The sequence below is a fragment of the Streptomyces sp. NPDC093252 genome (assembly GCF_040683675.1).
Taxonomy (GTDB): domain Bacteria; phylum Actinomycetota; class Actinomycetes; order Streptomycetales; family Streptomycetaceae; genus Streptomyces.
Window position 1 is genome coordinate 288358 of the sequence record NZ_JBFBEM010000001.1, and the last position, 230686, is coordinate 519043.

The window sequence follows — 230686 nt, forward strand, 5'->3', positions numbered from 1 at the left end:
AACACCCCGCCACTCACACCGCGGATCCAGCCACGTCCAGCACGTCCAGCACGTCCCCCGCATCCAGCACATCCCGTACGTCCAGTAGACAAGGTGCGTCATGGCCTTCGCCGCCTCTCCCTTCCGTCGCCGTAATCTCGCCGTCGCGGGTTCGCTCGCGCTCGCCCTGTTCATGACCGGCTGCGGCGGGTCCGACGACACCGCCGGTGACGAGGGCGGCTCCGGTGACGCCGGTGCCGCCGCGGGCGCCTTCCCGGTCACCATCGACAGCGCCCTCGGCGAGGCCACCATCGAGAGCGCGCCCCAGCGGATCGTCACGCTCGGCCAGGGCTCGGCGGAGACCGCCATCGCCCTGGGCACCGTCCCGGTCGGCGTGGAGGACTACCCGTGGGGCAGCGACGACACCGGCTATCTGCCCTGGGTGCACGCGGCGATCACGGAGCGGGGCGCCGACCTGCCCAAGGAGTTCACGGGCGGCGAGGAACTCGACATCGAGGCCATCACCGAGCTGGAGCCCGACCTGATCCTCGCCCCCTGGTCGGGCGTCACCCAGGACCAGTTCGACATCCTCAAGGACATCGCGCCGACCGTCGCGTACCCGGAGGAGGCGTGGTCCACCAACTGGGACCAGCAGATCGAGATCATCGCCGAGGCGATGGGCCGGCCCGACCAGGCGCAGGTGCTGATCGACGACATCGACGAGCAGCTCGCCGACGCCGCCGCCAGCCGCCCCCAGTACAAGGACGTCACGTTCTCCTACATCTACAACAGCGGCCCCGGCACCCTCGGCATCTTCAAGCCGCAGGAGCAGCGGGTGGCGATGGTCAGCAAGCTGGGACTGAAGGTCGACCCGGTGGTGGACGGCTTCGAGGAGACCCCGGGGACGGACTCGGCGGTCATGGGGCTGGAGAACGCCGACAAGCTGAGCGGCAGTGATGTGCTGTTCACCTTCTACTCGGACGCCAAGACCCGTGAGGAGGTCGAGGCGCAGCCGCTCTACGGGGCGATCCCCGCGGTCCGCAACCAGGCGCTGGTCTTCAGCAACGACCAGCCCTTCGTCACCGCGTCCTCGATCATCAACCCGCTGACCGTGCCGTACACCATCGACCGCTATCTGCCGATGATCGACAAGGCCGTCGCGCGGGTCGAGAAGTAGCCGGCCGCCGCCGTACCGGCCCGACGACACCACCCAGCACCCACCCACCACCCACCACCCACTCACGGGAACCGGCGTTGACGACACTCACCCCCACCCGTCCCGGGAAGGGCCGCCCCGCCGTGCTCCGGCGGGGCGGCCCCGCCCGCTATGCCTCGGCGCTCCTGCTGTGTCTGGTGCTGCTCGTGTGCGCCCTGCTGGCCAGCGTGATGTTCGGCAGCCAGCCCACCTCCCTGCGCGCCGTCCTGGAGGTGGTGACGGGCGACGGCGAGAGCTACACCCGGACGGTCGTGGAGAGCCGCTATCCACGGACGGTTCTGGGGCTGATGGCCGGGCTGTGCCTGGGCGTCGCGGGCACCCTCATGCAGGGCATCACCCGCAATCCGCTGGCCGAGCCCGGACTGCTCGGCATCAACGCGGGCGCGTCCGCCGCGATCGTCGCGGGCACCGCGTACTTCGGGGCGGCCGGGCAGCGGGAGACGATCTGGTGGGCGCTGGCCGGGGCGCTGCTGACCGGGCTGGTGGTCCATGTGATCGGCACGGTCGGCGGGGGCGGCGGGCCGGTCCGGCTGGTGCTGGCGGGCGCGGTGCTGTCGGCGGTGCTGGCGGCGTTCGTGCAGGCGGTGGCGCTGTCCCGGCCTCAGGTCTTCGACACCTACCGGTACTGGGTGGTGGGGTCGCTGGCGGGGCGCGGCTATGACGCGTTCTGGGCGGTGCTGCCGTTCGTGGCGGTCGGGTTCGTGCTGGCGCTGGTGCTGGCGCCGGGGCTGAACGCGATGGCGATGGGCGACGACAAGGCCGCCTCGCTCGGGATCAGTCCGGTGCGGGTCAAGGGCGCCGGGCTGCTCGCGGCGACCCTGCTGAGCGCCGCCGCGACGGCGGCCGTGGGGCCGATCGCCTTTGTCGGGCTGGCGGTTCCGCATGTGGTGCGGGCGCTGGTGGGGGCGGACTTCCGGGCGCAGCTCCTGTTCACCACGCTGGCGGGTCCGGTGCTGCTGCTGTTCTCGGACGTGGTGGGCCGGGTGGTGCTGCGTCCTCAGGAGCTGATGGTGGGGGTGGTCACCGCGTTCGTGGGCGCTCCGGCGCTGCTGTTCGCGGTGCGGCGGATGCGGGGGGCGACATGAGCGACATGGGCAAGATGGGCGGCGTGAAGGATGTGAGCCGGGTGGGTGGGGCGGTCGAGGAGCACGGCCGTCCCGCCCGTGTGCGGAGGGCGCGGCGCGGGGGCGGGGTGCTGCGGGTCGGCCCGTGGGTCGCCCTGCCCGTGCGGTATCCGACGGTGTCGGCGGCGTTCGCGTCCCTGGCGCTGCTGGCCGTGGCGGCGGTGGCGACCCTGTCCCTCGGGCGCCTCGGGATCGCGCTGCCCGAACTGCCGTCGGCGCTGGCGGGCGGCGCGACGGGCAGCGACGCGTTCGTGCTGAACCGGCTGCGCGGGCCGCGCCTGGTGGTGGCCGTCGGCACGGGGGCGGCGTTCGGGCTGTCCGGGGCGCTGTTCCAGTCGGTCACCCGCAATCCGCTGGGCAGCCCCGATGTGATCGGCCTGGGCGCGGGCGCCGGGGCGGGGGCCGCCGCGGCGGCGCTGTTCCTGCCGGGCGTGGTGCCGGTGGCGGTGGGCGCGCTGCTCGGGGCGCTGGTGGCGATGGCGGTGGTGTACCTCAGCACCGGGACCGGGTTCCGCAACCCCGGGCGGCTGGTGGTCGCGGGCATCGGCGTCTCGGCGATGGCCACGGCCCTGACGCAGTACGTGGTGTACGCCGTCGAGCGCGACCGGGCCAGCGCCCTCACCGCCTACATCAACGGCAGTCTGTCGGCGCGTTCCTGGGAGGACGCCCGGACCATCTGGCTGGTGCTGCTGCTCGCCCTGCCGCTGGCGGCGCTGCTGGCCCGTCCGCTGCGGGCCGCGGAGATGGGCGACGATCTGGCGGCGGGCCTGGGCGCGCGTCCGGCCCGGACGGCGACCTCGGCGATCCTGCTGTCCATCGTGCTGTCGGCGGGCGCGGTGAGCGTCGCGGGCCCGATCGCCTTCATCTCCCTCACGGCTCCGCAGATCGCCAAGCGGGTCACCCGCAACGGCGGACCCCACCTGGTCATGTCCACCCTCCTGGGCGGTCTCCTGCTGGTGCTGGCCGATCTGACGGCCCAGCAGCTCCCGCTCTTCGACAATCTGCCGGTGGGGCTGTACACCATGGCGCTGGGGGGTGCGTATCTGGGGTATCTGCTGGTGCGGGAGTGGCGGCGGTCTGGGGGGTAGTGAGGGGCGGGTAGTGGGGGGCGGGTAGCCGGGAGGCGGGTAGTGAGGGGCGGGTAGTGCGGGGGGCGGGTAGCCGCGCGCCCCGACCAGGGGCCCGCGCCAAGGGCCCACACCACGGCACCCCGCCAGGGAACCCCGCCAAGAGCCCACACCACGGCACCCCCTCCAGGCGACCCCGCCAAGAGCCCACGCCACCGCTCCCCTCCAGGGAACCCCGCCAAGAGCCCGCGCCACGGCCCCCCTCCACGGAACCCCCAGGGAACCCCCAAGGCCCCTCCGGGGGACATGGCCCGGCCGCCCCGCTCAGGTTCCGGGGAGGATACGGCGCGTCTCGTAGGTCCACATCGCGATCTCGACCCGGTTGCGGGCGCCGAGTTTGGCCATCAGGCTCGCCAGATGGGTCTTCACCGTGCTGAGGCTGATGTGCAGGGCGTCGGCGATCTCGGTGTTGGTCAGCCCGCGGGCGACGGCGAGGAGCACCTGCTCCTCGCGAGCGGTGACAGGGGAGACCGGCTGGGCGGCGGGCCGGCCTGCGGGCAGGTCCGCGAAGGCCCGGAGCAGACGGACGGTGACGCTGGGGGCGATGAGCGCCTCGCCGTCGGACGCCGACCGTACGGCCTGCGCCAGAAGGTCCGCTCCCGTGTCCTTGAGGAGGAAGCCGCGGGCGCCCGCGCGCAGCGCGCCGTAGACGTACTCGTCGAGGTCGAACGTGGTGATGACGACCACGGCCAGCGGGTCGGCGACACCCGGACCGGCGACCGACCGGGTGGCCTCCAGTCCGTCGATCACGGGCATGCGGATGTCGAACAGGCAGACGTCGGGGCGCAGTTCGCGGGCCAGCCGCACCGCTTCCTGTCCGTCGGCGGCCTCGCCGACCACCTCGATGCCGGGCTGGGCGTTCAGCATAATCCGCAGCCCGGTGCGGATGATGGCCTGGTCGTCAGCGACGAGGACGCGGATGGGCACTGCTCTCGGTCCTTCCTCTCGGCAGTTCGGCTTCGACCTGCCAGCCCCGGTCGGCGCGGGGACCGGCCCGCAGTGTGCCGCCGAGGAGGGCGGCGCGCTCGCGCAGTCCGGCAAGCCCGTACCCGGCAGGACCGTGTCCGGCCAATCCATGTCCGGCAAATCCATGTCCGGCCAGTCCATGTCCGGCACGGCCCCGGCCGGTGCGCCGGCCGTTGTCGCGCACGCTCACCCGTACCGTGTGCCGTTCGGCGGTGACCCGGACGACGACCTCGGTCGCGTCGACCGCGTGGCGCATCGCGTTGGTCACCGACTCCTGGACGATGCGGTAGACGGCGGCGTCCACGGCCGGGGGCAGCGCGTCCAGCGCGCCGTCGAGTCCCAGGTCCACCCTGAGGCGGCCACCCGGGGTCCGCGCCAGGCGCTCCAGATCCGCGACACCGGCAGGCGGCGCCAGTGCGGCGCCGACGCCGCGGTCCCGCAGGGCGGCGACCATGGCCCGCATGTCCTCCAGTGTGCGCGCGCCTTCCTCCTCGACCCCCTCCAGCGCCTCGACGGCGGCGGACGGATCGGTGTCCGCGAGGACCCGGCCCGCCTGGGCGATGATCACCATGGCCGACACATGGTGGGCCACCGTGTCGTGCAGTTCCCGGGCGAGTTGCTCGCGCTCGCGGGAGCGCACCTGGTCCCACTGCCGCTCGCGAGCGGTCACCCAGAGCCGCACCGCGGCCCCGACCACGCCGGGCAGCAGCAGGAAGACGAAGGCCGCGGCCTTCTCGGCGACCGGGGTGTCGTCCGTGACGGTCCCCAGGGTGCAGGCCGCGAGGGTCACCGCGCCGCCGAGCACCATGTCCCGTCCCGATCCCCATCGGGCCAGCGCGTACACCAGCACGACCACGACAGCGCCGGTGGCGAGGCCGACCGGCTCGCGCGGCGCGGCGACGACCGAGACCAGTTGGAGGAGGATCGCCGGGCCGAACGCCAGCGTGACCATCGCCAGTGGGCGGGTCCGGCGCCACAAGGGCAGCACGCACAGCCACACGGCGAACACCACGGCCACCGGCCGCCACACGACGTCCTCGCTCAGGGTGGCCTCCAGCGCCACACCGCCCAGGCCCACGGCGAGCAGCGCCCAGTCCCGCCACACCCGGGCGGGCGCGCCGGGCGGCCGGGGTTCGTTCCACAGGGTTCGCAGATCGTCTCGCAGCACGGTGCTCAGCCTAGGCATCACGCCGTGCCGCGCATCGGCCGAAAGGACGGGGCGTCGCTCCGCCCCGGGGCCGACGGTTCCACGGCCCGCGAGCCGATGCGGCGCAACGCGGTGGCGACGAGTCTCGGCACCGGAGCCGCGCAGTGCGGCCACGACGTGTGGGAGGACCCGATGCTCTCGAAAGCCCTGTTGCGCCTGGGCGCAAGCGCCGCCCGCCATCCGTGGCGGGTGATCGGGGCATGGCTGATCGCCGCCACGCTCGCCGTCCTCGCCGCGCTCGCGTTCGGCGGGCGGACCGCGGACTCGATGACCGCTCCTGGGCTGGACTCCCAGCGGGCCGCCGAACTGATCGAGCGGGCCGGTACCGGCCAGGAGGGGATGACCGCCCAAGTGGTCGTCACCCCCCGCGACGGTGGTGCGACGTTCTTCGACGACGGCAGCGCGCGCACCGCTCTCACGCGGGTGCGGGCCGAGGTGGGGCGGCTGCCGCACGTGCTCGGCACGAGCGACCCGGCCGGGGCACTCGACGCGGGCGGGGACACCGCCGTGCGCGGCGGCCTCATCTCGGCCGACGGGCGGATCGCGGTCGTCCGGGTGCAGTATCCCGACCAGAGCCAACTGTCGGGCGCGGACCTCGACGCCCTCGTCGGTCTCGGCGACCAACTGCGCGCCGAGCTGCCCCTGCGCGTCGAGATGGGCGGGAACCTCTTCTACGCCTTCTCCGAGGCCGACGGCGGCGCGAGCGAGCTGATCGGCCTCCTCGCCGCGGCCACGATCCTGTTCCTGGCGTTCGGTTCGCTGGTCGCCGCCGTGCTGCCGATCGGCATGGCGGTCTTCGGGCTGACCATCGGGGTGGCCACGATGACCGTACTGGCGGGGGTGGTGGACGTCCCGGCCTTCGCGCCGGTCCTGGGCAGCATGGTCGGGCTCGGCGTGGGCATCGACTACGCGCTGTTCGTGCTCGCCAGGCACCGGGAGCATCTGGCGCGCGGGCTCGCTCCCCATGAGGCCGCGGGGCGGGCGGTGGCCACGGCGGGCAGGCCCGTGGTCTTCGCCGGGGGTGTCGTCGTCGTGTCGATCCTCGGCCTCGCGGTCGCGAACGTGCCGTTCATCGCGGTGGGCGGGCTGGCCGTCTCGATCGTCGTACTGATCATGGTGGTCGCGTCGGTGACGCTGCTGCCCGCCTTCCTCGGCGCCGCAGGCCCCCGCCTGGCCCGGACCGACCGGACCGACCGGGTCGGGCGGGCCGAACGGATCGGGCGGATCGGGCGGATCGGCCAGGCCCTGCGGACCGGGATCCCGGGGCGGCTCGCACGGCGGCGGGACACGGTGGCGGGCGCCGCTCCCGCCGTCGGCTGGCGGCGCTGGATCGGGCACGTCGGCCGGCACCCGGTGCTGTACGCGGTCGGCGCGGCGGGGCTGCTGCTGACCGCGGCGCTGCCCGTGCTCGGCCTGCGCGTCGGCCTGCCCGACGACGGCTCGATGCCCCAGAGCCGTACCGAGCGCCGCGCCTACGACCTCGTCGCCGAGGGGTTCGGTCCGGGCACCAACGGTCCCCTCGTCATCGCCGCGGACCCGGCCGGTGATCCGGGAGTGCTGGACCGGCTCGTCGGGGCGGTCGCGGCGGATCCGGGCATCGCCTCCGTCGCGCCGACGCGCATCGACCGGGCCAGCGGCATCGCGACCTTCGTGGTGTTCCCGACCACCAGCCCCCAGGACAAGGCCACGGCCGACACCATCGCCCGGCTGCGCACCGGCGCGCTGCCCACGGCGATCGGGTCCGGCCCGGCGAGCGCCCACGTCGGCGGCGCCACCGCGAGCCTGTCCGACGTGGGCCAACGCACCAGCCAGCGCCTGCCGGTGCTCGTCGCCGTCGTGCTGGCGATGTCGTTCCTGCTGCTGGTGCCGGTCTTCCGCTCGATCCTCGTACCGCTCAAGGCGGTGCTGCTGAACCTGCTGAGCATCGGCGCGGCCTACGGTGTCATGGTCGCCGTCTTCCAGTGGGGCTGGGGAGGCGCACTCATCGGGCTGGAATCGACGGTTCCGATCGTGTCGTTCATCCCGATGTTCCTCTTCGCCATCCTGTTCGGGCTGTCGATGGACTACGAGGTGTTCCTCCTCGCCCGGGTGCGCGAGGAGTATCTGCGCACCGGCGACAACGGCACGGCGATCGTCGAGGGCGTCTCGCGCACCGCCCGGATCATCACCTCGGCCGCCCTCATCATGGTGGCGGTCTTCCTGTCCTTCGCCGTCGCCGAGGACCCCTCCACCAAGATGTTCGGGCTCGGCCTGGCCACCGCGATCTTCATCGACGCCACGGTGGTACGCATGGTGCTGGTACCGGCGACCATGACACTCCTCGGCCGGGCCAACTGGTGGCTGCCGAAGTGGCTGGACCGGATACTCCCCCGCGGCCCGGTCGGCACCAATGACACGGACGACACCAACGATCCCGACGACACGGACGGCACCGACGACGCGGACGATGCTGTCGCGGAATCCACGGGTGAGGCCGCGCGTCCACGACTGGTGGGCGGTTGACTCACCCCCTGCCCCCGCCCTCGGCGCCCGCCCGCGACCGCGTCCGGCGGGTCGGTCGGACGGCCGGTCGGTCGGACGGACGGACGGACGGACGGCGTCCTCGCCGACGCCGGACGCGTCGCCCTCCTCCAGCACGGGATCACGTGCACGCCCGCCCCATCCCACCCCACCGCCCGTGCATGACATCTGTCACCAAGGCAGGTGACAGACCGCCCTGGTGGGGCCCCTCGGCCGCCCGGACACTTCTCGTATGACGACGCATCAGCCGGGCGACGGCCCCTCCATCCGACCATGGACGCGCCGCGCGGTACTGGCCGCCACCGGCACTCTGGCGGCGGCCACCGCACTGAGCGCAGGCCCTGCCACCGCCACCACCACACCCGCCCCTCCCCTGCGCCTGACCCTGCCCGCCCCCACGGGCCGTCACCCCGTCGGCACGCACACTCTGCGGCTGGTGGACCGCTCGCGCCGGGACCCCTGGGTGCCGTCCCGGCCGGTGCGGGAGTTCATGGCGCAGATCTGGTACCCGGCGGCCCGCCCGCCCGGCCGCGCCCGCGCCCCGTGGATGACCCCGGCGGCGGCCCGGCACTTCCAGGCGTCGGGCGTCCTGCCCGCCGGTTATGTGACCCTGCCCGACTCCCATGCCGGAAGGGACCTCCCGGCCCGGACCCTGGGCGGCGCCCGCCCGGTGATCCTCTACTCCCACGGCCACGGCCAGCACCGCACGTCGGGCCTCTCCCTGGTGGAGGACCTGGCCAGTCACGGCTATGTCGTCGTCACGCTCGACCACACCTACGACGCCGGGCAGGTCGAGTTCCCCGGCGGCCGGGTGGAGACGTACGGGATGCCGGAGCTGACGCCCGACCTGCCGCCGGAGGAGGAGCGGCGGATCATCGAGCGGGCGCTGCGGGTACGGGTCGCGGACGTCCGGCACACCCTGACGACGCTCACCCGCGCGGTCCGCGACGGCGCCCCTTCCCTCCCCTCCGGTCTGCGCCGGATCACGGACCTCTCCCGCACCGCGATGTTCGGCCACTCGCTGGGCGGCGCCACCGCGGCGGAGGCGATGTGTCAGGGCCTGCCCGTGCTGGCCGGGGCGAACCTGGACGGCAGCCTCTTCGGCGATGTCCTCACCCGCGGCCTGGACCGCCCCCTCCTGCTCCTCGGCGCCGACGAGCCCGACCCCCCGACCTGGCTGGACACCTGGCCCCATCTGCGCTCCTGGCGCCGCTTCCTGCGCCTCACCGGCTCCGCGCACTTCTCCTTCACCGACTACACCCCGCTGCTCCCCCAGGCCGCCCCCCGTATCGGCGCGCCCCCCGAACTGCTCACCGCCCTCATCGGCACCCTGGACCCACCCCGCTCGCTGGCGGTCCAGCGGGAACTGCTGCTGGCCTTCTTCGACCTGCATCTGCGGGGGCGTGGGGCGCCGGTGCTGGAGGGACCCCGGGGAGACCTGCCGGAGGTCGAGTTCCGGAAGGCGGCGGATTCCTGACGACCGGGCCCCGCCCCGTACGGAGCCACACCGCAGCCCTCCGCCGCCACCGCACCACCGCCACCACCGCCACCGCCCCCCGCCGCCACCACACGATCAGGACACATCGGCGACCCGCTTGAACAGCCGACCGGCGAGATCGACCCCTACGACCACACCATCGGCATCGCGGGAGAAGTAGCCGCGCTGCCCCTGGAGACCGCCCTCGGTGACGAGGTACTCGTCACCGTCACCGGCGCCGTCGCCGCCGAGAAAGCCCATGGTGGCGGCCGGGTAGTCCGGGGGCATGTCCTCGTCCGACGCCTCGCGGAGTTCCGGCTTGATCCCGACCGCGAGGGTGAGGCGGGTGCCGTCGGTGGCGATGTCGAGGTTCATGGCGTCGATCTCGTAGCGGCCGACGACCTCGCGCGCCCGTCCGGCGTCGTACGGGACCGGCTCGACCGGCTTCTCGACGACGCCGAGGTAGTGCTCAAGTGCCCAGCGCACGACGGACTGGTTGAAGGGGTAGCCGTCCGGGCCGACGTTGGCCAGGGAGACCACCGCGAAGTTGCGCTCGGGCACGATGAGGAGTTCGGCGAACTGGCCGTTGCCCGAGCCGCCGTGTCCGATCGCGTGCAGGCCGTCCAGGTGGTGCAGGAACCAGCAGATACCGAACCCGTCACCGAGGGTGCTGGCGCGCAGGGCGACCGTCTGCTCGCGCATGCGGTGCAGTTCGGCGGCGGGGAGCACGCCCTCGCCGTCGCCCAACTGGAACCGCGCCCAGCGCAGCAGATCGCTCACCGAGGAGGAGAGGCCGCCGCCGGGGTTGTCGGCGCGCGCTCCCTCCTTGAAGGCCGCCCAGGGCCGGGCGGGCCGCAGTTCGCCGTCCTCATCGCGGTTGTAACCCACCGCGAACTTCCGGACCATCACCTCGGTGAGGCCGTACACGGTGTCGGACAGGCCGACCGGCTCCAGGACGAGTGAGGCCATGGCCTGCTCGAAGGGCTGCCCCGTGACCTTCTCGATGACCCGCCCGGCCAGGTTGTAACCGGCCTGGCTGTAGGAGGCGCGGGCCCCGGGCGGTGCGATCAGCGGCAGGTTCGGCAGCTTGGTCACGAGCCCGGCGAGGGAGCGGTCGCCCTCGCCGTCGTCGATCAGATTCCAGTCCAGCCCCGCGGTGTGGTTGAGCAGGTTCAGTACGGTGATCTCCGCCGCGGCCCGCTCCTCGGCGAGCTTCAGCTCGGGTATGTAGCGCCGGACCGGCGCGTCCAGGTCGACCTTCCCCTCGGCGACCAGGCGCATCAGCGCGGTCGCCGTGAAGGTCTTGGACACCGACGCGAGCGGGAACAGCGTCTTCTCGTCGACCGGCAGCGGGTTGGCGAGGCTGGTGACACCGTGGGAGGCGTACAGCTCCCGACCGTCCACCAGCACCCCCACGGACACACCCGGAACGCCCAGCTCCGTGGCCTGCGCGGTGACGAAGTCCGACAGCTTGTCCTGCGGCATTGCTCCCCCTTAGGGCACTTGAACTAAGTACGAGACTCACCATAGAGGCCGACTTGAACTATGTGCAAGACCTTCCATGAACTAAGTTCAAGTAGGGTGGCCGCCATGCCCCGACGAGACACCCTGACTGCGGACCGGATCGTCCGCGCGGCCATCGACCTGCTCGACGACGAGGGCCTGGACGGCCTCAACATGCGGAGTCTGGCGAAACGGCTCGACTCGGCCGCCACCGCCGTCTACTGGCACGTCAAGGCGAAGGACGACCTGGTCCGGCTGGCGAGCGAAGCGATCTGGCACGAGGTCGGACTGCCCGACCTCACCACCACCGACTGGCGCACGGCCGCCACCGCCCACGCCACCGGCATGCACGCGATGCTCACCCGGCACCCCTGGCTGGTCCAGGCGTTCGGCAGCCACCTCCTGTACGGGACCGCCCAGGCCCGGTACAACGACCTCAGCCTGGCCATCTACGAAGCCGCGGGATTCACCGCCGACGCCGCGGACCGGGCGGCGGGCGCCGTGTTCACCTTCGTCCTCGGCAGCGCGCTCGGCCCCGCCGCCCAGATCTCCCTGAACCGCCGACTCGCCAAGAACGGCACGGACGCCGAGAAGTCGATGGCCGACGCCGTGGCGCGGGCCACCGAGACCGCCAGGCAGTTCCCGCGCCTGCGCGAGCGCCTCGACACCACGGCCGCCAGGGAGTACGCCGCGGCGCCCGACAGCACGTTTGAGTTCGGGCTGCGGTCGTTGCTGGACGGTTTCGAGCGCCGTCTCGCGGTCGACGGGGGCGGTCCGCAGAACTCGTAGTGCGGCTTTGGGGAAGATCGGCGCGTTCGGGGTGACCGGGGGCTCGGTTGCGGCTCCCGGTGAGACAGCCGCACGGGACAACCGTGCCGGCCCTCGGGGGTCGCTGTGAGTTCTTGGCCGACAGAGCAACTCGGACCGGTACAACACCAATTGAGGCCCGGGCCGAGAAGTGAATGCCCCTCACATCCCCAGGCCGGAATCCCTCGTTGCCGCGATCCGCGATCGAGGTCCGCGATCCGGGGTCCGCGATCGGCGATCCGGTGCCGACGGGCGGCTTCGGTGGAGCCCCGGCGCTCTGCTGTGCGCCGGCCTGCTGGGAGTGGCGGCAACGCTGTCGACGCGTGGCCCCCGGGAGCGGGAGGACGGTCGTCAGCCGCTTTGACGACGGTGCGGACGACGGCGAGTCACGGCACGATCTCGCACTCCGGGCACTCCGGATGTTCACGGCACTCACGACGGACCCCCTCCCCTCCCCCCACCGCCGACAGGGTGAAGGCGCATGGCCGGATCCCACCCCCCGGAGCACAACTGTTCACATCGACCGAATGCCGTCGGTGTGAACCGGGCGGTCGTGGACAGGGCCGCCCGGGGCGGGGGTTCATGGACGTCGGACGGTCCCCGGACTCCCCGTGGGCCGTCCTCGGTTCCCCACAGCCGGACCCGACGCCCGGTCCCCGTGACCGGCCCCCGACGACTTGGAGCCTCTTCCGTGCACCGCAGAATCCTCGCTCCCGGCGCGCTCGCCGCAGCCTCCGTGCTGCTGGCCGTCCCGGCATCGGCCGCCGGCGTGTCCCCCGGAGCCCCCGGCATCGGCGACCCGTACTACCCCGCCTACGGCAACGGCGGCTACGACGTCTCCCACTACGACCTGCGGCTGAAGTACCAGCCGGCCACCGATCTCCTGGAGGGCACCGCGACCCTGCTGGCCCGTACCACCCAGGATCTCAGCCGCTTCAATCTGGACTTCCTCCTCGATGTCTCCGAGGTGCGGGTCAACGGGGCGCGGGCCACGTTCTCGACCTCCGGGGAGCACGAGCTGGTGGTCGTGCCGCGCACCCCGCTCGCCGCGGGCACCGAGGCCACGATCGTGGTGCGGTACGCCGGGGTGCCGTCGTCGAAGGAGGCGTACGGGTTCACCAACTGGCAGCGCACCCCCGACGGCGCCTACGTCGCGTACGAGCCCGAGGCGGCCTGGTGGTGGTTCCCCAGCAACGACCACCCCAAGGACAAGGCCACCTACGACGTCTCGGTCCAGGTGCCGGACGGCACCGAGGCCATCTCCAACGGCACCCTCCAGTGGACGAACTCACGCGCGGGCTGGACCCGTTGGTACTGGCGGTCCAACAAGCCGCAGGCGACCTATCTGGCCACCCTCGCGATCGGCCAGTACGAGATCACCACCGGGACCACCGAGAGCGGGCTGCCCGTCCTCAACGCCTACAGCGAGGACCTGGGCGACTCGGCGGGCGCCGCGCGGGCCAGCGTCGAGCGTACGGGTGAGATCACGGACTGGCTGGCGGAGTACTTCGGCCCGTATCCCTTCAACGCCGTCGGCGGCTATGTGCCGAGCGGGGACGCCTGGTACGCGCTGGAGACGCAGACCCGGCCGTTCTACGGCCCCAACATGTTCCTGGACGGCTCCAACACCTCCGTCGTCGTCCATGAGATGGCCCACCAGTGGTACGGCGACCTGGTCTCGGTGGCTAACTGGAAGGACATCTGGATCAACGAGGGGTTCGCCCGCTACGCCCAGTGGCTGTGGTCCGAGTACCAGAACGAGGGCACGGCCCAGGAACTGGCCGACTGGGTGTACGCCTCGCACCCGGCCGACGACCCGTTCTGGTCCGTACGGGTCGGGGACCCCGGCCCCGAGCACCTCTTCGACCTCGCCGTGTACGACCGGGGCGCCCTCGCCCTGCACGCCCTGCGCACCGAGATCGGCGACACCGACTTCTTCCGCATCCTGAAGGGCTGGCCGCAGCGGTACGCCCACGGCAACGCGTCGGTCGCCGACTTCCGGCACTACGCGGAGGAGGTGACCGGCAGATCGCTCGCCGGGCTCTTCGACACCTGGCTGTACCAGCCGGTGAAGCCGGACGCACCGGCCGCGGACCCGGCGTCCGCCCGCTCCGCGACCACGCCCCCACAGCGGCCGAAGTCGTGGGAGGACATCGCCGCGACCCATCGCGCGCACGACCACTGACGCGGCCTCGGGGCCCGGGTATCGGGTCCTGGGGCGGGGGATGGGGATTGAGTCCGGGCTCCCGGGTCGGGGCTCGGGTCCCGGATCCGGGGTCTCGGGCCCGCGGATCGTGCAGGGTGATTCCACGCCGGACGGGTCCCGCCAGATGGGTCCCGCCGGGCGGGGCGGGGCCCGTCGACGCCCGGCCAGGTCCGTATGACGGGCCCGGCCGGGCGTCGACGGGCCCGTCATACGGTCATCAGCCCCCCTCTCTTCAGCCCACCCGGCAGCGGGCGGCACTTCACCCGGGGCGGCCGGTGGCACCTCACCCGGCAGCGGACGCTGCTTCACCTGCCCGGCGTGACGGCACCCTCCAGAGGCCCCGGCATCGGGTAGGCGCGCTCCGTGGGGAACAGCCGCCGTGCCCTGCTCGCGTCGCCGGTCTGGATCAGTGCCGATGCCTTGCGGACCTGGGGGGTGAGGTCGGTGAGACCCACGATCCAGTCGTCGGTGAAGGTGCGGATCAGTTGGCGGCCGATGCCGACCTGGATGCTGTAGTGGTTCAGTGCCGCTCCGCGCGGCGAGCGCTCCGGGTCCCACTGGACATGGACGGCCGCCTGCGCGACGGCCGCCGGGTCGGCGGTCGTCAGCACGGCCCGGGACAGGGCCTCCTCCCAGCCCTCCCGGGTGATGCGCACCGCGAGAACCCGCTCCTGACCGGGCTTGCGGGCCCAGTTGCTGCGGTGCATGAGCCACATGAACGACGGCTTGATCCAGGTCATGCGGTGGAACGAGAACGGCGTGACGAAGCGGCCCGCCCGCAGTGCCGCGTCGGCGATGGCGGACGAGTACGCCTGGTAGACCACGATCGTGCGGGCGTCGTAGTCGGCACGAATCTGATGCTGGGGCGTCATGCGCCGCACCCTGCCACCTCGTCCGCGGTCCCGGCGAGCCGATTTCGTCCCCGTCGCCTGTCCGACGGTTCCGGTGTCCGTGGCCGGGGTTCCACCGGAGTCGCCGGGCCCGGTCGGGCGCACCGGCGATGAGTACGGGCCGGGGCCGGGCTCGTCCATGGACTCCAGCCGGCCGGCTCCCCCGGACTCCGTGAGCCGCGCACACCCGCACCGGCCACCGCCGAGTCGTGCGCGAGATCCGGGCCCTCGCCTCAAGGGCCCGTTCTCTGGGGGCCGGATTCACCCACCGGTCACCGTCACCGTGTCTCCCGTCCTGACCGCCAGGACCGGGACCCGGGTTTGCGGGCGCCCCTCGATCACTGGCAACCCGGGACCCCTGATCGATCTCGTCGCTGGACGGGGCACACACGAGGGCGTGCCCCGCCGGGGGAGGCGAACGGAGAGGTCCGCTGGGGGATTTATACCTGGGCCCGGCCGCGGCGACGCCGGTCAGGAGTGGGACCGGATCCATCAGTGCCCGTTCGTGCAGTCCTCGTACCGGCCTCTTGAGGGGAACCGGTCCGCTGTTCTTGAGTCGTTTTCTCCGGCTGCGGCGGCAGCGGCGGTGGCCGTCCGCCGGGGTTCGGTGTGTCCTCGGATCACAGGGAGGACCCGTATGGCGAGGTTGGACCCGGACAGATCCCGGTCGGTGACCGCCGAGTTCGAGGCGCTGCGCCGACGCTCCCCCCGACATTCCCCTCCTCACCCATGTCGACGACAGCGGCCGGGACACGACCGTCCTCACCCCCGCCGCGCTGGCCGCCGCAGCCGCCAGCGCGGCCCGGGAACTGTGCGCTCGCGGACTGCGGCCGGGTGACCCGGTGCTGCTGTGCTACCCCCCCCGTCACCGCACTTCGCGGTGGCGCTGCTCGCCTGTCTGCAATCGGGTCTGCTGCCGGTCCCGGTGTATCCCCCGAGTCCCCTGCGCCGGCCGCCGGACACCACCGCGCTGGCGGCCGTGGCACGGGACTGCGGTGCGGTGGCCGTCCTCACGGAGACGGCGTACGACCGGGCGCGGACCGTCGGCCGGGTCGTCGGCGCGGTGTCCGCGCGTCCGGGGTCCTGGACGGGGCTGCCGTGGTACCGCACGGACCGCTGGCGCCCGCTGGACCCCGACGCCGAGGGGACCGTACCGCCACGTCCCGCCGAGCCGGACGCCCCCGCGCTGCTCCAGTACACGTCGGGGTCGACCGGGGATCCCCGGGGCGTGGTGATCACCCACGGAAACCTGTGGGAGGAGATCACCGCGAACGCACACGACCTCGGACTCGGCCTCACGGGTGAAATGGGTGAAATGGGTGAAAATAGCGACGGGGAGGGTGTCCGGGGCGTGTTCTGGCTGCCCCAGTACCACGACTTCGGACTGATCAGCGTGCTGCTCAGCACCCTCGCCGGGAACGCGCGCACCCATCTGCTGTCCCCGCTCGCGTTCCTCCAGGACCCGGCGGTCTGGTTCGACGTCATGGACCGGGTCCGCGCCACGCACACGGCGGCACCCGACTTCGCCTACGACCTCGCGGTCCGGCGGACCACCGAGCGGACGCGCAGCCGTTGGGACCTGTCCTCGCTGCGGGTCGTGATGTCGGCGGCGGAGCCGATCCGCGCCGAGGCCATGGACCGGTTCTTCGACGCGTTCGCCGTCACCGGTCTGCGGCGCGAGGCGTTCTACCCCGCCTACGGTCTGGCGGAGCACACCGTCAGTGTCACCATGGGCGGCCGGGCCCGGCTCCGGCTGGACCGGGCGGCCCTCCGCGACGGCAGGGCCGTCCCACTGGACGGCGACGACGGCACCCCGTCGGCCGTGCACATCGGCTGCGGACGGGTCACCAAGTCCGGGGCGCGGGTGCGCATCGTCGATCCCGCCACCCTGCTGCCGTGCGAGCCGGGAAGGATCGGGGAGATCTGGGTGGACTCCCCCACCAAGGCGCACGGCTACCACGGCCGCCCCCAGGAGACCCGGGCCGTCTTCCGCGCGCGGGTCGCCGACGGGGACCCGGCGGAGTATCTGCGCACCGGGGACCTCGGCTTCCTCCACGACGGCGAACTGTTCGTCACCGGCCGCCACAAGGACCTGATCATCCTCGGCGGGCGCAACCTCTATCCGCAGGACATCGAGGAGAGCGTCCGGCGGAGCCATGAGCTGGTGCGTCCCGGAGGCGTCGCGGCGTTCACCGTCCCCGAGGAGCCGGGCGGGGACTACGCGGAGCGGCTGGTGGTGTTCGTGGAGGTCAGACAGGCGCGGCCGGGTCCCGAGACGCTCGACGCGCTGGCCGCCGCCGTACGGGCCCGGGTCCGCCGGGACCACGGCCACGGCTGCGACCTGGTGATCGGCACGGCCGGTCTGGTCCTGAAGACGACCAGTGGCAAGGTCCGGCGCGGTGCCTGCCGCGCCGCCCACCTCGACCGGGTCGCCGGCGCGGACCCGGGGGACGCGGCCCGGGGCGGGCGCCGGGATCCGGCACGGGCCGCGAAACCGCCCCGGACGGTGCTGCGGACCCTGCTGATGGGTACCGCGTCGGACCCGGCCCCCTCCCAGGGATGAGCGCGATGGCATCCCCGGGCGGGCCCGCGATCTGCCGGGGTCCCGACGACCCCCGTCTGCACGACATCGACGCCACCTTCCGCGCCCTGCTGGACCTGGTCGGCCGCACGGTCACCGGCATGTCCCGCGCGCTGCGCACCCGTGCCTTCCACGGCGAGTCGGTCACCGCCTCGGGCGAGTTGGAGGTGCTGGGCGCGGACGGGGCGTCCTCCGAGCCGCGGGTACCGCACGCCTTCCTGCGGCCCGGACGGCGCTTCGGGGCACTGGCCCGCTACAGCGACGCGGTCCCCGGCGACGACATCGCCCCGGCGGTGCGCGGAGTGACCCTTCGCCTGTTCGACGGCCCCCCGCACCCCTCGGACACCGGCGCCGTCCTGGACCTCACCTTCAACACCGGGGAGTGCTTCCACGCGGCCAGCGCGCACGAGTTCGTCACCCTGAGCCACAGTGGACCGGAGTGCGACGCGCTGCTGTCCCGGCACCCGGACCGGCGCGACCGGCTGTGGAACAACCACCGTCTCGCCCTGCCCTGTCCGGAGTACGACTACTACTCCCAGGTACCGCGCGGCTACCTCGCCCCGGACGGCACGGTGTGGGCGGCACGCTTCCGGCTGGTGGCGCCGGACGGCCCCCGCGACCTCGGCCGCTCCGACCCGGAGGGACGGTGGCTGCCGCCCGCGCCCCCCGGCCGGCTCCCGCGCCCCCCTGGGGACACCCGGCCCCCGGCGTTCTTCCGGGACGCGCTGCGCGCGCAGCTCGCCACCGCACCCGTGACCTCGCTGCTCCAGCTCCAGCTCCATCCCCTGTCCGGCGACCCCGCCGCCGACGCGGCCGTGTTCGACGCGACCCGGAGCTGGCGCCGGGCGCCCTGGCGGAACCTGGCCCGTCTGCGGCTGACCGGGGTCGTGCCCGACGACGCCGTGGAACCGCTGCGCTTCAACCCGGCGCTGGCGCCACCCGACCTCGGTGTCGCCCTGTCCGTCTCCCCGCACCGCACCACCTCCGTGGACCATCTGCGGGTCCTCGTCTACGAGCTGGGGTCGGCGGCACGGCTGGGGATGCGGACGGACGGGCGCCGCGTTGCCCTCCAGGCGGCGGCCCGGCCGTCCCTTCCCGACGATGCCCGCGACGCCTCGCCGGCGCCAGGACCTGCGGGACCGGCGGGGCCCCGTACGGTCTGTGTCGTGGGAGCCGGTCCCGGAGGGCTCGCCGCCGCGCGGCGGCTGGAGCGGCTCGGGCACCGGGTCACCGTCCTGGAGTCGGCGCCCGCCGTCGCCGGCAAGTGCGAGTCCGTGGAGCTGGACGGCGCCGTCCACGACCTCGGCGCGCATCTGTGCACCACGGCGTACACCTCGGTCTCCCGGCTCGCCGACGAACTCGGTGTCGCGACCGTGGACACCACCCCGTACCTGGTCCACGGCGGCGGGCCCGGCGACGGGCCGCCGCACCCGCCGCCGGACGACTTCTTCCGGCCGGATGTGTTCGGGCGCTACCGGCGCCTGCGCGCCGAACGGTTCCCGGCCCTGGCCGGTCCTGGTCTCGCGCACTGCGCGGGCGCGCTCGCGGCCCCCGTCGGGCAGTGGCTGGCCGAGCACCGCCTCACGCCCATGGCCCGCTCGCTCGGCACCGGTTTCACGGCCGCCGGCTACGGCGCCCTGGACGACCCGGACACCCCCGCGCTGCTGTTCGCGAAGTTCGCCGAGATGACGGGTCTGCTGTCCACGACACCGCAGTTGCGCGGCCACACCGGCGGGTTCACCCCGGCGGGCGGGTTCGCCGACCTGTGGCGCCGGGTCGCGGCCGAGCTGCGGGACGTACGGACCGGAGTGCGGATCGAGCGGACGCCCGGCCGGGTGCGGGTGCGGTGCGGGGACGGGACCGTCGTCGACGCGGACGATCTGGTGCTCACCGTCTCCCCGGACCGGGTGCGGGGCTCGCTCGACCTGTCCGGGGAGGAACGGGAACTGGCCGGTCTGGTGCGGTACATGCCCTATCGCACCCTGCTGTGCACGATCACCGGACTCCCCCGGTCCGGCTTCTATCTGCTCGCGGGAAACATCCGGTCGGCGGACCCCGGCCGCTGTGTCTCCTTCCACCACCGCCACCCCGGCACCGACATCTACACCTGCTACGCCTACGAGGGCCCCGGCGGGTCCGGGGCCGAGCGGCGGCTCGCGCGGGACGTGGAGCGGCTCGGCGGACGGCTGGTGGCGGTGCACGAGGAGCGGAGCTGGCCGTTCATGCCGCACTTCGGCAGCGCCGCGACCGCTGCGGGGGCGTATGAGCGGCTGGAGGCGCTGCAAGGTGCCCGGGGGACGTACCACGTCGGCGGACTCCCCGCGTTCGAGCTGGTCGAGTGTGTCGTCGCGCACGCCGAGGAGACGGTGGACCGTCACTTCCCGCCGGCCGGGGCCACGGTCCCGGCGCGGACGGCGGGAGCCGTTCCGGTGCAGCGGCAGGCGCCCGTACCCGTACCCGCGCTGCCGGACCGGACAGCACCCGCTCCCACCCCCGCCGCCGTACGCGACTGGCTCGCCACGCGTCTCGCCGCCGAACTCGGCATCCCCCGCGACGCCCTGGACACCGCGGCCCCCCTGGACGACCACGGCCTGACCTCGCTCACCGCGGCCGTGGTGCAGTCCGAGCTGTCGGAGTGGCTGGGCTACCGCGTACCGCACACCCTGCTGCTGCACTCCCCCACCCTGGACGCGGTGGCCGACCGGCTGGCCTCCCACGGCCGGGACGCGCCCGACGGCGGCGGCCCGGACGCGACGGGCCCGTCCCTCGTCCTGCCGCTCACCCCGGTCCGGCCGCTGTTCCTGCTCGGCGGGATCGTCGGCACACCGCACTACCTGCGCCCGCTGGCCCGGGCGCTCGACCGCACCCACCCCTGCTTCGGCCTGCGGTCGCCCGGACTGGACGGTCTGGAGCCACCGCCGGTCCGGATCGAGGACCTGGCGGACCGGTACGTGGCGGAGCTGAGGAAGGTCCAGCCGCACGGCCCGTACACCCTCGCCGGGCACTCCTTCGGCGGGCTGGTCGCCTATGAGATGGCACTGCAACTGGCCCACGAGGGAGCGGAGATCACCCGGCTGGTGCTGCTGGACACCTATGTGCCGGTACCGGGACAGCGTCCGCCGCCGTCCGACGAGACGGCCGCCGTCCGCGAGCTGTCCCGGATGAACGCGGCCGTCTCCGGCACGCCGGTACCGCGGATCGACACGGGACTGCCTCCCGCCCGGCAACGGGAGCTGCTGGCCATGGCCCTCGGCGCAACGGGCTCACTGCCGCCCGAGGACCATGTCACCCATCTCCTCACGGTCTACCAGGCCAACCTGGAGGCGCTGACGGACTACCGGATCAGCCACACCGAGGTTCCGGTGACACTGATCCGGGCGCGGGGAGGGTTTCCGTCCGTGATGGACCCCGAGCGGGCGATCCGGCATCCCGCCGACCCGTGGAACGGCTGGGGCGCCGCGCGGCTCCCCGGCTTCGAGGTGCTGGAGGCGCCCGGGGACCACTTCACCCTGCTGCACGAGGAGCACCGGCACACCCTCGCCACGCTGCTGACCCGGGCGCTGCGGTCCCGGGACGGCGGCGACGCCGTGCCCACGACGATCCCGGAGCCGCGCCGATGACCACCGCCCCCGCCCCACCCCCCTATGTCTCGGGTGCGCTGCCCGTCCTCGGCCACGCGGCGGAGTTCATGCGCCGGCCGGAAGAACTGCTCGCCCGGGGGCGGGCGGAGCACGGCGATCTCTTCTCCCTCCGGCTCCCCGTGGGGCGCGCGGTGGTGATGGGCGGGTCCGAGCACGCCGGGTTCGTCTTCGGGCGGCCGGAGGAGAGCCTGTCGATCCGGGAGGCGTACCCCTTCTTCCGGCACATGTTCACGGCCGAGGCGTACTTCCTGGCGGAGCACGAGGAGTATCTGCGCCAGCGCGAGATGGTACTGCCGAGGTTCCGGTCGCACCGGATGGCGGATCATCTCGGGGTCATGGAGCACGAGATCGGCGCCTTCGTCGCGGGGCTGCCGGACGAGGGGGAGTTCGACCTGGTGGAGGCCATGGGGCCGCTGGTGCTACGGATCGCGGCCGGCTGTTTCCTCGGCCGTGATGTCCAGGCCGCGATCAGCGGGTTCTTCGCCCTGTTCCGGGACTTCTCCGGCGGGGTGGACCCGCTGCTGCCGGGATGGTTCCCGGCACCCCGTCTGATCCGCAGCCACCGGGCACGCGACCGGCTCCGCGCCGGGGTGGGCCGCCTGCTCGACGAACGGCGGCGCGAGCCGCTGCCGGACCCCGACTTCCTCCAGCAGCTCGCCGAGGCCCGGTACGCCGACGGGAGTCCCGTCCCGGACTCCATCCGGATCAGCCTCGTCCTGATGCTGGTCTGGGTCGGCTACGAGACCACGACCGGCCATCTGTGCTGGGCCCTGATCGACCTGCTCCGGCATCCGGAGGAACGGCGGCTGGTCGAGGCGGAGCGGCGGCGGGTGCTCCCGGACCCGGTGGTCCCCCTGACCCCGGCCCTGCTGCACCGGATGCGGCGCCTGGACGCCGCCGTCCACGAGAGCGAACGTCTGCATCCGATCACCAACGGGGTCGTCCGCACGGCACGCGAGGACCTCGTCCTGGGCGAGGCGCTGATCCCGCGCGGGACGACCGTCGTCCTCCACCCCGGCCTGGTACACAGCGCTCCGGGGACGTTCCCGGACCCCGGGGTGTTCCGGCCCGGCCGCTTCCTCTCCGACCCCGCCGCGGGCCGGGCCCTGATCGGCTTCGGCGGCGGCCTGCACCGCTGCCTGGGTGAGCACTTCGCCTATACGGAGATCAAACTCATCCTGACCCGACTGCTCCACCACCTCGATCTGCGCCTCATCGACGCCGACCCCCGGCCCGTCGCGGGCCAGAAGAACAAGTGGCCTCGGACGCCGTGCCGGGTCGGGTACGTGCGCAGGTGAAGGGCGCGCGTTCCGGTGAACGGAGCACCTCCCTTCGACACCGGCCGGGGGGAGAGGTGAGGGGAGGGGGCCCGCCGGGGGCGCACGGGTCTCCCGTCACCCACCCTGCGTCTCCGCGCCCCCGGAGCCGGAGGCGGGGGCGGGGATCACGCCGCACTCCGCCGCCCACGCGAGCAACGCCGTCTCGGCCGCCTCGCGTGACTGGGGGCCGCCGTCGATGTGCAGTTGCTGAAGGTGGCGGATGGCCGCCCCCACCGTCCGGCCCGGTGGTATGCCGAGCAGGGTGATGACGTCCTTGCCGCTGAGGGGCACCGGGATGCCGGGGAGCCGCTCATGGACGGCTCGTGCGGCGGCGGCGCGCTCCCTGGACTCCCGCTCGGCCGCCTCTCTCGCCTGCCACGCGTCGTAGTCGGCGACATCCCGGGCCGTCAGAGCGGCGGCGTGCCAGTCCCGCTCGTCCCGCCCCTGGCCGAGTCCCACTGCCACGAACAGATCGTTGTGCTCGGGCGCTCCGGGACCCGCCGACACCGCCCCGAGCCGGGCCAGCACGGCGTTGATCGGCCACTCCTCCCTCGGCCCACGGAACTCCGAGTCACCCACCGGCCCCCACTCCAGCACACCGGCCCGCCACAGGGCGGCGGTCTGCTCACCGTCACCGGCCCAGAAGTCCGCTGTCACATGGGCCACCGGTCCGCTCCGCGAGAGGGCGCGCAGCGATCCCGGGAGATCGGCGCGGAGTTCGGCGGTCAGCGGCAGCAGCCCCATCCGCTGCCCGAGCGGGGCGACCACCGCCCCGGCCACTCCCGCGGCCCAGCTCCGCAAGCGGTCGAAGTCACCTATGACGGCATCGAGTCGGTACGACATGCGCGCAGAGTAGCCGCGCCGCCGCGGCGCCGACGACCCGCGAAGGGTGCGTGGGAGGGATTCAGGGCCGATGGACTCGGAGCCCCGGCCCCAGCCGCTGGTGCTGGCAGCCGGGACCACGGGCCGCGGCGAGGACCTGAGCGCGCTCGTCTCCTCGGGCGCCCGTGTACCGCCCGGCAGATCCCGCCCGCACGGCCGGGCACACCGGGCGCCCTCCTGCCCCACTTCTCAGGCGACTTCGTAGGGCGGGGGTTCCATGGCGTTCGCCCAGCCCTGGGTGCCCGCGCGTTCGCGTATGTGGTCGCGGGTGGCTTCGGCGAGGCGCCGGGCGCGCTTGAGGTCGGGGGCGAGGAGGGTGCCGCCGTACTTCATGACGTGGCCGTTGACCAGGACGGTGTCGACCTCGGCGCGGGCGGCCTGGAAGACGATCTGGTGGGCGGGGTTGGTGAGGGGGACCATGGAGGGGGTGTCGGCCCGCAGGAGGACCAGGTCGGCGAGTTTGCCGGGGGTGATGGAGCCCAGCTTCGAGCCGAGGCCGAGTGCGTCGGCGCCGCCCTGGGTGGCGTAGTGGATCATGTCCTCGGTGCGGAGCCTGTTGTTGATGACGGTCCTGCCCTGGGCGTGGGCCCGCTGGTGGTCGAGGCCGCGGTCGGCGTTGAGGACGGTGCGCATGGCGTTGAACATGTCCCCGCTCCACCAGACGCTGGTGTCGGTGGAGAGGGAGAGGGGGATGCCGAGGTCGCGGGCCCTGCCGGAGGGCGGGTAGCCCTGCCCGGCGTTGAGTTCGCTCTCGGCGGCGATGGAGATGTTGCCGCCGCTGTCGGCGATCATGCGGTAGGAGTCGTCTGACAGCGTGCCCGCGTGCACATAGGTGTTGGTGGGGAGCAGGTAGCCGTTGTCGCGGAGGATTCTGATGCCCTCGTCGGAGGAGAGGTTCCAGATCCCGGCGTGCTGGGTGACGGTCAGATCGCGGTCGCGGGCGTACTCCCAGGCGACGCGCTCGGGGAAGGCCGGGTCGTGGGGCGGTTCCCAGGCGAGCTGGAGGGTGACCAGTTGGTCCCTGGAGGAGAAGCGTGAGCGCAGGAGCCGTTCGACGTCCCCGGTGACGGCCCAGTTCTCGGGGCCGGCGGTGCCGTTGCCGTAGGCGAGACGGGCCCGGCCGCCGGAGTCGAACAGGGCGTCGGCGGCGGCCTCGGCGTGGTCGTAGGTGTAGAGGGCGTGCGACCAGTCCAGGGTGGTGGTGACACCGCTGTCGATGGCCTCGACCATGGCGAGATAGTTCCCGGCGTAGATGTCCTCGGGGCGCCAGTTCCGGCCCCAGCCGGCGAAGAGGTGGTCGATGTAGTTGGTGATGGTCCATTCGGCGCCGACCCCGCGCAGCGCGGTCTGCCACAGGTGCCGGTGGGTGTCGATCATGCCGGGCATCAGGATGCGGTCACGGCCCTCGATCACGACGGCGTTCGGGGGTACCGCCAGTTTGGGGGCGACCGCTGTGACGGTGGCTCCGGTGACCAGCACATCGGCCTTGGGGAGGGTGCCGAGGCGGGGGTCGCCGGTGACGACGGTGGCGCCGCGGAAGTGGATCGGGCGGCCGGGTGCGAAGGACGGGACCGGGGAGGGCGCCTCCGGCCGGGCCGTGGCGGTGGCGGCGGTGGTGAGCCCGAGGCCGACCGCGCCGGTCCCCGCCACGAAGGAGCGTCTGCCCAGCCATGACGGTGAGCGGTTCACAGTGAACTCCAGTTCTGTACCGGCTGGTTGGGTCCGGTATCGGAGTGGATGATGACTTCGACAGGGCAGCACATTAACAGCATTTGTTCATCATTCACATATTGAACTTTGGACTAGATGCGAGTGGGTCGTGACCGGCGCCGGGCCGCTGTGTGCGTCGAGGATGGGTGCCCGTCCAGTTGTGGACTGCACCGCAGGCGATCCTCATCCTCGACACCGCCGGACCTCACCACCCGCCTGACAGCGGCCGGTCTCCCGGTGTCCGGACACGAGACGGCGATGTGGGCCGCCCTGGACGCGACACCACTGCGCCCCCTCCTCCCGCCGCCCGTCCCCTGAACGTCCGAAGAGTCACCACACCCGATCAACTCGCCGACTGCGCCACGGTCCTCGCCACGCACCGGGACCCGCCCGCCGACACCGTCCGCCGCTACTTCACCCGGGCCGCCCCGCAGGCCCTGGCCCCCGACTGCCCGGCCCGCTATCTGGCCGACCATCCGGAGAACCGCCCGGTGTGCTCCGCCGAGGTGTTGCACCACGCGGGAGTCGCCGGCATCCACAGCGTCTCCACCCTGACCGCCCACCGCCGCCGGGGCCACGGCGGCGCCACCACGCGCGCGGCGCTCCGCACGGCCCGCGACGGGGACCACCGCGTCGCGGTCCTCCAGGCATCGGCCGACGGCGAGCCCGTCTACCGCCGACTGGGGTTCCGTTCCTGCGGCACCCTGCCCCTGACCCCGGCCTTCAGGGGCGCGCGGAGGGACGCGTTCAAGCCTCCCGCGAGCCGCACCCCCCGTCGAAGCGCGTGCGCACCGTGCCCAGGCCGCTGATCCGCGCGGCGAAGACGTCCCCGGGTTCCGCGCTGACCATGGGTCCCAGTGCCCCGGTGAGGACCACATCCCCGCTGCGCAACGGGTCTCCGGCCCGCGCCATGGCCGAGGCCAGCCAGCGGGCGGCCGTCAGCGGCGAGCCGAGGCAGTCCGAGCCCCGGCCCGTGCTGACGGTCTCGCCATTGCGGGTCATCGTCATCTCGACCGCCGCCGGGTCCAGCGCCGACAGCGGAACGCGGGCGGCGCCGAGCACGAACATCCCGCTGGAGGCGTTGTCCGCGATGGTGTCGAGGATGGAGATGTCCCATCCGGCGATCCTGCTGTCGACGATCTCCAGCGCCGGCAGCGCGTGGTCCACCGCCCGCACCACATCCGCCTCCGTGCAGTCGGGCAGGTCCAGGTCCTCGCGCAGGACCAGGGCCAGCTCCGCCTCGACCTTGGGCTGCAAGAGCCGCGCGGTGGGCAGCACGGCGTCCTCGGGCACCGACATGTCCGCGAAGAGCGCACCGAAGTCGGGCCGGTCGACGCCGAGTTGGCGCTGCACGGCCGGGGAGGTGAGGCCGATCTTGCGGCCGATGAGCCGACGGCCCTCGGCGCGGGCACGGTGCCCATTGATCCTCTGGATCGCGTAGCCCGTTTCGACGGCGGCCCGGACATCGAGGTCGCCGAACCGTCCCCGTACGGGCGCGCAGGGCGTGCCCGTGCGCTGGGCGTCGCGGAGTGCCGCGGCTGCTTCGTGCAGTGCGGCCGGGTCGGTCTGTGCGGGCACGTGCGACGAGGGCACGGACACCTCCCGGTCTGGCGGATGGGGAAGGGTGGCGGCGGGGCGGGCACCCGGGTGCCGGGTACCCGGCCGGGTCACCGGCTCCGCACCGGTTATAGGCAGCGGAGCACCTGTGCGGCAAACTTGGTTCCGTGACACGGAACAGTGCTGATGGCGGGATGCTCGCAAAGGCCGTGGTGATCCTGGGCTGCTTCGCGCCCGAGGGAGGCTCGTTCCGGCTCACGGAACTTGTCGAGCGCAGTGGCCTCACCAAGACGACGGTTCATCGGCTCACCGCGCAGATGGTGGGGCTCGGCCTGCTGGACCGGGAGGGCGACACCTACCACCTGGGTCCCCGCCTCTTCGAGCTGGGCTCGCTGGTGCCGCGCCGGACGGTGCTGCGGGAGGCGGCCGTGCCCTTCCTCGAAGACCTCTACGAGGCGACCCACGAAACCATCCATCTCGGTGTGCGGGACGGGCACGACGTGGTGTATGTCGAGCGGGTCCACGGGCACCGGGCACTCGCCCTGCCGTCACGCATCGGGGGCCGCCTCCCTCTCACCTGCACGGCCGTCGGCAAGGCGCTGCTCGCCTTCTCCGGCGGTGATGTGGCGGACGAGATCCTGGCGGCCCGGCTCCCCCGGCTCACCCCTCATTCGGTCACCGACGCGGCCCGGCTCCGCGCCGATCTGGAACAGGTGCGGTTCAGCGGAGTGGCGTTCGAGGACCAGGAGGCGGCCCTCGGGGTGGGCTGCGTGGCCGCGCCGGTGATCGTCGACGGAACGGCGGTCGCCGCCCTGTCCGTGGCCGTGCCGCGCACTCAGCTTCGCCCGGTCGCCCTCGCCACCGCCGTGCGCACGGCGGCGCTCGGGCTGTCCCGCGCCCTGCGCCAGGCGGGCTGAACGAAGCCGCGGGGCCGTGCACGGTGCGCGTGCGCTATCACCCGGCGAGGACCGTGCGCATGAGGGTGCGCAGCTCGGCCGCCAGGGCCGGGCGCGAGGCGAACTGGTGGGTCAGTGCCAGGTCGTTGACGACGGCGAACGCGGCATGGACGCGGACACGCACCTCCTTCGGGTCCCGGACCGGCGCCGCGGCGCTCGTCACCTCCGCCCAGTACGCGGCGAGGGCGCTCTGGAAGCGGCGCAGTTCCGCGCGGTCGCGGTCGGGGAGGTTGTGGCCCTCGGCGAAGTACGCCGCGACAAGATCCCGGTAGTCCAGCACCGTGTCGACGTAGGAGCCGATCAGGAGGTCCAGGGTGTCGCTCGCGGACACCCCGGCGGTCTGCGCGGCTTCGGAGTTCTGCCGCAGGCGTTCCTGGATCCGGTGGGCGGCGGTCTGCAACAGGTCGACTTTCCCACTGAAGTGGGTGTAGATGCTGGGGCCCGCCATGTCGGCGGCGGCGCCGATGTGCTCCATGGTCACCGCGTGGAAGCCGCGTTCCCGGAAGAGCCGGGCCGACACGGCGAGGAGCTGCTCCCGTCGGGCGTCCAGGGCCGTCCGCCGCGCGCCCGCCACGGCGGGCGGTGCCCCAGGCGCGGGAGGCAGGTCGGTCGCCAGGATGTCCAGGACGATCGCCGTGAGGAGCTTCTCGAAAGCCGTGCGCGCCAGTCGGACGGAGTGGTCGGAGATGCTCCCGAGGACACTGAGCGCCCCCCAGGTGAGCAGCGACGCGTCGGAGGGCTTCAGCTCGGGCCGGTGCTCCTGGAGGGCGCGGATCAGCGGCGCGCCGATCCGTACCGCGCGCGCGGTCACCTCGGTGGCGTCGTCGGGCGCGAGGTGCCGGCGCTCGCGTCTCCAGAGCATGCCGAACTCGGGCCGGGCGACCACCAGCGCGGCCAGCCTGGCGTAGGACTCGGGGAGTTCCGGGCCAGCCCCCGCGTCGGCGCCCGCGTCGGCGTCCCCGTCCAGCACCCGGCCGTCCCCGCCCAGTACTCGGCCGCCCCCGTCGAGTACTCGGCCCGCCTCGTCGAGGCCCGTGAGCAGGAGGTGGGCGAGCACGGCCTGCTTGCCGCGGAAGTGGCGGTACAGCGCCGGGCCGCTGAGCCCGACGGCCGCGGCGATGTCCTGGACGGAGACATTGTGGTAGCCGTCGCGCGCGAAGAGCCCGCCGGCGATGGCCGCGAGCTGGTCGCGTCGCGTGGGTCTTCCGGACCGGGGCGCGGCGCCGGAGGGCGGTGTCACCGATCACCGGCCCAGGGCAGGAAGCCCGGGAGGCCGTCGCCGATCCGGCCGGGGAACTTCGGTGGCCGCCGTTCCAGGAACGAGGTGACACCTTCCGCGGCGTCGGGGCTGAGCGTCAGGAGGCGCACGAGTCGGGTCTCCAGTCGGTGGGCCTGGTCGGGTGAGTCGAGCGACGACAGACGATAGATCATCTGCCGGGTGACCGCCACGGCCACCGGGGCCGTCCGCTCCGCGATCTCGTGCGCGAGGGTGCGGGCCGCGTCCAGGAGCGTCCCGGGCTCGTGCACACTGTGCAGCAGTCCCGAGCGGAGCGCCTCGTCGGCGCCGAAGACCCGCCCGGTGAGCGTCCAGTCCAGGGCGGTGGACAGACCCACCAGACGGGGCAGGAACCAGGTGGATCCGCCCTCGGGGGCGATGCCGCGCCGGGTGAAGGGGAAGCCGAACCGGCTGTCGTGGGCGGCCATGCGGAGGTCGGCGGCCAGGGGCACCGTCGCGCCCGCGCCCACCGCGGCGCCGTTGAGCGCGGCGATGACGGGCTTGTTCATCGCGAACATCCGGGCGGAGACGCTGCCTGCGGGCTCCAGTTCCAGGGGCGGCAGTTCCTCCTCGCCCGTCCCGTCCACGTCGAAGCCGCCGCCGGTGAGATCGGCGCCGACGCAGAAGTCCGGTCCGGAGCCGGTGAGGATCACGACCCGGACCTCGTCGTCGGTGTCGGCGTGCGCGAAAGCGTCCCGCAGTTCCTGCGCCATGCGCAGGGTGTAGCCGTTGCGCGCGGCGGGGCGGTCGAGGGTGATGGTCGCCACCCGGTCGGTCACCTCATAGCGGATCTGCTGGTAGGCGGTCATCCCAAACCCTCTCGCGTTAATGGCCAGTAGGCCCATGTTGGTCGATTTTCACCCTTGACAGCAAGTACTTCGATGGCAAAAGTTAATCGCCATTAGGATCCATCGATCCGTTCGAGGAGGGTGCATGAAAGCGACGGCACACCGTTCCCCGTGGCTGACCGACGAGCTGGACGCCGTACGCGACCTGGCCCGGTCCTTCTTCACCGAGGAGGCGGCACCGCGCGAGGAGGAGTTCGCCCGGCAGGGGTTCCCCGCGCGGGAGCTGTGGCGCCGAGCGGGCGCGCTGGGCCTGCTGTGCGCGTCGGTCCCGGAGGAGTACGGGGGCGGCGGGGGGACGATCGCGCACGAGATCGTGCTGGTCGAGGAGCAGATGACGGCGGGCGCCGGGGCCATGCCCATGGTCGTCCACTCCGGCATCGTGGCCCACTATCTGAACGCCTACGGCACCGAGGAGCAGCGGCGCCGCTGGCTGCCCCGGATGGCGAGCGGCGACCTGCTCGGCGCGGTCGCCATGACCGAGCCGGGTACCGGATCCGACCTCCAGAGCATCCGGACCCGGGCGGTCAGGAGCGGCGACGCGTACCTGGTCAGCGGCGCGAAGACGTTCATCACCAACGGCCGCAACGCCGGTCTCGTGGTCATCGCGGCCAAGACCGACCCGGCCCAGGGCGCCCGCGGTGTCTCCCTGCTGGTCGCCGAGGTGGACGACGACACGCCGGGCTTCACACGCGGCCGGGTCCTGCCGAAGATCGGCCAGCACAGCACCGACACCGTGGAACTGTTCTTCGACGAGCTGCGCGTCCCGGCGGGGAACCTGCTGGGCCCCCGCGAGGGCCTGGGCTTCGCGCAGTTGATGGAGCAACTGCCCCAGGAGCGGCTGCTGATCGCCGCCATCGGACTGGCCTGGCTGGAGTCCGCCGTGCACACCACGGTCGCCCACACCAAGCAGCGGCAGGTCTTCGGGCAGCCGCTGTTCGCGTTGCAGAACACCCGCTTCGAGCTGGCGGACTGCGCCACGACCGCACGGGTGGCCCGGGTCTTCCTCGACGACTGCGTCGAGCGCCATCTGAGGGGGCAACTGGACGCCGCCACCGCCTCGATGGCCAAGTACTGGATCACCGACCGGCAGACCGAGGTGGTGGACCGCTGCCTCCAACTGCACGGCGGTTACGGCTACATGGCCGAGTACCCGATCGCCCGGATCTTCACCGACGGCCGGGTCCAGCGCATCTACGGCGGAGCCAACGAAGTCATGAAGGAACTCGTCGCCCGCTCCCTGTGAGCGGCCCGGGACCGAGAAAGGAATCCGCGGGCATGACCACGGAAGCATATGTGTACGAGGCGATCCGCACCCCGCGCGGGCGCGGCAAGCGCAGCGGCTCCCTGTACGGGACCAAGCCCGTCACCCTGGTGGCCGGTCTGATCGAGGAGATCCGGGCCCGCCATCCGGGACTGGACCCGCGACTGATCGAGGACGTGGTGCTCGGCGTCGTCTCCCCGGTCGGCGACCAGGGCGGTGACATCGCCAAGACGGCGGCGCTGGCCGCCGGGCTGCCCGAGACGACCACCGGGCTCCAGCTCAACCGGTTCTGCGCCTCCGGCCTGGAGGCGGTCAACACCGCCGCGCAGAAGGTCCGTTCGGGCTCCGAGGAGCTGGTGCTCGCGGGGGGTGTGGAATCGATGTCGCGGGTGCCGATGGGCTCGGACGGCGGCGCCTGGGCCGGTGATCCCGCCACCAACCACGCGACCTCCTTCGTCCCGCAGGGCGTCAGCGCCGATCTCATCGCGACGATCGAGGGTCTCTCCCGGCGGGACGTCGACGCGTACGCGGTCCGCTCCCAGGAACGGGCCGCGACGGCACGCGACAAGGGCTGGTTCGACCGTTCCGTCGTGCCGGTCCGGGACCGCAACGGGCTGACCGTGCTGGACCACGACGAGCTGGTCCGGCCCGGGACGACCGCCGAGGGCCTCGCCGCGCTCAGGCCCTCCTTCGCCGACATCGGCGAGCAGGGCGGCTTCGACGCGGTGGCCCTCCAGAAGTACCACTGGGTGGAACGGATCGACCATGTCCACACCCCCGGCAACTCCTCGGGCATCGTCGACGGAGCCGCCCTGGTGCTGGTCGGCAGCGAAGGGGCGGGACGGGCCGCGGGGCTGAGGCCCAGGGCGCGGATCCTGGCCACGGCCCTCTCCGGCGCCGATCCCACGATCATGCTCACCGGCCCCGCTCCGGCCTGCCGCAAGGCCCTGGCCAAGGCCGGGCTGAGCATCGGCGACATCGATCTGGTGGAGATCAACGAGGCGTTCGCCGCCGTCGTGCTCCGCTTCGTCAGGGACATGGGCGTGCCGCTGGAGAAGGTCAACGTCAACGGCGGCGCCATCGCGATGGGGCATCCACTGGGCGCGACCGGGGCGATGCTCGTCGGCACCGTCCTCGATGAACTGGAGCGCCGGGACCAGCGCTATGGCCTGGTCACCCTGTGCGTGGGCGGCGGCATGGGCATCGCCACCGTCATCGAACGCTGCTGAGACCGCGGCGGCACCTGGCACCGAGCAGACAGGAAGAACGGATGAGTCAGCACAGCCACTTTCGCTGGGAGCGGGACGCGCAGGGCGTCGTCGTCCTCACCATGGACGCCCCTGGCAGGTCGGCCAACACCATGGACCGTGCCTTCGTCGAGTCCCTGGCCGGGGTCCTGGACCGGCTGGAGGCCGAGCGGGACGGCATCACCGGCGTCGTGGTCACCTCGGCCAAGAAGACCTTCTTCGCGGGCGGCGACCTCAACGAGCTGATCCGGACCACCCCGCAGGACGCGGCACGGACCATGGACTTCGTGACCCGGATCAAGGCGCTGCTGCGGCGTCTGGAGACCCTGGGCCGCCCGGTCGCCGCCGCGGTCAGCGGCTCCGCGCTCGGCGGCGGCCTGGAGATCGCGCTCGCCTGCCATCACCGGGTCGCGCTCGACGCCCCCGGAAGCGAGATCGGCTTTCCGGAGGTCACCCTCGGGCTGCTGCCCGGCGCCGGGGGCGTCGTCAGGACCGTACGGCTGCTCGGTGTCACCGACGCGCTGCTGAACGCCCTGCTCCAGGGGCAGCGGCACACGCCGCGCCGGGCCCTGGCCCTCGGTCTCCTCCACGAGGTGGCCGACACTCCCGAGAAGGTCCTGGCCCACGCCAGGCAATGGGTGCTCGACCACCCCGACGCGGCCCAGCCCTGGGACGCGCAGGGATACCGGATGCCCGGCGGCACCCCCGCGGACCCGGCGCTCGCCGCCCGGCTGCCCGCGTTCCCGGCCAACCTGCGACGGCAGCTCAAGGGCGCCCACTATCCCGCCCCGGTGGCCATCATGGCGGCTGCGGTGGAGGGCGCGCAGGTGGACCTGGAGACGGCGTTCACGATCGAGAGCCGCTTCTTCGTGGAACTGGTCACCGGCCAGATCGCGAAGAACATGACCAAGGCGTTCTTCTTCGACCTCCAGCACATCAACGGCGGCGGCAGCCGCCCGGCCGGGCACGACACCTGGCGTGCGACGAAGGTCGGTGTGCTCGGCGCGGGCATGATGGGCGCCGCCATCGCCCACGTCTGCGCGCGCGGCGGCATGGATGTCGTACTGAAGGACGTGTCCGTCGAGAACGCCGAGAAGGGCAGGTCCTATTCGGCCGGTCTGTTCGACCGGGCCGTCGCACGCGGCAGGGTGACCCGCGAGCAGGCCGAGGAGACCCTCCACCGGATCACGCCCACCGCCGATCCCCGGGACCTGGCCGGGTGTGACCTCGTCATCGAGGCGGTGTTCGAGAGCCCCGAGGTCAAGCGGCGCGTCTTCCAGGAGATCCAGGACATCGTCGCGCCCGGCGCGCTGCTCGGCTCCAACACGTCGACGCTGCCGATCACCGACCTCGCCCAGGGGGTGTGGGACCAGGAGAACTTCATCGGCCTGCACTTCTTCTCACCCGTCGACAAGATGCCCCTGCTGGAGATCGTCGTCGGCGAGCGGACCTCGGACGCCGCCCTGGCCAGGGCCATCGATGTGGCGCGGCAGATCCGCAAGACGCCGATCGTCGTCAACGACAGCCGCGGCTTCTTCACCAGCCGGGTCATCGGCAAGTTCCTCGACGAGGCGGTGGCCATGGTGGGCGAGGGGATCGACCCGTCCTCGATCGAGCAGGCCGGCAGCCAGGCCGGATATCCGGCGCCGCCCCTCCAGTTGATGGACGAACTGACGCTCACGCTGCCGCGCAGGATCCGCGAGGAGTTCATGGCCGCGGCGTGGGCCGAGGGCCGGACCTGGCTGCCGCACGGTTCCGAAGCGGTGATCGACCGCATGATCGACGACTTCGGCCGCGCGGGCCGGTCGTCCGGCGCGGGCTTCTACGAGTACACCGAGGGCGGGCGGGTCGGTCTGTGGCCGGGTCTTCGGCAGCACTTCGCCCTGCCGGACCGCGAGATCCCGTTCCGGGACATGCAGGAGCGGATGCTCTTCGCCGAGGCCGTGGACACCGTCCGCTGCTTCGACGAGGGTGTCCTGCGCTCCGTGCCGGACGCCAACATCGGCTCGATCCTCGGGATCGGTTTCCCGGCCTGGACCGGTGGCGTCATCCAGTACATCAACGGATATCCGGGGGGCCTGCCCGGGTTCGTGGACCGGGCGGACGAACTGGCCAAGCGGTACGGCGACCGGTTCACCCCACCGCACTCCCTGGTGGCGAAGGCCGAACGGGGTAAGCGCTTCGAGTGACCCGGCGGCGGCATCTCGGCCGGTCACCGCCACCGCGGACCCCGAGCGGGGTTGCGCGGTGGCGGCCTCCATCGGCGCACCGGCGGGGCGAGGCTCCTGCCTGTGGGGCGGCCCGCGGCGGTGGGATGGCGGGTCGGTCGTGGGCGATGCCCGTGCCGGTGAGGGACGGGGTGTCAGCCGTCGGCGATGCCCGTGCCGCTGAGGGCGGGGACGGTGTTCTCCGGGTGGGCCAGTGAGTGGGCGCCGGCGCGGAAGTGGGCGAGTCTGTCGAGGATGGTCCGCCCGACCGGGAGGTGTCCCCAGATGCTGATGCCCTGATGGGTGCTGGGTTCCCAGGTCGCCTCGTCGACGACGATGGGGTTCCAGCCCACCTCCCAGTCGAAGCCGGAGGGCGTGCGGGCGTAGTAGGAGAGTTCGCGGTCGTTGGTGTGCTGGCCCACGGACAGTGAGCCGAAGCCGAGTTCGCGCACGCGCTGGTAGCTGAGGGCGACGTCGTCGAGGGTGTCGGCCTGGATGTTGAGGTGCTGCACGCGGGTGCGGATCGGGTCGATCGGCACCGCGCGGGGGTTGGCCACCGCGATGGAGTGGTGGCGTTCGTTGACCCGCAGGAAGCGGATCTTCACCTTGACGCCGCTCATGGTCTCGTCGATGTAGTCGCTCAGCCGGGCGTCGAAGACGGTGTGGAAGTAGCCGCGGATCAGGGTCGGTCTGGTGGAGCTGAGGGCGATGTGGCCCATGCCGGCGTCGCCGGTGACGAAGCCCGAGGCGAGCATGCGCAGGGGCTCGGCGGACTTCACCGGGGTGGTGTAGATCTCCTGGGTGATGCCCTTGGGTCCGGGGAAGCGCAGGAGGCGTTCGACACCGCGCAGGGCGGCTTCCTCGTCGGTTCCGGCGACGAGGGGTACGCCGTGGGCGCGGATCCGGGCCTCGATCCGCTCGAAGGAGGGGTGGTCGTCGATGTGCCAGCCGGTGGTGACGACATCCTCGGCGGGGCCGCGCCGCAGCAGGAAGCGGCACTCCTGGTCGTCGAGGCGGAAGCGCATCAGGTCGTGGCAGAGCGCGTCGTGGTGCATGCCGATGGCATCGGTGCCGAACCGGCGCCAGTCGGCGAAGCGGTTGGTCTCGATGATGATGTAGCCGAGATGGACGGCTCCGAAGACCGACGGGGCGCAGTGTCCCTCCCGCGCGTGCTCGCGGGCGTTCTCGTGCGGGTTCATCGGCGGCCCGCCAGGAAGTCGGAGCAGACGCGGTTGAACAGGTCGGCCCGCTCGAACTGCACCCAGTGCCCGGTGTTGGCCACCCGGTACAGGTCGCAGTTGGGCATGCGGTCGGCCAGCATGCGGGCACCGGAGGGGCGGTTGACCTTGTCGTCGGCGCCCCACAGCACCAGGGTGGGCACGGTCAGCCGGCTCAGCCGGGGGTCACGGGTGAAGTCCGACCTCCACAGGGTGCGCAGCGCGCTCGGCCCGGAGGGAAGCCTGGTGGGCGGGGAGGCGATGACCTCGGGGTCGATGCTGGCCCGGTAGCGGTCCTCGATGGCGGAGTCCGGGACACTGGCCGCGTTGAAGACGAGGTAGGTGCGGATGAACGTCTCCAGCTTCAGGCGGGACGGTCCGGAGCCGGTGTAGTAGCCGAGCAGGCTCCGCATGCCGCGGGTGGGCGGGGTGCGGGTGGTGCCGATGCCCGCGGGGCCCATCAGCAGCATGCGGTCGACGCGCTGGGGGGTGTCCAGGGCCAGGCGCAGGGCGCAGGCTCCGCCGTAGGAGTTGCCGACCAGGTGGACCTTGTCCAGGCCGAGTTCGTCGAGCAGGCCGCGGATGTGGCGGGAGAGGTAGCCGACGGGGTCGGCGCTGTCGATGCCCTTGCTGCTGCGGCCGTAGCCGGGCATGTCGGGGACGATGACCCGGTAGTTCTCGGCCAGGCGGGCGATGTTGCGGATGTAGTTGGAGACCCCGGAGGCGCCGGGGCCGCCGCCGTGCAGCATCACGACCGGCGGTCCGTCACCACCCGTGTCCGCGACGAAGATCTTCTTTCCGCCGATGTCGTACGTCGTCTCCTGCATCGTCGGCAGGTCGGTGGGAGTGGTCATGTCGTTCCTCGCTTCGCGGAGAGGGGTGGGGCGGCGAAGGGCTGCTGCCGGGACGGGACCCGCAAGCAGCGGTGGAGTCACGCGGGGTGGGCGCGGCGGCACTGGTGCCGGGGCGCTCTCGGTCGACGGAGATCCGGGCGCGCGAGACGACCTCGGCGCCGCGATCGACGGCATCGCAGGTCACGGCCCTGAAGTTACCGTAACGAACGATCCAATTGGAATGAATGTTACGGTAACAGTGGCGCCCGATACAGTCAAGAGCAGGCTTGATCAGGAGGGGAGTGCTGATGACCAGGTCCGAGGAGACCCGCAGGAAGCGCGCGAACGGCATCGAGTCGCGGCAGCGCATCCTCGACGCCGCCGTGGAGATCGCGGGTGAACGCGGGTACGAGGGCACGTCGATCGCGGCCGTCAGAGTCAAGTGCGGGCTGCCCGCCAGCTCGATCTACTGGCACTTCAAGGACAAGGACGACCTGATCGCCGCCGTCATCGAGCGCAGCTTCGACACCTGGCTGACCGCGCTGGAGCTGCCGGGCGAGGAGACCGGCACGGCGTTGGAACGGATCACCCTCATGGCCACGAACCTGGCGAGGTCACTGGTCGACGCCCCCGACTTTCTGCGCCTGGGCCTGATGCTCGCCCTGGAGCGACGGCCGGTCGAGCCCCGGGGCAGGACGGTCTTCCTCCAGGTCCGCGAGACCGCCCGCCACCGGATCTCCGAGGCCGCCCGCACCCTGTTCCCGGAGCTGGACGAGGACGGGGTCCAGACGCTGACCGTCTACGCCCTCGCGGGCGCCGACGGCCTGTTCGTGCAGCACGAGACGGGCGGGGACGCCGTCGATCCGGTGGCGTTGTTCGCCCTGCACGCCCGGATGGTGCACGATGCGGCCCGGGTGCTGGCGGCCGGCGGGGCGCGGTGAGGCGTGCGGCACCGAAGGGCGGCAGGGGCCGGGCGCCCGCCGCCCGTCACTCCCCGCGCTTCTCCGGCGTCTCCGGTCCGAACTCCGTGATGATGAGCAGCAGGGTCCGCTCCAGCAGGGCGAACGTCTGCTCCCGGGTCAGGGTGCCGCGGTGGAGCCACTCGTCGGTGGCGGACCGGGTCATCGCGGCGAAGGCCCGGCACATTCCGCGCAGCGGTTCGTCCGCCTCGGTATCCGGGTCGATGCCCAGCGCGCGCAGGGTCTGGTCGACGGTCACCTCCTCCGCCTCCCGCATGACGGAGTCGATGTCCGGGTCATGGCCGTGCGACAGCGCGTCGACCGTCGCGAGCCACATGCCGCGGTTGCGGTCGACGACGCCGAGGAAGCGGTCGACGACGCCGCTCACCCGCTCCTGGAGCGTGCCCTTGGGCAGCCGCTCCAGCACGGAGTCGGGTACGGCGACCATCTCGCGCAGCACCTCCAGATACAGCTCGCGCTTGCCGCCGAAATAGTGGTTGACCAGCCCTCGCGCGACGCCCGCCTCGCGTGCGATGTCCGCCAGTGACACCGCCCCGTACGGCTTCTCGCCGAAGACGCGGCGGGCGCAGGCGATGATCTGGTCGCGGCGGGCTTCCGGCTCCATCCGGATCCGTGGCCGGCCCTCGGCGGCGGAAGAGGCTGTCACCGCTGCATCTTTGCACGGTCCCCGCCGACCGCACACGGTCCGCCCACCCTGCCGGGTCCGGATGCGTCGCCGTCCTGAGGAGAGGGGCGGGGCGCGGGGCGCCGGGACGGGATCCCGTCGTCCGCGACCCCTTATTGGCGACCCGTCAAGAAAGGGGGGCGAAATCCCCGGCGCCTATTGACGGATCGCCAATAGCGGGGCCACAGTGTTGCCGTGCCCGCCGATGGGCGTGGGTGCCCCGCGTCAGCGGGAGCCGCGGAGGGGCGGCGTGACGCACCCCGACCCCGCTCCGTGAAGAAGTCCGCCGTGTCTCTCACGGCCGCACCCCGCCGTCTCACCTCTCACCCTCGCCCAGTGCCCGCACGAGCAAGACCGTCCTCCCCGCCAGCAAAGGAGCTGCCCGGTGATGCCGACCGCCCCCCGCACGTTCTGTGAGGCGTTCCAGCGGACCGCCGAGCGCCGGGCCGGCCAGGTCGCCCTGCGCACGGTCGGCGGCAGAACGACGCTGCTCTGGTCCGCGTACGCCGAACGGGTGCGGGCACTGGCCGAGGGGCTGACCTCGCTGGGTGTGCGCCACGGCGACACGGTCGCGCTCATGCTGCGCAACCGGCCCGAATTCCATGTCGCCGACACGGCCGTCCTCCATCTCGGCGCGATCCCGTTCTCCGTCTACAACACCTCCTCCCCGCAGCAGGTCGCCCATCTGCTCACGGACTCGGGGGCCCGTCTGGTGATCACGGAGGAGTGCTTCCTGCCCGCGCTCGGCCCTGCCGCCCGCGCGGTGGACGCGACGGTCGTCACCGTCGACGGCGCCTTCCCCGGGACCCTGTCCCTGGACGACGTCTCCGCCCGCGGGGTCGAGGGCTACGACTTCGAGGCGGTCTGGCGCTCGGTGCGTCCGGACGACATCCTCACCCTGATCTACACCTCCGGTACGACCGGGCAGCCCAAGGGCGTCGAGATCACGCACCGGGCCGAACTCGCCCAGTGCCGGGCCGCGAACGAGCGGCTCGGCATCGGCGCGGGCGACCGGATGATCTCCTTCCTGCCCTCCGCCCATATCGCCGACCGCTGGTCCTCGCACTACACGCAGATGACCGCGGGAACCGAGCTGACGACCGTCGACCGGCCCCGTGACATCGCCGCCGCCCTCGCCGATGTCCACCCCCAGATCTTCGGAGCGGTGCCGCAGATCTGGCAGCGCCTCCACGACGGCCTCCGCGCGGCGCTGCGGCAGGCCGCCGACTCCGCACCCGACGAGGTGCGCCGGAAGGCCCTGACGGAGGCACCCGGCCTCGGTCTGCGCTACGCCGAGGCGGTCGAGCAGGGCCGTCTCACCGTCGAACTCGCCGACCGCTGGGCGGCGTTGGACTCCGAGGTGCTGGCACCGCTGCGGGAGCGGTTCGGCCTGGACCGGCTGCGGGTGGCGGCCTCGGGTGCCGCGCCGATCGCACCGAGCCTGCTGCTCGGCCTGCGCGGACTGGGCATCCCGGTGAGCAGCGGTCTCGGCATGTCCGAACTCTCGGGGATGGCGACCTACTCGCCTCCCGGTGAGGCCCCCGTGGCGTCGGTGGGCCACCCCATGGCGGGCGTGGAGTTCTCGATCGCCGCGGACGGCGAGCTGCTGGTCCGCGGTGAGAACGTCATGCGGGGCTATTGGGGCGCCCCCGGGAAGACCGCCGCCGCGTTCACCGCCGAGGGCTGGCTGCGGACCGGCGATGCCGCCACCATCGACCCGACCGGCGCGATCATCCTGGTGGACCGCAAGAAGGACCTGATGATCAGCACGGGCGGCAAGAACCTGTCGCCCGCCGCCATCGAGGGAGCCGTCCTCGCCCACACTCCCCTGCTCGCGCACGCGGTCGTGATCGGTGACGCCCGCCCCTTCGTGACCGCCCTGCTGGTGCCCGATCCCGAGGCGGTCACCGCCTTCGCCGCCCGCCTCGGCCTCGACGGCGGCCCCGCCGAACTGAGCCGGCACGCCGCGGTCCTGGCGGTGATCGAGACGGGGCTGAGCGCGGCCAACTCCGTGCTGTCCAGGCCCGAACGGGTCCGCGCCCACATCGTGCTGACCGACGACTGGCAGCCCGGCGGCGCGTTCGTCACCCCCACCCGCAAGACGCGCCGGGGGCCCGTCCACGACCACTACGCCGCCCTGATCGAGACGATGTACGCCGGGCACGCCACAGCCACCGGCACGGCCTGATCCGCGCCCGATCCACTCAAGGACCCGCCATGCCGCTGCCCCCCGCTCTCTCGCTGCCGCTCACGGTCCCGGTCGTGGGCTCACCCCTGTTCATCGCCTCCGGTCCCGAGCTGGTCACCGCGCAGTGCCGGGCCGGGGTGATCGGCTCGTTCCCGGCCCTCAACGCCCGGCCCGCCTCCCTGCTGTCCGACTGGCTCGACCGCATCACGGAGGAGAACGCGTCCTGTGCCGCCGCGCACCCGGGGGCCGTCGTCGCCCCGTTCGCGGTGAACCAGATCGTGCACCGCTCCAACGACCGCCTGGAGCACGACATGGAGGTGATCGTGAAGCACCGGGTGCCGATCGTCATCACCTCGCTCGGCGCGCGGCCGGAGATCAACGACGCCGTGCACTCCTACGGCGGGATCGTGCTGCACGATGTCATCAGCGACGAGTTCGCGCACAAGGCCGTCGAGAAGGGTGCCGACGGGGTGATCGCGGTGGCCGCCGGTGCGGGCGGCCACGCCGGTACGCAGTCACCGTTCGCCCTGGTGCAGGAGATCCGGGAATGGTTCGACGGGCCGCTGCTGATGGCGGGCGCCATCGCCCACGGCCGCTCCGTCCTGGCCGCGCTCGCCGCGGGCGCGGACCTCGCGTACGTGGGCTCCGCGTTCCTGGCCACCACCGAGGCGAACACCTCGGCCGCGTACAAGGAGATGATCGTCGGCAGCACCGCCAAGGACATCGTCTACAGCGATCTGTTCACCGGCGTCCACGGCAACTATCTGCGCGGCAGCATCCGTGCCGCCGGTCTCGACCCGGACCGCCTCTCCGCCTCGGATCCCACCGCCATGGACTTCGGCACGAGCGACACCGCGCGGCCGAGGGCATGGCGGGACGTCTGGGGCTCGGGCCAGGGCATCGGCGCCGTCAAGCGGAGCACGACCGTCGCGGATTTCGTCGCCACACTCAAGGAGCAGTACGACGAGGCACGGTCCGCCCTGGACACCAAGACCCGCACGTACCGCGCGACCACGCACCGGGTGTGAACGAACCCTCCATCCGTCAGGCGTCCGGCGTTCCGCGCCGCGTACCGGAGGCGACTGCGCTGCGGGTCCGGGCCGGAGTTCCGCAGCGCGGTCGCCTCTCGTGGCGGGTGGGTCGTCAGTCGGCCGCGCGGCGGCGACGGCCGAAGAGCAGGGCGCCCACGGCGAACATCGCGGCGCCTCCCGCCCATGCCAGGGCGCCGGCCGGCGAGGAGCCCGCGGGCTGGGACTCAGCGGAGATCAGCGCGGGCGCCTGCTCGTCCCCGCCGTGGCCCGAGTGGCTGACGGTCGACCGGGACTCGCCCGCCTCGATCTTCGCCTCGGTCGGCGCCTTGGCCGTGGACGAGGACGCCGACGAGGAGGTGGACGCGGCGGCGGTCGTGCCGAAGACGACGTCCGAGCAGCCGTAGAACGCCTCGGGGCTGTCGTGACGCTGCCACACCTTGTAGATGATGTGGCGGCCGGTGAGGGCGGGGAGGGTGCCGGTGAAGCGGTAGTAGCCGTTGTCGCTGGCACGCGGTGTGGAGTAGGTGCCCACGGGGGTGGGGTTCAGGTCGGACCACTTCAGCGGCTTCGTCGGGTCGAAGCCCGCCTTGGTGATGTACATCGTCATGGTGCCCAGGTGGGCGGCGGTGACGCGTACGTTGAAGTTGTAGGAGCCCGCGGCGACCGTCGTGGCGGGCCAGTCGGTGCGGGCCCAGTCCAGGGCGCGGTACTTCTCGCGGTTGGCGGAGCAGAGCTTGCCGTCGGGGATGATCTGCTGGTGTCTCCCGGCGGCGTTGGCGATGTTCACCTCGTTCCAGTCGTACAGGGGCTGGGTCCCCGAGTCGGCGATGAGGTCCTTGCACACCTGGGACTTGGGGGTTTCCGGTCCTTCGGCGAAACAGGCGCTCACCCGGCTGACCGGGCCGAAGACGGAGCCGTGCGCGCTCGCGGGTGAGGGTGTCAGGGAGGCGAAGGTCGCTGCGGACACGACCACGGAGGCGGCGGCGAGGCGGCGTCGGGCGGAAGTCATGGGGGCTCACTTTCGTGCGCGTCGGGACCGTCGGAACCGGCTCCGGGATCTGGCAACACCGATCCGGACATGGGATGTTGGCGATTGGTCTGTACCAGAGGATCTCATTGGTCCATACCAATCGCAAGGGGGTGTGCGCTCCGAGATCCACAAGGGCCCCCTCCACCTCCTCAGCCGCCACCGTCCGGCTGCCCCCGACCCCGAACCCGGTTCGCCATCCCCCGCACACCGCCGCCACGGCCCGCCGCCCACCCGTGCCTCAGCCCACCCGGCCCGGAGAACCCGCCACCGCCCGCCCGTGCCTCAGCCCGCCCGGCCCGGGGAACCCGCCGCCGCCCGCCCGTCCCTCAGCCCGCCCGGCCCGGGGAACCCGTCGTCGCGGACCGGCGCCGCCGCGCCGCGCCCACCGCCAGGTCCACCGCGAGGAACCCGGCGAGGGGGATCCCGAACAGCGGGATCGCCCAGCCCAGCGCGGCGGTCACGACCGCGCCCAGCGCGAGGACGGGCAGGGGCACCCCACGCCAGGCGCCCCGGGCGGGCGGCGCGCCGAGCGGGGTGCGGCGGTCGGCCCGGGTGGGGCGGCGCTGCCACCACATCCGGTAGCCCCAGACGATCAGTGAGATCAGCCCGATGGCCACGATCGCCAGCAGGATCTGGTTGACCGGGCCGAACAGCAGCCCCATGTGGGCGCTGATGCCCCAGGTGCTCAGTCGGGCGAGGAAGGGCCAGTCGGCGAAGTCGACCCGGTCGACGACCGTGCCGGTCGAGGCGTCGACGGCGAGGGTGTCCCGTCCGACCGGCCAGCGGTCGCGGGTCTCCGCCACCGTCCAGGCGGTGGTGGCGTCCGACGGCACGGCGATGGATATCGGCCCGTCGAGACCGGCCTCGCGGGCGGTCCGGAGGACTCCGTCGACCGCGGCCGGGTCGACGCCCTCGCCGGAGTCCCCGGCTCCGTGGGAGCCATGGGAGCCGTGGCCGTCGTCGCCCGCGTCGGCGGGGGCGCCGGGGAGCGCGGTGGAGACACCCGGGGTGCCGGAGCGGAGCGCGTCCAGGGCCTCGCCGAAGTGGGCACCCGCGTAGCGGGACCAGGTGAGCCCGGTGGCGGAGAGCCCCAGCAGCCCGACGGCGAGCCAGACTCCGGTCACCGCGTGCCAGTTCCGGGTGCGCCGGACGCCCTTCGCGGCGCGGTCGGGCAGCAGCAGCCGGCGTGCCGTGCGGTTCCCGTTGCGGCGCCGTACCCACAGGATCAGGCCGCCCAGGACGAGCACCCACAGCCAGCTCGCGGCGACTTCGGAGTAGTGGCGGCCGAGATCACCGAGCTGGAGGTTGCGGTGCAGGTCGTCGAACCAGGTCATCAGGGGGGTGTAGCCGAACCAGGTGGTGAGCTGCCCCGTCACCTCGCCGCTGTACGGGTCGACGTACACGGTGTGCGCCTTCTCGCCCAGCTCGGGGAGGGCGAAGTCGACCTGGGTGGTGCTCTCGCCGCTGCCCGGCCGTACGGCGGTGAGGGTGCCGTCCGGGTGCGCGGCGCGGGCCGCGGCCAGTTGCCCGGACAGCGGCACCACGGCGTCCCCCTCGCGGGAGACGTGCAGTTCCTTGTCGTAGACGAGGGCGTCGAGTTGGGGGGTGAGTGTGTAGAGCAGGCCGGTCACCGCGGCGACCAGGAGGAACGGGGCGATCATGACCCCGGCGTAGAAGTGCAGCCGGGCCAGCAGCGCGCCGAGGCCCGCCGGGCGCCGGGCGGGTGCCGACGGCCCCGGTTGCGCGGCGGTCGCGAGGGCGGTGCCGCCGGTACGGCCGGTGCCGAGCGGATCGGACGGCTCGGACGGGTCGGACGGGTCGGAGGGACTTGGTGGATCTGACGGGTCGGACAGGCCGGGCGGGTCGGTGTTCAGGGGCATGGCGTGCGTTCCAGTTCGTCGGGTGAGCGGGCGGTGCGGGAGGCACCGGAGGGGGAGCAGGTGACCGCGCCGCCGCCGCGGACCCCTGGGGGCCCTCCGGTGCGGCGGCGCCGTCGTCCTTCCTGCCAACAGTCGGTTGCCTGGACCGCTCAGTTCCCGCCAGTTCCGGCCGGTTCCCGTCCGTTCCCGCCTGGTTCCCGCCAGTTGCCGCCGACCCGCGCGGCGTCGGGAACTGCCTCGCGAGGGGGAGCCCCGCGCACGGGACTCCCCCTCCCCCGCTACTCCACGGGCGCCATCGCGGGCCCCGTCGTCCCCAGTTGCTCCGTCGCCAGGACCGGCGGGACCGGCCAGGTGATGCCCGGTGGGGGCCAGGTCTGGCCCGTGCGGGTCAGGAAGTCGGCGGGGGGCTGGTAGAGCGGGGGCTGGGTGTCGTCCGGGATCATCGATGTCCAGGTGACGCCCTCGGTACGGGCCTTGAACTCGTCCGTCATCGCCGCCAGCCGGTCGGGCTGCTCGATGAGATCGATGGCGGCGGCCGACAGATAGCGCGCGGCGGACAGCACGGCCTGGTGGCCGATGGTGGTCCCGGCGGTGGAGGTCACCGCCCAGTTGTGATTGGGCAGACCGGGCGGGTAGGCCGCGGCCAGCAGCACCGCCGTCGGCGCCTGCCAGCTCACATCGGCCGTGTCGGTGGACAGGCCCCCGGTGTAGGTGGCGGCGGGCGGGGCGAGGGGCGTGAGGTCCGTGGGCATGCCGGTCTCCGGGCGGCCCAGGGACTTCTGGACCGCCTTCGCGAGGGTGTGGTCCACCTCGGTGAAGCGCGGGGCGCCGATCTGCCGCATGTTGTCGTTGAGGAGTTCCGCGCCGGACTTGCTGGCGAGCAGATTCCAGGTACCGGAGTGGAACTTGTGGACCAGCCGGGTCTGGCTGGCCTGCGCCGCCGCCCGCGCGCACTCCACGATCTTGTCGTAGAGCACCTTGGCGCGCGCCGGGCTGCCCTCCCGGACGAAGAACCAGATGGAGCACATGTCCGGGGTCACATTGGGGGCGCCGCCGCCGTTGATGACCGCGTAGTGGAAGCGGCCGGAGGGGGCGACGTTCTTCTCCCGCAGGTACTCCGACATCGTCGCCATCAGCAGCGCGCCGTCCAGGCCGCTCTTGTTGCCGAGCGGGGTGCCGCCGTGGCCTGAGGCCCCGAGGAAGGTGAACGTGGCCGATATCAGGGAGCTGGTGGTGTTCCAGAACGGGGCGGTGATGTTGAAGGGGTGCCAGTCCAGGAAGGCGTCCAGTCCGTCGTACACCCCGGCCTTCACCGCGTACGCCTTGCCGACGAGTTGTTCCTCGCCCGCGCTGCCGAAGAGCTTGACCGTGGCCTTGAGGCGGTGCTCGCGGATGGCCCGTGCCACCGCGACGGCCGCGCCCACCCCGCCCGCGCCGAGCGTGTTGTGGGCGTCGCCGTGCCCCGGGCCGTAGGTTGGCCCATAAGCGTCGTAGTTGTATACGAGTGGGTCGTGTGTGACGCCGCCCTTCTTCTGGGACAGGCCGGGCAGGGCGTCGTACTCGGCGTTGAAGCCGATGACCGGGCCGCCGCTGCCGTAGGTGGCGACGAAGGCGGTGGGGAAGCCCGCCGAACCCCACTCGATCGTGAATCCGTTGGCGCGCAGCACGGCCGCGGCCGCGAGGGACGACTTCCACTCGCGCAGCGACAGTTCCGCGTGCCGCCAGATGTCGTCGCTGAGCCCGGTCAGGGCGGCCCGGTTGGTGTCGATCCAGGCGAGCGCGGTCCGTTTGGCGTCCGTGCTGCCGGCCAGGCCGGTCGGCGCGCGGTACTCGGCGGCGTACACGCCGGTCTTCTCGTCGTGGCCGAGGGTCGCGGCGAGCACCGGATCCGCCTGGAGGACGGCGGCCGTCGACGCGGTCGCGCTCACTCCGAACATCTTCAGCAGCCGGCGGCGGCCCAGGGTCGGGTCGGTCATGTGCACTCTCGTTCCTGAGGGTTGAGGCCCACGTGGGGGCCGGAAGCCTCCGGAGGATCGCACAGCGACCTTGCGATTCCAGAGGGATCGGAACCGTCGGATGGCCGGAAAGCGCTGGTGCGGTGAGGCTGTTCGCGTTGCGCGTGCCGAGGGGGGAGGCCCGTCACCGGGGCGGAGTTCGGTGCGGGGCGCACCCAGCGCCGGGCCGGGCTGCGGCAGGCACGCCATCTCTCTCAGTCCGGGCTTTCCCAGCGCTCGGTCCGGGCCTTCCCGAGTCTCAGTGCGGGCCTTCCCGACGCTCGGTCCGGGCCTTCCCGACGACTCATGTGGCTGCTGCGGGGAGTTGTGGCGGAATGCCCGGTCATGGCACCTGTGCGCCCCTTACGCACTCTGCCCGATCCCATCGGTGCGGCGCACCGTCGACGTCGTGGGGATCTACGGAGAGCAGGAGTGTGCGGGGCGCGGTGACGGCAGCGCCTGCCCGTACGGGGCGGTCCTGACCATCGACGCGGGACTGCCGGAGTACCGGTGCGACGACTGCCGCCACTACTGGGAACTGGACGAGACCGAACCCGGCCGCCGGGCGAGCGCCGAGGACGCGCTCACCCAGCCGCTGGGGAATCCCGGCGAGGCGGGCCGGGGGACCGCTGCCTAGCACTCCGTGGCGGGTGCGGGTCGGCCTCCTCCCGAGGCCCGAGTCAGGCACCCGCACATCAGGCTCCGGCGCCCCCTTCGCTCTCCGGGAGCAGTGCGAACCCCGGCTCCACCAGCACCACCACCCCGGTCACCTGCCCGGCCCCGGAACGGCCGACCCACACCGGATGAGTGCCGTCCCCTGACGTCGCGAAGGCGGCCAACCCGCCCCCGGAGGCCGGGTCCTGGACGACGTCATGGAACATGGACCCGCTCATCGCCTCGCGCACCCCGGGATCCGGATCGGTACCTCTGCCCGTACCCGGCCGAGTCAGCTTGCTTCTGTAGGCCGTGATGAGCGGATCCCAGGCCCCCGCATCGGCGAAGCAGCCCGTGGCGCCGTCGGTGTCGAAGCCGGAGATGCCGTTGTCCAGGAGCAGCCGAGGGTCCTCGCCGGGGCGCAGGGCCATCTCCCAGGTCTCGGTGGGGCTGTCGTCGACGAGAACGCGGACGGCCAAGGGGTCCGTCACCGTGACCTGCCTGCCCTCCCACTCGCAGTGGTAGGTGGAGCGGGCGCCCGCCTCGTCGAACTGGTACTCCCCCGGTGGGATCGGGACGGTGATGTGCGGGCCGTCGCGGTGGTCGAGGTCCGGGCCGGAGACGGCCAGCAGCCCGCTGGGCACCGGTAGGACCCCGATTCGGCGCGGCTCCACGATCGTCATCTCGGGCTGGTGGGCCGGTCCAGCCAGCGGTCCTCCTCACCGACCCCGGGCACGGTGATGTGCGCGGCGCGGCGGCTGCCCAGCAGGCGCGCCGGGTCGTCCAGCAGCCGCAGGTCCCATTGCTCGACGCGGCGGCCCCGGGCGTCGTAGACCCACACCCCGACGTAGTGGTCCCGCCAGGAGACGTGCCGGACCTCCAGGGGAGCCGCCCGGCCCGCGGTCCGGTACACCACCACGTACGGAAGTCCCTCGGTGTCGCGCTCGCGGGCCTCCGTCACCGGTATCGGGCGCCAGGGCACGCGGGCCGCCGGATCCCAGCCCTGCGCGTACCCCACCCCGACCACCTCGACCACCATGGCCGCCCACCCACCGCTTCCGCTCGTCCGCATGCTTTGGTGCACTGCACCGCACCGTAGCGGTCGGCGGTGACAACGGCCCGGCGGTGGCGGGAGGGTCCGGCGGGCCGGGGCGGTGTGCGCCGGCCCGCCGCTGCGGCGGCCGGGTCAGAGGCCGTCGGTGAACAGCAGCCGGTTCGGGCTGTTGTCGCTGAGGTTCTGGACGATGTCCTTGGTGGACTCGTCGGTGAGGAAGTCGTGCACCTCGGCCGGTGTGGCGTTGGGGTGCTCGGCCTTGTAGAGGGACGCGACGCCGGTGACGTGCGGGGCGGCCATGGAGGTGCCGTCCAGGGCGACGCTGCCGCCGCCGAGCTTGGCGGAGACGATGGCGCGGCCGGGTGCGTAGAGGTCGAGGCACGTGCCCCAGTTGGAGAAGTCGGTCTCCTCGTCGTAGCGGTTGGTCGCGCCGACCGCCAGTACCCGGGCGGCCGAGGCGGGTGAGACCCGGCAGGCGTCGATGTTCGAGTTGCCCGCCGCGACCACCGGCAGCACACCCCGGTCGGAGACGGCGGTCGCGGCCTCGTTGACCGCCGCGGTCCGGTCGCCGCCGAGGGAGGCGTTGAGGGTGGCGGGCTGGTGGGCGTTGCGGGCCACCCATTCGAAGCCCGCGATGATCCCGGACCAGGAGCCCCTGGAGTCGCAGCCGAGGACGCGGACGCTGACCAGGCTCACCTTGCGCGCCACGCCGAAGGTCGAGCCGCCCACGGTGCCGGCGACATGGGTGCCGTGGCCGTTGCAGTCGGCGCCGTTGCGGCCGTCGCCGATCGCGTCGAAGCCGGGGCGCGCGCGACCGCCGAAGTCGGGGTGGGTGTAGTCGATGCCGGTGTCCATGATGTACGCGGTGACGCCCTGGCCGCTGCCCGCGGTGCTGAAGTTGTCGTCGAGGGGCAGGAAGCGCTGGTCGATGCGGTCCAGGCCCCAGGAGGCGGCGGGGGAACGCTGGGGTCGCGCGGGGGTGGGCGGAGCCGAGACCGTCGCGTCCTGCTCCACGGACCGTACGCCCGGGTTCTTCCGGACGGCCGCGAGCTGGGTATGGGTCAGGGGCGCCGCGAAGCCGTTGAGGACCGTGCTGTAGTGGAAGGTCGGCCGCAGGCCCAGTCTCTTGGCGAGCTGCGCCGGGTTGATCCCCTTGTGCAGGGTGACGATGTACCGGCCGGGGATGGGTCTGGCCGCGTCGTGGAGCGGGGCCGGGGGCGGCTGGTGGGTGTCGGCGGTGGTCGTCGCCGGGGTGTCGGCGGTGGCCGTGCCGACGGCCGTCAGGGGGGTGACGGTGAGGAGGGCGGCGGTGGCCAGGCGGGCGAGCAGACGCATCGAGGGGGCTCCCTGACAGGTGGGGGACATGCCACCTCCATCGGTGCCACCTCGTACGAACTTGAAGCACGTTCGCCCCCACCCGGCCGAATCCTTCGGTACGCCACCTTCCGTAGGGCGCGGAGGCGATTCGGCCGGTGCTGGTCAAGGGTGCGGGGTGTTGGGCGGCCCACCTCAAGATCACCCGTTGGGCCGAGCGCTCCCTCACCGTCGCTCCCGGATGAGGGGGGTGACCGGAGGCCGGATGCCGGATGCCGGATGCCGGTTCAGGGGGGAGGGCGGCCCGGTCCGACACGAGCCGGGCCGTGGCCGCAGGGACGCGTTCCTCCCCGGGCCGTGCGCGGGAGGCGCTCGGTCATGGCCGCGCCAGCAGCGCGCCGACCGCTTCCGTGATGGTCTCGCGGCGCCGGGTGTGGTCGGCGGGGGTGTCGAGGGTGAGGCCGAGGGTGGTGTTGCTGAGGGAGAGGTGGATGACCAGGGCGAGGAGTTCAGCGGCGGGGACGCGGTCGGGGATCTTGCCGTCCCGCTGTGCGGCGGCGATGCGGTCGATAGTGGTACTGGGAGGAGTTCCGCACCGCCAACACCACCGGCCCCACCATCCTCTGGAACACCCTCGTCATGCCTCCCGAGGGCGCCGCCCTGGAGAAGAACCTCTGACCGTCCGACGCGGTACGGGTGCTCCCGGTGCCAGGTCGGACGGCCTGGCACCGGGAGCACCCGTGTGCGGCCGATGCGGTGAGGGCCGGAGCTCCCGTACGGGGCCGCTGTGGCCGACGAGGCCCCGTTGACCGACGGGACGCACACGTGTCAGCGTGCACCCGGCACTTCACGGTACGGAGTCCCGCCGACACGGCGGGCGACAGAAGGAGGACCTCATGAGGGCCCTTACCCGCAGACACGCGCTCGTCTCGTCGGTCGCGCTGGCGGTGTCCTCGGCGTTACTCGCCGTCGGATCCGTCGGAGCCGCCGGCCAGGCACAGGCGGCCCCGTCCGACGCGCCGCGCACGGCCTCCGATGTGACGCTGCTGAGCGAGCCCACCCCGGAGGAGCAGGAGAAGCTCAGGGAGATCGCGGCCTCCATCTGGACCCCGGAACTGGCCGCGGGCTGGAACATGAACGCCGAGGTCGCGGACGTGCTCTCGCAGGCCACGGACCGGATCCTCCAGTGTTCCGCGGCCTACGCCCTGGTGCCCAAGCCCCCGGGCTTCCGCCCCGGACTCGGCTATCTCGTCTCGTATTGGAAGAACATCCGGGACTACTTCCTCGCCCTGAACGGTGACCGCCAGTACAAGCCGTGCGTGGTCTCGACGGCGGCCTACTACCGCTCCATCATCGAGATGGCGTCGCAGGGCATCTGAGCCCGGGGCGTACGGACGGCACCGCGCGCCGTACGCCCGTCCCTCGTCCCCCTCCCGGTTGCCATCGCCGACCCGTCGCCGGGGCGAGGACCGGCGTCCACCCCGGACTCACCGGGGCTCAACTCCGTCGGCCCGAACCCCGAACCCGCTCCCGGCGTTCGCGGATCACCGCGTGATAGTCGTCGAACCAGGGCGTCGCGGCAGCCGCCCGGACCGCCTCGCGGGCCCGCCGGTACCGGCCCCGGTCACGGCGGACCGTCTCCAGCACCGCCCACACCCCCATGACGGGAAGCAGCCAGCGGATCCACGAGACCGGGACAAGGGCGGTCACCACCGCGCCGAGGCCCCCGGCCAGGGCGATGGAGATGCCCACACCCCACATGTGAACGCGGGGTCCCGCCTCCTTCACCGCATCGGAACCGGCGACACCGGTATCGGTGTCGGTATCGGTGTCGGTATCGGTATTTGCATTCGTATGGGCATCCGCATGGGGATCGGGGCTTGCGTTCTCGGGAAGCCTGTACGTCCAGACGATCCGCCCGAGCGGTACAGCCACCACCGCCGCGAACAGCGGCAGATACAGCACCGACGCGAAGGCCACGGCCCGCGCGTCCTGCGCCGGGATCACCCACACCACGACCGCGCAGACGACGGCGATGATCGCGTGCGTCCACGGCTGGATGACCTGCCGTGCCGCGAGGTCGCCCTCGGCCTCGGCGAGTTCCCTGATCTCGGCGGCGTATCTCTCGCGTCGCTTCACTTCTCGTGCCCCCCTGTGCGGCTGCTCGCCGGGCCACGGCGACCGGTGTGCGTGCGCGCCGCCGCAGCGGGGAGCGCGCCCGGTCGCGTAGCTCGTCGTTCCTTGCCGTTCCTGGTCGTCCCGGTCGTCCTGGTCGTTCCTGGTCGTTCCTGGTTTCCGACACCCATGATGATGGGTCGGATTCCGCGGATGCGCCCGGGGTGGCCGGGTGGGTGCCGGAGTGTTCAGCCGCGGGCCGGGCTCTGGCCGAGGCGGGCGATCAAGTGGGCGTCCAGGAAGCCCCGTTCGGTGGCCGGGTCGTGGAGCAGTCGGGCGAAGGGGGTGAATCCGGCGCCGACGAGCAGGTGGGAGAGCTGGTCGGCGGGCCAACTGTAGGCGGTGGCCACCTTGTGGTCGAAGGGGATGGGTTCGGGCCCGTCGGTGCCGAAGAACGAGACCATGAGAAGGCCCCCCGGTGCCAGGACACGTGCCTGCTCGGCCAGCAGCGCGGGCAGTTCCGCCGGCGGGGTGTGGATCATCGAGTAGTGGGCCAGGATCCCGCCGAGCGTGCCCTCCTCGACGGGGAGGGCCTCCATCCGGCCCTCGTCGTACGCCAGCGCCGGATGGGCCCGCCGGGCGTGGGCGACCATGGCCGGGGAGAGGTCTATCCCGAAGGCGTCCAGTCCCAGTTCGTGCAGCATGGCCGTCAGATGTCCGGGGCCGCAGCCGACATCGGCCACCCGCGTGTTCCCCGTCTCCCGGACCAGTTCGGCGAAGGTGGCGATCATGTTCCGCGCGAACGGCTGCGTCTCCAGTCGATTGGCGAACGCCGACGCGTACACCTCGACTATGCCGTCGTAGGCGGTCCTGGTCTTCTCCTGGTGCTCCATCACGGGGAGGAAGCTAACACCTCGCGGTGGCGTCGTCCTGGCGGGCCGGGCCCCGTCGTTGCTACCTCACCGCGCCGGAGCGTGTGACCACCCCGTCGGCCTCCAGACACGCCCGCAGGCTGTCCAGGCCGCGACGGGTGTGGCTCTTGACCGTGCCGAGGGGCCAGCCGGTGAGGGCGGCGATCTGGGTCTGGGTGAGGTCCTCGTAGTAGGCGAGGTGGAGGACCCGGCGCTGAGGGTGGTTCAGGCGTCGCAGGGCGTGGCCCACGACCAGGCGGTCCAGGGCCGCGTCCGGGCCGCTCGCCGTCCGGGGGTCGTGGCGGGCAGCGGCGAGATCGCTCGCGGCTGCGGTGAGGCGGTCCCTCCGGGTGCGGGCGGCCAGCGCGTCGGCGACCTTGCGGCGGGTGATGCCGACGAGCCAGGCCGAGGGGGTTCCCCGGTCCGGGGCATATCCGCGCCGGCCGCGCCAGGCGGCGGTGAACACCTGCTGGGCGACGTCCTCCGCCTCGCCCGGGTCGCCGAGCGCCTGCCGGGCCAGGGCGCGCACCAGGCCCTCCCACTGCCGGTGCATCGCCGTCCAGGCGGCCTCGTCCCCTTGGGGCGAGGGGCCGTTCGCCGTCGGGGGCCCAGGGGGCAGCCCCTGTTCTTCGTCGGTCGCCGTGGCGGGGCCGGGGGCCGCCGGGGCACGATCCATGACCGTGTCTCTCCTCATCTCTCCTCATATGCCGCGTGTGCCGCATCCGTTCTGTGTGTCACGGCGAGCATCCGGCGCGCGTCGGGCGCTCGACAACTCGCATCGATATCGCATCGGATGGGTCCGTAGAGTGGGGGCGTACGTGCTGGGTGTGCGTGCGAACGCATGCGTGCGTGCATGCGTACGGCAGGGAGGCCGAGGCTGACATGAGCGACGAGGGTGTCGAAGGTGTCGAGGGTGACGCGGTCGGTGCCGCCGGGCTCAGTACCGGTGCCGTGGCCCGGCGGCTCGGGGTCTCGCCGACCACCCTGCGTTCCTGGGACCGGCGCTACGGGCTGGGACCGGCCCTGCGTTCCCAGGGGCGGCATCGGCGCTGGGGTCCCCGGGATGTCGCCATGGTCGAGGAGATGTGCCGGCTGGCGGCGGACGGGGTGCCTCCGGCCGAGGCCGCGCGGGTGGCCCGGCTCAAGCGGGGTGAGAGCGGGCCGGTGGTGCCGTCGCCCCGGGAGGCCGCTCGGCGGGGTGGGGCCGGGAGCGGGCTGCCGCTCGGTGATGTGCGCCGCGAGTGCCGGGGGCTGGGGCGGGCCGCGGTGCGGCTGGACTCGGCGGAGTTGGCGGGGCGGCTGCTGGACTCGGTCGCGCGGCACGGGCTGGTGACGGCGTGGGAGGAGGTGATGGTGCCGACGCTGCGAGCGGTCGGCCGCAAGTGGGAGTCGTCGGGCGATCGTTATGTGGAGGTGGAGCATCTGCTGTCGTGGCAGATCTCGACCGCGCTGCGCCGCGCTCCGCTCTCGGCACCGCTCCCGTACGGGTTCCGGGCCGCGGGGGCGCCGCCGGTCCTGCTGGCCTGTGCGCCGGACGAGCAGCACTCACTGGCCCTGGAGGCGCTGGACGCGGCGCTGGAGGAGAGGGGGGTGCCCACCCGCATGCTGGGGGCCGCCGTGCCGGCGGAGGCGTTGCTGGCCTGTGTCCGGCGGACGGGTCCGGCGGCCGTGGTGCTCTGGGCCCAGGCCCGCACCACGGCGTCGCCGTCCCTCGCCCGGCGGGTCGCGGGAGTGGAGTGGGGGCCCTCCGGTGCCCGCGGACGACCCCTGGTGCTGCCCGCCGGGCCCGGCTGGGAGCCGCGCGTCGCGGTCGAGTTCCCGCACTGCGCGAGCCTGGCGTCGGCCGTCCGCTTGCTCGGCGGGCTACCGGGGGCGGAGGGGGCCGTACGGCGTCCCGCGCGACCGGGGTGACGGGGTGACGGGGCGGACGTCGGCGCCCAGAGGTTGAGGGGACTCGGCCGCGAGGGCGACGCCCGGGGTGACAAGAGGGCTGCACCGCGAGGTCGGCGCCCGGGGGGACGCGGGGACCGGCGACTCCGGTTCAGGGCTGTTTCCCGCGTGCCCGGCGGAAGCGGTCCAGGCCGTTGGCGAGGGCGATGACCGGGTCGGGGTAGTCCAGGGCGGCCCGGTCCAGGCCGGGCAGCCGCCATGGCTCGTGCACGCCGGGCGCGTCGACACCGCGCAGTTCGGGCACCCAGCGATGGACGTACACACCCTGCGGGTCGTACTTCTTGGCCTGGGTGACCGGATTGAGGACCCGGTTGGGGCGGGTGTCGGTGCCGGTGCCCGCCATCCACTGCCAGTTGAGCTGGTTGTTGGCCACATCGCCGTCGACCAGCCAGTACAGGAAGTGGGCGGCGCCGATGCGCCAGTCGACGTACAGGGTCTTGGTGAGGAAACTGGCGGTGAGGAGCCGGGCCCGGTTGTGCATCCAGCCCTCCTCGCGCAGTTGGCGCATGGCGGCGTCGATGACGGGGTAGCCGGTGCGGCCCTCACGCCAGGCGTCGATGTCGGGGCGGGCGGACCGCTCGGTGCGCCACTGGTCGTGCTGGGTGCGCAGATCGGCGTGGGCGCTGTGCGGGCGGGCGGCGAGGACCTGGCGGTGGAAGTCGCGCCAGGCGAGCTGCCGGACGAACGACTGCGCCCCGGCGCCGCCGTGCCTGCGGGCCCGCTGCACCAGCTCCACCGGGGACAGGGTCCCGAAGTGGAGGTGGGCGGAGAACCGGGAGGTGGCGTCCGCGCCCATGTCGTCGCGGGTGTCGTCGTAGGCGTCCAGTCCGGTGCGCCAGTACGCGGTCAACTGGGCGCGGGCCGGGCCCTCGCCGCCGGGCGGCAGCGCGGGCGAGACGCCGGTGTCGGTGAGCGGGGGGATCTCCTCGCCGCCCACCTCGTCGGGCACGCGGACCCGGCGCGGCGCGGCGACGGGGGCCCGCAGCGGGGTGCTCTCCCAGTGGCGGTGGTACGGGGTGAAGACGGTGAAGTGGTCGGCGGTGGCAGGGGTGATCGTGCCGGGCGGGACGGCGACGGTGACGGCGTCGTGGACGAACAACCGGCGGCCCGCGCCCTCCAGGGCCGTGCGGAGCCGCTCCTCGCGGTGCGCGGCGAAGGCGCTGTGTCCGGCCGACATGTGCACCTCGCAGGCGTCGGCCTCGGTCACCGCCCGGCACACCTGCGCCACGGTGTCGCCCCGGCGCACCACGAGCCGCCCGCCGCGCTCGCGCAGGGAGGCGTCGAGGTCGGCGAGGCAGTCGTGGAGGAAGGCGCGGCGGTTGGGCGCGGGGAACCCGGTGTCCTCGATGGCGGGGTCGAGGACGAACAGCGGGACGACGGCGTCGGCGGCGTCCAGCGCCGCGCGCAGCGGCGGATGGTCGTGCAGACGCAGATCGGCGGTGAACAGGACGACCGAGACGTGCATGGGCGTCAGCTTCTTCCCAGGAGGCGGCGGAAACGACTGCGGATGCCTGTCCCTTCCGGCGCGGGGGCCTTCGCGGATGCGGACGCGGACGCGGATCCGGATGCGCCCGGCGGGGAGGTGCCCACCTCGGCTCCGCCCGGCCCCGGCCCCGACGCCAGCCCCGACCCCGGCCCCGGCCCCGGCGCCGACCCCGGCCCCGATGCCATCGTCGTCGCCGTCGCCGTACGTTCCGCCGCGCGTTCCGCCGTGCGGACGATGTTGCGGGCCATGCCGCCGAAGACGACCGCGTGGAACGGGGAGACGGCCCACCAGTACAGGTGTCCGAGCAGTCCGCGCGGGTGGAACACGGCGCGCTGCCGGTAGCGGACGGGGCCGTCGCCGTCGACCCGCATCTCCAGCCAGGCCAGTCCCGGCAGCCGCATCTCGGCGCGCAGCCGCAGCAGACGGGGGCGCTGGATCTCCTCGACCCGCCAGAAGTCCAGGCTGTCCCCGGCCCTCAGCCGCCCGGCGTCGCGGCGGCCCCGGCGCAGGCCCACCCCGCCGACCATCCGGTCGAGTCGGCCCCGTAGCGCCCAGGCCAGCGGGAAGGAGTACCAGCCGTTGTCGCCGCCGATGCCCTCGACGACCTTCCACAGTGTCTCCGGGCCGACCTCGGCGGGGCGTTCGCGGACGTCCGTGTAGAGGCTGCCGCCCGCCCAGTCGGGGTCGCCGGGCAGGGGGTCGCTGGGGGCGCCGGGGGCGGCGGCCGACGACCAGCGGGTGGCGACCTCCGCGTCCTTGATCCGCTGGAGCGCGAGGGCCACGGCCCGGTCGAAGCCGAGGGGGTATCCGGCCGGGACGGGCACGTACCGGGTGATGTCGTTCTCCCGGCACACCACCTCGTGGCGCAGGGACTCCGTCAGGGGCCGGGCGATCGAGGCGGGTACCGGCGTGACCAGTCCGACCCAGTGACTGGAGAGCCCCGGGGTGAGGACGGGAACGGGGACGATCAGCCGCCGGGGCAGTCCGGCGACGGCGGCATAGCGGCGCATCATGTCCCGGTAGGTGAGCACGTCCGGGCCGCCGATGTCGAAGGCCCTGCTGACGTCACCGGGCAGCAGGGCGCAGCCGGTGAGCAGGCGCAGCACGTCCCGGACGGCGATCGGCTGGATCCGGGTGCGCACCCAGCGCGGGGTGACCATGGCCGGGAGGCGCTCGGTGAGGTAGCGCAGCATCTCGAAGCTGGCCGAGCCGGAGCCGATGATCACTGCGGCGCGCAGCACGGCTGTCGGCACCCCGGAGGCGAGCAGGATCCGGCCGACCTCGGCGCGCGAGCGCAGATGCGGGGACAGTTCCCGCTCGGGTACGGAGTCGGGGGTGAGGGCGCCGAGGTAGACGAGGCGGCCGACACCGGCCCGGCGGGCGGCGTCGCCGAAGCCCTGGGCCGCCGCGCGGTCGGTCTCCTCGAAGCCGGAGCCGGTGCCGAGGGCGTGTACCAGGTAGTAGGCCACGTCGACGCCGTCCATCACCCGCGTCAGCGAACCGGGGTCGGTCACATCCCCGCGCACGATCTCCACCCGGTCGGCCCAGGGGTGGTCGCGCAGCTTGGCCGGGGTGCGCACCAGGCAGCGCACCCGGTGTCCCGCGTCGAGCAGCTCGGGGACCAGCCGTCCGCCGATATAGCCGCTCGCACCGGTGACCAGACAGGTGAGGGCGGGGGTGGGGGTGGAGGTGGAGGTGGGGGGTCGGTCCGGTGTGCTGTCGTGCTCGCTCGTCATCGCTTCCGCCTGCCTGCCGGGGGGGGTGGCACGCGGAGGCCGCCGCGCCTTTCGGGATGTGTACCGTGCCGCCGCCGATGTCTACCGCTCGGGGTACGCCGTCGGTGCCGGTGAGGAGGCCGCTCCGCTCCGCGGATTCGACGCGCGACGCTCGACGCGCGACGCTCGGCGCTCGGTGTTCGGCGCTCGGTGTTCGGTTCCGCCGGGCGGGAACCGGGGCCCTGCGCGGACTCGTGTTCCGGGACAAGTGAACGCAGACCGGTCGGAGTTCCGGGGGGAGCCGTGCAGATCGTCGAGGTGACCGGGTACGCCGTCCGATCGGCCGTGATCACGATGAGGCGGCCCGGGACGCCACTTGAGTTCGTGATCTTCCCCATGCTGCACGCCGCTTCACCGACGTTCTACTCCCAGGTCCGCCTCCGGCTGACGGACTGCGATCTCATCGTGCTGGAGGGCGTCCGGGGGAAGTCGTTCGGCCTGAGGGCGCTCACCCTCGGCTACCGGTTCGCACCGCGGCGGCGGCGCAACGGGCTCCAGGAGCAGCGCGACGACCTGCTGCTTCCCGAAGGCGTCCCGGTCATCAACCCCGATGTGACGGCGGCGGAGGCGGTCGAGGACCTCAAGAGCGTCTCCCGGTGGACGTATCCGGCGCTCATGGCCGTGGCCCCGGTGCTGGGCCTGGTGATCGCGCTGCGCGGGCCGCGCGCCTTCCTCAACGAGGATCTGGCCGTCGAAGACCTCCCGTCGACCCCGCGCGCGGAGATGCTGGCCGACGATCCCGTCGAGCACGCGCTGACCGACCGGCGCGACCGGCGGCTCCTCGACGCGCTCGGCGAGATCCACGCGGAGCGCGCCGCCGAGCCGATCCGGGTCGCCGTCGTCTACGGGGCCCGCCATGTCCCGGCGGTCGTCTCGGGGCTGTGGGACAGCTACGGGTACCGGCCCCGGGAGGCGGAGTGGCTCACGGTCCTGAGCCCCGCCTGAACCGCCGCCCCCGGACCCGGCTCCCGGGCGCCACCACCCCCTGCCGGGCGCCGGTCGGGCCGCCCCTGCCGCACGTCGGCTTCGGCTTCAGCTTCGGCTTCAGCTTCGGCTTCGGCTTCGGCTTCCGTGGGCCTCAGCCGGTGGGCAGGCCGAAGAGGTCGTACTCGGCCACCGTCTCGAACCCCATGTGCGGGTAGACGAGGGCGCCGAGCGGGGTGGCCTGGAGGGTGCCGACGGTCAGCCCGCGCTCGCGGCCCGCCGTGAGTGCCGCCGTGCTGAGGGCGGTTCCGATGCCCTGGCGACGGTGGTCGGGGTCGGTGCTCACGACGTAGAGGCCCGCGACTCCATGGGCTTCGTAGAGCAGGGAGGTGCCCACGATGCGGCCGTCGCGGCGGCCGGCGAAGCGGGTGATCCGGGGTGCGTCCGGGCGTTCCGCCTCAAGGCGTGCCACGTCGTCGATGATGTCCGGGGTCACGTCGAACGCGGTGAGGAACGCCCGCACCCACTCGTGCAGCGCGTCGGCGTCCTCGACCGTCTCGATCTTCAGGTCCGCCGGTCCCGGGGCGGGGGCGAGGCGGTCGAGGCGGACGGCCATGACCGGTGCGGCGCCGAGCCGGACGGCTCCGTGGTCGCCGAGCCGCCGCGCCGTGTCCGGGGCGCTGTCCGGTCCCACCCACCACATCCAGGGGAGCCCGGCCATCCGGCCGGTGGCGTGGCTGACGGCCTGTTCCATCTGCTCGGTGCCGGTCAGCCGCAGAACGCCGTTGAGCTGGCCGTCGGCGAGTCCGGTGCGGTAGTAGGTGAGTTCGCCGTGGGTGCTCTCGGAGGTTCCCCAGCCGAGCCAGTAGGCCCGGCAGTTGGCGAGCAGCGGTTCGAGGGCTGACTGCTCGGTCTCGTTGCTGTTCACACGTTCACCTGTCCGTTTCCGCTGTCGCGTCCTGTAGGGGGTACGGGCAGGACGGTGGTGGCGGCGGGAAGTTCGCTTCAGATCATGTGAGAGGCGTCACATCCGGAGCCGGGGGGACGATGCCGGCGGAGGCACGGGAGCACGGGGTGCAGGGCGGCCCAGCGCGATACGTTGGCTACGACACGTCGGGTACGACTGTCACCGACTCCTTGAGGGATCCGTGATGTGGGGAGAGGCCGAAGCCGTCGTCGGGGCCGTCGCCGAGGCCGAGCGGCTGGAGGACGCGGCGCTGACCCGTGCCGCGCAGGCCGGTGAAGTCGCCGCGCTGGGGCTGCTGCTGGAGCGGCACCGGGCGGGGATGCGGGCGGTGGCGCTGAGCATCCTGGGGCCGGGCGCGGACGCCGACGACGTGATGCAGGACGCGGCACTGACCGCGCTGCGGCGGATCGACGGGGTACGGGAACCGGGATCCGTCGGGGCGTGGCTGCGCATGATCGTGCGCAACGCCTCCCGGAACGTGCTCCGCAGATCCGCGGTCCTGGACCCGCTGGACGACATCCGCCTGCCGCCGGACGAGGAGGCGGATCCGGCCCGCTGGCTGGAGCGCAACGCCCTGCGGGACTGGATGTGGGAGGCGCTGGAGGAACTGTCCCCGGCCCTGCGGATGCCTTTGGTGCTGCGCCACTTCACCGAGCAGGTCACCTCCTACGAGCAGATCGCGAAGGTGTGCGGAGTGCCGGTCGGTACGGTACGCAGCCGGCTGAGCCTGGGGCGGGTCAAGCTCGCCGCCGCCCTGGCCGCCAACGCCGAGACCGGGCACTCCGACACCGCGCGGCGGGTCCGCGCCAGCCGCTTCGAGGCCCGTGAGACGCTCGACGCCGCCGAGCGGGGGCGTTTCGGCACCCTGGTCACCGAGCGCTGGTCACCCGAAGTCGCCCTGCTCCGGGGGAAGGACCGGATCGGCGACCGGGACATCCTGGTCCGCGCCATGGACGGCGACATCGCGGACGGTGTGCGCCAGCGCCTGGTCAACGCCGTCGCGGGGCGGTCGCTGACCATCTGGGAGATGGACATCCTCAACCCGGCCGCCCACCCCGAGCACTGTCCGCCCTCCGTGGCCTGGCTCATGTCCCTCGACGCCGGGGGGCGGGTGCGGGGACTGCGGCTGTTCCATCCCCGGCCGGTGCAGGCCATCGAGATGCTGCCCGCCCTGTGACGCACCGCCGCCGGGGAGCGACCATGACGTACTGGGCGCTCCCCGGCGATCGGGGCTCAAGGATTCATGAGTTCACGGGTTCAAGGGTTCACAGGTTCACGGGTCCAAGGGCCCCGGGTTTCAGGGACGGTTGTCCTTCCCGTCCAGCCACAAGGTGTCCGACTCGTCGCTGTGCGAACCGCCGGTCCCCACATGCTTCGCGTCGATCTTCGGGCCCTTCTTGATCACATGGACCAGGGCCATCCCGTGACCCCGGCCCAGCCCGTACTCCTCCTTGAGCCAGGCCAGGACGGTGCCCGCCTTGACGGCCGGGTCGTCGTAACCGCGTTCGTGGGCCAGCGCGATGAACTCGCGCGGGGTCAGGCCGGTCTTGTCCTCAATGGTGTCCAGATACGCCTGGAACGACATGATGTCTCTCCGCTCTCTTCTGCTCTCTTCAGGTCTCTTCAGGTCTCTTCAGGGTGTGCGGGTAGGTGTGGGTGCGGGGGTCGGGGCCGGTACCTGGTCGCCGTCCGCTGCTGTCACCTCCTCCGCCGCTTCCTTCTCCGCCGCGCTGATCGGCGGTACATGGCGGAGCAGCCACCCGGCCAGCACCGCCGTCGCGACCGCCAGGACGGCGCTGGCCGCCGCCGCGGTCTGGAGGCCCGAGGTGAAGGCGGCGCGGGCCGTGTCCGCGAGGGCCGCCGCCCGGTCGGGGTCGGTGAGCCGCCGGGCCGCGGCGAGCGCGGCGCCCACCGTGTCCCGCGCCCCGGCGGGGGCGTCGTCCGGCATACGGTCGCGGTACACCGCCGCCGCCAGACTGCCGGTGACCGCGATCCCGAGGGCCAGTCCGAGGTCGTACGCCGTCTGGCCGGTCGCGGCGGCGGCGCCCGCCTTGGGGGCCGGGGCCGCGCCCACCGCGAGGGTCGTACCGAGGACGCTGATCGGGGCGACGCCGAACATCACCACCGTGAGCGCCAGCGAGGTCGCCACCACCCCCGTCGCCACCATGAGCACGGCGTAGCCGGCCAGCGAGACCGCCAGCCCCGCCACCAGCACCCACGCCGGGCGGGTCCTGCGGGCCAGCGGCGGAGTCAGTTGGGAACCCGCCACCAGCCCCGCCGCGCCCGGCACCAGCCACAGCCCGGCCTCCAGCGGTGACAACCCGCCCACCGCCTGGAGGTACTGCGGCACCAGATACTCGACGCCGTTCAGCGCGGTCATGCCCAGCAGCAGGACGAGCAGGGCCCCGGTGAACTCCCGGCGACGGAACAGCGCCAGGTCCAGCAGGGGTTGGGCGAGCCGGTTCTGGCGGCGGACGAAGGCCGTGACCGCCGCCGCGCCCACCGCCGCGGACAGCGCCGCCGGACCGTTCGGACCGTGCTCGGCGATCTTCTTGACCGCGTACACCAGCGGCAGCACCGCCGTCAGGAACAGTGCCACGCTCGGCAGATCGAGCCGGCCCGGCCTCGGGTCCCGGTACTCGGGCAGCAGGACCGGCGCGGCCAGCAGGACCGGCAGCATCACCGGCACACCGATCAGGAAGACCGAGCCCCACCACCACCGCTCCAGCAGGACACCGCCCACGATGGGCCCGGCTGCCAGACCCGTCGACAGCGCGGTGACCCACATCGCGATGGCCGTCGCCCGCTGCCGGGGGTCGGTGAACATATGGCTGATCAGGGAGAGCGTCGAGGGCAGTACGGCCGCCCCCGCCACCCCGAGCACGGCCCGCGCGGCGATGAGCGTGCCCGGGTCCTGGGCGTACGCCGCGACCACGGAGGCGACCACGAACCCGGCCGAGCCGATCAGCAGCAGTCTGCGCCGCCCGACCCGGTCGCCGAGGGTGCCCATGATGACCAGCGTCCCGGCGGTGAGCAGACCGTAGATGTCGGTGATCCACAGCACCTCGGTGCCACTGGGCAGGAGGTCGGCGGTGAGGTAGGGGGTGGCGAGCCAGAGCACGCCGAGGTCGGCGGTCATGAGGGTGACGGGCAGGAGGAGGAGCGCGAGGCCGAGCCATTGGCGGGCTCCGGCGCGGGAGGTCGTGGCCGTGGGCAGGTCGTCGTTCATCGGGACGTCGTTCATGACGTCACCTCCAGCAGGGGTGCGGTGGGGGCGGGCGCGGGGCGGGCGCCGAGGGTCTCCCGGCGGGCCGCGTCGGCGTCGGCGAGGGTGGCGCGGACCCTGGTGGGCCGCAGATGAGCGGGGACACCGGTCATCTCGGTGCCGTGCAGCAGCCGTACCGCCGACGCGGTGATGCCGCTGAACTCCGAGATGCCGACGCGCAGTTGGATGTCCATGGCCCGGTCCAGGCCGGTGTGCGCGTACTGTTCGGCGGTGCCGCCCGCCAGGCCCAGCCACAGCATCCGCTTCCCGGCCAGCTTGGGGGCGCTGCGGCCGTAGGCGAAGCCGTAGTTCCAGACGCGGTCCACCCAGCCCTTGAGCACGGCGGGCAGCGAGTACCACCACACCGGGAAGACGACCAGGAGGTCGTCGGCGGCCAGGATCCGGTCCATATGGGCGTGCACCTCGTCCGAGTAGCGCTTGTCGCGGCGGGTCCAGTCGGGTTCGTCGGCGGGGTAGGTGCGCGGGTCGAATCCATCGGCGTAGAGGTCGAGGACGTCGACCGTGCCGCCCCCGTCCCGGATCCGGGCCTCCAGATGGGCCGCCACCTGCGCGGTCAGGGAGTCGGGCCGGGGATGGGCCACGACCATCAGCGTGCGGGACATGACAGCACCTCCAGAGGGCTGGGGCTGAGCGGGAGGAAGGGGAAGGGGAAGGGCAAGGGGGCGCGCGGGTCAGATGCCGAGGCCGGAGCCGCCGCTGGCGTCGATGTTCTGTCCGGTCACCCAGCGGGCGTCGGGGGAGGCGAGGAAGGCCACCACGTCGGCCACGTCGTCAGGTCGGCCCACCCGGTCGAAGACGGAGTACGCCGCGGCGTGGGCACGGGCCGCCGGGTCGGCCAGCCATGGGTGGATGTCGGTCTCGATGGTGCCCGGGGAGACCGCGTTGACCGTGATGCCGCGCGAGCCCAGGGTCTGCGCGAGCGTCAGGGTCAGCACCTCTATCGCGCCCTTGGCGGCGGCGTACGGTGTCATGCTCGGGAAGGCGGTCTTGGTGACGCCCGAGGAGATGTTGACGATGCGTCCGCCGTCGCGCAGCCGGGTCAGTCCCTTCTGGATGATGAAGAACGGGGCCTTGGCGTTGACCGCGAACACCCGGTCGTACTCGGCCTCGGCGACCTCGTGGATCTGTCCGGCGCCGACCACGCCGGCGTTGTTGACCAGGATGTCCAGGCCGTCGGCGTGGGCGTCGAACCCGGCCCACAGCGCGTCCGCGTCGCCGGGTGCGCCCAGTTCGGCGGCGAAGGCGAAGGCGGTGCCGCCCGCGGCCTCGATGACGGCCACGGTCTCCTTGGCGGCGCGTTCGTTGGTGGCGTAGTGCACCCCGACCCGGGCGCCCTCGGCGGCCAGCCGCTCGGCGATGGCCCGTCCGATGCCACGGCTGGCGCCGGTGACGAGAGCGGTCCTTCCGGTCAGACGCCGGGGGACGGAGGTGAGGGTGGGGGTGGAGGCGGAGGCGGGGGTAGGAGTCGTGGCGGTGGTGGTGGCGGTGGTGGTCATCGGGGTCTCCTCGCTGGGATGTGCCGTCGGGTGGTGCGGTGCGGAGGGCGTTTCCGTCCGCTGACCCACACCTTGCGGGCCGTCGCTTCGGGTTCGGCTCGGATGGTGTTCGGGTGAGGTCCGGGGGATGTTCGGGGCAGGGTTCGGGGGGTGCATGGGGCGGGGTTCGGAGGGTGTTCGGGGCAGGTCGGGGGCGGAAAAGGGGGCAACCGCGGCACCGCCCCGGGTTACGGTGATCGCCATGCGATTCGGGGTGCTGGGCGAGACAGCCGTGTGGGACGGCGCCGGGGTGCCCGTGCGGGTGCCCGAGCTGAAGGTGCGGGCCCTGCTCGCCTCGCTGCTCGCGCACGCGGGGCGCCCGGTGGCGACCGCCCGGCTGATCGACGACCTGTGGGGCGACGAACCCCCCGGCAACCCGGCCCGCGCCCTCCAGGCCAAGGTCTCCCAGTTGCGCGCCGCCCTCGACTCGGCGGAACCCGGCGCCCGCGAACTGGTCGTCACCCGCGCCCCCGGCTACGCGCTCACCCTCACCCCCGGCTCCCTGGACGCCCACCGCTTCACCGGCCTCGTCGCCCGCGCCCGCACCGAACCCGGCACCGTCCGCGCCGGGACCCTGACCGAGGCCCTGGCGCTGTGGCGCGGGCCCGCCCTCGCTGACTTCGCCGACGAGCCCTTCGCCCGCGCGGCCGTGACCCGGCTCGACGAGGAACGCCTCGCCGCCGAGGAACTGCTCGCCGAGACCCGGCTGGAACTCGGCGACGACACCGCCCTCCTCGCCGACCTCGGCGAACTGATCGCCCGGCATCCCCTGCGGGAGCGGTTGCGGGCGGTGCAGTTCCGGGCCCTGTACCGGGTGGGCCGCCAGGGCGAGGCCCTCGCCGGGTACGAGGAGCTGCGCCACCGTCTCTCCGGCGAACTGGGCCTCGACCCCAGCCCGGCCCTGGCCGCCCTGCACACCGCGATGCTCCGCCAGGACCCGGCGCTGGACGCCCCTGCCCGGCCCGGCACGCCACCCCAGGGGGAGCCCCTCCCACCGGCGAAGGCACCCGCCCAGTCCCCCACCCCACCCCGCACCAACCTCCCCGCTCCCCCGCTCACCCCCCTCGTCGGGCGCGAGGAGGCGGTCGCCGACCTGACCCGGCTCCTCGCCGAGCGGCGCCTGGTCACGCTCACCGGCCCCGGCGGTGTCGGCAAGACCCGGCTCGCGCTGGCCGTGGTGGCGGCGCTGGGCGGGACATACCCGGACGGCGAGTGGCTGGTGGAGCTGGCCGGGACCGACCGAGGGCCCGCCGGGGCCGCCACCCTGCCCGAGACCACCACCGCCACCGCCGCCCTGGCCGAGACCACCGCCCTCGCGCTCGGGCTGCGCGACGACGGGACCTGGGGGCAGCGCCCGCCGGGTGAGCCCGACCCCGGGGCCGCCGGACGGCTGGCGACGGCGCTCGCCGACCGCCGTCTGCTGCTGGTGCTCGACAACTGCGAGCACGTCGTGGACGAGGCCGCCGCCCTGGTCGAACGGCTGCTGCGCGCGGTGCCGGGTCTGACCGTGCTGACGACCAGCCAGGAACCCCTGGCACTGGCCGGGGAGACCCTGTGGTCGGTGCCGCCGCTCGCGCCCGCCGGGGCGCTGGAACTCTTCGCGGCGCGGGCCGCCGCCGCGGCACCCGGCTTCGTGCTCGACGACTCCAACCGGGCCGCCGCCGAGGCCGTCTGCCGCCGCCTGGACGGCATCCCGCTCGCCCTGGAACTGGCCGCGACCCGCGTGCGCGCCCTCGGGGTGCACCGGCTGCTGGAGCGCCTGGACGACCGCTTCCGGCTGCTCACCGCCGGGTCGCGCGGCGCCCCCGCCCGGCAGCAGACGCTCCGCGCGATGATCGACTGGAGCTGGGAGCTGCTGACCGATCCGGAGCGGGCGGTACTGCGGCGGCTGGCCGCGCACGCCGAGGGCTGCACCCTGGAGGCCGCCGAAGCGGTGTGCGCGGGCGGTGAGGTGGCCGCCGAGGACGTCCTCGGGATCCTCGCCCGCCTCATCGACCGCTCCCTGGTGACGGCCGCGCCCGACGGCTCCCGCTACCGGCTGCTGGAATCCGTCGCCGCGTACTGCCTCCAGCGCCTGGACGAAGCCGGAGAGCGTACGTCCGTCCAGGACCGGCATCTCGCCCACTACCGCGAACTGGCCGTCGCCGCCGAACCCCGGCTGCGCGGCCCCGGCCAGTTGCCCGCGCTGCACCGGCTCGACGCCGACGGCGCCAATCTCCGTACGGCCCTCGACACCGCCGTGCACCGGGGTTCGCCGGACGCGCTGCTGCTGGTCGACGCGCTCGCCTGGTACTGGATCCTGCGCGGCCGGCTCGGCGAGGGCCTGCGGTCCGCGACCGCCGCGCTCGCCGGGCCCGGCGGGGACCCGGTGCTGCGCGCCCGCGTCGGCGTCTGGCGCACCGGCCTCACCGTCCTCACAGGCGACGGAACCGACCGGGCGGCCCGCATCGAGGCAGCGGTGACGACCTACCAAGCGACCTACCAAACGGCCTACCAAACGGCCTACGAAGCTGCCCACGAAACGGCGTACGGAGCTGCCGACGGCCTGGCGTGCGAGGGAGCGGCGGTGCCGGGCGGCGGCGTGCCGGACGGCGGGAGTCCGGACCGGGCCCGCTGGTTCCTCGGTCACGCGCTGGCCGGGACCGGGAACATCGCCGAGGGCGAGGCGCTGACCGGCCGGGCCCTGGCCGGGTTCCGGCGGCGCGGCGACCTCTGGGGCGAGGCCGCCGCCCTCGCCGACCGTGCGACACAGCGGCTGCTCCAGGGCGCACTCACGGACGCCGGGCGGGACGCGGACCGGGCGGCCGAGCTGTTCGACCGGCTCGGTGACGCCTGCGCCGGGCTGTGGACGGTGTATCCGAGGGCGTCGCTCGCGGAGATCCACGGCGACTACGTCGGCGCGGCGGGGCTGTGGCGGGCCGGGCTGGAGGTGGCCCGGCGGTTCGGGACCTCACCGCAGGCGGTCGATCTGCTCGCCGGGCTGGGCCGGGCGGCGCTGCTCACCGGTGACCTGGACGCCTCGCGCACCCACCATGAACAGGCCCGGCGCGCGGCCGTCGAGATCGGCTTCCGGGCGGGCGAGATCAACGCCCGCCTCGGCCTGGCGCTCACCGCCCGCCGCGCGGGCCGCCTGGACGAGGCCGAGACCCATCTGCACGCCGTCCTCCAGTGGCACCGGGACGTGGGACTCGACGGCTCGAACGCCCTGATCCACGCGGAACTGGGCTTCGTCGCCGAACTGCGCGGGGACGCGGCCGGAGCACTCGACCGGCAGCGGCAGGGCTACACGACCGCCCTGACCACCGGCGACCCGCGCGCCCTCGCGCTCGCCCTGGAGGGCATGGCCGCCGCGCACACCCTCACCGCCGCACCGGACGCCCTGCGCACCGCCGCACTGCTGCTCGGCGCCGCCGACGCGGCCCGCCGCTCCACCGGGGCCCCGCTGCCGCCCGCCGAGAGCGGCGATGCCGACCGGGCGACGGCCCGGATCCGGGCGGGGCTCGACACCGCGGCGTGGGAGCGGGCCTTCGGCCGGGGCGGGGACCTGACGCCGCAGCAGGCGGTCGCCGAGGCGGCCGACGCCGGACGGTGAGCGGCACCGGATGGTGAGCGGTACCGGTCTTGGTGGCTACGGCTTCCCGATGAGACCCTCGATGCCGTCCAGCAGGCGCTGCAACCCGAAGTCGAACTGCCCCCGCGCGTAGGGCACCGCGCCCGCCGCGAGGGCCCGGCCGAGCGCCGGGAAGCGGCTGAAGTCGACCAGTCGGCCGAGTTCCTGGTCCCGCTCGCGCGACGCGTCGAGCCCCTCGCCGCCCCCGTCCCCCTCGCCACCCTCGCTCTCGCCCTCGCCCTCGGTGGCCCCGGCCGCCGTTGCGGCGGAGTCCCGCTGGAGCCGGGCCGCGCCGCGCACATACGCGTCGACGGACTCGATCGCGGCCAGTTTCCGCGGTTCGCCGAGGGCGACACCGTCGAAGATCCGCAGGGCGGAGTCCAGCCAGCGCATCATGTTCGGCCCCGGGACCTGCTCGGCGCCGCTCAGTTCGAGGACCCAGGGGTCGTCGCGCAGATCCCGCCACTCGGCCCGTGCCGTGGCCTCCAGTTTCGCCCGCCAGTCGCCGGGCCACTCGTGCGGCAGCGGTCCGGTGACGGCGACGGCGTCGATCATCAGGGCCTCCAGCTCGGCCCGGCCGGGGACGTAGGTGTAGAGGGAGGCGGCGGCGACTCCGAGGTGGCCCGCCACCCGGCGCAGGGACAGCGCGGCCGTACCGTCCCGCCGCGCCAGCTCGATCGCCGCGCCCACGATCTGATCCAACGTCAGCCCCCGTGCGGGCCCCCTGGCGCCGCGCCGGTCCTGATCCCACAGCAGCGCCAGCGCCCGCGCCCGCGCGTCCCCGGCAGCGCCCCGCTCCACCACCATGCCCGGACCTCTCCCTCACTTCACCCGGTGAAGCGCGCACCTTCCCGATACCGCGCCACACCCGGTTGTGCGCACACCCTAACTCCGACTACCGTTCGGACTTATCTTGAACACTGTTCGGAGTTTTAAGTGTCGCATCTGGACCGGAACTGGAGGAGTCCCATCGACACCACCCCCGCCGCCCCTGGCGCCACCACCCCCCACGCGCGCCGACGCCGCGCCGAACGCGCCCTGCGCGCCGCCACACTCACCAACGGCCCCAACGAACTCCTGGACTTCCTCCTCCCCCTCTGGGCCGGGGCCGCCCTGGGGCTGAGCCCCACCGAGACCGGCGTCCTGCTCGCCGTGGAGATGGCCGTCTCGGTCGTCGCCCGCCCCCTCGCGGGCGTACTGGCCGACACCCGCGAACGCCGCTCCGTCGCCGCGGTGGGCGCCCTGCTGTACGGGGTGTCCGCGGCGGGGTACGCGGTGACCCCGGGTGCGGCGGGCGCCTATGCCGCCGCGGTGGTCGGCGGGGCCGGGGGCGCGCTGCTCTGGGTCGCGCTCCGCGCCATCGTCGGCGAGGGCCTGAGCGACGACTCCGCGGCCTTCGCGAAACTGTTCTCCGCGCAGGAAACAGGCACCTGGGTCGCCTTCTTCGCCGGGCTGACCCTGCTGGGAAGGATCGACTACGACGGCGTCTTCTGGGCCTGCGCCGCGGCCTGCGCGCTGGCGGCCGGGGTACTGGCGTCGGCGCCGCGCCGGGAGCGGGCAGGCGGGGCGCGGGGGCGCGAGGGGCAGGGGCGCGAGGGGCAGGGCGGCTCAGGGCTCGGTGCCGTGGGGCGCCGTCTGCGGCCCGTGCTCGTCGCCGCCGTGTTCACCATGACGGCGGAGGCCGCCCTCTCCCTCCTCCTGCTCCTCCACCTCCAGCGCACCTTCGGACTCGACGCCCTGGGTGTGGCCTATGTCTTCCTGCCCGGCGCCATCGCGATGAGCGTCGCCGCCGAGCGGCTGCACACCTGGGTCGTACGGTTCGGCCGGAGACGGATCCTGACCGTCGCCCCGCTCGCCGGCGCCGCCTTCGCCGCCAACCTCGCCTGGGCGCCGAACCCCTATGTGATCGCCGTGCTGTGGATCCTCAGCGGACTCGCCTGGGCGGCGGTCGTCCCCGTCCAGCAGGCGGTGATCACGGAGGCGTCCGGCGAGCGGGGCGGGCGCGGGATGGGCGTCTACGAATCGGCGGGCCTGCTGGGCGCGCTGATCGGCGCCCTGCTGGGCGGCACGCTCTACGACACGGCCGACTGGACCGTCTCCTGCCTCGGTATCGCCGCCCTGCTGCTGGCCGGAGCCGGGGTCGCGCCCCGCGCGGTGGGGAAGGTGGGCGTGGCCGACGTACCCCCACCGGCCTCCGCGCCGACGCCGAAGCCCGAGCCATGACCCCGGAACCCCGGCACGGCGGCCCCTTCCGCGACCCGCCGCGGGGCAGGCCGTACGACGGTCCCGGTCGCACCGATGCCCCTGACACATCTGGCACCAATCAGGTACCATCCCCGCCATGCCATCACTGAACGTGTCCTTCTCCGACGAAGAGATGGAGGGCGTCCGCGCCTCCGCCGCGGCGGAGGGCAAGAGCCTCAAGCAGTATCTGCACGACCTCGGCGTACGGGAGAGCCACCGCAAGCAGTTCGTCGCCGGGGCCGCCGCCTGGGCCGACCGGCTGCGCGGCGAGTTCGACGAGGCGTTCCCCGAGGAGATCCCCCCGTCAGGGCGCGGCAGCGCCGCGGCGGCCTGATGGTGCTCCACATCGATGTCTCCTGGCTGCTGGATGTCCAGGAGGCCGCCCTCGGGCCGGACGATGTGACGGTCTCCGACTACTCGGCGCTGGTGGCCGCCGTCGCCCGGCACAAGACGCGGATGCCGACCCTGCACGCCTCCGATCCGGACACCGCCTGGCGCGCGGCGGCGCTGCTGCACAGCATCGTGCGCCTCGAACCCCTCCCCCACCGCAACGGCCTCTTCGCCGCGTTCGTGGCCGCCCAGTACATGGACCAGTCGGGGGAAGGCATCGATCCGCCCTACGGTGCCCTGTCCGACCTGGTGCGGAAGGTGCGGGACACCCGACTGACCGTCTACACGGTCGCCGAGGCGCTGCGGGCCTGGAGAGTCTGACCTCGCCGGCGGCTCCGCATCGGACCGGGCCGTTCGGGGGAAATCCGTCGCGGGCCGCGCCGGGGCCCTGCTGGCCTCCCGGGGGCCGTGCGAGAGAGCGAGGAGGTGGTACCCGTGGACACAGTATCGACATGGGTGCTCCCCTCCGGGGTCACGGTCGGGCGATAGGTCGTCCGGGAGCGCCGTTCCAGCGCGCTCCCGAAAGGCACGACGATGCGCTTCACTTCACGGCAGCACCTCGACTCCGGTGTCCTCGAACGCGAATTCACCCTCGGTGAGACCCCCGGCACCCTGTGGACCCCCGGCTCCACCGCCCCCGTCCCGCTGATCCTCATGGCCCACAACAACGGCCTGCCCAAGGCCCAGCCCCGGCTGGTGGCACGGGCCCGGCACTGCGCGGCGTACGGCTTCGCGGTGGCTTCCATCGACGCCGCCGGGTGCGGCGACCGGCCGCTTTCCGCCGCCGACGAACAGGCCCGCGCCGATCTGGGCCGGGCGATGCGGGCGGGTGAACCGGTCGACGAACTCTTCGAGTCCCTCGTCGGCCCGCTGGTCGAGGGGGCGGCACCGGAGTGGCGGGCCACCCTGGACGCCCTCCTCGCACAGCCCGGGATCGGCGGCCCGGTCGGATACTCGGGGTGGGCCGCCCTCGGGATCCGTCTCGCGGTGACCGAGCCGCGCATCGCCGCCGCCGGGTTCTTCGCCGGGGGGTATGTGCCCCGCGTCCAGCGCGCGGAGGCCCGGCGGGTCGGCGTCCCGCTGCTGTTCCTGCTCCAGTGGGACGACGAGGGCAACCCCCGCCGGCGGGCACTGGATCTGTTCGACGCCTTCGGCAGCCGGGAGAAGACCCTGCACGCCAATCCGGGCGGGCACACGGGCACCCCGTGGTTCGAGGTGGACGACGCGAACCGCTTCTTCGCCCGGCACCTGACGTAGGCGCCTGCCGGGGCGGTGCGCGGGCGGCGGCCGGGCGATGGCTGGGCAGTGGCCGGGCAGTGGCCGGGCGGTCGCCGCCCGCGCGGGGCGCGGCGGTCAGCGGGCCGGTCCGGGCTGTGATCGGGCGGCGGTCAGCGGGCCGGTCCGGCCCGTCTGCGGGCGACGGTCGGCAGGCCGGTCCGGCCCCTCGGGGGGGCTGCGGCCAGCAGGTCGGTCCAGCCCGTCGCGGGGCGACGGTCAGCAGGGTCCGTCCGGCCCCTCGGCCGGCGGTGGCTGTCGTGCCTGGTCCTGCGGCCCCCCGTGTTGCTAGCGTCGAGCGCATGATCGTATGGCTCAACGGCACGCACGGTGCGGGCAAGACGACCACGAGTGCGCTGGTGCGGCAACTGATCCCGGATTCACGGGTGTTCGACGCCGAGAAGGTCGGCGAGACGCTCATGGACATCACGCCGGGGCTGCCCGGGACGGGCAACTTCCAGGACTGGCCGCCGTGGCGGCCCCTCGTGGTCGAGACGGCCCGGCATGTCCTCGACTACACGGGCGGCACCCTGGTGATGCCGATGACCGTCCTGGTCGAGGAGTACTGGCGTGAGATCGGCTCGGGCCTCGCCCGGTACGGCATCCCGGTCCGGCATTTCGTTCTCCACGCCGATCAGGACACCCTCCGTGCCCGGATCGCGGGTGACACGGTGCTCGGCCCCGACTCCCCCTTCCGGCTCCAGTACCTCGAGCCCTACGCCGAGGCGGCCCGCACCTGGCTGCACGCCGAGGCCGAGGTCGTCGACACCACGCATCTCACCCCGGCGCAGGCCGCGCGGCGGATCGCGGAGGCCGTGGCGGGGTGAGCGGTGTCCGGGACGGGGCCGCCGCCCGTCCGGGACAGGTCCACCGCCCTCGCCGATCTGTCACCGTTCGTCGCGGAGTTGGAGAAGGTACGCGGCGGTCAGCGCAACGGCAGGGTCGTCGTCGTGGGTCAGGTCCGTGAGGGCCCGGGCCGCCGTCGTGCCGGGGATGCCCGCGAGTGCCTGGGTCAGCCGTCCGCGGGCGGGAGCCCGGGTGGTGGGGTGGGTGAGGCGGTCGGCCATCGCGGTCACGATCCGGTCGGCCGTCGCGGTGTCGCCCACCAGCCCGCTCAGGGCGTCGGCGGCGTCGGTGTCGTTCGTGCCCGCCACGATCATGTCGATGAGGACCGGGACCGCTTCGGCCGCTCCCCGGGTCCCGAGGGCCAGGGCCGCGTGCCCGCGCACCGCGGCGTCGGGGTGGGCGAGGGCGTCTTGCAGACGCGCGGTCGCCTCGTCGCCGGAGAGTTCGGCGAGGGACCGCACGGCCCGCTCGCGCACCGCCGCCACGGGTGCGTCCAGCCCCTCCGCGAGCAGGGCCGGGGCGTCCTCGCCCGCGCGCGCCAGCGCCCAGCGCAGGGCTCCGGCGACATGCGGGTCCGTCTCCCCGAGGGCCGCCTCGACCAGGGCCTCCACCGGTACCGGCAGCCCGTCGCCCGAGGCGAGGGCCGCGCGCTGCCGGGCGTCGGCGTCCGGTGAGCCCAGTGCCTGGAGGAGCGCGACGACCTGGAGGACGTCCGGCCAGTCGGCGGGGTCCGCGGCGTCGATCCGGCGCAGCCGGGTGAGCAGTTCGGTCTCGGCGGCGATGCGGTCGCGGGTCTGGCGGATGAGGTCGTCCACGAGTGCCGAGGGGGTGAATCCGGGGTCGTCGAGCGCCCGTCCGATCTCCCGCAGCGACAGGCCCAGCGACCGCAGGCTCTCGATGTGGAAGATCCGCCGGATGTCCCGCGCGGAGTACTCGCGGTAGCCGGAGCCCGTGCGGCCCGAGGGCCGTACCAGGCCGAGCGACTCGTAGTGCCGGAGCATGCGGGCGCTCACCCCGGACCGTCTCTCCACCTCACCGATCAGCACGGGACTCATCATCGTCCGCCCCGGGGGCCCCGGCGAGCGCCACGATCCGCTTGGCCTCCTCGATCGCCGCTTCGAACCCGGCGTCCGGGTCGCGCAGCAGCCGCCGGGTGGCGAGGGCGTGGGCGCGGACGCCCGGGTCGGGGGATGCCGTCGCCGCCTCCAGGGCGGGGACGATCCGCTCGCCCAGCGCGGTCAGCGCCTGGCTGAGGCTCAGCCGCGTCTCGCGGCCACCGCGTCCGAGCTGGGTGGCCAGCGCGGCGGCCAGGGCGCCCTCCTCGCCCTCCGGCACGAGCACGACCGCCGCCCGCCAGGCGCTCCGCGCCACCTCGTCGTCGGGGTCGGTCAGCAGGGCCCGGGTGATCGCCGGCCACGCCCGCCGGTCCCCGAGCTTGGACAGGGTGTGCAGCGCCTGGCTGCGGGCCCGGGTGTGCTCCGAGCGGACCGCGCGGAGCACCTCGGGGAGCGTCAGGGTCACCGGGTGGCGGGTGAGGGCCCAGGTGAGCATGTCGCGGACGAAGAACTCGGGCTCGATCGCGCACCGCTCGACGAGTGCGGCGACGAAGCGGGGGTCGGGTGCGGTGCCGACCGCCAGTGCGGCCCGCAGCCGCACCGACGCACGGTCGTCGCTCAGCGCCTTGAGCGCTCTCGCCACCTCTGCCGGTCCGGTCGTGGTCAGGGTCATCGGGACCACCTCCTGGGCAGCAGTGAAGACCTTGTCACGGTGTCAAGGTCAAGTGGCGCCGAGGGCACCGGAGGTCGTCAGCGGCGGGTCGGGAGCGGTGCCCGGCCCGCCATCAGCCGGTCGACCAGGGCGAGCAGCAGATCCCGGCCGGCCCGTCGGTCCCGCAGGTCGCCCATGACGACGGGGACGTGCGGGTCGAGGTCGAGTGCCTCCCGCACCTCGGGCACGGTGCGGTCCTGGAGTCCGTGGAAGCAGTTGACGCCGACCACGAACGGGACGCGGCGGCTCTCGAAGAAGTCGATCGACGCGAAGCTGCTCGCCAGCCGCCGGGTGTCGGCGAGGACGATCGCGCCGAGGGCGCCCTGCACCAGGTCGTTCCACATGAACCAGAAGCGTTCCTGGCCGGGGGTGCCGAAGAGGTACAGCACGAGATCGGAGGTGACGGTGATCCGGCCGAAGTCCAGTGCCACGGTCGTGGTGGTCTTGTCCTCCACCCCGTCGAGGTCGTCCACGCCGAGTCCGGCGACGGTGAGTTGCTCCTCCGTGTGCAGGGGCGGGATCTCGCTGACGGCGCCGACCATGGTGGTCTTGCCGACGCCGAAACCGCCCGCGACGAGGATCTTCACGGCGGCGGGTGCCGCGATCGTGCCGGTGTCCGCGGCGGGACCCCCGGGCCGCGGGTCGTCAGAGTCTGAGTAGGGCATCCTTCACCGCCTGAAGAAGAATCATGTCGGGTTCCTCGCCCCTCACGACCGTGAGCGGCGGCCGGACCACCACCCGTCCGAGGCCGAGCAGATCGGCGACGAGGATCTTGGTGACCGCGATGGGCTGTCTCAGGAGGGCGGAGACCTCGGCGAGTGCGACGGGGGTGCGGCACTGTCTGAGGATCAGCCGGTGCTCGGGTTGCAGACCGCGGTCGGTCTGCGGGTCGCCGGGCCCGGCGACGGTGGCGATCACGGTGATGAGAGTGAGGTCGTCCCGTACCGAGGCCGTCCGGCCCTGGGTGATCGTGTAGGGCCTGACCAGGCTCTCCTCCGCGTCATCGGCATCCGCCGCCGCGTCGGCCCAGTGTCTCACTCACGCCTCCCCCGGCTCCCGCGCATACCCCTGGGCGATCCGCACCTCGGTCCCCAGATGCTGGCCCACCTGCTGGACGAGGGTGTCCATCGCCACCGCCATCACCTCGGCGTCCACCTCCTGGTCCGCGACGACCGCGAGATGGGTGCCGCGGCCGGCGGAGCTGATGAACAGCCACAGCGCGTCCAGTTCGACGATGACCTGGTGGACGGCGCCACCGCCGAACACCTCGCCGATGCCGCGCGCCAGGCTCTGCTGACCGGTGGCGATGGCGGCCAGGCGTTCGGCGTCGACCCGGGCGATGGTGCTGGACTGGCTGACGACCAGTCCGTCGTCGGACAGCACCACGGCGTTCCGGGTGCCCGGAACCTGGTCGACCAGACGGTCGAGCAGCCAGTCGAGGTCGGAGTTGGTGGCGGTGGTTCGCAGAGTCATCGTTCGTCTTCCTTCCGGGTCCCCTCGGGGCCCGGTGCCGGGTGGTTGGGTCGGGAATCGGGGGCGGGCCTGAGCCGGGCCGTCCGGGACTGGCGCTGGAAGGCCCCGAGGGTGGCACCGGAACGGGCGCCGGTACGGCGGGGCAGCGGCGGAACCGTGCCCGGGTCCGTGCGCTGTGCCTCGGGGCGCTGTGCCTCGGGGTACGGCGGTGGGGGCCGGCGGAGTTCGGTGGCGAGGCTGGCCTGCCGGACCCGCCGGGGCAGCGGCTGGGGCTCCTGCCCGGTGGGCGGGGGCGGGGGCTGGGGTGTCGGCGGGGGCGGGGTGGGGCGGGCCGGTGGATCGGCCCAGGCACCGACGAGGGGGCGGGTGGGCGGTTCCCGGTCGCCGGGCCGCTGCCACCGGGGGTCGCCGGGGTCGGCGGCCCGGCCTGCTGTGCCGTGCAGGGGGTCGCCGGGGTCGGCCGCCCGGCTGGCTGTGCCGTGCAGCGCGAGCTGGTCGGGGAAGGCTTCGGCGGCGCCGGGCGGGATCTCCTCGGACGGCGGTCCACCGTCGGTGATCAGTTCCCCGGGCACCAGGACGACGACCCGGGTACCGCCGAAGGACGAGCGGCGCAGCTCCACCTTGAGGCCCAGGTTGGCGGAGAGCCGGGCCACGACGTACAGGCCCAGCCGGGCGTCGTCGGCGCGGGACATCACATCCATCCGGGGCGGGTCGGCCATCAGGGCGTTGGCCTCGGCGTACTGCTCGGGGTCCATGCCCATGCCGCGGTCCTCGATCTCGATCGCGACGCCGTGCCCCACCTGGGACGCCCGTACCTCGACCGGGGTCGGCGGCCTGGAGAAGGAGACCGCGTTCTCCATCAGCTCCGCGAGGACGTGCGCCAGCGGGCCGACGGCACGTTCGGACAGCCATGCCTCACCGTCGGTGTCGATCCGGATGCGGCGGTAGTCCTGCACTTCGCCCTGCGCCGAGCGCAGGATGTCGAGCAGGAGCACGGGCCTGCGCCAGCGGCGCTGCGGCGTTCCGTTGCCGAGGATGACGAGGTTCTCCTCGTAGCGGCGCAGCCGGGCCGCCAGGTGGTCGAGGTCGAAGAGCCCTTCGAGGACCGCGGGGTCCTCGTGCTGCCGCTGCATCTCACCGAGGCGCTTGAGCTGCATACCGATGAGGAGTTGGGTGCGCCGGGCGATGCGTTGCAGCAGCCGCTCGAAGCCGCGGTACAGCTCGACCTCGCGTACGGCGGTCTCCAGGGAGGTGGCGCGGGCCTGGTTGAGGGCCTGGCCGAGCTGGCCGAGTTCGTCGTCGCCGTGGCGGACCTCGGGGAGTTCGGTGTCGGGGTCGGCCTTCTCGCCCCGGCGCAGTCGCTCCGCGAGGCCGGGCAGTCTGGTCTGGAGTTCCAGGGCCTCGGTGCGGAGCGCGAAGATCCGGCGGCGCAGGATGCCGGTGAGGCGCAGCGTGAAGAGAAGCATCAGCAGGACGGCGGCGACACTCACGGCGACATTGACGGTCACCTTCGTCATCAGGCTGTCGAGCTGGGCGTCGGTGCTGGCCTCGATGTCCGCGGCGTGGGCGTAGCCGGCCTGCTCCAGCTCGGGCCCGATCTCGCCGAGGACCTGCTGCCACTCCTCGCCGACCGGGGCGGGCACGGGGGTGCGGCCGGTCCGGTCCGCGTCCTCGGTGCTGAGGAGTGCGGTCTCGATGTCGACCTTCCGCTCCCAGTCGGCACCGCCCCGCACGTCGTCATACGCCTCGGCGCGCGGGGCGGGCAGTTGCGGCACGACCTTGTCGTCGTAGATGTGTTTCTGGGCGCCGATGGCGCTGGCGAGCTGGAAGCGCTGGCCGCCGGTGAGCCCGCCGCTCGCGGCGCCCGCGGCGATGATCGCGTCCTCCCGGGCGATCATCTCCAGTCCCCACTGGGCGTCGAAGGCCGGCCGGGAGAGGATGGCCTGTTCGCCGATGCCGACGTTGCTGAAGCCTTCCAGCAGCTCCAGTTCCGAGGTGATGATGGTGGTGTAGTCGTTGAACGTCTGCTCCGGGTCGGCGGACCCGTCGTCCAGGGCGGCACGGTAGGCGGGTAGCTCCCGGTACCCCGCTTCGAGCTGCCGGAACAACGCGTCGAGTTCCGTCGGCACGGAGCCGGACAGGGCGTCGATGGCGTCCACGGCGGCGTCGGTCCGCTCGCGCTGACGGGTCATCCCGGACGGGTCGGCCTGGGGTTCCGCCAGCTCGATCGAGGTCAGGCGGCGTTCCGCCTGGACGGCGGAGAAGAGGGTGAACAGGGGCCGGTTGAAGAGCAGCGCGGCCTCGTGCCGCTCCTTGACCCGGCGCCAGTCCTCGTAGTGCTGGGCCGAGTTGGTGGCACCGAGGGCGACCAGGGCGAGGCAGGGCACGAGAGCCAGCGCGAAGAGGATCGTCCGCAGTGACAACCGGCGCTCGGGGGCCGCCTCTTGTGCCGTCCGGCGGTTCTCGGCGCGTGTGGTTCGTCGTGCGTGGAGTGGCACAGTGGTCCCCGGCGGATGAGTGATGACGGAGCCATGCCCGGCAGCGGTGTCCGAGTCATGACAGGGGGGAGCCTATCGACTGGGTGGGCGATCTCCGCACCACCTGAGTCGATCGCTTCCTGTGAATCCGGCTGGGACGCACCGTACTTGGCATGACTCGGGTGATTGTGGACCTACCGAGCGCCGACCGAGGGGTTCGTCGAGCGCCGGTCACGGCGTCGGTCGTGCGTCGAGCAAGGGGCCTGTCGAGCACCGACTCACGTGGCCCTTCGCGCGCCGGTCACGGGGCCGGGCGGGCGCGCCGCTTCCGGGGCGGTGCGCACAGTTCGGTCGACGCGGCGCCGGGGGTGTCCGGGCCGGGGGAGGTGTCCTCGGCCAGGCCGACATCGGCGCCGACATCGCCGTCCGCCGCCGCCTTCAGTACGGCGGTCAGCAGGCCGGGGAAGCGCGCGTCGAGGTCGTCGCGGCGCAGCTCCACGTAGCAGCGGGTGCCTTCCTGGCGGGTGCGGGTGACACCGGCGTCGCGCAGTGCGCTCAGGTGGTGACTGAGGGTGGATTTGGCGACCGGTGCCCGCAGCTCGCCCCAGCCGCGTTCACGGCCGTCGGCCAGGACGCGCACCAGACCTATCCGGACCGGGTCGGCGAGCGCGTTCATCACCGCCAGGACCTCGATCTCGTTCCGCTCGGGGTGCCACGCGTTCCTCATGGGGCAATGCTACCGTGACGTTCGACGTTCCACGAACATCGAACATTGCGGCAACGGAACGTCGGGCATCAAGCACCGCACATCAAGCACCACAACACCCAGCACCACAACACCCAGCACCGCACCACCAAGCATCGCACCACCAAGCATCGAGCATCGGGCACCATCCCGAGCACTCTCTCTGAGCACTAGGAGCTGTTTCATGGCTGTCTCGCCACCCGCCGATCTCACCGGGCAGGTCGTCATCGTCACCGGAGCCGGTTCCGGGATCGGCCGGGCCACCGCGCATGCCTTCGCCGACGCCGGGGCACAGGTGCTGGGCGTCGGGCGCCGCAAGGACGCCCTGGAGGAAACCGCCGCCGACCGCCCCCGTATCGCCGCCCACCCGGCCGACCTGAGTGACCCGGACACACCCCAGGGTGTGATCGATGCCGCGATCGAGCGGTGGGGGCACCTCGACACCCTGGTCAACAACGCCGGCGCCACCCGGATGATGCCCCTGGACCGGACGACCGCCGAGGGCATCGCCGCCCTGTTCGACCTCAATGTCACCGCGCCCAGCCTGCTGGCCGCCGCCGCGCTCCCCCATCTGCGCAAGCGCCGGGGCACCATCGTGAACGTCTCCAGCACCTACGGACACCGCCCGCTGGCCGGCGCCGCGCACTACGGGGCGTCCAAGGCGGCCCTGGAGCAGCTCACCCGCGCCTGGGCCCTGGAACTGGCCCCCGACGGCATCCGGGTCAACGCCGTCGCCCCCGGCCCGACCGAGAGTGAGGCGCTGGCCGCGGCCGGACTGCCCGAAGGCGTCGTGGACCGGATCAAGCGCGACGAGGCCGACCGCGTCCCCCTCGGGCGCCGCGGCGAGCCGCACGAGATCGCCGACTGGATCCTCCGTCTGGCCGACCCCGCCACCACCTGGCTCACCGGTCAGATCCTCACGATCGACGGCGGTCTGGAACTGACCTAGCCACACCCCACCCGGGCCGGTCCCCCGCCCTTCCCCGACCCACCCGCCCGGAGCGAACCCTTCGACCGGCGGGGGCCGGTCATGGGGCTGATCGGTTGACGGGTCGGGGGCGGAATCCCCCGGGGGGACGGGGGCGGGTCAGCAGGGCTCGCCCCCATCCCCGTCCCGGAGGGCAGCGCCTCAGTCCGTCTCCGGATGCATGGTGAAGTCATACGCCTCGGGAATCCCGCCCGGACCGGCGCCGCACCCCTCCGATTCCCCCTCCCCCTCCGATTCCCCCTCCGCCCGCCGCTGCTGGTACTCCCGCCACAGGTCGCCCAGCGAGGTCTCCCCCTCTCGGAGGGTGGGTACCTCGATGCCCTCTTCGAGGAGGAGGCCGCAGCGGTCGAGGCGGCCGGCCGCGAGGGCGGCGCGTGCTTCCAGGAGCCGCGTGCGGCCGTCGGCTCGCTGCTCGGGGCCGAGGGTGTCCACGAGCGACAGGGCCCGGGACGGCTGATCGGCACGGAGCAGCAGGTCCAGCACCTCATGGAGGAGCGGGAGGAGTCCGGGGGTCAGTTCGTGGGCCCGCAGGTAGGAGCGGACGGCGCTCTCGGTGTCGCCCCGGCGGTCGGCGAGTACGGCCAGGTTGCGGTGGGCCCAGGCGTTGGGTTCGGCGGCGACCGACCTGGACCAGGCGTGCTCGGCGGCGGCGAGGTCGCCCCGGGCGGTGTGCAGGACGCCTTGGTGGAGGAGCTCGAGCCAGTCGTCCCCGGCGCTCTCCAGCAACGGGGCCCAGGCGGGGTCGACCTCGTAGGACGCCGGGGCGGTCGTGGGTGACGCGGTGGGCAGGGTGCCGGTGGTGAGCAGGGTGAGCCAGGGTTGCTGTTCGGGGCCGAGGGTGCGGTCGGCGAAGGGGGTGGCGGGGAGGCTGAGGGAGTGGTCGCCCCCGGCGGCTCTGCGGCGCCGCTCCAGCGCCCCCCAGCCCGACCCGTGGGACAGCACGTCGAGGGGCGGACTGTCGATCCAGGCGGCGGCTGCCTTCAGGTCCGCCTCCAGGGCGTCCCGGGTGATCAGGGAGTCCAGGCCCGCCTCGGCCGCCGCCCGCGCCCGGGGCCAGTCCCCGTGCACTGCCTCGGCGTCCGCGCTGAGCAGCCCGTATGCCTCGGCCCAGGTCCACTCCCCGCCGGGCGGGAGGGGTTCGTGTTCCAGTTGGGTACGGGCCAGACCGGCCTGGATCTCCAGGTAGGGGGTGTCCGGGCCGGAGAGCCACTCCTGCCAGCGGCGGCCCCCGGAATGTCTCCCCCACAGGAACAGTTTCCGGCCCCGCAGGCGGTCGGTGGAGGTCTGTGCCAGGCCCTGGCCCTGTCCGTCCAGTGCCGTGATCCAGCGTCGCTGGTCCGGGGCGAGGTCGAAGAAGTAGTCGGCCGCCGCCCCTGCCCGGGTGGTCCGGGTGAGGTCCAGCCCCTCGTGCTCCGGAACGGGAACGTGCCGCAGCACCCGGTCGTACGCGAAGTGCCAGGCGCTGTCGGCCGGGGCGAGGACACGGACGTCGGGCGCCTCGGGTACGGCGATGTTCGACCACCAGTAGACCGGCACCGTATGGCTGTTGGGGTTGGTGATCCGGATGTGGACGAGGAGGACGGGGGAGCCGTCGGGGAGGGAGGCGTCGATCTGGAAGACGGTCCGCCGCAGGCGCTCGAATTCGTACATCCGCAGGACGGGTGTGCCGTCGGGGCGTTCGGCGCGGACGGTGTGCAACGGGGCGCAGGTGGTGGGGGAATGGCCGATGGTGCCGGTGTTCCACTCCACGCCACCGGCGACCCAGGCGTTGCGCAGGGCGAGGTTGGCGGGCTGGAAGACGGGGTTGCGGAAGCAGAGTTCGCGGTGGCTCGGCTTGTGGAACAGCGACCAGAGCCGGCCGCCGGTGTCGGGGAGGAAGGTGGCGCGGAGGATGTCGTTCTCCAGGACGGCGGTCCGGTGTTCTCGTGGTTCCCGGGTGCGCCGGTAGCCGTCCTGGAGGGTGTGGGGCAGCACGGAGGGGAGCCTGCCGTAGGCGATGTTGTGCCGCATCTCCTCGTCGGCGGTGGAGAGGTCGGCGAGGGTGTGGGTGTCGCGGCCGGTGAAGAGCGGCGGGAGGGGGTTGGTCGGTCCGGTCTCGGCGGTGGGCATCACCAGGGTGGAGAGGCGCAGTTCACTCATGTCGTCGTCTCGCTCGGGGATGGTGGGCGGCTCGGGGGGTGCTGGGGATGTGCGTGCGGTCAGTCAGTCGATCAGCCGGTGAGCCGGTCACCCGGTCGGCTCGTCGCCCCGTGAGTCCGTCAGCGCGGCAGCGCGTCGGTCGTCCGTTGCGGGCTGTGCGCGGCAGCGCCGACCAGGGTCGGGTCCTCGTAGACGGTGTCCAGGACGGACCGGGCCGCTCCGAGGGCGGCGGCGGAGAAGCCCGTCCCGGAGCGGACGACCTCGGTCCTCGGGAAGGCGGGCAGCATGGCGCGTTCGTCCAGTCGCCGCCGCACGGCGGGCTCGAAGTAGTCCCCGAAGAAGGCGAAGTAGCCGCCCAGCACGATGACTTCGGGGTTGAGGACATCGGCGAGGATGCCCACTCCGTGCGCCACGCTCCCGGCGGTCTCGTGCAGCGCGCCCAGGGTGCGGGCGTCCCCGGACCGGGCCCGCCGCAGGATGTCGGACATCCGCTCCTCCAGGTCCCGGGAGGGATCCCGTACGGGGTCGTCGGCGTCGGCGGCGCGCCGCAGGAGGGCGTCCAGGCCGACGGCGGTCTCCCAGCAGCCGGTCCGGCCGCAGCGGCAGCGCCGGCCGGGGACGCCCAGGGCGGCGTGCCCGATCTCGCCCGCGAGACCGGCGTGCCCGCGCAGCAGCCGCCCTCCGGTGATGACCCCGGCCGCGACGCCCGCCTCGCCGGTGAGCAGCAGGAGTTCGGTGACGCCGCGCGCGGCGAAGCGGGCGTGTTCCGCCACGGAGGCGAGCCGGGCGTCGTTGTCGACGCGCACCTCGGGCAGGGCGGGGCCGAGGCGCTCGCCCAGGTACCGGGTGACCTGGACGTCCCGCCAGCCGAGGTTGGGGGCGAAGACCACGGTGCCGGACCGGGCGTCGACCACCCCGGGGGCGGCCAGGCACACGCCGATCACCTCGACGCCCCGCGCGGCCACGACCGTCACCGTCCGCCGGATCACCTCCGCGACGACATCCAGACCGGCGTCGGCGGTCAGCTCCCGTACGTCCACGGCCACGCGGGCGGCGTGCACCTCGGTGCCCCGGAGGTCGAGGGCCGCGACGCTGATGTAGTCGGCGTTGATCTCCAGTCCCAGGGCGCAGAGGGAGAGGCCGTCCACGGCCAGGGACTGCCCGGGGCGTCCCACGCCCTTGCTGCGGTCGGCCGCGCCCTCGCGGACGAGCCCGCGCTCGACCAGCTCGGCGACGAGGCTCGACACGGTCGCCTTCGGCAGATCGGTCTGCGTGGTGATCTCGCTGCGCGAACGGGCGCCGTGATCGCGCAGCAGCCGGAGCAGCAGGCCGAGGTTGTGCCGCCGGACGGTGGCGACCCTGCTCGCGTCGACCGTCACCGGGCCGGGGGTGCCGGGGTCCCTGTCGACGTTCATGTCCCTCCCCTCCACCCGAGTTGGCTCGGATTAGTTCGGACATTGTTCGAACTAACTTCGCGGGGAGCCTAGTCGAACAAGAGCCGACGGGACAGGGGTGGCGGCCGGGAAGAGCCCTCCGGGCCCGGGCTGCTGGAGATCGAGGGCGACCTGCGTTTCAGGCCGGACGCCACCGTCGCCTTCCTGGTCGTCCGAGGCTCCGCGCGGGCCGCGCGTGGGCGCCAGGAGCCGAGGTTCCCCCGAACGAAAACGGCGGACACCTCAGCGCCCCGCGCCGCTGCCTCCTCCCCCGAGCGAGGCAGAGGGTCGGGCGCTGGGGTGTCCGCCGTCCGCCCGGCGGGTCGGTCGGTCCTCGGCGCCCAGGGCGCCGCCCGCGCGGCGGGTGCGGAGAGGGTCGCCGTGGCCGCGACGGGCGCGGCGGCACGATCCTCCTCTGCCCATGTCTCCTCCGGGAGCCGCCGGGTTGTCGTGCCGTGCGCCCACTGTGACCCGCGGCGGCCTGCGCGGTCCTCGGCAACGAGCGCACACTTCCTAGGCATCCGGCGCCGGCGCCGACGCGCGGGCCCTCGCCCGTAGCTCGCTCGGCGGGAATCCGTACGCCTTGCGGAAGGTGCGGCCGAAGTCGGCGGGGTGGCGGAAGCCCCAGTGGGCGGCCGTCGCGGCGATGGTGGTGTGACGCAGCGCCGGATCGGCGAGGTCCGTGAAGCAGCGCTCCAGGCGCAGGCGCCGGATCAGGGCGGCCACGGTCTCCGGTTCGTCCCGGAAGAGGAGGTGGAGGCCGCGCAGGGAGATGTGGTGGTGGGCGGCGATGGCCGCGGGGAGGAGTTCCGGATCGCCGAGATGGTGGGCGATGAAGCTCCTGATCCGGGCCCGCAGCGCGGCCTTGCGCATCTCGGCGGGCAGGGTGTCCTGGATCTGGAGGCGTCCCGCCAGGGCGGTCGCGGCCAGATCGACCCCGATCTCGCCGAGCCGCGACAGTTCCGCAGGGGCGCAGGCGCGGGCGGCCGTCGGCAGCCCCGCCAGGTACGAGCCGAGCAGTGCCGCCGACCCCGATCCGGCCCGGGTGGACAGCGGTTCGGCCAGCAGCCGGTCCCCCCGGCCGCCGGCCAGCGGGAGCGCGGTGCGCGGGAGCCGCAGCAGTGTCAGCCGGGTCTGCCGGCCGCGGTCGAGGAAGTCGCAGTTCAGGGGGGCCGAGGTGGAGAAGAGAGTCATGTCCCCGGCGCCCAGGCAGGCGACGGCGCGGGCCTGCTCCAGGCGGATGGGGCTCCCATGGACGAGGACCAGGTAGTACTCCTCCGGATCGTGGCGGCGGATGTCCGGGGCCGAACGGCGGGCCGTCATCGGGGAGAAGCTGAAGGCGGCCACCTGGCTGTGCGGCATCCCCACCGCCTCCACGCTGCCCCGGAAGCGGGCGGCGTGGGGGCTGCGGATCGTCACGGGCATGACCTCGTCGCCGACCATCTCGGCCCACCAGGCGAACCGGTCCGCCGCCGGGACCGCGTCGGTGCTCGCGGACACCACCGGCCCGCCCCGGCGATCGGCTCCCCGCGCCGCCTCATCGTTCATGGACATCCCACGATGCTCACGGCCGGACACCCGCCCCGGAAAGCCGCCGACCGGCCAGATGGCGACGGTTTCGGACCTTTCACCAGGGCCGTGGCCCTTCAACAGAGCCATGGCTTTTCAGCAGGGCCATGGCCTTTTCAGCAGGGCCGTGACGGTCACCAGGGCCGTGGCCCGCCCCCGGAGCGAGGGCGCGGGCGGTTACGGCGTCGTCCGTGGTGGGCGGGCGTCGTACGGGTTCAGGGACATCGCCTCGCGCGGCACCCCGGTGGGCGGTGCGGGAGGCGGTGACGTGGGTGGTGCCGTCGGCGGTGCCGTGGTGCGGGGGTCGGTGGTGCGGGGGACGTAGACCGGGCCGTCGTCGCGGTAGAAGAGGTCGATGTCGGCTTCCTCGCCGCCGACGATCAGGGTGTCCCAGGCGCCGCTCTCGCGCAGGGTGCGCAGGGTGGCGGGGGCGACGGTCACGAGGCGGGCGCGGAGTTCGGCGTCGGAGGGCATGCCGGGGAGGCGCGGGGCGAGGCGTTCGCGGATGCCCGTCATGCGGTCGAGGAGGGCGTCGAGGGGGTCGTCGGGGCCGGGGGGCGGGGCCGGTGCGCCGCCGCCGAAGGGGGTCGCCCCGGAAGGCTTGGCGCCGGCAGGTTCCGTGCTGCGGGCGATGATGTCCTTGATGGCGCGGGTGACACCGTGTTCGTCGGTGGTGACCATGGCGTTCCAGGCACGGCTCTTGTGCCGGTACTGGAGCATGGACATGGCCGCCTCGTGGCGGATGAAGTCGGCGTCGCGCAGGGGCCTGCCGCGCCAGGCGCGGCTGAGCGAGCGGGCCAGCGAGGTCGCGGACGCCAGACCGCTGTTGAGGCCGCGGCCGGGCCAGAAGTGGATGGCGTTGGCGGCGTCGCCGAGGAGGAAGCCGTAGGTGCCCGGCGCGGTGGCGGTGGGGCGGGTGAGCTGGGCGGTGAAGCGCGGGCGCTGGACCATGTCCAGGCGGAACGAGGTGATCGCGGTGAGGTCGTCCTCGGGGACGTCGAAGAGGTTCAGTCCCTGGAGGATCTCCTTCCAGAGCGGGGAGCCGCGCAGCAGGGCGGGCAGGAACAGGGTGCCGTGGGTGGGGCAGCGGAACTCGTTGCCCTCCTCCCGGGTCATCAGGCAGGGCCGGGCGGCGACGCACTCCTCGAAGACATGGCGGACCGGGTCGATCCCGATGACGCTCTTGGCCTCCTCCCGGGTCAGCCGCATGTTCAGGAAGCCCTCGCCGCGCAGCGAGTTGAGCAGGAACCGGTTCTGGGAGACGGTCAGCAGCACGCTCATCGGATCGGGCAGCCGCGACTTCACCCGCAGACCGAGCACGAAGTCCTGGAGATGTTCGCCGTCGAGGGAGTAGATCGAGGCGTCGGCGGTGCCGAACCGGTCGGCGAAGTGCTCCCGGGTGCGGGAGCGTCCGCCTTCGCAGATCACCAGGATGTGCTGCTGGGTGAGGCGCCCCGGCTCCTCCGGGTCGAAGCGCCTGGGCACCAGCCGGATGGCCGGGCGCTGCCCGGCGAGCGCGAGCAGCCGGTCCTCGATGTAGGCGATCCGGATGTTGCGGGGCGGCCTGCCGTCGACCGAGTCGGGTCCGACGGGCCACATCTCGGAGAAGGCCGCGCCGTCCGCGAACAGCGTGCCCCGCACCTCCTCCGGCAGGGCCAGATACTGCCGGGACTGCACGGTCACGACCTGCTGACGGCGTACGTTGCCGTCGGCCTCGCCCTTCCACACGACCGTGCCGCCCTCGCGGGTCCAGCGCCCGTCATGGACGGTGATCGCGACCCGGCCGCGCAGCATCTCCTCCAGCGACAGCGCGAACGCCAGCCCCACCGGTCCCCCGCCGCTGACGGTGACCCGCAGCACCCCGGGGTCCGCCACGTCCACCCTCGGGACGTCCAGCAGGGAGAGGTCCATGACCGTCTCCAGGGCGTCCTGGGCCTCGTAGAGGAAGGTCTCCTCGCCGATGCGGATGCAGTCGTTGGGGCGCAGGACGTGCCGGGTGATCCGTTCGTCGTTGACGAAGGTGCCGTTCCTGCTGTCGCGGTCGTAGAGGACGTGGCGGCCGTCCTCGGTGACGATCTCGGCGTGCAGCCGCGACGCGCGCTGGCTCACGATCACCACGCCGTTGTCGCTCTTGCGCCCGAAGGTGAGGGGAGCGCCGCCCAGTACCACGCTCTGTCCGGAGAAGGGACCCGTGCGCCCCACGATGACGGATGGCACTCCACACGCCTTTCGGCCGATATCTGCTGCCCGGTGTCCTGCTCGCGCAGGGGACCGGCCCATCGTCGTGGCCGGTCGCGGCCACGTCCAGTCCCGTACACGGAGAACACGTACGCCGGGCCCTTTCGGTTTCGACCGCCTTGTGCCGGTGGGGAGTTCGGGACGGATTCGTTGCCCGATCGCGTAGTTACGGAACTGGCACAGAGTGGAACGAACCGTGGGTGCCCGCGCGACGTACTTGTTCGGACGGAGGGCGTCGCCCGCCCCGCCGGAGCAGGCCACGACATGAGGAGACCCGTCCCGATGCACGACCAGGACGAGCAGAGCACACCGGGAGCGCGGGGGCCGGGAGCCCCGGGGGCGCGGGGGCCGGGGGCCCCGGAGGCGCGGGGGCCGCGGGAGGGCGGGCTGGTCGCCGGGCGGTACCGGCTGCTGTCCCGGCTCGGCGAGGGCGGCATGGGCACGGTGTGGCGGGCCCGCGACGAGAAGCTGCTCCGCGAGATCGCGGTCAAGGAGGTCCGGCCGCCCGCCGGTCTGACCGGGCCGAACCTCGACCGGATGTACCGGCGGCTGGAGCGGGAGGCGTGGGCGGCGGCGCGGATCAGCGACCCGACCGTGGTGACCGTCCATGATGTGGCGGTGGACGACGGGCGTCCCTGGATCGTCATGGAGCTGGTCCGGGGCCGCTCCCTCGGTGAACTCCTGCGATCTCAGGGGCCGATCACCCCGTCGCGCGCGGCGCACATCGGCGCCGAGGTGCTCGGCGCGCTGCGTGCGGCGCACGCGGTCGGTGTCGAGCACCGGGATGTGAAACCGGCCAATGTGCTGCTCGCGGACGACGGCCGGGTGGTGCTCAGCGACTTCGGTATCGCGACGGTCGAGGGCAGCACACAGCTCACGCTCACCGGTGAACTCGTCGGCTCCCCCGAGTATCTGCCGCCCGAGCGGGCGCTCGGCCGGGCGTCCGGCCCCGAGTCCGATCTGTGGTCGCTGGGCGTTCTCCTCTACACCGCGGTCGAGGGCACCTCCCCGTTCCGCCGCGCGACACCGCTGGACACCCTGCGCGCCGTCGTCGACTCGGACCTTCCCGCGCCCCGTCGGGCGGGACCCCTCGCCCCGGTCATCGAGGGCCTCCTGCACAAGGACCCGGCGCGACGGCTCCCCGCCGACCAACTGGCGCGCGCCCTGCGCGAGCTGGCGGGCGACGGGACGACGCTGGGCACGCCCCTGCTGACGGACGCACCGACCCTGGACGACCTGCCGACGGGCCCGGGCGGCGACGACGAGGCGACGGTGACGGAGACGGAGACGGAGAGCGTCTTGGCACCCCCGGTGGGGGCAACGTCCTCAGGGGCGCAGGGAAGCACGCGGGACGCGACCACGACCCGCACCCCTCCCACCCCACCGGCACCCGCACCCGCACCCGCACCCACTCCCGCCGCCACCCTCACCTCCCCACCACCACCCCGGCCACCCCGCTCCCCCCGCCCGCGCATCCTCGCCCTCATCACCACCGTCGCCCTCCTCCTGGCCGCCGCCGCGGCCTACGCCCTCCTCGAACTCACCGAGAACGACGACGAACCCGAGGCCACGCCCGAGACCGGCATCACCGCGACCGTCACCGGCACCCGCACCACCTACACCGGCGCCTGCGCACCCCCCGCCGACCTCGCCCCCACCTTCACCGTCACCTTCACGGCACCCGAACCGGCCCAGGTCTCCTACCGCTGGCTCTCCGAGGACGGCTCGGTCGTCGACCCTGGCTGGCGCGTCCTGACCCTCGACGCGGGCGCGGACGGCACCGGCACGGGGCAGAACACCGTCCGTCTGACGGCGTACTCCGGCGCCGGGACCCTGGAGAGCCGGATCGGCGTGGAGGTCCGGCAGCCGGACGCCACGACCTCCAACGCCGTGCCGTTCTCGGTGACCTGCACGAACTGACGATCCGGCGAGGACCGGCCCGAGGCGACGGGGGCCGAGCCGCACCCGCTCCGCCCCGGCACCCGGCACCCGGCACCCGGCACCCGGCACCCGGCACCCCGACTACCCGCGGCGACGGCACTCACCCACGCCCACGCCCTCACCCACGCCCCCGCCCCCCGCCCCGCCACGCGCGTTCGCGCAGCAGCCGCAGGCCGTTGAGGCCGACGATGACCGTGGAGCCCTCGTGGCCGGCGACCCCCAGCGGCAGCGGCAGGGTGCCGATGAGGTCCCAGGCCACCAGCGCGGTGATGAAGATCCCGGCGATGACCAGGTTCTGCACGACCAGGCGATGGGCCCGGCGGGACAGCGCCACGACCGCGGGGACGGCGGCGAGTTCGTCCCGGACGACGACGGCGTCGGCGCTCTCCAGCGCGAGGTCGGATCCGGCCCGCCCCATGGCGATTCCGGCGTACGCGGCGGCGAGGGCCGGGGCGTCGTTGACGCCGTCGCCGACGACCAGTACCCGGCGTCCCCCGGCCGTCCAGTCCCGGACGGCGTCGACCTTGTCCTGCGGGAGGAGCCCGGCGCGGACGTCGGTGATGCCGACCTCGGCGGCGAGGTGGCGGGCGGCGCGTTCGTTGTCGCCGGTCAGGAGCACGGGTGGGCGGCCGGTGAGGGCGGTGAGGGCGGCCACCGTGGCGTGCGCGTCGGGGCGGAGCCGGTCGGAGACGCCGAGCACGCCGACCGGTTCGCCGTCGCGCAGGACGAGTACGGCGGTACGGCCCTGTTCCTCCAGTTCGCGCACGGTGTCACCGACGGTGGCGGAGGCGGAGGTGGTGGCGGAGGCGGAGGTGGGGGCGAGGCGGGCCGGGGAGCCGACGCGGACGGTGTGGCCGCCGACGGTGGCGGTGACTCCGGCGCCGGGTTCGGAGGTGAAGCCGGTCGCCCCGGCGAGCGCCGGGGTGAGTCCGCGGTCGCGGGCGGCCTGGACGACGGCGCGGGCGAGGGGGTGTTCGCTGGGGTGCTCGGCCGCCGCCGCCAGCGCCAGCAGCGCGTCCTCGTCCAGGCCGGAACCGGGGGCGGGGCGGATGGCGGTGAGGCGCGGGGTGCCCTCGGTGAGGGTGCCGGTCTTGTCCAGGGCGACGGTGTCGATCCGGCCCAGCCGCTCCATGACGACGGCGGACTTCGCGAGGACTCCGTGGCGGCCCGCGTTGGCGATGGCGGAGAGCAGGGGCGGCATGGTGGAGAGCACCACCGCGCAGGGCGAGGCGACGATCATGAACGTCATGGCCCGGAGCAGGGCGGACCGCAGGTCGTCACCGAGGGCGAGCGGGACGGCGAAGACGGCCAGGGTGGCGACGACCATGCCGATCGAGTAGCGCTGCTCGACCTTCTCGATGAACAACTGGGTCGGGGCCTTGGTCCGCGAGGCTTCCTCGACCATCTGCACGATCCGGGCGATCACGGTTTCCGACGGATCCCGTCCGACGCGCACCCGCAGGGCGCCCGTGCCGTTGACGGTACCGGCGAACACCTCGTCCCCCGCCAGCCGGGCCACCGGCAGGGGCTCGCCGGTGATGGTGGCCTGGTCGACGTCGGACGCCCCGTCGAGGACCTCTCCGTCGGCGGGGATCCGCTCACCGGGCCGGACCAGGACGGTGTCGCCGACGGCGAGGGCGGCGGCGGGCACGGTCTCCTCCCCGCCGCCGGACAGCAGCCGGGTCGCGGTGGCCGGGGCGAGGTCGAGCAGTCCGCGCACCGAGTCGGCGGTCCGCGCGGTCGCGACGGCCTCCAGCGCGCCGGAGGTGGCGAAGATGACGATCAGCAGGGCGCCGTCGAGGACCTGCCCGATGGCGGCGGCGCCGAGCGCGGCGACGACCATCAGCAGATCCACGTCCAGCGTCCTGTTCCTGAGTGCCTTCAGGCCCTCCCAGCCCGGTTCCCAGCCGCCGGTGACATAGGTCGCGGCGAACAGCGGGCCCCAGAGCCACCCCGGGCCGTACAGCAGATGGACGGGCACGGCCAGAAGGAACAGGGCGAGCGACGCGAGCGCCCACCGGGCCTCGGGCAGGGCCAGGACGCGGGTGCGGCGCCGGGGCGGCAGCGCCGGACGGGCACCGGGGGCGGTGGGCGCGGACTGCCGCTCCACAACAGAGGACATGACGAAGAACCCTTCATGGGCGGCGGCGGGCCGTACCGGTCGGCAACACCGCACACCATACATGCATACCTGAACAGGTATTCATGCATCATCGCTATCATACGGCCATGGGCCACGGACGCGTCACCACCACCAGCAGCAGCGCCACCACCCGTGAGCGTCTCGACGCGGTGGGCGCCGCCGATGTCGCCGCCACCCTCCAGGCCCTCGCCACCCCCTCCCGCCTGCACATCCTCGCCCGGCTCCAGGAGGGCCCCTGCCCCGTCGGCGACCTCGCCGAAGCCGTCGGCATGGAGCCCTCCGCCTGCTCCCACCAACTCCGCCTGCTGCGCAACCTGGGCCTGGTCACCGGGGAACGCCAGGGCCGCTCCATCGTCTACTCGCTCTACGACAACCACGTCGCCGAACTCCTCGACCAGGCGCTCTACCACGTGGAGCACCTCCGCCTCGGCATCCCCGACACCCCTGCCGCACAGCAGTCGGCGCCCCCCGCCACCCGCTGAACGAGCCGCGGGCAGGACCGGCAGAGGCCCACGAGAGCCGGGCGGGCGGCAGCCTCTCACCGGTCAGCGCACTCTCACCGCCCCGACAGGGCCGCGCGGACCGGCGACCCGTGGCCCATGTCGCCTTGCCGTACGCCCTCGTGCTGGTCAACCAGCCAGTCCGCGCCCTCCTGGACCAGGCGCAGCGCGACGCGCTGCGGGAGGGCGGCTTCGCCGGGCCGCTCAAGGGTGAAGGTGACCAGGACGCCGTATCCGGCCGGGTGGGTGCCGAGCGCGGGCACCTCGACGACGTCCGAGGCGGCTACGGGTCCGGTGTCGGCGCGCCCGGGGCCGGCGGATGTGCGGAGCGCGACCGGTTCGGGGCTCGGTCCGTCGGCGTAGGTGAGCGGTTCGGACGACGGCGCGGCGCTCGGCTCCTCGGTGGGGTCATCGAGGGTGTACCGGTCGGCGCATTGCCGGATCGTGCCGTCACGGGCCCCGGTGGAGCTGAGGACGCAGGCCGTGGGCCAGTCGGCGGCGTTCGCGGCCTCCTGGTAGCGGGTGGCGGCCGTGAGCAGTGCGTCGGCCTCGGGTGCCTGCCCGCTGCCGGTGGCCCGGCTGCCGCCGGCCTCCACGTAGGGCGGGTAGCACCCGGAGAGAGCGAGGATGCCTGCGGCCACGAGAACGGCCGCGGTGGTCTTCCGCGTCATGCGTTCACCTTTTCCCTTGTCACCTTTTCCCTCATTGGGTGGTCATTGCCGCCGGCGGCTTGTGGTCGGTACTGCCGCCGTTGGCCGCCGGACGGATGCGCTACACGGCTCCCCCCCTCCGTCCAGGACGGTGAAACGCTAGCCAACCGGTCAGCCCTGTACGCCGAAAACAAGACCGCAGCCCGTGATGCCGCCGGGGACGAGCACCCGGACACCTGGCCCGGACGCACGAAGACCCTGTACCGGGGCCACTCCTGGCCCCCGGTACAGGGTCTTCGGTCGCCTCAGCCGCCGGTGTCAGCGGGCGGCGGTGCCGTCTGCGGCCTCGGCGCGCAGGGCCTGCGCCACGCGCTCCTCGACGGCGCGGGCGACGGCCCAGCAGGCGGCGGCGTCGAGCCGTTTGTATCGGGCCGCCGGACGGGCCTCCACGACGACGGCCGTCTCCTTCGGCCCGGTCGTGACGCGGACCTGTACGGACACCGTCGTGTCCGACGGGCCGCGCAGGGTCAGCTCCAGGGTGCCGTGCCCGAACGCGGTGATCTCGTCCAGCCGCAGGACGGGGTCCCTCTCGACCGCGTACCGCACGCTGTCCGTCAACTGGAAGGCGGTCCTGCCCGCGATGGCGGGTACCCGCACCGCACGGACGGAGGGCAGCGCCACGGCTTCGGGGCCGAGCGTGAACCCGTACCGGCGGGCCGTGCGGGCCGCGCTCACCACGGTGGAGGCGGACAGCACGGCAGCGAAGGCGAGGGCGACCACCGCGCCTGCGGCCAGAGCCTGGGGGACGGCCCCGCTCCAGGGTGTGCCGTCGCCCAGGACCAGAGCCGCGGTCGCGACCGCCGCGCACACCGCGCCGGTCGCCAGCGCGGGCGGGGCCAGACGGCGGACGACCGCCAGCCAGTAGCCGAGCATTGCATCGTTCCTCTCGCATGTGGGGAAATCGCACCATACGCCGAAAATGCCGAGGTGGACACAAGCGGACGCCGGTCAGGCCGCACCCGGTCGACGAAGCGGCCTTCAGCCACGCGCCCGGTCGTCGGCGTCCAGGACCCGGCGCAGCAGTTCCGTGAGCGTCTCGCGCTCGGCCCGGGTGAAGCCCCGCAGGAACGACTCCTGGGACCGCTCGGCCACCCGCCACAACCGGCGCTGGAGTGCCTCGCCCTCGTCGGTGAGTTCGACGAGTTGCCGCCGCCGGTCGGCACGGTCCCGTGTCCGCCGGACCAGTCCCCGTTCCTCGATCGCGTCCAGGTAGCTCCCGAGATGGCTGCGCTGGAAGCCGAGCCGGTCGGCCAGTACGTGCCGAGCCACGGACCGCGGCGGCGCCCGTTCCCGAAGGACCGCTCCATGACGGAGACATCCATGACGGAGGCATCCATGAACCGAGCCGGGGCACCCGCCAGCCGGTCGTCAGGCACCGCCGCCCCGTTCGCCGCCCTGCTGGTCGCCGTTCTGTCGTTCTCGCTGATGCAGACGATGGTGGTGCCCGCGCTGCCCGACCTCCAGCGTGAGTTCGACGCCTCCCCCACCGCCGTCTCCTGGGTGCTCAGCTCCTTTCTGCTGACCGCCTCGGTGGCCACCGCGCTGCTCGGGCGGGTCGGCGACCTGTTCGGCAAGCGCCGGGTGCTGATCGCCAGCCTCGGTGTGTTCGCCGTCGGCACCCTGCTGGCCGCGCTGTCCGGGTCGCTGGCCCTGCTGATCGCGGCCCGCGCGGTGCAGGGGGTCGGGTCGGCCGCGTTCCCGCTCGCGTTCGGCATCGTGCGCGACGCGTTCCCGCGCGAGCGGGTGCCCGTGGCGATCGGGCTGATCTCCGCCACGTTCGGCATCGGCTTCGGCGTCGGGCTGGTCGTTCCGGGGCCGATCGTCGCCGCGCTGGACTGGCGGTGGATCTTCTGGTCCGGCCTCGTCGTGATCCTGCTGGGCATCGCCGCCGTCACCGCCTTCGTCCGGGAGTCCGCGGTCACCTCCCCCGGCCGGATCGACTGGACCGGTGCGGCGCTGCTCGGCGCGGGTGTGGTGACGCTGCTGCTGGCGATCGGTCAGGGCACGCCGTGGGGCTGGACATCGGGCCCGGTCGTCGGCCTGTTCGTCGCGGCGGCCGTGCTGCTGATGGTCTTCGTGTACGCCGGGAAGAGGACCGACGATCCGCTCATCGACCTCGGCCTGCTGCTCCGGCCCGCCGTGCTGACCAGTCATGTCACCGCGTTCATTATCGGTTTCGGCATGTACGGCGCCTTCACCCTGGTCCCGCTGCTCGCCCGGACCCCGCCGGCCGCCGGATACGGCTTCGGTGCCTCCGTCACCGGGGCCGGGCTGTTCCTGCTGCCGATGGCGGTCACCATGCTGATCGCCGGTCCGCTCGCCGGGCGGATCGGCGCCGCCGTCGGATGGAAGCCACCGCTGGTCCTGGCCTGCCTGATCGGCGTCGCGGGCTTCGCCGTCTACGCCGGGGCGCACGACAGCGAGGGCGCGGTGTACGCCGGTTCGGCGGTGCTGGGCATCGGCGTCGGGTTCGCCTTCGCCGCCCTCGCCAACCTCGTCGTCGGCGCCGTCGACCCCGGCCGGACCGGTGAGGCGACCGGCGTCAACACCGTCATGCGCACCATCGGCGGCTCCCTCGGCGCGCAGATCGCCGCCTCCCTGGTGGCGTCCCGGACGGTCCCCGGGACGCGGTTCCCCGCCGAGTCCGGCTACACCGCCGCGTTCGTCATGTCGGCCGTCGCGCTCGGGGTCGCCGCCCTCGCCGCGCTCGCCGGGCCCGTCGGTCTCCGGAACCGCCCCCCGGCCCCCGAGCCCGCGCCCGGCCGGTCCGCCGCCCAGGAGTGCACCGAACGTGCCTGACTACGGACACGACCACCTCTTCGGTGCCGTCCTGGTGCCGGGCACTGGACCCGGGGACGGGACGACCCGGTGCCCGGCCCGCGTCGCGGACCGGGCCGGGCCGGGCCGGGCACCGGCGGATCGACGAGGCGGCCCTCGCGGCCGGGCGCCTTCCGTCGGCGGTACGGCGGCTCTACAACCTCTCTCCGGGCCCGGACGGTTTCCCGCGCGGCCCCCTGGACACCCGGCCCGAGCAACTGGCCGCGCTCGCGCCGGAGCACGGGACGAGCGCGTTCCTGCTGCCCCCGGGTCGACCGGGCCTGCTGGAGGGGTTCGCGGCCGAAGTGGCCCCCGCCACCCGTGAACTGCTCGCGGCCGAGCGGATCCGGGGGCGGCCCCGTCGGCCACGATCCGATCTCGGTGCCCCCGTTTTCCGTCCCGCCCGTTGACACGCCCTCCGGGCCGTCCCTATCTTCACCATCACCCTGCCGGATCGTTCCGGCAGACAGAACCGGCCGAGCGGGAATGCACGGCAGCACCATCATCCGCCCTACCACCCGCCCACCCACCGGGCCACCCCGCACCCCACCGATCGGAGCCCCATGCCCACCCCGTCCGCAGACTGGCCGATACCCAGGATGGCCGCCGTCGGCGAGGAGTCCCTCACCGCCCTGCTCAAGGAGCGGTTCGGGGTCGTCGGCACCCTGCACAACCTGGGCAGTCAGCAGGATCTCAACCACCGGGTGCGGACCGGCAACGGCGGCGACCATGTGCTGAAGATCGCCAACCCGGTGACCCGGCCCGCCGACCTGGACCGTCAGGTGCGGGCGGTCGAGGCGCTGTCCGCCGCCGCGCCGGACCTGCGGCTGCCCCGCGCCCACCGGGGCGCCGACGGGGAGTTCGTGCAGCGGGTCACCGTCGACGGAGTCGAACTGCACGCCCGGCTGCTCGACCATGTGCCGGGTGAGCCGATCATGGACAGCCGCTATCTCGCACCGGAGGTCGTCGCCGCGCTGGGCACGCTGTCCGGGCGGGTGGCCGCCGGACTCGCCGGGCTCACCACCGTGGAGGGGGAGGGTTTCCGGCAGTGGGACCTGCGCAACGGGCTCGCGGTGGTGGAGACCCTCGCCCCATATCTGGCCGACCGCGCGGCGGCCGACCGGGTGCGGGCCGCCGCGCGCGCCGCCGACGACCTGCTGGAGGCGTGTGCCGCACGGCTGCCCGTCCAGACGATCCACGGCGATGTCACCGACAACAACGTCGTCTGTGAAGCGGGGCCCGACGGCCGCCCCCGGCCGGTCGGCGTGATCGACTTCGGTGATCTCGGAGCCGGCTGGGCCGTCGCCGAACTCGCCGTGACCTGCACCTCGGTGCTGCACCATCACGGCAGCGGACCCGCCTCCGTCCTGCCCGCCGTCCGCGCCTTCCACGCCGTCCGGCCGCTGAGCACCGACGAGGCGGACGCGCTGTGGCCGCTGATCGTGCTGCGCTGCGCGGTGCTGGTGGTGAGCGGCCGGTTCGACGTCCTCCAGGACCCCGGCAACGGCTATGCCGCCGCCGCGCTCGACCGCGAGTGGGCCATGCTGGAGTCGGCCCTGTCCGTCCCCGCCGAGGTGATGACCGCGACCGTGCGCGCGGCGACCGGGCATCCGGCGCCGCCCGGCCCGCCCGCCGCCCGGCATCCGCTGCTGCCCGCGCCGGACGGCCGGGTGGACCTCCTGGACCTGTCCGTTCTCTCCGACGCCCTGCACGACGGGGCCTGGCTCGACCCGGACGCCGAGGAGATCTCGGCCGCGCGGGCGCTGGAGTCGGGGGCGGCGGCCGTCCTCACCCGGCACGGCGAGCACCGGCTCACCCGGTCCCGTACCGACGAGCCCTCGGCGGCCACGGCGGCGCTCGGGGTGGAGGTGTGGACGGCCCGGCGGGTGACGGTGACCGCGCCCTGGGACGGCGAACTCACCCGGCACGGGCGGGGCGGGATGACACTCGCGGCGGACGGCTGGGCTCTGGTGATCGAGGGTGTCGACGGTCCCGGAGGGGACGAGGAGGGCGCCGGGTCCGTCCGGGCCGGTGAGCCGATCGGAGTCCTCGCGCCCCGGACGGCGGCCCATGTCCTGCTCACCCGCCTCGACGGCCCCGCCGCCGTGCCCCGGTTCGCCGGGGCGGCGCTCGCCGCCGGGTGGCTGGCCTGCTGTCCCGACCCCACCGGCCTCCTCCTCCCGGCCGGAGCCGAGAAGCCCGCCCCCGACGACGGCACCCACTCCCCCGCCCGCCTCCTCGCCCGCCGCGACCGCTCCTTCGCCGCCGTCCAGGAGCACTACTACGACGACCCGCCCCGCATCGAACGCGGCTGGCGCCAGCACCTCGTGGACACCGAGGGCCGCTGCTACCTGGACATGCTCAACAATGTGACGATCCTCGGCCACGGTCACCCCCGGCTGAGCGGCGCCGTGCACCGGCAGTGGCAGCGGCTCAACACCAACTCCCGGTTCCACTACGCCTCGGTGGTCGAGCTGTCGGAGCGGCTCGCGGAGCTGCTGCCGGCCGGGCTCGACCAGGTGTTCCTGGTCAACAGCGGCTCCGAGGCGGTGGACCTGGCCCTGCGGCTGGCCTGGGCGGCGACCGGACGGCAGGACACCCTCGCCATCGGCGAGGCGTACCACGGCTGGACCTACGCCAGTGACGCCGTGTCCACCTCGATCGCGGACAACCCCGGCGCCCTCACCTCGCGCCCGGACTGGGTGCACGCCCTGCCCGCGCCCAACGCCTACCGGGGCACCCACCGGGGCGCCGAGGCGGGCCGGTACGGCACCGAGGCGGTCGCCGCGATCGGGGAACTGGCCGCGTCGGGGCGCCCGCCGGGGGCGTTCATCTGCGAGCCGTACTACGGGAACGCGGGCGGTATGGCGTTGCCGGACGGCTATCTGGAGCAGGTGTACGCGGCGGTACGGGCGGCGGGCGGGCTGTGCGTCGCCGACGAGGTGCAGGTCGGCTACGGCAGACTCGGCGACCACTTCTGGGGCTTCGAGCAGCAGGGTGTCGTCCCGGACATCGTCACCGTCGCCAAGGCGATGGGCAACGGGCATCCGCTGGGCGCGGTCATCACCACCGCGGAGATCGCCGCGGCCTACCGGACGCAGGGGTACTTCTTCTCCTCGGCGGGCGGCAGCCCGGTCAGTTCGGTGGTCGGACTGACCGTCCTGGACGTGCTCCGGGACGAGCGCCTCCAGGAGAACGCCCGCACGGTCGGCGGCCGGCTCCGGGCCGGGCTGCTGGCGCTGGCGGAACGCCATCCGCTGATCGGCGCCGTGCACGGCAGCGGGCTCTACCTCGGGGTGGAGCTGGTGCGCGACCGCGCGACCCGGGAACCGGCGGCCGAGGAGACCGCCGCGATCTGCGAACGGCTGCGGGAGCTGGGTGTGATCGTCCAGCCGACCTCGGACCGGCAGTGCGTGCTGAAGATCAAGCCCCCGCTGTGCCTGACCCCCGACAGCGCGGACCGGTTCGTGGCCGCGCTGGACGACGCCCTGACCCACGGATGGTGACGATGAGCGACGGCCAGCGGCCGGTACCGGGCCCCGGACTCTCCACGCCCGGTACCCCCGACACCCGCGAACCCCGTGCCGCCCCGCCCGCCGCGCCGACCATCGCCGACGTGGCCCGCCTGGCGCGGGTCTCGCGGACCACCGCCTCGGACGCGCTGCGCGGCCACGGCCGGGTGTCCGACGCGACCCGGGAGGCGGTGGCGGCGGCGGCCCGGCAGCTCGGCTACTCTCCCAACCGCAGCGCCCGCTCGCTGCGCACCTCGGTGACGGAGACGATCGGGCTGCACATACCGGAGTTCCTGACCAGCGCCGAGTACTACATGTCGTTCGTGTTCGGGGTGATCGAGGAGGCGACCAGGGCGAGTCTCAATGTCACGCTGATGTCGGCGGGGCATCTGGGCGACCGGCCCGGCGCCCCGCAGGTCGACGGTCTGGTGCTGTGCGACCCGATGGCCGGTGATCCGGTGGTCGACCGGTTGATGAGCTGCGGTCTGCCGGTGGTGACGGCCGAGCGGTACGTCGGGGCGAAGGAGTCCACCGGCGTCGTCGTCTCCGACCACCGCGGCCATCTCGAACAGCTCCTGGACCATCTCGCCGACCGGGGCGCCCGCCGGGTGGCCTTCCTGGCCTCGGACACCACCGGCGAATGGGCCACCACCCTGTGCGCCACCTACAGCGGCTGGTGTGCCCGGCGGGGGGCGCCGGACCTCACCCACCGGGCGCCGTTCGGCTCCCCGCCCGAGGTGCTCCAGGCGGAGGTGCGGCGGATGCTGGCGCTGAACCCCGGTGTCGACGCGATCGTGTGCGCCGCCGACGGGGCGGCGGCGGCGATCCTGCCCGAACTGCGGGCCGCCGGGCGGACGGTGGGCGAGGATCTGCTGCTGGCGTCCTGTGTGGACAGTTCGGCGATGCGTCTGGCGCATCCGCCGATCACCTCGATCCAGCTCCACCCCCGCGCGGTGGGCGCGGAATGCGCCCGGCTGCTGTGCGAGATCCTCGCCCGGCAGACCCCGGAGGGCACCATTCGCTCGGTCCCGATAGAGCTGAACATCCGGGATTCCAGCCGCCCCACATCCTTGAGATAAACAGCCGACAACCCCTCGACAGGTAATTCCCGCCGCCGCCTCACGGGAAATTCCCGCCCGATCCCCGGGCAGTCCCTGAGCAGTTCCCGGGCATCCCCGGGGCGGCCCCGGAACATCGCCGGGACGGGCCCCGATACCGCTCCGGCACAACCCCCCATGGGTCTTTCGCGGACAGCCGCCACGGTTGCCCGCGAAAGACCCATGCCGCTTTTCAGGTTACTTCTGTGAGTCTTTCCAGTTATCACAGAATTTCGCGCGAAGTGCATTGACATCGGCTTGTGACGGCACATAGCTTTCCGGCACGCCGGAACGATCCGGCCATGTTTGGCAAGGAGTTGAACCGTGCGTAGATCCTCCTCCGTCATAGCCTGTTCCACCGTCCTCGCGACGGCCCTCACCGCCTCCTGCACCGCCGCCGCCGGCCCCGACGGCACGGCTGGCGCCGAGGTCCCCGCCGGTTATCTGGCCGTCGCCGACAAGACCCTGAAGGGCCGGGGCCCGCTCACCGTCCAGGTCGACTACGACTCGGCGGAGGCGGGCGGCCTCGATCCGCAGCTCGCCGGGAGCGCCCGTTCCTGGTCGCTGGGTTCCCTGGTCTACGAGCCGCTGGTCACCGTCGGCACCGGGTTCGAGATCGAGCCGCTGCTCGCCGAGTCCTGGACGCAGCCCGCCCCGACGACCTATGTGTTCGCCCTGCGCGACGGCGCCGCCTTCTCCAACGGGCGCGCGGTCACCCCCGACGACGTGGTGGGCAGCCTGGAGCGCCTCGCCGACTCCGACGCCCCCTACGGCGCCCAGCTCGGCCCGCTGAAGTCGGTCCGGGCCACCGGCCCCGCCGAGGTCACCGTCGAGCTGGAGAAGCCCTACGGGGCGTTTCTCTCCGCGCTGTCGAACACTCCGGCCGCCGTGCTGCCGATGAAGGAGATCGAGGACGGCTCGCTGGACATCGAGAAGGAGATGCTCGGCACCGGTCCCTTCGTGGTCGGCGAACACAAGCAGGACCGCTACTGGACGTTCACCCCGAATCCGGAGTACCGGTTCGCCGACCAGGTCGGCATCTCCGAACTGCGGGTCGAGATCGTCCCCCAGGAATCCACCCGGCTCGCCGCGGTCCGCAGCGGAAACGCGGGGCTCGCCTTCTTCAACAACGTCGATTCCATGGACCAGTTGGCGGGAACGGCGAACGCGAGGGTCGTCAATCAGCAGTACAGCGACTTCTACTATCTGATCCAGAACTCGCAGAACCCGGATTCGCCGCTCGCCGACCAGAAGGTGCGGTTCGCGCTGAACAGCGCCCTGGACCGGCAGCAGATCGCCGACAACGCCCTGGGCGGCCAGTCCCGGCCGACCGGCGTCGCCCCCTCCGTCCTGCCCGGCGGCTGCGACCCCGCCGCGCTGCCCGGCGCCCAGGCCGGACCGGAGGGCGCCGGGGCGGCGATCGAGGCGGCCGGCGCCGAGGGCACCACCCTGCGCCTCGCCGTCTACACCTCGGAGCCCGCGCTCGCCCAGATCGCCCAGGTCGTCCAGCAGCAGTACGCCGCCGCCGGAATCGAGGTGAAGATCGAGAAGTTCGACGACGCGACCTATCTCGACCGGGTCTTCGGCGAGAACCCCGACTTCGACATGGCCATCGGCTGGTTCGCCGGGTACGCCGACGCGTCGATGGTGTCGCGGTGGTGGAACCCGTCCGTCGCCGGTTTCTCCAGCGCCTTCCTCACCAATGACACCCAGTTGAACGAACTCATCGACACCGCGACCGCGCAGGCCCCCGGCGACGGCCGGGACGCGGCGCTGCGGGAGGTGTGCGAGCGGGTGGACAGCAACGCGGAGATGCTGCCGCTGGTGACCCGCCCCGGTGTCGTCGGCTACCGCACCGACAAGGTCAGCCCCACCCTCCACGCCCGCGAGGGATACGGCAATCTGCTGCGGAACATCACCGCGTACAAGATCCCCGGCGCCGAGTAGCCCGCCATGACCTACTTCCGCTGGGCCCTGGGGCGCCTCGGTGTCGCGGCCCTCACCCTCTTCGGGGTCTCCCTGCTGATCTTCGCCGCGGTCCGCGCGATGCCCGGCAGCTACTCCGACCTGGTCCTCGGCCCGCTCGCCACCGACGCCGACAAGGCCGCCGCCGCCACACGCTACGGCCTCGACGGCTCCCTTCCCGAGCAGTACGCGCACTGGCTGCTGAACGCGGCCCGCGGCGACTTCGGGATCTCCATGGCCAGCCAGACCCCGGTGGCGACCGAGTTCGCCGACCGGCTGCCGGCCACCGTCACCCTCACCGTGCTCGCCCTCGCCGTGACCGTCCTCATCGGTGTCCCGCTGGGCGTGCTGACCGGGATCCGGGGCGCGGGCGGCGGCCGGACCGGCCGTGTCCTGGGCAGCCTGGGGCTGAGCCTGCCCGAGTTCGTCGTCGGCTCCCTCGTGGTCTTCGTCTTCACCCGGTACGGGCTCGGCCTGACCGTCGGCGGCTATGTCCCCTGGGACCAGGGCCCGCTGCGGTCGGTGCTGTCACTGGCCCTGCCCGCCGCCGTACTCGCCGTGTTCTGCACGGCGGCCGTCGCCCGCACCACCCGGGACGCGGTCCTCGGCGTCCTCGTCGAACCGCATGTCGGCGCCGCCCTCGCCCGGGGCGAGTCCGCCGCCCACATCGTCCGCCACCATGTGCTGCGCAACGCCGCCATCCCCGTCCTCACCCTGCTGGCCACACTCAGCGCCTATCTGCTGGGCGGGGCGGTGATCGTGGAGCGGCTCTTCAACACCCCGGGTCTCGGCTCGTTCCTGGTGGACGGCCTGGACCGGCGGGACTACGCGATCGTGCAGGCCGGGGTGCTGCTCGCGGCGACCGTGTTCATCGCCGTCAACGTCCTCGTCGACATCGTCTGCGGGGTCATCGACCCGAGGATCAGCACCCGGGCCGGGAGGTCCACGACATGAGCGCCCTCACCTCACCGGACCCCGGGCCGTCCATGCCCCGCCGCGTCCTGTCCCGGCTGCGGTCGCTGCTCGCGCCGCGCTCCTTCGACGGGCTGTTCCGGGTGGCGCTGTGGGTGCTGCTCGTGCTGGTGGCCGCGACCCTGCTGAGCCATCTGACCGGCCTGGGCGGCGACCCCGGGGCCACCGTCGGCGAACGCCTCACCCCGCCCGGCGCCGACGCCGTCCTCGGCACCGACAACCTCGGCCGCTCCCTGCTCCCCAGACTCCTCCAGGGCATCGGCACCACCCTGCTGCTGTCCTCCCTCGCGGTGCTCACCGCCGCCGCCATCAGCACCGCGCTCGGCATCCTCGCCGGGTACCGGGGCGGCCGTACCGCCGAGGCCGTCGCCCGGGTCTCGGACGTCCTGTACGCCTTCCCGTCCATCGTGCTCGCCGTGCTGGTGTCGGCGGTGCTCGGCCCCGGCCGGTCCGCCGCGCTCGCCAGTACCGTCCTGGTCACCGTCCCGCTGATGACCCGTATGGTCGCGACCGCCGCGCGGTCGGTGGCCCGCCGGGACTTCGTGGTGGCGGCCCGGATCAGCGGGGTCCCGGCGCTCACCGTCATGCGGCGGCACATCCTCACCAATGTCTCCGGCACGATCACCGTGCAGGGCACCTACGCCCTGTCCGTCGGCATCCTCGTCGAGGGCGGCCTCGGCTTCCTCGGCTACGGCGTCCAACTCCCCGACGCCTCCCTCGGGCTGCTCATCCAGGAGGGCAGCCTCTACCTGGTCAACGCGCCCTGGCTGATCATCGCGCCCGGCACGGTCCTGGTCGCCGCGATCGTGGCCATCAACCTCATCGGGGACAGCCTGCGCGACCACTTCGAACCCCGCGAAACGAGGGCGCTGCTATGACCGCCGCCGCGACGGCCCCCGCCGAGAAGAGCCCCCTCGTCCTGATCGACGACGTCACCGCCGAGTACCGCACCGGGCAGCGCACGGTCCGCGCCCTGGACGGGGTCCGGCTCGCCGTCGAGGCGGGCGGGCACGTCGGGATCGTCGGGGAGTCCGGGTCCGGGAAGTCCACCCTGGGGCTGCTGGTCGGCCGGCTGCTGCCCGACACCACCCGCTTCCCCTCGGGCCGGGTCCTGGTGGCCGGCGAGTCCGTCCTCGACCTGCCCCGCGGCCAACTGGCCCGGTTGCGCCGCGAACGCCTCGGCTTCATCCCCCAGGACCCGGTCGGCGCCCTGGACCCGACCCTGCGCGTCGGCCGCCAGCTCGCCCTCACCCTGCGCGCCGGGGGCACCCGCCGCCCGGACCGCGCCGACCTCGTACGGCAACTGGAGCAGGTCCGCATCAAGGACCCCGAACGGGTGCTGGGCCTGTACCCGCACGAGATCTCCGGCGGGATGGCGCAGCGGGTCGTCATCGCCATGGCGATGGCCCGCCGGCCCGCCGTGCTGATCGCCGACGAGCCCACCGCCGCGCTCGACGCCCAGGTCCGCCAGGACGTGCTGCGGCTGCTGTTCACCCTCGCCGACGAGCACGGCACCACCCTGGTCTGGCTCAGTCACGACCTCGGCGGTGTCGCCCGGTGGTGCGGCCGGATCGCGGTGATGTACGGCGGCCGGATCGTGGAGGACGGGCCCACCGCCGACGTCCTCGGCGCTCCCCGGCACCCCTACACCGCCGCGCTCGCCGCCGCCGACCCGGCGCGGGCCGTCGCCGGTGACCGGCTGCGGGCCATCGCGGGCACCCCGCCCGTGCTCTCCGGCGCGGCGGCCGGGTGCGCCTTCGCGCCCCGCTGCCCCGCCGCCACCGACCGGTGCGCCACGGTACGGCCGGAGCCGGACTCCCTCCGGGAGCGGACGGTGCTGTGCCATCACCCCCTCGACGGCGGGAGCGCGCCGACGCCCCGCCCGACCACCCCCGTGGAGGCGGCCCCGTGAACCCCATCGACCGCATCCCGCCAGACCCCGCCGTGACGGACACCGGCCCCTCTCCCGACCGCGCCCGCACTCCCACCGACCTCACCGTGAAGGACACCGGACCGGTGAAAGGCACCGGCGGCACCGGTGATTCCGGCCCGCTCCTCGAACTCGACGCCGTCAGTGTCGTCTTCCCCGGGCGGCGCGGCAGGGGCGGCCCGGTCACCGCCGTCGACCGCGTCAGCCTCTCCATCGCGCCGGGCGAGACGCTCGGGCTGGTCGGCGAGTCCGGGTCGGGCAAGTCGACCACCGGCTCGCTGGCGCTGGGGCTGCTGCGCCCGGCCTCCGGCACCGTCCGCTTCCTGGGGGAGCCGCACCGGGGCCGCAGCCGCGCCGGAGCCCTCCAGGCCGTCCTCCAGCACCCGCACTGGTCCCTCAACCCCCGCCTCACCATCCGTGACAGCGTCGCCGAACCCCTCGCCGCCGCCACCCGCACCCGGCTCCGCGCCCACCACGGCGCGGTCGCCGGGCTCCTCGACCGGGTCGGTCTGCCGGAACGGTTCGCCGACCGGCTGCCGCACGAGCTGTCCGGCGGCCAGCGCCAGCGCGTCGCCATCGCCCGCTCCCTGATCACCCGGCCCCGCTTCATCGTCTTCGACGAGGCCGTCAGCGCCCTGGACGTGTCCGTCCAGGCCCAGACCCTCAACCTGATCCGCGATCTCCAGCAGGAGCACGGATTCGGCGCCCTGTTCATCTCCCACGACCTCGCGGCCGTCCGCTACGCCGCCCACCGCATCGCCGTGATGCGGGGCGGCCGGATCGTCGAACTCGCGGACACCGCCCGCTTCTGGCACACCCCCGAGCACCCGTACTCCCGCACCCTTCTGGAGAACCTGTGAGCCGCACGCCCGACACCCCCGCCGCCGCCCCGGAGCACTTCCTGACCGGCGCCCCCGTCTTCGGCCCCTGCCGGGGCAACGAGGACGTCCGCCCCGAGCCCCGCCCCAGCACCGGCGACCGCACGGTCCGCTATGACTTCCCCGGTGTCGAGGTCGGCACCGCCGAGTACTCCGAGGGCCCGACCGGCGTCACCGTCGTCCATGTCCCGGCCGGTGCCCGGATGTCCATCGACGCCCGAGGCGGCGCCATCGGCCTCACCTACGGCGCCGACAGCTTCGCCCACGCCGTCTGCCTGGCGGGCGGCTCCCTGTACGGGCTCGGCGCGGCGCCCGGCGTCGCGAACGAACTCCTCACCCGGGTCGGCAACGACGTCAACTGGGACCAGCTCAAGTGCGTGGCGGGGGCGATCATCTACGACTTCAGCGCCCGGGACAACGCGGTCACCCCGGACGCCGCCCTGGGCCGGGCCGCGATGCGCGCCGCCCGGCACGGCGAGTTCCCGGTCGGCCGCTGCGGGGCGGGGGCGTCCGCCTCGGTCGGCAAGGTGGAGTACGCGCGCACCGAATTCGCCGGGCAGGGCGCCGCGTTCCGGCAGATCGGCGACATCAGGATCCTCGCCGCGACCGTGATCAACGCGGTGGGGGTGATCGTGGACCGGGACGGCACCGTGCTGCGCGGCAACTACGACGCCGCGACCGGCACCCGCACCCTGCCGCAACTGGATTATGCGGAGGCGTTCGAGAAGAACCCGGGCGCGGTGCCCGCGACCGCGCCGGGCAACACCACCATCTCGGTCGTCGTCACCAACGTCCGCCTGGACGACCGGGAGCTGGCCTACTTCGGCCGTCAGGTGCACGGTTCCATGCACCGCGGCATCCAGCCCTTCCACACCAATCTGGACGGCGACACCCTGTTCACGCTCACCACGGACGAGGTCGACCTGCCGCGCAACCCGATGCGCACCGGGCAGGACACCATGACCTCCGTCGCGCTCGGCGCGGTCGCCTCCGAGGTGATGTGGGACGCGATCCTGAGCAGCGTCCGGTGACCCACGCCGAACTCACCCCCGCGGGCGGCCCCCCGCCGCCCGCCCCGGCCCCCGTCCTGCCCGTCTTCCACTGCGACGACCCCGACCCCACCCGCCGGGGCCATGCCTTCGGCCGCGCCCACGGCCACCGGATCCGTGCCACGGTCACCGCCTACCGGGAGCTGTTCGACGCGGTCGGTGTCGCGCCGCAGGATCTGCGCCCGCACGGTGAGCAGGCCGTCGACGAGATCGCCCGCTGGGCCCCCGACCTGTACGCGGAACTCGCCGCGTCGGCGTCGGGGGCCGGGCTCCCGGTGTGGGAACTGGCCCTGGTCAACGCCCGGACGGAGGTCCTCGCGACGGTCGGGGCGACCGCCGAGGGCGAGTGCTCCACCGCCGTCCATGTCGGGGGTCCGGGCGCCCCGCACACCATCCAGACCTGGGACTGGCATGAGGAGATGGCGTTCGCCCGCACCCTCACCGGGCACCGGGCGGGCGCGTCGGGCCCCGGGGTGCGGATCTTCACGGAGGCCGGCGCGCTGGCGAAGATCGGGGTCAGCGAGGCGGGCCTCGGCGTCCACTTCAACATCCTCAGCCACCGCGAGGACGGCGACGGCATCGGCGTACCGGTGCATGTCGTCGCCCGGCGGATCCTGGATCTGGCGGGCACGGTCGCCGAGGCCGTCGACATCGCCCGCTCGGCCCGGGTGACCGCGTCGACCGTGCTCACCGTCGTCACCTACGACGGGCGGCACGCGGACGCGGCGAGCATCGAGATCTCCCCGGCGGGTGTCGCCGTGGTCCGTCCGGACGCGGACGGTTTCCTGCTGCACACCAATCACTTCCTCGATCCGGTCCTGGCCCTCGGGGAGATCGCGGCGCCCAGCGGCAGCACCTACGCCCGCCACGCCCATCTGCACACCCACCGTGCCCTGCTGGCCGACCCGGACCCCGGCCGCTGGACGGAGCTGCTGCGGGCGCACGACAGCGACGGGGCGCCGGTGTGCTGCCATCCCCAGGAGGGGCTGCCGTTCCATCTCCAGTGGCGGACCCTGCTCACCGTGAGCCTGGACCTCGCCGCCGCCCGGCTCCGGCTCCACCCGGGCGGCCCCTGCACGGCGGCGGCCCCGGACACCTGGATCCACCTATGACCGGGCACCCCGCCCCCTACCGGGGCCTGACCGCCCGGGTGGCGGGGATCGTCCGCTACCCCGTGAAGGCGATGGCGGGCCGGCCCCTGCCCCGGGTGTTCCTCACCCCGGGGCGGGGGCTCCCCCTGGACCGGGTGATCGGGCTGCGCAACGGCACCCTCATGGTGCGCCGCCACACCCACTGGACCGACAGCACCGCGTTCCTGCGCCTGCTGAAGAACGCCTCCCTGGCCCGCCACACCGTCACCCTGACCGAGGAGGGCGAGGGCAGCGCCGTCCTGCGGATCACCGCGCCCTCCGGGGAGGGCATCACCCTGCGGCTGCGCGACGGTCTGCCGCTGCCCGGCGACATCGACCGGGCGGACGAGGTCCTGCGCACCTGGTTCCCGGACGGCCCCCTCGGCCCCGTCACCGCCGACGCCCCCGGTGTCTCCCTGTGGGACTGGCCGACGGCCCCGGTCTCCCTCATCAACCTGGACACCGTCCGGGCGCTCACCGACGCGGCCGGGGTCCCGGTCGACCACCGCAGGTTCCGGGCCAATCTGTATGTCGAAGGGCTCGGCCCCTGGCGGGAGTTCGCCCTGGTGGGCCGCCGGGTGGCGCTGGGCGGGGCGGAACTGGACATCGTCCAGGCCACGGACCGCTGCCGCGCCACCACCGTCAACCCCGACACCGGCCGGCGCGACCTCAACGTCCCGGTCCTGCTCGCCTCCCGCTTCGGGCACCTGTACTGCGGGGTGTACGCCCGGGTCGTACGCCCCGGACCGGTCGCCGAGGGCGACCGGCTCACCGTCCTGGACACCCCCGCCGACCCCGCCGCCCTCCCCGCCCCCGAACCCGACTGGCCCCGCTACGCGACCGTGACCGCCCTGCGCGAGGAGAGCCCGACGGTCACCACCGTCCGTCTGGCCGACCCCGCCGCTCTGGCCGCCGCGCCCGGCCAGCATCTGCGCGTCCACCTCGCCGACGGCGACGGCCCGACCTGGCGCAGCTACACCCTCACCGGCACGGCCCCGGGCGCCCTCGCCATCAGCGTCAAACGGGTGCCGGACGGCCGGGTCTCCCCCCTCCTGCACGCCCTGCGCCCGGGCGCCCACCTGCGCGTCTCCGGCCCCTACGGCTCCCCCCTGGTGTCCCCCGGACCGTCCCGCCCGCTGCTGCTGGCGGTGGCCGGGGTGGGGGTGACCCCGGTCCTGCCGATCCTGCGCGGCCTGGCCGACAGCGCGCCCGAGCGCCCGGTGACGGTCCTGAACGTCGTCCGCACGCCCGGGGACGCCCCTCTGTGGCCGGCGATCACCGCGCTCCTGGCCCGCCTCCCCCACGCCACCGGCCGCCTGTACGTCACCGGGGGCGACGGCCCGCTGCCGCCGGACGCCCGCCCCGGCCGCCCCACCGAGGCCGACTACGCCGACCTGGCGCCGGACCCGGGCGGGGAGGCGTATCTGTGCGGCCCCGCCGAGTTCGTGAAGGCGGCCCGTGCCGCGCTGCTGGCGGCGGGACTGGCCCCCGGCGCCATCGCCGACGAGCACTTCTTCTCCCCCGTGGAGGTCCCCCTCACCGACCGGCCGCCCCCGGCGCCGGGCCCCTTCCCGGTCCGTTTCGCGGCGAGCGGCACGGAGGCGACCTGGACGGCGGACGACGGCACCCTGCTGGACCTGGGCGAGTCGGCCGGGGTGCGGCTCCCGTCCGCGTGCCGCGCGGGCGCGTGCGGCACCTGTCTGCAACGGGTGGACGGCGCGACGGCCCATCTGATCACCCCGGGCGTGCCGGTCCCGTCGGGGCATGCCCTGCTGTGCTGCGCGGTTCCGGTGGGGCCGGTGACGGTGACGAGCGCCTGAGCGGCGGGAGCGTCCCGGTCACCAGGACTCCTGGGCGTCGACGACGTCCGGGTGGGGTGGCAGCGCGCCGGGGCGGTCCACGCCGTAGGCGGGGTTGAGTCCCAGGGCGACCCGGGTGCCGTCCCCTTCCAGCAGGACGCGCGAGGGCCCGCCTATGTGCTCGTTCTCCACGTAGTAGCGGGTCCGGGTATGGACGGCCTCTATGGCGTGCCGGAGGGTGGCCAGGTCCAGTGCCTCGGGGCCGTCCTGGACGCCCTCGACGAGCCCGTCTATCAGGGTCTCGGTGAAGGGGTCCGACAGGGGCCAGAAACTCGATGTCCCGGCGGCCATGACTGAGGCGGTGGGCGCGGCGGCGGCGAACGCGGCCAGGGCGGTGCCCACCTGGCCGCAGTCCAGCAGGACCACGGGACGGGCCGCCCGGCTCGCCCCGACGATCCCGGCCACGGCGTCGAGGCCGATCCCGCTGTCCGGGCCGCCCGCGAACCAGACCAGCAGCACGTCCGACGCCGCGTCGGCGGACTCCCGGAGCGCGTCGAGCACCTCGTCTGGTCGCTCCACGCCGGGGAACGCGCGGGTGCTGCCCCGGTGGAAGGCGCCGCCGGGTCCGGGAGCGGTGAGCACCCGTGCCAGCCGCCCCGCCAGCGCCTCCGGTTCCCCGAGCGAGGGTGCGTGGCGCAGTCCCGCGCTGGACCCGACGAGCACCGCGCGGGACCGCTCCCGCTCGGGCAGGAGGGGGTGGCGCGGTGGCAGCACCGGAGGCATGATCATCTGGTTCCCCTTGCACGGTGGTGGGGCGCGGGACGGATCCGTTCGCATCGGCGCGAGCGCCTTCCAGGATCGCGCACGGCACGGGATCACGCAGGGAAATCCGCGGGCTCCCGGGCCGGGCCGGACCCGTCGGCGGCCCGCACGCCGGGCGCACCGAGGGCGGGCGCTGCGGCGATGAGGCGTGCGGGGCGGGGCCCTCGGGCCGGGGTACGTACCGTGACCTGTGAGAATGGCGGCGAGGGCAGGGCCGTCACGGGACGGGTCGGCGCGGTACGGCGCGAGAGAGCGGTTTCGGGTGTCGCAGCGGGGACGGGGACCGCAGGGCCTGGTCGAGCGGATGGAGCACCATCAGGTCCCGGTCTATCTGGCGGCGATGGCGGCCGGTGGGCTGCTCGGCTGGACGGCACCGGGGCTCGGGCCGGGGCTGGAGCACACGATCAACCCGGTGCTCGGGGCGCTGCTGTTCGTCACCTTCCTCCAGGTCCCGGCCGCCGAGCTGGTGCGCTCGCTGCGCGACGGGCGGTTCCTGTCGGCGGCGCTGGCGGTCAACTTCGTGGTGGTGCCGCTGGTGGTGGCCGCGATGTTCGCGTTCCTGCCGGACGACCGGGCGGTGCGGCTCGGGGTGCTGCTGGTGCTGCTGTGCCCGTGCGTGGACTATGTGATCGTCTTCTCCGGTCTGGCGGGTGGTTCCAGCCGCCGGCTGCTGGCGGCGACGCCGGTCCTGCTGGTGGCGCAGATGCTGCTGCTGCCGGGGTTCCTGTATCTCTTCATGGGCCCGGACCTCGCCGACACCGTCGAGGCGGGTCCGTTCGTCGAGGCGTTCGTCGTCCTCATCGTCGTCCCGCTCGCCCTGGCCTGGGCGCTCCAGGCGTGGGCGGCACGCGCTCCGGGCGGGCGCCGGGTCTCGGACGCGGCGACCACCACGATGGTCCCGCTCATGGCGGCCACGCTGCTCGTCGTGGTGGCCTCGCAGGTCCCCAAGCTCGGCGACCGGCTGTCCGACGTGGCCGCCGTCGTCCCGTTCTTCGCGCTGTTCCTGGTGGTGATGGCGTTCGCGGGGAAGGGCGTGGCGCGGCTGCTGCGCCTGGACGCGTCCGCGGGGCGGGCGATCGTCTTCACCGGGGCGACCCGCAACTCCCTGGTCGTCCTGCCCCTCGCCCTCGCCCTGCCCGGGGACATGGCCGTCGCGGCGGTGGTCGTGGTGACGCAGACGCTGGTGGAGGTCGTCGGCATGGTGGCGTATGTCCGTCTGGTGCCCCGGCTGGTGCCGGAGGGGGACGCGCAGGCCGGGGGCTGACCCCACCCGCACCCGGGCGGATCCGGGCGGCCCCGGGCGGCCCGCGCTCCCAGGACAAGATGCGAATCGTACGAGATCTCCGGGGTCCGGGAGCCGCCGTCGGAGCCGTGTTCTCCGGGGCCCGGCCGCCGTCCGTGCCGAGATGTCCGGGTGCGGCGGTCATCGGTGCCGAGACCTCGGGGGTCCGGCCGCCGTCGGGGCCGTGCTCTGCGGGAGGACTCGGCCGCCATCGGGGCCGTGCTCTGCGGGACTCGGCCGCCGTCGGGGGCGAGATCTTCGGGGCCCGGCCGCCGTCTGTGCTGAAATCTCAGGGCCCGACCGCCGTCATTGCGCAGATCTTTCCCCTACTCGGGCGGTTTGCTCACCCTATACACGCTCGCAATGAATTGTCCCAATTGGCCGGGGTAGCAAAGACATCGGGATCGAGAGACCTGGTGGTCGCGGAGCTGCACATGTCCTTCGTCCCGTGATTCAGATCGAGCCCCTGAGTCGTGTCCGCGCACAGTCGCCGGTCCGCTCTCCGCACAGCGGAATCCGGCGCGGGGCTGTTCCCGTCACCCCGGCAGGAAGCACTTCCTGCCCCATCTCATGGACGCGCCTTCCGGCCTGACGGCCCGACCGCCGCCGGTCGGCGCGCGCACACCGCTGCCACCCGCCGTGCCTTCCCCTGCGAGGAGTCTGTGATGCCACGATCCGAGCCGCCGCTCCCACCCACCCGGGTGGCCGGCACCCCGGCCACCCGCCACGGGACCGTGCGGCGGCCCGCCGCCCCGCTCCGGGCCGCCGCATGAGCGAGCGCGCGGCGACCGCGTCGGCGCACACCTCCCTGGCGGTGTCCCTGGAGACCTCCCGTCGGCTGCTGACGGCGTTCTTCGCCGGTCTCGGCGCCGCGATGGCGGTCTGGGGCGCCCGTCTCCCGTCCGTCCAGGACGCCGCGCAGATCGGCGCCGGACGCCTCTCCCTGGTCCTGCTCGCGGCGGCCCTCGGCATGGTCGCCGGACTGCAACTCGGCTGCCATCTGGCCCACCGCCACGGCCCCTCGCGGCTGCTGGCGGGTCCCGGCGCGGTCTTCGGCCTGGCCCTGGTGCTGCTGGCCCAGTGCCGCTCCCTGTCCACGCTCATCGCGGCGGCCACCCTCTTCGGGCTCGCGCACGGCGTCCTGGACGTCGGCGTCAACTCGGCCGCCGTCAACTGCCAGACCGCCTACGGCCGCCCCATCATGGCGTCGCTGCACGCCGCGTGCTCGGTCGGCGGGGTGGGGGGCGCCGCCCTCGCCGCGGGCGCCGCCCGGATCTCCCACACCCTCCTCTTCACCGTCGTCGGCGCACTGGTCGCCCTGGCCGCCGCCGTAGCGGCCCCCGCCCTGCGCCTGGCACCCCAACTGGACGCGGACCCCGCCGGGGCGGGCGCCCACCGCGACCCGGGGTCCTCGTCACGCCGCACGGTGTGGCTGCTGGCCGCGCTCGCGGCGGCCTGTCTGCTCAGCGAGGGCGCGGCGCTGGACTGGTCGGCGGTGCATCTGAGCGGACTGGGCGCCACTGAGGCGGTCGCCGCCGCGGCCTACGCCCTCTACTCGGCCGCGATGGCCGTGGGACGCCTCCTCGGCGACCGGCTCACCGAGCGGTACGGGGCCGCGACCGTGGTGCGGGCGGGGGCGGTGGTGGCGGCGGTCGGGCTGGGCGGCTCGCTGCTGGTCGGCAATGTCGCCGGGGCGCTGGCCGGCTGGGCGGCGCTGGGCCTGGGGCTGTCCATCACGGTGCCGTCCCTGATCACGGCGGCGGGCCGGGGCGGGCCCCGTACCGTCGGCGCCGTCACCGCGGTCGGCTACATCGGCCTCGTCGCGGGACCGGCGGCGATCGGGGCCCTGGCCACCCTCACCTCCCTCCCCCTGGCCCTCGCCCTCCCCGCCGTCCTGGCGGCGGTGGTCGCGCTCACCTCGCGCCGCGCGCTGGAGCCGCGTTGACAACCGGGACGATCCCGGCGGGTTGACTCCCCGACGAGAAAACCCACGTCCCACCCACCCCTCGACCACGAGGCCGATCACCCGATGATGAACTCACGAAACCCCGCATGCGAAGGAAGGCCGGATCCATGCATGGCGACGGGGCCTCAGCCCTTCTGCAACTCACTGACGTGCGCGTCGACGGATTCGGCGAGTCCGCGCAGGTCGTAGCCGCCTTCGAGGACGGTGACCAGCCGTCCGTCGCAGTTCCGCTCCGCGGCGTCCATCAGCATGCGGGTCGCCCAGCCGAAGTCGTCCGCCGTCATCTCCAGCGATGCGAGGGGGTCGCGTTCGTGGGCGTCGAAGCCCGCGGAGACGAGGATCAGTTCGGGGCGGAACGCGTCGAGGGTGGGGAGGATGCGGGCCTCGAACGCCTCGCGCAGTGCGGTGCCGCCGTCGCCCGGGGACAGGGGCGAGTTGACGATGTTGCCGACGCCGGTCTCACTGACCGCGCCCGTGCCGGGGAACAGCGGCATCTGGTGGGTGGAGGCGTAGAGCACGCTGGGGTCGGAGTAGAAGATCTCCTGTGTGCCGTTTCCGTGGTGCACGTCGAAGTCGACGATCGCCACCCGGCCCAGGCCGTGGTTGCGCTGTGCGTGGCGGGCGCCGATGCCGATGTTGTTGAAGAGGCAGAAGCCCATGGCGCGTTCGGTCTCCGCGTGATGGCCGGGCGGGCGGCTGGCGACGAACGCGTTCTGCACGTCACCGGCGAGTACGGCGTCGACCGCCTGGAGGGTGCCGCCGACGCCGCGCAGCACGACCTCCCAGGTGGACGGCTCCATCATCGTGTCGCCGCCGTCGAGGAGTACGTAGCCCTCGGCGGGGCGTGCCGCTTCCAGCGTGTCGACGTAGCGGTTGGAGTGGACATAGCGGGTCACGTCCGGGTCGGCGATGTTCGCTTCGACGCGGACGAGCCGGTCGAACCGCTCCTGCCGGAGCGTGGCCTCGACGACGCGGTACCGGTCCGGTCGTTCCGGGTGACCCGGCGTGGTCCGGTGGTCGGCGAAGGCGGGGTGATGTGTCAGCAGCGTGGCCACGGCGGTTTCTGCTCCTCTGGGGGTTCGATGGGGTGGGCGCGCACGCGCCGCTACCGGAGTGGGCGGGCCGTGGCGGCGGAAGGGGAGCGGGGCGTCGGTCGCGCCGGAGTCCGCAGTCGTGCGCGGCCCGTTCCTGCGGGGTGAGGGATGTCCCGGACGCCTGCGTCTCCCATCCTTGCCGACTCGCGGCCCGGTGTGCAGTCGGGAGGGGTCAGCGGGTGGCGTGGTCGGCGGCCTCGATGACGTCGGTAACGGTGCCGGAGTGGCTGATCACCACCGCGTGGGAGGCGCCCTTGACCTCGACGGTGTCGGCGGCGGCCCGGTCGTACATGAAGCGCTGGAGCGCCGGGGGGATGGCCTTGTCGGCGCCCGCGACGACGGCCCAGGACGGGGTGTCACGCCAGGCGGCGGCGAGGGTGGGGTCGGTGAGGAAGGAGGCGCTCATGGGGCGCTGGGTCGCGTGCATCAGGTGGGTGACCGAGCGGGGCAGGTCCGCGGCGAAGGCGGAACGGAACTTGTCGGGCTTCAGGTACAGGTCGGTGCCGGTGGTGCCGTCGGGGTTCGGGAAGGGCACCTCTTCGACGGCTTGCGGGAGTTCGCTCTGCGGGTACCGGCCGAACAGTTCGCTGAGCCGCTCGCCCCGGTCGGGCACCGAGGCGGCGACGTAGACCAGCGCCTTGACGTTCGGGTTGCCCGCCGCCGCGTTGGTGATGACGGCACCGCCGTAGGAGTGGCCGGCCAGGACGACCGGGCCCTCGACTGCGGCGAGGACGCTTCTGATGTAGGGGGCGTCGGTGGTCAGCCCGCGCAGCGGGTTGGCGGGTGCGATCACCCGGTAGCCGCCGTCCTGGAGGCGCTCGACGACGCCCTCCCAGCTCGTGGAGGCGTCGGCGAAACCGCCGTGCACCAGCACCACGGTCGGCCTGGTCCCGGCACCCGTGCCGGTGCCGGTGGCCGGGGTGGCGGAGGCCGTGGTGGCCAGTACGGTGGCCACGACGGTGCCGGTGGCCGCCGCGGCGGTCAGGCCGCGGTGCACGACCGTTCTGCGCATATCGCTGTCCTCTTCCTCTTGTGCGGTGGTGACCCGCGTGGATGGGCTGGGCTGTGGTCCGCTGTCCCGGTGCGGGACCTTGCCCGGGGTGCTTTTCTTCCACCGTTCCGGGTTCCGCACTGCCCGGCCGGTATCTGTCCCGGGGTGTGTCCTTCGGGGGATGCCGGGCCGTTTCCCTGCCGGTACGTGTGCTGCGGTGCCGGCTGGACGGAGCTGCTGTCCGGGTCCGCCGTCTCTTCGCCGGGAGTGCCGGGCGGGATGGGAGGCCGGTCGGGCGGTCGTTCCGGGGTGCGGGGGGATCCTGTGGTGCGGGGCTGGTTTCAGTCGGTGCCGGGGCGGGCTGGGCTGTTTCTGCCGGTCACGCTCCTGGGCCGGCGTCTTGGGCTGTGCCGGAGGGGGCTGTGCACACAGCCCCCTCCTGTGTACTGCCGGGTACGGCGATCAGGCTCAGGCGGTCGGGATGATTCCGAGCTGCTGGAGGGCCTTCACGCCGTCGTCGAGCCCGAGTTCCTCGACGATGAGACCGTTCTGGATCCTGAAGACGGTCGTGCCGGAGAAGTAGATCTTCTTGCCGGACACGGCCGGTACGGAGCCGATGGGCAGGTCGTCGAAGACCGGCCCGGTATGCGTGCCGCCGCCCGCCCACTGCCCGACGACGTAGTCGCCCTCGGCGATGAGGTCCGCGGTGCCCGAGAAGCCAAGGTCGGGGAACGAGGCGCGGAAGTTGGTGATGTAGGCACGGATCTCGTCCCGGCCGCGCATGGGCTTGTGCATCGAGTACTCGAACCGGACGTCCGGAGCGGCGAGTTCGTCGATGACATCGGGGTTGAAGGAGCTGCCCCAGAAGCCGGTGAACCAGCGGCCGACGATGTCCTTGTTCTGTTCGAGCGACATGGTCTCTCTTCCTTTCTCCAGGTGCCACCGGTGCGTCAGAGGCGCTGGTGACACTCTGGAGACGCGGCCGGACCCGGAACATGAGACTGGAAGTGATAATCGGTGGATCGGTCTGGATGACGTGCCTGACGGGTGGGGCTGTTGAGGGGGTTTCGGAGCGTGCCGGGCCTGCCCGGCGGGCGGTGCCGGGGGGAGGCGTGGTGGCGGCTGCCCGGCGGCTGCGGTGCCCGGGAGGTCGGTCCCCGGGCATGGCCGGGGTGGCGGCCGGTGAGGGGGAGGGGGCGTGACGCCGGGGAGCGGCTGTGGGTTCCGTTCAGGCCGCTGTCTCGGTGGAGTCCAGGCCGAGGGCCTCGTAGATGGCCTCGGTGGGTGTGCCGCCCTGGACGGTCACTCGGTCGATGCCGGCCGCGCGGGCATTGCGCAGGAGTACGATCTTGAGTGCGTGTGCCACCCATGGTTCCTGGGTGGGTTCCGTCCAGGTCACGGCGTCGCGTGCGGTGTCGCCGGTCGGGTCGATGATGGAAATGCCGACGGTCTCGTTGCCCCGGCACGCCACAACGGCGAGGGTCCTGTCGCGGATGGTGAAGGGCATCACGTCGATTCCGCCGAACATCATGGCGGACTGGAGCAGTTCTCCCGTCCCCTTGCCGGGGCGGGCCGGCCGGGTCTGCTTCTCCCCGAGGTGCGGGAAGGAGTAGGCGGCTGCGGTCGCGAGCCGGGTCGTCGGCCGGTAGTTCTCGGCGGTGAAGCCGGTCAGGTCGTATGTCCTGCTGTGCCGGTCGGCCACGGGGTTCTCCTCCTGTGCGCCTCTTGCGGTGGCCCGTGCGGCTGCCGGGCGTGCGGCGGGCACGGGCACACCGTGCCGGCCGGGCCGGCGGGTGCCGGGCGGTCACCGGCCGTCTCCCGGCACCGGGGAGGAGCCTGTCCGTCCGGGGGCCGGATCCGGCTGTGCTGAGGGGCGGGCGGCCCGGGCGCCGGCCGCCCGCCCCGGTCCTGTCCTACTTCGCGAACTTGGCGTTGAGGGCGAAGTAGTCGATGGAGGCGGCCATGGCGGTGTCGGCTCCCGCGAGGAAGGCGCGGGCGGCGTCGGCGGCGGCGGTGTAGGCGACCTGGGCGATGGCGGTGCCGGCGGAGTACCGGGAGACCCCGGCCTCGCGGAGCTGCTGGGGGGCGGGGGCGCCGGGCAGCCACAGGGCGTTGATCTTGAGGCCGGTGTCGCGGGCGACCGCGGCCAGGGCGTCGAGGTCGAGGAGGCCGGGGACGAACAGGCCGCAGGCGCCGGCTTCCCGGTAGGCGTTGCCCCGGGCGATGACGTCGGCGAGGCGGCCGTCCTCGTCGCCGACGCCGAGCAGGAAGACGTCGGTGCGGGCGTTGATGTACAGGTCGACACCGGCGTCGTCGGCCGCGGCGCGGGCGGCTGCGATGCGTCCGGCGGCGGTCTCGGTGCCGTAGAGCGGGCCGTTGTCGGTGGCGCCGGAGTCCTCCAGGTTGATGCCGACGATGCCGGTGGCGAGGAACTGTGTGATCGTCGCGCGCAGGCCGTCGGTGTCGTCGACGTAGGCGTTCTCGATGTCGGCGCTGACGGGGAGGTCCGTGGCGGCGACGATGCGCTCCAGGTTGGCCAGCACGTCCGCCCTGGCCAGCGAGCGCCCGTCGGCGACGCCCTGCGACCAGGACTGCGCGCCGGAGGAGGTCGCGATGGCGGTGGCGCCCGCCTCGGCGGCCAGCCGGGCGCTGCCGGCGTCCCAGGCGTTGGGCAGGACGAGGAAGTCCTCGTGCAGGCCGCGGAAGAGTTCGGCGCGCTGGTGCTGGAGGGTGGTGGACATGGGTGGTGGTGCTCCTTCCGGACCGGGTCTCGGTCTTGTGGTGGGTAGACGCACCGGCGGCGGGAAACGTGAGACGCCCCGGGAGGGATGTTTTCCGAGAGGTCTTCCGGGAGAGTGGTTCAGTCCTGGATCCACAGCCGGGAGGCGGCGTAGCTGCGCCAGGGCCGCCAGGCTTCGGCCGCGGCGGCGGGGTCGTCGGCGCCGCGGGCGGCCAGTGCCCGGCGCAGGACGGCGTCGCCGGCCGGGAAGGCGTCGGGGTCGGTGCCGGCGCGGACGGCCAGGTAGTCCAGGGTCCACGGCCCGACCCCGTAGGCCGCGCCCAGGGTGGCGCGGTCCGGGAGGTTCCGGGTGTCGCCGAGGTCGGCGAACAGCGCGGCGACGGCCAGCACGGTGCGGGCGCGGGCGCGGGTCAGGCCGATGCGCTCACGCAGCTCGTCGGCCGGCTGGCCGGCGACGACGCGCGGGGGTGGGAGCAGGCGCAGGCCGCCGGCGAACGCCGGATCCGGCGGGTCGGCGCCGTAGGCGGCGATCAGCCGGGAACCGAACAGGCGAGCCGCCGACAGCGACACCTGCTGGCCGATCACGGTGAACAGCGCGGCCTCGTAGGCGCTGTGGAACCGGGTGATCCGCACCCCGGGCCGGGCCGCGACCAGCGGCCCGATGACCGGGTCGGCGGCCAGGGCGGTGTCGACGGCGGCGATGTCGGCGTCCAGGTCGAACCAGCCGCGCACCCGCTGCCGGATCCGGGCCTCCAGGCCCCTGGTGCCGTCGGCGGGGGTGCGGATCGTCACCCCGTCGGCGTGGACGCGCAGGGCCAGGGCCACCGGGCGGTCGTCGACGTCGATCCAGCGGCGCAGGACCCCCCGGTCGCCGTCGACGGCGTGCAGGCCGTCGATGCGGTGGGCGGTCAGGACCGCCAGGGCGCCGCGATGGTCGAACGGGCCCGTCGGGGCGGTGCGCCGGGCGGCCGGTGCCATGGTGTGCCTCTCGCTGTTTCCCACACCGCGCACTCCGGTGCCGGGGTGTGCGGTGTGCAGGAACGGGGGCCGGAGCGGCGTGAACGGGTCAGAACAGATGTCCGGGTCCGGCGGGCTCCGGGGCCGAGGCCGCGACCGACGCCTCGGCCGGGGCTTCCAGGTCCAGCAGGGCCTGTTTGCGGGGCAGTCCGCCGCCGAAGCCGGTGAGCTTGCCGCCGGCACCGACCACCCGGTGGCAGGGGATGGCGATGCTGACCGGGTTGCGGCCCACGGCCTGTCCGACGGCCTGGGCCAGACCCTTGTCGCCCAGCCCCGCGGCCCGGGCCTGGGCCAGGCCCTCCTCGCCGAGTTCGGCGGCGATGTCGCCGTAGGTGATCCGCGCCCCGAACGGGATCTGCCGCAGCCGCGCCCACACCCGCTCCTGGAACGGGTCTCCGTGCGTGACCGCCGGGACGTCGAAGACCTGCCGGTTCCCGGCGAAGTACTCCCCGAGCTCGCGCCGGGCCTGCCCCAGTACCGGGTCGGTGCCGGCGTCCACGGCCCGGCCCCAAGCCGATTCCGGGGGCGTGTACCGGTAGCCGGGGAAGTACAGCCCCGCCAGCGCCCCGTCGTGGGCGATGAGCAGGAGATCCCCCACCGGGCTGGCCACGTGGCTGTGCCGGACGTCCATATCGATCACCCTTCCGTGCGTCGTCTGCCTCACATCGTGCAGACGTCCCGGCGGCCCGGAATGTGAGATGCGTGTCGGCGGCCGGCCGTGGCGCGGCACGGCAGGGCAGTTGAGGGGACGGTTCATCCGCAGGCCGGGCCTGGGTGGGCGGCGGCACCGAAGCCCTGTCGGCGATCCGGTACCGCCTCGGCACGCCCCGGACCGGGTTCCACCGGACCGGGGCGTGCCGATGAGACCGGGGGTGCGGCCGGTGGCAGTGCGGCCGGTGCCCGGCGGCCGACGGTCGGCGTCAGTCGGTCAGGCCGGTCAGGCCGGTCAGGCCGGTCATGCGCAGTGTGATGCTCAGCCGGCCGGCGTCCAGGCCGCAGCCGGCCGGCGTCCAGGCCGCAGCCGGCCGGGGCGGTGCCGGGGTGGATCCGCGGGACGCCGTGGAATGCCAGCCGGGACGGTCCGCCGAACACGAACAGGTCGCCGGAGGCCAGTGGCAGGTCGGTGTAGGGCTTGGTGCGGGTCCGGGTGTTGCCGAACCGGAAGGTGCAGGTGTCGCCGATCGACAGTGAGATCACCGGTGCCGGGCTGGGCTCGTTGTGGTCCTGGTGCATGCCCAGGTGGGCTCCGGGGTCGTAGAAGTTCACCAGCGCCGCATCGGGGGTGTAGCCGGCGACCAGGTCGTCGGGATGGCCGGTGTCGGTCAGGGCGCGGCGGCCCAGGGTCACCAGCCAGTCCGGCAGCGGCAGCACCGCCGCGCCGTTGACGTCGTCGGCGGTGCGGCTGTACCGGTAGGGCTGCCAGTGCCAGCCCAGGCACAGGCTCCGCACGCTCATCCTGTGCCCGCGGATGCTGGGGGCGCGGGCCGGGACGGGGCCGGCGGCCCAGGTGCGGTACTGGTGGACGAGCCAGGTCTGCTGGTCCGCGGTGAGCCAGCCGGGCCGCAGATGCGCCCCGGGTGCGGGGCTGACCGGTTCGCGTGGGGTCTGCGGCAGGTCGAACAGTGCTGCCGTCGTCGCTGTCATGGTCGTGTCCAGGGGGTCGTGCGAGCTGCGGGGTCGGTGATCGTCCCGGCGGCGGCCGGTGCGGCCGGGGTGCGGCCGGAGCCCGCAGTGGTGCTCCGGGACCCGCGGGTCGCGGCGGGTGGTGGGGCGCCGCGCGTCCTCGCGGCCTTCCACGCCTGGTACTGCTGTGGGCAGCAGATCGCGCAGGGACGGTAGCCGGCCGCGATCGCGGTGGCCTCGTCGGCAAAGAACACCCGGTGCCGGACGTAGTGGCCCTTGGCGATCCAGCGCAGCGCCGAGGGGCAGTCCAGCCGCCCGTAGCCTTTGATCCTGCGGTGCCCGCCCAGGGTTCCCTTCACCGCGGATTCGTACGGCCGGCCGTCGGCACCGATGAGGGTGTACGTCTTCGGGGTGTTCATGCGGCGTCGTGGAAGACCAGGGCCAGGGTGTGCCTGGTTCCGGAGCGGATCGCGGAGACGCCGTGCCGGACCGGGGCGGCCGACCACCCGCGCGCGGATTTCACCGGCCGGTCGCGGGTGGTGAACACGAACCCGTGGCCCTGCGGCAGCAGCGTCGACGTGCCGCGGGACTGCGCGCGGGGCCGCTGCTCGACCAGCAGGAACTCCCCTCCGGTGTGGTCGGTGCCGGGCCGGTCCAGGTTGATCACCACCTGGAGCGGGAACACCAGGTCCCCGTACAGGTCGCGGTGCAGGGCATTCCAGTCACCGGCGCCGTAACGCAGCAGGATCGCCGTCGACTTGGCCTGTCCGGCGGCGTGGCACATGTCCAGCCACTCGTCCAGGGTGTCCGGCCACGGCGCCGGCCGGCCCAACCGGTCCCACCAGGTACGGGCAATCGGCAGCAGCCGCGGATACAGCGCCTGTTTGAGCTGCTCGACCGGCTCGGGATAGGGGGCGTGGAAGTACTTGTACTGCCCGGACCCGAACCGGTGGCGGGCCATGTCGACGGTGGACCGGAACACCTCCGGCCGCTCGTACAGGTCCCGGACCCCCTCGGCCTCGCCGGGCGTGAGGAGCTGCGGCAGCAGCGCGCCGCCGAACTCGTCGAGTTCGCCGGCCACCGCGTCCCAGTCCGCGCCCGCCACCCGGGCCGCCCATGGGCAGGTATCCTCCGCGATCGTCAGCGTGCTCATGCCGCCGCCTCCAGTTCCAGCAGGGTCGTCTTGGCCCCGGCGCCGCCGATGTAGCCGCCCAGCGTGCCGTCGGTGCGCAGCACCCGATGGCACGACACCATCACCGGCAGCGGGTTGGGCGCGCACACCGTCCCTCTTTCACTTCGAAGACGGCGCCGGCCCCGCGAACGTGAGATCCGAATCCGGACCGGGCCCGGCGGACGGATGCCAGACCGGTGCGTACCCGGCGGCGATCACCCCCACCGTCACCGCCGGTGTCAACACCTCCACCACCCGCCCGGCAGCGACCTCCTGCGCAGCGCCGTACCCCGCCATCGACCACGGCCGCCACACCCCTCGCGCCCACAGCCCGTCCCTGCCGTCCAGCCGGAAGAACACCCCGCCGGGCAGATCGCCGGCCGCCGCCTGAAACGTCCGCTGCGACCAGTCCGCCGTCCGCCGGTCGGCCGCCAGCCTCAGATCCATCTCCGGCGCACCCACGACCTCCCCGGCAACGGCGGCCCACGCCTGCTTGAACCGCCGGTAGTCCGGCACCCGGCACAGCCCGCACGGACGATGCCCCGCCGCCAGTGCCGTGGCCTCGTCCAGGAAGAACAGCTCCGTCAGCTTCCCCCGCTGCCACTGCTCCCGCCACCAGCCCTTGAACTCCAGCACACAGCACACCCACGCCCGCGTCCCCTGCCGCCGCGTCGGCAACCCGCCCGCACCCAGCAGCGAACCCCGGTTCCCCCAGAACAACCCCCGCCCCGGATCAGCCACCAACCGCCCATCCGGCCGCACCCGATTCGCCCGGCCCGTACGAACAGCACCCTCAACCGCAGCCACGACCCACTCCTCACCTCATCACCGAACCCGCCGGCAGAACCCGCCGCGGGCTCAGTGGAGACGCCGACAGCCACCGAAACGTGAGACTGAGCCCGCCACAACGGCACGGCATCCCACTACCGGCGGGGTTCATCACCACGCGCTGGTCGATCAACCCCGCAATGCCCGCCTGTGTCCAGATCAGCCGAGCGGCCCCGTTCGGCGCGGGCCCGGCGCAGCGCGGCGGCCCCGGCCGCCGCGGCCCGGCGACGCCGCTGAGGGCGAACCTGCCCGATCGGGGCTGGCGCCCCATCAGTGATAGCGCCGGGCTCGGGGAACGCGCGGCGCGACAGCCACGGCGGCGGGCGGCAGCACCCGCCGCGGTCACCGGCCCCGTATGCGATCTCACGTTCCACGCGCCGTGTCCGTCTACCGGCCGGAAGAAGGGAGACGCGGATGAACACCCGGCACGTCGTGATCGAGACCCCTCCGGGCCCGGTCACGATCGTCGCGAAGGACGAGACGATCACCGGCCTCTACTTCGGGCACCCTGCCCGCCGGCCTCCCGAGGACACGTTCGGACCCCAGGCCGACGAATCGACGGACCCCCTGCTCAACGAAGCGGTCCGCCAGCTCCGCGACTACCTGGCAGGACGGCGCAGACAGTTCGACCTTCCGCTCCGGGCCGAGGGCGACTCGTTCCAGCACGCCGTCCGGGACATCGTCAAACACACCCAGTGCGCGGACACAGCCACCCACGGCCGTACCGCCGGACAGGCCGGCGACCACACACCGGCACGGAAGGCCGGCCGGGCCGCGGCCACCAACCCGCCGCCCGCCCCCGCCCCGCACCACCACGCCGCCGGCTCCACCGGGGCCCTGCCCGGACACGCCGGCGGCCCTACACCCGAACAGCCGCTGCCGGCACCCCAGGAGCCGCCCACAGACAGCAAAGGAAGGTCGTTCTGACCCGGAATCTCACATCTGCCACCGCACATACGTCGTCAATGGGATGGACATGAAACAGCCGTTCGAGAGTCTGGTCGAGCAGCACGGGGCGACCGTGCTGGGGGTCTGCCGGGTCGTCCTCGGCCCGCACGACGCGGACGACGCGTGGTCGGAGACGTTCCTGTCCGCCCTGCGCGCCTACCCCGACCTGCCGGAGACCGCGAACGCGCAGGCGTGGCTGGTGACGATCGCGCAGCGCGAGGTGATCGACGTGCTGCGCACCAAGAAGCGCAGTCCCCCGCCGGTCGACGAGGCACCGGACGCAGCGGCGGGACCCCGTGTCCTGGATGCCGGGGCCGCCGGACTGTGGGCCACGATGCGGGAACTGCCCGACCAGCAGCGCCGGGCCGTCGCCTACCGCTATGTGGCGGGACTGGCGTACACGGAGATCGCGGAGATCCTCGGCGGCACCCCCGAGGCGGCCCGGAGAGCCGCCGCGGACGGACTGAAACACCTCAGGAAGCACCATCCGGGCGCGCTCACGAAAGGAGCAATGCCGTGACCGACGACATGCACACCGATGACGGCCCGGCCGTCCCGCTGCCGGCGCCCGTGGACGCCGGCACCCTCCGCCGGCTCCACCACCGGCTGGAACAGGCCGCCGAACAGGCCGACCTGATCGACATCGCCTACACGACCGTCGACTCGCCCGTCGGCCGACTCCTGCTCGCCGCCACCCCCAAGGGGCTGGTCCGGGTGGCCTACGCCGGCGAGAACCACGACCGGGTGCTGGAGGACCTCGCCCGCGAACTCAGCCCGCGCATCCTGCACGCCCCCGAACGACTGGAGGAAGCGGTCCGCGAGATCGACGAGTACTTCGCCGGGCACCGCCAGGTCTTCGACCTGACACTGGACCTGTCCCTGTCGCACGGGTTCCGGCGCCTGGTGCAGGCCCACCTGCCCGAGATCGGATACGGCCAGACCCGCAGCTACCGCGACCTGGCCGAACTCGTCGGAAACCCCAGGGCCGTCCGGGCCGTGGGCACCGCCTGCGCCACCAACCCCATGCCCATCGTCGTCCCCTGCCACCGCGTCCTGCGCACCGACGGCACCCTCGGCGGCTACATCGGCGGATCCGACGCCAAGACCACGCTGCTGCACCTGGAGGCCGCGGCATAGGCACCACCCCGGCCCGGACCATGCGCCGGACGGCGAGTTCATGGCCGGCCGGGGTCGGGATCACCCGAGAAGGCGTTCCCGGTGGGCGGCGAGGATGTCCGCCACGGGGGCGGTGCGCGGATCCGCGCCGAGCCGTTCCGGGAACCGCCGGGCGGAGCGCCGGGCGGGCCGGGCACCGCCGAGCCCGAGCCGGAGCGCGCCCCGTGGCGACCGCGCCTCGGCCCGCCCCGGAACAGCCCCTCGGCGGCGGGCATCCCCGACAGACACTCCACGGCACGACCGCCCGTCGCCTCCTGTCCGGCGACGGTCACCGGGCCGGAGCCGCCGTCGAACGCGGCTGTGTTCTCCCCCACCCGGCACAGCACGGCAAGATGGCCGCCCTCCGACGACACGGCAGCGGGGGCCTCCGGCCGCGGCGGCCCGGCCCTCCCCCGCGGAGCCCCGGCTACCGCCCCGGCCGTACCCCCCACCCCCGCTACGGCAGCCGCCGTACGCCCCAGTGACGGCCCCCGGGGGATGTGTGGGAGCAGCGCGGACGACACCTTTGGCAGGTCGAACCCGACGTCATGTCATGACCCTTCGTCTTTCTCCCACCCCATCCCATTGTGCGCGGACCGGCCGGAACGGACCGGACACGGCCCGCGGGAGGACAGAACATGCAACGCCTATTCGCCGGCATCGCCGCCGTCGCCCTTCTGCTCGGCGCCACCGCCTGTGGTGCGTCCGCCGACTCGGACAGCTCCGCCTCCGAGAGCGGCGGCGTCACCCGTGTCAACGTCGGAGTCATTCCGATCGTCGATGTGGCCGCCCTCTATCTCGGCAAGGAGCAGGGGATCTATGAGAAACACGGTCTCGATCTCTCGATGACCACGGCGCAGGGCGGCTCGGCCATCGTGCCGGGCGTGGTCAGTGGGCAGTTCCAGTTCGGCTTCAGCAACACGACGTCGCTGATGGTCGCCCAGAGCAATGGCGTCCAGGTGAAGGCCGTGTCCAACGGTGTGGCCACCACGGGCGTGAACGGCGAGGACTACGGCGGGCTGGTCGTCCAGGAGGGCAGCCCGATCAAGTCCGCGAAGGACCTGGAGGGCAGGACCGTCGCGGTCAACACCCTCAAGAACATCCTCGACACCTCGGTCCGCGAGTCGGTGCGCAAGGACGGCGGGGACCCGTCGAAGGTGAAGTTCGTGGAGTTGGCCTTCGACCAGATGCCGGCCGCCCTGGACAAGGGCCAGATCGACGCCGCCATGGCGGTCGAGCCCGCGCTGACCACGATCCTGGAGCAGGGCGGCGTGCAGATCGCGTCCCCGTACGCGGACGTGGCCGAGGACCTCACCGTCGCCATGTACTTCACCTCGCAGGAGTACGCGCAGCAGAACCCCGAGGTGGTGGAGAAGTTCCAGCAGGCCACGGCGGAGGCGCTGGCCTACGCCAACAGCCACCCGGACGAGGTCCGTGACATCGTCGCCACGTACACGGAGATCCCGGCCTCGGTGCTGTCGAAGGTGACCCTGCCGAAGTGGCCCGAGGACATCAGCCGTTCCTCGGTGGAGCGGCTGGAGCAACTCGGCCAGCAGGACGGCCTGTTCAAGACCGCCCCGGACCTGGACGAGCTGCTGCCGTGAACGCTCCGAACATCGCCCTCGGCGCGGCGGGCCTCGCGGCCTTCCTCGCCGTCGGCGAGGCCCTGCCCCGGCTCGGCCTCGTCAGCACCGACTACTTCCCGCCGCCGAGCGACATCGCCGGCGCCCTGGGCGAGGAGTTCGGCGACCCGGCGTTCTGGTCGGCGCTCGGGGACACCCTGACGGGCTGGGTCCTCGGCCTCGCCCTCGCCTCGGGCGCCGGCATCCTCGTCGGCCTGCTCCTCACCCTCGTCCCGTTCTTGCGGCGGGCCACCGCCTCCACGATCGAGTTCCTGCGCCCCATCCCGTCCGTGGCGCTGATCCCCCTGGCCGTCCTGCTGTACGGCTCCGAACTCCGCTCGGTCCTGCTGCTGGTGGTCTACGCGTCGTTCTGGCAGATCCTCCTCCAGGTGCTGTACGGCGTGCAGGACGTCGACCCGGTCGCCGACGAGACGGCCCGGTCGTACGGGCTGGGCACCTGGGCCCGCGTCCGGCATGTGACCTGGCCGACCGCCCTGCCCTATGTCATGACCGGGATCCGGCTCGCCGCGGCGGTCGCCCTGGTGCTCGCCATCACCGCGGAACTGGTCATCGGCGCACCGGGGCTGGGCTCCCTCATCGCGGTCGCCCAGGCGTCCCAGGCCGTGCCGGACATGTACGCGCTGATCACGGTGACCGGCGTCCTCGGACTGCTGATCAACGTCGGTGCGCGGGCCGTGGAACGGCGGGCGCTGGCCTGGCACCAGTCCGTGCGCGGGGAGGTGGTGTCATGAGGGCGCTGACCCGGCAGGTGCTGTTCGCGATCGGGCTGCCCGCGCTGCTGTTCGGGGTGTGGTGGGTCGCGTCGGACGGGAGCACCGATCCGTTCTGGCCGCCCCTGCGGACGATCCTGGAGACCTTCCCCTCGGTGTGGACCGGCGAGCGGCTGCGCGCGGATCTGCTGCCCAGTGTGCTGCGGCTGACCGGGGGTTATCTCCTCGCGGCCGTGGTGGGCATCGCTCTGGGCACCCTCATCGGCTCGTACCGGGGGGTGCGGGCGTTCTGCGAGCCCGTGCTGGAGTTTCTGCGGGCCGTGCCGCCGCCGGTGCTGGTGCCGGTGATCATGCTGTTCGCGGGCATCGGCGACACCATGAAGATCGTGGTGATCGCGAGCGGCTGTGTCTGGCCGATCCTGCTCAACACGGTGGAGGGCGTGCGCGCGGTCGACTCGGTGATGCTGGAGACGGCCCGCTCCTACCATCTGCGCGGGGTCGGGCGGCTGCGGCATCTGGTGCTGCGTTCGGCGAGCCCGCAGATCGTCGCCGGTCTGCGGCAGGCCCTGTCGGTCGGCATCATCCTCATGGTCATCAGCGAGATGTTCGCGGCCAACAACGGGATCGGCTTCACGGTGGTGCAGTTCCAGCGCAGTTTCGCCATCCCCGACATGTGGACCGGGATCCTCATCCTCGGCCTGCTCGGCTTCCTGCTGTCCCTTGCCTTCCAGTTCGCCGAGCGCCGGGTGCTCGGCTGGTACCACGGCCTGCGCGCGTCCACCCGGCGGTCGTGAGTGAACATTGTGAAAGGGCGAAACCATGCTCGACGTACGGGGCCTGCGGAAGGTCTACCAGGGGTCCGGCCGGCAGGTGGAGGCGGTCCGGGACCTCACCTTCACGGTGCGGGCCGGTGAACTGGTCTGTCTGGTGGGGCCGTCGGGCTGCGGCAAGACGACCCTGCTGAAGTGCATGGGGGGACTGCTCGAACCCTCCGGCGGACAGGTGCTGCTCGGCGGCGAGGCGGTCACCGGTCCGCCGCCGGGCATGGCGATCGTCTTCCAGGAGTACGGGCGCAGTCTCTTCCCGTGGATGAGGGTCGGGGAGAACGTCGAACTGCCCCTGAAGCAGAAGGGAACCCCGAAGGCGAGGCGCCGGGAGCTGGTCGCCGACGCGCTGCGGTCGGTCGGACTCCCGGACGCGGCCGACGCCTACCCGTGGCAGTTGTCCGGGGGCATGCAGCAGCGGGTGGCCATCGCCCGCGCGCTGGCCTACGAGCCCCAGGTCCTCCTCATGGACGAGCCGTTCGCGGCGGTCGACGCGCAGACCCGCGCGGATCTGGAGGACCTGGTGCGGACGCTGTGGCGGGAGCGCGGGATCACCGTCCTGTTCGTCACCCATGACATCGACGAGGCGGTCTACCTCGGTCAGCGGGTGATCGTCCTCTCCGCCTCACCGACCGTCGTGCAGGACGAACTCGTCGTCGACCTGCCCGACGAACGCGACCAGTTGCACACCCGCGTCGCGCCGCGCTTCACCGAACTGCGGACGCATGTCTATGAGCAGATCCAGGCGGCGAAGCGGGCGGTGGGGCGGGAAGCGGTGGGGAAGGAGGCGGACGGGTCGGCCGCGGCTGCCGCCGCCGACGGGCACCGGTCCGGCTGAGGCCGGCCGCCGGCCCCCTCGTCGGACTTCCGGCTTCGGGAGGGGCGAGGGGGTGGCGGCGCCGGTCGATTTCGTGCGGGGTGCCGTCGGCCGGGGCTCCGAAAGCCTTCGGCCCTCGGGTCTCCGAACGCTTTCGGCCCTCGGTTCCGGGGGCGCCCCGTCGGCCGGCCCGGGAGTGTCCCTCCGGCGTACCCGGCGGACGTCCTCTCGGCGGGCCCGGTAACGTCCACCCCCTTACCCGGAGACTAAGTCTCCGCTTTGCCGTATGGTGACGGCATGAACGATGCCTCGATCCGGGTGGCCATCGCCGACGATCAAGCACTGCTGCGGGGCGGCTTCCGCGTGCTGATCGACTCGACCGACGATCTGACGGTGGTGGGCGAGGCCGAGACCGGCCGCGAGGCCATCGAGGTCGTCCGCCGCACCACACCGGACGTCGTCCTCATGGACATCCGCATGCCCGACCTGGACGGTCTCGCCGCCACGCGCGAGATCGCCTCGGACCCGGCGCTGGACGGCGTCCGCATCGTCATCCTCACCACCTACGAGGTGGACGAGTACATCCTGACCGCCCTGCGGGCCGGGGCGTGCGGCTTCCTGGGGAAGGGGATGCGCCCGGCGGAACTGCCGGAGGCCATCCGGATCGCGGCGCGCGGCGAGGCCCTGCTGTCGCCCAAGGCCACCCGGACCCTGATCGCACGCTATCTGGCGCTGCCCGACGGGCCGCCGTCCACCGTGTCCGGGGTACTGGCCGACCTCACCGACCGGGAGCGGGAGATCGTGGCGCTGGTGGCCGAGGGGCTGTCCAACGAGGTCATCGCCGACTACCTGATCATCTCCCGCCAGACCGTCCGCACCCATGTGCACCGTGCCATGGCCAAGCTCGGCGCCCGCAACCGGGCGCAGCTCGTGGTGTTCGCCTATCAGACGGGGCTGGTCCGCCCGTCGGCGGCGGATCTCTAGGGGCTCCAGGACCTGGATCCGGTGGCGCCGGACCGCTCCCCGGGTGCCGGGCGGTCGCGGCACGGCTGGTCCGGCTGGGCGGTGGGGAGCAGCGCCTCCACGCGGAACCGGTCGGCGCCCCGCTCGACGTCGAGGTGGCCGCCGACCGAGGCCGCCCGCTCGTGCAGACCGAGCAGACCGCGCCCGGTGCCCCAGTGTTCCCGGCGGGGCGGCGCCGACCCGCCCGCCGCACCGCCGTCGACGGGGTTGACGACTGTGATCCGGAGCCGGTGCGCCGCGCCGGACAGGCGTACCGTCGCCGTCCGGGGGGTGGCGTAGCGGAGGGCGTTGGTCAGGGACTCCTGGATGATGCGGTAACCGGCGAGGCTCACGGCCGGGCTCAGGGCGGGCGGGTGTGCGCGGTCGCGGTGCAGGTCGATCGCCAGACCGGCGGCCCGGAACCCGGCGAGCAGGTCGTCGAGGCGGTCGAGGCCGGGCAGGGGTTCGGTCGGGGGCGGCGCCTGGGCGTCGCCGTCGGGCTGGCGCAGCACGGTCAGGATGGTGCCGAGTTCGGTGAGCGTGGCGCCGCTCGCCGTGATGACGTGCTCGATCGCCGTCTCGGCGGCGTCCGGCTCCCGGCGCAGCAGTTCGGCGGCCACCCCCGCCTGGAAGTTGATCACGGTGATGCTGTGGGCGACGATGTCGTGCAGTTCGCGGGCGAGCCGCAGGCGTTCCTCGGCCACCCGCCGGGACGCCTCCGCCTCCCGGGTCCGTTCGGCGCGCTCGGCGCGGTCCTCGATGGCCCGGATGTAGGCGCGGCGGCTCCTGGCCGCGGCGGCGATGGCGGTGGCCGCGGCCAGCCAGGCGATCAGTACGAAGTTGCCGGCGTCGAAGAAGTGACGGCCCGTCACCAGCAGTGCGGGGAGGGCGATCACGGCGGCGGTGACCGTGCCGACGATCAGCGCGCGGGTGCGCGGAGCCGCCACGGCGGCCGAGTACAGCGCCACCAGGCAGCACACGATGCCCGGCCCGGGCTCCCCCCGCCACAGCAGCACGCCCAGGAAGACGGCGGTCGTCAGGGCGAGGGCGGGCACCGGCATGCTCCGCCGCACCGTCAGCGGCGCCGCCGAGAGGAACGTGACCAGGACAGCGGACCGGGCGGGGACACCGTCGCCGAGGAAACCCGGCAGCACGATGGCCGCGCAGACCGCCGCCAGCGCCCCGTCGACGAGGAACGGATGTCCCGGCACCCGGCCCCGGATCGCGCCCGGCGCCCTCGCCCCCACCACCGCATCCCGGGCGGCGGTGTCGCGCGGCCCGGGCACTCCGACACAGTTCACGCCGCTCACCGTACGCGCCGCGGGCGGTGCGGACACCCCGCCCGGCACAGGGAAACCGGCGCCGTCCGTCCGCGTCCGCCGTACCGCGCCCATGGGTGGAGCTGCGCCTTTACGGCAGGCAGGGGGTCCGGCGGGCCGCCGGGCGTACGCCGCCCCGCGTAGGGCGCGCGGCAGGATACGGCGGACGCCGTAGGCGCGAGTGACGGTGTCCAGGGGACGCGCCGACCGAAGAGCAGCGGGCAGTTTGAGCGCATCGCACCCCCCACGCGACGAGGCCACCGCATCGGTTCCGGTACCGGTCGGCCACGGATCAGGAGCCGCGACCGCACCGCCCGACATCCCCCGACCCGACTCCCCCGCACGGCCCGGACCGGGCGTCATCCGCCCGCACCGGCGCCAGGGGTGTCATCCGTCGGCATGTGACCCCACGAGCCCCACCACCAGCCCTACCAGCCTTGTCAGCACCACTAGACCCACTAGCCCCACCAGCCCCACCAGCTCGACCAGCTCGACCAGCTCGACCAGCCCCACTCACCCGCACCCACCCGCACTCCGCGAAGGACGATGATGTGAAGCGCCGAATTTTCCTTTCCGGTACGGCAGCCACCGCCGCGGTAGCGGCCACCGCCTGGTACAACGGCGGCACACGGGACGCCGCGGCGTCCACCGGTGACCCGCTCGCCTTCCCCCGGACCGCGTACACCACGGCGACGCGGACCGTCACGACGGCCGACGGCAGTCAGAAGCGGGTCGCCTACCGGCTCTGGCAGAACGTCGTCTATGTGTCCCGGCCCGTGGACGCGACCTATCAGAGCCTCAAGGTCGAGGAGCCGTTCGAGATCGACGGCAAGCCGGTCGACGCCTCCCGCGCCCCGATCTTCTTCCACATCCCGATCGGGGGTTTCATGGCGGGCACCGCTTCCGGCACCACCGGCGGCGGAGGCGGCACCCCCACCCCGGGGCCCACGAACGGCCCGCTGCCCCCCGGGGCGGGCGACCGGGGCCGCAACGCCGAGCTGGCCCTCGCCGCCGGTTACGTCGTGGTCACCTCCGGCGCCCGGGGCCGGAACAACATCAAGGACGGCACGTACTACGGCAAGGCGCCCGCCGGCATCGTCGACCTCAAGGCGGCGCTGCGCTACATCCACCGGAACAGGGGCGCGCTGCCCGGCAACCCGAGCCGGATCATCACCAACGGCGGCAGCGCCGGCGGCGCCTTCTCCGCGGTGCTGGGCGCCTCGGCGGGCAGCCCGCTGTTCGAGCCCTACCTCCGGGAGATCGGCGCGGCGAAGGCGAGCGACGCGGTGTTCGCGTCCGCCTGCTTCTGTCCGATCATCGACCTGGGCAACGCCGACAAGGCGTACGAGTGGATGTTCGGCTCGGCCGAGCTGTCCGGCGCGCTGGTCGACCAGGCCGCCTCCAGGGAGCTGACCGCGCAGTTCGCGACGTACCAGGCGTCGCTCGGCGTCCGCGGCATCAACCGTTTCGGCCGGGTGACCGCCGCGAACTACGACAGATACCTGCTGGAGAACTACCTCCGGCCGGCCGCGACCACCCATCTGCGGGCCCTGTCCGCCACCGACCGGACGGCGTATCTCACCGCCAACCCCTTCATCACCTGGTCGGGCGGCAAGGCGTCCTTCACCTGGGACGGGTTCATCGACCATGTGGGCCGCTCCCGCCCCCTCCCGGCGTTCGACGACAAGAACATGGCCCAGCCCGAGCCGGGCTACTTCGGCGACGCCACCCGCAACGCCCGCCACTTCACCGACTTCGGCCTGCGGTACGCGACCGGCGACCAGACCGCCACCGTCGACCGCGACATCCCCCACAAGGTCAGACTGGTCGACCCGATGCACTACCTGGGCCAGGGCAACCCTCGGCGGGCGCGGCGCTGGTGGCTGCGGATCGGGACCAGTGACACCACCCACTCCCTGACCGCCATCACCAACCTCGCCCTCAAGACCCACAACCTGGGCGACGAGGTGAACCTCAAGATGTTCTGGGACGGCGGCCACGGCGCCAACGACGACCCCGGCGACATGATCACCTGGATGGGCCGTATCACCGGGTACGCCGTCCGCTAGCCGCACGGCGGAGCCCTCCAGCCGTTCGGGCCCGCCGTCGCCCGCGTGGGGGTGGCCCCCGGCCACCCCCACCATTTCCCCTCCCATCTGCCTCTTCCCACCTCCCGCTTCCCCCCTCCAGGCGCCTGGTCACCCTAAACCGGAGATACTATCTCCGGTTCATGTAGAGTGGGGAACGGAAACGGAGATCCGATCTCCGAATACCGCACCGTTCCGCGACACCCCACGGGAGAATCCGTGCTGCACCAACACTCCAGCCCCACCGACCCCGCCGCGATCGGCCGCCGGCGCCCGGCGCGACGCCGGGCGAGGGGCACCGCCCTGCTGGCCGTCACCCTGGTGACCGCGCTCGCGCTGACCGCGTGCTCCTCCGACGACTCCTCGGACGAGGCCGCCGCCGCCCCCTCCTCGGCGTCCCCGTCGGCGTGCCCGACCGCGGAGATGAGCGCTCCCGGCGGCGGCGAGATGCCGGAGGGCATGCCCACCGACATGCCGTCCGACATGCCCTCCGGCATGCCCGCGGGCGGAGCCATGGACCTCGGCGAGGCCACCAGCATCAAGGAGATCGACGACAGCACCAGCACCGTCATCGACCCCCAGGGCCCCTCGATCACCTGCGACACCTCGGCCGTCACCACCACCAACGACATCACCTACGCCACCCCCACCACCGACGGCACCAGCACCGAACTGAAGCTGGACATCCAGGTGCCCAAGGACTCGTCCGAGGCCAAGCCCCTGGTCGTCTACATCACCGGCGGCGGCTGGCAGCGCGCCGAGCGCACCGGCAACCTCGACCAGCGCACCTATGTGGCCAACCAGGGATACGTCGTCGCCAGCGTCCAGTACCGCACCACCGCCGACGGCGGCACCTACGAGGACGCCCTGACGGACGTGAAGTCGGCGATCCGCTATCTGCGCGCCAACGCCGACACCTACACCATCGACACCGGGAACGTCTTCGTCTGGGGCCAGTCGGCCGGGGGCTACCTCGCCGCCATGACCGGCGCCACCAACGGTGACGACACCTACGACGCCGGGGACAACCTCGACCAGAGCAGCGATGTCCAGGGCGTCGTCGACGAGTTCGGCCCCGCCAACCTCTCGCGCATCGCGGACGACTACGACCAGGCCGCCAAGGACAGCAACTACGAGGCGGGCAACCCGGCCGCCCAGTGGGTCTACGGCGCCGGCACCACCGAGTCGACCGAGGAGTACACCAGCGAGGTGGCCGCCGCCGACCCCGCCACCCACATCACCTCCGACACCGCGCCGTTCCTCCTGCTGCACGGCAGCGCCGACCCGCTCGTCTCCCCCAGCCAGACGCTGAACCTCTTCAACTCCCTGACCGAGGAGGGCGTCGAAGCCGAGCGGGTCGTGCTCACCGGCGCGGGCCACGGCGACATGGCCTTCGGTCCCGCCGCGACGGCCACCGAGGGCAGCGAGAGCGCCCTGCCCTGGTCCACCGAGGAGACCATGAGCCACATCACGGACTTCCTCGCCGCCAACACCGGCTGACCACCGCGGTACCGGAGCAGGACAGCACGTGAGCATCAGAGAGGACCGGCTTCACATGGGTTACATCCGCGGGTTCGTCCCCTGGATCGCGTCGGGCGTCGTCTCGGCGGTCGCCGACTGGCGCTGGGGCGCGGTGGCGGGCTTCGTCACCGGGGTGCTCCTGCTCGTCCAGGACCGGCGCCGGGGAGTGGCTCTGGACGCCCTGGTCCTGGAGGCCAGCAGCATCGTCTACTTCGCCGTCATCGGGACCTACGCCTTCCTCTCCCCCGACTCGGCGGTCGCGGAGTACAACGGCACGCTGTCCTTCGTCTGGCTGGCCGGGACCGCCTGGCTCGGCCTGGCCGTGCAGCGCCCGTTCACCCTGGGGATCGCCCGCAGGCAGGCGCCGGAGGAGTACTGGAGCCACCCCGGCTTCATCGCCGTCAACAAGGTCATCACGGCGGTGTGGGCGGGCGGGTTCACCTTCATCTTCGTCGCCCTGACCGTGTGCGAGCTGACGGACGCCTCGGGCTGGCTCCAGGGCCTCGCCCATGCGGTGGGCCTGGTCGTCCCGGCCGTCGTCACCAAGGTGTACCCGGCCCGGATCCAGGCCCGGGTGGCGGCACTCGGGGCCCAGGCGGGGTGAGAAGCGCGACACCTCCTCGACCACTGAGCCACTGAGCCACTGAGCCACTGAGTGACCGTGTCACCGGCCGCCGGGAGGCGGACAGCCGCTGACACGGCACGGACCACGGGTAGCCCGATCACATCGATCGGGCTACCCGTCCTGGCGTTCCAGGACCGCCACCCTCACATGACTATACATTCGTTCAGTCATCCGATGGTCACTCGGTGACGAGCCACACCACCTCGTCGACGAAGTCGAGGAGGGCCTCGGCGGTCACCGGATCCCCGGACGCGTGCCAGAGCGCGACCCGGCCATGGGCGGCCGTGAAGACCAGCACCGCGGCCCGCCGCGCCGGCAGCCGCAGCCGGACACCGGCCCGCTGGCAGCGCTCGAAGGCCGTGGCCACCCTGGTGACGAGGTCGATCATCGGCCCGCTCCGGGGGGCCGTCAGGGGCTGATGGTTGATCAGCAGACGGTAGTGACCCGGGTTGTCCACCACGAACTGGCAGTAGGTGCGCACCTGGGCCCGCACCCGCTCCAGCACGGCGTCCGGCGGGCAGTCCCCGTCGGCCGTGTCCATGGCCTGCGAGATCTGCTCGTAGTCGTATCCGATCAGCCCCGTGACCAGCGCCGACTTATCGGCGAAGTGCTGATAGATGGCGCCCGGGGAGATGCCCGCGGCGCGGGCGACGCCACGGATCGTCAGCCCTTCCTCGCCGCCCAGTTCCGACAGCAGACGTGCGGCTGCCTCCAGGATCTCCAGCCGGAGCCGGTCGCCCTGCCCTCGTGGATTGCGTGCTCGCTGCGATGTCTCGGCCACGAGGCACTGTAACCGCCGGCGCCGGGTTCGGCACCCGCCCCCATGACCTCGCTCACATCCCACCCGGCCGCGGGCCGCGCGCACCCGGACCCGGCGCTACGCTATCCTCCATGAATGAACGAGTGTTCAGTTACTGACAGTCGCGACTCGCTACACCCCCTTCACACCCCCGCGCCCCCCACCGCGTCCCCGACCCGCCCACGCACGCCACTGGAGCACCTCATGAGCATCAGCAGGGACATACCGTGACCATCGACAAGGACACACCCCGTGGCGTGCGCGCCCCCGGGTGGATTCCGGTTCTGCTCGGAGTCATCTACGGACTCGCCACCACCGGGACGTCCGCCCTCGCGGTGAGCCTGCCCCAGGTCTCCGGCGAGTTCGACGTCAGCGCGAGCGGCGCCGCCTGGGCGATCAGTGTGTACACGGTGATGCTGGCCGTGGCGACCCCGCTGCACGGACGGCTGGCCGACTCGTACGGTCTGCGGGTGCCGCTGATCGTCGGGATGGTGACGATGTCGATCGGCGCGGTCGCCGCCGCGCTGGCCCCGTCGTTCCCGCTGCTGCTCGTCGCCCGGATCGTGCAGGGCTTCGGCGGGGCGAGCATCGCGGTGCTGACCACCGCGCTCCTCTCGGCGCTCTGGGAGGGTCCGCAGCGCGGTGCGGCACTGGGCCGGGTGACCGGGGTGGGCGCCACGTTCAGCGCGCTGGGCCCGCTCATCGGCGGTGCGCTGGAGAATCTCGGCGGGTGGCGGCTGGCGGTGACGATGCCCGCGGTCGGCCTGCTCGCCCTGCCCTACCTGGCCCGGCTGGCGCCGTCCGGCGGCTCCGGCAACCGCATCGACCGCACCGGCGCCCTGCTGGTCGCGACGGCCGCGTCGGGCCTCGTCCTGGTGTTGCAGTCGCCGTCGGCGGGTGTGGTCACGGGGATCGTCGGCGCGGTGCTGCTCGTCTCGGGCGTTCCGGCCGTCGTCGCCTGGGTGCGGGCCCGGCCGCAGGGGTTCCTGCCGCGCTCGGTCGTCAGCAACCCGGTGGTGCTGCGGAGCGCGTTCGCGGCCTCCGCGGTCCCGGCGAGCTGGTTCGCGATGCTCGTCGGCGTGCCCAGCGTGACCGCGAGCTGGGGCTGGACGCCGTTGCAGACCGGTCTGCTGATGCTGCCCGCGGCGGTCGTCGGACTGGTGGCGCCCACGTTCTGCCGGAAGGTGCTCGCCAAGCTCGGCGCCCGGCTGGCCATCAGTGTCTCCTGCTCCCTGGCGATGCTGGCGCTGCTGGTCGCCGCCGCCGGGGCCGCCATGGACTCGGCTCCGGTGCTCGCGCTGGGCGTGGCCCTCACCACCGGGTCGTTCGCCCTGGGCCAGCCCTCCATGATGTCGGCCGTCAGCGAGGCGGTGGACCTCACCGATCGCGGTGTCGCCATCGGGATCGCGACGCTGGTGTCCTTCACCGGTGCCAGCATCGGCGCCTCCCTGGTGGGCGGCCTCGGCGGCGTGGCGAGCCTGTCGACGGTGTTCCTGGCCATGACGGCGCTGCCGGTGCTGGGGCTGGCCGTCCTGCTGCTGACCGGCAGGCGGCGTGCCGCACTCGCGTGACCGTACCCCTACCGCCACAGTCCACCCTGCCGGGCCGGGACGGCATGTCCCGGCCCGGCCCAATCCCCCACACCCGACAAGGAGTCACCCGCACCATGACCACTGACACCCGTAGCCGATCCGTCCTCGCCCACCCGGAGTCCGGACCCGTGACGGGCCTGCGCGGCCGGGACCGGCTGCTGCGGTTCCCCGGGATCCGCTACGGCACGGCCGAGCGGTTCGCGCGACCGGTCAGCGCCGCCCGGCACACCGAACCCGTCGACGCGACCCGGCCCGGCCCGGTCTGCCCGCAACTGCCGTCCCGTCTGGAGCCGGTCTACGGCCCGCACATCGACGAGCCGCCGCAGTCCGAGGACTGCCTGTACCTGGCGCTCACCACACCGGGCCTCACCGGGCGGCGGCCGGTGATGGTGTGGGTGCACGGCGGCGGGTACCTGACCGGCGGCGGCACGCTCCCCCAGCACGACGGCGGACGGCTCGCCGCCGACGGCGATGTCGTCGTCGTGTCGGTCAACTACCGGCTGGGCGCGCTGGGTTTCCTGGCCCATGAGGGGATCAGCGAGGGCAACCTCGGCCTGTACGACCAGATCCTCGCCCTGGAGTGGGTGCGCGACAACATCGCCGCGTTCGGCGGTGACCCGGCGAACGTCACCCTGTTCGGCCAGTCCGCCGGGGCCACCTCGGCGCTCGCGCTGCTGTCGATCCCCCGTGCCCGGCGGCTGGTCCGCCGGGTGATCGCGCAGAGCGCGCCCGCGCTGTCCCGGCTCCCCACCCGTGACGAGGCGTTCGCGGCCGGGCCCTACTTCGCCGAGGCGGCCGGGGGTGACCTGCTGACCCTCCCGGTCCAGGGGATCCTGGACGCCCAGGCCCTGACCGAGCAGTGGAACACCGCGTCGCCGTCGCGGCCGGGGACGGTGTCGTTCCGGCCGGCGCTGATGGATCCGTTCCCGGACGCCGAGACCCGTGAGCGGACCTTCCGGTCGGCGCCCGTGCCGGATCTCGTCATCGGCTACACCTCCCGGGAGGGGGGCGCGTTCGTCGTCGGAGCGCCCACCCCGGTGCCGGAGGAGACGGTCACGGCGATGTCCCGCACGACGTTCGTCGAGCCCGCGCACGAGATCGCCCGCCAGGTCCTGGACGCGGGGGGAGCGGCCTTCGTGTACGAGTTCGGCTGGGCGCCCGCGGAAGGGGGGTTCGGCGCGGTGCACGGCATCGAGGTGCCGTTCCTGCTGGGGACGCGGGAGTCATGGGCCGGGAGTCCGGTCCTGGGCACCACCGACTGGGCCACCGTCGAGGCCCACGGCCGGACCCTCCGGCAGAGCTGGGCGCACTTCGCGTGGCACGGATCGCCGGGCACCCCGGAGCTCGGGTGGGCGCGGTGGGACGGCGAGGAGGGGTCCGTGCGGCGGATCGGTGAGTGACGCACCCGACCGGCCCGTGAGGCACTCGGCCGGTAGGTGATGCGTTCCATCGGCCGGTGGTGCATCGCACCGGGTCCGTGATGCACTCCCTCGGCCGGTAACGCATTGCACCGGTCCGTGATTCAAGGGTCAAGGCAGGTCTGCCCATCGTCCGGTCCCGGGCGGTGGGCGGCCCGCCTCCCTCTGACGGCCCGCCTCCCTTTCACGGCCTGCCTCCCTGACGGCCGGTCTCCCCGGGTTCCCAGGCCGCCGGTTCAGACCGCGGCCGTCTCCCGGGACGATTCCGTTCCGCGTTCCGTCTCGCGTTCCGCCGCGCGGGTCAGGCGGTCGGCGCGCCGGGCGAGGGGGAAGTAGAGCAGGAACGAGCCGCCGACCACGACCAGGCAGTACGTCACGGCCTGTCGGCCCTCCGAGACATACTGCTGCCAGGTGGCCCAGACGCTGATGCCCAGGAGGGACACCGTCACCAGGCCGACCGAGAACCAGCCGCCGGGGATGCGGAAGGGGCGCCGCAGGTGCGGCTCGCGGACGCGCAGCGCGATGAGGGCCGCGACCTCCAGCAGGATCCCCAGGTTGGTGAGGAAGACATTGAAGACGATCAGGTCGGCGAAGCTGCTCATGCAGAACATCGCGTAGACCACCGAGGAGCCGATGACGGCGACGACCGGGACCTTCCGGCGGGGGCTCTCGCGGGCGAACACCGCGGGCAGATAGCGGTCCCGGGCGAGCGCGTAGGGCAGTCGGCTGTACGAGGCGAGCAGGGCGGAGAACAGGGCCACGGCGGCGACCATCCCGCCGATGGTCACCGTCCATTGCAGCCAGGGCCCGGCGAGGTGGAGGGCGACGTCGGAGAAGGAGCCCTCCGCCCAGTTCGCCCAGCCCTCGGGTCCGTCCCTGCCGACACCGAGCGCGGCCAGCGCGGGCAGCACATAGCTGAGCATGATGAGGGCCACCGAGAGGGCGAGGGCGCGGGGCAGGTGTTTCCGGGGATTCTCCATTTCACCGGCCACGGTACTGACCGCGTCCCAGCCGCAATAGGCCCACATGACCACGAAGAGTCCGTCGCCGAACGCGTCCCATGCGGATTGGCCGGGGCTGCTGGTCAGTTCGCCGACCGGATTCACGCCGTTCCGGATCAGATGGGCAAAGCCGATGACGGTGAGGATGAGCATCGGGGTGAGGCAGAGGATTCCGAAGAGCACGGAGGATTCACCGACCCGGCCGGCGCCGAGGAGATTCAGTCCGGTGAAGGCGACGATGACCGCGAGGCAGATGAACCAGTTGAGGTCGAATTCGAGCGGACCGGCCGTGAGGAGCACATGCCTGCCCGGTGCCACATCGGCGACGAGACTCTGGAGGTAGCTGGTGAACAGCACCGGATAGATCGCCATGTCGACAAAGCTGCATATCCATTGCAGCAGGCCCTGCTGAAATCCCCAGAATCGGCCCAGCCCGCGTTTTACCCAGTGATAGTAACCGCCCTCTTCCGGGATCGCCGTGCCGAGTTCGGCGACGACCAGTGCATGCGGGATCGCATAGATGAGTGGGGCGATCAGAAGCAGGGCTATTCCCATTCCGGGGCCGGAGGCCGAGAACAGTTCCTCGATTCCGTAGGCGCCACCGGACACGCAGAAGAAGATGAATGCGACCAGCGGCAGCAGCCGCATTTTTCTGGCCTCGGGAAGGGGCGCGCAAGGGTTTTTGGGCAGAGCTGTGGCCATGGGGAACGCTCCGGGTTCGCAATGACATGCGTCGTGAGGGCAGTCATTGTGTGAGCGGAGATCGATGGCGTCAACGTCCGAAATGCCGGTATCCCCGGGGCGCCTGGGTCCCCGCGAGGTGGCGCGCCCCGGGTGGTGACACGCCGTCACAAGCGCCCTCACCTGCGTCGCGCGGTCCCGTCCGGGCGGCGCGTCACCCGGCGCCGGAACCCGCCGGGAACGGCACGAAAGTCAGGCGGACGAAACCGGCAGCGCCCGGTCGAGATAGGCCGCGACGAGACCGTGCGCCACCGCCGGGTCCACCACCGGGTCACCCAGTGCGACCTGCACGGACAGGCCGTCCACCAGGGCGGCGTAGGTGGTCGCGATCCGCCGGGCCCGGTCGGGCTCCAGCGGGAGTTCGGTGACGAGCCGCAGGACCAGGGCCCGCCAGCGCTCGTCCTGGGCCGCCCGCATGGCCGCGATCTCCGGGTGGCGTACGGCGTGCGCCCAGGAATCCAGCCACACGGCCCGCAGGGTCGGATTGCCCCCGTCCGCCGAGAAGACCCGCCCGGCGAGTGCCAGCAGCCGGCCGCGGACCTCGCCCTCGCCGTCGAGGATCTCGTCGGCCGCCGCGTAGAACCGGTCCTCGACGTCCCGCAGGGCCTGGACCAGCAGTCGGTCCAGGGTCTCGAAGTGGTAGACGACCGTGCCGCCGCTGACCTCGGCCCGCTCGGCGATCTGCGCCACCCGGGTCCGTGCGAAACCCTGCTCGCGGATGACCTCGGCCGCGGCCCGCAGGATCCGGTCCCGGCTCCCGTCGGACGCCGTGCCGGGCGTCGGGGCGGACCGCCCGGCCCGAGCGGCGGCCCCGTCCACGCGCTTCGCGAATCGACCCCGTGGCACTGCCGTCCTCCCGCGCCGCTCTTGACGCCACAGCTTAGCCCACTGCTATTGTTGACTGAATATTCATTCAAATTTGATGAAGGTCGGTTCCTCATGCCAAGCGGACACCTGGACACCGTGGTGATCGGCGCCGGGATCGCCGGACTGACGGCGGCACGGCTGCTGACCGCGGCCGGTCTGCGGGTGACGGTGCTGGAGGCACGGGACCGGACCGGTGGCCGCACCTGGACCGAGACCGGCCCCGGCGGCCGGACCCTGGACCTGGGCGCGTCCTGGATCCACGGCGTCGACGGCAACCCGCTGACCGTTCTCGCCTCCCGACTCGGCCTGGAGACAAGGGAGTTCAGCGTCGGCAGCTCCCAGCCGGACGGCCACCCGGCCGTCTGCTACGACGCCACCGGCACCCGGCTCACCCCGCAGGAGGCGGCGTCCTGGGCGGCCGACGTGCGTACCGCCGACCGCGCGCTGCGCCGGGCCATCGCCACCGCGGGCCCCGGCACCTCCTACGCCACCGTGCTCGACCGGGCCCTGACCGCCCTGGACTGGGACGCCGAACGCCTGGACCGGGTACGGGGCCACCTGCGGCACCGGGCCGAGGAGGAGTGCGGGGCCGCCGTCGACCACCTGGACCGGCGGTTCCTGGGCGACGCGCCCGTCCCCGGCGCCGAGGTCGTCTTCCCCGGCGGGTACGACGCCTTCGCCAGGGCCTTCGCGGACGGTGTCGACGTACGGCTCGGGCACCGGGCCCGCACCCTGGCCTGGGGAGCGGACGGGGTGCGGGTGGAGGCACGGACGCACCCGCGTCGTCCCGGCGACGGATCCGGCGCGGACCGGGGCGGCGCGGGCGTTGGACGGGCACTGCCCCGGACGGAGGCCGCCCGCTTCACCGCGGACCACGCCGTGGTCACCGTCCCGCTCGGTGTGCTCAAGGCGGGTGAGCCGATCTTCTCGCCGCCCCTCCCGCCCACGGTGTCCGACGCCATCGGCGCCCTCGGCATGGGCGCCTTCGACAAGGTGTTCCTCCACTTCCCCCACCGGTTCTGGGACGAAGGGGTGTACGTGGTCCGGCAGTTGGGGCGGAGCGACGGGTGGCACACCTGGTACGACGTCTCCGCGACCGCCGGTGCCCCCACCCTGCTGGCCTTCGCCGGGGGCCCGGCGGCCCGCGAACTGGAGGCGGCGGACGACACCGCCATCACCGCCTCGGGACTGCGGGCGCTGCGGGAACTGTACGGGGACCGGGTACCGGAGCCGCTCGGCGTCCGCGTCACCCGCTGGTGCCAGGACCCCTTCGCGCGCGGCTCCTACTCCTATGTCGCGGTGGGTGGCTCGGCCGAGGACCACGACCGGGTCGCCGCACCGGTCGGCGGCGTCCTCCACCTGGCGGGTGAGGCGACCTGGCCGGACGACCCCGCCACGGTGCAGGGGGCACTGCTGTCCGGGCACCGGGCCGCCGAACGGATCCTGGGACGGCCCATCGACCTGACCGACCTCACCCGGCCACTGCCGTAGCCGTAGCCGTAGCCGTAGCCGCTGCCGTGGCCGCAGCCGCAGCCGCAGCCCGGACGCCGCAGGCGCGGGTGCGGAGGCGAAGGAGAGCCCCGGTCAGCCGTGGAGGCTGCGGAGGATCCGCGCGGCGGCTCGTTCGCCGCTGCGGATCGCGCCCTCCATCAGACCGGTGAACTCCGGTTCCGTGTACTCCCCCGCCCAGTGGACGCTGCCGATGGGCTCCTCCAGCGCCCGTGCCGACGGGCCGCCGGAGGTGGGGGCGTGGGCCGAGTAGGCGCCCCGGGCGTACGGGTCCCGCGACCAGACGGTGGTGAGGACATCGGCGTCGGCGGCGATGTCCAGGTCCGGCCGCAGCCGCCGTACGTCGGCGGCCCAGGCGCCGGGGTCGTGGTGCAGGCCCGCGTCCTCGATCGCCCGGCGCGACCCCATGAACCCGTTGAGGACGGGGGGAGCCGAGCCGGTCGTGTCCCGTGCCGTCCAGGTCCAGTACCGGCCGCGCACCGACATCACCGCGCTGGTGGACGGCCGCTCGCGCAGCGGGACGTGCAGTTTCGCCGCGTGTCCCTGGACGGTCCCGGCGAGCGCCGCGTCGCGTCGCGCGTCGCCGGGGAGCGTGATCGCGTGCTCGCCGTGGACCAGCGCCAGGGGCAGTGCGACCAGCACCGCGTCGAACTCCTGGCCGCCGTCGGCGGTCGCGACCACCGCTCCGCCGCCGTCGAGGTCGCTCACCCGCACGACGGGGGTGTTGTAGTGGACCGCGTTCCCGAGGTCGGCGGCGAGCGCGTCGGGCAGCCGCTGGTTGCCGCCCGCCACCCGCCAGCTCGGCCCGGGGACGAACGACGCGACCTGCTCCAGCGCGCGGGCGGTCACCTCGTCCGCGCCGACCGCCGTGGAGATCTCGACACGGGCCCGCACGGCCTCCACCAGGCGCGGGTCGAGTGCGAGACGGGTGAGGACGTCCCCGGCGGAGGGGGCGCCGGGGTGCCCTCCCGCCAGGCGCACGGCCTCCCGGCCGGCCGCCACGACATCACCCGTGCCGAAGGCCGGCAGATCACCGAGTTCGCGGACGTAGTAGCTCATGCCGGTGTCGACCAGTTCCAGCCCGGTCTCGGCGAGCAGCCGGCGCAGGGCGGTGTAGCCGTCGAGGACGAACTCCGCGCCCCGCTCGACGACATGGTCATGGCCCTCGGCGCGGACCGTGCCGGACCACACACGCCCGCCCGCGCGCTCACGTGCCTCCAGCACGGTGGTGTCGATTCCGTTGCGGACGAGTTCCCTGGCCGCGGCGAGCCCGGCGAGCCCGGCCCCGACGACTGCGATGCGCTGCACTGGGTGACCTCTTCTCCTCTGTCACTGGATATGAACGGCCGCCGGTGCCGTACCGGCGTGGCGGCCGTCCCTGTGTGATGCGCGCCCACCGTAGGAGCGGCAACCCGGCCCCCACCATCGGACTCTGTTACAGAAATGGCTCTGAATCTGTACGCGGGTATGATCCGGCGGCATGACTCCGCGTCCGCTCACCGTCGCCGAACTCGTCGCCGCCCCCGGCCTGGGCACCACGGTGCTCGCGGGCCGGGACGGCCTGGCCCGTGAGGTGCTGTGGGCGCACAGTTGCGAGATGGCGGACCCGGCAGCCTGGCTCGGACCGCACGAACTGCTGATGACGGTCGGCCTGTGCGTGCCCGCCGACGCCGAGGGGCAGGTGGCGCTGGTGGCCCGGCTGGACGACGCCGGGCTGGCCGGACTGATGATCGGCGACCACCCGCCCGCCCCGCCGCTGTCCGGGGCGCTGCTCGCCGAGGCCGACCGGCGCGGCTTCCCCGTCCTGCTGGCGGCGGCGCGCACCCCGTACGCCGCCGTCGCCCGGCATGTCGCCGCGGCCAACTCCTTCGGCCAACTGCACCAGGTGCTGCGGCTCAGCAAGCTGTACCACCTGGCCGCCCGTGCCGGTGACGACGACTCGGCGCTGACCGACTCCCTGGCCACCCTGCTCGATGTCGGTATCACCGTGGCCGACACCGCCACCGGCACCACCCTGCTGGCGTCCGACCCGCCGCCCGGCGCGGCGGAGACGGCCCGCGGCTATCCCCTGCGCGGGCATCACGACGCGGAACTGCGGCTCCGGGAGCTGCCCGGCGCGGAACTGGACAGCTTTCTGCTGGTCCATCTCATGAAGGTGATGGAGGTGGCGGTCGACCGGGTCCTCAACGCCGCCGACCGCTGGGCCGAGCTGTCGGCGGCGGCCCTGGCGGCACTGCTGGGCGGCACCGTCCCGGCCGGGCTCGCCGAGGTGCTGCGACCGCACCGGCCGTCCGAGGGGTTCCGGCTGGTCGCCGTCGGGGACGCGGACGGGGCGGCGGTCGCCCGGCTGGCCGCCGTGCACCGGCTGCCGGTGGCGGTCGGCCCCGGCAGGTCCGGCCTGCTCGCACTCGTCCCCGCCGCCGCCCTCCCGGAGTTCCGCTCCCTGACGCGCCCGGTGGCCGGACGCGCGGGGGTGTCCTCCCCCTACTCCCATCCCGCCGACGTCCCGCACGCCGCGGCGGAGGCGGAGCGGGCCCTCGCCGAGAACGGGCGTACGGGCTCCGGGTGGGCGGAGTTCGAGGGCACGACGGTCTCGGTGCTGGCCCGCTCACGCCGGGAGGCCGAGCAGATCACGGCGTCGGTGCTGGGCGGGCTGTGCGAGGAGGGCCCGCGTGCGGCCCGGCTGCGGGAGACCCTCTTCGCCTATCTGCGCAACGACCGCGCCTGGGCCGGGACCGCGGCCGAGCTGGGCATCCACCGCCAGACACTGTCGTACCGGCTGGGCCGGATCGCGGAGGAGACCGGGCTCGACCTGGCCGCCACGGGGGATCTGTCGTCGGCGTGGATCGCCTATCAGGCGTGGGAGTCCCTCCGGAGGGAGGGGGATGGGGCCGGGGAGGGGGACTGACGGGGACGGCGGGGCGCGGGGGTCCGGCACACCCGGGGGCTCAACCCCCGCCCCCGCCCCGCCCCCGCACACCGGGTCGCCTCCCCCGCCTGCTCAGTTCCCCACCCCCGGGCGTTCGATGAGTACCGGGAGGGGCGTCATGGGGTCGGGGCCGTCGATCTCGCGGGCCAGGCGGTGGGCGTCGAAGATCGCCTCCGAGGGCATCCTCGGGGCGAGGACGTCCCCGGCTGCGTAGACGGCGCGCACCCCGTTCTGCTCCCACTCGTCCTCGCGCCGCAGCAGTTCCCGATAGAGGGCGTCGTCGCTGCGCTGGACGGTGGCGAGCACCAGGCCGTCGGTGGGGAGGGTCCAGGGGTCGCCGTACCCGGTCCGTCCGGTGACGGCGATGCCGTCGAAGGCGTGCAGCTCCACCCCGGTGTGGAACACGACCCCCTTGTCGTGCAGATGCTGACGGAGCATCGGCCCCTCCAGCGCGAGGTCGGAGACGGGGGACACCTGCTCCAACGGGGTCACCAGGTGCACCTCGTAGCCCTCGTCACACAGGAGTTCGGCCAGGCCGGGGGCGGTGTGGTACCCCTCGCAGTCGTAGACCACCGCGCGGCCGGGCGCGGGGCGGTCGCCGGACATGACCCGCTCGGGGGTGAGCGCGAGCGCGGCGCCCCCGAAGGGCCTGCCGGTGCCGGGCTGGAAGCCGTCCGCGGCCCAGACCGAGCCCGTGGTGACGACGACCAGTTCCGCGCCGTAGTCGAGCACGTCCCCGGCGTCGAGGGTCCGGTTGAGGACGGTGGTCACGGCGGGCAGTCCGGCGAGCTGGACGAGACGGTGGTCGACGATCCTGCCCCAGTCCCCCAGCGTGGGCAGCCTTCTGGTCCAGCGCAGCTTGCCGCCCAGTCCGTCGCCCGCCTCGACCAGATGCACGGCCTCGAAGCCGCGTCGGCCGAGGACGACGGCGCACTCCATTCCGGCGGGCCCGCCCCCGACGATCAGCACCGGGCGTTCCGGCTGGGTGGTGCGGGTGAACAGCTCGGGGTGCCAGCCGCGGCGGTACTCCTCGCCCGCGGTCGGGTTCTGCACACAGCCGACGTGGTGGAAGGTCTCCTCGCGCAGGACGCAGACATTGCTGCCGGTGCATTCGCGGATGTCGGCGGCGCGGCCCTCGCGGATCTTCGCCGGGAGGAAGGGGTCGGCGATGGCGGGCCGGGCCGCGCCGATCAGATCGAGGTCGCCGGATCCGACCAGGTCGGCCATCAGGTCCGGGTTGCTGAAGCGGCCGACGCCGACGACCGGCTTGGCCGTGGCCTCACGGACGCGCCGGGTCCATGGCAGTTGGCTGCCCTCGCCGTAGTAGCGCGAGGTCCCGGAGTCCTCGGGCCAGCTTCCGACATTGACGTCGAAGAGATCCACGTACGGGTCGGCGAGCCGGACGAACTCCAGGAGTTCCTCCTCGTCCAGGCCCGGCAGTTCCCGGCCGGGGCCGACCGGGGTGCGGACGGCCACGGCGCAGTCGTCCCCGATCGCGGTGCGGACCCGCTCCAGGGTCTCCAACTGGAATCGCGCCCGGTCGCGCAGGCTGCTGCCGCCGTAGCCGTCGGTACGCCGGTTGAGGGTGCGGGACAGCATCTGGGTCATCAGGTAGTCGTGGGCCCCGTACACATAGACGATGTCGAAGCCGACGTCCCGGGCGCGGCGCGCCGCGCGCTCGAAGTCGCCCTGGATGCGCTGGATGTCGGCGCGTGTCATGGCCTTGGGGCGGCTCGCGTGGACGGTGGGTGTGTGGTCCTGGGTGGGGGCCACCCGGGGCAGCCGGGACGAGCCGTTCACCGACGAGGCCCCTCCGTGGAAGAGTTCTATGCCGGCCAGGGCGCCGTGCGCGTGGATCGCCTCGGCGACGGAGCCGAGCAGGCGCATGTCCTCGGGGTGCCAGCACTCCGCGCCGACGACCGGGGTCTCGTCGGCGTCCGGGGACACCGGGGAGTACTCGGTGCACACCCCGCCCCAGCCGCCCTCCGCCTTGACCGCCCGGAACGCCGCGTGGGTGCGCGGCTTGACGGTGGCGAAGCCGGAGGCGTGGGGCACCTGGTAGAAGCGGTTGGGGAGGGTCTTCGGCCCTATCCGCACCGGCTCGAAGAGAATCGCGTGTCTCGGGTCCACTACCGCCACCTCATTGCTTTCGCCCGACTCTTTGGCCGACTCTTCTGGTCGACTCTCTTGGCCGACTCTCTGGCCGACTATTTTTGACTGACTATTCGGGCAGTATGGCAGCGTCGGACGGCGGAGGGAATGCCCTGGGCGCGGTGGCCGGACGGCGGTGGAGAGGGGGTCAGTTTCCCAGGTCGGCGACGGCGTAGGCGAGGGCCAGTTCCCGGGCGGTCTCCGGGGTGACGGCGCTGTCGTCCAGGGCGACCTGCACGGCGAGCCCGTCCACCAGCGCGGCGAAGCCCGCGGTGAACGCGGTCGCCCGCTCCTCGCTCAGTCCCAGGTCGGCGACGATGTCCGCGAGGATGCCGCGCCAGCGCGCGTCCTGGGTCTGCCGGGCGGTGGCGATGAGCGGGTTCCAGCGGGCGACGCTCCAGGTCTCCAGCCACAGCCGCCACAGCCGACGGGTCTCCGGGTCGGTGGCGAAGAGCCACTCCACCAGGCGTTCGAGCCGTCGCCGCGGGTCCTCCCCCGTCGCGGCCCCGGCCGCCGCCACGGCCCGGTCGCAGAACCGCTGCTCGGCGCGGGCCAGCGCCTCGGCCAGCAGGGCGTCCAGCGTGCCGAACTGGTACAGCAGGGTGCCGTTGCTGACTCCGGCGGCCTGCGCGACATCCGCGGTACGGGTCTGCGCGAGGCCCTGCTCGACGATGACCTCCTCGGCCGCGTCCAGCATCATCGCCCGGCGTTCCGCGCGATTGCGGGCACGGCCCCGGCCGCGCGGAGCGCCGTGCGAGGCCCTCTGCGGGGCGGCGGGCAGATCACCGGACACGGGTGCTCCTTCGGGACGCCGGGGGGTGTGGGTTCCTGGGTTGGTGGGTGCGGGGGTTCATGGGTTGGCGGGTGCGGGGGTTGGTGGGTGCGGGGGTTGGCGGGTGCGGGGGTTGGTGGGTGCGGGGGTTGGTGGGTGCGGGGGTTGGTGGGTGCGGGGTGTGGGGCCGTGAGTCGGACGAGGTCAGGGGGTTGCTCGGGCGGCCAGCCTAGCCCGCCCCTGCGCGGCGCTCACGCCTGCCGCCCCCGTCCACCGCGGGGCCTTCGGCCGACGTACGGCCCGGTCCGGCCCGGCCCGAGCGGGGCTCGGGCACTCCGCCCCGATTGCCCCCTGCCCCGCCGGGACTCCGGTACCCCGCCCGATTCCCCCTCCCCCGCCGGGACTCCGGTACCCCGACCCGGCTCCCCCCTCCCGCCGGGACTCAAGCGCCCCCGGCGCCCGAAGGGACCGGGTCCGCGAAGTAGTGCCCCTCACCCAGATCCGCGAGCAGCCCCGGCCGCTCCGGGTGCCAGTCCAGCAGGGCGCGGGTGCGGGCGCTCGACGCGGGGGCGTCCATTCCGGCCAGGACGCCCAGCCAGCCGAAGTGGTCATGGGCCGCCGCGTGGGCGACGGAGGCCGTCGGCAGACCCAGTCCCCCGCCGAGGGCCTGCGCCAGCACCCGGAACGGCACCCCCTCTTCGGCCACCCCGTGCAGCCGCGCCCCCGCGGGGGCCTTCTCCAGGGCGAGCCGGAACAGCCGTGCCGCGTCGAGCCGGTGCACGGCGGGCCAGCGGTTGGCGCCGTCGTCGAGATACGCGGCGACACCCTTCCTGACGGCCAGGTCGATCAGCACCGGGACGAGGCCGTGGTCACCCCGGCCGTGCACGGCGGGCGGCAGCCGGACGACACTGGCGCGCACCCCGCGTTCGGCGAGCGCCAGCGCGCTCTGCTCGGAGGGGGCCCGGAGCGCGCCCGGGGTGGTCGGGACGGCGATGTCGTCCTCCGTGACGACCCGGCCCAGCGCGGGACCGGCCGTGCCGGAGGCGGCCACCAGGGGGCGGCCCGAACCCGCGAGGGCGTCACCCATCGCCTCGATGGCCCGTCGATCGATCTGGACGGACGTCGTATAGGTGGCGAAGTCGTGGATGAACGCGGTGTGGACGACCCCGTCCACCGCGTCCGCCGCGCGCCGCAGCCCGTCCAGGTCCTCCAGGTGACCGGCGTACGGTTCGGCCCCGGCGGCGGTGACCGTCTCGGCGGCCCGCTCGGAGCGGGCGAGCCCGACGACCGTGTGTCCGGCGGCCAGCAGTTCGGGGACGACTGCGCTGCCGATGAATCCGGTGGCGCCGGTGACGAGGACACGCACGGGTGGGCTCCCTTGGGCCGGGGGACTGGGCACGTGAGACCTGCGGGCTCGGGACGCAGTACTCGGGGCTGGGACGCGGGACGTGGGGCTTGTGCGGGTGGGGGCTGGTGGCCGTCGGGTGGGGGGGGTCCCCTGGGTCCGACGGCCGCAGCCTGTTCCGCATTAGGTCAGACGGGCAGGGGCGGCATCGTCTTCTCGCCGGTTACTCCACCCGAACGGGTACGGCCTGCGACCGGCTTCGCTGCGCAGCCCACTCCTCGACCTCGGTGACCCGTCCGGCGCGGCGGCGGTGGCGCCACTGCCGCACCGGGATCCGACTCGACGCCGATGGAGGTGCTCGCGGGCGGCGGTGCGCCGTTGGCCCGCAGGGTGGGGACGACGGCGGCGGACAGCTCCGGGGTGTGCCCCACGACGAAGACCGTCTCGCTGACGATGGCCTCGGCGCCGACACCGAGTTCATCGAGGATGTGCTGGAGGTTCGGCTGATCCGCTCGGTCTGTTCCCTGGGGTGCGAGGCGGGGGCCGCTACGAGGGGACCGACGGCCCCTACTTGGCTCCCGGCCTCAACGCGGCCACCGCGTGCAGGAGTTCACCCTGGGCGCGGGACGTACCCGTTCCGCTCGCCGCCCAGGCGACGTATCCGTCGGGGCGGATCAGTGCCGCGGTCACATCGGCCCAGGCGGCGCGCTCCTGGTGGGCGAGGGTGTGGGCCGCGATGTCGTGGCCACCCAGCTTCCCGGTGAGGGGCTCGTCGAGAACGCCGGGGACCGCGAGGGCCACCGGCCGCGCCTCGTGGAGTGCGTCGAAGAGTCCCGTGGTGGCCCCGGCCAGGGGCAGGTCCGGGGCGCGGGTACCGGCGAGCGGGTGCCCCGGGGTGTCGTAGGCGACGGCGAGGCCGGAGAGGCGCTCGGCGAGGGCGAGGGAGAACTCGGGGACGGTGGCGATGAGTTCGGCCAGCAGCTCACGCAGGGCGAGTCCGTCGGTGGAGTACGAGCGCAGGGCGGACTGGGCGCGGGTGGCGAGGAGCAGGTCGAGGCCGACCGGCCGGCGCTCGGCGTCGTACTGGTCGAGGGACGCCTCGGGGGCGTGGCCCTGGAGGACGTCGGCGAGTCGCCAGCCGAGGTTGGCGGCGTCTTGGATGCCGACGTTCATGCCGACGCCGCCGGCCGGGAGGTGGATGTGGGCGGCGTCGCCCGCGAGGAGGATCCGGCCCGCCCGGTAGGAGGCCGCGATCTTCGCCGCGTCGCCGTAGCGGGACAGCCAGACCGGGTCACGCATCCCGAAGTCCCTACCGGTGGCATCCCGGACGGCGGCCCTGAACTGGTCGAAGGTCAGTTCGTTGGTCTCGGGCAGCAGGGGGGAGCTGCCGACGATGCGGTGGAGTCCGCCCTTGGGGAGCGGGACCATCATGATGCTGCCGCGTTCGTCGGAGTGGCTGAGGACGGGGACGCCGGGCGGGTCGTCGAGGATCACGTCGCCGAGGAAGCCCCAGTGGGTGGAGCTGGTGCCCTCGAAGGCGATTCCGGCGGCGGCCCGGACGAGGCTGCGGGCTCCGTCGGCGCCGATCGCGTAGGCCGATTCGATGATCCGGGTCGAGCCGTCGCCGTCCACCTGGGTGGTGACGTGGTCGCCCTTGTCCTCGACCGCGCGGACCTCGTGCCCGCGCCGGATGTCGGCACCGGCGGCGCGTGCCGTGCGTTCGAGCAGGATCTCGGTGTCCTCCTGGGGGTGGAGCAGGGTGAACGGGTAGGGGGTGTCGAGCGGGCGGAAGTCCATGCGCTCGTCCAGGTTGGCGAAGTGGCCGCTGGGCAGCCGGATACCGGAGTCGAGGGCGTCGCCGACGATGCCGCGCTGGCCGAACACCTCCAGGGTGCGGGGATGGACGGTGAGCGCCTTGGAGTGCGGCGAAGGGCGCGCGAGCTTTTCGAGCACTACGACGTCGATGCCGCGTCGGGCGAGTTCCCCGGCGGCCCAGAGACCGACCGGGCCCGCTCCGACAATCGTGACGTCAGCCATGCGATGACCACCTCTCGTGTCGTGCACGTGATCAGAGAATCGACAGGATTTGGTCAGTGAACAATTTTTCTCGGTAGTATCAGCACGCCCCCAGTCACCCGTCAAGAGACCGGGCGAGGGGCTGTGAGGGGGGGTCTTTCGGGCCGCGTCCGGCGGTGAATCCGCCGTGTGCGTAGGCGACTTCGGGAGATGACAGGGGGACAGGGGCCGTGCAGAGCCACTGACCTGCGGGGTACCGCGCCGCACGGCGTCACCGTCGGCGGGCCACTCCTCCGGAGTCACCCCGGGGACCGTCCGGAGGCTCGCCCGGAGTCACCCCGGCGGGGCTACCGCGTCGGGCCTACCGCGTCGGTGGCGGGGTGTCGGCGCCCAGGAGGCGGCCGACGCCGTACTCGAAGCGCGCGTCGAAGGAGCCGGAGACGACCAGGTGGGCGCCGACACGCGCGGTGGCGGGGTAGCGGCCGGAGGTTATGGCCATGGGGACGGCCCCGCCGGGTATGGCGGGTCGACTCTCTGCTCCTCCTGGGTCGGCCCGAGGGTGAACCAGACCAGCGCCCAGCAACCACGGGCCGTCTCCTCAGCGCTGCGGCCGTCCGTGAGGAGCCCGCCGAGGAGCGCCTCGTTCTCCGCGTTCGGCTACTCCGCCCGGCTGGCCGTGACCCATCGCGAGGGGCGGATCCCGCCCGCGGGTGACGCCGCGCACATCCACCGCTTCGACCGGGACGGGCAGGCGCTCCGCACGTGCCTTGACGGACTGATCGGCACCGTCCCGGCGTTCTCCCTGGCGCCGGCCGAGCGGATCGCCGGTTCGTCATCCGCTCCCCCGGCCGGGGGAGCCACCCCCTGTGCGGAACCGGGCGGCGGATGTGCCGCTCCAGGGCACCACCCTGTTCCCGGCGCTGACCGGCGCGGCCCCGCTGCCGCTCCTGCGCGCGGGCGCCGAGGCGCCGGACGCCCCGCGCGAGGCCACAGCCGGGCGCGCGATCGGGGTATGGGCGCCGGTCGCCGACCCGTTCCGGCCGCAGTGGAGCGAGGTGACCGGGGCATTCGGCCGCCCCGAGGGGTTCGTGTCGGGGAGTGCACGTTCGGTCGCCAACCCGATCCCGCCGCAGTGGAACGAAGAGACCGCGACAGCACTCGGACGCCCCGACGGACTCGTCCACTGGTCGAGCGCCGAACCCGCCCCCGGCGCACGCGCCGCCGAGACCCTCACCGCCCTGTCCTCACTCCGCGCCCTCCCGAGAGCCCGCACATGACCGTCGTCCACCTCAACCCACCCTCCCTCTACGCCGCCCCCCAGCGCATCAGCCGACTCCTCCGGGTTGAGCCCGCCGGAGCGGCGTTCCTGGCCGAACAGGTCGACCGCGACCACACGGGCACGCGCCCCCGTCCGCGACTTGCGTCGGCGTCCGGAGCCTGTACCGTCCCGAGGCCCTGGTGGAGGTGACCCTGACGATCGCCACCGGGCAAGCCGACACCCCTTAGCCCACCACCCCACCCCCCGGCAAGCCAAAACTCCCCTTAACCCCCTTTTACCGCCATACGGGTGAACCTGGCGCATTCAGCAATCTTTGGAAGCATACGATCCGCTGCTGTGATGGAGAGTCAGAGGGCGGGCGCCGTGCTGGGCACGGCAGATGTGGTCATCCTGGGGGCGGGCCCGGCGGGGCTGGTGCTCGGCAACATCCTCCGGACGGCCGGAATCGACTGCGTGATCCTGGAGCGGGCCGCACGCGCGGAGCTGCACACCCGGGCACGGGCCGGCTTCCTCGCCGCGAACACCGTGCGCATCCTGGACCGCCACGGCCTCGCCGACGGGCTGCGGCGTCACGGCCAGCAGCACGGCACCTGCGAATTCCGCACCGACAGCGGCCGGTTCCGGCTCGACTACGGCAGCCTCGGCCGCCGCGAGCGGCACACCGTCTATCCGCAGCAGGATCTGGTGGCCGATCTACTGGCCCGCTACGAGGGCGCGGGCGGCCGGATCCTCTTCGCCTCGGAGGCCCTCGCCGTGACCGACGCCGACACGGACCGGACCCGGCCCTCCGTGTCGGTCCGGGCCGAGGACGGCCGCCCCGGCCGCTGGCAGGGCCGGTATGTCGCCGGGTGCGACGGCCGTCATGGCGCGGCCCGCCGCTCCCTCCCGCCGGGCGCGGTCCGGCGCCACCATCTCGACCTCGGCGTCTCCTGGCTCGGACTGCTCGCCGAGGCGCCCCCGAGCCTCGACGCCATCGGGTACGCGGTGCACGCGAGGGGATTCGCCGGGCACATGGCGCGCACCGCCGAGGTCACCCGCTACTACCTCCAGTGCGCCCGGGGCACGGCCGCCGGGGACCGGTCCGACGAATGGATCTGGGACGAGCTGGAACTGCGGATGCGCGCCGCCGAGCACGGCCCGCTGCACCGGGGCCGCTTCCTCCAGCGCATGGTGATCGACCTAGAGTCCGATGTCCTGGAACCCCTGCGCCACGGCTCCCTCCTCCTCGCGGGCGACGCCGCCAGTCTGCTCAGCCCCTCCGCCGCCAAGGGCGCCAATCTCGCGGTACTGGAGGCGGAGTTGCTCGCCGACGCCCTGATCGCGGCGCTGCGGCACGGCTCCACCGGGGGACTGGACGGCTACTCGGCGCGCTGTCTGGCCCATGTGCGTCAGGCGCAACGATTCTCCCAGTGGATGACCCGCCTGCTGCACGGCCTTCCCCACGCGCCAGGCCGGGGCGAGCCGCTCTCGCCGTACCACGAGCCGCTCCAGAAACGTCCCTGCTTGGACACCCTGCGCACCTCGCCCGCCGAACAGGACTGGTTCGCCGAACAGTACGTCGGCATCTGAGACCCACCCCCGCCCCCGTCCCTGCCCCTGCCCCTGCCCCTGCCCCTGCCCCTGCCCCTACCTTCCGCACGCCCTCCCATGAACTCCCATGAACTCCCTTCAACGGCCTCGTCCGGCCTTCACCCCCCTTGCCATCCCGAGAAACCCGAGGACCCCACTGCGATGACGCCGACCACGACGCCGTCGATCCCCACCCCCACCCCAACCCCCACCCCCAGCGACCCGGCCCGCCTGCGCGCGGCGGCCGACTTCGTCAGGGCGCAGGACACCGCCACCCTGCTCCCCCTGCTCCTGCCCGGCCTCGACGCGGTGGAGACGAGGGCGCTGGTCGAGCACTGCCGGTTCTCGCACGCCGCGCTGCTGGTCTTCCCGCCCGATCTGCCCGCGCTCCACGCCCAACTGGCCGCCTGCGGACTGACCGTGGACCCGGCGACGCCCCCGACGCCCAGCGTCGTCGTCCGCGACCGGCTCGCCGCGCGTCACCGGCTCGACGCCGCCGGACTGGACGTCCGGATCCTGCGCCCGCCGGTCCACGGACCGCACGGCGGGGACCGTACCGTCGAGGTGTTCCTGCTGGCGAGGGACGCCGAGGGCACGCCGGGCGGCGTCGCGGCCCTCGCCGAAGAGGAGCGGGCCGAGGAGCACGAGGCGCATGTGGCGTTCGCGGTGGCGCGGCCGGACCCGCTGGTGCTGCGCGGGATCTGCGCGATCCTCGCCCGCCGCGGCGCCCGCCCGGACGGGGGCGGCTACAACCCGCACGAGGACGGCACGGTCTTCTACTTCACGGCCCCCGAGGACGCGAAGAGCGGGTACCGGCGAGTGGAGCTGTACGTGCCCGGCGATCACCGGGAGGTGCTCACCGGCCACCTCACCCCGCCGGAAGAGGCGGCCCCGGCACCGACCCCGGCCCCGCAGCCCCCAGCGGAAACGCTCCTGCGCCTGCTGACCGGGGCCTGGACGACCCAGGCCCTGGCCACCTTCGCGCAGCTCGGCATCCCCGACGCGATGAGCACGCGGACCGCCGTCGCCGCGGGGCCGCTCGCGCGGCGGACCGGCACCGATCCGGGCAGCCTCGCCCGGCTGCTGCGCTACCTCACCATGCTCGGTGTCGTCACCGGCACCCCCGACGGCCACCGCCTCACCCCCTCGGGCGCCCTGCTGCGCACCGACACCCCGGGCTCCCTGCGCCCCCTGGCCCTGCTCTACGGCGGTCCCTTCTACGAGTCGTTCGCCGCCCTCGGGCACACGGTCCGCACCGGCCGGACCGCGTTCGACCACCACTTCGGCGCACATCACTTCGACCATTTCGCCCGCCGCCCCGAACTCGCCGATCTCTTCGACCGGTCGATGGCCGCGAGCACCCGGATGTTCGCCCCGCTGGCGGCCCATCCGGTCGTCACCGCGGCGGCCGGGTCGCCGACTCCGGCGACGGTGGTCGACATCGCGGGCGGCAACGGCGCACTCCTCGCCCACCTCCTGCCGGCCCACCCGCGCCTGCACGGGGTCCTGCTCGAACGCCCTCATGTCATCGAGGGGGCCCGCCGCACCCTGGCCGCCGCGCGCTGCGCCGACCGGTGCGTCTTTCTGGCCGGTGATTTCGGGGACGTTCCGCCGGGCGGCGATGTCTATGTGCTGTCCCGGATCCTGCACGACTGGGACGACGACCGGTGCCGGGAGATCCTCCGGCAGTGTGCCCGCGCGATGCCGGCCGGAGCGGATCTGCTCATCGTCGAACGTCTGCTGCCCGCCGACGGCGGCCCGTCCCTCGCCGTCTCCTGGGACCTCCACATGATGTGCAACGTCGGCGGCCGGGAGCGGACCGCCGCCCACTACGCCGAGTTGCTGTCCGGCGCGGGGCTCGACCTGCTCTCCCACAGCCCCCTCCCGCTGGACGCCCATGTGCTGCATGTGCGCAAGGCGGGACGGACGGGGGCGGGGACGGATGTGGGCACGGATGCGGGTGCGGGCGCGGGGCGGGCGGCGGGTGACAGCGCCCTGGTGGTCTGACCGGGGGGGCGATCCCCTGCCCGACGTCCGGCACTTGGGGCGCTCTTTGCTTACCGGAGGATCCTCCGGTAACGTCGCCGACAGGTGGAGAGGGTTCCGGCTCCCAGCGGAATGAATTTTGGTCGTTGACCAAACATAAGCCGACGCCACCTCACCTCGGACACCACCCCCGGCGACCGACAGGGAAGGCGACTCGCCATGAACCACCTCGAACCCGGCCCCGAACCCGAATCCGAACCCGAGCCCGAGCAGGCGGGTTTCCGGCGGCGCGGCTTTCTGGCCACCACGGCGGGAGCCGCCGGGGCGATGGCCGTCACGGCCGGGGCGGCGACACCGCGGGACGCGCCGGCGGCCCCCGGGCCCCCCGAGGAGGACGGGCCCGGCGGGGACGGCGACGGAGTCGCGTTCACCGTCAACGGCCGGGCCGTCGCACTCGCCGTGGACGCACGGGTGACCCTGCTCGACGCGCTGCGCGAGCGGCTGAACCTGACCGGCACCAAGAAGGGCTGCGACCGGGGGCAGTGCGGGGCGTGCACCGTGCACATCGAGGGGCGGCGGGTCCTGGCCTGCCTCACCCTGGTCGGCTCGGTGCGCGACCGGGAGGTCACCACCATCGAAGGGCTCGCCGACGGGGAGCGGCTGCACCCGATGCAGCAGGCGTTCATCGACTGCGACGGCCTCCAGTGCGGGTTCTGCACCCCGGGTCAGGTCATGTCGGCGGTGGGACTGGTCCGGGAGGGCCGGGCGCGCTCCGACGACGAGATCCGCGAGCACATGTCCGGCAACATCTGCCGGTGCAGCGCCTACCCCCACATCGTCGACGCGGTACGGAAGGGGGCGCGCTGATGCGGCCCATCGAGTTCACGGTCCCGGCGAGTGTGCCGGACGCCCTGCGCCGGTTCGACTCCGGCACGGTCTATCTGGCCGGGGGCACCACCCTGGTCGATCTGATGAAGCTCGACGTCATGACCCCGCGCCGGGTGCTGGACATCGATCGGCTGCCGCTGCGCGGCATCACCCGCCGCCGCGACGGGCTGCACATCGCCGCCCTGGAGCGGATGAGCGACGTGGCCGTCCACCGCACGGTCGTCCAGGACTACCCGGTGCTCTCCCAGGCCCTGCTGCTCAGCGCCTCCCCCCAGTTGCGGAACATGGCCAGCATCGGCGGCAATCTGCTCCAGCGCACCCGCTGCTCCTACTTCCGGGACATCACCGTCGCCTGCAACAAGCGGGAGCCGGGCAGCGGTTGCCCGGCGCGCGAGGGTGTCAACCGCTCGCACGCCGTGCTGGGCACCAGTGACTCCTGTGTCGCCACCCACGCCAGCGATCTCGCGGTGGCCCTGGTCGCGCTGGAGGCCAGGGTGACACTCACCGGCCCCGACGGCACGCGCGCCCTGCCCCTGGAGGACTTCTACCGGCTGCCCGGCGACACCCCCGAGGTGGAGAACGAACTGCGCCCCGGCGAGATCATCACCGAGGTCGTCGTACCCCCCTTGCACTGGGCGCGCCGGTCGGTCTACCTGAAGGTCCGCGACCGCCAGTCCTACGAGTTCGCCCTCACCTCCGCCGCCGTCGCCGCCGAACTGCGCGGCCGGACGGTCCGTGACGTGCGGATCGCGGTGGGCGGGGTGGCCACCCGGCCGTGGCGGCTGCGCCGGGTCGAGGAGGCGCTCATCGGGCAGCCCCTGCGGGAGTCGACCGTGGTCACGGCGGTGGAACGGGCCGCCGACGGGGCCCGGCCCCTCACCCACAACGCGTTCAAACCGGCTCTGCTGCGCAGCACGATCGCACGGGCCCTGATGGACCTCGTGAACTGAAGGATCCGGTGAACTGACATGGCACAGAACCTGATCGGCACCCCCGTCGACCGCGTCGACGGCCGCGCCAAGGTGACCGGCACCGCCCGCTACGCCGCCGATCACATCCTGCCCCGGATGGTCTACGGCCATCTCGTCCTCAGCACCGTCAGCCGGGGGACCGTCCGCGCGATGGACGTCCGGGCCGCGCGCTCCGCACCCGGTGTGGTGGCCGTCTACAGCCCCTTCGACCCGCTGGCCCTCGGACCGCTGCCCGGGGGCGGTGCCGCCGAGGCGTTCGGCGAGCTGGACCCGCCGCTCCGGGACAACGGCGTGCGCCACCGGGGCCAGATCATCGGCCTGGTGGTCGCCGGGACCGTCGAGCAGGCCCGGGACGCCGCCGCCCTGGTCGAGGTGGAGTACGCCGCCGAACCCGCCGACCTGACCTTCGAGGAGCGGCTCGACCAGGCCCAGGAACTCGGCTACCCCCCGTCGGTCACGCTGCCCTCCGCCGAGGCGGTCGCGCGGGCGTGGGCGGACAGCCCGGTCACCCTGGAGCGGACGTACCGTCAGCCCGCCGAGCATCACAACGCGATGGAGCCGCACGCGGCCGTCGCCCACTGGGAGGGTGACACCCTCACCCTGTACACCGGCACCCAGGGGCCCCGGCTGCACGCCATCGAGGTGGCCGCCGCGCTGGGGGTGGAGGTGGACCGGGTCCATGTGGTGAGCCCCCATGTGGGGGGCGGGTTCGGCGGCAAGGCCACCACCTGGTCACCCACTCTGCTGGCCGCCGCCGCGGCCCGCGCGCTGCGCCGCCCGGTCAAACTCGTCGTCACCCGGGAGCAGCTCTACACCGTGACCGGGCACCGGGCCGCCGCGGTGCAGACCGTGGGGCTGGGCTGTGACCGCGAGGGACGGCTCTCGGTGATCCGGCACGACGGATGGTGCCGCGGCTCGGTCACCGGCAACGGCTTCGAGGCGCCCGCCCTGGCCGCCCTGCGCTCTTACAAGGTGGCGAACGTCCGGGCCCGCAACTTCGGGCTGAAGCTGAACATCCCGCCCGTCACCATCATGCGGGCGCCCGCCGAACAGCCCGGCTCGTTCGGGCTGGAGTGCGCGCTCGACGAACTCGCGGAGGAACTCGGCATCGACCCGCTGGAGATCCGCCGCCGCAACTTCGCCGATGTCCATCCCGCCGAGGGCCTGCCCTGGTCCAGCAACCATCTGGAGGAGTGCTACCGGATCGGCGCCGAGCGCATCGGCTGGCACCGGCGGGCCGCCGCGCCCGGCACCACCGAGGACGGCGACTGGCTGGTGGGCCTCGGGATGGCCACCTCCGGCCTGGGCTCCGCGCCCGCATTCAGTGTGAGTGTGCGGGTGGCGTTCCGCCGGGACGGAACGGCGAGCGTGGCCAGTTCCACGGCGGACATCGGCACCGGGATGCGGACGGTCCTCGCGGTGATGGCGGCGGACGCGCTCGGGCTGCCGCTGGCCCGGATCCGGACCGAGGTGGGCGATTCGACGCTGCCCAGTACCGATGCCTCGGCCGCCGGGGCGATCGGCTCCGAGGGGACGGCGAGTGTGGCCCCGGCCGTCGCGCCCGCCGCGCGGGCCGCTGTCGCCGCGCTCGTCGACCACGCGGCGACCCATCCGCGCTCCCCGTTCCGGGGCACGGCCGCCGGGGACCTGGCCTACCGGGCGGGGGTGCTGTCGGGCGGCGGGCGGTCGATGCGGTTCACCGAACTGCTGGCCCGGACCGGGGCGCCGGCGGTGGAGGCGGTGGCGACCACGCCGGAGGCGCCGGCCGAGAGCGAGGTCTCCTTCCAGTCGTTCTCCGCGCACTTCTGCGAGGTCCGGGTCAACCGCTGGACGCGCGAGCCCCGGCTGTCGCGGTTCGTGAGCGTGGTCGACGCCGGGCGGATCATCAGCCACAAGACCGCCCGCAGCCAGATCGTCGGCGGGGTCATCTGGGGCCTCGGCCAGGCGTTCCTGGAGGACGCCCATCTGGAGCCCGGCACCGGGCGGATCTTCAACGCCAACCTCGCCGACTACATGGTCCCGGTGAACGCGGACGCCCCGCCCATCGACGTCCACCTCCTCGACCACCCGGACACCGAGGTCAGTCCCGTCGGCGCGCGGGGGCTGGGCGAACTCGGCAACATCGGCGCCGCGGCGGCCATCGCCAACGCGGTGCACCACGCGACCGGGATCCGCGTCCGGGATCTGCCGATCACCATCGAGAAGCTGCTCTGAGGGGGCCCGCTCCGGGACCGGCCGGACGATTGACGCGATAACACCGTTAACACTAGCTTGGGGCGGCCCGCCACCGCCGACAACACCGTTACCGGCGGGCGAGGATCCAGCGGGAGAGAGACTCCCGGGAATCGAGACCCCTCATGCCCCTCAAGGTCCTGGTGTCCGGAGCGAGTGTCGCGGGGCCCGCGCTCGCCCTGTGGCTCGCCCGCTACGGCGCGGAGGTCACCGTCGTGGAGCGCGCCCCCGCCCTGCGCCGGGGCGGGCAACTGGTCGACCTGCGCGGGGTGTCCCGGGAGTCGATCCGCCGCCTCGGCGTCGACGCCGAGGTGCGCGCCGCCCGCGAGGCCAGCCTCGGGATGTCCTTCGTGGACCACCGCAACCGGCGCCGGGGCGAGCTGCGCGCCGAGCACTTCGGCGGCGACGGCCCGGTCGCGGAGATCGAGATCCTGCGCGGAAAGCTCTCCGAGGTCCTCCACCGGCGCTGCCTCGCCCACGGGGTGACCCACCGCTTCGGCGACAGCCTCCGCGCCGTGCGCGACACCGGGACACGGGTCGAGGCCGACTTCCGCTCCGGCCACCGGGAGCGCTACGACGTGGTGGTCGGCGCGGACGGCCTGCACTCCGAACTGCGCCGGATGCTCTTCGGCCCCGATCAGGGCGTCCTCCACCACCTCGGGACGTATGTGTCCTTCTGGACGGCCGACAACCATCTCGGCCTCAAGGACTGGACCCTCGTCCACAGCGAGCCCGGCCGCACCATCGGTATGCGCTCGATCCTCGACAACACCAAGGTGATGGCCTTCTTCGGATTCCGCGCGGCGCTGCCGTCCCACGACCACCGCGACCCGGAGGCACAGCGGCGCATCGTCCGGGCGCACGCCGCGGGCATGGGCTGGGAGGCGCCGACGCTGCTGACCCAGATGGAGACCGCCGACGACTTCTTCTTCGACACCTGTAGCCAGGTGCGGCTGCCGTCCTGGTCCACGGGGCGGGTCGGACTCGTCGGCGACGCCGCGTACTGCACCTCCCCGCTCTCCGGGCACGGCGCGACCGTCGCCGTCGTCGGCGCCCATGTCCTCGCCGGCGAGCTGGCCCGGACCCCCGACGACCCGGCGGGCGCCTTCGCCCGGTACGAGGGCAAGCTGCGCCCCTGGCTCGACCGGATCCAGCGGTCGGCGCCCGGCCAGGGGCGGCTGATGACCCCCGAGACACCGCTCGGGATCCAGTTCCGCGATCAACTGGTCCGGCTGCTCACCCTCGTCCCCGCGAAGGACCGGCTGCTCGCCGGACCCGACAGGACATCCAACGCCTTCGAGCTGGACGACTACTCCGACCTGCTGGTGGCCGGCTGAACCGACCGGATCCCCCCGCTCCCCCACCACCCCCGCCTTGCATGGCGGAGGACCCTCCGGTAACGTCGTTAACAACCGGAGGGTCCTCCGCTTTTGCACGGGACGCCGTCCGTCACGGCCCGGGACCCTAACGCATCGTGATCGACGCGTCGTGATCGACGCACTTTGATCGGAGACAGTCCATGAGCAGCGCTTCCACGAACAGGGCTTCCCTCAGCAGGGTTTCCTTCGGTGGCCTCACCACCTCGGCCCAGGGCCTCGGCTGCATGGGCATGAGCGAGGGCTACCCGCCCTACGGCCCCGGGAGCTGGGACGAGGCGGTCACGACCGTCCATCGCGCCCTCGACCTCGGCATCACCATGATCGACACCGCCGACGCCTACGGCCTCGGCCACAACGAGGTGCTCGTCGGACGGGCCATCGCCGGGCGCCGGGACGAGGTCCAGCTCGCCACCAAGGCCGGCATCGAGCGCATGAGCGGCGACACCTGGACCCTGCGCGGCAACGCCACCTACCTCAAGCGCGCCTGCGACGCCTCCCTGCTGCGCCTGGGTGTCGACCACATCGACCTCTACTACTTGCACCGGGTCGCCCCGGACGCCGAGATCGAGGAGTCGGTCGGGGCGCTGGCCGATCTGGTCAAGGAGGGCAAGATCGGCCACATCGGCCTGTCCGAGGTGGACGGCACCCTGCTGCGGCGCGCGCACGCGGTGCACCCGATCACGGCGGTGCAGAGCGAGTACTCGATCTGGTCCCGCGACCTGGAGCAGTCCGTCGCGGACGCGCTGCGCGACCTGGGGGTGGGGCTGGTCGCCTACTCCCCGCTCGGGCGCGGCTTCCTCACCGGCGCCGTGGATGTCACCGCGCTGCCGGCCGGTGACGCCCGCAGGCGGCTGCCGCGCTTCCAGACCACGGACAACCAGAGCATCGCCGACGGGGTGCGCGCCCTGGCCGAGGCCCGGGGTGTCACCCCGGCGCAGATCGCGCTGGCCTGGGTGCATGCCCGGGGTGAGCGGCTCGGCGTGCCGGTGGTGCCGATCCCGGGCACCAGGCGGGTGAAGTGGCTGGAGCAGAACGCCGCCGCAGCGGCCGTCGCCCTCACACCGGAGGACGTCACCATCCTGGACGCCCTGGCGGACCAGGTGGTGGGCGGCCGGTACTGAACGGTCGGATACCGGGCAGCCGGTTGCCGGACGGCCGGTACCGAGCGGTCAGCCCCGGCCGTCGCCCCCGGGACCGGCGCCCTCACCTGCGGCCCGTTCGCGCAGCCCCGCCACGAACAGACCGAGGCCGAACTCGAAGCGGCCGTCGAAGTCGGCGATCTCCTCGACGGGCGTGGCGAACAGATGGGGGTAGGCCGCACCACTGACGGCGGCGTCCGGCCTGCCGATCTCGCCCTCGCCGTGGCCCTGCTGCTCCAGGGCCTCACCGAGGACATAGCTGAAGAGCGAGGAGGTCGCCCACAGCGCCGAGACGCCCTGGAGACCGGCCCGCTGCATGGCCGCGATCAGCCGGTCCGCGAAGGCCAGGCTGTAGTGCTGGGCGGCGTAACTGCCCCCGACGATCCGGGCGCCGTCGCGCTGGGCCAGCAGGGCGCGCCGCAACTGCCGGGCGAGCAGGGCGACATCCGCCTCCCAGGGCTCGTCCCGGCGTTCGGCGAGGGCCCCGGAGAGGATCTTCTCCGCCATCTGGTCCAGCAGGGCGCCCTTGTTGCCGAAGACCCGGTAGATGGCGGGGAGCTGGAGGTTGCAGGTGTCCGCCAGGCGCCGCATGGTGAGCCCCTCCAGACCGCCTTCGTCCACGAGGCGCAGGGCGGCGACCACCAGGGCCTGGGCCCGGGTCGCGGGAGGCGGTGCGCCGGTTCGTCGGGTGGGGGTGGCTTCTCGCTCGGTCGGCATGTTAACGATGTTAATACGCCGACGCGGCCGGACCCGAAGACAACCTCCCCTCCCCGCCCCTCAGAGCGTGGCCACCACCTCGATCTCCACCAGGAACTCGGCCCGGAACAGACCGGCCACCCCCACCCCCGTGCTCGCCGGCGGCGCGGGGTGCCCCTTGCGGGCCGCCACCAGGAGTCCGGCGAGCAGGTCCGCCTGATCGGGTGTGTAACCCGCGAGATAGACCGTCTCCTTGATGATCTTCTCGCGGGAGGACCCGGCCGCGCGGAGCGCCAGCTCGACATTGTCGTACGCCTTCTCGAACTGGGTGGCGAGATCGTCGCCCACCACCTCGCCCTTCGCGTCCCAGGCGACCTGTCCGGAGGTGTAGACGAGCCCGGCCGAGTGCAGCACGACGGCGTGCGAGAGGACCCCCGGCAGCGGCGGGAGCTCGGGGGCGTTGATGTAACTGACCGACATTTCTGGTCCCTTCGGCGGCCGACAAGCCTGGTAACGGCGTTACCATGCCTGGCGAAGGTAGTGACAACACCGTTAACACGTCAAGGACCCGGCGGAACCCGCGCGCATCGGCCCCTTCGCCCGCCCTGCCGCGCACCGCCCCTCCTCGACGACCTGATCCGACCCCACCCCCAATCGTCCCGATGACCCAGGGAGCAGCAGCGATGCAGTACGTGAAACTCGGTTCGACCGGCCTGGACGTGTCCCGGATCTGCCTGGGCGGCATGAGCTACGGGGAACCCTTCCGGGGCACCCATGAGTGGACCCTCGGTGAGGACGCCGCCCGCCCGCTGATCGAGCAGGCGCTGGACTCCGGGATCAATTTCTTCGACACCGCGAACATCTACTCCGACGGCAGCGGCGAGGAGATCGTCGGCCGGGCGCTGCGGGACTTCGCCGACCGGGACGAGATCGTGCTCGCCACCAAGGTGCACGGACGGATGCGTCCCGGTCCGAACGGCGGCGGGCTCTCCCGCAAGGCGATCATGACGGAGATCGACCGCAGTCTGACCCGCCTCGGCACCGACTACGTCGACCTGTACTACGTGCACCGCTGGGACCCGCACACCCCCATCGAGGAGACGATGGAGGCGCTGCACGATCTGGTGCGGGCGGGCAAGGTGCGCTATCTCGGGGCGAGTTCGATGTACGCGTGGCAGTTCTCGAAGGCGCAGTACACCGCCGCGGCCCACGGCTGGACCCGGTTCGTGGTCATGCAGAACCACTACAACCTCATCTACCGCGAGGAGGAGCGCGAGATGCTGCCGCTCTGCGCGGACCAGGGGGTGGGGGTCCTGCCCTGGAGCCCGCTCGCCCGGGGACGCCTCACCCGCGACTGGGGCACGGTCACCGAACGCAGCACCGGGGACGTGTACGGCAGCACCCTGTACCAGGAGGGTTACCGCGGGGTCGTGGAGGCGGTCGCCCGGATCGCCGCCGAGCGGGGTGTCCGGCGCGCCCAGGTCGCACTGGCCTGGCTGCTCCACCAGGACACGGTGACCGCACCCGTCATCGGCGCGTCGAAGCCCGGCCATCTGGAGGACGCGGTCGCCGCCGTCGAACTCACCCTCTCCGACAAGGAGTTGGCGGAGCTGGAGCGGCCGTACATCCCGCACCCGGTGTCCGGCCACTGATCCCGGGCCACCTCCGGACCCCGCTCCCGCGGCCCCCTCCGACACCCGCCCGTCCATCGCACGACCTCCACACGACCTCCGTACGACCTCTTGACGACAGTTCCCGCGTCCCTTGTACTGAGGAAAATTTTTGGTCCCTGACCAAGAATCTGTCGGGCGGCGTACAGGGCCCCGGCATCGTCCCGGCTGCCCTGTTCCCCGCCTCGAACCGCCGGAGGAATCACCGTGCAGAAGCTCTCAGGCTCCGGAAAAACCCTCACCCGGGGCGCTGTCGGCGTACCGGGAATGCTGTTCATGGTCCTGGCCGCGACGGCGCCCCTCACCGCGCTGTCCGCCAACTTCACCCTCACCTTCGCGCTGGGCGCGGGCGTCGGCACGGTCGGGGTGATCATCGTCGTCGCGGCGCTGCTCGCGCTCTACACCGTCGGCTATCTGGCGATGGCCCGCACGATCGTCAACAGCGGCGCCTACTACGCCTACATCGAGTACGGCCTCGGCAAGGTGGCCGGGGCGGCCTCGGCCATGGTGGCGACGGTCCAGTACAACGCGGGCGCGGTCGGTATGGCGGTGCTCTCGGGGTACTTCACCGACGGATTCATGGTGACGACCTTCGGGGTGGATCTGCCGTGGTGGCTCTACGCGGCCGTCGCCGTCGCCGCCACCGCGGTGCTGGGTCATCTCGGGGTCTCGATCGCCTCGAAGGTCACCGCGGTGGTCTGTCTGCTCCAGTTCGCCATCGTGCTCGCGCTGATGGTGGCCGTCCTGCTCGACTCCCGTGCCTCCTACAGCACGGCCGTGTTCTCCCCGGACCATGTCTTCGGGAGTCATATCGGGCTGTCGATCCTGTTCATCCTGCTGGCCTTCGCCGGATACGAGGCGAGCGCCTGCTACTCCGAGGAGGCGGACAACGCCCCCCGGCAGGTGGCCTGGGCGACCTATCTGGCGCTGGGCGGGCTCACCGTGCTGTTCGTCGCCGCCGCGTGGACCGTCGTCGCCTCCGTCGGCGATGTCGCCACCGCCGCCCGGACCGATCCGGCCGGGCTGATCGCGGGTGTGGCCACCACCCACCTCGGCGACTGGGTGGGTCCGGTGCTCACCGGCAGCATCGCGGTCAGCTTCTTCGGCGCCACGGTCTCCGTCCACACCGTCGCCTCCCGCTATCTCTTCTCCCTCGGCCGCGCCGGACTGCTGCCGCGCGGCCTCGCGGCCGTCCATCCGCGCCGGGGCACCCCGCACCACGCCCACACCACCCAGGTGGCCGTGGTGGTCGCCTTCCTCGTGCCGTTCGCCGCGGGGGGCCTCGACCCGCTGCTCAGCCTGCTCCCGGCGCTCGGCGGCGTCACCGCGCTCGGCCTGCTCACCCTGATGATCCTGTGCAGCGCGAGTGTCGTGGTCTCGGCGACGCGGGGCACCCTGTCCGGCTCGCTCTGGGCCACCCGGATCGCCCCGGGCCTCTCCTTCCTCGCCCTCGGCGCCTGCACGGTGGTGATCGTCGCCAACTACCCGACCGTCACCGGCAGCGACTCGGCCCTCATCAACTCCATGCCGGTCGTCCTGGTCCTCGGCGCGGCGATCGGCGCCATCGTGGCCTGGCGCCGACAGCACCCGGCACGCCTTGTCGCCCTCCCGGCGGCGGACCGCCCGGAAGCGGTGGCCGGCCCCTGACGACACCGCCCGCCCGCCGTCCCGGAAACAGGGCGGCGGCGCGCGCGGTGCCGCTCACGCCCCCGCGAAGTACCTGGGCCCGGCGGGCGTCCCGAGCTGGGAGCGGGCCGCGAGGTCCAGGCCCGCCTCGGCGAGGGTGAGGAGTTCGACCAGGCGGTTCTCCTCCCAGTGGGCGAGGCGCTCGGCGGGCAGCGGCCGGTCCGCGGTCCAGTCCCGCAGCGCCGCCGCGAGGCCCGCCGCGTCACCGAACGCCTTGGAGGTGCCGGACGCGGTGTGCGGCCGTACCGTTCCCGCCGCGTCGCCGATGAGCGCCGCGTGGTCGGCGACCATCCGGAACGGCGGGAGGTCGTACACCGGTTGCAGGAAGACCTCCGACGCCTCGATGAGCCGGGTGAGCGGTGCGGGCAGGGTCACTTCCGCCGTGCCCAGCAGCTCCTTCTCGGTCTCCGGCAGGATCTCGCCGGGCGGGAGGAACGCCGTGTGCGTGCGGCCCGAGCGGCCGGTCAGGAGCCGGGGCAGATCCCGCTCGGAGACGTTCGTGTACCAGACCCAGTTGATCCGCCGCTCCCCCTCACCCAGTTCCCCCTCGGCGCCGGGCACCGGATGGCACAGCACCTGCTGGCCCTCCGCGCTGAACACCGTGAACCGGCCCGACAGCAGGTCCCGCAGATCGTCCGGCAGCGCCGACTCCGGCTCCAGTCCGCGCCAGGCCACATAGCCGGAGTACGCGGGCCGCGTCGCCGGGTCGAGCAGCCGGCGCGTCGCCGAGCCGATACCGTCCGCGCCGACCAGGAAGTTGCCCTGTGCGGTGTGCCCGTCGCCGAACTCCGCGGTGACCTCCGCGCCCTCCACCGTGACCCGTCGCAGGGCGCTGTCCCGGCGGTGGCAGACCCCCTCCAGGGGGGCGCGCAGGGTCCGGTGGAGGGTGTCCCAGGAGGTCATCGACTGGGGCATCGCGTAGCGGTCCGGCTCACCGTGCAGATGCAGTTGCTGACGCTCCCACAGTTCCACGGACACCTGCCGTGCCGTGACCCCCAGCCGTCCCAGCAGGTCCTCGACCTCCGGCTGCATCACGATCCCCGCGCCCCGCGCCCGTGTGTTCCCCGCCGACCGCTCGTACACGGCGACCTCGGCACCCACCGCCGCCAGTTCATGCGCCGCCGCGAGCCCGCCCAGGGACCCTCCGACGATCACGGCCCTGGCTGTCCTGCTCGGCTCCATCGCACGCCTTCCCGAACCCGTTCCGCCCGCACCCGCCACCCGGCGGCGCGGTCCACCCCCATCCTGCCCGGTCGCACCGGTCCCGTCGCGGAGGCGGCCGGGGTGGCCCCCCGCGCGGACCGGAACCCCGATATCAGTCACCACCCCTTTCCTTCACCAGGAGTTCACCTACAATGACCACGACCGGGTCGCTCCCTTCATCTCACCGAGCGATGGGCATGGGCGTTGTCCCACTTCAGGGCGTCGGACGAGGGTCCGTTGACTGGTTGTCAGCGCCGCAATGTACGTCATATGACGGATGCCGGGGCACATGTGGGCTTCATAAGGTCCGTGGCATGCCACACCGCGTGAAATCAACCCTGCGCGGCTGAGTCCGTCGGCCGAACCCCACTCCTGAGGGCAGGTCCTTTCAGCCGGCGCCCGCCGCCCCCGGCCGCACCGGGGACGACAGCCGCCGAGCCTCCCCAGGTCCTCCGGCTGGCGCCGACGGACCGGACCATCCGTCGGCCGCCGTCTCCGCACACCTCACATCTGACACCTCACTCCGCGGCGCGGGGGCTCACCGGCGAGCCTTCCGCCGGGTCCCTTCCCCATGCCCTCTCCACACCATCCGTACGACCCACACCCTCCGTACGACCCACACCTCTGCACGCCTCACCACACCTCTACGAGGAGTCCCATGAGTACTGAGATGTCGCGCCGCAATGTCCTGGCCGCGGGAGCCGCGCTGGCCGGATCGGCGGCCCTGATCACCGGCGCGTCGGGAACGGCCGGTGCCGCGCCGGCCGCGGCCCCGGCGGAGGAGGCGAAGTCGACGGCCAGGCCCACCGTCGTCCTGGTGCACGGCGGTTACGCCGACTCCTCGTGCTGGAACGCCACCATCGAGAAGTTGCAGCACAAGGGCTACACCACGGTCTGTGCGGCGAACCCGCTGCGGGGTATTCCGACCGACGCCCCGTATGTCGCGAGCCTGCTGGACTCCATCAGCGGACCGGTCGTCCTGGTCGCCCACTCCATGGGTGGCACGGTCATCACCAACGCCGCCGCCGGGAAGAGCAATGTCAAGGCGCTGGTCTACATCGCGGCGTTCGCGCCCGAGGTGGGCGAGACCCAGGGCGAACTCATCACCAAGTTCCCGGGCAGCGAGGTCGGGCCGGTGAGCGTGCCGGTCCCGTACACGAAGGCGGACGGCACGACGGGCATCGATCTGTATCTGAGCAAGGACGGCCAGGCGGCCTTCGCCGCCGACATCTCCGCCTCCGCCTTCCGGGTCCTCCAGGCCACCCAGCGGCCCTTCGACGCGGACTCCTTCATCTACCCGACCACGGCCGCCGCCTGGAAGACGATTCCGTCGTGGGGGCTGGTCGCCGGGCGCGACAAGGCGATCCCGGCGGAGTGCGCGCGCTGGATGTACAGCCGGGCGAACGCCCGGAAGGTGGTCGAGGTGCCGCAGTCGTCGCATGTCGTGATGCTCAGCCACCCGCGGGTGGTCGCGGACCTCATCCACGACGCCGCCAAGGCCGTCGGCTGACCCGGCCGGTGAACGCCCCCGAGCCGGATTCCGGCGGTCGCTGAGGCTCGGCGACCGGCACGGGTGACAGCCTGGGCCGGTCGCCTCGCCGGGCATGCGGGGGTCGCGGTGGCGGTGGCGGTGGCCGGCGTCCGCGCACGGTGCCGGGCGAAGACCACGAGGCGCAGCACCGCGAACCGCGCGACCCCGGCGAGGGCGGACGCGGTCAGGTAGACGGCCTGCTCCTGCATCGCGCTGGGTGCCGCCGTCAGTTGATGCAGCGCCAGCATCGCCACGCTGGTCAGGGCGTACGCCGCCGCGGCGGACCCGGCCGACTGGGCGTGCTGGCGCCGGGTGGCGCGTCCGCCCGCGCCGAAGGTGAAGCGGGCGTGCAGTTCGGTGGCCAGCAGCGTGGAGACCACGGTGATCAGCGCGTTGGCCAGCACCCAGGGGACCAGGGAGGCGAGGGCGGCCACGGCGAGACTGGACACGATCCCCAGTCCTCCGCCGCAGAGCACGAAACGGACGAAGGCGGTGAGGACGCCGGGTGCCGATCCCTGACGGCTCCCCGCCGTCGTCTCGGCTGCCTGCACGTCCGCCTTCATGCCCGCCCCCGTCCCTATCTCTGCCTCTGTCTCTGCGCCGGTCTTCGTCTCTGTCCTCATGATCCGCCCCCTTGTTGACCGGCTCACCGGCCGACCGCTTCGCCCGCCGATGGGCCGCATCGCAATGACGCCATCATGGCACATCGATGGCGCCATTGCGAACCAATAGCGAGATTATGGCGCCATCGACGGCGTCACGATGGGGTCGAGGGCGGCACATCAGCAGGTCAGCGGCTCAGCCGCTCGGTATGGCGGCTGGGACAGCGGGCGGGGGCGGCGTACGCCGACCCGGTGCGGTCGGTCAGGACGGGTTCAGTTTGATGGCGAAGGTGTTGAAGATGGACCACACGTCGACCCAGCCGAGTCCGGTCGTGCACCCGGCGGAGCCGCAGCCCCAGCCGACGCTGACGATGCCGTTCAGCTCCCGGCTGTTGGGGTCGTTGAGGTAGATCACCGGACCGCCGCTGTCGCCGCCCCGGCCGACGACTCCGCCGTAGTGGGGGACGCCGTAGCTGCCCCACACGGTGGTGCCGTTGACGGTCCAGCCGGCGTTGCCCGCGTACACGGTCCGGATGTTGCAGACGACCTTGGAGTTGTAGCCGAGCTGGCAGGTGAAGTCGCCGACGGCGACATTGCGGACGCCGTTGAGGTAGCGGGTGTAGCCCCCGGCGTCGGTGCCGTCCCAGGTGTTGCGGTAGGTGGGCGTCTCGATGAAGAGCGCGTCGATCGCGGGCAGGTCGTACTTGACCTGGCCGATGTAGTTGCCGCCGGCGGCGTAGACATGGTCGTTGACGTTGTAGCAGTGGCCGGCGGTGACGAGCCACTGGCGGCCGTCCCAGGTGCTGACGGCGGGAATGCCGCTGGTGCAGTTGGACTGGGTGCCGTACGCCGGTCCGAGGGCCGCCCCCGCATAGAACGGCGAGGTGTCGTTCCAGCGGCTCAAGGGACGTGCCGGCGCGGACTTGGTGACCCGCACCGGGGTGCCGCCGGCGGCGGAGCGTGCGGCGGCGACGGCGGGCGCGGCCAGATACGCTCTGGCCGCCGCCGGGTCGTCCACGGCCAGTTCGATCGAGCCGCCGTCGATCGACGTACCCGCCAGCCCCACGTCGAAGGGCAGCGCGGGGTCGGCGACGATCGCGCCGATCTCCTTCCTGAGCTGCTGACGGGACTTCTTGCCCTCAAGGACAGTGACGAGCCCGGTGTCGGCCCTGGGGTTGGCGCGGCGGACCGCGGCCAGGAAGCGGTCGGCGCGGTCCACATCGGTGAGGTAGACATTGACCGAGCGGTAGTCGGAGGCCATCTCGACCTGGGTGTAGATGTCGGCGTGGTCCCCCTGTCCGACCTGGGCGACGGCGTCGGCCACCACCCGCAGCGGCCGGAGGACCTCGCCCTGCTTCTCCGGTGACATCGCGGCGACCTCCGCGACGGACAGCGGCCTCGGCGCGTTCGGAGCGGCGGACGCCGCTGTCAGTGTCAGCGGCAGCAGGGAAAGGGCCGCCGCGACGGCGAGGGTGCAGCGGATCATGTTCTTCATGAGCCCCCCAATCGGCACCGCCTGTGCGGAGCCTGTATCGGCACAGGGGAAGTTATTCAGGGACATGTCAATCCACTAGCCCTGTTTACGGACATCGTGGGTATCGGGACGGCGGGGGCGGTGTTGCCCGGGACCGGGGCGGCCCGCGTGGCCCGGGACGGCGGTGGCGTTGTCCCGGAGGGAACGCGGTGGTGCTCGGCAGCGCACGGAAATCGGCGTCCCCCGAAGGGCCCGGCCCCTCCGCCCGCCCGCAGCACCGCCGGTCAGGAGCCCCTCCCGCGCCCCGCTCCCCCGCAGGTCCCGTCGGAAACGGCCCTCTCACCAGCGATATCCATCCCGTACAGTTCGCGGGGTGAACACCCCCGGCAGCAGAACGAGGCGCGGCTCCCCCTCCGTCGGGGAGCTGGTGGGCCGCCGGACGGAGATCGCCGAGGTCCTGGACGTCGTCGCCGAGGGGCCCGGCGGGCCGCGGCTGCTGCTTCTGGTCGGGGAGGCGGGCACGGGCAAGTCCGGGCTGCTGGCGGTCGCCGTCGACCGGGCCCGGGACACGGCGATGCTGGTGCTGACGTCGCAGGGCAGCGAGGCCGAGTCGCGGCAGTCGTTCGCGTCCCTGCACCAACTGCTGTTCCCGCTGCTGCCGGACCTCGCCGGGCTGCCGGATCATCTGCGCGGCGCGCTGGAGACCGCGTTCGGGCTGGCGCCCGCCGAGGGGCCGCACGACCCGCTGCGGCTGTGTGTCGCGGTCCAGACGCTGCTCGCCCGGGTCGCCCGGCGCCAGCGCGTCCTGCTGGCCATCGACGACCTCCAGCACTTCGACCGGGACTCCCTGGATGTGCTGGGCTTCGTGCTGCGCCGGCTCACGACGGACACCGTGCCGACGCTGGTGACGGCCCGGGGACAGCACGCCCCGCACGGCTTCCCGGCGAATCTGCCCACGCTGCTGCTGGGGCCGCTGGCCGACGACGCGGCGGCCGAGCTGGTGGACGCCCAGCCGTATGTGCCCACCGGCCGGACCCGGCTGGAACTGCTGCGGCAGGCCCGCGGGAATCCGCTGGCCATCATCGAGCTGTGCCGCGCGGCCGGGAACGGCGGCTCGGTGGCGCTGCCCGGCGGACTGCTGCTGCACTCGGCCCGGATCGAGGAGCTGTACGCGGCCCGGCTGCGCGAACTGCCGCCGACGACCCAGTTGCTGGTGCTGCACGCGGCGGCCTCGGAGCGCGACGACCTCACCATGATCATGGCCGCCGCGGGCACCGGGCCGGACCTGGAAGCGTGGGCCCCGGCGGAGCGGGCGGGCCTGGTGACCATCGTGGAGGGGCGGGTGGTCTTCCGGCATCCGCTGGCCCGCGCCGGTTCCTACCACGGTGCCCCGGCCCATCTCCGGTACCGCGCGCACCAGCAGTTGGCGGCGGCCTTCACCGCGGATCCGGCGCGCCGCGCCTGGCATCTGGCCGCCGCCTGTCTCGACCGGGACGAGTCGGTGGCGGCGGCCCTGGAGGAGACCGCCGGGCTCGCCGAGCGGCGCGGTGGGTTCTTCGCCGCCGCACGGGCCCTGGAGCGGTCGGCGGAGTGCACCCCCGACGTCACGGACCGGGCCCGCCGGTACGCCGGGGCCCTGCACGCCGCCGCCAACGCCGGCGACCCCACCTGGGTGCAGGAGCTGTACGAGAAGGTCGTCGCCCTCCCCCAGGACCGGCACGCGCTGGGTTCGGCGGCCTGCGGCGCGGGGCTGGCCCTGTCGTTGCTGGGCCGCCAGCGGCAGGCGGCGCAGGTGCTGCTGAGCGCGCTGGAACCGGAACCGCCCGAGGACGGGAAACTCACGGTCGCCCTGACCTCGGTGCTCCAGGGGGTCGCCTTCCAGTCGGGCCTGCCGGAGGTTCGTCATGCGATCGCGGGCCCGGTCGCCCACCTCGCGAACCTGCCGCAGACCCAACACCCCGACACAGCCGCGAGCGAACACCCCTCACGACTCCCCGGCACCCAACACCCCCACACGGCCCCGAGCGAGCACCTCTCGGCACTCCCCGGGACCCAGCACCCCGCCGCGCCCCCGAGCGAACACCCCTCGCGACTCCCCGGGACCCAGCACCCGGCCGAGCACGTCCCAGCGCCGCCGCAGCCCCACCCGCCGCTCGCGACCCCGGACACACCCCCGGGCGCACCCCCCACCCCCGACGAGCGGGCCACCCACTACGCCGAGTTGGCGACAGCCGAAGCCCTCGCCGCCGTGCGGGCCGTCGCGCTGGCCGGAAGCGACCCGGCCGCCGCCCCCGATCTGCTGCCCCCTCTGCGCCGGGGCCCGCGCGGTCCCCGGCCGGCGGCCGACGTCGCGGAGATGACCCGGGTCCACGCGCTCGGCGGTGTCGCCTGGTTCGCCGACGAGTCCGACCTGAGCGTGGAGTCCTTCCGCCAGGCGTACGCGCTGCTCAAGTCCTACGGGTACATCGGCGCCGCCGCCACCACGTTCGCCGTGCTGGGCTCGGCGCTGATCGACACCGGACGCTGGGCGGAGGCCGACGAACACCTCCGGGAGACCGCCACCCTGGCCGCCGTCCACAAGCTCAAGCACCTCCAGATCGATGTCGAGGCGCTGCGGGCCACCCTGGGCGCGCTGCGCGGGAACCCCGTCGAGCTGCCCTCCGACCCCGCCTGGACGGCCGTCGGCCTGGACGAGAACCGGGCCACCCACGCCCGTCTGCTGCACGCCGCCGGGACCGTCGCCTCGGCGGCCGGGGACTTCGACAGCGCCTTCCGGCACTTCCGGCAGTTGTTCGACGCGGACGGCGGCCCCCTGCACTACTTCCTGTCGCCCCGCTCGATCACCGACCTCGCCGCCGCCGCGCAACGCACGGACCGCCGGGAGGAGGGGGCCCGCGTCCTCGCCTCGGTGCGCGCCGCGGCGGGGCCGCGCCCGACGACCCGGATGACACTGCTGCTGCACCATGCCGCCGCGCTGACCGGCGACCCCAAGGACACCGAGCACCACTTCCGGCTCGCCACGGTCAACCCCGCCGGGGATCAGTGGCCGCTGGTCCGGGCGCAGGCGCGGCTGCGCTACGCGCAGTGGCTGCGGCGTCGGCGGCGCCCGCTGGACGCGCGTCCCCTGCTGGCGGCGGCCGAGGAGGCGTTCACCCGGCTCGGCGCGTCCGGGCCGGCCGGGGAGGCGCTCGCCGAGCTGCGGGCCAGCGGCGTGGGCACCGTGCCGGCCGGCGCCGACGCGCTCGCGGAACTGACCGCCCAGCAGCGTCAGATCGTCCGGCTGGCGGCGCAGGGGCTGCGCAACCGGGAGATCGCCGAGCAACTGCTGCTGTCCCCCCGCACGGTGAGTTCCCATCTCTACCAGGTGTATCCGAAGCTGGGGGTCAGCAGCCGCACCCAGTTGCGCGCGCTCCTCGACGACCTGTGACCCCGGCAATCACTTCGATCATTTCGGTCACTTAGATCACTTCGATCACTTCGATCGCTTCGACCAGAAGGAACGTGAGCAGCGTGAGTTTCGAGGCCAGCAGGCGACCGGGCGGGCCGGACCGTACCGCCGTCGTCCTCGATCCCCTCGTGCAGCGGCTCGTCGACGCCTCCGCGGCACCGCCGTATCTGCACCAGTTGGGTCCGGTCGACGCACGGCAGGCGCTGCTGGAGATCCAGGGCCGCGCACGCGGCGACCTCGGGGTGGAGTCGGTGTTCAGGGTGGCCCCGGTCGGCCCCTCCGGGCTCGTCGGCTTCTGGGTGTTCCGGCCCGCGCGAACGCCCGGCCCGCTGCCCATGGTCGTGTATCTGCACGGCGGGCGGTGGATGCTGGGCGACGCCTGTACCCACGCGGGCCTCATCGGCGAGCTGGCGGCCCGGAGCGGCGCGGCCCTGGTGGTGCCCGAGTACACCCGCACCCCGGAGGCCCGCTATCCGGTCGCGCTGGAGGAGTCGTACGCGGTGCTGACCTGGCTCGCCGAGGAGGCCGCGGGGCTGGGGCTGGACGGCGGGCGGATCGCGGTGGCCGGGGACTGCGCCGGGGCGACCATGGCCACCGCGCTGACGATGATGGCGAAGCAGCGGGGCGGCCCGCGCCTGCGGGCGCAGTTGCTCTACACCCCGATGACCGACCCGTACGGCGACACGCCCTCGCGGGAGCAGTTCGCGTCGGGCTATCTCCTCACCCGCGCGGCTCTGGACTGGTACTGGCGCCAGTACGCCGACGACGAGCACGAGCTGGCGGAGCCCACGGCCTCGCCGCTGCGGGCGTGCCGGGAGGACCTGGCGGGGCTGCCTCCGGCGCTGGTCGTGACGGCGGAGGCGGACGTCGTACGGGACGAGGGGGAGCTGTACGCGCGTCTGCTGCGGGAGGCGGGTGTGCCGGTGACCGCCGTGCGCTACCTCGGGACGGTGCACGACTTCGCCTCGCTGTGCGCCCTGCGGGACAGCCCGCCCACCGAGGCCGCCCTCCGGCAGGGCGGGCGCTTCCTCCGGGAGGCCCTGGCCGCCACCCGGCACTGACGGGCCGCCGCGACCGGGCGGAAGACCTGGCGGAAGGGCCGCGACCGGGCGGCAAGGGCCGCGACCCGGCGGCAGGGACGGCTCGGCTCGCCCCGCTCCGGGAAAGGGACCGTCAACATACTGATGCCTGTGCGGCGGGCCGCCTTGCAGGGTGGGTACGAGGCCGCCGACGGCGGCGCATCCGGCCCACGGAAGAGACATCATGGCCCCCGTCCCGCCCGTCCCGCCCTTCCTCGAAGCAGCCGCGCAGGCATTCGTCACCGCGACATCCACCCCTTCCTCCCGCCCGGAGCACGGCCCGGCCGGGATGCGCGAGGCCCTGGCCGGACTCCGGCCGCCCGAAGTCCCGGTGTCCGGCGCCGAGGTGACGGACCTGGTCGTGGCCGGGGGCCCGTCGAGCCGGGTGCCCGTCCGGATCGTCCGCCCGGCCGGTGCCCGGGGGCCGCTGCCCGTGGTGCTGTATCTGCCCGGCCTCGGCCTGGTGTTCGACGGTCCCGCCCCGCACGGCCGCCTCGCCGGTGAGCTGGCCGTCCGCGTCCGGGCCGCGACGGTCCTGGTCGACCACCACGGCCCCACTCCCCCGGCGCGCTACCCCGCGGCCGTCGAGGAGGTCTACGCCGTGCTGCTCTGGATCGCGCGGGAGGGCTCCGCGCACGGGCTCGACCCGGACCGGGTCGCGGTGGCCGGGGACTCGGCGGGCGGCAACCTGGCCGCCGCCGTGACACTGCTGGCCAAGTGGCGCAAGGGCCCGGACCTCGCGGCGCAACTGCTGCTGTCCCCGGTGACCGACGCGAACTTCGACACCTGTTCCTATGAGCGGTTCGCCCATGGCTACTTCCTCACCCGGGACGCGATGCGGTGGTTCTGGGACCGGTACACAGCCGATCCGGCCGACCGCGCGCAGCTCACCGCCTCGCCACTGCGGGCGGCTCCGGACGATCTGACCGGGCTGCCGCAGGCGCTGGTGGTCGTCGCCGAGGCCGAGGTCCTGCGCGACGAGGGCGAGGCGTACGCCGCGAAGCTGCGCGCCGCCGGTGTGCCGACCACGGCCGTGCGCTACCAGGGCGTCATCCATGGCTTCGCGGTGCTCGATCCGATGCGGGAGACCGTCGCGGCGGGGGCCGCGATCGGGCAGGGCTGCGAGTTCCTCAGCGAGGCCCTGCACGGCTGACCGGCCCGGGACCGCCTCCGGCCCCCGACCGGCTCGGCCCGCTCCTTTCTCCCGCCCCCGGATCACCCGGACCACCGGACCCCGGGACCGCCGGTCCCCTCGGTCCCCGGACCACCGCGATCCCCGCAACCCCCGTAATCCGCGACGAGGCTGCCCCAGCGCGCCCCGCGCGACGACGAACCAGGCAACACGGAGTATCCATGACCAAGCCGGTGATGTGTCACGCCCCGAAGAACGGCGTCGAGCGGGTACTGACCCTCTCTCCGCTCGGCGATCCCGTGGACCGGGACCCGGAGTTCCTGCATCTGGGCAGGCAGATGGACGGTTCCTCGGCGATCTCCCCCCGGGGCACACAGGTCGTCCTCCAGCCGGGCGACCTCGTCCTCTGCGACCCGGACCAGCCGCACTTCCTGCCCCTCGGGGGCGACTGCCGGGTGACGGTGTTCCGTATGTCCCTGCGCCATCTCGCGATCCCCGAGCCGGAACTCCGGGGTGTCCTCGGGGTGCGGGTGCCGGGCGGCGAGGGCATGGGCGCCCTGGTGTCGGTGTTCCTGTCCGCGCTCGCCGCCGGAACGGACGCCCTGGGGACGCGGGTCGGCGACCAGCTCGTCCGGGGTGTCCTCGACCTCGTGCCCACCCTGGTCGAGGAGCTGCACGTGCAGGAGGGCGGACGGCCGGCGGACGCCGCGTCGCCCGTCCGGGACGAGATGCTGGCGCGCATCAAGGAGTACATCGACGACCACCTCGCGGACCGCGACCTGTCGCCCACGGCCATCGCCCAGGCGCACCACATCTCCGTCCGGTATCTGCACAAGCTCTTCCAGAGCACCGGTGTGACGGTGAATCAGTGGGTGCGGCAGCGCAGGCTCCACCTCAGCAGGCGGGAACTGGGGCGGATGTCGAACCGCCGGCTGACCGTCGCCGCCGTCGCCCGCAGGTCGGGTTTCATCAGTCACGCGCACTTCAGCCGGGTGTTCCGCAACGCCTACGGCATGTCCCCCAGCGAATGGCAGACCCGCAGATGGTCGGCGCAGCACTCGCCGGTCGCGGAGGCGGGGTCCGAGGGCCGTCGCGGAGGTGTTCCGGCGGCCGGGGCGGCCGAACCCGGCGGGCCGGGGGGCGCCTCGCCCGATCCGGCCGTCACTCGCTTCCGGCCATGAGTTCGGCGACCACGCGGTCGAGGTCGAGGTGCCGGCTCTCCGTGCCCGACGGCACGAGCGTCTCCGTCTCCGCCAGGAACGCGACGACCGCGGCGGCGGCGATGTCCAGTTGGGCCGTGCCCCGGCGGGACCTGACGACGATCCGCACGGCGTTCCGGTGGCAACTGTGCCGCGGGATCACCAGGACATCCCCGGCACCCGCCGGGCGGCACATCCCCTCCGCCAGCAGGTCGCGGGCGAAGACCCAGTCCACCGGGTCGCCCGACGGCCCGCCGACCGAGACGCACACGGCGTAGGGGTCGGCCCCGCGGTACCTCAGTTCGGCGGGCAGCGGCACCGGTGGATCCGCTCTGACCACGACACGTGCCACCACCTCATGGGTGACCGAGGCGCCGGATGCGGCACCGGAGAACGGCTGAGTCATGTCTAACCCCGATCGGCGTCCTTATGGGGGGAGCAGGTACACGAACGACCCTAGGGTCAGCGGGAATCACCGCTTGCCGACGTGCGTACCGGGTGTTGTCCGCAAGGGTCCGCCGCGACGGGGTCCCGTGCTGCCGCGCGGGACCGCGGGCGAAGGCGCCCGCCGCACCTCCCCTCGACGGCCGGGCCGTTGATCGGTGTGTGCGCTGACGGAACGGTCGCGATGCGGGCACCGGCAAGAGCGGCCCGCCGATCCCCTGAAGGATGCGGTGCGGAACTCCCGATCGCGACGGAGGAAGGAATGCCGGCGCTCCCCCGGCGGCGGTCCGCCGCCCGGAGTCGGCGCCGCTCCCCGGCCGTGGTACGTCCGGCCGGTCACCCGAGACCTCTCACCCGACGACACCGCACAGACAGGGAACACATATGCCAGTCATCTCCCCGCCCCGACGCACCGGACTGCTCGCCACCGCCGTCGCGGTGGCCCTGGTCACCACGCTCGCGGGTCCGGCGACCGCCGCCGAGGCGCCGATATCGCACGTCCGGGTCGTGGCGGAGCTGAGCGCGGCGGACGGGCAGCGCCCCGAGAACATCACCCTGGAACCCGACGGCAGCGCCGTCGTCACCTTCGCCTTCAGCCGCCAGGTCGCCCGGATCGACCGCGCCGGACAGGTCGACGTCCTGGCCACCCTGCCCGCCCCGCCGGCCGGTGCGAGCACCCCCGTGCTGGCCTCGCCCTTCCTCGGCGGCATCGTCCGCACCCACGACGGGACCCTGTACTTCCTGTACGCCACCGGCACCGCCGACCTGACCGGGCTGTGGCGGCTGCGGCCGGGCGGGGCCCCGGAGCGGATCGCCGCGCTGCCCGCCGACAGCCTGCCCAACGGCCTGGCCCTGGACCGGCACGGGCGCCTGCTGTACGCCACCGACTCGGTGCTCGGCACCGTCTGGCGGATCCCCGTGGGCGGTGGCACCCCCGTCCGCTGGGCCACGGGCCCCGCACTGGAGGCGAGAGGCTTCCTGGGGGCCAACGGGGTCAAGGTGCACAACGGGGCGGTCTGGGTGTCCAACCTCGACCAGGGCACCGTGCTGCGCCTCCCGGTCACCCACCGGGGCACCGCCGGTCCCGTCGAGGTCCGGGCCACCGGTCTGGTGAACATCGACGACATCGCCTTCACCGGTTCCGGGAACACCCTGCTGGCCGCGATCAACGCGGACAACGAGGTCGCCCTGGTCCGCTCCGACGGCAGCCACCGGGTGGTGCTGAGCGGTGCCGACGGGCTCCGGAACCCGACCTCGCTCGCCGTCCGCGGCAGCAGGGTCCTCGTCGCCGGCGCCGCCTACTTCATCACCGACGACCCCAACCTGCTGACCGCGCGGATCGGTCACCGTCCATAGCAACGCCGCCGCGCAGGTCAGGAGGAAACCTGACCTGCGCGGCGGTCTGCGCGCACCGGGCCGCCCGCTCAGAACAGCCCGTTGGAGTGCGGCAGCTCCTCCGGGACGGGGACGATGATGTCCCAGTGCTCGACGATCCTGCCGTCGGCGACCCGGAACAGGTCCCAGTACGCGACCGCGACCCCGAACTCGCCCTCGGACTGCACCAGAACGAGGTCACCCTCGGCGACCACCCGGTGAATGGTCTTGTAGACGAGGCTCTTGCCCTGCTCGGCCCACTTCGCGGCGGCGGCCCCGAAGCCGTCCAGACCGTCGGCGGCCTCCGGGTTGTGCTGGTGGTAGGTCTCGGTGGAGATGTAGTCGGTCAGCACCGAGTAGTCGGCGCCCTTGAGGACCTTCTCCGCGAACTCCGTCACCAGCGCCCGGTTGGCCTCGGTCCGGTCCAGGTCGCCGGGCGCGGCCGGGCCGTCGGTCTGGGAGCGGCCGGAGGCCGTGTAGGTCACGACCGGGGTCAGCGCGTCCCAGTGCTCCGCCAGCCTGCCGTCCGCGTCGACCCGGAACAGATCGAAGGCCACCAGGGGCTGCGGCCCGAAGCCGTGGTACGTCCCGTGCAGCGCCACCAGATCACCATCGGCGATCACCCGGGCACCCTCGTAGCGGAATCCCTCCGGCAGACCCGCCACCAGTCCCCGCAGTGCCTCCGGACCGTCCGCCGCCAGGCTGCTGTGCTGACGGTAGTCAGCGGCCACCCAGCGGTCCACCGCACCCGGGTCCTTGTCCCCGAAGAGCTCCCCGGCCGCCTTGACGACAATTTCCCTGCTGCCCATCGCACTGCTCCTGTCTGCGCATATCCCGGTGACACCGTGCTCACCGGCCGCGGTCCACTCTTGTCGCGCGGGCCTTCGGGCGCACGGTAGAGTCAGGCATGCCTATGGTCGAAATGGGACATCCTCCGTCGCCGCCGCTGATCAAACGGGGCTATCGCAATCCGACCCGGCCGGGTCTGGGGCTGGAGGTGCTCACCTTCGCCGATCTCCGGCGGCGGCTGTCGGGCGGGGAGTTCCGGCGGGGACACCGGCTGGACTTCCACCACCTCACGCTGGTTCACGCGGGCGAGGGCGTCGGCACCGTCGACTTCGTCGACCGTCCCTGCCGACCGGGCACACTGCTGCACATCCGCCCCGGCCAGGTGCAGCGCCTGCCCATGACGCCGGACGGCGAACCCGCCGACCTCGATGCCACGATCGTCCTGTTCACCCCGGACTTCCCACCCCGGCTCCAGGCGACCGCCCAGGTCACCGACGACCCCTTCGGCCCGGCCTCCTGGCAGCTCGGGCCGGACGACCGCCGCCGCTTCGGCCACGCCCTGGCCGACCTGGCCGCCGAGTACGCCGACTACACCGGGCCCACCGGCCCACCCCCGTTCCCGGAGCCGGATCCGGACCTCACCAAGGAACTCCTGCGCCAGCTCCTCGCCGGGATCCTGCTGCGCATCGCGCGGCTCCCGGGCCCCGGCGACAGCGCCCCGCCCCAGTCCGCGGCGGAGCCGTACCGCCTCTTCCAGCACGAACTGGAGCGCTCCTTCGGCACACTGCGCCAGGCCCACGATCACGCCGCCCGCCTGGGGTACTCCCTCAAGACCCTCAACCGCGCCTGCCGCCGGGCCACCGGCCACACCGCCAAGCAGCTCATCGACGCCCGGGTCACCCTGGAGGCCAAGCGCCTCCTGGCCCACACCGACCTCCCCGTCGCCGCCGTCAGCCACCGCCTGGGCTTCAGCGAACCCACCAACTTCAGCAAGTTCTTCACCCGCGCGACCGGCCGCACCCCGGGTGCCTTCCGCACCGCGCAACGATGACCGTCCCGCACCGGCCGGGCCGGGGTGCGCAGCGGTCGTGGCGTGGGCGTACGGCCTGTGCGGTGTGCTCAGCAGTCGTAGCGGTGGGCGTACGGTCTGTCCGGGCAGTGGAGGCAGACGAAGAGGTACACCCCTCCCAGGTCACCCATGTCCATGCCGTGACCGATCCCGTCGGCGGACGGCCGATCGGGGGCGGCCCGGCGGTCCCTCCCCGGTGCCCCGGGGGTTCCGGGCGGTTGCCCGTCCGACGGGAACCACGGCCCGTCGACCGGCTCCGTCGCGGTGACGCTGAGCAGGTGCTCCATGCGCCGCCCGCACCCGCAGCGCGGCCACCGGGGTTCCTGGACCCAGCCCGGGTATCCGCCGGCCTTGCTCTGCACCGTCGTGGCCAGCTCGTGGTACGACAAGCCGGTCTCCGCCTCGATCTCCTCGAACCGCCCGCCGAGCCGCTGCCCGAGGTCCGGCGGCAGATCCGCGTTCGGATACTCCACGACCCGCGTCGGTGAGACCGTGCAGGGCCGGGGCAGGAACTCCTCGTCCGCCTCGCGGGGTTCCGGCGGGCGCGGCAGCACCGCGCCCCGCGCCACCGTCTCCTCGTGCCGCCAGTACACCTTCGGCAGCACGGTGGCGCCATGGCCGTCGTGGACCAGGGTGCACCACACGATCTGGAGCACGTCCGTGCCCGCCGGGAACGGCAGCTCGGGGACGTCCCGCGCGTAGAGCTGGACGACCGGCACCATCGCCACCGGTTCGGGGCCGACCGCCTCGGTGGGGGTGCGCAGCGGTTTCCAGTGCCCCGACTCGGCGCACATCGGCCAGGGCTCCCCGGCCGGCCAGAGCAACGGGCCGCCGAGGGAGCTGTCGCGCACCCCGGGTGCGCCGGCACGCGGGTACAGCAGGACCGACTCCCGGGCCAGCGGGGCCAGTTCCGGTATCCGCGACGCCATGTCGAAGGGGGGTGACGAGGGGGTGCCGGGCATGGTGGTCGCCTTCCTGGGCGGGGAGGACCGCGGTCCGGCGACGGGCGGCGAACCCGTCGGCGAACCGCCCCGATCACAGCACGGGGCTCCGCCGCACCGGTACGGGCTCCGCCCCCGGACAGGTAAGGACTCCGCCCCGGACCCGTGGAGCCGCCCCCGGCCCGGCGGGGGCGCGAGGCGGTCACGAGGCCCGCAGGCACCCCCCCGTACCGGCCCACTTGCCGCACCAGGTATCTTGCATCGCATGGAACCAGGTGATTCGACCAAGCAGGCTCGGGCGGCGGCCCAGTTGCGCAAGGGTGTCCTGGAGTACTGCGTCCTCGCCCTGATGCGGGACCGCCCTCGCTACGGTGTGGAGCTGCTGCACGCCCTGGAGGACTCCGGCGCCCTGGCCACCAGCCAGGGCACGGTCTACCCGCTGCTGTCCCGGCTCCGCCGCGACGACCTCGTCACCACCACCTGGCAGGAGTCCGCCTCCGGACCGCCCCGCCGCTACTACGCGCTCACCGACAGCGGCCGGACCGCGCTCGACGACTTCACCCGCGTCTGGCCCGGCTTCCGCGACACCGTCGACGCCTTTCTGACCGACCCGCACACCTCCACCGGAGACCTCGCATGAAGACCTCTGCCGATCCCGTCCGCGACTACCTCACCGCCGTCGAGCGGGAGGCCACCGCCCTCCCCGCCGACCGCCGTCAGGAGCTGCTCGCCGACCTCGCCGAGCACATCGAGGTGACCCGCGCCGAACGCCCCTCCGCCGCCGTCGGCGAGATACTCGCGGAGCTGGGCGACCCCCGGACGATCGCGGCGACGGCGCTGGCCGAGGCCGGGAGCGGGACCGCGGTCGCGCCGGGGAGCGCGCGCGTCCGGCGCGGCAAGGTGCACCCCCTGGTCCCGCTGCTGATGCTGGCCCTCTCCATGCCCTTCACGATGCTCTTCTCCCTCGGCCCGGACGCGGCGTTCAACCCCGGCCCGGTGTTCGGGGTGCTGTTCCGTCTCACCGGTGTGGTGCTGCTCTGCACCTCGGTGCACTGGACGGCCGTCCAGAAGACCACGGGCGTCCTGCTCACCTTCGTCGTGCCGACCACCTTCTTCATCACCTGGAACCTGATCTCGGGCCATGCCGTCCCGGAGATCCCGGCCCTGCTGGGCAATCTGGGCAGCCTCGCCCTGATCGTCGGCACGACGGTCTGGCTGTGGCGGACCCGCCGCGCCTGAGGCGGCGAGGGCGATGGGCGACACCTCATCGCGCAACGGCGACCGCCGACCCCTCGCCGCCCCCCCCTCGTCCCGCAAGGGCGACCGCCCGCCCTCAGCGCGCGGCGGCGCGCGGCAGGACCCGTAGCGCTACCAGGCCCAGGGCGAGATGCAGCAGCCCGGCGACCGCCGCGGCCACGCGCATCCCGGTGACGAACGCCGACCTGGCGTCGTCGGCCGCCCGCTCCGTCAGGCCGGGGAGGCCGAGGGTCTCGTCCAGGGTGGGGGCGAGGTCGGGGCCCGAGAGCCGGAACACCAGCGCGGCGAGCGAGCCGAGCAGGGCGATGCCGAGCGCGTTGCCGATCTCGTTGCTGGTCTCGGCGAGGGCGCCCGCCGAACCCGCCCGCTCCGGCGGGACCGCGCCCACCGCGGTGTCGGCGACGACGGCGAACGAGATGCCGTACCCGAGTCCCGCGACGACCGTGGAGGCGATGTACCAGCCGATCCCGCCCGCGACGGCGGCGGGCAGGAGCAGGAGCATCCCGGCGGCGATGGTGAAGTGGGAGGCGAGCAGCGCGGTCCGCTTGCCGACGCGTTCGACCAGGGCCGGGGTCACGATGCAGGTCACGGTGAGGACGACGGCGCCGGGCAGGGCCAGCGCGGCGGCCCGGAGCACGGGGATGTCATGGACGGACTGGAGGTAGACACCGGCCAGATAGGCGGTGGCCGACCAGGCGGCCAGCGGCAGCAGCCCGGTGATCACGGCGACGCTGAAGACCCGGTCACGGAAGAGGGAGAAGTCGATCAGCGGCTGCTCCAGCCGCCGCTGCCGGGCGCCGAACCAGCCCAGTACGGCCACTCCCGCGAGCCCGGTGACGACCGCCGGCACCGTCACGCCCTCGGTCGCCGTGTGCTTGAGTCCGTAGATGGTGAGCAGCAGGCCGAGCGCCGAGGTGAGCACGCTGGGGAGGTCGACGCGTCCGGCGCGGTCGGTGGCCCGCACCTCGCGCAGCAGCAGGGGCGCGCCGCACAGGAACAGGGCGATGACGGGGAGGTTGACCAGGAACACCGATCCCCACCAGAAGCGCTCCAGCAGGACCCCGCCGATGACCGGCCCGATCGCGAACCCGGCGGCGAAGGCGGCGGCGAAGATCCCGATGGCCCGGGCCCGCTGCCGGGCGTCGGTGAACAGTTCGCTGAGCACGGCGAGGGCGGACGGCAGCAGGGTGGCGCCCGCGATGCCCATCACGGCGCGGGCCGCGATGAGGAGTTCCGGCGTCGGGGCGAACGCGGCGCCCGCCGAGGCGAGCCCGAAGAAGACGGCGCCGGTCATGAGGAGCCGGAGACGGCCGTAGCGGTCGCCGAGGTTGCCGAACGCGATGAGCAGGGAGCCGACGGCGAAGCCGTAGATGTCCAGTATCCAGAGTGCCTGGTCGGCGCTGGGGGCGAGGGCCTGGCTGACCCGGGGCATGGCGAGGAACAGGATCGAGCCGTCCATCGCGACCAGCAGCACGGGCCCGAGGACCACCAGCAGCCCGAGCCAGGCCCGGACATCGGTGGTGCGTGAGGTGGTGGTGGGGTGTGTCATGCCGTTCACCCTCGGGGGCGCGCCGCCCGCCAGCCAGCCATCCGCCGTGGGTACACCTCACAGGTACACCCGGCGCGGGCCGGTGGTTGTCTAGGCTCGTCCCCATGGAGAACCTCGGAGCGTTCCTGAAGAGCCGCCGTGACCGGATCACCCCCGACCAGATCGGGTTCCGCACCTATGGCACGGTCCGCCGCGTTCCGGGGCTGCGCCGTGAGGAGCTGGCGCATCTGGCGGGAGTCAGCGCCGGCTACTACACCCGGCTCGAACAGGGCATCGCCGAGAGCGCGTCCGACCAGGTCCTCGGCGCGCTGGCGCGCGTCCTGGAACTGGACGACGTGGAGACCGCCCACCTGCGCAATCTGGCCCGCCAGCCGACCCGCCCCGGTCTGGCCGAACCGCCCCCCGAGGAACCCCATCCCCGGGTCCTCGCCCTGCTCGCGTCACTCGCCGAGACGACCCCGGCGATCCTGCTGGGGCGGCGCGGAGACGTCCTCGCCTGGAACCGCACCGGTCACACCCTGCTCGCCGAGCACCTCGACTTCACGGCACCCCACGACCCGGACACCCGCCCCTCGATCCCGAGGATGTTCTTCCTCGACCCCCTCACCGAGCATCTGCACAGCAATTGGGAGGAGCTGGCCCGGATCCATGTCGCCTATCTCCGCCTCACCGCCGGGCGTTTCCCGACGGATGCCCGGCTGGCGAACCTGATCGGTGAACTCACCATGGGCAGTGACCGGTTCGCCGCGATGTGGGCGAGCGGTGACGTCGCCGACTGCACCACCGGCGACATGCGGCTGCGCCATCCCACCATCGGAGCGCTGGACATCGCCTATCAGGTCTGGCTCCAGCCGGACAGCCCCGATCACCGCCTGGAGATCTACACCCCCAACGACCCTTCGTCGGCCGACGCGCTGAGGATCCTGGCGCAGCGGGCGGCGGATGCGGCCCCGGGCGTCCACGGGTCGTCCGCGCGTGCGCACCGGGCCGGAGGCGGAGGCGCTGGCGCTGGCGGGGAGCGTTGAGAACGGGCGCGGAGCCGAACGGCTTCCGGGTGCCGCACATGAACCGTCGGCGGTGCGCCGCGCGGCCCCGTCGCCAGCACACCGGAACGGTGCCCGCCCGGCCGGTCTGCGACGCGGCCCAGGACAGCAGCCCGTCCGCAGTGAACTCGTCGGCAGTCGCCGGGCCCGGCCCGATCGCCTCCCGCTCCGGCGTCGGAGCGGGAGGCGGGTCCGGGCGGCTCAGCCCGTGAACGCCTCGATCAGGGTCCAGATCGCGAGACCGGCCATGCACAGCGCGCCGATCCGCTGCACCGTGCGCAGCGGGACCCGCTTGGCGATGAAGCGGCCCGCGAGCAGTGCCAGGGCGGAGACGGACATCAGGGCGGCGGCGGAGCCGATGGCCGTGGGCAGCCAGCCGTTGGTCGCGGCCAGGTTCGCGGTGGTGATCTGGGTCAGGTCGCCCCACTCGCTGATGAAGACGGCCATGAACGCGGTCGTGTAGACGGGCCAGAATCCGGTGATCGTCTTCGCCCCGGCCTCGTCATCGTCGTCGTCGCCCGCGCCCCGCAGCAGGACGAACGCGCCGAACGCGAACAGGGCGGCCGAGACCAGTTTCACCGCCATGTTCGGCAGCATGCTGAGGAGGCTTCCGGCGCCCACGGCGATGGCGACATGCACGATGAAGGCCGTGGACGTCCCGAACCACACATAGAGCGGGCGCATGCGCGTGCCCATGGCCAGGGACGCGAACATCGTCTTGTCGGGGAGTTCGGCGAGGAAGATCAGCCCGAAGGCGGTGAGGATCGCCACTGGGTCGAGAGTCATCCCGGTGCTTTCTGCTGGGGCCGGGCCGAAGGGCTCGTACGACACCCGGGCGGGCGACGGGAAACCGATTCGGCCCGGCACGACGGATCGGTCCCCACCGGTGTGAGGACACGGGTCATGCAAGGCCGAAGGTCTCGTCCGCCGCAGCGCTGCGCGCCGGGCCCGATGGCCGGGAAAACGCCCTGGTGGGACGCCGTCCAGTATGTCGACCAGCGGTATTGCGGGACTACTCCCCTTCGCTGCCTCCAGTGTAGACACCCTGTTCGGAGGTGGTAAGGCGGGGGGTGGGTGGGGGATGTCACTCGGGGGTGTTTTTGCGCCGGGGGGTGGTCGGTCCGGGGGTGGGTGGATGGGGGGTGGGTGGGGCCGGGAGCGGGTGGGGCCGGGTCCGGGTGGGGCCGGGAGCGGGTGGGGCCGGGAGCGGGAACGGCTGCGGGGAGACGGCCGCTGCGGTCGTCTCCCCGCTGGGGACGCGGTCCCCACACACGCTGTCGGCATCAACCGTCAGCGCCGGTTCTCAGCAGTGGGCCGGGTGCAGCCGGGGGGCCGGATGCGGGTGGCTGTGCCGCGGGCTCTCCGCCGTGGCCCCGGGGGCGGTGGGGCGGGGGCCGCCGATGCCCGGGGCGGCCTCGCTGCGTGCCCTGTCTTCGGCGCCGCGCGGGCCGTGCGAGCCGTGCGGGGCCTGCGGGGCCTGCGTGCCCTGCGCACCCCGCACGCTCCGGGTACTCCGCGTGCTCCGCGCCGATGTGGTCCGGGTCGTAGCCGTCCGGGTCGAGGTCCTCCGGGTCGTGGCGGCCCGGGTGGAGGCCCTCCCGGTCGCGGTGGCCGGAGCGGCGGCCCTCCCGGTCGTGGCGGCCGGGGCCGAAGCCCTGCCGGTCGTGGTGGTCCGGGTCGACGAGCCCGTCCGCCTCGCACCGGCACGCCCCGCAGTCGCCCGCGCCACCGTGGCCCGCACCGACCCCACCGACCCCACCGACCCCACCTGCCCGACCTGCCCGACCTGCCCGACCGGGGCAGCCTGCCCCACCGGCGCGACCTCCCCGACCTGCTCGACCGGCGTCCCCGGCGTCCCCGATGTCCCCGGCGCCGACTCGGCCCGTTCCGTCGTCTCCCCCGTCCGCCACAGCCGCACCGCCCCCAGCGAGGCCCCGAGGGCGATGGCGCCCAGGGTGATCGCGGCCGTCCGGAGCCCGGCTCCCGCGCCCAGCCAGCCGGCCAGCGGGTACGTCACCAGCCAGGCGACGTGGGAGAGGGAGAACTGGGCGGCGAAGACCGACGCGCGCTGGTCGGCCGGTGCCGAGCGGCGGATCAGGCGCCCGGACGGGGTCAGGACCATCGAGTTCGCGGCGCCGAACGCGGCCCAGACCGCCAGCAGGGCGGGCCAGCGCCAGCCGCCGCCGGTCGCGGAGGTGACGACGGTCAGTGCGGCGAAGACCAGGCCGAGGAGCAGCGCCCCGCGCAGCATCACCGTACGGTCCGGCATCCGGTCCAGGACGCGGGGGAGGATGAGGGCCACGATCATGGAGCCCGCCCCGTACGCGCCGAGCGCGAGCGGTACCGCTCCGGCCGACAGGCCCAGGAACTCCCGTACGTAGATGACCGTGTTGACGACGACCATCGCGCTCGCGGCGGCGACGGCCAGGTTGAGGGCGAGCAGGGCCCGCAGTCGCGGGACGGTGAAGAAGAGACGGGCGCCGGCCGTCGCCTTGGCGTAGGCGCTGCCCCGGCCGGAGGCGGACCGCTCGGCGGGTGCCGGGAGGCGCTTCGGGAGGGCCACCGAGAGGACGAGCACTCCGGAGGCGACGAAGCCGACCATCGTGCCGGTGAAGAGCCAGTTGTAGGTGATGACCGAGAGCAGGGCCGCCGCGAGCGCCGGGGAGAACAGGCTCTCCAGGTCGTAGGCGAGCCGGGACATGGAGAGCGCCTGGGTGTACTCGCGCTCCTCGGGCAGGACGTCGGGGATGACCGCCTGGAAGGTCGGGGTGAAGGCGGCGGACGCGGACTGGAGCAGGAAGACCAGTACATAGACCTGCCAGACCTGGTCCACGAAGGGAAGGAAGAGCGCGACCCCGGCCCGGGTGAGGTCGGCGGTGACCATCAGGGTCCGGCGCGGCAGCTTGTCGGCGAGGGCGCCGATCACGGGGGCGATGGTCACATAGGCCACCATCTTGATCGCGAGGGCGGTGCCGAGAACCGAGCCCGCGTCGGCGCCGGCGAGGTCGTAGGCCAGCAGCCCGAGGGCGACGGTGGCCAGGCCGGTGCCGATGAGGGCGATGACCTGGGCGGCGAAGAGGTTGCGGTAGATGCGGTTGCGGAGGATGGCGAACATACGGGCGGCTCCGGGGGTGTCGTTCCGGCTGCTGAGGCGAGTATAACCTTCATGTGCGCAGATGCGCACATGAAGGTGAATGTGATCCACAGCACACTCATGGCCCGCAGCGGGCCGCCCCCGGGGCACCCGGGGCTCTACCCTTGCCGTATGTCCGAGAGCCAGTCCCTCCCCGCTGTGATCCATGAGCATGTGCTGACGCCCGACAGCGCCCGACTCGCGGAGGCGACCGGTGTGTTCGCGATGCTCGCCGACCCGACCCGGCTGCATCTGATCTGGCTGCTCGCCCAGGGCGAGGCGGACGTCGGCACCCTCACCGAGCGCACCGACGCCTCCCGTACGGCCGTCAGCCAGCACCTCGGCAAGCTCCGCCTCGCCGGACTGGTCGACACCCGCCGCGAGGGCCGGCACATCTACTACCGCCTCCGGGACGGGCATCTGCGGCGCCTGGTCGTGGAGGCGCTCAGCCACGCCGACCACCGCGTCAGCGGCGAGGCCGTGCACGACTGACACCCGCCCCGCCCCGACCCCGCCGGTCGTCTCCTCCGCCGCCGGGCCCGCATAGGCTGCACCGAGGACGGACGGGCCGACGGGCCCGCCGCCGCACGGAACGACGGCCGGAGAAAGAGCGGTGCCCACCATGACCGACGAGCGGCACCCCCTCACCGGGGCGCCGGACCGGATGCCGCCCGGCCAGCGCCATGTCCACGGCTGGCCCGTCTCGCACTACGGCCCGGTCCCCCGCTTCCGCCCCGAGCGCTGGAACCTCCGGGTCTTCGGCGCCACCGCCTCCGGCGAGGTGCGGGAGTGGACCTTCGACGAACTGTCCGGCCTCCCCCGCACCACCGTCGTCGCCGACCACCACTGCGCGAGCGGACCCACCTCCAGCGGGCACGAGTGGTACGGCATCCCCGCCGCCACCGTCCTGGACCTGGTCCCGCCCGCGCCCGGGGTCACCCATGTGATGGCCTGGGCCGAGTACGGCTACTCCGCCAATCTGCGGCTGCGCGACTTCACCGACCCGCACACCCTGATGGCCACCCACCACAACGGCGAGCCCCTCACCGCCGAGCACGGCTTCCCGCTGCGGCTGGTGGTGCCCCATCTGTTCGGCTACAAGGGCCCCAAGTGGCTGCGCGGCATCGAGTACATGACCGCCGACCGGCGCGGCTTCTGGGAGGAGCGCGGTTACCACAACCTCGCCGATCCCTGGAAGCAGCAGCGCCACTCCTATCAGGAGGACCAGGAGGATCAGCAGGACCAGGAAGAGGGCGGGGCGCCGGTCTCCCCCTGATCCGGGGTCACGGCCACAGCCGGTGCCGCTCCCAAGGACCTCGCGGATCGGGGCGCTCGTAGCGCAGCCGCTCGTGGAGGCGGTCCTTGTCCGCCTGCCAGAACTCGATCGCGGTCGGTGCGAGGGTGTAGAGGGTCCAGTCGGGACTGACCAGGCCGGGGTCCGACGCGATCCGGGCGAGGGCCTCGCGCAGGGCGGACGCGCGTTCCTCGGGGCCGGTCAGATGGCGGCTCTGGCGGCCGATCAGCGCCTCGGCGCGGGCCGTCGTGGCACGGGCGAGCAGATCGGCGGCGCTCTGTTCGGCGGGCGCGGGCCCGACCGGGCCGCGCAGCCGGACCTGGCGGCCCAGCGGGGGCCAGTAGAAGGTGAGGGCCGCGCCGGGCCGCCGGGCGAGCTGGCGCCCCTTGGGGCTGCTGCCGTGCACGGCGAACTGCCAGCCGTCGTCGTCCACGTTCTTGAGGATCAGCACCCGGGCGTCCGGGAGGCCGTCCTCGCCCACCGTCGACAGTGTCATGGCGTGCGGGTCGGGCACCCCGGCCGCGACCGCCGCGCGCAGCCAGTCGAGGAACAGGGCGACCGGGTCTGCGGGCGCCGAGGCGGGGTCGAACCCGGCGAGGGGACCGGCGAAGACCTCCAGGCCCCGCAGCCACTGCCGTATGTCCTCCTCGGTGTCGGCCGGCCGGCGCGCGCCGGGGGCCGGTCGCGGGCGCTCCAGGTAGACCCAGGCGCGCAGGCCCGATTCCAGGGTGACCTGGGTGCGGACGTAGTCGTCGACCTCGTAGGAGTCGGCCAGGGCGAGGTCGGCCTCGCCGACCGGGAAGACCTGGCCCTCGACCGCGTCCGCCGGATCGGCCGAGGGCACGACGAGGGGATGCCGGTCGGTGCCGCTGGCCTCGATCACGGCCGGGTCGGTGATCAGGACGCTGGTCGTGCGGTGGCCGGGCAGCCGGTCCGGGCGCCCCTCCAGCAGCCGCCCGAACTGGGAGAGCTGCACCTGCGGCAGTTGCAGCGTGCCGTAGGAGAAGAGGTGCTGGGGGCTCTCCCCGGGCTCGGGCCGTCCGTCGGACGACGGCGTCTGGCTCACGGTGTCTCCTTCGCTCGCGGTGTGTCCTTCGCTGACGCGTCGCGCGGGCGTACGGTCCGGTCCCGCCCCCGGCGTCGCGTCGATTCTCCCCGACGGGAGCCCGGCGGGGCCGGGACCCCGGGCCGGGGGGATCGAGGAGGACGGGGAGCCGGGTCACGCCGCCGATGAGGGAGCAGCCGTTGGGGGACGGGAGGTTCTCGGGGCGGCGGGGGCGGGTGAGGTCGACGGGGGCGCCGGGACGGGGACGGACGTTCTCATGGGGTGACGATCGGGAAGTCCGGGTCCGGGGTGTCGAGGTGGCCGAGCAGCTCGGTGAGCCGGGTGGGGTCCCCGGTCACCCGGACGCCCTCGTGGGACGGCAGGTCGGCGGGCGGGAGGGTGCCGAGGAGGACGGCGCGCAGGGTGGCCTCGGTGAGGGTGAACTCGGCGTCGGGGTCGCCCGCGGCGGCGGGTCCGGTGCCGGTGACATGGGTGAGGACGCCGTTGCGCAGCCGCAGGGTGAGGGGGTCGCCGTCGGCGTCGCCGTCGGTGAGCTTCCAGCGGATGGTGATGTCGGCGTCCCAACTGCGGGGGCCGTCGACCCGGATGGCGAGGGAGTCGAGGAGCTGGCCGAGGGTGAGGGCGGCGAGGAGGTCGGGCGAGACGGTGGAGGTGGGGGTGGCGACGGGGCCGTGCCGGAGTTCGTAGGCGCCCATGAGGTAGAAGTTGCGCCAGGTGCCGTTCTCGCTGCCGTAGCCGAGCTGTTCGAGGGCGTCGGCCTGGAGGGTGCGGGCCTCGGCGTTGTCCGGGTCGGCGAAGACGGCGTGGTGGACGACCTGGGCGACCCAGCGGTAGTCGCCGTCGGCGTAGGACTGGCGGGCGCGGCGCAGGAGTTCGTCGGTGCCGCCCATGAACTCGACGTAGCGGCGGGCGGCCTCCACGGGCGGGTGCTCCCACAGATGGGCGGGGTTGCCGTCGAACCAGCCCAGGTACCGCTGGTAGACCGCCTTGGTGTTGTGGCTGACCGAGCCGTAGTAGCCATGGGTGTGCCAGGCCCGTTCCAGGGCCGGGGGCAGGGTGACGCGTTCGGCGATCTCGGGGCCGGTGAGGCCCTGGTTGAGCAGGCGCAGGGTCTGGTCGTGGAGGTAGGCGTACAGGTCCCGCTGCCCGGTGAGGAAGGCGATCACGCGCTCGCGGCCCCAGGTGGGCCAGTGGTGGGAGGCGAAGGCGACATCGGTGCGGTCGGTGAAGAGGTCGACGGCCTCGGTGAGGTAGGCGGCCCAGACACGCGGGTCGCGGACCTCGGCGCCGCGCAGGGTCAGCAGGTTGTGCAGATTGTGGGTGGCGTTCTCGGCCATGCACAGGGCGGAGTGGTCGGGGAAGTGGAGGTTCAGCTCGGCGGGTGCCTCGGTGCCGGGGGTGAGCTGGAAGACCATCCGGATGCCGTCGACGGTCTCCGTCTGTCCGGTGCGGGTGATGTGGACGGTGGGCGGGATCAGTCCGGCGGTGCCGGTCGAGGTGGTCTGTCCGAGCCCGGCGCCGATCTGTCCGCGCGGGCCCTTGGGGAGGGCGGCGCCGTACATGTAGGCGGCGCGGCGGTTCATCGCCGTACCGGCGTAGACGTTCTCGCTGACCGCGTGCTCCAGGAAGCCGTGCGGGGCGAGGACGGGGACGCCGGCGGCGACCTCCTCGTCGGAGACGACGCCGTGGACGCCGCCGAAGTGGTCGGCGTGGCTGTGGGTGTAGAGGACGCCGGTCACCGGCCGGGCCCCGCGGTGCGCGCGGTACAGGGCGAGGGCCGCGGCGGCGGTCTCGGCGCAGATCAGGGGGTCGATGACGAGGATGCCGCGCTCGCCCTCGACGATCGTCATGTTGGAGAGGTCGAAGCCGCGGACCTGGTAGATGCCCTCGGTGACCTCGAAGAGGCCGTGGTCGGAGCAGAGGCGGCTCTGCCGCCACAGGCTGGGGTTGGCGGTCGCCGGGCAGTCCTGGGCGAGGAAGCCGTAGGCGCCGAGGTCCCAGACGGTGTGCCCGGCGGCGTCCTGGACGACGCTCTCCCGGGCCGTCCCCATGAAGCCGCGCCGGGCGTCCTCCAGGTCCTGGGTGTCGTCGAAGGGGAAGCGCCGCAGCACCTCCTCGTTGGCCCGTGCGACGGACGGCTCGGCGGGCCGGGGTTCGGCGTTCTGCGGCATTCCGGTCTCCCTCGCTCACTGCTCGCTCACTGCTCGCTCGGTGCTCGCTCGCTGGTGCGCGCTCTCCTCGGCCTGCGGCACGCGCGCTCTCCTCGGCCGACGGTCCGGCACGGACGGACGGGCGGCCACTGCCACCTGCCACTGCCACCCTGGCCCGCGCCGGGTGCGTCGGCGAACGGGTGAGGGCCGGGTGGGTGAGCGGGGGGGGATGGGGCGGGGGCGGATCGGAGGGGGCGGGGCCTGGATCGGAGGGGGCCGGTGGCGGTTCTGCGGGGCCGGTGGCGGTCACGGTCTCGTGGCGGCGTCGGTGGCGTCCGCGGCCTCGGCGTTCAGGGTGATGTGGGGGGACAGTGCGCGCAGGAAGTCGGGCGCGTCGAAGATCTCGCCCGCGGAGGCGACGCCGGTCGTCCTGGTCCGGCCGGTGAGGATGCGCTCGACGGCTTCCACGGCGAGGGGCGCGGTGACGGCGTAGATGTCCTGCCCGGCGGCGGTGGCCCGGCGTTCGGCGCCGCCGCGGCGGACGACGACATCGACGAGGAAGGTCTGCGCGGACCGTCCCTGGGGGTCGGCGGGTGTCGGGGCCGGGGTGTCGGGGGACGCCAGGTCACCGGCGGCCTCGACCGTCATGTAGGTGCGGACCTCGGGGATGGCCAGATGGCTGGGGACGGTGACGACATCGGCCATGGTGAACTCCCCGATGACGGCCCGGGTCCCCATCGTGCCGGGGAAGTGCCATGCGAGGGTCGGCGGGGTGTCGTGGCGGTGGGCCAGTCGGCCGCCGGTGTAGACGACCCGGGCGCCGCCGCGCCGCTCGCGGGAGACCGCCCCGGCGGCACGGGTCCCCGCGGTGGGGTGCCAACTGTTCAGCCCGTACGCGATGTGCGCCTCGTCCGCCGCCGTCCAGTCGCCCATCGCGGAGGTGGCCAGCAGGTCGCCGAGTCCGCCGTAGAAGGCCATCGCGGGGACGACCGCCACGCGCGCGGCGCGGGCGCGGTCGGCGAAGTGGGTGAAGGTGTCGGCGTTGGCCTCGATCTCGGCCGCGACATCCACGTACGGGATCCCGGCGCGCAGGGCCGCCTCGATGAGGGGGGCGGCGGTGGTGGCGAAGGGTCCGGCGCAGTTGATGACGGCGGACGCGCCGGACAGTGCGCGGTCGAGCGCGGCCGGGTCGTCGACCGACGCGGGCCGGACATCGAGTCCCGTCCCGGCCCCGGACTCCGCCAGTTTTCGGGCGTCGCGGCCGGAGAGGACCGGGACGAACCCGCGCTCCCGCAGCCGCGCCACCACGAAGCGCCCGGTGTGCCCGTACGCGCCGAACACCGTCACCGTCTGTCCCGAACCCATGGCCGTTCTCCTTCAGTCAGTTGCGTCGATCCACCGCGACCGGCCGACCGGCCAACCGGCCGCGATGCGCCGCGGTCCGCCGTTCTTCCGTCATGAACATCCTGTCGAGTGCGCCATCCCGCCACGAGTGTCCGGAACGACGGGCCCCGTACAATTACGGACATGGACTCCGTGGCCCTGGCCGTCACCGACGGGATGCTGCACTTCGAACTGGCCCTGGCGTGCGAGGTGTTCGGTTCGCCGCCGTCGAGCGTGACCGGTCAGTGGTACGACTTCAGCGTCTGCGGGCCGGGCCCGGTGCGGGTCGGCCCGTTCCGGCTGGAGCCCGACCACGGGCTGGACCGGCTGCCGTACGCGGACACCGTGATCGTGCCGGGCTGGACCGACATCGACCGGGAGCCGCCCGGCGAGCTGGTCGACGCGGTGCGCGCGGCCCATGAGGCGGGGGCGCGGGTGGCCTCCCTGTGCACGGGTGCCTTCGTGCTGGCCGCGGCCGGTCTGCTGGACGGCAGACGGGCGACCACGCACTGGGCGCACGCCCGCGACCTGGCCGACCGTCATCCCCGGGTGACGGTCGACCCGGACGTCCTCTATGTGGACAGCGGCAGCGTGCTCACCTCGGCGGGGAAGGCCGCCGCCATGGACCTGTGCCTGCACCTCGTCCGCCTGGACCACGGCTCGGCGATGGCCAACACCCTCGCCCGCCGTCTGGTCGTGCCACCGCACCGGGACGGCGGGCAGGCCCAGTACGTCACCACGCCCGTCCCCGCGCCGGCCAACCACCCGCTGGCCGAGTTGTTCCCCTGGGTCATGGCCCGCCTGGACCAGCCGCTGACCGTGGAGGACCTGGCGCGCCGGGCGCGCATGAGTTCACGGCACCTGGGCCGCCACTTCAGGTCCGTGACCGGCACCACCCCTCTGCAATGGCTCCTCATCCAGCGCATCCGCCACGCCCAGGCACTGCTGGAGACCACGGACGACGGCATCGACAGCATCGCCGCGGCCACGGGCATGGGGACGGCAACGACGCTGCGCCGGAACTTCAACCGCACGGTGGGCGTCCCGCCGGACACCTATCGGCGGACGTTCCGCGCGCGGGCGGGGGTCTCGTCGATGCCCGCGGACGCATGACGGACGCGGCCCCCCGGCCGGGAACCCCCGCGCCGTCGCTCAGCGGCCCCGCCTGAAGCGCGGAGCGAGGCGGCCGAGGCGCCTGCGGGGGCGCGCTCGTCGCCCCCGCCCGCCAGACCCCGGCGGCGGATGCGCGATGCCGGCCAGGTGAAGAAGCCGAGGACGATCAGCAACGGGAGGCACGCGCCTATGGGGCGGGCGTGTAGCCGGGCCGTTTCCGGCGCTCTCCGACGACGGAGAGGGCCGGGCCTCGGGCCATACCGGCCTCACCTCATGGATCGGGGCGGCCCTCCCCGCCCGCCACGTCCCCACCAGGCGGACCCTCCCCGTCCCCCCTCCCCCGTCGCCCTCTCGGCCCTCCCCCACCCCTCCGCAATCGGACATTTCGGATACCGTGCTTGTGATCACGCTCGCTCACCCGCGCGGAGGTGCCCCCCGTTGACATCCCACCGCCGCCGCCCATGACCATGCCCCCGCCCCCCGAGGGAGCCGTGCGTACCCGCTATCCGCGCCGCGGCCGGGGCAGTCAGCGGCGGCGCCGGATGCGCAGTCTGGGGCTGGCGCTGTTCCTGGTGGTCGCGGGGGCGCTGCTCGGCTGGGCGCTGCCCCGGTGGGAGGAGCATCTGCCGAACGCCGAGCTGGATTTCGACGCGTCCACCGCGCAGGCGACCCTCGCCGCCATCGCGGGCGGCATGATCACCCTGGCCGGGTTCATCATCACGGCCATCACGCTCGTCATCCAGACCGTGCAGTCCATGTCCCCCCGGCTGGTCTCGGCGCTCGGTCACTTCAGCCGGTATCTGGTGCTCTTCGGGCTGCTGATCGGCACCGCCCTGTACGCGCTGGTCGCGCTCAGCGATGTGCGCGGCGACAACGTGCCCCGCACCAGTGTGACCCTCGCCGTCTGCCTGGTGCTGATCGACGCGGTGACCGTGCTCCTGCTGATCGGTGCGCTGCGGCACGCGGTGACCGGCGGGGGCCTGGCCCGCTCGGTCGGCGACCGGCTGCGCGTCGTCATCGAGGAGACCAGTCCGACGACCCCGCCGGTCACCGCCGTACCCGGCCTCGCGCCGCCCGACGGGGACCGCACCGTGCCCGTCCCGTACGGGGGCGGACCGGCCGTCCTCCAGGCCGTGAAGGAGCCCCGGCTGGCCCGGCTCGCCGCCCGGCACGACATCCGGGTCCGGCTGTCCCAGGGGGTCGGTGACTTCGTCGGGACGGGCACGGTCGTGGCCCGCGTCGAAGGGGTCGGCGGGCGGCCCGTGAGCGGGCGGCTGGCCCGCCGGGTCGCCGCCTGTCTGCGTCACGGGCCCGGCCGGACCGTCGAGCAGGATCCCGGGTACGGGCTGCGGCTGCTCGCCGACATCGCCGTACGGGCCCTGTCCCCGGCCGTCAACGACCCCACGACCGCCGTCCAGGCCCTGGACCAGATCGAGGACGGGCTGCTCCGGCTCGCCGGGCGGCCCCTCGGTCCCGCCTGGCTGCTGGACCGCGCCGGGCGGCCCCGGGTGCTGTGCCCGGCCTCCGACTGGCCCGGCCTGGTCTCCCTCGCCCTGGACGAGACCCTTCTCTACGGTGCGGGCAACCCCCAGGTCGCCCGGCGGCTGCACGCCCTGCTCGACCGGGTGCTGGCCGCCGCCCCGGCCGAACGCCGTGCCCCGCTCCTCGAACGCCGCGAGGCCCTGCGCCGGCTGACCGCCGCCGGGCTCCCCGATCCCCTCCTCAACGAGGTGGCCGGCCGGTCCGACCATCAAGGGCTGGGCGGGCGCCGGGGTTAGCGTCGGCCGAGAGCGGTGAGTTCCGCCTCGATGGCGCCCAGCAGGAGCGTCCGGGCCCGGTCGGCGGCGAGGCCGCCGCTGAGCCAGCGCATGCTGAGGCCCTCCAGCAGGGCCGTGAGCCGCTCGGCGGTTGCGGTCAGGTCCGTGGCCGGGGCCGTCGGCCTCACCCGGCCCAGCAGGGCGGCCACTTCCCGCACCCACACCAGCGTCGCCCCGGCGAGGTCCTCCCGCAGGGCGGGCTCGAAGACGGCGCTCGACCGCAGCTCGCCCCAGGCGGCGCTGTTCTCCCGCACCTCCTCGGTGTCCTGCAACTCCAGGAGGAGGGTCCGTTCCAGCTCCTCGCGCGGGCTCGGCGGCGGGGCGTCCGGGTCGCGGGCCGTGGTGTAGCGCTCGGCCCGGTCGTTGATGAACTCCAGCGTGTGGCGCAGGATCCCGGTGCGGTCCTTGAAGTGGTAGTAGATCAGCCCCGTGGAGACACCCGCCTCCGCCGCGAGTTCCTCCACCCGCAGGCCGCGGACGCCGCGCCGGGCGATCAGCCGGGCTGCCGCTTCGAGAATCTGAGTACTGCGGGACGCCATGACCCGTAACCCTACCGGGGCCGATCACGGCCACCGCCCCTCTTGATCACGGCCATCATCCACCTTGACTGAATTTTCAGTCAGTGTCAGAGTGCGGGTACAGACAGAGGCAGGACAGAAACGTTCGGAGTGCATCGTGTCCCACCGTCCCCCCACCCGCCGCACCACCCTGCGGACCCTCGCCGGGTTCGGCGCGCTCGCCCTCGGGGCGGTGGGCTGCGGGCCGGGCGGTGGCGCCGGAGCGCAGCCCACCGCCTCCCGGACCGGCTCCCGTACCACCGCCCGGACCGCCCCCGCGGGGCGCCGCTTCGGCGCCGAGTGGGACAGCCACGCCCGGACGTTCATGTCGTGGCCCGCCCTGGAGTCGGTGTGGGGCGCGGACCTGCCGTACGTCCGCGAGGACATCGCCCGGATCGCCCGCGCGGTGGCGGACTACGAGTACGTCGTCATGATGGCCCGGCCCGAGCAGCGCAGGGCCGCTCAGCGGGCGTGCGGCGGTCAGGTCGAGGTCGTGCCGATCGCGGTCGACGATCTGTGGGCCCGTGACACCGTGCCGGTGTTCGTGGAGGAGGACGGCGAGGTCCTCGGGGTCGACTTCCACTTCAACGGGTGGGGCCGCAAGCAGGAGCACACCCATGACGCCCGGGTCGCCGGGACCGTGCTGTCCGAGTACGGGCTGCCCGCGGTGTCGGCGCCCCTGGTCTCGGAGGGCGGCTCCTTCGAGACCGACGGTGAGGGCACCCTGCTGATCACCGAGAGTTCGATCGTCAACGAGAACCGCAACCCCGGTCTGAGCAGGGACGCCATCGAGGCGGACCTGATGGCCACCCTGGGTGTCGAGAAGGTGGTGTGGCTGAAGGGGGTGCGCGGTGAGGACATCACGGACGCCCATGTCGACAGTCTCGTGCGGTTCACCGCGCCGGGGGTGGTCCTGCTGGACCAGGTGTTCCCCGGGACGCCGCCGGACTCCTGGTCGCGGGCGGCCGATCAGGCGCGGTCGGTGCTGACGGAGGCGACCGACGCGCGGGGGCGCCGGTTCGAGGTGATCGATCTGCCGCAGCCCGACCTGGACCGGATCACGGGTGAGGGCGACGACTTCGTCTCGACGTACGCCAACTTCTATGTCGCCAACGACTCGGTGTTCCTGCCCCGGTTCGGTGACCGGAGGGCCGACGACCGGGCGCGGGGCATCCTCCAGGAGCACTTCCCGGACCGTGACATCGTGCCGGTCGTGATCGACACGGTCGCCGCCGGGGGCGGCGGCATCCACTGCGCCACGCACGACCAGCCGGGGCGGCCCGTCGACTGATCCCCACCGACCCCGGCCGACACCCTCGCAGCGCGCCACGGTCGGGCGGTGCGCGGTGAGATGTGGACGCCCCCGTGGCTCAGCGGTCGGGCGGGATCTCCAGCGCGGTCCGGCACCGGTCGAAGAACTCGGCTCCGGCGTCCTTCATCTCCTGCCGGGGAGCGGCCAGTTCCCCCCACCCCGGGAAGGCGCCGCCGCCGTCGACGCGCCGGGCGAAGGCGCGGTGCGCGGCGAGTCCGGCGTGGGCCGCCTCGCGGAGCCGGACGGCGGCAGTCCAGACCGGGTCCGGCCCGAAGAGGCGGGTGCGGCTGCACGCCAGTGAGAGCGACGCCCACGCGGCGTTCAGTTCCTCGTCGACGGTCCCGCGCGGCTCCTGGTGCTCCAGCGCCGTGCGGAACGCGGCCAGGTGCCGGGCCAGTACGCCCTGGGCGCGGATGACCTCGTCGTAGGCCGTACGGCGCTCCTGGCGGATCCAGTGCTGGAGTTCGTTGGCGCGCTGCTGGTCGACCTGGCGGGTGATGGCGTCGGCGGCGGTCCGGGCGCCCGTGACGGCACCGGAGCGGGCGAAGTACCCGCCGAGTGCCGCGCCGACGAGCCCGGCGAGTCCCGCGACGACCGCCGGCCAGAGCTGATCCATGTCTCCCCTGCCTCCCCTGCCTCCCCCGGTGGGCCCCGCCCCGCCGACCGTCGGCATCGTACGGCCCCCCGGGGGAGTTCAGGCGGCGCGGTGCCGGGGGGCGTCGTCGGGCGGGAGCAGTACCGGGGTACCACGCGCGGGGCGGAGTGCGGTCTCCCGGTACCACCGGGGTGGGGTGGTCCGGCGCCTAGCGTCACAGGTGTGGCGCCGAAAGCGGGCGCCCGGGGCCGACAGGGAGGGCGCGCGTGATCGAGGCACGGCAGTTGACCAAGAGGTACGGCGAGAAGACGGCCGTGGACGGGCTGGACTTCGTGGTGCGGCCGGGCTCGGTGACCGGGTTCCTGGGGCCCAACGGTGCCGGGAAGTCCACGACCATGCGGATGGTCGTCGGCCTGGACGCCCCGACCAGTGGTTCCGTCACCGTGAACGGCCGCCCGTACGCCCGCCACCGGGCGCCGCTCCAGGAGGTCGGCGCGCTGCTGGAGGCGAAGTCGATCCATCCGGGCCGCTCGGCGTATCAGCACCTCAGGGCGCTCGCGCTGACCCATGGCATTCCCCGCCGCCGGATCGACGAGGTCATCGAACTGGCCGGGCTCGGCAGTGTGGCGCGCAAGCGGGCGGGCGCGTTCTCCCTGGGGATGGGGCAGCGGCTGGGCATCGCGGCGGCGCTGCTGGGCGACCCGCAGACGGTCATGCTGGACGAGCCGGTCAACGGGCTGGATCCGGAGGGAGTGCTCTGGATCCGCAATCTGCTGAAGACCCTGGCCGCCGAGGGGCGAACGGTGCTGGTGTCGTCGCATCTGATGAGCGAGATGGCACTGGTCGCGGACCATCTGATCGTCGTGGGGCGGGGCCGGTTGCTCGCCGACACCACGGTGACGGATCTGATCCGCGACGCGGGCGGGAACACGGTGACCGTGGCCACGCAGGATCCGGGGCGGCTGCGGGACGTCCTGGCGGGGCCGGGTGTCTCCGTCACCGGCCGGATCGGCTCCGAGGAGTTGCAGGTGGCCGGGTTGACCGCGCGTGAGATCGGGCTGCGGGCCGCCGAGCACGGGATCGCGCTGTTCGAACTGACCGCGCGGACGGTGTCGCTGGAGTCGGCGTTCATGGAGCTGACGCGGGACGCGGTGGAGTACCACGGTGCGACGACGACGGCCGGGGCGGCCGGGGCGGGGAGGCCGGCGTGAGCGCGGTGCCAGGAGCCCGGTGCGCGCGTCGGCGCACCCACCCGCAGGGGATCACCGCGCCGGGCGGGAAGGCCCGCGTCAGTACCGCGACCACCACCACAGCCACCACAGCCACGGCAGCCACCGCGGCCACCGCCACCTCCGGCGCCATCACCGCACCCACGCCCGACCGCCCCGACACCCCCGCGAGGCCCCTATGAGTACCGTCACCGAAACGACCGGGGACGACCTCCGTACCGCCCCCGTCCGCCCCCGCTACCGGGTGACCGGGCGGCGGGTGCTGGCGTCCGAGTGGGCCAAGCTCTGGTCCCTGCGGTCGACCTGGATCACCCTGGGTCTCGGACTGCTGTTCCTGGTGGCCTTCGGTGTGATCTCCGCCAGCCGGTACACCTCGGGGTCCGACTCCGGCGGGCCGGGCGGCGACTTCGCCGACGCGACGGCGGTCAGCCTGTCCCTCTTCGGCACCGGCTTCGCCCAGCTCGCCCTGGGCGTCCTCGGTGTGCTGGTCACGGCCGGGGAGTACTCGACCGGCATGATCCGCTCGACGCTGGCCGCGGTGCCGCGCAGGCTGCCCGTGCTGTGGTCGAAGGCGGCGGTGTACGGGCTGGTGTCGCTGGCCGTGGGAACGGTGGGCGGGTTCGTCGCGTTTCTGATCGGCAACGCGATCCTGTCCGGCACTCCGGCGGCCATGAGCCTGTCGGACGCGGGGGTGACCCGGAGCCTGCTGGGCGCGGGGCTCTATCTGGGTCTGGTCGGTGTGATCGGTACGGCGCTGGGCGCGCTGCTGCGGTCCGTGGCGGGCGGCATCTCGGTGCTCGTCGCCACGTTCATGCTGGTCCCTGGGCTGATCTCGCTGCTGCCCAGCTCCTGGCAGGACAACATCAGCCCCTACCTGCCCTCCCACGCCGGGGAGGCGATGTTCGCCCTCACCCATGACGCGGCCACGCTGTCGCCGTCGGCCGGGCTGCTGGTCTTCCTCGGCTGGACCGGGCTGGCGCTGGCGGGTGCCGCGTACCGGCTGGTCCGCGGCGACGCCTGACCGGGCGCACCATGGCAGGGTGACCTCAGTGACCGCCGACGACCTCACCGCGATGGGACCGCTGGTCGCCCGTCTGTCCCGGGGCGGGCGGCGGCTGCGGCGGGCGGACCGGGCGCGTCCGTGGGTGCTGGACTCCGCGGTCGTGGCCCTGGTCTTCCTCGCCTTCTGTCTGCCCGATCTGCTGCACGGCCCGGTGGGCAACGGCGACGGGCCGCGCCGGTTGCGGCCGGTCTACACGCCACTCCCGGTCGCGGCGACGCTGGCGTTGCAGGCCGGACTCGTGCTGCCGCTGCTGTGGCGGCGGCGCAGACCGCTGTACGCGTTCGCGGCGATCACCGCGGTGTTCGTCCTCCAGTGGTCGCTGGGGGCCGTGCTGCGCGCGGATGTCGCCCTCTTCGTCGCCCTGTACAGCCTGGCGCTGCACGGGCCGCTGCGGCAGTTGCCGTGGGCGTGCGCGGCGACGGCGGGGGCGATGGTGCTGGCCGCGGTGCGGATCTCGGCGGCGGTGTCGGTCTGGGACTCGCTGTTCTTCCTGCTGAGCACGGCGACGGCGGCCCTGGCGCTCGGCCTGATGATCCGTACCCGGCGGGCCCAGCTCGCCGGGCTGCGGGAACGCGCCGCCCAGTTGGAGATCGAACGCGATCAGCGCAGCAGGCTGGCCACCGCGACCGAGCGGACCCGGGTGGCCCGCGAGATGCACGATGTCGTCGGCCACAACCTGGCCGTCATCATCACCCTCGCGGACGCCGGGGCCTACGCCGCGGACATCGACCCCGCGCGGGGCAAGGAGACGCTGCGGCTCATCGGTGACACCGGCCGTCAGGCCCTGGGCGAGCTGCGGCGGGTGCTCGGCGTGCTGCGCGAGCCGACGGCGGGCGGTGCGCCGGGCGCGGCCCCGCTCAGCCCGCAGCCCGGCATCACCGACATCGGCGCGCTGTGCGCGACGGTGCGGGCGGCCGGGCTGGAGGTGGTCTACCGGACGTCCGGCGAGATGGACGCCCTCGACGGGGGTGTGCAGCTCACCGTCTACCGTCTCGTTCAGGAAGCTCTCACCAATGTGCTGAAGCATGCGGACAGCGGTACCCGGGTACGGCTGGCGGTCCATGCCGAGGACGGGCGGCGGCTGACCGTACGGGTCGAGGACACCGGCCCGGCCGCCCGGCCCGGACCGCCCGACGAGGAGGGACACGGTCTGGTGGGCATGCGCGAACGAGCGGCACTGTACGGCGGAACCGTCACCGCGGGGCCGACGGACCGGGGAGGGTGGCGGGTGGACGCCGTCCTCGACCTCACCCCCGCGGACGGTGACGGATGACGACGACCGTACTGATCGTGGACGACCAGCCGCTCCAGCGGTACGGCTTCCATCTGCTGCTGGACTCCGTCCCCGAGACGGAGGTCGTCGGCGAGGCCGCGCACGGCACCGAGGCCGTGCGCAAGGCGGCGGAGCTGCGGCCGGACGTGGTGCTGATGGATGTGCGGATGCCGGGGATGGACGGGATCGAGGCCACCCGCCGGATCGTCGCCTCGGGGGGCCGCTCCCGGGTGCTGGTCCTCACCACCTTCGACCTGGACGAGTACGTCCACTCCGCGCTGCGGGCCGGTGCCAGTGGCTTTCTGCTGAAGGACGCGCGCCCCGATGAACTCCTCGCCGCGATCCGTGCCGTGGCCTCCGGTGACGCGGTGATCGCGCCCGCCCTGACCCGGCGGCTGCTGGACGAGTTCACCCGCTATGTGCCGACGCGTCGCGCGGATCCGGCCGGGGACCGGGTCCTGGGTTCGCTCACCGAGCGCGAGCGGGAGATCCTCGTGGCCATCGGCAAGGGCTGGACCAATGGGGAGATCGCGGCCCGGTTCGTGCTGTCCGAGTCGACGGTGAAGACCCATGTCGGCCGCGTCCTGGCCAAGATAGGCGCCCGCGACCGGATCCAGGCCGTGATCTTCGCCTACGATCACGGCTTGGCCCGGCCCAACGCCCGCTGATCCCCGCCGGGGTGGCCCGCCTGCGGGGGCGGCAGCGTCAGAGCCGGCTGTGTTCCGGGCCGAGGCCGGGGAACTCGGGATCGCGTGCCGCGCCCGTCCGGCGGCTGTGCAGCAGGGACACGACGGGGTCGTCGTCGAGGCGGCCCGGGCCGAGGGCGGTGTCGATGACCGCGATGCGGCCGTCCCGGTCGTAGCGCGGCCAGTGGGCGCGGTCCTCCGGGGCGCCGTCACGGGCGAAGGCGATCCACTGGCGCTGGATCCAGGTGGCGATCCGCCGGTCCTCGTCGTCGTACCCGTCGGGGGTGAGGGTGCCGAAGAGGTAGCGGAGTTCGGCGGTGTGCTGGGCGCGGAAGCCGGAGGTCGCGGCGCCGGGCGAGACCCGGTCGAAGCGGTAGCAGTGGACATCGTGGCCGGTCGTCAGGAGCCGCTCCGCCGTGGCCAGGAGGGGTTCGGCGAAGACGGCGGCCGTGTAGACACGGTCGAAGCGGTCGTACACGGGCCCGCCCCGCGCCGTCAGTTCGGCGCGCACCGCCCTGGCCCGGGGACCGGCCAGGGCACGGGTGAGGATCCACAGGAGCAGCCTGTTGTACGGGAGCATGCCCGGCTTGATGAAGTACCGCGACTCGTTGCGGGTGTGGCCGAGCAGCAGCGGTACCGGGGCCAGGGGGCGGGAGTCGGCGTCGGTGGGCAGGATCCCGCCGTCGGTGACGGGCATCCAGGTCAGCTTGGCGGGGGTGTGCACCCGGCCCTTCTTCGGGATGACCCCGCTGAGCTGGTGGGAGAGTTCCTTGACGGTCCGGGTGGGGACCTGGCGCAGCGCGTCCGCTCCCCCGCCGCCGAGGCGTTCGACGAGGGTCCGGCTGGCCTCGTGGGTGTTCTCGTTGGGCCGCTTGGGGTCGAAGGTGAAGCGTTCGCTCCCGCCGCTCTGGAGGATCGCGCGCTGGAACAGGCCCGCCGCCGAGGGCGCGCCGAGCAGGGTGCGCACGGAGTGGCCGCCCGCCGACTGGCCGAAGACGGTCACCCGGTCGGGGTCGCCGCCGAACCCCTCGATGTTCTCCCGCACCCACCGCAGGGCGGCGATCTGGTCCTGGACCCCGAAGTTGCTGCCGAGGCCGGGGTGCGCGAGATAGCCGAAGGCGCCCAGGCGGTAGTTGACGCTGACGAGGGTGACGCCCAGGGAGGCGAGATGGGTGCCGTCCGTGCCGTCCTCGCAGCCTCCGCCGCCGAGGTAGCCGCCGCCGTGGATCCACACCATCACCGGCCGGCGCGCCCCGGTGTCGACCGTGCCGGTCCAGACATTGAGGTACAGGCAGTCCTCGCTCTCGCGCGCGGCCCGCGTCCGGAACACCGCGCCGGCCGTCTGCGGGCAGATCGGCCCGAACTCGGTCGCCTGCCGGACGTCCGTCCACCCGGCGGGCGGGACGGGCGGGCGCCAGCGCAGGTCGCCGACGGGCGGTGCGGCGTAGGGCAGGCCGAGGAACTTGTGGACGCCCTCCTCGGTGAAGCCTTGGACGGGGCCCTGCTGGGTCTGGACGATGGGCTGCACGGTGGTGCCTCCGGTGAGAGGGGTGGGTCCGCCTGCTCCGGCGGGGCGTGGGGGCTCGCCGCCGCCCAGGGGCCGCCGGGGGCGGTGAAGGGGGGAATCGGTGGGAGCGCGGGTGGCTGTGCGCGCGGCCCGGCGGGATCGACGGCTCGGGCGGGGTTGGGGCGGGGCTCGGCGCCGGACCTAGGAGTCGCCGGTCCGCCCGCTCCCGCCTCCGGTGCCTGCCGCCCTCGCCAGTCTAGGGCCGCGCCCCCCATAAACGCAAACGAACGTTTCCGTTTATGCTGGTGTCATGCCCCGCCTCACCGAACAGACCCGGGCCAAGCGCCGCGATCACGTCCTGACCAGCGCACTGACGTGCTTCGCCGAGAAGGGATTCCACGCCACGTCCATGGACGATGTGATCGCCGCGACGGGCTGGTCCTCCAGCGCCGTCTACCGCCACTTCCGCAGCAAGGAGGAGCTGATACAGGCCGCGGCGGAACGCGGGCTCGGCCTCGTGCACGACACCTTCGCCCGGCTCCTCGACCTCCGGCCCACCCCCACCCCCGCCCGGACCCTGGCGATCCTGGTGGGCGAACTGGAGACCCGGACCGCCCAGCCCGGCCTCGACATGACCAAACTCGCCGTCCAGGCCTGGGCCGAGGTCCTCGGCAACCCCGGACTGAAGACCCTCGCCCGGGACCACTACACGGCCGCCCGCGCCCGGCTGGCCGAACTCGCCGCACGCTGGCGGGCCGACGGCCATCTGCGCCCCGGCGCCGACCCGGAGGCGACCGCCGCCGTCCTCTTCGCGCTCATGCCGGGGCTGATCATCAGTCACCATCTGGTCGCCGATGTGACCCTGCGGGAGCTGACCGACGGTCTCGCCGCCCTCGGCACGGCGCTCACCGACCCGGACTGAGCCGAGTGCCGCACCCTTCGGCCCGCCCTTGAGCACCGCGCTCACCCGGTGTGCGTCACAGCGATCACAGCGATCAAGCGGCCCCAGTCGTCATGGCCGTCACAGCAGTCATAGCCGTCACAGCAGTCACGCAGGAGGAGGATCAGCGGCATGGGAACAGTGGACCGTACCGGAGCGCGCGTGCTGCTCGCGCTCGACCAGGAGCCGCTGGCGACGACCGTCGCGCTCGCCGACCGGCTCCGGCTCGCCCGGAACACCGTGCAGAGCCGCCAGCGCCGGATGGAGTCGGACGGCACGCTCGCGCCGCCGAGTGTGCGGGTCCGCCCGGAGCGGCTCGGGCGGCCGGTACTGGCCTTCATCACCCTGGAGATCGGCCAGGTGGAGGGCGAGCGGACACTCGACGAGATCGCCGCCGTGCCCGAGGTCTGCGAGGTGCACGCCGTCACCGGCACCGCCGATCTGCTGCTGCGGGTGGTGGCCCGCGACAGCGAGGACCTGTACCGGGTGACCCGGACCCTGCTGTCGTGCAGCGGCGTCATCCGGTCGAACACCATGCTGTCGCTGGTGGAGGTCGTACCGCTGCGGATGGCGCCGCTGCTGCGGGAGACGGCGGAGAACGGCGAACGGCCGGGGCACCCGGGAGATCAGGGACCCAGCACGACCGTCGTCGACTCGGTGTAGAACTCCCGGGCGGCCAGGCCCTGTTCGCGGGGGCCGAAGCCGGACTCCTTGGTGCCGCCGAACGGTGCCCAGTGGTCGAGCCCGGTGGTCGGTGCGTTGACCCGGATCATCCCGGCCTCCAGCTCCCGGGTGTGGGTGAGCGCCGCGGCCAGGTCCCGGGTGTAGAGCGAGGCCGACAGCCCGTAGGGGGTGTCGTTGGCCCGCTCGATCGCGTGCGCGGCGGACCGGGCCCGCAGCAGCGCGGCGACCGGCGCGAATCCGGTGGTGGCGAGGGGATGGCCGCCGGGCGCGCCGGAGAACGCCGCTGAGCCCGGTCCGGGCAAGGGGAACCGGAAGAGTGACCTACTCGGTCGCCAGACCTTGCCCGCAGTCTCTAGGTGACCTAGTGTTGAAGTTAATAGGAGATAACTCTTCGCGAGACCTTTCGGAAGATCCTCCGCAAGACGCCTTCCGCAAAAACCATCGCAAGCCCCCTCCCCCCAGATCCCCCGCGAGACCCACCGCGCGAGCCGGCCACCCCCCGCAGGGCCGAGCCGTCCGCGCGAGCCGCGTACCCGCACGTTTCACTGATCAGTGGAGGTCATCGTGCAGATCGTGCACTACGACGACGACAACTGGTTCAAGGACCACCCCAGCGGTGTGCTGCACTTCCAGCACCTGCTCCGGGGCGAGCCAGGATCACCGAACAACTACATGTACGTCCTGGCCCGGCAGGTCGGTGAGTGGTCCATGCCGCGCCACCGGCACAACTTCGAGCAGATCCGCATCCCGCTGGTCGGCTCCAACACCACCTACGGCCCCAAGGTCGAGCTGAAGGAGGGCCAGATCGGCTACTTCCCGGAGGGCCTGTCGTACGGTCCCCAGGAGTCGCCGCTGACCGATCTCAAGCCCGGTGAGCCGCTCGCGCTGGCCCTCCAGTTCGGTGGCTCGTCGGGGTACGGCTTCATGAGCATCGAGCAGCGCCGGCAGGCGATGAAGGAGCTGATCCAGGCCGGCGGCACATTCGAGGGCCCGCTGTACGTGAGTCCCGAGGGCAAGCGCCAGTGGGGTCTGAACACCGTCTGGGAGCATGTCTTCGGCGAGCGTCTGAAGTACCCGCGTCCCCGCTACAACCACCCGGTCATCGCCGACCCCAGGCGCTTCAACTGGCTGCCGGTGGACGGGGCCAAGGGGGTGGAGCACAAGTACATGGGCTCCTTCTCCGAGCGGGGCGTCTGGATCGAGATGGTCAAGCTGGGCCCCGGCGCCGCGTGGACGTCGGCCGACTCCGGCGCGGAGCGCATCCTGACCGTGCTGTCCGGCGAGGGCGCCGCCCACGGCGAGGACCTCCGGTACATGACCACCCTGCGGGCCGACCCGGGCGACGAACTGACCCTGTCGGCCACCGACACCTCCGAGCTGGAGCTGATCCTGATCGGGCTGCCGCCCGTCGTGGTCCCCCAGGAGGCGTCCGAGGAGTACGAGGTCGACCCCGACCCGTCCCCCGGCCAGCCCATCCATGTCGACTCCGGCTTCTGAGGAACGATCACCATGCTGCAACTCGACATCGCCTCCACGATCGCCGACCTGGTCCTGGCGGAGGGGCGGTCCCTCGGCTTCAGGCCGCTGACGGTGGCGGTGCTGGACGCCAACGGGCAGGTCCAGGTTCTCAAGCGGGACGACGGCAGCAATGGGATGCTGCGTCCCGAGATCGCCCAGGCCAAGGCCTGGGGGGCCGTGGCCCTCGGCCATGGCGGGCGGCTCCTGGCCAAGCGCGCGGAGATGGCCCCGGCCTTCTTCTCGGCGCTCGACACCCTCTCCCACGGGCGGGTGGTGCCGGTTCCCGGCGGGGTGCTGATCCGTGATGCCGACGGCCGGGTCATCGGTGGCGTGGGTGTCAGCGGCGACCTTCCCGACAACGACGAGAAGTGCGCGGTGGCCGCCATCAGCGCGGCCGGGTTCACTCCCGACGCGGGCTGAGGGTCACGTCCCTTCGGCCCCTTGTGCGGCCAGCGGGGTGGTGCACCGGGCCCCGGCGACCCCGGCGATCGGCATCGGCGAGGTCGGACCGGTCCGCACCTCCCCGCATCGACGTGCCCGCGGCGGCCCTGCTCTCCGGACGCATGGGAGGGGTCGGACATCCGGGTACGGCAGTGGGGCGGGCAGCGACCGACGCTGCCCGCCCCACTGGTGCCGGAGACCCACTCGTGCCGGAGACTCACCTCTCCCGGAGACTCACTTCTCCCAGGGACTCAGAGGAAGTTGTTGGGCCAGATCATCGTGCGCCACATATGGGCCGTCGGTGATCCGTCGAACCCCAGTCCCTCGCGGGGCTGGCGGAAGTGACGGCCCACGATGTCCTCGAACTCCTCGAACTCGACCTTGACCTCACGGTCGAAGGAGTAGATGTCATTGACCGTCACCAGCCGCGCGGTCATGTACCAGCGGTGCTTGCGCGCCTCCTCGGCGTCCCGGCGGGTGTGCTCGGGCGGCCGGTAGTCGGCGCCGAAGTAGGTGGCATACGCGTCCGGGTACCTGTACCCGACCGACTCGTCCGCGAAGTAGCGCAGCGCCTCGTGCTTCTGGATGGCCCAGGCCACCTCCTCGTCGACATAGGGCGCGACCAACTGGGCACCCCAGTAACCGTGGTTGGCGGAGAGCAGCCCGGGGACAGCGATGTCGTGGAGGAGGCAGGCCAGGACCACCTTGTCGTCCAGGCCGTTCTCCCGGGCCACCCGGGCGCTCTGGAGCAGGTGCAGCGAACCCATGTCGCTGAGGGCGACGCGGTACCGGAAGAAGTCGGCGAGGGTGGGGCGGTCGGGCATCCTGGGCAGGGCCGGGTTGTCGCCCATCATGAACACCGTGTCGGGGTGGCGCACCTCGGCGAAGAGGGTCTCGCGGTGCGGGTGGGCGGGGGTGCCCAGGGTGGCCGCGGCCGGGGGGACGATGAGGCGGCGGCGCCGGTCCACGGCGTCGTCCAGGGGCTCGCGCACCCAGTTGGTGAGACCGGCCTCGCGCAGGGAGGCCGGCAGTTCATGGGGCTGGACCTGAGTGGTCGGCGGTGGTGTCGCGGTCATGGGTGACTCCTTTCGTGCAGGGCGCGCCCCGGGGGTCAGTGGGCGGAGGAAGGGGCGGGGGCGGGGGCGCGCAGGGTGTGGATCAGTCCGGTGACCGGGGCGATCTCCAGCGGGCGGGCGCGGGTCTGCGCGTCGATGACGGTGAGCAGCGGTTCGGCCGCGTCGGCGGCGGGCCAGGGGGTGCCGTCCGGGCTGCTCGGAACACCGGTGCGGGCGAACTCCGTCCAGGCGTGCAGCATCGTCTCCGACACGCGCACGTCCTGCTCGTCGTAGCCGTTCCCGGGCCGGATGTGCCCGAAGACATAGGGGATGTCGGCGCAGTGGAAGGCCAGCATCCCCGACTCCCGGTGACCCGGCGCGACCCGGTCGAAGCGGTAGGCGTACGCGGTGCGGCCCAGCGCCGTGAAGCGGCGGTACGAGGCCAGGGCCGGCTCGGTCCACACGGCGTCCGTGAAGAGCCGGGCCAGTGCCTCGTAGGGGGTGCCGGTGAGCTGGGCGAGGAGGGCGTCGGCCTGGTCCCCGCCGAGGACCGCGGCCATGTTCTCCAGCGTTTCCCGGGTGTAGATCCGGGCGGGGTCGACGCCGCCGGGCGGGCCGCCGTGGGGCCCGGTCGGACGGACGAAGAAGCGTCCCTCGTCGGCGGTGTGGCCGAACAGCACCGGAACGGCCGGGTCCCAGCAGGAGAAGTCCTCCCCCACCACCCGGCCGTCCTCGGTCGGGGCCCAGACGAGGTTGGCCGGGGTGTGCACCTGACCGGGCGGCGGCATGACGCTCGCGGCCGTCAGCGACGCCCTGCACACCTCGTGCACCGGCATCGCGCGCAGCCGCCCCAGATCATCGCTGCCCAGTTGCTCGCAGAACCGGGCGCTCGCGGCGAGCAGCCGCTCCCTGCGGCCCGGTGCCCGGCGGGCGGCGATGTCCTCGACGCCGGCGCTCTGGAGGACGGCCCGGTGGAACAGCCCCCGCGCGCCCGGCGTGGCCAGCAGCGTTCGGACCGCGTCCGCGCCGGCGGACTGGCCGAAGACGGTGACGTTGTCCGGGTCGCCGCCGAACCGGGCGATGTTGCGGGACACCCACTCCAGGGCGGCGACCCAGTCCTGGACGGCGGCGTTGCCGTCCGCGTCCGGGTGCTGGAGGAAGCCGAAGGCGCCGAGCCGGTAGTTGAACGACACATAGGTCACCCCGCGCTGTGCGAGGGAGGAGCCGTGGTAGTCCGTCATCGAGCCGGACCAGTTGAGGAAGCCGCCGCCGTGGATCCACACCATCACCGGGCGGCGGGCGTCCGGATCCGTGCTGGTGGTCCAGATGTTCAGATGGAGGCAGTCCTCACTGGGCTCGGCGCCGAGATCGAGCCCCAGGTCCACGGTCTGGACGGCGACGGGGCCGAACTCGGTCGCGTCCCGCACCCCCGCCCAGGGCACGGGCGGCCGGGGTGACGCCCACCGCAGGTCGCCGACCGGCGGGGCGGCGTACGGCACGCCTCGGTAGCGGAGCACTCCGCGCCTCTCATTGCCTTCGAGGATGCCCTGCTCCACACGGACTCGGCTCATGATGACTCTCCGGAAGCTCGTATCCCACTGAGGCCGCGCGATCTCGTGCGGCCTCAGTCATGAGGCGCCCCGCACCCCGGTCACCGCGGTACCGGACCGGAACCAGGAACAAGACCAGGACCAGGACTGCTGGATCCGGACCGGGTCCAGACTTTAGAAGACTAGGTCACCTAGACCAAGATTGCCAATAGGTCACTCACCTACTAGGTGACTTATCGGCTGGCCACCTGTGCCGTTGAGCCCTTGCACAGGGACTCCACCATCGAGGTGAGGGTGCCGGTGACGAAGGTGGTGGTGATGCCCGCCCGGGACAGCCTGCGCGCCACGGCCGTCCGGATCCCCATGTCCACCGCCGACAACCCGGCCAGCAGCAACTCGATCAGCCTCCCGGGTCGTGCCGCGCAGACCGCCCGGACCACTGGCAGGGCGAGCCGCGCGACAAGGCTCAAGGCGAGCGCCGCGCTCACCCGCCGCGGCCACGGCCAGGCCCCGGGGACGGGATCGGGCGTCATGCGGTAGGTCACGACGAGACCCAGCACCTACCCGACGACGGCGACCGCTGCACGGGCGAGACGCAGATCGGCGCGTCGTATGCGCCACCGATGCCGAGCAGCACCGGGTTGCCGGTCATGTCGGCCGTGAACACCCCGCCCAGTCCCGGATGGGCCACGGCCACCCGTCCGTGGCACCAGCCGCTCCGGACAGCAGCGCGAGCTGGGGACTCACCCGGCGGTCGAGCCGCACGGCACCGGCCGGTGTGGTGGGCTCGGTACCGGCGGTGTCCAGGGCGGTGGAAGTCCTGGGTGGTCCTCGGGAGATGAGCGGGGGCGCGGCGGGGTTCCCGGGGGCTCGCGCTCCGTGAGGAAGCCGTCCAGCCGGGCCGACGCGACCAGCCTGCCCAGGCCGCCCGGTCCGGGGGAGCCGACCGGTCCGCTGAGCGATCCGGGCGAACGCCATCACCTGCTCCCCTCACCGCTGTACCTGTGGTTACAGCTCACAGGTACACGGACTGGATGGTCTGATACGAGCCGAGCGCCTCGGGGCCGAGTTCCCGGCTCGTCCCGCTGGCCTTGACTCCGCCGAACGGCGAGGCGATGTCAGGAAGATAGCCGTTGATGCCGATCGTGCCGGTCTCGACGCGCCTGGTCATGGCGAGACCGCGCTCGGCGTCGTCGGTCCAGACCGAGCCGTCCAGCCCTCAGACCGAGCCGTCGGCGATCCGCATCGCGTCGTCGACGTCGGTGTACGGGATGACCCTGAGGACGTCGCAGGTGCCCCCGTCCAGGGTGAACTGGCCGGAGGTGACGAGATGGTCCACGCGGGCGGCCATCACAGCACCACCACCAAGCGCAGCACATCGCCCTGGTGCATCCGCGCGAACGCCTGCTCCACCTGGTCCAGCGCGATGGTCTCGGTGACGAACGCGTCGAGGTCGAGCCGTCCCTGGAGGTGGAGGTCGATCAGCATCGGGAAGTCGCGGGACGGCAGACAGTCGCCGTACCAGGACGACTTCAGCGCCCCGCCCCGCCCGAAGACATCCAGCAGCGGCAGCTCCAGCTTCATCTCCGGCGTCGGGACACCGACCAGGACGACCGTCCCCGCCAGATCCCGGGCGTAGAACGCCTGCCGGTACGTCTCCGGACGCCCCACCGCCTCGATCACCACATCCGCACCGAAACCCCCGGTCAGCTCACGGATCGCCTCCACCGGGTCGCTGTCCGCGGAGTTGACGGTGTGCGTGGCACCCAGGGAGCGGGCCTTCTCCAGCTTGCGGCCGTCGATGTCCACGGCGATGATCCGGGCCGCACCGGCCAGCCGGGACCCGGCCACGGCCGCATCCCCGACCCCACCGCACCCGATCACGGCCACGGTGTCGCCGCGACCCACACTGCCGGTGTTGATCGCGGCACCGATGCCCGCCATCACCCCGCACCCCAGCAGCCCCGCCACCGCCGGGGACACCGCCGGATCCACCTTCGTGCACTGCCCCGCCGCGACCAGCGTCTTCTCCGCGAACGCCCCGATCCCCAGCGCCGGGGACAGCTCGGTACCGTCCGTCAGGGTCATCCGCTGCCGCGCGTTGTGGGTGTCGAAGCAGTACCAGGGACGCCCCCGCAGACAGGCCCGGCAGTGCCCGCACACCGCCCGCCAGTTCAGCACCACGAAATCACCCGGCACCACATCGCTCACCCCCTCACCGACCGACTCCACCACCCCGGCCGCCTCATGACCCAGCAGGAACGGGAACTCGTCGCTGATACCCCCCTGCTTGTAGTGCAGATCGGTGTGACAGACCCCGCACGCCTGGACCCGCACGACGGCCTCACCCGGGCCCGGGTCCGGCACCACGATCGTCTCGATGCCGACCTTCTCGCCCTTGGCGCGGGCCACGACACCTCGTACCTGCTGAGGCATGGGACAACACCTTCCGTTGACTGATGTGTTCACTGATGTCTGATGGCTGATGTGTGTTGACTGATGTGCGTTGACCGATGGGTGTTGACTGTTTCGTCGGCTGGTCTTCTCGGGAGGAACGGGCTCAGGTCGCCGGGTCCGGGTGGACCCGGACCGGGAGGGCGCCCCAGCCGCGCAGGGTGTTGTTGAGGTGGCGCTCGGGCGGGCCCGCCGGCTCGATGTGCTCCACCCGGCGGGCCAGGGCCGTCAGCAGGGCCTCGGCCTCCAGCCGGGCCACATGCTGGCCCACGCACTGGTGGATGCCCATGCCGAAGCCGACATGGCCCGAGGGGTCCCGGCCGAGGTCGAAGCGGTCCGGGTCCTGCCAGCGGGCCGGATCACGGTTGGCCGACCCGAGGAGCAGCAGAACCTTGGTGCCCTCCTCGATCACGGTCCCCGCGACGGTGACATCGGTGGTGGCCGTGCGGAAGAAGGTCTGTACCGGCGACTGCCAGCGGACCGCCTCGTCGAAGGCGACCCGGGCCAGTTCCGGGCGCTCGCGCAGCCGCTGCCACTGCTCGGGGTGGGTGGCGAACGCGAACAGCGCGGCGGACAGGCCGTGCACGGTCGTGTCGACCCCGGCGGTGAGCAGGGAGCGGACGACCAGCGGGGACTGTGCCGGGGTGAGGTCCCCGCGGTCGGCGGCCTCCCAGATGCGGGCGCCGAAGCCGTCGTCGCCGAGGGCCTCGCGGGCGCACTGGGCGTTCACCCACGCGGAGAGTTCGGCGACGCGGTGGGCGTCGGCCGCCACGAGTGCGTTGCGGGGGCCGAAGGCGTTGAAGGCCATGTTGCCGTAGGGCAGCAGGTTGTCGCGGTTGCCGGGCGGCAGGCCGACCGCGTCGGGGAAGACCCGCAGCGGGAACGCCTCGGCCAGTTCCGCACAGGCGTCGAAGCGGGTGCCCCGCGACAGGACGGCGTCCACCAGGTCCTCGGCGGCGGCGCGCCAGAGGGTGCTCAGCCGGCGCAGGGCGGGCGGGGCGAGGATCTCGCGCAGAACGCGGCGCGGGGCGTCGTGTGCGGGCGGGTCGGCCTCCAGGAGGAGGCTGGGCGGGCGCCAGGGCTCCTCGTGGCGGAAGTTGGCCAGTCCGGCTCCGGCGCCGGATTCGAAGGACTGCCAGTCCAGCAGTGCCGCGTGCACCTCCTGGTAGCGGGCCAGGGCGTGGATGTCGTAGCGCGTGAGACGCACCACCGGTCCCGCCTCGCGCAGGGCGCGGTGCAGTGGCTCGGGGTCGCGCAGGTGCCGCGCGGCGAACGGGTCCGCGTCGCTCGTGGGCGGCGCCGCGGACGGGGTGAGGGTGTCGGTCATGACGGCTCCAGCGGTCGGGGGTCAGCGCGGTCCGGCGCTGAGGAGGAGACGAAGGGGGGTGGGTGGGGCGGGTGCGGCTCACAGGTCCAGGACGAGGCGGTCGCCGCGGGAGCGGGACACGCAGGGGAGCATGCAGTCGTTGGCGGCGCGCTGGTGGTCGGCGAGCACGGAGTCGCGGTGGTCGGGGATGCCGTCGAGGACGGTGGTGAGGCAGGTGCCGCAGGTGCCCTGCTCGCAGGAGGACAGCAGATCGACGCCCGCGCCGCGCAGGGCCTGGAGGACGGAGGCGCCGGGGGTGACGGTCACCGTCCGGCCGGTGCGGCGCAGTTCGACCTCGAAGGGCGCGAGATGCGCGGGCGCGGCGAGGGCGGTGGCAGTGGCGGTGGCGGTGAACCGCTCGGTGCGCAGGCTGTGCGGCGGCCAGTGGGCGCAGGCCCGTGCCACGGCGGTGAGCAGGGGCGCCGGGCCGCAGCAGTACACCTTGTGGTCCGGCAGCGGGCGGCTCAGCCAGGAGTCGAGGTCGAGCAGCCCGTACTCGTCCTCGGGGGCGAGGTGGACGCGGTCGCCGTGGGCCTCGGCGAGGTCGGCGGCGAACGCCATGGAGGCGCGGGTGCGTCCCCCGTAGAGCAAGGTCCATTCGGTGCCGAGGAGTTCGGCCTGCCGGATCATCGGGAGGAGGGGGGTGATGCCGATGCCGCCCGCGATGAAGAGGAAGCCGGGTGCGGGGGCCTGCGGGAAGTTGTTGCGCGGGCCGCCCACGCCGACCGGGTCGCCGACCGCGAGCCGGTCGTGGACCTCGGCCGATCCGCCCCGCCCGTGCGGCTCGCGCAGGACGGCGATCCGGTAGGTGTACGGGTCCCAGCGGTCGCCGCAGAGCGAGTACTGCCGGGTCGAGCCGCCCGGCAGGACGAGGTCGATGTGGGAGCCCGGCGTCCAGTCCGGCAGGCGCCCGCCGTCCGGCCGGGCGAGGGTCAGGGACACCACTCCCTCGGCGACGGGCTCCTTCGCCCGGACCACCAGTGCCGCCGTGTCCGGTGCGGGGGCGCGCTCCGGGGGTGCGGTCGTCGAAGGGTTCGTCAAGGGGCCTGCCGAAGGGGCCGTCCCGGTGTCCTGCCCACCGGTCTGCCCACCGGCCTGTCCGACGATCCGCCCCCCGCTGTGCCCACCGGCCTGCCGGTTGTCTGCGACCACGATGTCGCCTCCCGTCCGATCCCGCCCGATCCCGTCCGAAGGAATGCAGGAAGGATGCGTGGGGGCGGGGGTGGGGTGCGAGGCGCTTCTCACTCAGCGAGAGGGATTTCCCGCCGGTTCGCGGGCGAGGTCAGCCGCCCAGGGCGCGGGACAGGCCGCGGGCCGCGGTCCGTACGACGGGGACGACCGCGCGTCCGGCCTCGTCATTGGGGACGATCACGGACAGCGCGGCCACGACATCGCCCTTGGCCGCGCGCACGGGTGCCGCGATGCCGAGGGCCTCCTCGTGGACGTAGCCGGGGCAGTACGCGTACCCCCTGAGGCGTATGTCGGCGAGCAGGGATCTCAGGCGGGCGGGGGTGGCCGGGGTGGCGGGGGTGTACAGGGTGAGCGGGCGGGCGAGGACGTGTTCCTTGAGGGCGGGGGCGCCGTGCGCGAGGAGGACCAGTCCGCTGGAGGAGGCGTGCAGGGGGAGCCGTCCGGCGATGCGGGTGTAGTTGACGACGGCGCCGGGGGCGGTGAGGCGCTCCAGGAACAGCACCTCCTCGCCGTCCAGCACGCCGAGCTGGACATGGTGGCCGACCACGTCGTGGACGCCCTCCATGAAGGGGAGGGCGGTGTTGCGCAGCGAGAGGGTGGGGGACGCGCGGGTGACCAGTTCCCACAGCCGCACACCGAGGCGTACCTTGCGGTCGGTGTCGCGGCTCAGCAGTCCGTGCGCCACCAGTTCGCCCACGAGCCGGGACGCCGTCGCCACATGCAGGTCCGCGCGCCGGGCGATCTCGGAGACGGTGAGGGCCGGTTCGTCGGGGCCGAACGCCTCGATGATGCGGACGGTCCGGGAGAGCACCGATTCGCTGTGGGGTGTCCGCACGGGCCACTCCCCTCGGGTGCGTGCGGGCCGGACCGCCCGGAGACGTGCAAAGACATGCGGTCGTGGCCGTGGCTCAGTCGAGCAGCTTCTTCCGGTCGGCGGACAGTTGGGAGACGAGTTGGGCGAAGTCGGTGTCGGTGAGGCGGAACCGCTTCGACTGGGAGGCCGCGTCGATCAGTTCACGCATCCGGTCGGAGTACTTCTCCAGGCAGGTGACCGCGCCTTCCGTGTCCCGCGCCTCCAGGGCGGCGACGAGGGCCATCCGGTCGTCCTGGAGCGGACCGGCCGCCTTCTTCCACTCGGCGGGCCGCTTGGTGCCCAGCTCCAGCGCGAGACGCACCTGTACATCGATCAGGAACCCGCAGAGCAGGGCCAGCAGCGGGTTGTGCCCGGCGGCGGCCAGGTGGCGCAGGAAGACACTCAGGTTCTCGGCGGACTTCTCCGGGCTGGGGACGAGCATGTTCTCCGCGCTCTCCCGGAGCTGGGCGAGATCCTCGTCCGAGGCGCGGGTGACGGCGAGGGCCGTCGCATGGGTCAGCAGAGCGCCGAGGACCCCGAGGACATCGCCCACGCCCATCTTGTCGAGCTGGATCACGGAGGCCAGGGAGAGGGCGGTCAGACTGTCGCTGCGGGCCGTCACAAAGGCGCCCCGGCCCTGTTTCGAGGCGACCAGGCCCATGGCGGTGAGCGCCCGGATCGATTCGCGTACGGTCTGTCCGCTCACGCCGTACTCGACGGCGAGATCCCGCTCGGCGGGGAGTCTGCTGCCGTGGGGGAGAGCGCCGCTCAGAATGCGGCCCCGCAGGTCTTCATAGATCAGGTCCGAGACCCGTTCACGGGCGAACTTCCGCGCCCCGGCATCCACACTCATGGCGTCAACCTAAACCCCTAGAGACCTAGTGTCAAGGTATATGACCGACGGTCGACCCGCCGACCAGCGCGACGGCCAACGCAACGGTTGACCCGACGGCTGACCCGGCGATCGACCCGGCGGTTGACGGCTGACTGACTGACTGACGGTTGACCCTCACTCTATAGGTGACCTAGTGTCCAAGTCATTAATGTGCACTGCACCGGGCCTCCGGTGGGAGACGAGGAACCATGGCGACGGTCGGCGAGGCGTTCTGCGAAGTCCTGCTCGGTCAGCGGGTGGGCGCGGTCTTCGGCAACCCGGGCTCCAACGAACTGCCCTTTCTGCGCCACCTCCCCGACGGGCTGCCCTACTACCTGGCGCTCCAGGAGGGCGCGGCCATCGCCATGGCCGACGGCTACGCCCAGGGCTCCGGCACCGTCGGTTTCGTCAATCTCCACGCCGCCTCGGGCACGGGCAACGCCATGGGCTGTCTCACCAACACCGCGAGCGGTCACACCCCGTTGCTGATCACCGCCGGCCAGCAGTCCCGCCGCTACCATCCGGTGAACGCGCTGCTGACCAACGTCGACGCCACCAAGCTGTGCGACCCGCTGGTGAAATGGTCCGGGGAGCCGCTGCGCCCCGAGGACGCCCCGCTGCTGGCGTCCAAGGCGCTCCTGCTCGCCCGGAGCGCGCCGGCCGGCCCGGTGTATCTGTCCGTGCCGCTGGACGACTGGGACCACCCGGCGGACGCCGCCGTCCAGCGGCAGCTCCTGGCCCGGTCGGTGCACGGGCACCCCGTCGCCTCCGACGCCGCACTGCAACCGCTGGTCAGGGCGCTCGCCGAGGCGTCCAGCCCCGTCCTCGTGCTGGGTCCCGGCGTCGACACACCCCTCGGTTACCCCGCCGCCGTCGCCTTCGCGCAGCGCTCGCGGCTCCCGGTGTGGAACGCCCCCAGCGCGCCCCGGGCGCCCTTCCCGACCACGCACCCCTACTACCGGGGCCAACTCCCCTCCGGCGCGGGCGATCTGGCCGCTGCCCTGGACGGCCATGACCTGATCCTCGTCTTCGGCGCGCCCCTCTTCCGCTATCACGCGCCCAGCACGGACGACTTCCTGCCCGCCGGGGTGGTGGTCCACGGGGTGACCGACGATCCCGACGAGGCGGCCCGCGCCCCCTTCGGGCAGGTGGTGATCGGCGATCCGGCCGCCGCTCTGGAGCACCTCGTCGCGACCGTCCCGGTCAGCACCCGGCCGCGTCCCGAGGCGCGTCCGCTGCCCGTCGCCGACACCTCCGGTCCCGCGTTCACCGCCGAGGCGATCACCGACGCCGTCGACCGGGGCAAGACCCACGACGCCGTGATCAGCTTCGAGTGGACCTCCGGGGCGGGCTGCGTCGACCGGCTGAGCACGAACCGGCCCCAGTCCCGGTTCTTCCCCGCGGCCGGGGCCCTGGGCTGGGGGATGCCCGCCGCGATCGGCCTCCGGCTGGCCCGGCCCGACCGGCCGGTGCTCGCCCTGATCGGCGACGGCGCCCTGCACTACACCACCTCGGCGCTGTGGACCGCGGCCCGCTACCGGGTACCGGTGACCTTCGTCATCGCCAACAACCGGCGCTACGGCGCGCTGGGCGGGTTCTCCCGCCTCCTCGGCATCCCGGAGGCCCCCTGTCTCGACGTCCCCGATGTGGACATCGTCAAAATTGCCGAGGGGTACGGTGTGGCGGCCCAGCGGGTGGAATCGCTCGACGAGCTGACCCAGCAGGTCAAGGTGGGTATGCGGGCCACGGGGCCCCGGCTGATCGAAGTCCCGCAGCGGGAGGGGTGAGTTGCGGCGGCGGGCGGAACTCACAGGTCCACGACCACCTCGCCGCCCTCGCCGCCCCCGGCGCGCGACACGCACAGCAGCATCACATCGCCCCGGGCCCGCTCCTGCGGGGTCAGCAGACTGTCCCGGTGGTCGACGGCCCCGGACACCACCCGGACCTCGCAGGAGCCGCACGTCCCCTCCCGGCAGGTCGAGGGCACGAGGATCCCGGCCCGCTCCAGCGCGTCCAGCGCCGACACCCCCTCCGGCACCCGCACCACCTCTCCCCCGCGCGCCAGCCGCAGATCGAAGGGGAACCGGGGTCCCGTGACGGCCTGCGGCCGGGGCCGGAACCGTTCCACCGACAGCGCGCAGCCGCGCCAGCCCTCCGGCCCCTGGGCCACGAGCCGTTCGGCGGCGGCCATCAGCCCCTCCGGACCGCAGCACACCACCGCCTCCTCCCCCGTGAGCGCCAGGTCCCCCAGCTCGGGCCGCCCCCGCTCCGCCGTCTCCCACCACTCCACCCGGCTCCCGTAGCGGGCGAGTTCGGCCCGGAAGGGCGCCCCGGCGGCCGTGCGCACCACATGGAGCAGCCGCCAGGGCCGCCCGGCCCGCTCCACCTCCTCGACCATGGGCAGCAGCGGTGTGATCCCGATGCCTCCGGCGACGAACACATAACGCGGCCGGTCCGGCAGGGAGAAGTGGTGGCAGGGACGGCTCACCCTCAGCACATCCCCGGCGCTCAGCCCGTGCGCCCGGCGCGAACCGCCCCGACCCCCGGCGTCCAGTTTGACGCCGATCCGCCACTCCCCCCGATCCTGCGGGGACCCGCACAGTGAGTACGACCGCGCCTGCGGGCCCCCGTCCCCCGGCAGGTGGACGTCGACATGGGCGCCCGGACTCCAGTCGGGCAGATCGCCCCCGTCGAGCCGCTGGAACCGCAGCGAGCGCACACCCGGCGCCTCCTCCCGCACCTCGCTCACCCGCACGTCCAGCAGCGCGGCCGACGCCGACCGCACCGGGGCGGGGTCCCGCGCCGGGCGCCCGGCGCCGGACCAGTCGACGGTGAGGCTGGTGGGTCCGCGGAACTCCCAGCCGTGGAAGGGGGGCGGGGCGGTGAGGCGGAGCGCCGGGAACGCGTCCAGTACCGCGGTGACGGCCGTCGTGACGACGGTCCGGGCGAGCGGTGCCCCCACGCAGGCGTGCACACCGCCGCCGAAGGCGAGATGGTGACTCTGCCGCCGGTGCGGGTCGAAGACATCGGGGGCGTCCCAGTGCCGTTCGTCGCGATTGGCGGACGCGAGGACCGCCGCGACGACGGTGCCCTCGGGCAGCCGCGTGCCCGCCACCTCGACGGGCCGGACGACCCGCCGGGTCAGGGTGCCCACCGGTGAGCCCCAGCGCAGGGCCTCCTCCACGATGCGCGGGACGGCGCCGCCACCGGCACGGGCCTCCGCCTCCAGCGCGGGGTCGGCCAGAATCGCCCCCAGGGCGATGCCGAACAGGTCGCGGGGTTCCTGCATGCCCCCGATGACCAGCAGTTGCACGGTGGAGACGATCTCGGCCAGCGTCATCGGACCGGATTCCGTCTGCGCCGCCGCGAGTCCCTCCAGCAGCGATCCCGGAGGGGGTCCCGCCGTCAGCACCTCGCGCACCACGGCGGTGATCTCCGCGCCCGCGGCCAGCGCGGCGGCCTTCTTCGCCGGGTCGCGTTCGTAGTTGGCGGCCCCGGTGGTGATGGCGCCGATCCACCCCCACACCCGCTCCTGCGGCAGCTCCGCCGGGAGCCCGGTGACGGCGCACAAGGTCCGGACGCACAGGGGCACGGCGAAGTCGGCGATCAGGTCGGCCCGGGTGCGGCGGCCGGGGTCGGAACGCAGCCCGTCGACGAGTCCGGCGACCAGCGCCCGCACGGTGGGCCCGGCGTTCAGCGGCAGCGCCGAGGGCCGCAGGGCCGCGGTGAGCGGGGCCCTGCGGTGGGCGTGATAGGGGCCGTCGCTGTGCAGCAGGTTGGGGCCGATGGCCTCGGTGAGCGGCGAGTCGTGCACGGCGGCGCTGAAGGTGTCCGTGTCCCGCGCCACCCGGACGACGTCGTCCCATCGGGTGATGAAGTGCGCGTGCGCGACGGGAACCCAGGCCACGGGCTGCTCGGCGCGCAGGCGCGCGTACAGCGGGAACGGGTCCCTCTCCAGTTCGGCGAGGGTGATGCTCTCACCCGGTGTGCTGCCCATCCTCGTTACCTCCCGGGGCCGATGGTCCGTGGCCCGATGACAGCCCGGTAGGACGATCTGCGCAATATGCGGCGGGCGGCTTGAGCATCCTGCTCAAGGTCGGCGCGGGGAGGTGGGCGAGGTGACGCATCCTGCTGCCTGCGTCTCTTGGGCACTCGCGGGCTCTTGGGCACTTGGGGGCTCTTGGGCACTTGCGGGCGGCCGGAGGGGGTACCGGATTTCACTTCCGCAACTCGGTTGCGGAAGTGAAATCCGGTACCCCCGGCACGGCACGCCGGTCGGGTGGCGCCGTCAGGGGGTGTCCGGTGTGGAACCCAGGGGCGGATAGGTCTCGTTGTCGAGTCCCGGTACGACGAAGTCGCCGTCGGGGCGGGTCGCGAGCTGCTCGGCGACATAGTCGGAGACACCGCTGGCGAGCAGTTGGCGCGGATCCTCCAGGGACAGCCGCAGCCGCGCGTACATGGCGTCCCAGGCGTCGGGGGCGGGGATGCGCGGCAGGTCGGAGAGGGTGCGGGTGCCCGGCTCCAGGTCGGGGCCGAACATGGGCGCCTCCTCGTAGGACGGCCAGCCCTCGTACATCAGGGGGGCCAGTTCGATCCCGGCGACGACCCGCGCCAGCATCCAGCGCAGCGGGTCCTCCAGACGGATCACCTCGTCCAGGTCGTCGGAGGTGCGCGGGGTGAGGAAGGTCGGGGCGTGCGGGGCGATCAGCAGATGCGCGGAGGGGAGCGCGCCCCGGGCGGCGAAGTGGATGATCCGGGCCATCGAGTTGGTGCCCTTGGTGATGCCGCTGGTCGGACGTCCCTGGCGGCCCGCGATCATCACATAGGTGCGGCTCCAGTCCAGGTCGAACGAGGTGACCCAGCGGATGATGGTGCTGACCGAATCCAGGCCGACGAGGCTGAAGGTGGCGATGACGACCTTGGTGAACGGGACCGGCAGCTCGGGCTGCCCGACGCCGATCAGATAGTCGTCGCGCAGGGTGCGGGCGGAGAGATAGCCGGGTTCGTCCAGGGCGCGGCGCAGATAGCGGATGGAGACGGCGAGGCCGTAGTCCATCATGGCGGCGATCTCCTCCTCGCGGCCCGCGAACGACTCGGCCTTCAGTTCGTCGCGCCAGAACTCCAGTGAGTGGGAGTCCCGGGCGGCCACGCACCGCGCCAGGAGCCGTTCGGCGTCGGCGCGCCACTCGCGCTCCAGGCCCAGTTCGCCCAGGCGCACCACGCTCGCGAGGGCGGGCGCGAGATGGGAGACCCCGGCGAGTTCCTTGAAGCCGGGGACGTTCAGCCGGAAGTGCTGGGTGCTGGGGCGTCGGCCGCTGCCCGGGTAGAGGGCGAGGTCGGAGGCGGTCGCGACGATCAGGGGTGAGTCGAGGATGCGGTCGTAGGCGGCCTGGGTGAGATGGTCGCCGGTCGAGTCGCGGCCGGGCACCCTCGGGTTGGTGTAGGCGCGGAACAGCTCGACCAGTTCGGCGTTCTCGGGAAAGGCGCCCGGGAACTCGCGGATGTCGGTGCGGAGCAGCTCGTTTCGTTCCATCGTCGAAGCCTTTTCATCCATGGATCGCGGAGGTCCCGCCGCCCGGCCCCGGCCAGTGCCGCCACAGTGCGAAGCGGCGTCCGGCCGGGTCGGCGGGGGGTTCCCGGAGGAGCCGGACGAGGGTCAGCGGCTCGGCGTCCGCGCCGGTGGGAGCGTAACGCGTGGTCGAGACCCAGCCCGGCAGGGCGCGCAGCCGGTCCGGCGCCGCGCCGGGGGCGACGCTCATCAGGTACGGCGTGGCGGCCGGGGCCGCGCCCTGGTGCCGCTCGACGGTCAGGACCCGTCGCCGGAGCACGGCCAGCCGCCGCATCACGACGCGCTCGGCCTCCGAGCGGTGGGAGCGCAGCCGCCGGTAGGCCGCGCTGTCGAGGGTGCGCGGGTCGACGTCGTAGAGCGCCAGCCAGCCCGGGTGGGCGCCGTCGGTGGCGCGGTAGCGCGTGCCGGACCGGAATCCGGGCAGCGCCATCCGCGCGGGCACATGCTCCCCGTCGTACCAGCGGTGGAAGGCGTCGGTGTCGACGGCGCCCGGGTCGCTCTCGACGAGGAGCAGGACGGACGGCGGTGGTGGCGGCGGGCTAGGAGAACGCACCGCTGTCCAGCCAGACGGCCTCGGCGAGCGGCGGCGACTCGGGGATGTAGCCGTACTCGGTGTAGAAGTCGATGAAGTCCTGCACCACGGAGCCCGGCATCGGCTCGACCGGGTAGAGGGGCAGGTTCTCGGGGGCGACGGGGTTGTCGGTGAGTCCGGTCTCGACCGTGTAGGCGGAGATCTCGTCCCGGTTCTCGTCGGCGTAGCGGAACGCCTCCATGGTGCCCTCGACGAAGCTCCGCGCGACCTCGGGGCGGTCCTCCAGGGCGTCCGCGTTGGCGATGAGGATCGCGCCGGGGGCGCCGGGCCGGGTCATCTCGTCGGTGATGTAGCTGAGCACCTCCACATCGCCGGAGTCCAGGGCCTGGCCGAGGAACGGCTCGAAGAGGTGTCCGGCGTCCGCCGCCCCGCTGGCGACGGCCTCGGCGAGCGAGCCGAGCGGCACCTGGAGCATCTCCATCTCGTCGTAGTCGCCGTTCAGAGCGGTCACCTCCAGTTCCATCTGCGGGCCGCGCGCGGCGTCCTGGACGGCGAAGACATCGGTGTCGCTGAGGTCGGTGGCGTTGCTGCCGGCGTCCACGATGACCGCCGCGAAGCGGCTGTCGCCGCCGCGCAGGATGTTGGCGGGGGCGATCATCTGGATGGGCAGTCCCTCGGCGGCCGCGTTGATGAACGATTCGAAGCTGGCCATCGCGAAGTCCAGTTGGCCGTTCATGAGCTGCGGGACGACCACGTTGGTCTCGGTGGCGGTGTCGAGCTGTACGTCGAGGCCCAGGTCGCTGTAGGTGCCGGACTCCACCGCGTGGAAGAGCGGTGCGGAGGTGCCGGCGGCCGGGCTGACCGCGACCCGGACCGTGGTGGTGCCGGACGAGGATTCGGATTCCGTCCCGCCGCCGCCCGAACAGGACACGAGCGCGGAGAGAACGAGGAGAACGGCGAGCGACGTCTTTGTGCGCATGGGTTCCACCTCCAAGAGATCGAGTGGGGTGAGGATAGGAAGCCCCGCCGGGCCGCTCCAGCTCTGAAATATCCGAGCCGCCCTCGGTACATGGGGCCGTACCGCTGCTATAGGGGGTCACTGCCATATGGCTCCCGATACAGGGGGCCGCTGATGCCTGGGACCGCTGATGCCCGGGACCGCTGATATATGTGACCTCGCCGCCCCGCCCGCCCCGCGCCTAGCGTGACGGGATGACTGCCACCCCTCCCGGCCAGCCGGTCCCCCTTGTCGCACAACTGCGCGCCGGGGAACCCACCTTCCTCATGGGCCTGCGCAGCGCGCGGACCGGGGACGCGGTGCGGATCGCGGCCAGCACCGGGCATCACGGTGTGCTCGTCGATCTGGAGCACGCGCCGATGCCGCTGGACGCCGCCACCGCCATGTGCCGCGAGGCGACCGCTCTCGGGCTGGCCGCACTCGTCCGGGTCCCGGAACGCGAGTACGGCATGATCGGGCCCCTCCTCGACGGCGGCGCCACCGGTATCGTCGCGCCCCGGGTCGAGTCGGCCGGGGCCGCCGCGGACATCGCGGGCGCGTGCCGGTTCCCGCCCGAGGGGCACCGGTCGCAGACCGCGCAACTGCTCCAGTACGGCCTGACCCCGATGCCGGCCCGCGCGACGAACGGGCCGGTCAACGCGGAGACCGTGGTCAAGGTGCTGATCGAGAGCCCACTCGGGGTGGAACGGTGCGACGAGATCGCCGCCGTCCCGGGGGTGGACATCGTCGCCGTCGGGGCGAACGACCTCTCCGCGGAGCTGGGCAGCCCCGGTGACTACACGACCCCGGAGATGGAACGGGCCCTGGCCGCCGTCGCGGACGCCTGCCGGCGGCACGGCAAGCTCTTCATGCTGGGCGGGGTCGGCGACCGGGAGATCCTCGCCCGGCATCTGCGGCGGGGCGCCTGCCCGCTGATCCTCACCGGCATGGACACCGAGCTGCTCTACGCGAGCGCGCGCGGCCGGGCCGACGGATACCGGCGGTGGTACGAGGAGACCCTTGCCGGGCCGCCCGCCGGGTCGCCCGCGGGGCCACACTCCTGGCCGCGCTCCGGGATCCCAGCAGATGCCTCGGCCGCGCCCTCTACCGGGACCTCAGCAGATACCTCGGCCGAGACCTCCGCCGGGATCTCAGCCGATACCGCCGCCGAGACCTTCTCCGACACGACAGGACAAGGAAGCCGACCGTGACAACCCAGCCCCTCCAGACCCTGCCGATGCGCGCCGCCACCACCAACACCCCGCCCGCCTTCACCATGCCGCCGGGCGCCTGCGACACCCACTTCCATGTCTTCGAGGACGGGTTCCCGCACGTCGACGCCCCGCTCTATACCTTCCCCGACGGCCGGGTCGAACAGTACGCGGAGCTGGCCGCGCATCTCGGCTTCCACCGGATGGTCCTCGTCCAGCCCACCTTCTACGGCGACGACAACACCCTGCTCCTCGACGCCCTGGACCGCCTCGGCCCCCGCGCGCGGGGCGTCGTCCGGGTCGGCGAGGGCGTCACCGACCGGCACCTCGACGACTGGCACGAGCGCGGTGTCCGGGCGATCCGGCTGGACCTGTTCGCCCGCGCCG

Annotated in this window: 196 protein-coding genes and 2 pseudogenes (1 of these 198 cut by a window edge); 97 read left to right on the top strand and 101 right to left on the bottom strand. The window is 73.3% G+C overall.

The window, feature by feature from the left end; genetic code table 11:
* The first annotated feature begins 100 nt into the window (after positions 1 to 100).
* From AB0O01_RS01075 to AB0O01_RS01085, 3 genes are all read left to right on the top strand, one after another.
* On the top strand, positions 101 to 1156 hold the full coding sequence (locus tag AB0O01_RS01075) for an iron-siderophore ABC transporter substrate-binding protein (protein WP_365309620.1): 1056 nt from the start codon (positions 101 to 103) through the stop codon (positions 1154 to 1156).
* A gap of 77 nt (positions 1157 to 1233) precedes the next feature.
* On the top strand, positions 1234 to 2280 hold the full coding sequence (locus AB0O01_RS01080; protein WP_365309622.1) for an iron ABC transporter permease: 1047 nt from the start codon (positions 1234 to 1236) through the stop codon (positions 2278 to 2280).
* Positions 2277 to 3407: an iron chelate uptake ABC transporter family permease subunit gene (locus tag AB0O01_RS01085; RefSeq protein WP_365309624.1), complete on the top strand. Its 1131-nt coding sequence runs from the start codon at positions 2277 to 2279 to the stop codon at positions 3405 to 3407. The genes AB0O01_RS01080 and AB0O01_RS01085 overlap by 4 nt, the downstream gene beginning before the upstream one ends.
* A gap of 303 nt (positions 3408 to 3710) precedes the next feature.
* Here AB0O01_RS01085 and AB0O01_RS01090 read toward each other — a convergent pair whose 3' ends face one another.
* Complete coding sequence (locus tag AB0O01_RS01090) at positions 3711 to 4373, bottom strand: response regulator transcription factor (RefSeq protein WP_365309626.1); 663 nt, start codon at positions 4371 to 4373, stop codon at positions 3711 to 3713.
* On the bottom strand, positions 4348 to 5580 hold the full coding sequence (locus AB0O01_RS01095; RefSeq protein ID WP_365309628.1) for a histidine kinase: 1233 nt from the start codon (positions 5578 to 5580) through the stop codon (positions 4348 to 4350). Before AB0O01_RS01095 ends, AB0O01_RS01090 begins: the two co-directional genes overlap by 26 nt.
* Positions 5581 to 5604: 24 nt before the next feature.
* Between AB0O01_RS01095 and AB0O01_RS01100 the strand changes: the two genes are divergently transcribed.
* Together AB0O01_RS01100 and AB0O01_RS01105 are read left to right on the top strand one after the other, a co-directional pair.
* Positions 5605 to 8121: an MMPL family transporter gene (locus AB0O01_RS01100; protein ID WP_365309630.1), complete on the top strand. Its 2517-nt coding sequence runs from the start codon at positions 5605 to 5607 to the stop codon at positions 8119 to 8121.
* Positions 8122 to 8371: 250 nt separating this feature from the next.
* The gene (locus tag AB0O01_RS01105; protein WP_365309632.1) at positions 8372 to 9616 is read left to right on the top strand and encodes a lipase; all 1245 of its coding nucleotides are present in this window, start codon (positions 8372 to 8374) and stop codon (positions 9614 to 9616) included.
* Between the two features lie 96 nt (positions 9617 to 9712).
* On the opposite strand, the gene AB0O01_RS01110 is transcribed toward AB0O01_RS01105, so the two are convergent.
* Complete coding sequence (locus tag AB0O01_RS01110) at positions 9713 to 11101, bottom strand: serine hydrolase domain-containing protein (RefSeq protein WP_365309634.1); 1389 nt, start codon at positions 11099 to 11101, stop codon at positions 9713 to 9715.
* Between the two features lie 105 nt (positions 11102 to 11206).
* Here AB0O01_RS01110 and AB0O01_RS01115 point away from each other — a divergent pair, with 105 nt between their 5' ends.
* Together AB0O01_RS01115 and AB0O01_RS01120 are read left to right on the top strand one after the other, a co-directional pair.
* Entirely contained in the window at positions 11207 to 11908 is a 702-nt protein-coding gene (locus AB0O01_RS01115; RefSeq protein WP_365309637.1) for a TetR/AcrR family transcriptional regulator, read from the top strand.
* Between the two features lie 709 nt (positions 11909 to 12617).
* Positions 12618 to 14111, top strand: a complete 1494-nt coding sequence (locus AB0O01_RS01120) for a M1 family metallopeptidase (RefSeq protein ID WP_365309639.1) — start codon at positions 12618 to 12620, stop codon at positions 14109 to 14111.
* Positions 14112 to 14437: 326 nt separating this feature from the next.
* Here AB0O01_RS01120 and AB0O01_RS01125 read toward each other — a convergent pair whose 3' ends face one another.
* Positions 14438 to 15004, bottom strand: a complete 567-nt coding sequence (locus AB0O01_RS01125) for a DUF4291 domain-containing protein (protein WP_365309641.1) — start codon at positions 15002 to 15004, stop codon at positions 14438 to 14440.
* An 868-nt stretch (positions 15005 to 15872) separates the two neighbouring features.
* Between AB0O01_RS01125 and AB0O01_RS01130 the strand changes: the two genes are divergently transcribed.
* The 3 genes from AB0O01_RS01130 to AB0O01_RS01140 are packed head-to-tail and all read left to right on the top strand — an operon-like array spanning position 15873 to position 22542.
* Positions 15873 to 17585, top strand: coding sequence for an AMP-binding protein (locus AB0O01_RS01130; RefSeq protein ID WP_365309642.1), 1713 nt, complete (start codon positions 15873 to 15875; stop codon positions 17583 to 17585).
* Between the two features lie 5 nt (positions 17586 to 17590).
* A complete protein-coding gene (locus tag AB0O01_RS01135; RefSeq protein ID WP_365309644.1) occupies positions 17591 to 21223 on the top strand; it encodes an alpha/beta fold hydrolase in 3633 nt (1210 codons plus the stop codon).
* Positions 21220 to 22542 (top strand): cytochrome P450, encoded by a 1323-nt coding sequence (locus AB0O01_RS01140; RefSeq protein WP_365309646.1) that lies wholly within the window; start codon positions 21220 to 21222, stop codon positions 22540 to 22542. Before AB0O01_RS01135 ends, AB0O01_RS01140 begins: the two co-directional genes overlap by 4 nt.
* A gap of 96 nt (positions 22543 to 22638) precedes the next feature.
* On the opposite strand, the gene AB0O01_RS01145 is transcribed toward AB0O01_RS01140, so the two are convergent.
* Both AB0O01_RS01145 and AB0O01_RS01150 read right to left on the bottom strand, forming a co-directional pair.
* Positions 22639 to 23406, bottom strand: a complete 768-nt coding sequence (locus AB0O01_RS01145) for a hypothetical protein (protein WP_365309648.1) — start codon at positions 23404 to 23406, stop codon at positions 22639 to 22641.
* 228 nt (positions 23407 to 23634) lie between these two features.
* The gene (locus AB0O01_RS01150; protein ID WP_365309650.1) at positions 23635 to 25134 is read right to left on the bottom strand and encodes an amidohydrolase family protein; all 1500 of its coding nucleotides are present in this window, start codon (positions 25132 to 25134) and stop codon (positions 23635 to 23637) included.
* Positions 25135 to 25341: 207 nt separating this feature from the next.
* On the opposite strand from AB0O01_RS01150, the pseudogene AB0O01_RS01155 reads away from it, so the two are divergent.
* Positions 25342 to 25856: pseudogene (locus tag AB0O01_RS01155) on the top strand (GNAT family N-acetyltransferase); the annotation flags it as partial.
* Positions 25857 to 25902: 46 nt separating this feature from the next.
* Here AB0O01_RS01155 and AB0O01_RS01160 read toward each other — a convergent pair.
* Entirely contained in the window at positions 25903 to 26748 is an 846-nt protein-coding gene (locus AB0O01_RS01160; protein WP_365309652.1) for a fumarylacetoacetate hydrolase family protein, read from the bottom strand.
* Positions 26749 to 26906: 158 nt separating this feature from the next.
* Between AB0O01_RS01160 and AB0O01_RS01165 the strand changes: the two genes are divergently transcribed.
* Positions 26907 to 27629: an IclR family transcriptional regulator gene (locus tag AB0O01_RS01165; protein ID WP_365309654.1), complete on the top strand. Its 723-nt coding sequence runs from the start codon at positions 26907 to 26909 to the stop codon at positions 27627 to 27629.
* A 37-nt stretch (positions 27630 to 27666) separates the two neighbouring features.
* Here the strand turns inward: AB0O01_RS01165 and AB0O01_RS01170 are convergent, their stop codons facing one another.
* Both AB0O01_RS01170 and AB0O01_RS01175 read right to left on the bottom strand, forming a co-directional pair.
* Positions 27667 to 28908 carry a helix-turn-helix domain-containing protein gene (locus tag AB0O01_RS01170; RefSeq protein WP_365309656.1) on the bottom strand — a complete coding sequence of 414 codons (1242 nt, stop codon included), beginning with the start codon at positions 28906 to 28908 and terminating at the stop codon, positions 27667 to 27669.
* Positions 28905 to 29753, bottom strand: a complete 849-nt coding sequence (locus AB0O01_RS01175; protein ID WP_365309658.1) for an enoyl-CoA hydratase-related protein — start codon at positions 29751 to 29753, stop codon at positions 28905 to 28907. Before AB0O01_RS01175 ends, AB0O01_RS01170 begins: the two co-directional genes overlap by 4 nt.
* A gap of 124 nt (positions 29754 to 29877) precedes the next feature.
* Here AB0O01_RS01175 and AB0O01_RS01180 point away from each other — a divergent pair, with 124 nt between their 5' ends.
* From AB0O01_RS01180 to AB0O01_RS01190, 3 genes are read left to right on the top strand one after another with little or no spacing between them, the layout of a single operon-like run.
* A complete protein-coding gene (locus AB0O01_RS01180) occupies positions 29878 to 31035 on the top strand; it encodes an acyl-CoA dehydrogenase family protein (RefSeq protein ID WP_365309660.1) in 1158 nt (385 codons plus the stop codon).
* A gap of 32 nt (positions 31036 to 31067) precedes the next feature.
* On the top strand, positions 31068 to 32282 hold the full coding sequence (locus AB0O01_RS01185; protein ID WP_365309662.1) for an acetyl-CoA C-acetyltransferase: 1215 nt from the start codon (positions 31068 to 31070) through the stop codon (positions 32280 to 32282).
* A gap of 41 nt (positions 32283 to 32323) precedes the next feature.
* Positions 32324 to 34489: a 3-hydroxyacyl-CoA dehydrogenase NAD-binding domain-containing protein gene (locus AB0O01_RS01190; RefSeq protein ID WP_365309663.1), complete on the top strand. Its 2166-nt coding sequence runs from the start codon at positions 32324 to 32326 to the stop codon at positions 34487 to 34489.
* Between the two features lie 173 nt (positions 34490 to 34662).
* Here the strand turns inward: AB0O01_RS01190 and AB0O01_RS01195 are convergent, their stop codons facing one another.
* Both AB0O01_RS01195 and AB0O01_RS01200 read right to left on the bottom strand, forming a co-directional pair.
* Positions 34663 to 35706 carry a VOC family protein gene (locus tag AB0O01_RS01195; protein WP_365309665.1) on the bottom strand — a complete coding sequence of 348 codons (1044 nt, stop codon included), beginning with the start codon at positions 35704 to 35706 and terminating at the stop codon, positions 34663 to 34665.
* Complete coding sequence (locus tag AB0O01_RS01200; RefSeq protein ID WP_365309667.1) at positions 35703 to 36578, bottom strand: alpha/beta hydrolase; 876 nt, start codon at positions 36576 to 36578, stop codon at positions 35703 to 35705. Before AB0O01_RS01200 ends, AB0O01_RS01195 begins: the two co-directional genes overlap by 4 nt.
* Before the next feature lie 287 nt (positions 36579 to 36865).
* On the opposite strand from AB0O01_RS01200, the gene AB0O01_RS01205 reads away from it, so the two are divergent.
* Positions 36866 to 37498, top strand: a complete 633-nt coding sequence (locus AB0O01_RS01205; RefSeq protein ID WP_365309669.1) for a TetR family transcriptional regulator — start codon at positions 36866 to 36868, stop codon at positions 37496 to 37498.
* A gap of 46 nt (positions 37499 to 37544) precedes the next feature.
* Here the strand turns inward: AB0O01_RS01205 and AB0O01_RS01210 are convergent, their stop codons facing one another.
* Positions 37545 to 38183, bottom strand: coding sequence for a TetR/AcrR family transcriptional regulator (locus AB0O01_RS01210; RefSeq protein WP_365309671.1), 639 nt, complete (start codon positions 38181 to 38183; stop codon positions 37545 to 37547).
* 406 nt (positions 38184 to 38589) lie between these two features.
* On the opposite strand from AB0O01_RS01210, the gene AB0O01_RS01215 reads away from it, so the two are divergent.
* Together AB0O01_RS01215 and AB0O01_RS01220 are read left to right on the top strand one after the other, a co-directional pair.
* Entirely contained in the window at positions 38590 to 40389 is a 1800-nt protein-coding gene (locus AB0O01_RS01215; RefSeq protein WP_365309673.1) for an AMP-binding protein, read from the top strand.
* 29 nt (positions 40390 to 40418) lie between these two features.
* Positions 40419 to 41417, top strand: coding sequence for a nitronate monooxygenase family protein (locus AB0O01_RS01220; RefSeq protein WP_365309675.1), 999 nt, complete (start codon positions 40419 to 40421; stop codon positions 41415 to 41417).
* Between the two features lie 115 nt (positions 41418 to 41532).
* Here the strand turns inward: AB0O01_RS01220 and AB0O01_RS01225 are convergent, their stop codons facing one another.
* The 3 genes from AB0O01_RS01225 to AB0O01_RS01235 all read right to left on the bottom strand — a co-directional run bounded on the left by AB0O01_RS01225 (position 41533) and on the right by AB0O01_RS01235 (position 46306).
* Entirely contained in the window at positions 41533 to 42429 is an 897-nt protein-coding gene (locus AB0O01_RS01225; protein ID WP_365309677.1) for a lytic polysaccharide monooxygenase, read from the bottom strand.
* Positions 42430 to 42776: 347 nt separating this feature from the next.
* A complete protein-coding gene (locus AB0O01_RS01230; protein ID WP_365309679.1) occupies positions 42777 to 44330 on the bottom strand; it encodes a PepSY domain-containing protein in 1554 nt (517 codons plus the stop codon).
* Positions 44331 to 44608: 278 nt separating this feature from the next.
* Positions 44609 to 46306, bottom strand: a complete 1698-nt coding sequence (locus tag AB0O01_RS01235) for an amidohydrolase (protein ID WP_365309681.1) — start codon at positions 46304 to 46306, stop codon at positions 44609 to 44611.
* Between the two features lie 427 nt (positions 46307 to 46733).
* Between AB0O01_RS01235 and AB0O01_RS01240 the strand changes: the two genes are divergently transcribed.
* A complete protein-coding gene (locus AB0O01_RS01240) occupies positions 46734 to 46961 on the top strand; it encodes a hypothetical protein (protein ID WP_365309683.1) in 228 nt (75 codons plus the stop codon).
* Between the two features lie 58 nt (positions 46962 to 47019).
* Here the strand turns inward: AB0O01_RS01240 and AB0O01_RS01245 are convergent, their stop codons facing one another.
* The 4 genes from AB0O01_RS01245 to AB0O01_RS01260 all read right to left on the bottom strand — a co-directional run bounded on the left by AB0O01_RS01245 (position 47020) and on the right by AB0O01_RS01260 (position 49917).
* Complete coding sequence (locus tag AB0O01_RS01245; protein WP_365309685.1) at positions 47020 to 47661, bottom strand: DUF4241 domain-containing protein; 642 nt, start codon at positions 47659 to 47661, stop codon at positions 47020 to 47022.
* On the bottom strand, positions 47658 to 48050 hold the full coding sequence (locus AB0O01_RS01250; RefSeq protein WP_365309687.1) for a hypothetical protein: 393 nt from the start codon (positions 48048 to 48050) through the stop codon (positions 47658 to 47660). The genes AB0O01_RS01245 and AB0O01_RS01250 overlap by 4 nt, the downstream gene beginning before the upstream one ends.
* 114 nt (positions 48051 to 48164) lie before the next feature.
* Entirely contained in the window at positions 48165 to 49367 is a 1203-nt protein-coding gene (locus tag AB0O01_RS01255) for a S8 family peptidase (RefSeq protein ID WP_365309689.1), read from the bottom strand.
* A 355-nt stretch (positions 49368 to 49722) separates the two neighbouring features.
* Entirely contained in the window at positions 49723 to 49917 is a 195-nt protein-coding gene (locus AB0O01_RS01260; protein ID WP_365310465.1) for a hypothetical protein, read from the bottom strand.
* A gap of 325 nt (positions 49918 to 50242) precedes the next feature.
* On the opposite strand from AB0O01_RS01260, the gene AB0O01_RS01265 reads away from it, so the two are divergent.
* Complete coding sequence (locus tag AB0O01_RS01265; protein ID WP_365309691.1) at positions 50243 to 50725, top strand: hypothetical protein; 483 nt, start codon at positions 50243 to 50245, stop codon at positions 50723 to 50725.
* Positions 50726 to 50843: 118 nt separating this feature from the next.
* Here the strand turns inward: AB0O01_RS01265 and AB0O01_RS01270 are convergent, their stop codons facing one another.
* The 3 genes from AB0O01_RS01270 to AB0O01_RS01280 all read right to left on the bottom strand — a co-directional run bounded on the left by AB0O01_RS01270 (position 50844) and on the right by AB0O01_RS01280 (position 53048).
* Complete coding sequence (locus AB0O01_RS01270) at positions 50844 to 51485, bottom strand: hypothetical protein (protein ID WP_365309693.1); 642 nt, start codon at positions 51483 to 51485, stop codon at positions 50844 to 50846.
* Positions 51486 to 51709: 224 nt separating this feature from the next.
* Complete coding sequence (locus AB0O01_RS01275) at positions 51710 to 52357, bottom strand: class I SAM-dependent methyltransferase (protein ID WP_365309695.1); 648 nt, start codon at positions 52355 to 52357, stop codon at positions 51710 to 51712.
* Between the two features lie 58 nt (positions 52358 to 52415).
* Entirely contained in the window at positions 52416 to 53048 is a 633-nt protein-coding gene (locus AB0O01_RS01280) for a sigma-70 family RNA polymerase sigma factor (protein WP_365309697.1), read from the bottom strand.
* A 206-nt stretch (positions 53049 to 53254) separates the two neighbouring features.
* Here AB0O01_RS01280 and AB0O01_RS01285 point away from each other — a divergent pair, with 206 nt between their 5' ends.
* Positions 53255 to 54283: a MerR family transcriptional regulator gene (locus tag AB0O01_RS01285; RefSeq protein ID WP_365309700.1), complete on the top strand. Its 1029-nt coding sequence runs from the start codon at positions 53255 to 53257 to the stop codon at positions 54281 to 54283.
* 130 nt (positions 54284 to 54413) lie between these two features.
* Here the strand turns inward: AB0O01_RS01285 and AB0O01_RS01290 are convergent, their stop codons facing one another.
* Positions 54414 to 55787 carry a deoxyribodipyrimidine photo-lyase gene (locus AB0O01_RS01290; RefSeq protein WP_365309703.1) on the bottom strand — a complete coding sequence of 458 codons (1374 nt, stop codon included), beginning with the start codon at positions 55785 to 55787 and terminating at the stop codon, positions 54414 to 54416.
* Positions 55788 to 55792: 5 nt separating this feature from the next.
* Positions 55793 to 57544 (bottom strand): SDR family oxidoreductase, encoded by a 1752-nt coding sequence (locus tag AB0O01_RS01295; RefSeq protein ID WP_365309705.1) that lies wholly within the window; start codon positions 57542 to 57544, stop codon positions 55793 to 55795.
* 282 nt (positions 57545 to 57826) lie between these two features.
* Here AB0O01_RS01295 and AB0O01_RS01300 point away from each other — a divergent pair, with 282 nt between their 5' ends.
* Entirely contained in the window at positions 57827 to 58528 is a 702-nt protein-coding gene (locus AB0O01_RS01300) for a hypothetical protein (protein ID WP_365309707.1), read from the top strand.
* A 133-nt stretch (positions 58529 to 58661) separates the two neighbouring features.
* Here the strand turns inward: AB0O01_RS01300 and AB0O01_RS01305 are convergent, their stop codons facing one another.
* Positions 58662 to 59435, bottom strand: coding sequence for a GNAT family N-acetyltransferase (locus tag AB0O01_RS01305; protein WP_365309709.1), 774 nt, complete (start codon positions 59433 to 59435; stop codon positions 58662 to 58664).
* Between the two features lie 223 nt (positions 59436 to 59658).
* Here AB0O01_RS01305 and AB0O01_RS01310 point away from each other — a divergent pair, with 223 nt between their 5' ends.
* Positions 59659 to 60651: a sigma-70 family RNA polymerase sigma factor gene (locus AB0O01_RS01310; RefSeq protein ID WP_365309711.1), complete on the top strand. Its 993-nt coding sequence runs from the start codon at positions 59659 to 59661 to the stop codon at positions 60649 to 60651.
* Positions 60652 to 60771: 120 nt separating this feature from the next.
* On the opposite strand, the gene AB0O01_RS01315 is transcribed toward AB0O01_RS01310, so the two are convergent.
* From AB0O01_RS01315 to AB0O01_RS01330, 4 genes are all read right to left on the bottom strand, one after another.
* Positions 60772 to 61059, bottom strand: a complete 288-nt coding sequence (locus AB0O01_RS01315; RefSeq protein ID WP_365309713.1) for a DUF4287 domain-containing protein — start codon at positions 61057 to 61059, stop codon at positions 60772 to 60774.
* Positions 61060 to 61107: 48 nt separating this feature from the next.
* Positions 61108 to 62718 (bottom strand): MFS transporter, encoded by a 1611-nt coding sequence (locus tag AB0O01_RS01320; RefSeq protein WP_365309715.1) that lies wholly within the window; start codon positions 62716 to 62718, stop codon positions 61108 to 61110.
* Positions 62715 to 63362, bottom strand: a complete 648-nt coding sequence (locus tag AB0O01_RS01325; RefSeq protein ID WP_365309717.1) for an NAD(P)H oxidoreductase — start codon at positions 63360 to 63362, stop codon at positions 62715 to 62717. Before AB0O01_RS01325 ends, AB0O01_RS01320 begins: the two co-directional genes overlap by 4 nt.
* A gap of 69 nt (positions 63363 to 63431) precedes the next feature.
* Entirely contained in the window at positions 63432 to 64256 is an 825-nt protein-coding gene (locus AB0O01_RS01330; protein ID WP_365309719.1) for an SDR family oxidoreductase, read from the bottom strand.
* A 241-nt stretch (positions 64257 to 64497) separates the two neighbouring features.
* Here AB0O01_RS01330 and AB0O01_RS01335 point away from each other — a divergent pair, with 241 nt between their 5' ends.
* Positions 64498 to 67887 (top strand): BTAD domain-containing putative transcriptional regulator, encoded by a 3390-nt coding sequence (locus tag AB0O01_RS01335; RefSeq protein WP_365309721.1) that lies wholly within the window; start codon positions 64498 to 64500, stop codon positions 67885 to 67887.
* Positions 67888 to 67923: 36 nt separating this feature from the next.
* On the opposite strand, the gene AB0O01_RS01340 is transcribed toward AB0O01_RS01335, so the two are convergent.
* Complete coding sequence (locus tag AB0O01_RS01340; RefSeq protein WP_365309723.1) at positions 67924 to 68712, bottom strand: TetR/AcrR family transcriptional regulator; 789 nt, start codon at positions 68710 to 68712, stop codon at positions 67924 to 67926.
* Positions 68713 to 68841: 129 nt separating this feature from the next.
* On the opposite strand from AB0O01_RS01340, the gene AB0O01_RS01345 reads away from it, so the two are divergent.
* The 5 genes from AB0O01_RS01345 (at position 68842) to AB0O01_RS01365 (ending at position 72641) form a co-directional block, all read left to right on the top strand.
* Positions 68842 to 70128 carry an MFS transporter gene (locus AB0O01_RS01345; RefSeq protein WP_365309725.1) on the top strand — a complete coding sequence of 429 codons (1287 nt, stop codon included), beginning with the start codon at positions 68842 to 68844 and terminating at the stop codon, positions 70126 to 70128.
* A gap of 118 nt (positions 70129 to 70246) precedes the next feature.
* Positions 70247 to 70483 carry a hypothetical protein gene (locus AB0O01_RS01350; protein ID WP_365309727.1) on the top strand — a complete coding sequence of 79 codons (237 nt, stop codon included), beginning with the start codon at positions 70247 to 70249 and terminating at the stop codon, positions 70481 to 70483.
* Positions 70483 to 70860: a toxin Doc gene (locus AB0O01_RS01355; RefSeq protein ID WP_365309729.1), complete on the top strand. Its 378-nt coding sequence runs from the start codon at positions 70483 to 70485 to the stop codon at positions 70858 to 70860. Before AB0O01_RS01350 ends, AB0O01_RS01355 begins: the two co-directional genes overlap by 1 nt.
* Before the next feature lie 213 nt (positions 70861 to 71073).
* Positions 71074 to 71796, top strand: a complete 723-nt coding sequence (locus AB0O01_RS01360; protein ID WP_365309731.1) for an alpha/beta hydrolase — start codon at positions 71074 to 71076, stop codon at positions 71794 to 71796.
* Positions 71797 to 72116: 320 nt separating this feature from the next.
* Entirely contained in the window at positions 72117 to 72641 is a 525-nt protein-coding gene (locus AB0O01_RS01365) for an ATP-binding protein (RefSeq protein WP_365309733.1), read from the top strand.
* A 60-nt stretch (positions 72642 to 72701) separates the two neighbouring features.
* Here AB0O01_RS01365 and AB0O01_RS01370 read toward each other — a convergent pair whose 3' ends face one another.
* From AB0O01_RS01370 to AB0O01_RS01400, 7 genes are all read right to left on the bottom strand, one after another.
* Positions 72702 to 73706 (bottom strand): HEAT repeat domain-containing protein, encoded by a 1005-nt coding sequence (locus AB0O01_RS01370; RefSeq protein ID WP_365309735.1) that lies wholly within the window; start codon positions 73704 to 73706, stop codon positions 72702 to 72704.
* Positions 73693 to 74388, bottom strand: coding sequence for a HEAT repeat domain-containing protein (locus AB0O01_RS01375; protein ID WP_365309737.1), 696 nt, complete (start codon positions 74386 to 74388; stop codon positions 73693 to 73695). Before AB0O01_RS01375 ends, AB0O01_RS01370 begins: the two co-directional genes overlap by 14 nt.
* A gap of 77 nt (positions 74389 to 74465) precedes the next feature.
* Positions 74466 to 75092, bottom strand: coding sequence for an ATP/GTP-binding protein (locus AB0O01_RS01380; RefSeq protein WP_365309739.1), 627 nt, complete (start codon positions 75090 to 75092; stop codon positions 74466 to 74468).
* A complete protein-coding gene (locus AB0O01_RS01385; protein WP_365309741.1) occupies positions 75073 to 75465 on the bottom strand; it encodes a DUF742 domain-containing protein in 393 nt (130 codons plus the stop codon). Before AB0O01_RS01385 ends, AB0O01_RS01380 begins: the two co-directional genes overlap by 20 nt.
* Positions 75466 to 75900, bottom strand: a complete 435-nt coding sequence (locus tag AB0O01_RS01390; protein WP_365309743.1) for a roadblock/LC7 domain-containing protein — start codon at positions 75898 to 75900, stop codon at positions 75466 to 75468.
* Entirely contained in the window at positions 75897 to 78398 is a 2502-nt protein-coding gene (locus AB0O01_RS01395) for a nitrate- and nitrite sensing domain-containing protein (protein ID WP_365309745.1), read from the bottom strand. Before AB0O01_RS01395 ends, AB0O01_RS01390 begins: the two co-directional genes overlap by 4 nt.
* 280 nt (positions 78399 to 78678) lie before the next feature.
* Positions 78679 to 79104 (bottom strand): metalloregulator ArsR/SmtB family transcription factor, encoded by a 426-nt coding sequence (locus AB0O01_RS01400; RefSeq protein ID WP_365309748.1) that lies wholly within the window; start codon positions 79102 to 79104, stop codon positions 78679 to 78681.
* Between the two features lie 202 nt (positions 79105 to 79306).
* Between AB0O01_RS01400 and AB0O01_RS01405 the strand changes: the two genes are divergently transcribed.
* Positions 79307 to 80071: an SDR family oxidoreductase gene (locus AB0O01_RS01405; protein ID WP_365309750.1), complete on the top strand. Its 765-nt coding sequence runs from the start codon at positions 79307 to 79309 to the stop codon at positions 80069 to 80071.
* Positions 80072 to 80251: 180 nt separating this feature from the next.
* Here AB0O01_RS01405 and AB0O01_RS01410 read toward each other — a convergent pair whose 3' ends face one another.
* From AB0O01_RS01410 to AB0O01_RS01425, 4 genes are all read right to left on the bottom strand, one after another.
* On the bottom strand, positions 80252 to 82249 hold the full coding sequence (locus tag AB0O01_RS01410) for a DUF5107 domain-containing protein (protein ID WP_365309752.1): 1998 nt from the start codon (positions 82247 to 82249) through the stop codon (positions 80252 to 80254).
* A gap of 119 nt (positions 82250 to 82368) precedes the next feature.
* Entirely contained in the window at positions 82369 to 83664 is a 1296-nt protein-coding gene (locus AB0O01_RS01415; RefSeq protein ID WP_365309754.1) for an ROK family transcriptional regulator, read from the bottom strand.
* A 531-nt stretch (positions 83665 to 84195) separates the two neighbouring features.
* Entirely contained in the window at positions 84196 to 85236 is a 1041-nt protein-coding gene (locus tag AB0O01_RS01420) for a helix-turn-helix domain-containing protein (RefSeq protein WP_365309756.1), read from the bottom strand.
* Between the two features lie 192 nt (positions 85237 to 85428).
* Positions 85429 to 87468: an FHA domain-containing protein gene (locus AB0O01_RS01425; RefSeq protein ID WP_365309758.1), complete on the bottom strand. Its 2040-nt coding sequence runs from the start codon at positions 87466 to 87468 to the stop codon at positions 85429 to 85431.
* Between the two features lie 456 nt (positions 87469 to 87924).
* On the opposite strand from AB0O01_RS01425, the gene AB0O01_RS01430 reads away from it, so the two are divergent.
* Positions 87925 to 89409, top strand: coding sequence for a serine/threonine-protein kinase (locus tag AB0O01_RS01430; RefSeq protein ID WP_365310467.1), 1485 nt, complete (start codon positions 87925 to 87927; stop codon positions 89407 to 89409).
* A gap of 139 nt (positions 89410 to 89548) precedes the next feature.
* Here the strand turns inward: AB0O01_RS01430 and AB0O01_RS01435 are convergent, their stop codons facing one another.
* A complete protein-coding gene (locus AB0O01_RS01435; RefSeq protein ID WP_365309760.1) occupies positions 89549 to 91552 on the bottom strand; it encodes a heavy metal translocating P-type ATPase in 2004 nt (667 codons plus the stop codon).
* A 107-nt stretch (positions 91553 to 91659) separates the two neighbouring features.
* Here AB0O01_RS01435 and AB0O01_RS01440 point away from each other — a divergent pair, with 107 nt between their 5' ends.
* Positions 91660 to 92055: a metalloregulator ArsR/SmtB family transcription factor gene (locus AB0O01_RS01440; RefSeq protein WP_365309762.1), complete on the top strand. Its 396-nt coding sequence runs from the start codon at positions 91660 to 91662 to the stop codon at positions 92053 to 92055.
* Between the two features lie 74 nt (positions 92056 to 92129).
* Here the strand turns inward: AB0O01_RS01440 and AB0O01_RS01445 are convergent, their stop codons facing one another.
* The 3 genes from AB0O01_RS01445 to AB0O01_RS01455 form a co-directional block, all read right to left on the bottom strand.
* On the bottom strand, positions 92130 to 92744 hold the full coding sequence (locus AB0O01_RS01445; RefSeq protein WP_365309764.1) for a hypothetical protein: 615 nt from the start codon (positions 92742 to 92744) through the stop codon (positions 92130 to 92132).
* A 297-nt stretch (positions 92745 to 93041) separates the two neighbouring features.
* On the bottom strand, positions 93042 to 93656 hold the full coding sequence (locus AB0O01_RS01450) for a hypothetical protein (RefSeq protein ID WP_365309766.1): 615 nt from the start codon (positions 93654 to 93656) through the stop codon (positions 93042 to 93044).
* Positions 93657 to 93761: 105 nt separating this feature from the next.
* A complete protein-coding gene (locus AB0O01_RS01455) occupies positions 93762 to 94052 on the bottom strand; it encodes a winged helix DNA-binding protein (protein WP_365309768.1) in 291 nt (96 codons plus the stop codon).
* Between the two features lie 36 nt (positions 94053 to 94088).
* Between AB0O01_RS01455 and AB0O01_RS01460 the strand changes: the two genes are divergently transcribed.
* From AB0O01_RS01460 to AB0O01_RS01515, 12 genes are all read left to right on the top strand, one after another.
* Positions 94089 to 95582, top strand: coding sequence for an MFS transporter (locus tag AB0O01_RS01460; RefSeq protein WP_365309770.1), 1494 nt, complete (start codon positions 94089 to 94091; stop codon positions 95580 to 95582).
* 23 nt (positions 95583 to 95605) lie between these two features.
* Positions 95606 to 96010: a hypothetical protein gene (locus tag AB0O01_RS01465; RefSeq protein ID WP_365309772.1), complete on the top strand. Its 405-nt coding sequence runs from the start codon at positions 95606 to 95608 to the stop codon at positions 96008 to 96010.
* A 153-nt stretch (positions 96011 to 96163) separates the two neighbouring features.
* A complete protein-coding gene (locus AB0O01_RS01470) occupies positions 96164 to 99106 on the top strand; it encodes an aminotransferase (protein ID WP_365309774.1) in 2943 nt (980 codons plus the stop codon).
* A 2-nt stretch (positions 99107 to 99108) separates the two neighbouring features.
* Positions 99109 to 100191 carry a LacI family DNA-binding transcriptional regulator gene (locus AB0O01_RS01475; RefSeq protein ID WP_365309776.1) on the top strand — a complete coding sequence of 361 codons (1083 nt, stop codon included), beginning with the start codon at positions 99109 to 99111 and terminating at the stop codon, positions 100189 to 100191.
* A gap of 342 nt (positions 100192 to 100533) precedes the next feature.
* On the top strand, positions 100534 to 102156 hold the full coding sequence (locus AB0O01_RS01480; protein WP_365309779.1) for an ABC transporter substrate-binding protein: 1623 nt from the start codon (positions 100534 to 100536) through the stop codon (positions 102154 to 102156).
* A gap of 6 nt (positions 102157 to 102162) precedes the next feature.
* Positions 102163 to 103128 carry an ABC transporter permease gene (locus tag AB0O01_RS01485; RefSeq protein ID WP_365309781.1) on the top strand — a complete coding sequence of 322 codons (966 nt, stop codon included), beginning with the start codon at positions 102163 to 102165 and terminating at the stop codon, positions 103126 to 103128.
* Complete coding sequence (locus AB0O01_RS01490; RefSeq protein WP_365309784.1) at positions 103125 to 104024, top strand: ABC transporter permease; 900 nt, start codon at positions 103125 to 103127, stop codon at positions 104022 to 104024. Before AB0O01_RS01485 ends, AB0O01_RS01490 begins: the two co-directional genes overlap by 4 nt.
* Positions 104021 to 105058 carry an ABC transporter ATP-binding protein gene (locus AB0O01_RS01495; RefSeq protein WP_365309787.1) on the top strand — a complete coding sequence of 346 codons (1038 nt, stop codon included), beginning with the start codon at positions 104021 to 104023 and terminating at the stop codon, positions 105056 to 105058. The genes AB0O01_RS01490 and AB0O01_RS01495 overlap by 4 nt, the downstream gene beginning before the upstream one ends.
* Positions 105055 to 105936, top strand: a complete 882-nt coding sequence (locus tag AB0O01_RS01500; protein WP_365309789.1) for an ATP-binding cassette domain-containing protein — start codon at positions 105055 to 105057, stop codon at positions 105934 to 105936. Before AB0O01_RS01495 ends, AB0O01_RS01500 begins: the two co-directional genes overlap by 4 nt.
* The gene (locus AB0O01_RS01505; RefSeq protein WP_365309791.1) at positions 105933 to 106985 is read left to right on the top strand and encodes a P1 family peptidase; all 1053 of its coding nucleotides are present in this window, start codon (positions 105933 to 105935) and stop codon (positions 106983 to 106985) included. Before AB0O01_RS01500 ends, AB0O01_RS01505 begins: the two co-directional genes overlap by 4 nt.
* Entirely contained in the window at positions 106955 to 108115 is a 1161-nt protein-coding gene (locus tag AB0O01_RS01510) for a C45 family peptidase (RefSeq protein WP_365309793.1), read from the top strand. The genes AB0O01_RS01505 and AB0O01_RS01510 overlap by 31 nt, the downstream gene beginning before the upstream one ends.
* Entirely contained in the window at positions 108112 to 109953 is a 1842-nt protein-coding gene (locus tag AB0O01_RS01515) for an MOSC domain-containing protein (protein ID WP_365309796.1), read from the top strand. Before AB0O01_RS01510 ends, AB0O01_RS01515 begins: the two co-directional genes overlap by 4 nt.
* Before the next feature lie 18 nt (positions 109954 to 109971).
* Here AB0O01_RS01515 and AB0O01_RS01520 read toward each other — a convergent pair whose 3' ends face one another.
* Positions 109972 to 110721, bottom strand: coding sequence for a hypothetical protein (locus AB0O01_RS01520; RefSeq protein ID WP_365309798.1), 750 nt, complete (start codon positions 110719 to 110721; stop codon positions 109972 to 109974).
* Between the two features lie 337 nt (positions 110722 to 111058).
* Between AB0O01_RS01520 and AB0O01_RS01525 the strand changes: the two genes are divergently transcribed.
* Complete coding sequence (locus AB0O01_RS01525) at positions 111059 to 112018, top strand: bile acid:sodium symporter (protein WP_365310469.1); 960 nt, start codon at positions 111059 to 111061, stop codon at positions 112016 to 112018.
* A 787-nt stretch (positions 112019 to 112805) separates the two neighbouring features.
* On the top strand, positions 112806 to 113981 hold the full coding sequence (locus AB0O01_RS01530; protein ID WP_365309799.1) for an MFS transporter: 1176 nt from the start codon (positions 112806 to 112808) through the stop codon (positions 113979 to 113981).
* Positions 113982 to 114127: 146 nt separating this feature from the next.
* Here AB0O01_RS01530 and AB0O01_RS01535 read toward each other — a convergent pair whose 3' ends face one another.
* From AB0O01_RS01535 to AB0O01_RS01590, 12 genes are all read right to left on the bottom strand, one after another.
* Positions 114128 to 115057: a histone deacetylase family protein gene (locus AB0O01_RS01535; protein WP_365309801.1), complete on the bottom strand. Its 930-nt coding sequence runs from the start codon at positions 115055 to 115057 to the stop codon at positions 114128 to 114130.
* A gap of 211 nt (positions 115058 to 115268) precedes the next feature.
* Complete coding sequence (locus AB0O01_RS01540; RefSeq protein WP_365309803.1) at positions 115269 to 116108, bottom strand: alpha/beta hydrolase; 840 nt, start codon at positions 116106 to 116108, stop codon at positions 115269 to 115271.
* A gap of 447 nt (positions 116109 to 116555) precedes the next feature.
* Positions 116556 to 117002 carry an ester cyclase gene (locus tag AB0O01_RS01545; RefSeq protein ID WP_365309805.1) on the bottom strand — a complete coding sequence of 149 codons (447 nt, stop codon included), beginning with the start codon at positions 117000 to 117002 and terminating at the stop codon, positions 116556 to 116558.
* A gap of 313 nt (positions 117003 to 117315) precedes the next feature.
* A complete protein-coding gene (locus AB0O01_RS01550; protein WP_365309807.1) occupies positions 117316 to 117789 on the bottom strand; it encodes a hypothetical protein in 474 nt (157 codons plus the stop codon).
* A 211-nt stretch (positions 117790 to 118000) separates the two neighbouring features.
* Positions 118001 to 118828, bottom strand: coding sequence for an isocitrate lyase/phosphoenolpyruvate mutase family protein (locus tag AB0O01_RS01555; RefSeq protein ID WP_365309809.1), 828 nt, complete (start codon positions 118826 to 118828; stop codon positions 118001 to 118003).
* 119 nt (positions 118829 to 118947) lie between these two features.
* Positions 118948 to 119829: an AlkA N-terminal domain-containing protein gene (locus tag AB0O01_RS01560; RefSeq protein WP_365309811.1), complete on the bottom strand. Its 882-nt coding sequence runs from the start codon at positions 119827 to 119829 to the stop codon at positions 118948 to 118950.
* 64 nt (positions 119830 to 119893) lie between these two features.
* Entirely contained in the window at positions 119894 to 120475 is a 582-nt protein-coding gene (locus AB0O01_RS01565) for a methylated-DNA--[protein]-cysteine S-methyltransferase (RefSeq protein WP_365309813.1), read from the bottom strand.
* A 122-nt stretch (positions 120476 to 120597) separates the two neighbouring features.
* Positions 120598 to 121488, bottom strand: a complete 891-nt coding sequence (locus AB0O01_RS01570) for an alpha-ketoglutarate-dependent dioxygenase AlkB (RefSeq protein ID WP_365309815.1) — start codon at positions 121486 to 121488, stop codon at positions 120598 to 120600.
* The gene (locus tag AB0O01_RS01575; RefSeq protein WP_365309817.1) at positions 121485 to 121886 is read right to left on the bottom strand and encodes a hypothetical protein; all 402 of its coding nucleotides are present in this window, start codon (positions 121884 to 121886) and stop codon (positions 121485 to 121487) included. Before AB0O01_RS01575 ends, AB0O01_RS01570 begins: the two co-directional genes overlap by 4 nt.
* A complete protein-coding gene (locus AB0O01_RS01580) occupies positions 121883 to 122620 on the bottom strand; it encodes a 2OG-Fe(II) oxygenase (protein WP_365309819.1) in 738 nt (245 codons plus the stop codon). Before AB0O01_RS01580 ends, AB0O01_RS01575 begins: the two co-directional genes overlap by 4 nt.
* Positions 122617 to 122748 carry an MGMT family protein gene (locus tag AB0O01_RS01585; RefSeq protein ID WP_365309821.1) on the bottom strand — a complete coding sequence of 44 codons (132 nt, stop codon included), beginning with the start codon at positions 122746 to 122748 and terminating at the stop codon, positions 122617 to 122619. The genes AB0O01_RS01580 and AB0O01_RS01585 overlap by 4 nt, the downstream gene beginning before the upstream one ends.
* A 10-nt stretch (positions 122749 to 122758) precedes the next feature.
* Positions 122759 to 123274 carry a hypothetical protein gene (locus AB0O01_RS01590; protein ID WP_365309823.1) on the bottom strand — a complete coding sequence of 172 codons (516 nt, stop codon included), beginning with the start codon at positions 123272 to 123274 and terminating at the stop codon, positions 122759 to 122761.
* Positions 123275 to 123880: 606 nt separating this feature from the next.
* On the opposite strand from AB0O01_RS01590, the gene AB0O01_RS01595 reads away from it, so the two are divergent.
* The 3 genes from AB0O01_RS01595 to AB0O01_RS01605 are packed head-to-tail and all read left to right on the top strand — an operon-like array spanning position 123881 to position 125551.
* On the top strand, positions 123881 to 124393 hold the full coding sequence (locus AB0O01_RS01595; RefSeq protein ID WP_365309825.1) for an MGMT family protein: 513 nt from the start codon (positions 123881 to 123883) through the stop codon (positions 124391 to 124393).
* A 49-nt stretch (positions 124394 to 124442) separates the two neighbouring features.
* On the top strand, positions 124443 to 124934 hold the full coding sequence (locus tag AB0O01_RS01600; protein WP_365309827.1) for a sigma-70 family RNA polymerase sigma factor: 492 nt from the start codon (positions 124443 to 124445) through the stop codon (positions 124932 to 124934).
* Positions 124931 to 125551 (top strand): methylated-DNA--[protein]-cysteine S-methyltransferase, encoded by a 621-nt coding sequence (locus AB0O01_RS01605; RefSeq protein WP_365309829.1) that lies wholly within the window; start codon positions 124931 to 124933, stop codon positions 125549 to 125551. Before AB0O01_RS01600 ends, AB0O01_RS01605 begins: the two co-directional genes overlap by 4 nt.
* 38 nt (positions 125552 to 125589) lie before the next feature.
* Here the strand turns inward: AB0O01_RS01605 and AB0O01_RS01610 are convergent, their stop codons facing one another.
* On the bottom strand, positions 125590 to 125943 hold the full coding sequence (locus tag AB0O01_RS01610) for a hypothetical protein (RefSeq protein ID WP_365309831.1): 354 nt from the start codon (positions 125941 to 125943) through the stop codon (positions 125590 to 125592).
* A gap of 264 nt (positions 125944 to 126207) precedes the next feature.
* Here AB0O01_RS01610 and AB0O01_RS01615 point away from each other — a divergent pair, with 264 nt between their 5' ends.
* The 5 genes from AB0O01_RS01615 (at position 126208) to AB0O01_RS01635 (ending at position 130547) form a co-directional block, all read left to right on the top strand.
* The gene (locus tag AB0O01_RS01615) at positions 126208 to 127173 is read left to right on the top strand and encodes an ABC transporter substrate-binding protein (protein ID WP_365309833.1); all 966 of its coding nucleotides are present in this window, start codon (positions 126208 to 126210) and stop codon (positions 127171 to 127173) included.
* Entirely contained in the window at positions 127170 to 127943 is a 774-nt protein-coding gene (locus AB0O01_RS01620; protein WP_365309835.1) for an ABC transporter permease, read from the top strand. The genes AB0O01_RS01615 and AB0O01_RS01620 overlap by 4 nt, the downstream gene beginning before the upstream one ends.
* Entirely contained in the window at positions 127940 to 128716 is a 777-nt protein-coding gene (locus tag AB0O01_RS01625; RefSeq protein WP_365309837.1) for an ABC transporter permease subunit, read from the top strand. Before AB0O01_RS01620 ends, AB0O01_RS01625 begins: the two co-directional genes overlap by 4 nt.
* A gap of 25 nt (positions 128717 to 128741) precedes the next feature.
* Complete coding sequence (locus tag AB0O01_RS01630; RefSeq protein WP_365309839.1) at positions 128742 to 129584, top strand: ABC transporter ATP-binding protein; 843 nt, start codon at positions 128742 to 128744, stop codon at positions 129582 to 129584.
* Positions 129585 to 129860: 276 nt separating this feature from the next.
* The gene (locus AB0O01_RS01635; RefSeq protein WP_365309841.1) at positions 129861 to 130547 is read left to right on the top strand and encodes a response regulator transcription factor; all 687 of its coding nucleotides are present in this window, start codon (positions 129861 to 129863) and stop codon (positions 130545 to 130547) included.
* Here AB0O01_RS01635 and AB0O01_RS01640 read toward each other — a convergent pair.
* Positions 130544 to 131866: a histidine kinase gene (locus AB0O01_RS01640; RefSeq protein ID WP_365309843.1), complete on the bottom strand. Its 1323-nt coding sequence runs from the start codon at positions 131864 to 131866 to the stop codon at positions 130544 to 130546. The two genes, AB0O01_RS01635 and AB0O01_RS01640, sit on opposite strands and share 4 nt — an antisense overlap.
* Positions 131867 to 132435: 569 nt before the next feature.
* Here AB0O01_RS01640 and AB0O01_RS01645 point away from each other — a divergent pair.
* The 3 genes from AB0O01_RS01645 to AB0O01_RS01655 all read left to right on the top strand — a co-directional run bounded on the left by AB0O01_RS01645 (position 132436) and on the right by AB0O01_RS01655 (position 136096).
* The gene (locus AB0O01_RS01645) at positions 132436 to 133953 is read left to right on the top strand and encodes a subtype B tannase (protein WP_365309845.1); all 1518 of its coding nucleotides are present in this window, start codon (positions 132436 to 132438) and stop codon (positions 133951 to 133953) included.
* A gap of 237 nt (positions 133954 to 134190) precedes the next feature.
* Positions 134191 to 135471, top strand: a complete 1281-nt coding sequence (locus AB0O01_RS01650; protein WP_365309848.1) for an alpha/beta hydrolase — start codon at positions 134191 to 134193, stop codon at positions 135469 to 135471.
* Between the two features lie 55 nt (positions 135472 to 135526).
* Positions 135527 to 136096 carry a hypothetical protein gene (locus AB0O01_RS01655; protein ID WP_365309850.1) on the top strand — a complete coding sequence of 190 codons (570 nt, stop codon included), beginning with the start codon at positions 135527 to 135529 and terminating at the stop codon, positions 136094 to 136096.
* A 199-nt stretch (positions 136097 to 136295) separates the two neighbouring features.
* Here the strand turns inward: AB0O01_RS01655 and AB0O01_RS01660 are convergent, their stop codons facing one another.
* Positions 136296 to 136898: a TetR/AcrR family transcriptional regulator gene (locus AB0O01_RS01660; protein ID WP_365309851.1), complete on the bottom strand. Its 603-nt coding sequence runs from the start codon at positions 136896 to 136898 to the stop codon at positions 136296 to 136298.
* 245 nt (positions 136899 to 137143) lie between these two features.
* On the opposite strand from AB0O01_RS01660, the gene AB0O01_RS01665 reads away from it, so the two are divergent.
* Complete coding sequence (locus tag AB0O01_RS01665; protein WP_365309853.1) at positions 137144 to 138487, top strand: MFS transporter; 1344 nt, start codon at positions 137144 to 137146, stop codon at positions 138485 to 138487.
* Between the two features lie 95 nt (positions 138488 to 138582).
* A complete protein-coding gene (locus AB0O01_RS01670) occupies positions 138583 to 139908 on the top strand; it encodes a carboxylesterase family protein (RefSeq protein ID WP_365309855.1) in 1326 nt (441 codons plus the stop codon).
* A 254-nt stretch (positions 139909 to 140162) separates the two neighbouring features.
* Here the strand turns inward: AB0O01_RS01670 and AB0O01_RS01675 are convergent, their stop codons facing one another.
* Positions 140163 to 141629, bottom strand: a complete 1467-nt coding sequence (locus AB0O01_RS01675; protein WP_365309857.1) for an APC family permease — start codon at positions 141627 to 141629, stop codon at positions 140163 to 140165.
* A 231-nt stretch (positions 141630 to 141860) separates the two neighbouring features.
* Entirely contained in the window at positions 141861 to 142514 is a 654-nt protein-coding gene (locus AB0O01_RS01680) for a TetR/AcrR family transcriptional regulator (RefSeq protein WP_365309859.1), read from the bottom strand.
* A 93-nt stretch (positions 142515 to 142607) separates the two neighbouring features.
* On the opposite strand from AB0O01_RS01680, the gene AB0O01_RS01685 reads away from it, so the two are divergent.
* A complete protein-coding gene (locus AB0O01_RS01685; protein ID WP_365309861.1) occupies positions 142608 to 144026 on the top strand; it encodes an NAD(P)/FAD-dependent oxidoreductase in 1419 nt (472 codons plus the stop codon).
* Between the two features lie 93 nt (positions 144027 to 144119).
* Here the strand turns inward: AB0O01_RS01685 and AB0O01_RS01690 are convergent, their stop codons facing one another.
* Positions 144120 to 145352 carry an NAD(P)/FAD-dependent oxidoreductase gene (locus AB0O01_RS01690; protein WP_365309863.1) on the bottom strand — a complete coding sequence of 411 codons (1233 nt, stop codon included), beginning with the start codon at positions 145350 to 145352 and terminating at the stop codon, positions 144120 to 144122.
* A gap of 172 nt (positions 145353 to 145524) precedes the next feature.
* Between AB0O01_RS01690 and AB0O01_RS01695 the strand changes: the two genes are divergently transcribed.
* Positions 145525 to 146952 (top strand): PucR family transcriptional regulator, encoded by a 1428-nt coding sequence (locus tag AB0O01_RS01695; protein WP_365309865.1) that lies wholly within the window; start codon positions 145525 to 145527, stop codon positions 146950 to 146952.
* A gap of 93 nt (positions 146953 to 147045) precedes the next feature.
* Here the strand turns inward: AB0O01_RS01695 and AB0O01_RS01700 are convergent, their stop codons facing one another.
* The 5 genes from AB0O01_RS01700 to AB0O01_RS01720 form a co-directional block, all read right to left on the bottom strand.
* On the bottom strand, positions 147046 to 149103 hold the full coding sequence (locus AB0O01_RS01700; RefSeq protein WP_365309867.1) for an NAD(P)-binding protein: 2058 nt from the start codon (positions 149101 to 149103) through the stop codon (positions 147046 to 147048).
* Between the two features lie 169 nt (positions 149104 to 149272).
* Complete coding sequence (locus AB0O01_RS01705) at positions 149273 to 149917, bottom strand: TetR/AcrR family transcriptional regulator (protein WP_365309869.1); 645 nt, start codon at positions 149915 to 149917, stop codon at positions 149273 to 149275.
* A gap of 421 nt (positions 149918 to 150338) precedes the next feature.
* Complete coding sequence (locus AB0O01_RS01710; RefSeq protein WP_365309871.1) at positions 150339 to 151262, bottom strand: SDR family oxidoreductase; 924 nt, start codon at positions 151260 to 151262, stop codon at positions 150339 to 150341.
* Positions 151263 to 151808: 546 nt separating this feature from the next.
* Positions 151809 to 153278 (bottom strand): FAD-dependent oxidoreductase, encoded by a 1470-nt coding sequence (locus tag AB0O01_RS01715; protein ID WP_365309873.1) that lies wholly within the window; start codon positions 153276 to 153278, stop codon positions 151809 to 151811.
* Positions 153279 to 153618: 340 nt separating this feature from the next.
* A complete protein-coding gene (locus AB0O01_RS01720) occupies positions 153619 to 153756 on the bottom strand; it encodes a hypothetical protein (RefSeq protein ID WP_365309875.1) in 138 nt (45 codons plus the stop codon).
* A gap of 367 nt (positions 153757 to 154123) precedes the next feature.
* Here AB0O01_RS01720 and AB0O01_RS01725 point away from each other — a divergent pair, with 367 nt between their 5' ends.
* The 8 genes from AB0O01_RS01725 to AB0O01_RS01760 all read left to right on the top strand — a co-directional run bounded on the left by AB0O01_RS01725 (position 154124) and on the right by AB0O01_RS01760 (position 164682).
* Positions 154124 to 154534 (top strand): hypothetical protein, encoded by a 411-nt coding sequence (locus AB0O01_RS01725; protein ID WP_365309877.1) that lies wholly within the window; start codon positions 154124 to 154126, stop codon positions 154532 to 154534.
* Positions 154535 to 154875: 341 nt separating this feature from the next.
* Positions 154876 to 156105, top strand: a complete 1230-nt coding sequence (locus AB0O01_RS01730; protein ID WP_365309879.1) for a 4-hydroxybenzoate 3-monooxygenase — start codon at positions 154876 to 154878, stop codon at positions 156103 to 156105.
* A 162-nt stretch (positions 156106 to 156267) separates the two neighbouring features.
* On the top strand, positions 156268 to 158112 hold the full coding sequence (locus AB0O01_RS01735) for a methyltransferase (RefSeq protein ID WP_365309881.1): 1845 nt from the start codon (positions 156268 to 156270) through the stop codon (positions 158110 to 158112).
* A gap of 198 nt (positions 158113 to 158310) precedes the next feature.
* Positions 158311 to 158958, top strand: a complete 648-nt coding sequence (locus AB0O01_RS01740) for a (2Fe-2S)-binding protein (protein ID WP_365309883.1) — start codon at positions 158311 to 158313, stop codon at positions 158956 to 158958.
* Complete coding sequence (locus AB0O01_RS01745) at positions 158958 to 159929, top strand: xanthine dehydrogenase family protein subunit M (protein ID WP_365309885.1); 972 nt, start codon at positions 158958 to 158960, stop codon at positions 159927 to 159929. The genes AB0O01_RS01740 and AB0O01_RS01745 overlap by 1 nt, the downstream gene beginning before the upstream one ends.
* 18 nt (positions 159930 to 159947) lie before the next feature.
* Positions 159948 to 162164, top strand: coding sequence for a xanthine dehydrogenase family protein molybdopterin-binding subunit (locus tag AB0O01_RS01750; protein ID WP_365309887.1), 2217 nt, complete (start codon positions 159948 to 159950; stop codon positions 162162 to 162164).
* A 143-nt stretch (positions 162165 to 162307) separates the two neighbouring features.
* Positions 162308 to 163519: an FAD-dependent monooxygenase gene (locus AB0O01_RS01755; protein WP_365309890.1), complete on the top strand. Its 1212-nt coding sequence runs from the start codon at positions 162308 to 162310 to the stop codon at positions 163517 to 163519.
* Positions 163520 to 163701: 182 nt separating this feature from the next.
* A complete protein-coding gene (locus AB0O01_RS01760) occupies positions 163702 to 164682 on the top strand; it encodes an aldo/keto reductase (protein ID WP_365309892.1) in 981 nt (326 codons plus the stop codon).
* 48 nt (positions 164683 to 164730) lie between these two features.
* On the opposite strand, the gene AB0O01_RS01765 is transcribed toward AB0O01_RS01760, so the two are convergent.
* Positions 164731 to 165417, bottom strand: coding sequence for a TetR/AcrR family transcriptional regulator C-terminal domain-containing protein (locus AB0O01_RS01765; RefSeq protein WP_365309894.1), 687 nt, complete (start codon positions 165415 to 165417; stop codon positions 164731 to 164733).
* Between the two features lie 60 nt (positions 165418 to 165477).
* A complete protein-coding gene (locus tag AB0O01_RS01770; RefSeq protein ID WP_365309897.1) occupies positions 165478 to 165876 on the bottom strand; it encodes a RidA family protein in 399 nt (132 codons plus the stop codon).
* A 203-nt stretch (positions 165877 to 166079) separates the two neighbouring features.
* Between AB0O01_RS01770 and AB0O01_RS01775 the strand changes: the two genes are divergently transcribed.
* Both AB0O01_RS01775 and AB0O01_RS01780 read left to right on the top strand, forming a co-directional pair.
* A complete protein-coding gene (locus tag AB0O01_RS01775) occupies positions 166080 to 167048 on the top strand; it encodes an aldo/keto reductase (protein ID WP_365309899.1) in 969 nt (322 codons plus the stop codon).
* 225 nt (positions 167049 to 167273) lie between these two features.
* Entirely contained in the window at positions 167274 to 168713 is a 1440-nt protein-coding gene (locus tag AB0O01_RS01780) for an APC family permease (protein ID WP_365309901.1), read from the top strand.
* A 54-nt stretch (positions 168714 to 168767) separates the two neighbouring features.
* Here the strand turns inward: AB0O01_RS01780 and AB0O01_RS01785 are convergent, their stop codons facing one another.
* Positions 168768 to 169934, bottom strand: coding sequence for an FAD-dependent monooxygenase (locus AB0O01_RS01785; RefSeq protein WP_365309903.1), 1167 nt, complete (start codon positions 169932 to 169934; stop codon positions 168768 to 168770).
* A gap of 679 nt (positions 169935 to 170613) precedes the next feature.
* Between AB0O01_RS01785 and AB0O01_RS01790 the strand changes: the two genes are divergently transcribed.
* Positions 170614 to 171465, top strand: coding sequence for an alpha/beta hydrolase (locus AB0O01_RS01790; protein WP_365309905.1), 852 nt, complete (start codon positions 170614 to 170616; stop codon positions 171463 to 171465).
* A 131-nt stretch (positions 171466 to 171596) separates the two neighbouring features.
* Here the strand turns inward: AB0O01_RS01790 and AB0O01_RS01795 are convergent.
* Both AB0O01_RS01795 and AB0O01_RS01800 read right to left on the bottom strand, forming a co-directional pair.
* Positions 171597 to 172049: pseudogene (locus tag AB0O01_RS01795) on the bottom strand (GtrA family protein); the annotation flags it as partial.
* Between the two features lie 301 nt (positions 172050 to 172350).
* Positions 172351 to 173583 (bottom strand): hypothetical protein, encoded by a 1233-nt coding sequence (locus tag AB0O01_RS01800; RefSeq protein ID WP_365309907.1) that lies wholly within the window; start codon positions 173581 to 173583, stop codon positions 172351 to 172353.
* A gap of 352 nt (positions 173584 to 173935) precedes the next feature.
* Between AB0O01_RS01800 and AB0O01_RS01805 the strand changes: the two genes are divergently transcribed.
* The 4 genes from AB0O01_RS01805 (at position 173936) to AB0O01_RS01820 (ending at position 180402) form a co-directional block, all read left to right on the top strand.
* Positions 173936 to 176989, top strand: a complete 3054-nt coding sequence (locus tag AB0O01_RS01805; RefSeq protein ID WP_365309910.1) for an AAA family ATPase — start codon at positions 173936 to 173938, stop codon at positions 176987 to 176989.
* An 83-nt stretch (positions 176990 to 177072) separates the two neighbouring features.
* Positions 177073 to 178071: an alpha/beta hydrolase gene (locus tag AB0O01_RS01810; protein WP_365309912.1), complete on the top strand. Its 999-nt coding sequence runs from the start codon at positions 177073 to 177075 to the stop codon at positions 178069 to 178071.
* Between the two features lie 202 nt (positions 178072 to 178273).
* Positions 178274 to 179242, top strand: coding sequence for an alpha/beta hydrolase fold domain-containing protein (locus AB0O01_RS01815; RefSeq protein WP_365309914.1), 969 nt, complete (start codon positions 178274 to 178276; stop codon positions 179240 to 179242).
* A 200-nt stretch (positions 179243 to 179442) separates the two neighbouring features.
* Entirely contained in the window at positions 179443 to 180402 is a 960-nt protein-coding gene (locus AB0O01_RS01820) for an AraC family transcriptional regulator (RefSeq protein WP_365309916.1), read from the top strand.
* Here AB0O01_RS01820 and AB0O01_RS01825 read toward each other — a convergent pair.
* Positions 180383 to 180826: an SsgA family sporulation/cell division regulator gene (locus tag AB0O01_RS01825; RefSeq protein ID WP_365309918.1), complete on the bottom strand. Its 444-nt coding sequence runs from the start codon at positions 180824 to 180826 to the stop codon at positions 180383 to 180385. The two genes, AB0O01_RS01820 and AB0O01_RS01825, sit on opposite strands and share 20 nt — an antisense overlap.
* A gap of 422 nt (positions 180827 to 181248) precedes the next feature.
* Between AB0O01_RS01825 and AB0O01_RS01830 the strand changes: the two genes are divergently transcribed.
* Entirely contained in the window at positions 181249 to 182220 is a 972-nt protein-coding gene (locus tag AB0O01_RS01830) for a hypothetical protein (protein WP_365309920.1), read from the top strand.
* A 68-nt stretch (positions 182221 to 182288) separates the two neighbouring features.
* On the opposite strand, the gene AB0O01_RS01835 is transcribed toward AB0O01_RS01830, so the two are convergent.
* Positions 182289 to 183047, bottom strand: coding sequence for a nuclear transport factor 2 family protein (locus AB0O01_RS01835; protein WP_365309922.1), 759 nt, complete (start codon positions 183045 to 183047; stop codon positions 182289 to 182291).
* Between the two features lie 98 nt (positions 183048 to 183145).
* On the opposite strand from AB0O01_RS01835, the gene AB0O01_RS01840 reads away from it, so the two are divergent.
* Positions 183146 to 184078: a helix-turn-helix domain-containing protein gene (locus tag AB0O01_RS01840; RefSeq protein ID WP_365309924.1), complete on the top strand. Its 933-nt coding sequence runs from the start codon at positions 183146 to 183148 to the stop codon at positions 184076 to 184078.
* Positions 184079 to 184146: 68 nt separating this feature from the next.
* Here AB0O01_RS01840 and AB0O01_RS01845 read toward each other — a convergent pair whose 3' ends face one another.
* On the bottom strand, positions 184147 to 185058 hold the full coding sequence (locus tag AB0O01_RS01845) for a hypothetical protein (protein ID WP_365309926.1): 912 nt from the start codon (positions 185056 to 185058) through the stop codon (positions 184147 to 184149).
* A gap of 244 nt (positions 185059 to 185302) precedes the next feature.
* Between AB0O01_RS01845 and AB0O01_RS01850 the strand changes: the two genes are divergently transcribed.
* Together AB0O01_RS01850 and AB0O01_RS01855 are read left to right on the top strand one after the other, a co-directional pair.
* Complete coding sequence (locus AB0O01_RS01850) at positions 185303 to 185677, top strand: PadR family transcriptional regulator (protein WP_365309928.1); 375 nt, start codon at positions 185303 to 185305, stop codon at positions 185675 to 185677.
* The gene (locus AB0O01_RS01855; RefSeq protein WP_365309930.1) at positions 185674 to 186276 is read left to right on the top strand and encodes a hypothetical protein; all 603 of its coding nucleotides are present in this window, start codon (positions 185674 to 185676) and stop codon (positions 186274 to 186276) included. Before AB0O01_RS01850 ends, AB0O01_RS01855 begins: the two co-directional genes overlap by 4 nt.
* Positions 186277 to 186370: 94 nt before the next feature.
* On the opposite strand, the gene AB0O01_RS01860 is transcribed toward AB0O01_RS01855, so the two are convergent.
* Complete coding sequence (locus tag AB0O01_RS01860; protein WP_365309932.1) at positions 186371 to 187843, bottom strand: MFS transporter; 1473 nt, start codon at positions 187841 to 187843, stop codon at positions 186371 to 186373.
* A gap of 104 nt (positions 187844 to 187947) precedes the next feature.
* Here AB0O01_RS01860 and AB0O01_RS01865 point away from each other — a divergent pair, with 104 nt between their 5' ends.
* Positions 187948 to 188868, top strand: coding sequence for a helix-turn-helix transcriptional regulator (locus AB0O01_RS01865; protein WP_365309934.1), 921 nt, complete (start codon positions 187948 to 187950; stop codon positions 188866 to 188868).
* A gap of 219 nt (positions 188869 to 189087) precedes the next feature.
* Here the strand turns inward: AB0O01_RS01865 and AB0O01_RS01870 are convergent, their stop codons facing one another.
* Both AB0O01_RS01870 and AB0O01_RS01875 read right to left on the bottom strand, forming a co-directional pair.
* Positions 189088 to 189672 (bottom strand): TMEM165/GDT1 family protein, encoded by a 585-nt coding sequence (locus AB0O01_RS01870; RefSeq protein ID WP_365309937.1) that lies wholly within the window; start codon positions 189670 to 189672, stop codon positions 189088 to 189090.
* 517 nt (positions 189673 to 190189) lie between these two features.
* Positions 190190 to 192001 (bottom strand): MFS transporter, encoded by a 1812-nt coding sequence (locus AB0O01_RS01875; protein ID WP_365309939.1) that lies wholly within the window; start codon positions 191999 to 192001, stop codon positions 190190 to 190192.
* A 150-nt stretch (positions 192002 to 192151) separates the two neighbouring features.
* On the opposite strand from AB0O01_RS01875, the gene AB0O01_RS01880 reads away from it, so the two are divergent.
* Both AB0O01_RS01880 and AB0O01_RS01885 read left to right on the top strand, forming a co-directional pair.
* The gene (locus AB0O01_RS01880) at positions 192152 to 192511 is read left to right on the top strand and encodes a metalloregulator ArsR/SmtB family transcription factor (RefSeq protein ID WP_365309942.1); all 360 of its coding nucleotides are present in this window, start codon (positions 192152 to 192154) and stop codon (positions 192509 to 192511) included.
* 130 nt (positions 192512 to 192641) lie between these two features.
* Positions 192642 to 193295, top strand: coding sequence for a molybdopterin-dependent oxidoreductase (locus tag AB0O01_RS01885; RefSeq protein WP_365309944.1), 654 nt, complete (start codon positions 192642 to 192644; stop codon positions 193293 to 193295).
* A 7-nt stretch (positions 193296 to 193302) separates the two neighbouring features.
* On the opposite strand, the gene AB0O01_RS01890 is transcribed toward AB0O01_RS01885, so the two are convergent.
* The 3 genes from AB0O01_RS01890 to AB0O01_RS01900 all read right to left on the bottom strand — a co-directional run bounded on the left by AB0O01_RS01890 (position 193303) and on the right by AB0O01_RS01900 (position 197894).
* Complete coding sequence (locus AB0O01_RS01890) at positions 193303 to 194379, bottom strand: pyridoxal 5'-phosphate synthase (RefSeq protein WP_365309946.1); 1077 nt, start codon at positions 194377 to 194379, stop codon at positions 193303 to 193305.
* A gap of 254 nt (positions 194380 to 194633) precedes the next feature.
* A complete protein-coding gene (locus tag AB0O01_RS01895) occupies positions 194634 to 196550 on the bottom strand; it encodes an alkyl sulfatase dimerization domain-containing protein (protein ID WP_365309948.1) in 1917 nt (638 codons plus the stop codon).
* 285 nt (positions 196551 to 196835) lie between these two features.
* On the bottom strand, positions 196836 to 197894 hold the full coding sequence (locus AB0O01_RS01900; RefSeq protein WP_365309950.1) for a saccharopine dehydrogenase NADP-binding domain-containing protein: 1059 nt from the start codon (positions 197892 to 197894) through the stop codon (positions 196836 to 196838).
* A gap of 162 nt (positions 197895 to 198056) precedes the next feature.
* On the opposite strand from AB0O01_RS01900, the gene AB0O01_RS01905 reads away from it, so the two are divergent.
* Positions 198057 to 199025, top strand: a complete 969-nt coding sequence (locus tag AB0O01_RS01905) for a helix-turn-helix domain-containing protein (protein ID WP_365309952.1) — start codon at positions 198057 to 198059, stop codon at positions 199023 to 199025.
* Between the two features lie 491 nt (positions 199026 to 199516).
* Positions 199517 to 200803: a DUF2254 domain-containing protein gene (locus AB0O01_RS01910; RefSeq protein WP_365309954.1), complete on the top strand. Its 1287-nt coding sequence runs from the start codon at positions 199517 to 199519 to the stop codon at positions 200801 to 200803.
* On the opposite strand, the gene AB0O01_RS01915 is transcribed toward AB0O01_RS01910, so the two are convergent.
* Complete coding sequence (locus AB0O01_RS01915; protein WP_365309956.1) at positions 200800 to 201381, bottom strand: TetR/AcrR family transcriptional regulator; 582 nt, start codon at positions 201379 to 201381, stop codon at positions 200800 to 200802. The two genes, AB0O01_RS01910 and AB0O01_RS01915, sit on opposite strands and share 4 nt — an antisense overlap.
* 136 nt (positions 201382 to 201517) lie before the next feature.
* Between AB0O01_RS01915 and AB0O01_RS01920 the strand changes: the two genes are divergently transcribed.
* Entirely contained in the window at positions 201518 to 202690 is a 1173-nt protein-coding gene (locus tag AB0O01_RS01920) for an agmatine deiminase family protein (RefSeq protein WP_365309958.1), read from the top strand.
* 79 nt (positions 202691 to 202769) lie between these two features.
* Here AB0O01_RS01920 and AB0O01_RS01925 read toward each other — a convergent pair whose 3' ends face one another.
* Positions 202770 to 203327 (bottom strand): hypothetical protein, encoded by a 558-nt coding sequence (locus tag AB0O01_RS01925; protein ID WP_365309960.1) that lies wholly within the window; start codon positions 203325 to 203327, stop codon positions 202770 to 202772.
* A gap of 245 nt (positions 203328 to 203572) precedes the next feature.
* On the opposite strand from AB0O01_RS01925, the gene AB0O01_RS01930 reads away from it, so the two are divergent.
* The 4 genes from AB0O01_RS01930 (at position 203573) to AB0O01_RS01945 (ending at position 207539) form a co-directional block, all read left to right on the top strand.
* Positions 203573 to 204517 (top strand): ATP-binding cassette domain-containing protein, encoded by a 945-nt coding sequence (locus AB0O01_RS01930; protein ID WP_365309962.1) that lies wholly within the window; start codon positions 203573 to 203575, stop codon positions 204515 to 204517.
* A 196-nt stretch (positions 204518 to 204713) separates the two neighbouring features.
* Positions 204714 to 205556: an ABC transporter permease gene (locus AB0O01_RS01935; RefSeq protein ID WP_365309964.1), complete on the top strand. Its 843-nt coding sequence runs from the start codon at positions 204714 to 204716 to the stop codon at positions 205554 to 205556.
* A 28-nt stretch (positions 205557 to 205584) separates the two neighbouring features.
* On the top strand, positions 205585 to 206871 hold the full coding sequence (locus tag AB0O01_RS01940) for a sensor histidine kinase (protein ID WP_365310471.1): 1287 nt from the start codon (positions 205585 to 205587) through the stop codon (positions 206869 to 206871).
* Entirely contained in the window at positions 206868 to 207539 is a 672-nt protein-coding gene (locus tag AB0O01_RS01945; RefSeq protein WP_365309966.1) for a response regulator transcription factor, read from the top strand. Before AB0O01_RS01940 ends, AB0O01_RS01945 begins: the two co-directional genes overlap by 4 nt.
* 37 nt (positions 207540 to 207576) lie before the next feature.
* Here the strand turns inward: AB0O01_RS01945 and AB0O01_RS01950 are convergent, their stop codons facing one another.
* Positions 207577 to 209085: a carboxylesterase family protein gene (locus AB0O01_RS01950; protein ID WP_365309968.1), complete on the bottom strand. Its 1509-nt coding sequence runs from the start codon at positions 209083 to 209085 to the stop codon at positions 207577 to 207579.
* 289 nt (positions 209086 to 209374) lie between these two features.
* On the opposite strand from AB0O01_RS01950, the gene AB0O01_RS01955 reads away from it, so the two are divergent.
* Positions 209375 to 209986: a TetR/AcrR family transcriptional regulator gene (locus tag AB0O01_RS01955; protein ID WP_365309970.1), complete on the top strand. Its 612-nt coding sequence runs from the start codon at positions 209375 to 209377 to the stop codon at positions 209984 to 209986.
* A gap of 150 nt (positions 209987 to 210136) precedes the next feature.
* Positions 210137 to 210667 carry an Lrp/AsnC family transcriptional regulator gene (locus tag AB0O01_RS01960; protein WP_365309972.1) on the top strand — a complete coding sequence of 177 codons (531 nt, stop codon included), beginning with the start codon at positions 210137 to 210139 and terminating at the stop codon, positions 210665 to 210667.
* Here the strand turns inward: AB0O01_RS01960 and AB0O01_RS01965 are convergent.
* Positions 210631 to 210990, bottom strand: coding sequence for an aldehyde dehydrogenase family protein (locus tag AB0O01_RS01965; RefSeq protein ID WP_365309974.1), 360 nt, complete (start codon positions 210988 to 210990; stop codon positions 210631 to 210633). The two genes, AB0O01_RS01960 and AB0O01_RS01965, sit on opposite strands and share 37 nt — an antisense overlap.
* A 262-nt stretch (positions 210991 to 211252) precedes the next feature.
* Here AB0O01_RS01965 and AB0O01_RS01970 point away from each other — a divergent pair, with 262 nt between their 5' ends.
* Together AB0O01_RS01970 and AB0O01_RS01975 are read left to right on the top strand one after the other, a co-directional pair.
* Positions 211253 to 212185: a hypothetical protein gene (locus tag AB0O01_RS01970; RefSeq protein ID WP_365309976.1), complete on the top strand. Its 933-nt coding sequence runs from the start codon at positions 211253 to 211255 to the stop codon at positions 212183 to 212185.
* A 12-nt stretch (positions 212186 to 212197) separates the two neighbouring features.
* Complete coding sequence (locus AB0O01_RS01975) at positions 212198 to 212626, top strand: heme-binding protein (RefSeq protein WP_365309978.1); 429 nt, start codon at positions 212198 to 212200, stop codon at positions 212624 to 212626.
* A gap of 272 nt (positions 212627 to 212898) precedes the next feature.
* Here the strand turns inward: AB0O01_RS01975 and AB0O01_RS01980 are convergent, their stop codons facing one another.
* The 10 genes from AB0O01_RS01980 to AB0O01_RS02025 form a co-directional block, all read right to left on the bottom strand.
* Positions 212899 to 213723, bottom strand: coding sequence for a hypothetical protein (locus tag AB0O01_RS01980; RefSeq protein WP_365309980.1), 825 nt, complete (start codon positions 213721 to 213723; stop codon positions 212899 to 212901).
* A 35-nt stretch (positions 213724 to 213758) separates the two neighbouring features.
* Positions 213759 to 215273 carry a carboxylesterase family protein gene (locus AB0O01_RS01985; protein WP_365309983.1) on the bottom strand — a complete coding sequence of 505 codons (1515 nt, stop codon included), beginning with the start codon at positions 215271 to 215273 and terminating at the stop codon, positions 213759 to 213761.
* Positions 215274 to 215485: 212 nt separating this feature from the next.
* Positions 215486 to 215797, bottom strand: coding sequence for a DUF1275 family protein (locus AB0O01_RS01990; RefSeq protein ID WP_365309985.1), 312 nt, complete (start codon positions 215795 to 215797; stop codon positions 215486 to 215488).
* 470 nt (positions 215798 to 216267) lie between these two features.
* Entirely contained in the window at positions 216268 to 216468 is a 201-nt protein-coding gene (locus AB0O01_RS01995) for an aldehyde dehydrogenase family protein (RefSeq protein WP_365310473.1), read from the bottom strand.
* Between the two features lie 3 nt (positions 216469 to 216471).
* Positions 216472 to 216603 carry a hypothetical protein gene (locus tag AB0O01_RS02000; protein ID WP_365309987.1) on the bottom strand — a complete coding sequence of 44 codons (132 nt, stop codon included), beginning with the start codon at positions 216601 to 216603 and terminating at the stop codon, positions 216472 to 216474.
* The gene (locus tag AB0O01_RS02005; protein ID WP_365309990.1) at positions 216603 to 217688 is read right to left on the bottom strand and encodes an S-(hydroxymethyl)mycothiol dehydrogenase; all 1086 of its coding nucleotides are present in this window, start codon (positions 217686 to 217688) and stop codon (positions 216603 to 216605) included. The genes AB0O01_RS02000 and AB0O01_RS02005 overlap by 1 nt, the downstream gene beginning before the upstream one ends.
* A gap of 124 nt (positions 217689 to 217812) precedes the next feature.
* A complete protein-coding gene (locus tag AB0O01_RS02010; protein ID WP_365309992.1) occupies positions 217813 to 219033 on the bottom strand; it encodes a cytochrome P450 in 1221 nt (406 codons plus the stop codon).
* A 78-nt stretch (positions 219034 to 219111) separates the two neighbouring features.
* Entirely contained in the window at positions 219112 to 220113 is a 1002-nt protein-coding gene (locus tag AB0O01_RS02015; RefSeq protein WP_365310475.1) for a PDR/VanB family oxidoreductase, read from the bottom strand.
* A gap of 241 nt (positions 220114 to 220354) precedes the next feature.
* The gene (locus AB0O01_RS02020; protein ID WP_365309994.1) at positions 220355 to 221098 is read right to left on the bottom strand and encodes an IclR family transcriptional regulator; all 744 of its coding nucleotides are present in this window, start codon (positions 221096 to 221098) and stop codon (positions 220355 to 220357) included.
* Between the two features lie 73 nt (positions 221099 to 221171).
* Positions 221172 to 221969 (bottom strand): GntR family transcriptional regulator, encoded by a 798-nt coding sequence (locus tag AB0O01_RS02025; RefSeq protein WP_365309996.1) that lies wholly within the window; start codon positions 221967 to 221969, stop codon positions 221172 to 221174.
* Positions 221970 to 222199: 230 nt separating this feature from the next.
* Here AB0O01_RS02025 and mdlC point away from each other — a divergent pair, with 230 nt between their 5' ends.
* A complete protein-coding gene (gene mdlC, locus AB0O01_RS02030; RefSeq protein WP_365309999.1) occupies positions 222200 to 223777 on the top strand; it encodes a benzoylformate decarboxylase in 1578 nt (525 codons plus the stop codon).
* A gap of 20 nt (positions 223778 to 223797) precedes the next feature.
* Here the strand turns inward: mdlC and AB0O01_RS02035 are convergent, their stop codons facing one another.
* The 4 genes from AB0O01_RS02035 to AB0O01_RS02050 all read right to left on the bottom strand — a co-directional run bounded on the left by AB0O01_RS02035 (position 223798) and on the right by AB0O01_RS02050 (position 229070).
* Positions 223798 to 225987 carry a cytochrome P450 gene (locus AB0O01_RS02035; RefSeq protein ID WP_365310001.1) on the bottom strand — a complete coding sequence of 730 codons (2190 nt, stop codon included), beginning with the start codon at positions 225985 to 225987 and terminating at the stop codon, positions 223798 to 223800.
* 291 nt (positions 225988 to 226278) lie between these two features.
* A complete protein-coding gene (locus AB0O01_RS02040; protein ID WP_365310003.1) occupies positions 226279 to 227523 on the bottom strand; it encodes a DUF5624 domain-containing protein in 1245 nt (414 codons plus the stop codon).
* Between the two features lie 13 nt (positions 227524 to 227536).
* On the bottom strand, positions 227537 to 228112 hold the full coding sequence (locus AB0O01_RS02045) for a hypothetical protein (RefSeq protein WP_365310005.1): 576 nt from the start codon (positions 228110 to 228112) through the stop codon (positions 227537 to 227539).
* Positions 228099 to 229070: an ABC transporter substrate-binding protein gene (locus AB0O01_RS02050; protein ID WP_365310007.1), complete on the bottom strand. Its 972-nt coding sequence runs from the start codon at positions 229068 to 229070 to the stop codon at positions 228099 to 228101. The genes AB0O01_RS02045 and AB0O01_RS02050 overlap by 14 nt, the downstream gene beginning before the upstream one ends.
* 233 nt (positions 229071 to 229303) lie before the next feature.
* Here AB0O01_RS02050 and AB0O01_RS02055 point away from each other — a divergent pair, with 233 nt between their 5' ends.
* Both AB0O01_RS02055 and AB0O01_RS02060 read left to right on the top strand, forming a co-directional pair.
* The gene (locus AB0O01_RS02055) at positions 229304 to 230299 is read left to right on the top strand and encodes an aldolase/citrate lyase family protein (RefSeq protein ID WP_365310009.1); all 996 of its coding nucleotides are present in this window, start codon (positions 229304 to 229306) and stop codon (positions 230297 to 230299) included.
* Positions 230296 to 230686, top strand: partial view of an amidohydrolase family protein gene (locus tag AB0O01_RS02060; protein ID WP_365310011.1) — the 5' end (the start) only. The gene runs 482 nt beyond the window's last position; 391 of the gene's 873 nt are visible here — the first part of the coding sequence; its start codon is at positions 230296 to 230298; its stop codon lies off the right edge, out of view. Before AB0O01_RS02055 ends, AB0O01_RS02060 begins: the two co-directional genes overlap by 4 nt.

Coding starts and splice junctions, on each gene's coding strand:
- AB0O01_RS01075 (WP_365309620.1), top strand. CDS start 101: ATGGCCTTCGCCGCCTCTCCCTTCCGTCGCCGTAATCTCGCCGTCGCG.
- AB0O01_RS01085 (WP_365309624.1), top strand. CDS start 2,277: ATGAGCGACATGGGCAAGATGGGCGGCGTGAAGGATGTGAGCCGGGTG.
- AB0O01_RS01105 (WP_365309632.1), top strand. CDS start 8,372: ATGACGACGCATCAGCCGGGCGACGGCCCCTCCATCCGACCATGGACG.
- AB0O01_RS01110 (WP_365309634.1), bottom strand. CDS start 11,101: ATGCCGCAGGACAAGCTGTCGGACTTCGTCACCGCGCAGGCCACGGAG.
- AB0O01_RS01115 (WP_365309637.1), top strand. CDS start 11,207: ATGCCCCGACGAGACACCCTGACTGCGGACCGGATCGTCCGCGCGGCC.
- AB0O01_RS01125 (WP_365309641.1), bottom strand. CDS start 15,004: ATGACGCCCCAGCATCAGATTCGTGCCGACTACGACGCCCGCACGATC.
- AB0O01_RS01135 (WP_365309644.1), top strand. CDS start 17,591: ATGGCATCCCCGGGCGGGCCCGCGATCTGCCGGGGTCCCGACGACCCC.
- AB0O01_RS01140 (WP_365309646.1), top strand. CDS start 21,220: ATGACCACCGCCCCCGCCCCACCCCCCTATGTCTCGGGTGCGCTGCCC.
- AB0O01_RS01145 (WP_365309648.1), bottom strand. CDS start 23,406: ATGTCGTACCGACTCGATGCCGTCATAGGTGACTTCGACCGCTTGCGG.
- AB0O01_RS01165 (WP_365309654.1), top strand. CDS start 26,907: ATGCTCGCAAAGGCCGTGGTGATCCTGGGCTGCTTCGCGCCCGAGGGA.
- AB0O01_RS01175 (WP_365309658.1), bottom strand. CDS start 29,753: ATGACCGCCTACCAGCAGATCCGCTATGAGGTGACCGACCGGGTGGCG.
- AB0O01_RS01180 (WP_365309660.1), top strand. CDS start 29,878: ATGAAAGCGACGGCACACCGTTCCCCGTGGCTGACCGACGAGCTGGAC.
- AB0O01_RS01185 (WP_365309662.1), top strand. CDS start 31,068: ATGACCACGGAAGCATATGTGTACGAGGCGATCCGCACCCCGCGCGGG.
- AB0O01_RS01190 (WP_365309663.1), top strand. CDS start 32,324: ATGAGTCAGCACAGCCACTTTCGCTGGGAGCGGGACGCGCAGGGCGTC.
- AB0O01_RS01195 (WP_365309665.1), bottom strand. CDS start 35,706: ATGAACCCGCACGAGAACGCCCGCGAGCACGCGCGGGAGGGACACTGC.
- AB0O01_RS01200 (WP_365309667.1), bottom strand. CDS start 36,578: ATGACCACTCCCACCGACCTGCCGACGATGCAGGAGACGACGTACGAC.
- AB0O01_RS01205 (WP_365309669.1), top strand. CDS start 36,866: ATGACCAGGTCCGAGGAGACCCGCAGGAAGCGCGCGAACGGCATCGAG.
- AB0O01_RS01215 (WP_365309673.1), top strand. CDS start 38,590: ATGCCGACCGCCCCCCGCACGTTCTGTGAGGCGTTCCAGCGGACCGCC.
- AB0O01_RS01220 (WP_365309675.1), top strand. CDS start 40,419: ATGCCGCTGCCCCCCGCTCTCTCGCTGCCGCTCACGGTCCCGGTCGTG.
- AB0O01_RS01225 (WP_365309677.1), bottom strand. CDS start 42,429: ATGACTTCCGCCCGACGCCGCCTCGCCGCCGCCTCCGTGGTCGTGTCC.
- AB0O01_RS01230 (WP_365309679.1), bottom strand. CDS start 44,330: ATGCCCCTGAACACCGACCCGCCCGGCCTGTCCGACCCGTCAGATCCA.
- AB0O01_RS01235 (WP_365309681.1), bottom strand. CDS start 46,306: ATGACCGACCCGACCCTGGGCCGCCGCCGGCTGCTGAAGATGTTCGGA.
- AB0O01_RS01245 (WP_365309685.1), bottom strand. CDS start 47,661: ATGACGATCGTGGAGCCGCGCCGAATCGGGGTCCTACCGGTGCCCAGC.
- AB0O01_RS01250 (WP_365309687.1), bottom strand. CDS start 48,050: ATGCGGACGAGCGGAAGCGGTGGGTGGGCGGCCATGGTGGTCGAGGTG.
- AB0O01_RS01255 (WP_365309689.1), bottom strand. CDS start 49,367: ATGCGTCTGCTCGCCCGCCTGGCCACCGCCGCCCTCCTCACCGTCACC.
- AB0O01_RS01265 (WP_365309691.1), top strand. CDS start 50,243: ATGAGGGCCCTTACCCGCAGACACGCGCTCGTCTCGTCGGTCGCGCTG.
- AB0O01_RS01280 (WP_365309697.1), bottom strand. CDS start 53,048: ATGGATCGTGCCCCGGCGGCCCCCGGCCCCGCCACGGCGACCGACGAA.
- AB0O01_RS01285 (WP_365309700.1), top strand. CDS start 53,255: ATGAGCGACGAGGGTGTCGAAGGTGTCGAGGGTGACGCGGTCGGTGCC.
- AB0O01_RS01290 (WP_365309703.1), bottom strand. CDS start 55,787: ATGCACGTCTCGGTCGTCCTGTTCACCGCCGATCTGCGTCTGCACGAC.
- AB0O01_RS01295 (WP_365309705.1), bottom strand. CDS start 57,544: ATGACGAGCGAGCACGACAGCACACCGGACCGACCCCCCACCTCCACC.
- AB0O01_RS01310 (WP_365309711.1), top strand. CDS start 59,659: ATGTGGGGAGAGGCCGAAGCCGTCGTCGGGGCCGTCGCCGAGGCCGAG.
- AB0O01_RS01315 (WP_365309713.1), bottom strand. CDS start 61,059: ATGTCGTTCCAGGCGTATCTGGACACCATTGAGGACAAGACCGGCCTG.
- AB0O01_RS01320 (WP_365309715.1), bottom strand. CDS start 62,718: ATGAACGACGTCCCGATGAACGACGACCTGCCCACGGCCACGACCTCC.
- AB0O01_RS01325 (WP_365309717.1), bottom strand. CDS start 63,362: ATGTCCCGCACGCTGATGGTCGTGGCCCATCCCCGGCCCGACTCCCTG.
- AB0O01_RS01330 (WP_365309719.1), bottom strand. CDS start 64,256: ATGACCACCACCGCCACCACCACCGCCACGACTCCTACCCCCGCCTCC.
- AB0O01_RS01335 (WP_365309721.1), top strand. CDS start 64,498: ATGCGATTCGGGGTGCTGGGCGAGACAGCCGTGTGGGACGGCGCCGGG.
- AB0O01_RS01340 (WP_365309723.1), bottom strand. CDS start 68,712: ATGGTGGTGGAGCGGGGCGCTGCCGGGGACGCGCGGGCGCGGGCGCTG.
- AB0O01_RS01350 (WP_365309727.1), top strand. CDS start 70,247: ATGCCATCACTGAACGTGTCCTTCTCCGACGAAGAGATGGAGGGCGTC.
- AB0O01_RS01355 (WP_365309729.1), top strand. CDS start 70,483: ATGGTGCTCCACATCGATGTCTCCTGGCTGCTGGATGTCCAGGAGGCC.
- AB0O01_RS01360 (WP_365309731.1), top strand. CDS start 71,074: ATGCGCTTCACTTCACGGCAGCACCTCGACTCCGGTGTCCTCGAACGC.
- AB0O01_RS01365 (WP_365309733.1), top strand. CDS start 72,117: ATGATCGTATGGCTCAACGGCACGCACGGTGCGGGCAAGACGACCACG.
- AB0O01_RS01375 (WP_365309737.1), bottom strand. CDS start 74,388: ATGACCCTGACCACGACCGGACCGGCAGAGGTGGCGAGAGCGCTCAAG.
- AB0O01_RS01380 (WP_365309739.1), bottom strand. CDS start 75,092: ATGCCCTACTCAGACTCTGACGACCCGCGGCCCGGGGGTCCCGCCGCG.
- AB0O01_RS01390 (WP_365309743.1), bottom strand. CDS start 75,900: ATGACTCTGCGAACCACCGCCACCAACTCCGACCTCGACTGGCTGCTC.
- AB0O01_RS01400 (WP_365309748.1), bottom strand. CDS start 79,104: ATGAGGAACGCGTGGCACCCCGAGCGGAACGAGATCGAGGTCCTGGCG.
- AB0O01_RS01405 (WP_365309750.1), top strand. CDS start 79,307: ATGGCTGTCTCGCCACCCGCCGATCTCACCGGGCAGGTCGTCATCGTC.
- AB0O01_RS01410 (WP_365309752.1), bottom strand. CDS start 82,249: ATGAGTGAACTGCGCCTCTCCACCCTGGTGATGCCCACCGCCGAGACC.
- AB0O01_RS01415 (WP_365309754.1), bottom strand. CDS start 83,664: ATGAACGTCGACAGGGACCCCGGCACCCCCGGCCCGGTGACGGTCGAC.
- AB0O01_RS01420 (WP_365309756.1), bottom strand. CDS start 85,236: ATGTCCATGAACGATGAGGCGGCGCGGGGAGCCGATCGCCGGGGCGGG.
- AB0O01_RS01430 (WP_365310467.1), top strand. CDS start 87,925: ATGGGCACGGTGTGGCGGGCCCGCGACGAGAAGCTGCTCCGCGAGATC.
- AB0O01_RS01435 (WP_365309760.1), bottom strand. CDS start 91,552: ATGTCCTCTGTTGTGGAGCGGCAGTCCGCGCCCACCGCCCCCGGTGCC.
- AB0O01_RS01440 (WP_365309762.1), top strand. CDS start 91,660: ATGGGCCACGGACGCGTCACCACCACCAGCAGCAGCGCCACCACCCGT.
- AB0O01_RS01445 (WP_365309764.1), bottom strand. CDS start 92,744: ATGACGCGGAAGACCACCGCGGCCGTTCTCGTGGCCGCAGGCATCCTC.
- AB0O01_RS01450 (WP_365309766.1), bottom strand. CDS start 93,656: ATGCTCGGCTACTGGCTGGCGGTCGTCCGCCGTCTGGCCCCGCCCGCG.
- AB0O01_RS01460 (WP_365309770.1), top strand. CDS start 94,089: ATGACGGAGACATCCATGACGGAGGCATCCATGAACCGAGCCGGGGCA.
- AB0O01_RS01470 (WP_365309774.1), top strand. CDS start 96,164: ATGCCCACCCCGTCCGCAGACTGGCCGATACCCAGGATGGCCGCCGTC.
- AB0O01_RS01475 (WP_365309776.1), top strand. CDS start 99,109: ATGAGCGACGGCCAGCGGCCGGTACCGGGCCCCGGACTCTCCACGCCC.
- AB0O01_RS01485 (WP_365309781.1), top strand. CDS start 102,163: ATGACCTACTTCCGCTGGGCCCTGGGGCGCCTCGGTGTCGCGGCCCTC.
- AB0O01_RS01490 (WP_365309784.1), top strand. CDS start 103,125: ATGAGCGCCCTCACCTCACCGGACCCCGGGCCGTCCATGCCCCGCCGC.
- AB0O01_RS01495 (WP_365309787.1), top strand. CDS start 104,021: ATGACCGCCGCCGCGACGGCCCCCGCCGAGAAGAGCCCCCTCGTCCTG.
- AB0O01_RS01515 (WP_365309796.1), top strand. CDS start 108,112: ATGACCGGGCACCCCGCCCCCTACCGGGGCCTGACCGCCCGGGTGGCG.
- AB0O01_RS01520 (WP_365309798.1), bottom strand. CDS start 110,721: ATGATCATGCCTCCGGTGCTGCCACCGCGCCACCCCCTCCTGCCCGAG.
- AB0O01_RS01525 (WP_365310469.1), top strand. CDS start 111,059: ATGGAGCACCATCAGGTCCCGGTCTATCTGGCGGCGATGGCGGCCGGT.
- AB0O01_RS01530 (WP_365309799.1), top strand. CDS start 112,806: ATGAGCGAGCGCGCGGCGACCGCGTCGGCGCACACCTCCCTGGCGGTG.
- AB0O01_RS01540 (WP_365309803.1), bottom strand. CDS start 116,108: ATGCGCAGAACGGTCGTGCACCGCGGCCTGACCGCCGCGGCGGCCACC.
- AB0O01_RS01545 (WP_365309805.1), bottom strand. CDS start 117,002: ATGTCGCTCGAACAGAACAAGGACATCGTCGGCCGCTGGTTCACCGGC.
- AB0O01_RS01555 (WP_365309809.1), bottom strand. CDS start 118,828: ATGTCCACCACCCTCCAGCACCAGCGCGCCGAACTCTTCCGCGGCCTG.
- AB0O01_RS01565 (WP_365309813.1), bottom strand. CDS start 120,475: ATGGACGTCCGGCACAGCCACGTGGCCAGCCCGGTGGGGGATCTCCTG.
- AB0O01_RS01570 (WP_365309815.1), bottom strand. CDS start 121,488: ATGACAGCGACGACGGCAGCACTGTTCGACCTGCCGCAGACCCCACGC.
- AB0O01_RS01575 (WP_365309817.1), bottom strand. CDS start 121,886: ATGAACACCCCGAAGACGTACACCCTCATCGGTGCCGACGGCCGGCCG.
- AB0O01_RS01580 (WP_365309819.1), bottom strand. CDS start 122,620: ATGAGCACGCTGACGATCGCGGAGGATACCTGCCCATGGGCGGCCCGG.
- AB0O01_RS01595 (WP_365309825.1), top strand. CDS start 123,881: ATGAACACCCGGCACGTCGTGATCGAGACCCCTCCGGGCCCGGTCACG.
- AB0O01_RS01600 (WP_365309827.1), top strand. CDS start 124,443: ATGAAACAGCCGTTCGAGAGTCTGGTCGAGCAGCACGGGGCGACCGTG.
- AB0O01_RS01615 (WP_365309833.1), top strand. CDS start 126,208: ATGCAACGCCTATTCGCCGGCATCGCCGCCGTCGCCCTTCTGCTCGGC.
- AB0O01_RS01625 (WP_365309837.1), top strand. CDS start 127,940: ATGAGGGCGCTGACCCGGCAGGTGCTGTTCGCGATCGGGCTGCCCGCG.
- AB0O01_RS01630 (WP_365309839.1), top strand. CDS start 128,742: ATGCTCGACGTACGGGGCCTGCGGAAGGTCTACCAGGGGTCCGGCCGG.
- AB0O01_RS01635 (WP_365309841.1), top strand. CDS start 129,861: ATGAACGATGCCTCGATCCGGGTGGCCATCGCCGACGATCAAGCACTG.
- AB0O01_RS01655 (WP_365309850.1), top strand. CDS start 135,527: ATGGGTTACATCCGCGGGTTCGTCCCCTGGATCGCGTCGGGCGTCGTC.
- AB0O01_RS01670 (WP_365309855.1), top strand. CDS start 138,583: ATGACCACTGACACCCGTAGCCGATCCGTCCTCGCCCACCCGGAGTCC.
- AB0O01_RS01675 (WP_365309857.1), bottom strand. CDS start 141,629: ATGGCCACAGCTCTGCCCAAAAACCCTTGCGCGCCCCTTCCCGAGGCC.
- AB0O01_RS01685 (WP_365309861.1), top strand. CDS start 142,608: ATGCCAAGCGGACACCTGGACACCGTGGTGATCGGCGCCGGGATCGCC.
- AB0O01_RS01695 (WP_365309865.1), top strand. CDS start 145,525: ATGACTCCGCGTCCGCTCACCGTCGCCGAACTCGTCGCCGCCCCCGGC.
- AB0O01_RS01715 (WP_365309873.1), bottom strand. CDS start 153,278: ATGGCTGACGTCACGATTGTCGGAGCGGGCCCGGTCGGTCTCTGGGCC.
- AB0O01_RS01720 (WP_365309875.1), bottom strand. CDS start 153,756: ATGGCCATAACCTCCGGCCGCTACCCCGCCACCGCGCGTGTCGGCGCC.
- AB0O01_RS01730 (WP_365309879.1), top strand. CDS start 154,876: ATGGAGAGTCAGAGGGCGGGCGCCGTGCTGGGCACGGCAGATGTGGTC.
- AB0O01_RS01735 (WP_365309881.1), top strand. CDS start 156,268: ATGACGCCGACCACGACGCCGTCGATCCCCACCCCCACCCCAACCCCC.
- AB0O01_RS01740 (WP_365309883.1), top strand. CDS start 158,311: ATGAACCACCTCGAACCCGGCCCCGAACCCGAATCCGAACCCGAGCCC.
- AB0O01_RS01745 (WP_365309885.1), top strand. CDS start 158,958: ATGCGGCCCATCGAGTTCACGGTCCCGGCGAGTGTGCCGGACGCCCTG.
- AB0O01_RS01750 (WP_365309887.1), top strand. CDS start 159,948: ATGGCACAGAACCTGATCGGCACCCCCGTCGACCGCGTCGACGGCCGC.
- AB0O01_RS01755 (WP_365309890.1), top strand. CDS start 162,308: ATGCCCCTCAAGGTCCTGGTGTCCGGAGCGAGTGTCGCGGGGCCCGCG.
- AB0O01_RS01760 (WP_365309892.1), top strand. CDS start 163,702: ATGAGCAGCGCTTCCACGAACAGGGCTTCCCTCAGCAGGGTTTCCTTC.
- AB0O01_RS01765 (WP_365309894.1), bottom strand. CDS start 165,417: ATGCCGACCGAGCGAGAAGCCACCCCCACCCGACGAACCGGCGCACCG.
- AB0O01_RS01770 (WP_365309897.1), bottom strand. CDS start 165,876: ATGTCGGTCAGTTACATCAACGCCCCCGAGCTCCCGCCGCTGCCGGGG.
- AB0O01_RS01775 (WP_365309899.1), top strand. CDS start 166,080: ATGCAGTACGTGAAACTCGGTTCGACCGGCCTGGACGTGTCCCGGATC.
- AB0O01_RS01785 (WP_365309903.1), bottom strand. CDS start 169,934: ATGGAGCCGAGCAGGACAGCCAGGGCCGTGATCGTCGGAGGGTCCCTG.
- AB0O01_RS01790 (WP_365309905.1), top strand. CDS start 170,614: ATGAGTACTGAGATGTCGCGCCGCAATGTCCTGGCCGCGGGAGCCGCG.
- AB0O01_RS01800 (WP_365309907.1), bottom strand. CDS start 173,583: ATGAAGAACATGATCCGCTGCACCCTCGCCGTCGCGGCGGCCCTTTCC.
- AB0O01_RS01815 (WP_365309914.1), top strand. CDS start 178,274: ATGGCCCCCGTCCCGCCCGTCCCGCCCTTCCTCGAAGCAGCCGCGCAG.
- AB0O01_RS01820 (WP_365309916.1), top strand. CDS start 179,443: ATGACCAAGCCGGTGATGTGTCACGCCCCGAAGAACGGCGTCGAGCGG.
- AB0O01_RS01825 (WP_365309918.1), bottom strand. CDS start 180,826: ATGACTCAGCCGTTCTCCGGTGCCGCATCCGGCGCCTCGGTCACCCAT.
- AB0O01_RS01830 (WP_365309920.1), top strand. CDS start 181,249: ATGCCAGTCATCTCCCCGCCCCGACGCACCGGACTGCTCGCCACCGCC.
- AB0O01_RS01835 (WP_365309922.1), bottom strand. CDS start 183,047: ATGGGCAGCAGGGAAATTGTCGTCAAGGCGGCCGGGGAGCTCTTCGGG.
- AB0O01_RS01840 (WP_365309924.1), top strand. CDS start 183,146: ATGCCTATGGTCGAAATGGGACATCCTCCGTCGCCGCCGCTGATCAAA.
- AB0O01_RS01845 (WP_365309926.1), bottom strand. CDS start 185,058: ATGCCCGGCACCCCCTCGTCACCCCCCTTCGACATGGCGTCGCGGATA.
- AB0O01_RS01850 (WP_365309928.1), top strand. CDS start 185,303: ATGGAACCAGGTGATTCGACCAAGCAGGCTCGGGCGGCGGCCCAGTTG.
- AB0O01_RS01855 (WP_365309930.1), top strand. CDS start 185,674: ATGAAGACCTCTGCCGATCCCGTCCGCGACTACCTCACCGCCGTCGAG.
- AB0O01_RS01860 (WP_365309932.1), bottom strand. CDS start 187,843: ATGACACACCCCACCACCACCTCACGCACCACCGATGTCCGGGCCTGG.
- AB0O01_RS01865 (WP_365309934.1), top strand. CDS start 187,948: ATGGAGAACCTCGGAGCGTTCCTGAAGAGCCGCCGTGACCGGATCACC.
- AB0O01_RS01870 (WP_365309937.1), bottom strand. CDS start 189,672: ATGACTCTCGACCCAGTGGCGATCCTCACCGCCTTCGGGCTGATCTTC.
- AB0O01_RS01875 (WP_365309939.1), bottom strand. CDS start 192,001: ATGTTCGCCATCCTCCGCAACCGCATCTACCGCAACCTCTTCGCCGCC.
- AB0O01_RS01880 (WP_365309942.1), top strand. CDS start 192,152: ATGTCCGAGAGCCAGTCCCTCCCCGCTGTGATCCATGAGCATGTGCTG.
- AB0O01_RS01885 (WP_365309944.1), top strand. CDS start 192,642: ATGACCGACGAGCGGCACCCCCTCACCGGGGCGCCGGACCGGATGCCG.
- AB0O01_RS01895 (WP_365309948.1), bottom strand. CDS start 196,550: ATGCCGCAGAACGCCGAACCCCGGCCCGCCGAGCCGTCCGTCGCACGG.
- AB0O01_RS01900 (WP_365309950.1), bottom strand. CDS start 197,894: ATGGGTTCGGGACAGACGGTGACGGTGTTCGGCGCGTACGGGCACACC.
- AB0O01_RS01905 (WP_365309952.1), top strand. CDS start 198,057: ATGGACTCCGTGGCCCTGGCCGTCACCGACGGGATGCTGCACTTCGAA.
- AB0O01_RS01915 (WP_365309956.1), bottom strand. CDS start 201,381: ATGGCGTCCCGCAGTACTCAGATTCTCGAAGCGGCAGCCCGGCTGATC.
- AB0O01_RS01925 (WP_365309960.1), bottom strand. CDS start 203,327: ATGGATCAGCTCTGGCCGGCGGTCGTCGCGGGACTCGCCGGGCTCGTC.
- AB0O01_RS01935 (WP_365309964.1), top strand. CDS start 204,714: ATGAGTACCGTCACCGAAACGACCGGGGACGACCTCCGTACCGCCCCC.
- AB0O01_RS01945 (WP_365309966.1), top strand. CDS start 206,868: ATGACGACGACCGTACTGATCGTGGACGACCAGCCGCTCCAGCGGTAC.
- AB0O01_RS01955 (WP_365309970.1), top strand. CDS start 209,375: ATGCCCCGCCTCACCGAACAGACCCGGGCCAAGCGCCGCGATCACGTC.
- AB0O01_RS01960 (WP_365309972.1), top strand. CDS start 210,137: ATGGGAACAGTGGACCGTACCGGAGCGCGCGTGCTGCTCGCGCTCGAC.
- AB0O01_RS01975 (WP_365309978.1), top strand. CDS start 212,198: ATGCTGCAACTCGACATCGCCTCCACGATCGCCGACCTGGTCCTGGCG.
- AB0O01_RS01980 (WP_365309980.1), bottom strand. CDS start 213,723: ATGACCGCGACACCACCGCCGACCACTCAGGTCCAGCCCCATGAACTG.
- AB0O01_RS01985 (WP_365309983.1), bottom strand. CDS start 215,273: ATGAGCCGAGTCCGTGTGGAGCAGGGCATCCTCGAAGGCAATGAGAGG.
- AB0O01_RS02000 (WP_365309987.1), bottom strand. CDS start 216,603: ATGGCCGCCCGCGTGGACCATCTCGTCACCTCCGGCCAGTTCACCCTG.
- AB0O01_RS02005 (WP_365309990.1), bottom strand. CDS start 217,688: ATGCCTCAGCAGGTACGAGGTGTCGTGGCCCGCGCCAAGGGCGAGAAG.
- AB0O01_RS02010 (WP_365309992.1), bottom strand. CDS start 219,033: ATGACCGACACCCTCACCCCGTCCGCGGCGCCGCCCACGAGCGACGCG.
- AB0O01_RS02025 (WP_365309996.1), bottom strand. CDS start 221,969: ATGAGTGTGGATGCCGGGGCGCGGAAGTTCGCCCGTGAACGGGTCTCG.
- mdlC (WP_365309999.1), top strand. CDS start 222,200: ATGGCGACGGTCGGCGAGGCGTTCTGCGAAGTCCTGCTCGGTCAGCGG.
- AB0O01_RS02035 (WP_365310001.1), bottom strand. CDS start 225,987: ATGGGCAGCACACCGGGTGAGAGCATCACCCTCGCCGAACTGGAGAGG.
- AB0O01_RS02040 (WP_365310003.1), bottom strand. CDS start 227,523: ATGGAACGAAACGAGCTGCTCCGCACCGACATCCGCGAGTTCCCGGGC.
- AB0O01_RS02050 (WP_365310007.1), bottom strand. CDS start 229,070: ATGCGCACAAAGACGTCGCTCGCCGTTCTCCTCGTTCTCTCCGCGCTC.
- AB0O01_RS02055 (WP_365310009.1), top strand. CDS start 229,304: ATGACTGCCACCCCTCCCGGCCAGCCGGTCCCCCTTGTCGCACAACTG.